The 230,686-nt window shown below is 49.6% G+C and carries 223 protein-coding genes, 1 tRNA gene, 1 pseudogene and 1 riboswitch (2 of these 226 only partly in view); of the genes and pseudogenes, 169 read left to right on the forward strand and 56 right to left on the reverse strand.

Annotated features, from left to right (window positions below):
- A protein-coding gene (locus tag IJ22_RS01120) for a transposase (RefSeq protein WP_062406616.1) crosses the window boundary here: on the reverse strand, positions 1 to 127 show its start. 575 nt of this gene lie to the left of the window's left edge; the window shows 127 of its 702 coding nt (coding positions 1-127); it begins with the start codon at positions 125 to 127; the stop codon falls past the left edge of the window.
- Positions 128 to 452: 325 nt separating this feature from the next.
- Between IJ22_RS01120 and IJ22_RS01125 the strand changes: the two genes are divergently transcribed.
- From IJ22_RS01125 to IJ22_RS26970, 25 genes are all read left to right on the forward strand, one after another.
- Positions 453 to 1,637, forward strand: a complete 1,185-nt coding sequence (locus IJ22_RS01125) for an acyl-CoA dehydrogenase family protein (protein WP_062406619.1) — start codon at positions 453 to 455, stop codon at positions 1,635 to 1,637.
- Positions 1,638 to 1,689: 52 nt separating this feature from the next.
- Positions 1,690 to 3,069: an LLM class flavin-dependent oxidoreductase gene (locus IJ22_RS01130; protein ID WP_062406621.1), complete on the forward strand. Its 1,380-nt coding sequence runs from the start codon at positions 1,690 to 1,692 to the stop codon at positions 3,067 to 3,069.
- 14 nt (positions 3,070 to 3,083) lie between these two features.
- Positions 3,084 to 4,463 carry an LLM class flavin-dependent oxidoreductase gene (locus IJ22_RS01135; RefSeq protein WP_062406623.1) on the forward strand — a complete coding sequence of 460 codons (1,380 nt, stop codon included), beginning with the start codon at positions 3,084 to 3,086 and terminating at the stop codon, positions 4,461 to 4,463.
- Between the two features lie 18 nt (positions 4,464 to 4,481).
- Positions 4,482 to 5,681, forward strand: coding sequence for an acyl-CoA dehydrogenase family protein (locus IJ22_RS01140; RefSeq protein ID WP_054820120.1), 1,200 nt, complete (start codon positions 4,482 to 4,484; stop codon positions 5,679 to 5,681).
- A gap of 59 nt (positions 5,682 to 5,740) precedes the next feature.
- On the forward strand, positions 5,741 to 6,559 hold the full coding sequence (locus tag IJ22_RS01145; RefSeq protein ID WP_062406624.1) for a MetQ/NlpA family ABC transporter substrate-binding protein: 819 nt from the start codon (positions 5,741 to 5,743) through the stop codon (positions 6,557 to 6,559).
- 17 nt (positions 6,560 to 6,576) lie between these two features.
- Positions 6,577 to 7,335: a methionine ABC transporter ATP-binding protein gene (locus tag IJ22_RS01150; RefSeq protein WP_062406626.1), complete on the forward strand. Its 759-nt coding sequence runs from the start codon at positions 6,577 to 6,579 to the stop codon at positions 7,333 to 7,335.
- Positions 7,328 to 7,990, forward strand: coding sequence for a methionine ABC transporter permease (locus IJ22_RS01155; RefSeq protein WP_054820117.1), 663 nt, complete (start codon positions 7,328 to 7,330; stop codon positions 7,988 to 7,990). The genes IJ22_RS01150 and IJ22_RS01155 overlap by 8 nt, the downstream gene beginning before the upstream one ends.
- Before the next feature lie 123 nt (positions 7,991 to 8,113).
- The gene (locus IJ22_RS01160) at positions 8,114 to 9,538 is read left to right on the forward strand and encodes an LLM class flavin-dependent oxidoreductase (RefSeq protein ID WP_062406628.1); all 1,425 of its coding nucleotides are present in this window, start codon (positions 8,114 to 8,116) and stop codon (positions 9,536 to 9,538) included.
- A gap of 78 nt (positions 9,539 to 9,616) precedes the next feature.
- A complete protein-coding gene (locus IJ22_RS01165; protein WP_062406630.1) occupies positions 9,617 to 10,489 on the forward strand; it encodes a MetQ/NlpA family ABC transporter substrate-binding protein in 873 nt (290 codons plus the stop codon).
- A gap of 33 nt (positions 10,490 to 10,522) precedes the next feature.
- On the forward strand, positions 10,523 to 11,290 hold the full coding sequence (locus tag IJ22_RS01170; RefSeq protein ID WP_062406632.1) for a methionine ABC transporter ATP-binding protein: 768 nt from the start codon (positions 10,523 to 10,525) through the stop codon (positions 11,288 to 11,290).
- On the forward strand, positions 11,283 to 11,948 hold the full coding sequence (locus tag IJ22_RS01175; protein WP_054819950.1) for a methionine ABC transporter permease: 666 nt from the start codon (positions 11,283 to 11,285) through the stop codon (positions 11,946 to 11,948). The genes IJ22_RS01170 and IJ22_RS01175 overlap by 8 nt, the downstream gene beginning before the upstream one ends.
- A 14-nt stretch (positions 11,949 to 11,962) precedes the next feature.
- Positions 11,963 to 13,348: an LLM class flavin-dependent oxidoreductase gene (locus IJ22_RS01180; RefSeq protein ID WP_062406634.1), complete on the forward strand. Its 1,386-nt coding sequence runs from the start codon at positions 11,963 to 11,965 to the stop codon at positions 13,346 to 13,348.
- Between the two features lie 16 nt (positions 13,349 to 13,364).
- Positions 13,365 to 15,620, forward strand: coding sequence for an SfnB family sulfur acquisition oxidoreductase (locus tag IJ22_RS26485; RefSeq protein ID WP_201023582.1), 2,256 nt, complete (start codon positions 13,365 to 13,367; stop codon positions 15,618 to 15,620).
- A gap of 45 nt (positions 15,621 to 15,665) precedes the next feature.
- Complete coding sequence (locus tag IJ22_RS01190) at positions 15,666 to 16,958, forward strand: homocysteine synthase (RefSeq protein ID WP_062406636.1); 1,293 nt, start codon at positions 15,666 to 15,668, stop codon at positions 16,956 to 16,958.
- Between the two features lie 21 nt (positions 16,959 to 16,979).
- Entirely contained in the window at positions 16,980 to 17,459 is a 480-nt protein-coding gene (locus tag IJ22_RS01195; protein WP_062406638.1) for a GAF domain-containing protein, read from the forward strand.
- Between the two features lie 22 nt (positions 17,460 to 17,481).
- A complete protein-coding gene (locus tag IJ22_RS01200; protein ID WP_062406641.1) occupies positions 17,482 to 18,927 on the forward strand; it encodes a 4-hydroxyphenylacetate 3-hydroxylase family protein in 1,446 nt (481 codons plus the stop codon).
- A 633-nt stretch (positions 18,928 to 19,560) separates the two neighbouring features.
- The gene (locus tag IJ22_RS01205; protein WP_062406643.1) at positions 19,561 to 20,676 is read left to right on the forward strand and encodes a sulfate ABC transporter substrate-binding protein; all 1,116 of its coding nucleotides are present in this window, start codon (positions 19,561 to 19,563) and stop codon (positions 20,674 to 20,676) included.
- Between the two features lie 77 nt (positions 20,677 to 20,753).
- A complete protein-coding gene (gene cysT / locus IJ22_RS01210; protein ID WP_062406645.1) occupies positions 20,754 to 21,590 on the forward strand; it encodes a sulfate ABC transporter permease subunit CysT in 837 nt (278 codons plus the stop codon).
- Between the two features lie 20 nt (positions 21,591 to 21,610).
- Positions 21,611 to 22,498 (forward strand): sulfate ABC transporter permease subunit CysW, encoded by an 888-nt coding sequence (gene cysW, locus IJ22_RS01215; RefSeq protein ID WP_062406647.1) that lies wholly within the window; start codon positions 21,611 to 21,613, stop codon positions 22,496 to 22,498.
- A gap of 5 nt (positions 22,499 to 22,503) precedes the next feature.
- Positions 22,504 to 23,565 (forward strand): sulfate/molybdate ABC transporter ATP-binding protein, encoded by a 1,062-nt coding sequence (locus IJ22_RS01220; protein ID WP_062406649.1) that lies wholly within the window; start codon positions 22,504 to 22,506, stop codon positions 23,563 to 23,565.
- 95 nt (positions 23,566 to 23,660) lie between these two features.
- Complete coding sequence (locus IJ22_RS01225; RefSeq protein WP_054819946.1) at positions 23,661 to 23,906, forward strand: YezD family protein; 246 nt, start codon at positions 23,661 to 23,663, stop codon at positions 23,904 to 23,906.
- 337 nt (positions 23,907 to 24,243) lie between these two features.
- Positions 24,244 to 24,687, forward strand: coding sequence for a flavodoxin (locus IJ22_RS01230; protein WP_054819945.1), 444 nt, complete (start codon positions 24,244 to 24,246; stop codon positions 24,685 to 24,687).
- A gap of 16 nt (positions 24,688 to 24,703) precedes the next feature.
- Positions 24,704 to 25,450, forward strand: a complete 747-nt coding sequence (locus tag IJ22_RS01235) for a hypothetical protein (protein WP_062406651.1) — start codon at positions 24,704 to 24,706, stop codon at positions 25,448 to 25,450.
- Positions 25,414 to 26,250 (forward strand): hypothetical protein, encoded by an 837-nt coding sequence (locus tag IJ22_RS01240; RefSeq protein ID WP_062406653.1) that lies wholly within the window; start codon positions 25,414 to 25,416, stop codon positions 26,248 to 26,250. Before IJ22_RS01235 ends, IJ22_RS01240 begins: the two co-directional genes overlap by 37 nt.
- A gap of 99 nt (positions 26,251 to 26,349) precedes the next feature.
- A complete protein-coding gene (locus IJ22_RS26970) occupies positions 26,350 to 26,580 on the forward strand; it encodes a VOC family protein (RefSeq protein ID WP_082660614.1) in 231 nt (76 codons plus the stop codon).
- A gap of 47 nt (positions 26,581 to 26,627) precedes the next feature.
- On the opposite strand, the gene msrA is transcribed toward IJ22_RS26970, so the two are convergent.
- Positions 26,628 to 27,596, reverse strand: a complete 969-nt coding sequence (gene msrA / locus IJ22_RS01245) for a peptide-methionine (S)-S-oxide reductase MsrA (RefSeq protein ID WP_062406655.1) — start codon at positions 27,594 to 27,596, stop codon at positions 26,628 to 26,630.
- 22 nt (positions 27,597 to 27,618) lie between these two features.
- Positions 27,619 to 28,245, reverse strand: a complete 627-nt coding sequence (locus IJ22_RS01250) for a TetR/AcrR family transcriptional regulator (RefSeq protein WP_062406657.1) — start codon at positions 28,243 to 28,245, stop codon at positions 27,619 to 27,621.
- Between the two features lie 415 nt (positions 28,246 to 28,660).
- Here IJ22_RS01250 and hxlA (IJ22_RS01255) point away from each other — a divergent pair, with 415 nt between their 5' ends.
- The 3 genes from hxlA (IJ22_RS01255) to gnd all read left to right on the forward strand — a co-directional run bounded on the left by hxlA (IJ22_RS01255) (position 28,661) and on the right by gnd (position 31,908).
- On the forward strand, positions 28,661 to 29,293 hold the full coding sequence (gene hxlA / locus IJ22_RS01255) for a 3-hexulose-6-phosphate synthase (RefSeq protein ID WP_062406658.1): 633 nt from the start codon (positions 28,661 to 28,663) through the stop codon (positions 29,291 to 29,293).
- Positions 29,294 to 29,455: 162 nt separating this feature from the next.
- Positions 29,456 to 30,955 (forward strand): glucose-6-phosphate dehydrogenase, encoded by a 1,500-nt coding sequence (gene zwf / locus IJ22_RS01260; protein WP_062410814.1) that lies wholly within the window; start codon positions 29,456 to 29,458, stop codon positions 30,953 to 30,955.
- Between the two features lie 41 nt (positions 30,956 to 30,996).
- The gene (gnd, locus tag IJ22_RS01265; protein WP_062406660.1) at positions 30,997 to 31,908 is read left to right on the forward strand and encodes a phosphogluconate dehydrogenase (NAD(+)-dependent, decarboxylating); all 912 of its coding nucleotides are present in this window, start codon (positions 30,997 to 30,999) and stop codon (positions 31,906 to 31,908) included.
- 66 nt (positions 31,909 to 31,974) lie between these two features.
- Here gnd and IJ22_RS01270 read toward each other — a convergent pair whose 3' ends face one another.
- A complete protein-coding gene (locus IJ22_RS01270) occupies positions 31,975 to 32,370 on the reverse strand; it encodes a winged helix-turn-helix transcriptional regulator (RefSeq protein ID WP_062406662.1) in 396 nt (131 codons plus the stop codon).
- A gap of 128 nt (positions 32,371 to 32,498) precedes the next feature.
- On the opposite strand from IJ22_RS01270, the gene IJ22_RS01275 reads away from it, so the two are divergent.
- The 3 genes from IJ22_RS01275 to hxlB all read left to right on the forward strand — a co-directional run bounded on the left by IJ22_RS01275 (position 32,499) and on the right by hxlB (position 34,325).
- Positions 32,499 to 33,059 (forward strand): DJ-1/PfpI family protein, encoded by a 561-nt coding sequence (locus IJ22_RS01275; protein ID WP_062406664.1) that lies wholly within the window; start codon positions 32,499 to 32,501, stop codon positions 33,057 to 33,059.
- Positions 33,060 to 33,126: 67 nt separating this feature from the next.
- The gene (gene hxlA, locus IJ22_RS01280; RefSeq protein WP_062406667.1) at positions 33,127 to 33,762 is read left to right on the forward strand and encodes a 3-hexulose-6-phosphate synthase; all 636 of its coding nucleotides are present in this window, start codon (positions 33,127 to 33,129) and stop codon (positions 33,760 to 33,762) included.
- Positions 33,763 to 33,767: 5 nt separating this feature from the next.
- Positions 33,768 to 34,325 (forward strand): 6-phospho-3-hexuloisomerase, encoded by a 558-nt coding sequence (gene hxlB, locus IJ22_RS01285; RefSeq protein WP_062406669.1) that lies wholly within the window; start codon positions 33,768 to 33,770, stop codon positions 34,323 to 34,325.
- 623 nt (positions 34,326 to 34,948) lie between these two features.
- Here the strand turns inward: hxlB and IJ22_RS01290 are convergent.
- The 7 genes from IJ22_RS01290 to urtA all read right to left on the reverse strand — a co-directional run bounded on the left by IJ22_RS01290 (position 34,949) and on the right by urtA (position 41,837).
- Positions 34,949 to 35,572: a hypothetical protein gene (locus IJ22_RS01290; protein ID WP_145862483.1), complete on the reverse strand. Its 624-nt coding sequence runs from the start codon at positions 35,570 to 35,572 to the stop codon at positions 34,949 to 34,951.
- 268 nt (positions 35,573 to 35,840) lie between these two features.
- On the reverse strand, positions 35,841 to 36,353 hold the full coding sequence (gene gerQ, locus IJ22_RS01295) for a spore coat protein GerQ (RefSeq protein WP_054817061.1): 513 nt from the start codon (positions 36,351 to 36,353) through the stop codon (positions 35,841 to 35,843).
- A gap of 450 nt (positions 36,354 to 36,803) precedes the next feature.
- Positions 36,804 to 37,523: an urea ABC transporter ATP-binding subunit UrtE gene (gene urtE / locus IJ22_RS01300; protein WP_062406673.1), complete on the reverse strand. Its 720-nt coding sequence runs from the start codon at positions 37,521 to 37,523 to the stop codon at positions 36,804 to 36,806.
- The gene (urtD, locus tag IJ22_RS01305; protein WP_062406675.1) at positions 37,516 to 38,313 is read right to left on the reverse strand and encodes an urea ABC transporter ATP-binding protein UrtD; all 798 of its coding nucleotides are present in this window, start codon (positions 38,311 to 38,313) and stop codon (positions 37,516 to 37,518) included. Before urtD ends, urtE begins: the two co-directional genes overlap by 8 nt.
- Before the next feature lie 7 nt (positions 38,314 to 38,320).
- Entirely contained in the window at positions 38,321 to 39,439 is a 1,119-nt protein-coding gene (urtC, locus tag IJ22_RS01310) for an urea ABC transporter permease subunit UrtC (protein ID WP_062406677.1), read from the reverse strand.
- Positions 39,440 to 39,493: 54 nt separating this feature from the next.
- The gene (gene urtB, locus IJ22_RS01315; protein WP_062406679.1) at positions 39,494 to 40,399 is read right to left on the reverse strand and encodes an urea ABC transporter permease subunit UrtB; all 906 of its coding nucleotides are present in this window, start codon (positions 40,397 to 40,399) and stop codon (positions 39,494 to 39,496) included.
- A 160-nt stretch (positions 40,400 to 40,559) separates the two neighbouring features.
- A complete protein-coding gene (gene urtA / locus IJ22_RS01320; protein ID WP_062406681.1) occupies positions 40,560 to 41,837 on the reverse strand; it encodes an urea ABC transporter substrate-binding protein in 1,278 nt (425 codons plus the stop codon).
- A gap of 290 nt (positions 41,838 to 42,127) precedes the next feature.
- On the opposite strand from urtA, the gene IJ22_RS01325 reads away from it, so the two are divergent.
- The 9 genes from IJ22_RS01325 (at position 42,128) to IJ22_RS01365 (ending at position 49,760) form a co-directional block, all read left to right on the forward strand.
- Positions 42,128 to 42,433, forward strand: coding sequence for an urease subunit gamma (locus IJ22_RS01325; RefSeq protein WP_062406683.1), 306 nt, complete (start codon positions 42,128 to 42,130; stop codon positions 42,431 to 42,433).
- Positions 42,434 to 42,508: 75 nt separating this feature from the next.
- Positions 42,509 to 42,874, forward strand: coding sequence for an urease subunit beta (locus IJ22_RS01330; RefSeq protein WP_054817063.1), 366 nt, complete (start codon positions 42,509 to 42,511; stop codon positions 42,872 to 42,874).
- A 9-nt stretch (positions 42,875 to 42,883) separates the two neighbouring features.
- Positions 42,884 to 44,605, forward strand: coding sequence for an urease subunit alpha (ureC, locus tag IJ22_RS01335; RefSeq protein ID WP_418007111.1), 1,722 nt, complete (start codon positions 42,884 to 42,886; stop codon positions 44,603 to 44,605).
- Positions 44,606 to 44,640: 35 nt separating this feature from the next.
- A complete protein-coding gene (locus tag IJ22_RS01340) occupies positions 44,641 to 45,342 on the forward strand; it encodes an urease accessory protein UreF (RefSeq protein ID WP_062406686.1) in 702 nt (233 codons plus the stop codon).
- A 52-nt stretch (positions 45,343 to 45,394) separates the two neighbouring features.
- Complete coding sequence (gene ureG, locus IJ22_RS01345) at positions 45,395 to 46,057, forward strand: urease accessory protein UreG (RefSeq protein ID WP_062406687.1); 663 nt, start codon at positions 45,395 to 45,397, stop codon at positions 46,055 to 46,057.
- A complete protein-coding gene (locus tag IJ22_RS01350) occupies positions 46,050 to 46,892 on the forward strand; it encodes an urease accessory protein UreD (protein WP_062406689.1) in 843 nt (280 codons plus the stop codon). Before ureG ends, IJ22_RS01350 begins: the two co-directional genes overlap by 8 nt.
- Before the next feature lie 274 nt (positions 46,893 to 47,166).
- The gene (gene cyoE, locus IJ22_RS01355) at positions 47,167 to 48,102 is read left to right on the forward strand and encodes a heme o synthase (protein ID WP_062406691.1); all 936 of its coding nucleotides are present in this window, start codon (positions 47,167 to 47,169) and stop codon (positions 48,100 to 48,102) included.
- 86 nt (positions 48,103 to 48,188) lie between these two features.
- Positions 48,189 to 48,797: an SCO family protein gene (locus IJ22_RS01360; protein WP_062410815.1), complete on the forward strand. Its 609-nt coding sequence runs from the start codon at positions 48,189 to 48,191 to the stop codon at positions 48,795 to 48,797.
- A gap of 36 nt (positions 48,798 to 48,833) precedes the next feature.
- The gene (locus IJ22_RS01365) at positions 48,834 to 49,760 is read left to right on the forward strand and encodes an AEC family transporter (protein WP_062406693.1); all 927 of its coding nucleotides are present in this window, start codon (positions 48,834 to 48,836) and stop codon (positions 49,758 to 49,760) included.
- Positions 49,761 to 49,778: 18 nt separating this feature from the next.
- Here IJ22_RS01365 and IJ22_RS01370 read toward each other — a convergent pair whose 3' ends face one another.
- The 3 genes from IJ22_RS01370 to IJ22_RS01385 all read right to left on the reverse strand — a co-directional run bounded on the left by IJ22_RS01370 (position 49,779) and on the right by IJ22_RS01385 (position 53,714).
- The gene (locus tag IJ22_RS01370) at positions 49,779 to 50,138 is read right to left on the reverse strand and encodes a toprim domain-containing protein (RefSeq protein WP_054817066.1); all 360 of its coding nucleotides are present in this window, start codon (positions 50,136 to 50,138) and stop codon (positions 49,779 to 49,781) included.
- Between the two features lie 256 nt (positions 50,139 to 50,394).
- Complete coding sequence (locus IJ22_RS01375) at positions 50,395 to 51,999, reverse strand: S-layer homology domain-containing protein (protein WP_062406695.1); 1,605 nt, start codon at positions 51,997 to 51,999, stop codon at positions 50,395 to 50,397.
- Positions 52,000 to 52,550: 551 nt separating this feature from the next.
- Complete coding sequence (locus IJ22_RS01385) at positions 52,551 to 53,714, reverse strand: MFS transporter (protein WP_062406699.1); 1,164 nt, start codon at positions 53,712 to 53,714, stop codon at positions 52,551 to 52,553.
- Between the two features lie 247 nt (positions 53,715 to 53,961).
- On the opposite strand from IJ22_RS01385, the gene IJ22_RS01390 reads away from it, so the two are divergent.
- From IJ22_RS01390 to IJ22_RS01455, 14 genes are all read left to right on the forward strand, one after another.
- Positions 53,962 to 54,396 carry a hypothetical protein gene (locus tag IJ22_RS01390; RefSeq protein WP_054817167.1) on the forward strand — a complete coding sequence of 145 codons (435 nt, stop codon included), beginning with the start codon at positions 53,962 to 53,964 and terminating at the stop codon, positions 54,394 to 54,396.
- Positions 54,397 to 54,436: 40 nt separating this feature from the next.
- Positions 54,437 to 55,594, forward strand: a complete 1,158-nt coding sequence (locus IJ22_RS01395) for a transglutaminase domain-containing protein (RefSeq protein ID WP_062406701.1) — start codon at positions 54,437 to 54,439, stop codon at positions 55,592 to 55,594.
- 115 nt (positions 55,595 to 55,709) lie between these two features.
- Positions 55,710 to 56,423: an HAD-IA family hydrolase gene (locus IJ22_RS01400; RefSeq protein WP_062406710.1), complete on the forward strand. Its 714-nt coding sequence runs from the start codon at positions 55,710 to 55,712 to the stop codon at positions 56,421 to 56,423.
- A 67-nt stretch (positions 56,424 to 56,490) separates the two neighbouring features.
- Positions 56,491 to 58,545 (forward strand): peptidoglycan D,D-transpeptidase FtsI family protein, encoded by a 2,055-nt coding sequence (locus tag IJ22_RS01405; protein ID WP_062406712.1) that lies wholly within the window; start codon positions 56,491 to 56,493, stop codon positions 58,543 to 58,545.
- Positions 58,546 to 58,744: 199 nt separating this feature from the next.
- Positions 58,745 to 59,707, forward strand: a complete 963-nt coding sequence (locus tag IJ22_RS01410; RefSeq protein ID WP_139170774.1) for a metal ABC transporter solute-binding protein, Zn/Mn family — start codon at positions 58,745 to 58,747, stop codon at positions 59,705 to 59,707.
- A gap of 40 nt (positions 59,708 to 59,747) precedes the next feature.
- A complete protein-coding gene (locus IJ22_RS01415; protein ID WP_062406714.1) occupies positions 59,748 to 60,515 on the forward strand; it encodes a metal ABC transporter ATP-binding protein in 768 nt (255 codons plus the stop codon).
- Between the two features lie 5 nt (positions 60,516 to 60,520).
- The gene (locus tag IJ22_RS01420) at positions 60,521 to 61,489 is read left to right on the forward strand and encodes a metal ABC transporter permease (RefSeq protein WP_054817068.1); all 969 of its coding nucleotides are present in this window, start codon (positions 60,521 to 60,523) and stop codon (positions 61,487 to 61,489) included.
- On the forward strand, positions 61,486 to 62,370 hold the full coding sequence (locus IJ22_RS01425) for a metal ABC transporter permease (RefSeq protein ID WP_062406715.1): 885 nt from the start codon (positions 61,486 to 61,488) through the stop codon (positions 62,368 to 62,370). The genes IJ22_RS01420 and IJ22_RS01425 overlap by 4 nt, the downstream gene beginning before the upstream one ends.
- A 321-nt stretch (positions 62,371 to 62,691) precedes the next feature.
- Positions 62,692 to 63,492, forward strand: coding sequence for a flagellar motor stator protein MotA (gene motA / locus IJ22_RS01430; RefSeq protein WP_054817069.1), 801 nt, complete (start codon positions 62,692 to 62,694; stop codon positions 63,490 to 63,492).
- On the forward strand, positions 63,476 to 64,264 hold the full coding sequence (motB, locus tag IJ22_RS01435; RefSeq protein ID WP_062406717.1) for a flagellar motor protein MotB: 789 nt from the start codon (positions 63,476 to 63,478) through the stop codon (positions 64,262 to 64,264). The genes motA and motB overlap by 17 nt, the downstream gene beginning before the upstream one ends.
- A 233-nt stretch (positions 64,265 to 64,497) precedes the next feature.
- Positions 64,498 to 66,378 carry an asparagine synthase (glutamine-hydrolyzing) gene (gene asnB / locus IJ22_RS01440; RefSeq protein WP_054817070.1) on the forward strand — a complete coding sequence of 627 codons (1,881 nt, stop codon included), beginning with the start codon at positions 64,498 to 64,500 and terminating at the stop codon, positions 66,376 to 66,378.
- Positions 66,379 to 66,396: 18 nt separating this feature from the next.
- Positions 66,397 to 67,140 (forward strand): Cof-type HAD-IIB family hydrolase, encoded by a 744-nt coding sequence (locus IJ22_RS01445; protein WP_054817071.1) that lies wholly within the window; start codon positions 66,397 to 66,399, stop codon positions 67,138 to 67,140.
- Positions 67,141 to 67,170: 30 nt separating this feature from the next.
- Entirely contained in the window at positions 67,171 to 67,656 is a 486-nt protein-coding gene (locus tag IJ22_RS01450; protein ID WP_054817072.1) for a DUF456 domain-containing protein, read from the forward strand.
- A 19-nt stretch (positions 67,657 to 67,675) separates the two neighbouring features.
- Entirely contained in the window at positions 67,676 to 69,346 is a 1,671-nt protein-coding gene (locus IJ22_RS01455) for a putative polysaccharide biosynthesis protein (protein WP_062406719.1), read from the forward strand.
- Positions 69,347 to 69,351: 5 nt separating this feature from the next.
- On the opposite strand, the gene IJ22_RS01460 is transcribed toward IJ22_RS01455, so the two are convergent.
- Positions 69,352 to 70,626, reverse strand: a complete 1,275-nt coding sequence (locus IJ22_RS01460) for a DUF2515 domain-containing protein (protein WP_062406721.1) — start codon at positions 70,624 to 70,626, stop codon at positions 69,352 to 69,354.
- A gap of 124 nt (positions 70,627 to 70,750) precedes the next feature.
- Here IJ22_RS01460 and IJ22_RS01465 point away from each other — a divergent pair, with 124 nt between their 5' ends.
- The gene (locus tag IJ22_RS01465; RefSeq protein WP_062406723.1) at positions 70,751 to 72,349 is read left to right on the forward strand and encodes a copper amine oxidase N-terminal domain-containing protein; all 1,599 of its coding nucleotides are present in this window, start codon (positions 70,751 to 70,753) and stop codon (positions 72,347 to 72,349) included.
- A 244-nt stretch (positions 72,350 to 72,593) separates the two neighbouring features.
- On the opposite strand, the gene IJ22_RS01470 is transcribed toward IJ22_RS01465, so the two are convergent.
- Positions 72,594 to 72,800, reverse strand: coding sequence for a type II toxin-antitoxin system antitoxin (locus IJ22_RS01470; protein WP_054817073.1), 207 nt, complete (start codon positions 72,798 to 72,800; stop codon positions 72,594 to 72,596).
- Positions 72,801 to 72,809: 9 nt separating this feature from the next.
- Complete coding sequence (locus IJ22_RS01475) at positions 72,810 to 73,652, reverse strand: SPFH domain-containing protein (RefSeq protein WP_062406725.1); 843 nt, start codon at positions 73,650 to 73,652, stop codon at positions 72,810 to 72,812.
- A gap of 199 nt (positions 73,653 to 73,851) precedes the next feature.
- On the opposite strand from IJ22_RS01475, the gene IJ22_RS01480 reads away from it, so the two are divergent.
- The 5 genes from IJ22_RS01480 (at position 73,852) to IJ22_RS01500 (ending at position 78,799) form a co-directional block, all read left to right on the forward strand.
- Positions 73,852 to 74,199, forward strand: a complete 348-nt coding sequence (locus IJ22_RS01480; protein WP_054817074.1) for a thioredoxin family protein — start codon at positions 73,852 to 73,854, stop codon at positions 74,197 to 74,199.
- Between the two features lie 199 nt (positions 74,200 to 74,398).
- Positions 74,399 to 75,346, forward strand: coding sequence for a COX15/CtaA family protein (locus tag IJ22_RS01485; RefSeq protein ID WP_062406727.1), 948 nt, complete (start codon positions 74,399 to 74,401; stop codon positions 75,344 to 75,346).
- 54 nt (positions 75,347 to 75,400) lie between these two features.
- On the forward strand, positions 75,401 to 77,161 hold the full coding sequence (locus IJ22_RS01490) for a menaquinone biosynthesis decarboxylase (protein ID WP_062406729.1): 1,761 nt from the start codon (positions 75,401 to 75,403) through the stop codon (positions 77,159 to 77,161).
- A 69-nt stretch (positions 77,162 to 77,230) separates the two neighbouring features.
- Positions 77,231 to 77,926 carry a Cthe_2314 family HEPN domain-containing protein gene (locus IJ22_RS01495; protein WP_054817076.1) on the forward strand — a complete coding sequence of 232 codons (696 nt, stop codon included), beginning with the start codon at positions 77,231 to 77,233 and terminating at the stop codon, positions 77,924 to 77,926.
- Positions 77,927 to 78,004: 78 nt separating this feature from the next.
- Positions 78,005 to 78,799 carry an SDR family oxidoreductase gene (locus IJ22_RS01500; protein WP_062406731.1) on the forward strand — a complete coding sequence of 265 codons (795 nt, stop codon included), beginning with the start codon at positions 78,005 to 78,007 and terminating at the stop codon, positions 78,797 to 78,799.
- A gap of 83 nt (positions 78,800 to 78,882) precedes the next feature.
- Here IJ22_RS01500 and IJ22_RS01505 read toward each other — a convergent pair whose 3' ends face one another.
- Positions 78,883 to 79,131 (reverse strand): NifU family protein, encoded by a 249-nt coding sequence (locus tag IJ22_RS01505; protein WP_062406733.1) that lies wholly within the window; start codon positions 79,129 to 79,131, stop codon positions 78,883 to 78,885.
- 79 nt (positions 79,132 to 79,210) lie between these two features.
- On the opposite strand from IJ22_RS01505, the gene IJ22_RS01510 reads away from it, so the two are divergent.
- The gene (locus tag IJ22_RS01510; RefSeq protein WP_062406735.1) at positions 79,211 to 79,465 is read left to right on the forward strand and encodes a YuzB family protein; all 255 of its coding nucleotides are present in this window, start codon (positions 79,211 to 79,213) and stop codon (positions 79,463 to 79,465) included.
- A gap of 5 nt (positions 79,466 to 79,470) precedes the next feature.
- On the opposite strand, the gene IJ22_RS01515 is transcribed toward IJ22_RS01510, so the two are convergent.
- The gene (locus tag IJ22_RS01515) at positions 79,471 to 80,535 is read right to left on the reverse strand and encodes an NAD(P)/FAD-dependent oxidoreductase (protein ID WP_062406737.1); all 1,065 of its coding nucleotides are present in this window, start codon (positions 80,533 to 80,535) and stop codon (positions 79,471 to 79,473) included.
- 24 nt (positions 80,536 to 80,559) lie between these two features.
- A complete protein-coding gene (mqnE, locus tag IJ22_RS01520) occupies positions 80,560 to 81,663 on the reverse strand; it encodes an aminofutalosine synthase MqnE (RefSeq protein WP_062406739.1) in 1,104 nt (367 codons plus the stop codon).
- 371 nt (positions 81,664 to 82,034) lie between these two features.
- Here mqnE and IJ22_RS01525 point away from each other — a divergent pair, with 371 nt between their 5' ends.
- The 5 genes from IJ22_RS01525 to IJ22_RS26975 all read left to right on the forward strand — a co-directional run bounded on the left by IJ22_RS01525 (position 82,035) and on the right by IJ22_RS26975 (position 84,830).
- A complete protein-coding gene (locus tag IJ22_RS01525; protein ID WP_054817077.1) occupies positions 82,035 to 82,235 on the forward strand; it encodes an aspartyl-phosphate phosphatase Spo0E family protein in 201 nt (66 codons plus the stop codon).
- Between the two features lie 93 nt (positions 82,236 to 82,328).
- On the forward strand, positions 82,329 to 82,700 hold the full coding sequence (gene erpA, locus IJ22_RS01530) for an iron-sulfur cluster insertion protein ErpA (RefSeq protein ID WP_062406741.1): 372 nt from the start codon (positions 82,329 to 82,331) through the stop codon (positions 82,698 to 82,700).
- A gap of 474 nt (positions 82,701 to 83,174) precedes the next feature.
- Positions 83,175 to 83,849, forward strand: coding sequence for a hypothetical protein (locus IJ22_RS01535; protein WP_062406743.1), 675 nt, complete (start codon positions 83,175 to 83,177; stop codon positions 83,847 to 83,849).
- Positions 83,850 to 83,972: 123 nt separating this feature from the next.
- Entirely contained in the window at positions 83,973 to 84,644 is a 672-nt protein-coding gene (locus IJ22_RS01540) for a 3D domain-containing protein (RefSeq protein WP_054817080.1), read from the forward strand.
- A 60-nt stretch (positions 84,645 to 84,704) separates the two neighbouring features.
- Complete coding sequence (locus IJ22_RS26975; protein WP_256380582.1) at positions 84,705 to 84,830, forward strand: hypothetical protein; 126 nt, start codon at positions 84,705 to 84,707, stop codon at positions 84,828 to 84,830.
- Between the two features lie 284 nt (positions 84,831 to 85,114).
- Here IJ22_RS26975 and IJ22_RS26205 read toward each other — a convergent pair whose 3' ends face one another.
- Entirely contained in the window at positions 85,115 to 85,543 is a 429-nt protein-coding gene (locus IJ22_RS26205) for a hypothetical protein (protein WP_062406746.1), read from the reverse strand.
- 309 nt (positions 85,544 to 85,852) lie between these two features.
- On the opposite strand from IJ22_RS26205, the gene IJ22_RS01550 reads away from it, so the two are divergent.
- The 8 genes from IJ22_RS01550 to glnA all read left to right on the forward strand — a co-directional run bounded on the left by IJ22_RS01550 (position 85,853) and on the right by glnA (position 95,118).
- On the forward strand, positions 85,853 to 86,278 hold the full coding sequence (locus IJ22_RS01550) for a YugN-like family protein (protein WP_062406748.1): 426 nt from the start codon (positions 85,853 to 85,855) through the stop codon (positions 86,276 to 86,278).
- A gap of 425 nt (positions 86,279 to 86,703) precedes the next feature.
- Positions 86,704 to 88,263, forward strand: coding sequence for a S1C family serine protease (locus IJ22_RS01555; RefSeq protein ID WP_062406750.1), 1,560 nt, complete (start codon positions 86,704 to 86,706; stop codon positions 88,261 to 88,263).
- Between the two features lie 219 nt (positions 88,264 to 88,482).
- Positions 88,483 to 89,175, forward strand: a complete 693-nt coding sequence (locus tag IJ22_RS01560; RefSeq protein WP_062406752.1) for a response regulator transcription factor — start codon at positions 88,483 to 88,485, stop codon at positions 89,173 to 89,175.
- 1 nt (position 89,176) lies between these two features.
- A complete protein-coding gene (locus IJ22_RS01565) occupies positions 89,177 to 90,697 on the forward strand; it encodes an ATP-binding protein (RefSeq protein ID WP_062406754.1) in 1,521 nt (506 codons plus the stop codon).
- 47 nt (positions 90,698 to 90,744) lie between these two features.
- The gene (locus IJ22_RS01570; protein WP_062410817.1) at positions 90,745 to 91,692 is read left to right on the forward strand and encodes a 4-hydroxy-3-methylbut-2-enyl diphosphate reductase; all 948 of its coding nucleotides are present in this window, start codon (positions 90,745 to 90,747) and stop codon (positions 91,690 to 91,692) included.
- A gap of 23 nt (positions 91,693 to 91,715) precedes the next feature.
- Positions 91,716 to 92,246: a DUF2062 domain-containing protein gene (locus IJ22_RS01575; protein ID WP_062406756.1), complete on the forward strand. Its 531-nt coding sequence runs from the start codon at positions 91,716 to 91,718 to the stop codon at positions 92,244 to 92,246.
- A 149-nt stretch (positions 92,247 to 92,395) separates the two neighbouring features.
- Positions 92,396 to 93,442 (forward strand): 3-deoxy-7-phosphoheptulonate synthase, encoded by a 1,047-nt coding sequence (gene aroF, locus IJ22_RS01580; RefSeq protein ID WP_062406757.1) that lies wholly within the window; start codon positions 92,396 to 92,398, stop codon positions 93,440 to 93,442.
- Between the two features lie 251 nt (positions 93,443 to 93,693).
- The gene (gene glnA, locus IJ22_RS01585; protein WP_062406759.1) at positions 93,694 to 95,118 is read left to right on the forward strand and encodes a type I glutamate--ammonia ligase; all 1,425 of its coding nucleotides are present in this window, start codon (positions 93,694 to 93,696) and stop codon (positions 95,116 to 95,118) included.
- Positions 95,119 to 95,285: 167 nt separating this feature from the next.
- On the opposite strand, the gene IJ22_RS01590 is transcribed toward glnA, so the two are convergent.
- Positions 95,286 to 95,660, reverse strand: coding sequence for a helix-turn-helix domain-containing protein (locus IJ22_RS01590; RefSeq protein ID WP_062406761.1), 375 nt, complete (start codon positions 95,658 to 95,660; stop codon positions 95,286 to 95,288).
- 1,171 nt (positions 95,661 to 96,831) lie between these two features.
- On the opposite strand from IJ22_RS01590, the gene IJ22_RS01600 reads away from it, so the two are divergent.
- The 16 genes from IJ22_RS01600 to IJ22_RS01675 all read left to right on the forward strand — a co-directional run bounded on the left by IJ22_RS01600 (position 96,832) and on the right by IJ22_RS01675 (position 114,364).
- Complete coding sequence (locus IJ22_RS01600; RefSeq protein ID WP_054817084.1) at positions 96,832 to 97,590, forward strand: YveK family protein; 759 nt, start codon at positions 96,832 to 96,834, stop codon at positions 97,588 to 97,590.
- Positions 97,574 to 98,269 carry a CpsD/CapB family tyrosine-protein kinase gene (locus tag IJ22_RS01605; protein WP_054817085.1) on the forward strand — a complete coding sequence of 232 codons (696 nt, stop codon included), beginning with the start codon at positions 97,574 to 97,576 and terminating at the stop codon, positions 98,267 to 98,269. Before IJ22_RS01600 ends, IJ22_RS01605 begins: the two co-directional genes overlap by 17 nt.
- A gap of 264 nt (positions 98,270 to 98,533) precedes the next feature.
- Complete coding sequence (gene galU, locus IJ22_RS01610) at positions 98,534 to 99,439, forward strand: UTP--glucose-1-phosphate uridylyltransferase GalU (RefSeq protein WP_062406767.1); 906 nt, start codon at positions 98,534 to 98,536, stop codon at positions 99,437 to 99,439.
- Complete coding sequence (locus tag IJ22_RS01615) at positions 99,436 to 100,125, forward strand: sugar transferase (protein ID WP_062406769.1); 690 nt, start codon at positions 99,436 to 99,438, stop codon at positions 100,123 to 100,125. The genes galU and IJ22_RS01615 overlap by 4 nt, the downstream gene beginning before the upstream one ends.
- Before the next feature lie 26 nt (positions 100,126 to 100,151).
- The gene (locus IJ22_RS01620; protein ID WP_062406771.1) at positions 100,152 to 101,420 is read left to right on the forward strand and encodes a glycosyltransferase; all 1,269 of its coding nucleotides are present in this window, start codon (positions 100,152 to 100,154) and stop codon (positions 101,418 to 101,420) included.
- A gap of 22 nt (positions 101,421 to 101,442) precedes the next feature.
- A complete protein-coding gene (locus tag IJ22_RS01625; protein WP_062406773.1) occupies positions 101,443 to 102,672 on the forward strand; it encodes a hypothetical protein in 1,230 nt (409 codons plus the stop codon).
- Positions 102,673 to 102,687: 15 nt separating this feature from the next.
- Complete coding sequence (locus IJ22_RS01630; protein WP_062406775.1) at positions 102,688 to 105,015, forward strand: glycosyltransferase; 2,328 nt, start codon at positions 102,688 to 102,690, stop codon at positions 105,013 to 105,015.
- 86 nt (positions 105,016 to 105,101) lie between these two features.
- A complete protein-coding gene (locus IJ22_RS01635) occupies positions 105,102 to 106,232 on the forward strand; it encodes a glycosyltransferase family 4 protein (RefSeq protein WP_062406777.1) in 1,131 nt (376 codons plus the stop codon).
- A 60-nt stretch (positions 106,233 to 106,292) separates the two neighbouring features.
- On the forward strand, positions 106,293 to 107,192 hold the full coding sequence (locus IJ22_RS01640) for a glycosyltransferase family 2 protein (protein ID WP_062406779.1): 900 nt from the start codon (positions 106,293 to 106,295) through the stop codon (positions 107,190 to 107,192).
- A gap of 68 nt (positions 107,193 to 107,260) precedes the next feature.
- A complete protein-coding gene (locus IJ22_RS01645) occupies positions 107,261 to 108,598 on the forward strand; it encodes a UDP-glucose dehydrogenase family protein (RefSeq protein ID WP_054817093.1) in 1,338 nt (445 codons plus the stop codon).
- A gap of 73 nt (positions 108,599 to 108,671) precedes the next feature.
- On the forward strand, positions 108,672 to 109,976 hold the full coding sequence (locus IJ22_RS01650) for an oligosaccharide flippase family protein (protein ID WP_160327334.1): 1,305 nt from the start codon (positions 108,672 to 108,674) through the stop codon (positions 109,974 to 109,976).
- Positions 109,973 to 110,947 (forward strand): polysaccharide pyruvyl transferase family protein, encoded by a 975-nt coding sequence (locus IJ22_RS01655; RefSeq protein ID WP_062406783.1) that lies wholly within the window; start codon positions 109,973 to 109,975, stop codon positions 110,945 to 110,947. Before IJ22_RS01650 ends, IJ22_RS01655 begins: the two co-directional genes overlap by 4 nt.
- A gap of 103 nt (positions 110,948 to 111,050) precedes the next feature.
- The gene (locus tag IJ22_RS01660; RefSeq protein ID WP_062406784.1) at positions 111,051 to 112,427 is read left to right on the forward strand and encodes a sugar phosphate nucleotidyltransferase; all 1,377 of its coding nucleotides are present in this window, start codon (positions 111,051 to 111,053) and stop codon (positions 112,425 to 112,427) included.
- Positions 112,428 to 112,491: 64 nt separating this feature from the next.
- Entirely contained in the window at positions 112,492 to 113,010 is a 519-nt protein-coding gene (locus IJ22_RS01665) for a VanZ family protein (protein WP_074727348.1), read from the forward strand.
- A complete protein-coding gene (locus IJ22_RS01670; protein WP_145862485.1) occupies positions 113,007 to 114,002 on the forward strand; it encodes a hypothetical protein in 996 nt (331 codons plus the stop codon). Before IJ22_RS01665 ends, IJ22_RS01670 begins: the two co-directional genes overlap by 4 nt.
- 44 nt (positions 114,003 to 114,046) lie before the next feature.
- A complete protein-coding gene (locus IJ22_RS01675; RefSeq protein ID WP_062406790.1) occupies positions 114,047 to 114,364 on the forward strand; it encodes a helix-turn-helix domain-containing protein in 318 nt (105 codons plus the stop codon).
- Positions 114,365 to 114,388: 24 nt separating this feature from the next.
- On the opposite strand, the gene IJ22_RS01680 is transcribed toward IJ22_RS01675, so the two are convergent.
- Entirely contained in the window at positions 114,389 to 115,153 is a 765-nt protein-coding gene (locus tag IJ22_RS01680) for a metallophosphoesterase (RefSeq protein ID WP_054817099.1), read from the reverse strand.
- Between the two features lie 219 nt (positions 115,154 to 115,372).
- Here IJ22_RS01680 and IJ22_RS01685 point away from each other — a divergent pair, with 219 nt between their 5' ends.
- A complete protein-coding gene (locus tag IJ22_RS01685; RefSeq protein ID WP_054817100.1) occupies positions 115,373 to 115,552 on the forward strand; it encodes a hypothetical protein in 180 nt (59 codons plus the stop codon).
- A 456-nt stretch (positions 115,553 to 116,008) separates the two neighbouring features.
- A riboswitch (cyclic di-GMP riboswitch) is annotated at positions 116,009 to 116,101 on the reverse strand.
- A gap of 562 nt (positions 116,102 to 116,663) precedes the next feature.
- Here the strand turns inward: IJ22_RS01685 and thpR are convergent.
- Positions 116,664 to 117,248: an RNA 2',3'-cyclic phosphodiesterase gene (thpR, locus tag IJ22_RS01700; protein ID WP_054817102.1), complete on the reverse strand. Its 585-nt coding sequence runs from the start codon at positions 117,246 to 117,248 to the stop codon at positions 116,664 to 116,666.
- Positions 117,249 to 117,408: 160 nt separating this feature from the next.
- Between thpR and serC the strand changes: the two genes are divergently transcribed.
- The 3 genes from serC (at position 117,409) to IJ22_RS01715 (ending at position 122,597) form a co-directional block, all read left to right on the forward strand.
- Entirely contained in the window at positions 117,409 to 118,497 is a 1,089-nt protein-coding gene (gene serC, locus IJ22_RS01705) for a 3-phosphoserine/phosphohydroxythreonine transaminase (RefSeq protein WP_062406793.1), read from the forward strand.
- 218 nt (positions 118,498 to 118,715) lie between these two features.
- Positions 118,716 to 120,338, forward strand: a complete 1,623-nt coding sequence (locus IJ22_RS01710) for an S-layer homology domain-containing protein (RefSeq protein WP_062406795.1) — start codon at positions 118,716 to 118,718, stop codon at positions 120,336 to 120,338.
- Positions 120,339 to 120,404: 66 nt separating this feature from the next.
- Complete coding sequence (locus IJ22_RS01715; RefSeq protein ID WP_235594320.1) at positions 120,405 to 122,597, forward strand: S-layer homology domain-containing protein; 2,193 nt, start codon at positions 120,405 to 120,407, stop codon at positions 122,595 to 122,597.
- 62 nt (positions 122,598 to 122,659) lie between these two features.
- On the opposite strand, the gene IJ22_RS01720 is transcribed toward IJ22_RS01715, so the two are convergent.
- Positions 122,660 to 123,376 (reverse strand): response regulator transcription factor, encoded by a 717-nt coding sequence (locus IJ22_RS01720; RefSeq protein WP_054817107.1) that lies wholly within the window; start codon positions 123,374 to 123,376, stop codon positions 122,660 to 122,662.
- A 150-nt stretch (positions 123,377 to 123,526) separates the two neighbouring features.
- On the opposite strand from IJ22_RS01720, the gene trmL reads away from it, so the two are divergent.
- Both trmL and IJ22_RS01730 read left to right on the forward strand, forming a co-directional pair.
- Entirely contained in the window at positions 123,527 to 123,991 is a 465-nt protein-coding gene (gene trmL / locus IJ22_RS01725; RefSeq protein ID WP_062406799.1) for a tRNA (uridine(34)/cytosine(34)/5-carboxymethylaminomethyluridine(34)-2'-O)-methyltransferase TrmL, read from the forward strand.
- Between the two features lie 85 nt (positions 123,992 to 124,076).
- The gene (locus IJ22_RS01730) at positions 124,077 to 124,334 is read left to right on the forward strand and encodes an AbrB/MazE/SpoVT family DNA-binding domain-containing protein (RefSeq protein WP_054817108.1); all 258 of its coding nucleotides are present in this window, start codon (positions 124,077 to 124,079) and stop codon (positions 124,332 to 124,334) included.
- Positions 124,335 to 124,343: 9 nt separating this feature from the next.
- Here the strand turns inward: IJ22_RS01730 and IJ22_RS01735 are convergent, their stop codons facing one another.
- The gene (locus IJ22_RS01735; protein ID WP_062406801.1) at positions 124,344 to 125,903 is read right to left on the reverse strand and encodes an alpha/beta fold hydrolase; all 1,560 of its coding nucleotides are present in this window, start codon (positions 125,901 to 125,903) and stop codon (positions 124,344 to 124,346) included.
- Positions 125,904 to 126,157: 254 nt separating this feature from the next.
- Between IJ22_RS01735 and IJ22_RS01740 the strand changes: the two genes are divergently transcribed.
- Together IJ22_RS01740 and IJ22_RS01745 are read left to right on the forward strand one after the other, a co-directional pair.
- A complete protein-coding gene (locus IJ22_RS01740; RefSeq protein WP_062406803.1) occupies positions 126,158 to 126,361 on the forward strand; it encodes a hypothetical protein in 204 nt (67 codons plus the stop codon).
- 372 nt (positions 126,362 to 126,733) lie between these two features.
- Positions 126,734 to 127,495: a tyrosine-protein phosphatase gene (locus tag IJ22_RS01745; RefSeq protein ID WP_062410818.1), complete on the forward strand. Its 762-nt coding sequence runs from the start codon at positions 126,734 to 126,736 to the stop codon at positions 127,493 to 127,495.
- 4 nt (positions 127,496 to 127,499) lie between these two features.
- Here IJ22_RS01745 and IJ22_RS01750 read toward each other — a convergent pair whose 3' ends face one another.
- The 4 genes from IJ22_RS01750 to IJ22_RS01765 are packed head-to-tail and all read right to left on the reverse strand — an operon-like array spanning position 127,500 to position 132,427.
- Complete coding sequence (locus tag IJ22_RS01750; RefSeq protein ID WP_062410819.1) at positions 127,500 to 128,576, reverse strand: phosphodiester glycosidase family protein; 1,077 nt, start codon at positions 128,574 to 128,576, stop codon at positions 127,500 to 127,502.
- A gap of 21 nt (positions 128,577 to 128,597) precedes the next feature.
- Complete coding sequence (locus IJ22_RS01755) at positions 128,598 to 129,026, reverse strand: hypothetical protein (protein ID WP_054817112.1); 429 nt, start codon at positions 129,024 to 129,026, stop codon at positions 128,598 to 128,600.
- On the reverse strand, positions 129,023 to 130,642 hold the full coding sequence (locus tag IJ22_RS01760; protein WP_062406806.1) for a response regulator: 1,620 nt from the start codon (positions 130,640 to 130,642) through the stop codon (positions 129,023 to 129,025). The genes IJ22_RS01755 and IJ22_RS01760 overlap by 4 nt, the downstream gene beginning before the upstream one ends.
- 3 nt (positions 130,643 to 130,645) lie before the next feature.
- Positions 130,646 to 132,427, reverse strand: a complete 1,782-nt coding sequence (locus IJ22_RS01765) for a cache domain-containing sensor histidine kinase (RefSeq protein ID WP_062406808.1) — start codon at positions 132,425 to 132,427, stop codon at positions 130,646 to 130,648.
- A 189-nt stretch (positions 132,428 to 132,616) separates the two neighbouring features.
- Between IJ22_RS01765 and IJ22_RS01770 the strand changes: the two genes are divergently transcribed.
- The 4 genes from IJ22_RS01770 to IJ22_RS01785 all read left to right on the forward strand — a co-directional run bounded on the left by IJ22_RS01770 (position 132,617) and on the right by IJ22_RS01785 (position 136,849).
- Complete coding sequence (locus tag IJ22_RS01770) at positions 132,617 to 133,501, forward strand: carbohydrate ABC transporter permease (RefSeq protein ID WP_062406810.1); 885 nt, start codon at positions 132,617 to 132,619, stop codon at positions 133,499 to 133,501.
- On the forward strand, positions 133,501 to 134,337 hold the full coding sequence (locus tag IJ22_RS01775; protein ID WP_054817116.1) for a carbohydrate ABC transporter permease: 837 nt from the start codon (positions 133,501 to 133,503) through the stop codon (positions 134,335 to 134,337). Before IJ22_RS01770 ends, IJ22_RS01775 begins: the two co-directional genes overlap by 1 nt.
- A 148-nt stretch (positions 134,338 to 134,485) precedes the next feature.
- Positions 134,486 to 135,784: an ABC transporter substrate-binding protein gene (locus IJ22_RS01780; protein WP_054817117.1), complete on the forward strand. Its 1,299-nt coding sequence runs from the start codon at positions 134,486 to 134,488 to the stop codon at positions 135,782 to 135,784.
- A 126-nt stretch (positions 135,785 to 135,910) separates the two neighbouring features.
- Entirely contained in the window at positions 135,911 to 136,849 is a 939-nt protein-coding gene (locus tag IJ22_RS01785) for an NAD(P)/FAD-dependent oxidoreductase (RefSeq protein ID WP_062406812.1), read from the forward strand.
- A gap of 60 nt (positions 136,850 to 136,909) precedes the next feature.
- On the opposite strand, the gene IJ22_RS01790 is transcribed toward IJ22_RS01785, so the two are convergent.
- Positions 136,910 to 137,665 (reverse strand): DUF2161 domain-containing phosphodiesterase, encoded by a 756-nt coding sequence (locus tag IJ22_RS01790; protein ID WP_062406814.1) that lies wholly within the window; start codon positions 137,663 to 137,665, stop codon positions 136,910 to 136,912.
- A gap of 372 nt (positions 137,666 to 138,037) precedes the next feature.
- Between IJ22_RS01790 and IJ22_RS01795 the strand changes: the two genes are divergently transcribed.
- On the forward strand, positions 138,038 to 139,933 hold the full coding sequence (locus IJ22_RS01795) for a PrkA family serine protein kinase (protein WP_062406816.1): 1,896 nt from the start codon (positions 138,038 to 138,040) through the stop codon (positions 139,931 to 139,933).
- Positions 139,934 to 140,085: 152 nt separating this feature from the next.
- On the opposite strand, the gene IJ22_RS01800 is transcribed toward IJ22_RS01795, so the two are convergent.
- Complete coding sequence (locus tag IJ22_RS01800) at positions 140,086 to 141,636, reverse strand: ATP-binding protein (protein ID WP_062406818.1); 1,551 nt, start codon at positions 141,634 to 141,636, stop codon at positions 140,086 to 140,088.
- A 320-nt stretch (positions 141,637 to 141,956) separates the two neighbouring features.
- Between IJ22_RS01800 and IJ22_RS01805 the strand changes: the two genes are divergently transcribed.
- A complete protein-coding gene (locus IJ22_RS01805) occupies positions 141,957 to 142,754 on the forward strand; it encodes a class I SAM-dependent methyltransferase (protein ID WP_062406820.1) in 798 nt (265 codons plus the stop codon).
- Here IJ22_RS01805 and IJ22_RS01810 read toward each other — a convergent pair.
- The gene (locus IJ22_RS01810) at positions 142,729 to 143,016 is read right to left on the reverse strand and encodes a hypothetical protein (RefSeq protein ID WP_062406822.1); all 288 of its coding nucleotides are present in this window, start codon (positions 143,014 to 143,016) and stop codon (positions 142,729 to 142,731) included. The two genes, IJ22_RS01805 and IJ22_RS01810, sit on opposite strands and share 26 nt — an antisense overlap.
- Positions 143,017 to 143,097: 81 nt before the next feature.
- Between IJ22_RS01810 and IJ22_RS01815 the strand changes: the two genes are divergently transcribed.
- The 13 genes from IJ22_RS01815 (at position 143,098) to IJ22_RS01875 (ending at position 157,345) form a co-directional block, all read left to right on the forward strand.
- Positions 143,098 to 144,447: an MATE family efflux transporter gene (locus IJ22_RS01815; RefSeq protein WP_062406824.1), complete on the forward strand. Its 1,350-nt coding sequence runs from the start codon at positions 143,098 to 143,100 to the stop codon at positions 144,445 to 144,447.
- Positions 144,448 to 144,636: 189 nt separating this feature from the next.
- Complete coding sequence (locus IJ22_RS01820) at positions 144,637 to 146,808, forward strand: ATP-binding protein (RefSeq protein ID WP_235594230.1); 2,172 nt, start codon at positions 144,637 to 144,639, stop codon at positions 146,806 to 146,808.
- Positions 146,809 to 146,869: 61 nt separating this feature from the next.
- Positions 146,870 to 147,631, forward strand: coding sequence for a response regulator transcription factor (locus tag IJ22_RS01825; protein ID WP_062406825.1), 762 nt, complete (start codon positions 146,870 to 146,872; stop codon positions 147,629 to 147,631).
- A 149-nt stretch (positions 147,632 to 147,780) separates the two neighbouring features.
- A complete protein-coding gene (locus tag IJ22_RS01830; protein ID WP_054817123.1) occupies positions 147,781 to 148,056 on the forward strand; it encodes a hypothetical protein in 276 nt (91 codons plus the stop codon).
- A 69-nt stretch (positions 148,057 to 148,125) separates the two neighbouring features.
- On the forward strand, positions 148,126 to 148,530 hold the full coding sequence (locus IJ22_RS01835; RefSeq protein WP_062406827.1) for a P-loop NTPase family protein: 405 nt from the start codon (positions 148,126 to 148,128) through the stop codon (positions 148,528 to 148,530).
- A 174-nt stretch (positions 148,531 to 148,704) separates the two neighbouring features.
- The gene (locus tag IJ22_RS01840) at positions 148,705 to 149,724 is read left to right on the forward strand and encodes a LacI family DNA-binding transcriptional regulator (RefSeq protein ID WP_062406829.1); all 1,020 of its coding nucleotides are present in this window, start codon (positions 148,705 to 148,707) and stop codon (positions 149,722 to 149,724) included.
- 132 nt (positions 149,725 to 149,856) lie between these two features.
- The gene (locus tag IJ22_RS01845; protein ID WP_062406831.1) at positions 149,857 to 150,903 is read left to right on the forward strand and encodes a TRAP transporter substrate-binding protein; all 1,047 of its coding nucleotides are present in this window, start codon (positions 149,857 to 149,859) and stop codon (positions 150,901 to 150,903) included.
- Between the two features lie 95 nt (positions 150,904 to 150,998).
- Positions 150,999 to 151,556 (forward strand): TRAP transporter small permease, encoded by a 558-nt coding sequence (locus IJ22_RS01850; RefSeq protein ID WP_137669980.1) that lies wholly within the window; start codon positions 150,999 to 151,001, stop codon positions 151,554 to 151,556.
- On the forward strand, positions 151,557 to 152,837 hold the full coding sequence (locus IJ22_RS01855) for a TRAP transporter large permease subunit (protein WP_062406835.1): 1,281 nt from the start codon (positions 151,557 to 151,559) through the stop codon (positions 152,835 to 152,837).
- A gap of 25 nt (positions 152,838 to 152,862) precedes the next feature.
- Complete coding sequence (locus IJ22_RS01860; protein WP_062406837.1) at positions 152,863 to 153,927, forward strand: Ldh family oxidoreductase; 1,065 nt, start codon at positions 152,863 to 152,865, stop codon at positions 153,925 to 153,927.
- Between the two features lie 5 nt (positions 153,928 to 153,932).
- Positions 153,933 to 155,096 (forward strand): iron-containing alcohol dehydrogenase, encoded by a 1,164-nt coding sequence (locus IJ22_RS01865; protein ID WP_062406839.1) that lies wholly within the window; start codon positions 153,933 to 153,935, stop codon positions 155,094 to 155,096.
- Positions 155,097 to 155,118: 22 nt separating this feature from the next.
- Positions 155,119 to 156,588 (forward strand): aldehyde dehydrogenase family protein, encoded by a 1,470-nt coding sequence (locus tag IJ22_RS01870; RefSeq protein WP_062406841.1) that lies wholly within the window; start codon positions 155,119 to 155,121, stop codon positions 156,586 to 156,588.
- A 79-nt stretch (positions 156,589 to 156,667) separates the two neighbouring features.
- Entirely contained in the window at positions 156,668 to 157,345 is a 678-nt protein-coding gene (locus IJ22_RS01875; RefSeq protein ID WP_054817131.1) for an RraA family protein, read from the forward strand.
- 50 nt (positions 157,346 to 157,395) lie between these two features.
- On the opposite strand, the gene IJ22_RS01880 is transcribed toward IJ22_RS01875, so the two are convergent.
- Entirely contained in the window at positions 157,396 to 158,823 is a 1,428-nt protein-coding gene (locus tag IJ22_RS01880; RefSeq protein ID WP_054817132.1) for a SpoVR family protein, read from the reverse strand.
- Positions 158,820 to 159,323: pseudogene (locus tag IJ22_RS01885) on the reverse strand (DUF444 family protein); the annotation flags it as partial. The pseudogene IJ22_RS01885 and the gene IJ22_RS01880, both read right to left, overlap by 4 nt.
- A 106-nt stretch (positions 159,324 to 159,429) precedes the next feature.
- Here IJ22_RS01885 and IJ22_RS25530 point away from each other — a divergent pair.
- The 14 genes from IJ22_RS25530 to IJ22_RS01955 all read left to right on the forward strand — a co-directional run bounded on the left by IJ22_RS25530 (position 159,430) and on the right by IJ22_RS01955 (position 173,486).
- Positions 159,430 to 159,717 (forward strand): hypothetical protein, encoded by a 288-nt coding sequence (locus tag IJ22_RS25530; RefSeq protein ID WP_082660620.1) that lies wholly within the window; start codon positions 159,430 to 159,432, stop codon positions 159,715 to 159,717.
- 125 nt (positions 159,718 to 159,842) lie between these two features.
- Positions 159,843 to 160,904: a LacI family DNA-binding transcriptional regulator gene (locus IJ22_RS01895; protein WP_137669872.1), complete on the forward strand. Its 1,062-nt coding sequence runs from the start codon at positions 159,843 to 159,845 to the stop codon at positions 160,902 to 160,904.
- A 163-nt stretch (positions 160,905 to 161,067) separates the two neighbouring features.
- Positions 161,068 to 161,541, forward strand: a complete 474-nt coding sequence (locus IJ22_RS01900; RefSeq protein WP_062406845.1) for an RpiB/LacA/LacB family sugar-phosphate isomerase — start codon at positions 161,068 to 161,070, stop codon at positions 161,539 to 161,541.
- Between the two features lie 29 nt (positions 161,542 to 161,570).
- Entirely contained in the window at positions 161,571 to 162,488 is a 918-nt protein-coding gene (rbsK, locus tag IJ22_RS01905) for a ribokinase (protein WP_062406847.1), read from the forward strand.
- A gap of 25 nt (positions 162,489 to 162,513) precedes the next feature.
- Positions 162,514 to 163,821: an ABC transporter substrate-binding protein gene (locus tag IJ22_RS01910; RefSeq protein ID WP_054817136.1), complete on the forward strand. Its 1,308-nt coding sequence runs from the start codon at positions 162,514 to 162,516 to the stop codon at positions 163,819 to 163,821.
- 69 nt (positions 163,822 to 163,890) lie between these two features.
- Positions 163,891 to 164,787: a carbohydrate ABC transporter permease gene (locus tag IJ22_RS01915; RefSeq protein ID WP_062406849.1), complete on the forward strand. Its 897-nt coding sequence runs from the start codon at positions 163,891 to 163,893 to the stop codon at positions 164,785 to 164,787.
- Positions 164,788 to 164,801: 14 nt separating this feature from the next.
- The gene (locus IJ22_RS01920) at positions 164,802 to 165,641 is read left to right on the forward strand and encodes a carbohydrate ABC transporter permease (protein ID WP_062406851.1); all 840 of its coding nucleotides are present in this window, start codon (positions 164,802 to 164,804) and stop codon (positions 165,639 to 165,641) included.
- A gap of 41 nt (positions 165,642 to 165,682) precedes the next feature.
- A complete protein-coding gene (locus IJ22_RS01925) occupies positions 165,683 to 166,972 on the forward strand; it encodes an MFS transporter (RefSeq protein WP_145862486.1) in 1,290 nt (429 codons plus the stop codon).
- A gap of 147 nt (positions 166,973 to 167,119) precedes the next feature.
- Positions 167,120 to 167,809, forward strand: a complete 690-nt coding sequence (locus IJ22_RS01930; RefSeq protein ID WP_062406855.1) for a GntR family transcriptional regulator — start codon at positions 167,120 to 167,122, stop codon at positions 167,807 to 167,809.
- Between the two features lie 48 nt (positions 167,810 to 167,857).
- Positions 167,858 to 168,868 carry a zinc-dependent alcohol dehydrogenase gene (locus IJ22_RS01935; RefSeq protein WP_062406857.1) on the forward strand — a complete coding sequence of 337 codons (1,011 nt, stop codon included), beginning with the start codon at positions 167,858 to 167,860 and terminating at the stop codon, positions 168,866 to 168,868.
- Between the two features lie 19 nt (positions 168,869 to 168,887).
- The gene (locus IJ22_RS01940; RefSeq protein WP_062406858.1) at positions 168,888 to 169,649 is read left to right on the forward strand and encodes an SDR family oxidoreductase; all 762 of its coding nucleotides are present in this window, start codon (positions 168,888 to 168,890) and stop codon (positions 169,647 to 169,649) included.
- 162 nt (positions 169,650 to 169,811) lie between these two features.
- A complete protein-coding gene (locus IJ22_RS01945) occupies positions 169,812 to 170,018 on the forward strand; it encodes a hypothetical protein (protein ID WP_062406860.1) in 207 nt (68 codons plus the stop codon).
- Positions 170,000 to 171,535: a recombinase family protein gene (locus IJ22_RS01950; protein ID WP_062406862.1), complete on the forward strand. Its 1,536-nt coding sequence runs from the start codon at positions 170,000 to 170,002 to the stop codon at positions 171,533 to 171,535. Before IJ22_RS01945 ends, IJ22_RS01950 begins: the two co-directional genes overlap by 19 nt.
- Before the next feature lie 205 nt (positions 171,536 to 171,740).
- Positions 171,741 to 173,486 (forward strand): sensor histidine kinase, encoded by a 1,746-nt coding sequence (locus tag IJ22_RS01955; protein ID WP_054817142.1) that lies wholly within the window; start codon positions 171,741 to 171,743, stop codon positions 173,484 to 173,486.
- On the opposite strand, the gene IJ22_RS01960 is transcribed toward IJ22_RS01955, so the two are convergent.
- The 3 genes from IJ22_RS01960 to IJ22_RS01970 all read right to left on the reverse strand — a co-directional run bounded on the left by IJ22_RS01960 (position 173,408) and on the right by IJ22_RS01970 (position 176,831).
- Positions 173,408 to 174,214 (reverse strand): DUF444 family protein, encoded by an 807-nt coding sequence (locus IJ22_RS01960; protein WP_256380584.1) that lies wholly within the window; start codon positions 174,212 to 174,214, stop codon positions 173,408 to 173,410. The genes IJ22_RS01955 and IJ22_RS01960 overlap by 79 nt on opposite strands.
- A gap of 255 nt (positions 174,215 to 174,469) precedes the next feature.
- Positions 174,470 to 175,846, reverse strand: coding sequence for an MFS transporter (locus tag IJ22_RS01965; protein ID WP_062406864.1), 1,377 nt, complete (start codon positions 175,844 to 175,846; stop codon positions 174,470 to 174,472).
- A 319-nt stretch (positions 175,847 to 176,165) separates the two neighbouring features.
- Positions 176,166 to 176,831, reverse strand: coding sequence for a 3'-5' exonuclease (locus IJ22_RS01970; protein ID WP_054817143.1), 666 nt, complete (start codon positions 176,829 to 176,831; stop codon positions 176,166 to 176,168).
- Between the two features lie 483 nt (positions 176,832 to 177,314).
- On the opposite strand from IJ22_RS01970, the gene IJ22_RS01975 reads away from it, so the two are divergent.
- From IJ22_RS01975 to IJ22_RS01995, 5 genes are all read left to right on the forward strand, one after another.
- The gene (locus IJ22_RS01975) at positions 177,315 to 178,340 is read left to right on the forward strand and encodes a tripartite tricarboxylate transporter substrate binding protein (protein WP_062406866.1); all 1,026 of its coding nucleotides are present in this window, start codon (positions 177,315 to 177,317) and stop codon (positions 178,338 to 178,340) included.
- A gap of 18 nt (positions 178,341 to 178,358) precedes the next feature.
- On the forward strand, positions 178,359 to 178,823 hold the full coding sequence (locus tag IJ22_RS01980) for a tripartite tricarboxylate transporter TctB family protein (RefSeq protein ID WP_062406868.1): 465 nt from the start codon (positions 178,359 to 178,361) through the stop codon (positions 178,821 to 178,823).
- A gap of 12 nt (positions 178,824 to 178,835) precedes the next feature.
- Positions 178,836 to 180,365 carry a tripartite tricarboxylate transporter permease gene (locus tag IJ22_RS01985; protein ID WP_062406870.1) on the forward strand — a complete coding sequence of 510 codons (1,530 nt, stop codon included), beginning with the start codon at positions 178,836 to 178,838 and terminating at the stop codon, positions 180,363 to 180,365.
- 127 nt (positions 180,366 to 180,492) lie between these two features.
- Positions 180,493 to 181,164 carry a GntR family transcriptional regulator gene (locus tag IJ22_RS01990; protein WP_062406872.1) on the forward strand — a complete coding sequence of 224 codons (672 nt, stop codon included), beginning with the start codon at positions 180,493 to 180,495 and terminating at the stop codon, positions 181,162 to 181,164.
- Positions 181,165 to 181,212: 48 nt separating this feature from the next.
- Positions 181,213 to 182,556 (forward strand): MmgE/PrpD family protein, encoded by a 1,344-nt coding sequence (locus tag IJ22_RS01995; protein ID WP_062406874.1) that lies wholly within the window; start codon positions 181,213 to 181,215, stop codon positions 182,554 to 182,556.
- A 108-nt stretch (positions 182,557 to 182,664) separates the two neighbouring features.
- Here the strand turns inward: IJ22_RS01995 and IJ22_RS02000 are convergent, their stop codons facing one another.
- From IJ22_RS02000 to IJ22_RS02010, 3 genes are all read right to left on the reverse strand, one after another.
- A complete protein-coding gene (locus tag IJ22_RS02000; RefSeq protein ID WP_062406876.1) occupies positions 182,665 to 183,507 on the reverse strand; it encodes a 1,4-dihydroxy-6-naphtoate synthase in 843 nt (280 codons plus the stop codon).
- Positions 183,504 to 184,214, reverse strand: a complete 711-nt coding sequence (locus tag IJ22_RS02005) for a futalosine hydrolase (protein WP_062406878.1) — start codon at positions 184,212 to 184,214, stop codon at positions 183,504 to 183,506. Before IJ22_RS02005 ends, IJ22_RS02000 begins: the two co-directional genes overlap by 4 nt.
- 168 nt (positions 184,215 to 184,382) lie before the next feature.
- Positions 184,383 to 184,598, reverse strand: coding sequence for a hypothetical protein (locus IJ22_RS02010; protein ID WP_054817149.1), 216 nt, complete (start codon positions 184,596 to 184,598; stop codon positions 184,383 to 184,385).
- Positions 184,599 to 184,818: 220 nt separating this feature from the next.
- Here IJ22_RS02010 and IJ22_RS02020 point away from each other — a divergent pair, with 220 nt between their 5' ends.
- Both IJ22_RS02020 and IJ22_RS02025 read left to right on the forward strand, forming a co-directional pair.
- Entirely contained in the window at positions 184,819 to 185,121 is a 303-nt protein-coding gene (locus IJ22_RS02020; protein ID WP_054817150.1) for a hypothetical protein, read from the forward strand.
- Between the two features lie 32 nt (positions 185,122 to 185,153).
- Positions 185,154 to 185,537 (forward strand): DUF423 domain-containing protein, encoded by a 384-nt coding sequence (locus IJ22_RS02025; protein WP_062406882.1) that lies wholly within the window; start codon positions 185,154 to 185,156, stop codon positions 185,535 to 185,537.
- A gap of 285 nt (positions 185,538 to 185,822) precedes the next feature.
- Here IJ22_RS02025 and IJ22_RS02030 read toward each other — a convergent pair whose 3' ends face one another.
- The gene (locus IJ22_RS02030; protein ID WP_062406884.1) at positions 185,823 to 186,323 is read right to left on the reverse strand and encodes a hypothetical protein; all 501 of its coding nucleotides are present in this window, start codon (positions 186,321 to 186,323) and stop codon (positions 185,823 to 185,825) included.
- Between the two features lie 156 nt (positions 186,324 to 186,479).
- Here IJ22_RS02030 and IJ22_RS02035 point away from each other — a divergent pair, with 156 nt between their 5' ends.
- The 8 genes from IJ22_RS02035 to IJ22_RS02070 all read left to right on the forward strand — a co-directional run bounded on the left by IJ22_RS02035 (position 186,480) and on the right by IJ22_RS02070 (position 193,531).
- The gene (locus IJ22_RS02035) at positions 186,480 to 186,782 is read left to right on the forward strand and encodes a YunC family protein (RefSeq protein WP_054817153.1); all 303 of its coding nucleotides are present in this window, start codon (positions 186,480 to 186,482) and stop codon (positions 186,780 to 186,782) included.
- 199 nt (positions 186,783 to 186,981) lie between these two features.
- Complete coding sequence (locus tag IJ22_RS02040) at positions 186,982 to 187,695, forward strand: FadR/GntR family transcriptional regulator (protein ID WP_062410821.1); 714 nt, start codon at positions 186,982 to 186,984, stop codon at positions 187,693 to 187,695.
- Positions 187,696 to 187,818: 123 nt separating this feature from the next.
- On the forward strand, positions 187,819 to 188,568 hold the full coding sequence (locus IJ22_RS02045) for a (Fe-S)-binding protein (protein WP_062406886.1): 750 nt from the start codon (positions 187,819 to 187,821) through the stop codon (positions 188,566 to 188,568).
- Entirely contained in the window at positions 188,546 to 190,051 is a 1,506-nt protein-coding gene (locus IJ22_RS02050) for a LutB/LldF family L-lactate oxidation iron-sulfur protein (protein WP_062406888.1), read from the forward strand. The genes IJ22_RS02045 and IJ22_RS02050 overlap by 23 nt, the downstream gene beginning before the upstream one ends.
- Positions 190,044 to 190,829, forward strand: a complete 786-nt coding sequence (locus IJ22_RS02055) for a LutC/YkgG family protein (RefSeq protein WP_062406890.1) — start codon at positions 190,044 to 190,046, stop codon at positions 190,827 to 190,829. Before IJ22_RS02050 ends, IJ22_RS02055 begins: the two co-directional genes overlap by 8 nt.
- A gap of 199 nt (positions 190,830 to 191,028) precedes the next feature.
- The gene (locus IJ22_RS02060; RefSeq protein WP_062406892.1) at positions 191,029 to 191,784 is read left to right on the forward strand and encodes an IclR family transcriptional regulator; all 756 of its coding nucleotides are present in this window, start codon (positions 191,029 to 191,031) and stop codon (positions 191,782 to 191,784) included.
- 29 nt (positions 191,785 to 191,813) lie between these two features.
- Positions 191,814 to 192,587: an SDR family NAD(P)-dependent oxidoreductase gene (locus IJ22_RS02065; protein WP_062406894.1), complete on the forward strand. Its 774-nt coding sequence runs from the start codon at positions 191,814 to 191,816 to the stop codon at positions 192,585 to 192,587.
- Between the two features lie 32 nt (positions 192,588 to 192,619).
- Positions 192,620 to 193,531 carry a fumarylacetoacetate hydrolase family protein gene (locus IJ22_RS02070; protein WP_054817156.1) on the forward strand — a complete coding sequence of 304 codons (912 nt, stop codon included), beginning with the start codon at positions 192,620 to 192,622 and terminating at the stop codon, positions 193,529 to 193,531.
- A gap of 349 nt (positions 193,532 to 193,880) precedes the next feature.
- Here IJ22_RS02070 and nagA read toward each other — a convergent pair whose 3' ends face one another.
- Positions 193,881 to 195,065 carry an N-acetylglucosamine-6-phosphate deacetylase gene (nagA, locus tag IJ22_RS02075; RefSeq protein ID WP_062406895.1) on the reverse strand — a complete coding sequence of 395 codons (1,185 nt, stop codon included), beginning with the start codon at positions 195,063 to 195,065 and terminating at the stop codon, positions 193,881 to 193,883.
- Positions 195,062 to 195,790 carry a glucosamine-6-phosphate deaminase gene (gene nagB / locus IJ22_RS02080; protein WP_062406897.1) on the reverse strand — a complete coding sequence of 243 codons (729 nt, stop codon included), beginning with the start codon at positions 195,788 to 195,790 and terminating at the stop codon, positions 195,062 to 195,064. The genes nagA and nagB overlap by 4 nt, the downstream gene beginning before the upstream one ends.
- A gap of 235 nt (positions 195,791 to 196,025) precedes the next feature.
- On the opposite strand from nagB, the gene IJ22_RS02085 reads away from it, so the two are divergent.
- Positions 196,026 to 198,881, forward strand: a complete 2,856-nt coding sequence (locus tag IJ22_RS02085; RefSeq protein WP_062406900.1) for a cadherin-like beta sandwich domain-containing protein — start codon at positions 196,026 to 196,028, stop codon at positions 198,879 to 198,881.
- Positions 198,882 to 199,037: 156 nt separating this feature from the next.
- On the opposite strand, the gene mtnA is transcribed toward IJ22_RS02085, so the two are convergent.
- The 3 genes from mtnA to IJ22_RS02100 all read right to left on the reverse strand — a co-directional run bounded on the left by mtnA (position 199,038) and on the right by IJ22_RS02100 (position 201,985).
- Complete coding sequence (gene mtnA, locus IJ22_RS02090; RefSeq protein WP_373864963.1) at positions 199,038 to 200,129, reverse strand: S-methyl-5-thioribose-1-phosphate isomerase; 1,092 nt, start codon at positions 200,127 to 200,129, stop codon at positions 199,038 to 199,040.
- Positions 200,130 to 200,154: 25 nt separating this feature from the next.
- Entirely contained in the window at positions 200,155 to 201,360 is a 1,206-nt protein-coding gene (gene mtnK, locus IJ22_RS02095; RefSeq protein ID WP_062406903.1) for an S-methyl-5-thioribose kinase, read from the reverse strand.
- Positions 201,361 to 201,817: 457 nt separating this feature from the next.
- Positions 201,818 to 201,985, reverse strand: a complete 168-nt coding sequence (locus IJ22_RS02100; protein WP_054817164.1) for a hypothetical protein — start codon at positions 201,983 to 201,985, stop codon at positions 201,818 to 201,820.
- 158 nt (positions 201,986 to 202,143) lie between these two features.
- On the opposite strand from IJ22_RS02100, the gene IJ22_RS02105 reads away from it, so the two are divergent.
- The 6 genes from IJ22_RS02105 (at position 202,144) to sufB (ending at position 208,066) form a co-directional block, all read left to right on the forward strand.
- A complete protein-coding gene (locus tag IJ22_RS02105; RefSeq protein WP_062406905.1) occupies positions 202,144 to 202,728 on the forward strand; it encodes a DUF1802 family protein in 585 nt (194 codons plus the stop codon).
- Positions 202,729 to 202,842: 114 nt separating this feature from the next.
- Entirely contained in the window at positions 202,843 to 203,673 is an 831-nt protein-coding gene (gene sufC / locus IJ22_RS02110; protein ID WP_054817165.1) for a Fe-S cluster assembly ATPase SufC, read from the forward strand.
- Positions 203,674 to 203,705: 32 nt separating this feature from the next.
- Entirely contained in the window at positions 203,706 to 205,019 is a 1,314-nt protein-coding gene (gene sufD / locus IJ22_RS02115; protein ID WP_062406907.1) for a Fe-S cluster assembly protein SufD, read from the forward strand.
- On the forward strand, positions 205,016 to 206,242 hold the full coding sequence (locus IJ22_RS02120) for a cysteine desulfurase (protein ID WP_062406909.1): 1,227 nt from the start codon (positions 205,016 to 205,018) through the stop codon (positions 206,240 to 206,242). The genes sufD and IJ22_RS02120 overlap by 4 nt, the downstream gene beginning before the upstream one ends.
- Positions 206,229 to 206,654, forward strand: coding sequence for a Fe-S cluster assembly sulfur transfer protein SufU (gene sufU / locus IJ22_RS02125; RefSeq protein ID WP_062406911.1), 426 nt, complete (start codon positions 206,229 to 206,231; stop codon positions 206,652 to 206,654). Before IJ22_RS02120 ends, sufU begins: the two co-directional genes overlap by 14 nt.
- A gap of 14 nt (positions 206,655 to 206,668) precedes the next feature.
- On the forward strand, positions 206,669 to 208,066 hold the full coding sequence (gene sufB / locus IJ22_RS02130; protein ID WP_062406913.1) for a Fe-S cluster assembly protein SufB: 1,398 nt from the start codon (positions 206,669 to 206,671) through the stop codon (positions 208,064 to 208,066).
- 137 nt (positions 208,067 to 208,203) lie between these two features.
- Here the strand turns inward: sufB and IJ22_RS02135 are convergent, their stop codons facing one another.
- Positions 208,204 to 208,662 (reverse strand): hypothetical protein, encoded by a 459-nt coding sequence (locus IJ22_RS02135; RefSeq protein WP_062406915.1) that lies wholly within the window; start codon positions 208,660 to 208,662, stop codon positions 208,204 to 208,206.
- Between the two features lie 459 nt (positions 208,663 to 209,121).
- Here IJ22_RS02135 and IJ22_RS02140 point away from each other — a divergent pair.
- Positions 209,122 to 209,193: transfer RNA gene (locus IJ22_RS02140), tRNA-Lys, on the forward strand.
- 145 nt (positions 209,194 to 209,338) lie between these two features.
- Here the strand turns inward: IJ22_RS02140 and IJ22_RS02145 are convergent.
- Positions 209,339 to 210,343 carry a ThiF family adenylyltransferase gene (locus IJ22_RS02145; protein WP_062410822.1) on the reverse strand — a complete coding sequence of 335 codons (1,005 nt, stop codon included), beginning with the start codon at positions 210,341 to 210,343 and terminating at the stop codon, positions 209,339 to 209,341.
- A 74-nt stretch (positions 210,344 to 210,417) separates the two neighbouring features.
- Entirely contained in the window at positions 210,418 to 211,134 is a 717-nt protein-coding gene (locus IJ22_RS27045; protein ID WP_054819308.1) for a molybdenum cofactor biosynthesis protein, read from the reverse strand.
- A 131-nt stretch (positions 211,135 to 211,265) separates the two neighbouring features.
- Between IJ22_RS27045 and IJ22_RS26210 the strand changes: the two genes are divergently transcribed.
- The 14 genes from IJ22_RS26210 (at position 211,266) to IJ22_RS02210 (ending at position 222,490) form a co-directional block, all read left to right on the forward strand.
- Positions 211,266 to 211,415, forward strand: a complete 150-nt coding sequence (locus IJ22_RS26210; RefSeq protein ID WP_160327335.1) for a hypothetical protein — start codon at positions 211,266 to 211,268, stop codon at positions 211,413 to 211,415.
- A 232-nt stretch (positions 211,416 to 211,647) separates the two neighbouring features.
- Positions 211,648 to 213,102: a bifunctional metallophosphatase/5'-nucleotidase gene (locus IJ22_RS02155; RefSeq protein WP_054819322.1), complete on the forward strand. Its 1,455-nt coding sequence runs from the start codon at positions 211,648 to 211,650 to the stop codon at positions 213,100 to 213,102.
- Positions 213,103 to 213,125: 23 nt separating this feature from the next.
- Entirely contained in the window at positions 213,126 to 213,932 is an 807-nt protein-coding gene (locus IJ22_RS02160) for an undecaprenyl-diphosphate phosphatase (protein WP_062406917.1), read from the forward strand.
- A gap of 115 nt (positions 213,933 to 214,047) precedes the next feature.
- Positions 214,048 to 215,172, forward strand: coding sequence for an HD-GYP domain-containing protein (locus IJ22_RS02165; protein WP_062406919.1), 1,125 nt, complete (start codon positions 214,048 to 214,050; stop codon positions 215,170 to 215,172).
- A gap of 131 nt (positions 215,173 to 215,303) precedes the next feature.
- Positions 215,304 to 216,446: a radical SAM/CxCxxxxC motif protein YfkAB gene (yfkAB, locus tag IJ22_RS02170; RefSeq protein ID WP_062406921.1), complete on the forward strand. Its 1,143-nt coding sequence runs from the start codon at positions 215,304 to 215,306 to the stop codon at positions 216,444 to 216,446.
- Positions 216,447 to 216,484: 38 nt separating this feature from the next.
- Complete coding sequence (locus tag IJ22_RS02175; protein WP_054819309.1) at positions 216,485 to 217,855, forward strand: hemolysin family protein; 1,371 nt, start codon at positions 216,485 to 216,487, stop codon at positions 217,853 to 217,855.
- An 88-nt stretch (positions 217,856 to 217,943) separates the two neighbouring features.
- Complete coding sequence (locus tag IJ22_RS02180; RefSeq protein ID WP_235594231.1) at positions 217,944 to 218,441, forward strand: AI-2E family transporter; 498 nt, start codon at positions 217,944 to 217,946, stop codon at positions 218,439 to 218,441.
- Positions 218,402 to 218,542 (forward strand): hypothetical protein, encoded by a 141-nt coding sequence (locus tag IJ22_RS26640; RefSeq protein ID WP_249929493.1) that lies wholly within the window; start codon positions 218,402 to 218,404, stop codon positions 218,540 to 218,542. Before IJ22_RS02180 ends, IJ22_RS26640 begins: the two co-directional genes overlap by 40 nt.
- 42 nt (positions 218,543 to 218,584) lie before the next feature.
- Positions 218,585 to 219,469, forward strand: coding sequence for a YitT family protein (locus tag IJ22_RS02185; protein WP_062406925.1), 885 nt, complete (start codon positions 218,585 to 218,587; stop codon positions 219,467 to 219,469).
- A gap of 154 nt (positions 219,470 to 219,623) precedes the next feature.
- Entirely contained in the window at positions 219,624 to 219,827 is a 204-nt protein-coding gene (locus tag IJ22_RS02190; RefSeq protein ID WP_054819311.1) for a spore coat associated protein CotJA, read from the forward strand.
- Positions 219,828 to 219,850: 23 nt separating this feature from the next.
- Complete coding sequence (locus IJ22_RS02195; RefSeq protein ID WP_062406927.1) at positions 219,851 to 220,114, forward strand: spore coat protein CotJB; 264 nt, start codon at positions 219,851 to 219,853, stop codon at positions 220,112 to 220,114.
- Positions 220,115 to 220,142: 28 nt separating this feature from the next.
- Positions 220,143 to 220,712: a manganese catalase family protein gene (locus IJ22_RS02200; RefSeq protein WP_054819312.1), complete on the forward strand. Its 570-nt coding sequence runs from the start codon at positions 220,143 to 220,145 to the stop codon at positions 220,710 to 220,712.
- 223 nt (positions 220,713 to 220,935) lie between these two features.
- Positions 220,936 to 221,718, forward strand: coding sequence for a class I SAM-dependent methyltransferase (locus IJ22_RS02205; protein ID WP_201023583.1), 783 nt, complete (start codon positions 220,936 to 220,938; stop codon positions 221,716 to 221,718).
- A gap of 118 nt (positions 221,719 to 221,836) precedes the next feature.
- Positions 221,837 to 222,490, forward strand: a complete 654-nt coding sequence (locus tag IJ22_RS02210; RefSeq protein ID WP_062410824.1) for an HAD family hydrolase — start codon at positions 221,837 to 221,839, stop codon at positions 222,488 to 222,490.
- Positions 222,491 to 222,539: 49 nt separating this feature from the next.
- Here the strand turns inward: IJ22_RS02210 and IJ22_RS02215 are convergent, their stop codons facing one another.
- The 5 genes from IJ22_RS02215 to IJ22_RS02235 all read right to left on the reverse strand — a co-directional run bounded on the left by IJ22_RS02215 (position 222,540) and on the right by IJ22_RS02235 (position 229,103).
- Positions 222,540 to 223,643 (reverse strand): YheC/YheD family endospore coat-associated protein, encoded by a 1,104-nt coding sequence (locus tag IJ22_RS02215; RefSeq protein ID WP_137669887.1) that lies wholly within the window; start codon positions 223,641 to 223,643, stop codon positions 222,540 to 222,542.
- Positions 223,644 to 223,650: 7 nt separating this feature from the next.
- Positions 223,651 to 224,838 (reverse strand): YheC/YheD family endospore coat-associated protein, encoded by a 1,188-nt coding sequence (locus IJ22_RS02220; RefSeq protein ID WP_062406931.1) that lies wholly within the window; start codon positions 224,836 to 224,838, stop codon positions 223,651 to 223,653.
- Positions 224,839 to 226,203: a YheC/YheD family endospore coat-associated protein gene (locus IJ22_RS02225; RefSeq protein WP_062406933.1), complete on the reverse strand. Its 1,365-nt coding sequence runs from the start codon at positions 226,201 to 226,203 to the stop codon at positions 224,839 to 224,841.
- 223 nt (positions 226,204 to 226,426) lie between these two features.
- Positions 226,427 to 227,668: a YheC/YheD family endospore coat-associated protein gene (locus IJ22_RS02230; RefSeq protein ID WP_235594232.1), complete on the reverse strand. Its 1,242-nt coding sequence runs from the start codon at positions 227,666 to 227,668 to the stop codon at positions 226,427 to 226,429.
- A gap of 61 nt (positions 227,669 to 227,729) precedes the next feature.
- Positions 227,730 to 229,103, reverse strand: a complete 1,374-nt coding sequence (locus tag IJ22_RS02235) for a YheC/YheD family endospore coat-associated protein (RefSeq protein WP_062406935.1) — start codon at positions 229,101 to 229,103, stop codon at positions 227,730 to 227,732.
- Positions 229,104 to 229,253: 150 nt separating this feature from the next.
- Here IJ22_RS02235 and IJ22_RS02240 point away from each other — a divergent pair, with 150 nt between their 5' ends.
- Positions 229,254 to 230,426 (forward strand): DUF445 domain-containing protein, encoded by a 1,173-nt coding sequence (locus tag IJ22_RS02240; protein ID WP_062406937.1) that lies wholly within the window; start codon positions 229,254 to 229,256, stop codon positions 230,424 to 230,426.
- Here IJ22_RS02240 and IJ22_RS02245 read toward each other — a convergent pair.
- On the reverse strand, positions 230,390 to 230,686 hold the 3' portion of the coding sequence (locus IJ22_RS02245) for a CdaR family transcriptional regulator (RefSeq protein ID WP_062406939.1). It continues 837 nt past the right edge of the window; the window shows 297 of its 1,134 coding nt (coding positions 838-1,134); its start codon lies off the right edge, out of view; it ends in the stop codon at positions 230,390 to 230,392. The two genes, IJ22_RS02240 and IJ22_RS02245, sit on opposite strands and share 37 nt — an antisense overlap.

A 230,686-nucleotide genomic window follows, 5' to 3' on the forward strand; every position in this document is an offset into this window, starting at 1 on the left:
CAATCTGTTCCGGCCGGACGCCGAGCTCTGAAGCCAGCTCCTTTATGGTTTTGTCTTCCTGCCAAGCATTCCAAAGCAAACGAGTTTTTTCTTCCAAAGAAAAACGCTTGTTCAGTTCTTTTTCCACCTGTTTCCCTCCTCGAATCCATTGTCCAAAACTTTGGGCCGGTCGCCAAAAGGTCGGTTTCTGCAAGAAACCGCCCGTTGGCTTGGAACAAATTTTACTAGGAACAGCATCCATTTTCAAGAAGTATTCCTACTTGACACATAGGATTAATTAATTTAGTATAATTTCAAAAATGCCGACTAGACGACTAGAGGATTTCAATTCAAAGCATGGCTTGAATTGAAATCCTCTTTTTTAATGGAGAAATTTTTGCAATGCAGGCCGTTGCGCGATGATCCATTGATGATGTCTATAAAAATAAAATATACGAGAAAGAGGGAGAACCATGAAAACGACTGTAGTCAAAGAACCGGATGTCTTCCTGCAAAAAGCAGCTTTACTTGCCAAAGAGTTTGCAAAAGATGCGCCAGAACGCGATCTAGCCGGTGGTACTGCTAAAGAACAGCGGGATGCGTTGCGAAAAAGCGGACTGCTAACCATTTTAATTCCTGCGGAATACGGCGGCGAAGGGCAGCCCTGGTCCCTGGTGCTCCGCATCGTTCGTGAATTGGCAAAAACCGATGCTTCGCTTGCTCACTTATACGGCTATCATTTTTTGCATTTAGTCACACCGCATTTTGCGGGCACGGAAAAACAAAAGGAGTTTTTTTATACGGAATCGGCGAAAAACAATTGGTTTTGGGGAAATTCGTTTAATCCCATCGAGCCTACTTTAATTGGGAAAAAAGAAGGCGACCGTTTTATTCTGAACGGCTACAACACATTTAGTACCGGCTCCCGGGATTCGGACCGTCTGTTAATTTTGTGGGAAAATCCCGAGGATGGAAAAGCGTATGCAGGGATGATTCCAACTGCCCGAAAAGGTGTAACGGTGAATAACGATTGGGATGGGATTGGTCAAAGGCAAACGGACAGCGGTTCCGTTTCCTTTGATAATGTAGTAGTGGAAAAGGAGGAAGTTTTAGATAAATCCGAATCCGAAGGTACTGCTTTCTTTACTTTGGATGCTATCCTTTCACAAATTATTTTGGCCAATGTTTTTGTAGGAAGTGCGGAAGGGGCATTGGAAGAAGCAAGGAATTATACCCTTTCCAAATCGCGCCCCTGGTACCTGACCGATTATAAACAGGCGATAGATGATCCGTTTATTCAACGTCGTTATGGCGATTTTTGGATTGATGTTCAAGCGGCCGTGCAGCTGGTAGAAAAAGCCGGTGAAAAAGTAGACGAAGCTTGGGCGAAAGATCGGTCGCTGACCGCGGAGGAACGGGGGGAAACGGTTCTGTTTACAGGTGCGGCCAATGCTTTTGGCACAAAGGTGGCGCTAAATGTGACAAGCAATATTTTTGAAGTCATGGGGGCGCGCTCCGCGACAAGAAAAAATAACTTCGATCGGTTCTGGCGAAATGTTCGTCTTCATTCTCTTCATAACCCGATTGAATATAAGCGAAAAAATATCGGGAAATGGCTGTTAACCGGGGAATATCCAATCCCGAGCGCTTATTCCTGATAAATATGAAACTGCAGATCCATAGAATGAAAATAGCCGGGAGGAAATGGACATGACAAAAAAAAGAATATATTTGAACGCTTTTGATATGAATTGCGCAGGACACCAATCTCCGGGTCTATGGTCACATCCGAAGGACAAATCATCAACCTATAAAGATGCGGAATATTGGACCCATTTAGCCAAGGTTTTGGAAAGGGGACGATTTGACGCCATCTTTCTTGCCGATGTGTTAGGCACCTATGATGTTTACCGGGGGTCGCGTGACCCGGCGGTACGCCAGGGCGCACAGGTTCCCGTTAATGATCCGGCCTTTGTCGTGCCTATCATGGCCCAAGTGACAAAACATTTAGGTTTTGGACTTACGGCCTCCACAAGCTATGAGCATCCTTACATTTTTGCAAGGCGTATGTCTACGCTGGATCATCTGACCAAAGGGCGTATCGGCTGGAATATCGTTACTTCTTATTTGAACAGTGCTGCGGTTAATATTGGGCTGGATCAACAAATCAACCATGATGAACGCTATGAAATTGCTGATGAATATATGGAGGTTGTTTATAAACTTTGGGAAGGCAGCTGGGAGGACGATGCTGTCGTATTGGATAAAGAACAAAAGCTTTATACCGATCCCGGGAAAGTACACGATATTCGACATGAAGGAAAATATTATAAGGTGCCCGGAGCACACTTATGCGAACCTTCACCACAAAGGACACCGGTCATTTTTCAAGCGGGTGCTTCCAAAAGAGGCCGCCAATTTGCAGCTAAACATGCCGAACTTGTGTTTATTAGCGTTCCAACCGAACAAATCGGCAAAACATTTGTGCAGGCATTGCGTGAAGAGACCAAAAAGGCCGGCCGCAATCCGGAGGAAATCAAGATTCTTTCCTTATTTACCCCCATTGTTGGACGTACACAAGAAGAAGCGGAAGCGAAGTTCCGTGAGTATCAAAGCTATGTCAGTTATGAAGGCAGCCTGGCATTATTCGGAGGGTGGACCGGTGTAGACTTTGCCGGATACGCCCCGGATGACAAAATTCAATATGTAAAAAACGATGCGATTCATTCTGCGATTGAAACATTTACGAAAATCGACCCAAACAAGCAATGGACCATAGGAGAGGTTGCCGACTTCGTAGGTGTCGGGGGAATGGGCCTGGTAGGCGTAGGCACACCGGAAAGAATTGCTGACATCATGGAACAATGGATAGATGAAACGGGAGTTGACGGCTTTAATATCGCTTATGCGGTAACACCCGGTACATTTGAAGACTTTGTGGATCATGTGATTCCGGTCTTACAATCGCGGGGTCTTGTCCGTAAAGATTATGAGGAAGGTACTTTCCGGAAAAACTTATTCGGCTATGACCAATTGCCGGACCACCACCCGGGACGCCAATATCGAAATCGTTTTTCCTTACAATTCTAGAAGGGAAATAACTCATGAAAAAGAAAATGCACTTGCTCCAGTATATGATGCCGCCTGTCACTCATCACAGCAGCGCAACGTGGAAACATCCGCGGAATATGACGATGACGAATGCTTTTCAATGGAATCGTCCGGAGATTTGGCAGGAGATTGCCCGCATCGCCGAAAGAGGCAAATTCGATGCCGTATTTTTTGCCGATACGGAAGGCATTTATTCCGAGTATGAGAACAGCTACAAAAGTGCCGTGCGCTATGCTTCGCAAGTGCCGTGCTATGAACCGTCGGTCTTGATGTCATTTATGGGTGCAGTCACCCAACATATTGGCCTGACCATGACGTTCTCGGTGGCGGGTTATCCGCCATACATTCTTGCGCGAAAACTGGCCACGCTGGATCACCTGTCACGCGGACGTGTCGGCTGGAATGTCGTCACCGCTTTTCATAAGAATGCATCCGAAAACCTTGGGTTGAATGTCGAACAATACCATTTATCCCACGATCAGCGCTATGATCGGGTGGATGAGTATATGGAGGTATGTTACAAGTTATGGGAAAGCTGGGAGCCGGATGCGATCGTGATGGATGCGGAAAATAACATCTTTGCCGATCCGGAAAAAGTGCATCCGATTCACCACGAAGGGAAATGGTTTAGGTGCAAAGGCCCGCTGAATATTGATCGTTCCCCGCAAGGGCGCCCTGTCATCCTTCAGGCGGGTCAATCGACACGCGGGATCCAATCTGCCGCCAAGCACGCCGAGCTTATTTTTACCCTTCAGCCCGATCGCGAAGCCATGAAGGTTTATTATCATCGTTTAAAAGAAGAGGCAGTGAAAGTTGGGCGCGACCCGGATGATGTCAGGGTTTGTTTTGGATTGCAAGTGTTTGTTGGAGAGACGGAGGACATCGCCCGTGCCAAAGCCGCACTCCACAATGCTCTCGTTCCGGCCGAAGCGGGGGTGACGATCTTGTCCGGACACTTGGGCTACGATTTATCCAAACACGGTCTTGACGAATTCATTGCCGATTTAAAAGTGCCGGGGATTCAGGGAATGATTGACGCTTATAAACACAGCAGCTCTGCAAATGCGACCATTCGTGAGGCAGGGATGTTACACGGCCGAGGCGTCATGACTCCCCAGTTGGTTGGATCGCCGGAGCAAGTAGCCGATTGGATGGAAGAGACAATGAACGAGGTGGGAGGGGACGGCTTTCTCTTAAGCCCGGCCTATATGCCCGGTTCGTTGGAAGAGTTTGTGGAGCTGGTGGTGCCGATTTTACAAAAACGCGGGTTGGCAAGGACGGAATATGTTGAAAACGGAACATTGAGGGACAATCTGAGGACGCTTAACGCCAAAAGTACGGAGCAGGTACGGTTTTCCAGAGAAATTATATAAAAGGAGGCTTGCAGCCTTATGTCGGGAATTATTTCTGAAAATAAAAACAATGCCGCTTTGATACTCGATGAAGTACGTGAAAACATTCGTAAAATTGTGGAACAAGTGATCCGCCCCAATGCAGATCGTATTGATAGAAATAAAGAATTTCCAAGTGAAAATATTGCCGCTCTTGCGAAGGAGGGATTTAACGGCATTTTACTGCCGGAAAAATTAGGGGGATGGGGATTAAACTATTCGGCCTTTGGGATTGCTGTACAGGAAATTGCGAAGGCATGCCCCTCCACCGCATTAATCTACACCATGCATGTTGAGGCAGCCCGTACGATATACGCCCACGGAAATGAGGAGCAGTGGGAACGTTGGTTGAAACCTGTCCGCAGCGGAAAGTTCGGAACGACTTCGACCAGCGAAGGAGCGACCGGAGGCCATTACTGGTACAACCTGAGTGAAGCCGCAAGAAAGGATAACGGTTATATTATTAATTCACAAAAGTCTTTTACTACGAGCAGCGGATTTGCGGATTTTTATGTATTCCAGACGAAAACGCCAAATGCCAAATCGCCGGATGACATCACCTATTTTATCGTGGATGGCCATCAAGAAGGGATAGAACCCGGAGAATGGTCCGCAATGGGAGTGCGTGGAAATCACAGCTCTTCGCTTCGTCTTCGGGATGTTTATGTAGATGAAAAGGATCGTTTAGGCGAAGAAGGCGAGGGAAAGGAAATTGTTCAAAACGGTATTGCTTACTTGATTGGCTTAGGGGCTACATGGACCGGAACCGCTATCGGGATTTTGGACGAAACACTCGCTTACGCCAAGCGGAAAGTCCATCAAGACGTGAATAAGGCATTAAGTGATTATCAAATTATTCGCAGTCAATTGGCAAAAGCGAAAATTTTAACGGCCGGCCTGCAGGCCTGGCAGAAAGATTTGGCTTTACAACTGGATGAATGGCTGGAAAGCGGAGAAAAATACGCTCCGGAAGAACTGAAAAGCAGTTTGCTTGAATTTAAAGTATTGGCTTCCGATGCAGCAAACGAGATTGCCCAAATTGGACTTGATGTAAGCGGAGGATTCGGCTACCGCGAAGGAACGCTGGAGAGGTTATACCGGGATGCCCGCGCAGGTATCGCCATGGGGCCGTCTAATCATATCGCGCGTGAAATGATCGGGAAAAAACTTGTAGGAATTACGGATGATCTATGGAACTAAAAGATGCACCATCCTGAAAAAAGATTTATAAAAAATAACAGAAGTTTTTGGAGGAGAACATGAATAGAATTTCGTTTTTTAGTTTAATCATTAGCTTGATGGTTCTGGTAAGCGGCTGCGGGCAGGCAGCCACTAATGCTGGTGAAGTAAAAGGGAATACATTAGTGATAGCAACGAATCCTTCGTTTAATGGTTTTCCGGAAATACTCGAATATATACAACCCAAGTTGAAAGAGCAAGGTATCGATTTAAAAATCCAATTTGTAAATGACATTATTCAGCCGAATGAACTCGTGAATGATAAAAGTGTGGATGCCAACGCTTTTCAGCATATTCCTTACATGGAATCCTACAACAAACAACACGGGACTCAATTGGTTGCAGCAATTAAAGTGTTGGCTTGGCCTTCCGGACTTTATTCTAACCGTTATAAAAACATAAACGATATTCCCGACGGGGCAACAATCAGTATACCGCAAGACCCTTCCAATAACGGAAGAGCGCTTGATTTCCTGGCACAACATGGATTCATCAAATTAAAAGAAGGGGTAGGATTATCGGCTACCAAAAAAGATATCATTGAAAACAAGAGAAATTTCAAAATTGTGGAACTGGATCAAGGGATGTCGGCCAAATCTCTGGATGATGTAGATTTGGCGTTTATATTAGGCGGTTATCAAACCGCTGTGGGGCTTCATTTAAAAGATGCGCTACTGGCGGAAGACTCGACATCTGAATTTATTGGCGTTATTACTACCAGAGCCGATAACCAAAATGACGAAAAAATTGAAAAATTAAAAACCGTCCTGCATTCACCGGATGTTAAAAAATTTATTGAGACAACATTTGAGGGGGATATTATTCCTGTATTTGAATAAAGGAGGTCGGTCATGAAATGATACAATTAAAAAACATAAAGAAAATATATAAAGTTAAAAAGGGCGTAACCTTTGAAGCGATTAAATCCGTATCGTTGAATGTAGAAAAAGGGGATATCTATGGGATTATCGGTTTCAGCGGGGCGGGAAAGTCGACTCTGCTCCGTACCATTAACCTTCTTGAAAAACCCGATGAAGGAGAAGTTCTTATCGAAGGAAAAAATATCATGACTTTAAAAAAGAAAGAATTACGGCATACAAGGCAATCGATTTCCATGATATTTCAACATTTCAACCTGATTCATAATAAAACCGTTTATGACAACGTATCTTTCCCATTAGAAATTGCCGGAATACCAGGAGTTAAACGTAAAAATATAATCGAAGAATGCCTTTCCATTGTTCAATTGGAGGATAAAGCAGATCAATATCCATCCAGCTTAAGCGGGGGTCAGAAACAAAGAGTTGCCATTGCGAGGGCTTTGGCAACGAATCCCAAAATTTTATTGTGCGATGAGCCTACATCCGCTTTAGATCCCCAGACAACGGAAAGCATTCTGGCTTTTCTGAAGAAAATTAATCAGGAGCTAAATATAACCATGGTGATCGTTACGCATGAGATGGATGTAGTGAGAAAAATTTGCAATAAAGTAGCCGTAATGGAAAAAGGGAGCATTTTGGAGGAATTTACTTTATCCGATCAGCAATATGATCCAAAGTCTGAAATTGCTAAATTAATTTTGAATAAGGGCAAAAGGATGAAATTAAATGCTTGACAACATCATACAACAACTCCCTGATATTATGGAAGCCGCCAAGGAAACGGCAATCATGGTAGGAATTTCGGTAGCGTCCGGTATCATATTTGGAATTCCCTTAGGAACCATTCTGTTTTTAACAAGAAAAGGGCAATTGCTGGAGCAATCCTATCTATTCAATCTTCTCAATTCATTCGTTAATTTAGTTAACGCATTTCCTTTATTAATTTTAATTGTAGCCGTGATTCCGTTTACTCGGCTGTTAGTAGGTACATCCGTCGGGACGGTCCCTGCTGCTGTACCGCTTTCGATCGCTATTATTCCATACTTCGCCAGATTAATAGAACAATCATTGGTGGAAGTAAACAAGGGGGTCATCGAAGCTTCTATTTCAATGGGAGCCAATATATTTCAAATTGTATGGAAAGTGATGTTTGTTGAAGCAAGATCAGGAATCGTGGTTAGCTTATCTAATATTATTATTCTTTTAATATCTTATTCTACCATAGCGGGTGTTGTTGGCGCGGGTGGACTCGGGGATTTTGCCGTTCGCAATGGTTATTACCGTTATCAACCGGATATTATGCTCGCTACCGTTTTTGTAATGATCGTTTTAGTTTGTGTGATTCAGATTAGCGGCAGTCGTTTAGCCAGATATTTGGATAAGCGATAAGAGTAAACGGAGTTATTTGCAAATAAAATTCCTACTTGACACATCGGAAATAAGGTATTAATATAAACCCCATGACAATACAAATATAACATATAATACCAGATTATCGAAGGAGGCGTGAGGATGGGGAAACAAATTTTAATGAATGCATTCGATATGAACTGTGCCATGCACAATTCTCACGGCCTGTGGAAGCATCCCGATAATCAAAGGCATCGTTACAAGGATCTGGAATATTGGGTGGACATCGCCCAACTGCTGGAAAGGGGGAAATTCGACGCTTTATTCCTGGCTGATGTTGCAGGCATCTACGATGTATATCGGCAAAGCGGTGCTCCGGCCATTCGCGACGGGGTGCAGGTTCCTTTGAACGATCCCGCTTTAATTGTGCCGGCAATGGCTTTGGTCACCAAGCACCTTTCCTTTGCGGTCACGGTAACGACCACCTACGAACACCCGTATGCCCATGCCAGAAGGTTCTCGACGCTCGATCATTTGACCCAAGGCCGGTTGGCATGGAATATTGTCACCTCTTATTTGCCTAATGCAGCCAAAAATTACGGCCTGGATGAAATGATTAAACACGATGAACGCTATGAGCTGGCGGACGAATTTCTGCAAGTTGTCTACAAGCTGTGGGAAGGAAGCTGGGACGAGGATGCGGTAGTGCGTGATGTCGACCGCAATATATATACGGACCCGAACAAAGTCCGTAAAATTCATCATGCAGGGACCTATTTTAAAGTACCCGGGCCCCATCTAAGCGAACCGTCGCCGCAGCGCACGCCTGTGATTTACCAGGCCGGCAGCTCGGAGCGGGGAAGAGCTTTTGCGGCAAAGCACGCGGAATGCGTATTTGTCGGCGGACAGACGCCGGAGGCTTTAAGGTTTTATGTGGAGGACATGCGCAATCAGGCCGAGAAGCTGGGCCGGGATCCGCAAAGCATCAAAATGTTCACGGGATTGAATGTCATTGTAGCCGAAACGAAGGAAGAGGCACAACTAAAGTTCGAACAGTATGCATCACTGTGGAGTCGGGAGGCGGCTCTGGCGCAATTCGCCGGATCTAGCGGTTATGATTTGTCTGCGTACGATCCGGACTCGTATCTGGAATACAAAAATACGAATCATGGACAGACAAGAGCGGCCCAATTCACGACTTTTGCTCCCAAAAAGCTGACGGTCAAAGAAGTCATGGACAGGATCGGTACACTGGGCGGTCAAGGCTGGGTGTTCGCCGGAACACCTCAGGAGGTTGCCGACCATATGCAGGAGAAGATGGAGCTAACCGGCATCGACGGATTTAATCTAGCCCATCTCATCACACCGGGAAGCTTGCGTGAATTCATTGATTTGGTCGTACCCGAGCTGCAGAGACGTGGCATTTACAAGCTGGATTACGAAGAAGGGACACTGCGCGAAAAATTGTTCGGACAGGGAAACAAACGGCTCCCTGATCATCATCCTGCTGCGCAATACCGCAATAAAGATGCTTATCCCACCCCCATATTCAATGCCGACCAGTTCACTGGAGACATCCATCCTTAAAGTACATAAGGAACGGGATGTCTTTTCTTTTTCATACGAATGCATACGCAAAAAACAGGATAAGGAGTGTCATATGTCATGAAAAGGGCCATTACATTGATCATGATATCCCTATTGCTTTCCCTGACTGCCGCCTGCGGGAATACGGCCGGGCCTGCATCATCGACAACAGGTTCGCAAACCGAAGCGGGAGCCGGGAAATCCGAGGACAAAGTCATTAAGCATATTATGAGCGATAGCGGGTTTAGCGGGGAAATCGCCGCAATTCTAAAGGAAGAATTGGCCAAAGACGGCTATATCCTTGAGCATGTGGTGGTCAACGATATTATTCAACCGAACAAAATGGTGAATGACGGTCAGGCCGACACAAACTTTTTCCAGCACGAGGCTTACTTTAATCAGTTTGTTGCCGATCATGGATTAAAAAATATTTCACGTGCGTTCTACACCATATTCACTCCTTCAGGGCTGTACTCGAAAAAATACAAGTCGTTTGATGAAGTGCCTGACGGTGCAACCATCGGCATACCGGTCGACCTGGCCAATAACGGACGCGCGTTGTTCATGCTGCGCGACCTGGGTCTGTTGAAGCTGAGGGATGGCGTGGAAGTCATCCATGCAAGCCTGAAGGACATCACCGACAATCCGCATAACTTTAAGTTCAAGGAAGTGGATCAGTTGATGCTGCAGCGTACGCTGGATGATGTGGATGTAGGATTCTTGTTTGCCGGTACGGCGGTTCAGATCGGTCTGAATCCCAAAAAGGATTCCTTGGCGGTCGAAACCGGAGAAGGATTGCCTTACAAATCGATTGTAGCGGTTCGTAACGACCTGATTGGCTCACCGAAGGTCAAGGCATTGCAGAAAGCCTTCCAAAGCAAGGCGGTTAAAGATTACTATACATCGAAATACGGGGACGCGATTCTATTTCTTGACGATTTGAATAAATAAGCTTAACCCGATCACGCGAAAGGAGAGGTAACCATGATCCATTTTCAAAATGTCGGCAAGACGTTCACGACTCCCACAGGTCCGCTTCAAGCGGTTTCCTCCGTATCCTTGAAGGTGGAGGAAAGAGATATTTATGGTCTGATCGGATTCAGCGGGGCAGGAAAATCTACGCTGCTTCGAATGATCAACTTGCTGGAAAGACCCGATGAGGGCTCTGTACTGGTGAATGGGGAAGATTTAACCCAGCTATCTCTCCGGGAACTGCGCAAGAGACGCCTTTCCATCGGCATGATCTTTCAGCATTTCAATTTGCTGAACAATCTGAATGTGTACGACAACGTTTCGTTCCCGCTGGAAATCGCCAAGGTGCCAACGGAGCAGCGCAAACAGCGCATTGAGGAATGCCTGGAGATGGTGGGTTTGTTGGATAAGGCCAAGACCTATCCGGCCAAATTAAGCGGGGGGCAGAAGCAGCGGGTCGCTATTGCCCGGGCGCTGGCCAATAAACCGAAAATTTTGTTGTGTGACGAACCGACCTCTTCCGTCGATCCGCAAACGACGGGAAGTATTCTGGCGTCACTCAAGGAAATTAATGAGAAGCTTGGCATTACCATCGTCATCGTGACTCATGAAATGAACGTGGTCAAAGCCATATGCAACAAAGTAGCCGTCATGGAACATGGACGGGTGGTCGAGAAGTTTAATCTGCGCGAAAGCAACATCGCTCCCAAATCTCCGATCGCCCAGTACTTGTTCAAGAATGAAATTTCCTTGGAAACGAGGGAAGCGGCCTATGCTTGATAACATTATTTATGCTTGGCCGGAGCTTCTGAAGGCGATCGGAGAAACGTTCTATATGCTTGTTTTGACCATTCCGATTGCGGTTGCTATCGGTACGCCGCTTGGCACGGTGCTGTTTCTTACCCGACCGGGATCGTTTTTGAAGGCTCCGCGGTTTTATGTGATCTTAAACGGCATTGTCAATCTAATCCGTTCCTTTCCGTTCCTTATTCTGATGATCGCCATCATCCCGTTTACAAGACTGATCGTCGGCACCGCGCTTGGCACGACGGCGGCTACCGTGCCGATGATCATCAATGCGGTTCCTTATTTTGCGCGGTTTATTGAACAAATCCTGCTTGAAGTCAACCGCGGAGTGGTGGAGGCCGCCGAGTCGATGGGGGCCAATAAGTTCCAGATCGTCTGGAAGGTCCTGTATACGGAGGCCCGTTCGGGCATTGCCAATTCGATTACGATTGTAACGGTCAGCTTTCTGTCCTATTCCACTGTGGCCGGTCTGGTGGGCGGGGGCGGTATCGGCGACTTTGCCATCCGCTACGGATATTATCGTTATCAGACCGACGTCATGTTCGTCACGATCATCATTATGGTGCTGTTTGTGCAAATCTTTCAATTTACGGGTAACCTGATTGTACGCAAATTGGATAAACGGCTGTAAGGAGAGTGTGTACGATGCCCAAAAAAATGCATTTGAACGCCTTCGAAATGAACTGCGTCGGTCATCTGGCACACGGCTTATGGCGTCATCCGGATAACACCCGGCACCGGTACACGGATATAACTTATTGGACGGAGCTGGCTCAGCTGCTTGAACGGGGGAAGTTTGATGCATTGTTTCTTGCGGATGTGGTCGGTGTTTACGACGTATATAAGCAGGGAGACGAAACGGCGCTGCGCGAATCCGTGCAAATTCCTTGCAACGATCCGTTCTTCGTCGTCCCGCCCATGGCGCTCGTGACCAAGCATTTGGGCTTTGCCGTTACTTCCTCTACCACCTATGAGCATCCGTTTGGTCATGCACGGCGAATGTCTACGCTGGATCACTTGACCAAGGGACGAATCGCGTGGAATGTGGTCACCTCGTACTTGCCCAGTGCCGCCAGAAATTTTGTGCTGGAGCATATGGTGCGTCATGACGAGCGGTACGAAATCGCAGAAGAGTATATGGATGTGAGTTATAAGCTGTGGGAAGGCAGTTGGGAGGACGATGCCGTGATCCGGGATGTGCAAAAGCAGATCTACACGGATCCTGATAAAGTTCACTTCATTCATCATGAGGGAAAATATTTCAAGGTTCCGGGCCCCCATTTAAGCCAGCCGTCCCTTCAGCGAACGCCGGTCATCTATCAGGCCGGCACCTCGGCCCGTGGCCGGGCCTTCGCTGCAAAGCATGCGGAAGCGGTGTTCCTGGGAGGAGGGACGGTCGACAGGCTGCGGCAGTATGGCGAGGATATCCGTCGGCAGGCCCGCGCGTTCGGCCGCAATCCTGAACATATCAAGCTGTTTGCCGGGGTTGCGACGATTGTCGGCCGGACGAAGGAAGAAGCGCAGCGGAAATATGAGGAATACGCCCGATTATACAGTGTAGAGGGCGTGCTTGCCCATTACGGAGGGGGAAGCGGCTACGATTTGTCCGCATATGATCCGGAGGACGATCTGGAGTATGTGGAGACCGATCACGGACAGACTTCGGCCGCCCAGTTCACGAAGCACAGTCCGAAGAAATTGAAGGTCCGCGAAGTGGTGAAAACTCTTGGCACGATAGGCGGCCGGGGCTTGTTCGTTGTCGGTACGGCCGAGGAGGTAGCTGATCGTTTGCAGTATTGGGTGGAGGAGGCCGGCATCGACGGCTTCAACGTATCCCAGTTCCTTTCTCCCGGCACGCTGCAGGATTTTGTGGAGTTGGTCGTCCCCGAGCTTCAAAAACGCAAGCTGTTCAGGGAAAACTATGAAGAAACGACTCTTCGTGAGCGGTTGTTTGGAAAAGGGACGGTTCAGCTCCCGGAAGGGCATCCGGGTTCCGTATACCGCCGGACAACAACAACGTCTTTGACTTAAGGGGGCCGTATGCCAAATGTCCATTCAACTTCATACGCAGGCGAAATTGAATGATCCGATACCCGGCGCGCTGGGACTGGCGTGGCAGATCGGGGAGCTCCAGGTCGATTTTAGACGCCGGGGCATCCTGTTAACCTACGCGCCTGAACGCGGTGAGCTCACGGTTGGGGATCATTCGGAGGAAGCATTCTCCATTCGATACGAAAATGCATTCTCGGCGATCGGCTCCATTTTGAAGGAAGACGACCGTACCATCGCGGGTATTTCCATACAAGACCGGCGTGATTATATTCTGGTTCTTCCCGATTCCAAACGGCGCAAGCTTGAAGATCTTCGAGGGGCCGTGATCGGAGTTCCTTATGCGCAGGAAACCTTCGATGAGCTGTGGAGGGCGGCCGCGATGCATGATCTGGAATCCGCCCTGTACGGTGCCGGAATAGCCCGGAACGATGTGTCCTTAAAGGATCTGGGAACGGATACGGGAAAGGCTGCAGACCGGGGTGCCGTCACACGGCGCGTCATGGAGGCGCTGCTCCGCGGGGAGGCGGATGCCGTCCTGGTAAGCGGCATTTCGGGATTCGCGCTTCAGAATTGGCTTGGGGCACGACCTTTAGAAGGGTTTCATCGAGGTGCGGATCAATGGGAAGGATTCCTCTCTGCGGCCAAGGTGCAGGTCTTGACGATACCTGCCGGTTTGTCCGCCGAACAGCAGGCGGCCGCGGACCGGGTATTGGCTCATGCCATTGCGGCTTCTCAGTGGGCTATCGGGCACAGGGCCGAGGCCAACCGGTTGATCGCCAGAGAAATGGGTATACCGGAGACAGCCGTAGAGGTTGCGTATTCCGCGAACCTGCACGCACAGCTCGATTTGGAGCCTACAACCGAGAAGCTGGAAGCGCTGGAGCAGTATAAACAATTTTTGTTTTCGCGCCGGTTTCTCGCCCGGAATGCGGGGGTGAAGGATGCGTTGGACGCGCAGCGGTTTCATGCAGCGCGTTTACTCATCGAGTCGGGACAGATTGAACTGCCCGGTATGGAGCCGGTATCGCCTTATGCGCTGGCCGATGTTCCCCGCAGCTTCTTCACCGACCGGCCACCGGCTCATATTCTCTCCGGTGACAAGGAGGCCCTCGAAGCCGCCAAATCGTATGCGGCATGGATCAAGGACGGCGAATCCGACCGTGACCGCTACCGGCAGCTGCCCTTTGAGCAGTTGAAGCAGCTTGCCGCAAGCGGGCTACTGGGGCTAATGGTGCCTAAAGCGTACGGTGGTCCCGGTATATCCGTCTTCACGCTGACCGAGATATTCAAAATCATTTCCGCAGCGGACGGATCTTTAGGACAAATTCCGCAAAACCATCATTTTTTCGTAAAGACAGTGGAGCTGGTCGGAACCGAGGAGCAGAAGGCGTTTTTCTTCAGCGAAGTGTTAAAGGGGGCGCAGTTTGGAAACGCGCTTGCCGAGCGGGGCTTGAAGAGCTATAACGAAATGTCGACCAGGTTAAAAAGCGATGGAAAAGGAGGATACCGTTTATCCGGAACGAAGTATTATGCCACGGGCGCGCTGTACTCCCACTGGATACCCGTCTCCGCATTGGACGAATCGAATAAACGGATTACGGCCATGGTCCCCCGTCATGCAGAAGGCGTCACCGTAATTGATGACTGGAGCGGAGTCGGCCAGCGCACGACGGCAAGCGGAAGCGTCATTCTTCGCGATGTGGAGGTGCCCCAAGCTCATATTTTGCCGCATTGGAAAATTTTCGAGCCGCCACAAATTTTCGCGGCATTCGGGCAAATCATGCATGCCGCCATCGACGTCGGCATCGCGCAGGCGGCGCTGGCGGACGCCGCCTGGTTCGTCAGGGAAAAGACCCGGCCCCCGCTGAAGAGTGGACTGGAGCGAGCCTCGGATGATCCCGATCAAATCCGCAGGTTCGGAGAGCTTGGCATACGTCTGCATGCGGCGGAGGCTCTCCTGGAGAAAGCCGCCCGATTGATCGATGAGGCGGAGCAGGAGCTGAACGCCGAAAGTGCGGGCCGGGCCACGTTGGCGGTGGACTCCGCCAAATATTTTGCAACGGAAGTTGCCATTGAGGTGACGAACGCCTTGTTTGAAGTTGCCGGATCCGCATCGATGGATCAAAAGTACAATCTGGACCGGCATTGGAGAAATGTACGCATCCACACGCTTCATGATCCGGCCCGCCTCAAGCTTCACCACACGGGCAGCTGGTTTCTGAACGGCATTTATCATGAATATAAAATATGATGACGGAACAGGGATATCCCACACCATTTTGAGGAGGTTATATGTATGTCAGAAGAAAGACAGCTTCAGCCGGAAACGTTAGCCGTTCATGGGGGACAGCAGGTTGACCCTGCTACACTGTCGCGTGCGGTACCCATTTACCAGACCACATCTTACGTTTTTAAAGATACGGATCATGCGGCAAGCCTGTTCGGCTTGCAGGAGACGGGCAATATTTATACGCGCGTGACCAATCCCACCACCGATGTGTTCGAACAGCGGATTGCTCTGCTGGAAGGTGGGTCCGGAGCGTTGGGCGTCGCATCCGGTCAGGCCGCCATCACGTATTCGATTTTGAATATCGCTTCTGCCGGAGATGAGATCGTTTCGGCGTCAAGCCTGTACGGCGGAACGTATAATTTGTTCTCGACGACATTGCCTAAGCTGGGCATTCAGGTGAAATTCGTCGACCCGAGCAATACGGAGAATTTCCGAAGCGCTATTACCGATAAAACAAAGGCTATCTTCGCGGAAACGATCGGCAATCCCAAGGGAGATGTGCTGGATATCGAAGCGGTTGCGGCCATTGCCCATGAGCACGGCATACCGCTGATTGTGGATAATACCTTCCCAAGCCCTTATTTGCTGCGCCCCATCGATTTCGGCGCGGACATTGTTGTGCATTCGGCAACCAAATTTATCGGGGGCCACGGCAACTCCATCGGAGGGGTCATCGTGGATTCCGGCCGATTCGATTGGGCAGCCAGCGGCAAGTTCCCGGGACTGACGGAGCCGGATTCGAGCTACAACGGTCTCGTGTATACGGAAGCGGCCGGTCCGCTAGCTTATATTATTAAAGCGCGCGTCCAATTGCTGCGGGATCTTGGCGCCGCACTGTCTCCGTTCAACTCGTTCCTGCTGCTGCAGGGCACGGAAACGCTGCATCTCCGTCTGGAGCGGCACAGCCAGAACGCCCTTGCCGTCGCCCGATTCCTTGAAAACCACGAATCCGTCGAGTGGGTAAGCTATCCCGGACTCGAGAGCCACGCTTCCTATGCACTGGCGCAAAAATATTTGCCTAAAGGTCAAGGGGCCATCTTGAGCTTTGGCATTAAAGGCGGGGTTGAGGCCGGCAAAAAGCTGATTCATGCGGTGCAGCTGTTCTCCCATTTAGCCAATGTGGGAGATTCCAAGTCGTTAATTATTCATCCGGCCAGCACGACGCATCAGCAGCTTAATGAAGCGGAACAGCTGGCAACCGGGGTTACGCCGGGACTCATCCGGCTGTCCGTGGGGACGGAAGCCATTGACGATATTCTGTATGATCTGGAGCAGGCATTGCGAATTAGCCAATCTTGACCGGGATGACGAGGTGGTTTTATGTTTACGAAAGTGACTTATCCGGATACGCGAGAGGAAAGCTATGCCTTGCTGCTGCGCCAGCTGAAAGAGCTTGTGGAAGGAGAGCTTAACCGTATTACCAATCTGGCTAATGCGGCGGCTCTGCTCCGCCAGTTTCTGGACGATATCAATTGGGTCGGCTTTTATTTGCTGGAAGACGGCGAATTGGTGCTCGGCCCTTTTCAGGGATTGCCCGCATGCGTTCGCATTCCCGTCGGCAAGGGCGTTTGCGGAACCGCAGTAAGCCTTGAGGAGACCGTTGTCGTCGATGACGTTCATCAATTTCCGGGGCACATCGCTTGTGACAGCGCTTCGAATTCGGAAATTGTCGTTCCTTTGCTGAGCGGCGGGCAAATCATTGGGGTACTTGATATTGACAGTCCGCGTTTTGGACGGTTCGATTCCACAGATCGTCACTATTTAACTGCATTTTGCGATGTATTAGGCACTTACTTGTAGAAAAAGAGGAGAACCGTCATCAATGCTTTCACGGGGAAAAAGATTTATAGACAGTTTACAAGACAACCGGAACGTATGGCTGGAAGGAAAAAAGGTTGATAAGCTGCATGAGCATCCGGCCTTTAACGGAACATTAAAGATCATCAGCGGGTTATTCGATTTATTGGATGACCCGCGTACACGCAATGAAATCGGTTTTCCGGTGAATGAGACGGGAAAATATGCGCACAGCTCGTTTCTTGTGCCTTATACGCTGCAGGACTTATCCTCACGCAGCAGGGCCTTCTATTACTGGGCCCGGGAAACGCATGGCGTCATGAGCCGACTTTCCGATTATGCCCGTTCCATGGTCACCGGATGGTACGGGAGCCGGGAGCGATTGTCGCGGCTCGATAACCGGTTTTCGGACAAAATCTCTGCATACTATCAAACGGCGCGGGACCGCGATCTGTTTTTGACCACGTCGCTGCTCGATCCGCAAATCGACCGATCCAAAGGGCTGAATGACAAAAAAATTGCCGAGCGCTACCTGCATGTGGTGAAGGAAACGAGCGAAGGCATCGTCCTGCGCGGCGCAAAAATGATTGCGACCGGAGCGCCCTATACCCATGATTTTCTGATTTTCTCCTTTCACCGGCTGATGAATGATTACGGCAAGCACGCTCATGCTTTGATCGTGCCGGCGGATTCTGCCGGTTTGCATATCGTATGCCGCGAATCGTTCGCGGATCCAAGGGAAAAGGAACATATTCTCAGCTCCAGGTATGACGAAATGGACGCCGTCCTGCTGTTTGACGATGTGCTCGTTCCTTGGGAGAGGGTTCTTCTGTATGGAGATGCCGAGGCGGTCTGGGAGCTTCGTACGAATAAGACGGCCAATGCGCTTGCGTTCCATCAAACGGTCGTCAGGTTTGCGGCCAAACTGGAATTTGTGACGGGCGTCGCCTTCGCGATGGCGGAAACCATTGGCGTGAACGGGTTTCTGCACATTCAGGAGAAACTGGGAGAGCTTTTGACCCAGATCGATACGATCAAGGCGCTGTTAATTGCCTCAGAAATACAGGCCCAGCCCGATGAAGCGGGAATTCTGGTGCCGAAGTCCACGTATCTGGATACGGCAAGAAGTCTTGGCACGAGGTTTTACCCCCGGGTCATCGATATTTTGCAGCAAATCGGCGGCGGGGGATTCGTACAGACACCATCCTCGCTTGCTGAATTTCAAGGGCCTATTGCCCACCTGCTGGATTTGTATTTTGAAGGCGCTACAGTGGGCGCGGAGAAGAAAGTGCAGTTGTTCAAACTGGCGTGGGATTTGATTGGCAGTCCGCTTGGCGCCAGGCACGAGCTGTATGAGCGGTTTTATGCTGGCGACCCGGTTCGCGCGTTTGCCGGGCAGTATTTGAGTGCGGATAAAACTTTACTGACAGATCCGGTTTGGAAGCTGCTGAAGGATGTCCACGATTCTTGATCGGGCGTTTCTGAACGGCAGTTAGAATCAACGCAGTATGGCAATTCAACGAATAAGTCAACACCGACGACCCGTTATCCTTCTTTTGCAGAGGATTGCGTGGTCTTTTTTTGTTTTTACAATTGATTTAAAGTTGCAATAAAGTAAAAAAAAATAAAAGAATCATCATTTTTACCAATAGTTTTTTCCATTGTTGAAAAAAGTTGAATACTAAAGACGAACGTTTTTTCGCCTGATCGATACATCCTGAATTATAAATAGGAAGAAATAATTTGCGAATAGGCTAATGCACAGACGCTTGCAATCACGGGCCTGGAAAATCTGTCATGCAAAAGATCCTTCCGGTTTTGTCCACTTGATATTTTTTTGGAAAAAAGACGGATTTTATCGCGTTTTTTAAATCAAATTCATACGATAGGATTAAAAAATCGGGATCCTTTCGTTGAAAAAAAAAAGGATTGACACCCATTTACACGGGTGCTAATATACTTCCTATAATTGAGTAAGTTTATCGGAATTATAAGCTAAAAACCGGAACGGTAAAGCACTTCTATCCATTTTGGCATAAGCTTCCGGATTTTTCAATGATCATCTCAGTATAAGCAATACTTATAAAACAGGAGGGGTTTCCTTATGAGTAATTCGAGAAAAAATGGCGTGATCCGGTCTTTCGGCAAATTTTCCATGATTAGCGTATTAGCCTTATCCTTAGTAGGACTTACGGCATGCGGAAGCACCGGCTCTACCAATAACGGGGCAAGCGGCGGTACGGCCCCGGCAGGCGGAGAAAACAAACCCGAGGCTTCTGCCAAACCTCCGGTCGAGCTGTTGAACGTATCTTACGATCCTACGCGCGAGCTGTATCAGGAATATAACAAAGCCTTCGCCAAGCATTGGAAGGATACAACCAATCAAACGGTTACCTTTAAACAATCGCATGGTGGCTCCGGCAAGCAAGGCCGGTCGGTCATCGACGGTTTGGAAGCCGATGTCGTAACCTTGGCGCTGGCTTATGATATTGATGCGATTCAACAAAAAGGACTCATCCAAGAAGGCTGGCAGAGCAAGCTGGAAAACAACAGTTCACCCTACACTTCCACCATTGTATTTCTTGTGAAAAAGGGTAACCCTAAAGGAATTAAGGACTGGGACGATCTGATTAAGCCCGGCGTGCAGGTCATCACGCCGAATCCGAAAACGTCAGGAGGCGCGCGCTGGAACCATTTGGCCGCTTATGGATATGCCTACTATAAAAACAATAATGACGAAGCCAAGGCGAAAGAATTCATAGAGAAGCTGTATAAGAACGTTCCGGTGCTGGACTCCGGCGCACGGGATTCCACAACAACCTTTGTTCAGCGCGGAATCGGCGACGTACTGCTTGCCTGGGAGAACGAAGCTTTCCTTTCCATTAACGAGTTCGGTAAGGATAAATTCGAAATTGTAGTTCCATCCATGAGCATTCTGGCTGAACCGCCGGTAGCTGTAGTGGATAAAGTCGTCGATAAGAAAGGCACACGTGAAGTGGCACAAGCTTACTTGGAGTATTTGTATTCGGAAGAAGGGCAAAATATCGCGGCCAAAAACTATTATCGTCCACGTTTGGAGTCCGTAGCCAAACAATATGAAAACCAATTCCCGAAAATCAACCTGATTACGATTGATGACCCGCTCTTCGGGGGCTGGCAAAAAGCTCAAAAAACACATTTTGCCGATGGTGGTTTGTTTGACCAGATTTACAAACCGTAATGAAATAGGTGAATCCTGACGGACAATTTCCACTGGAAGTTGTCCGGTCAAGGTTCGGCATGAGGAGAGAAAGACCCATGGCAAAGAGTTTGAAAAAACGCAGTATTATCCCGGGATTTGGTCTATCCATGGGTTTTACTGTAACGTATCTAAGCTTGATCGTACTTTTTCCATTGTCGGCCATATTTATCAACACATCCGGAATGGGCTGGGAGCAATTTTGGCAGACGGTTACCGATCCGCGAGTAGTCGCCTCTTATAAAATCAGCTTTGGAACAGCGCTTGGGGCCGCATTCATTAACACGGTGTTTGGATTTATTGTGGCATGGGTTCTTGTCCGCTATACGTTTCCAGGCAGGCGATTTTTAGACGCTCTGGTTGATCTGCCGTTTGCTCTGCCAACGGCAGTGGCTGGTATAGCGCTGACGACGATCTATTCACAAAACGGCTGGGTTGGAAGCCTGCTGGAACCGATGGGAATCAAAATTGCATTCACTCCATTAGGTATAATGCTGGCTCTTACCTTTATCGGCATTCCGTTCGTTGTAAGGACGGTTCAACCGGTCATTGAAGAGTTGGAAAAGGAAGTGGAAGAAGCGGCTGTCAGCTTGGGAGCCAAACGATGGCGGACGTTTCGCAAGGTCATTTTTCCCGAATTGCTGCCGCCGTTATTAACCGGATTTACGCTGGCGTTCGCAAGAGCAGTAGGAGAGTATGGTTCGGTAGTGTTCATCTCCGGCAACATGCCGATGAAAACGGAAATTGCCCCTCTTCTTATCATGACGAAGCTGGAGCAGTACGATTACGCAGGTGCGACAGCGATTGCCTTGGTCATGCTGGTCATCTCCTTTTTGATGCTTCTTGTCATCAATTACTTGCAGTGGCGAACGAATCGGCATACGACGACGGCATAAGGGAAGAGGAGGAGTAAGCTATGGCTGGCTATGTAACCACCACCGTAAAGTCAAATCCGACAGCCGGCTCCAGACCCCGGCATATCACGGAATCCCCGCTGGTCAGATGGATACTGATTGCTGTCGCAACGATGTTTCTTGGATTTCTATTAATATTGCCGTTAATCAGCGTATTTGTGGAGGCTTTTCGCAAGGGATGGGAAGTCTACTCTGCGGCTTTGGTTGATCCGGACGCCGCTTCCGCTATCCGCTTGACCCTTACCGTGGCGGCCATTGCAGTGCCGGCTAACCTCGTATTCGGAATTGCGGCCGCCTGGGCCATTACGAAATTTAAATTTAAAGGCAAGAACGTCCTAATCACATTAATTGATCTTCCTTTTGCCGTATCCCCTGTGATTGCGGGCTTGATCTACATCCTGCTGTACGGCTCTAACGGATGGTTCGGCCCTTGGCTTGAAGAGCACGATATCAAAATCGTCTTTGCGCTGCCGGGAATCGTCTTGGCTACCGTATTCGTTACCTTCCCGTTCGTAGCTAGGGAACTTATTCCTCTTATGCAGTCCCAAGGCACACAAGAGGAAGAGGCGGCTGTCACGCTCGGTGCCAAAGGCTGGAGAATCTTCTGGAAAATCACCCTGCCGAATATCAAATGGGGTTTGCTGTACGGAATCATTCTATGTAACGCCAGGGCGATGGGAGAATTTGGCGCGGTATCGGTCGTTTCCGGTCACATCAGGGGATCGACGAATACCATGCCGCTGCATATTCAAATTTTGTATAACGAATACAATTTTGCAGGGGCTTTTGCCATGGCATCGCTGTTAGTACTGCTGGCTCTGGTGACGCTTATTTTGAAAAGTATAATCGAATGGAAATATCAACACCAGCCGGGTATAGAAGGGAAGTAATCCGCATGCATATCGTGGCCAAACACTTGACGAAAAGCTTTGGCAGTTTTGTAGCCACCAAAGATGTCAGCTTCGAGATTGAAAAGGGAAAGCTGATTGGCTTGCTGGGTCCCAGCGGCGGAGGGAAAACAACGATTCTTCGCATGCTGGCCGGACTGGAGGAGCCGGATGAGGGAGACATCCTGTTTCTTGGAAAGAAAGTGAATTCCCTGCCGCCGCAGGAACGGGGGATTGGTTTTGTATTTCAAAACTATGCGCTGTTCCGGCATATGAACGTGTTCGACAATATTGCGTTCGGATTAACCGTACAGAAGCGGACGAAGGCACAGATTAAGGCACGGGTGAATGAGCTGATTGAGCTAACCGGCTTGAAAGGGATGGAAAAAAGGCTTCCCCACCAGTTGTCCGGAGGCCAGCGCCAGAGAGTAGCCTTTGCCAGAGCGATCGCCCCCGAGCCGCAGCTGCTGCTCCTTGATGAACCGTTTGCCGCCATCGACGCTAAAGTGCGCAAAGAACTGCGTACCTGGTTAAAAGAGATGATCAACCGCGTCGGAATTACGACCATCTTCGTAACCCATGACCAGGAAGAAGCGGTCGAGGTAGCCGATCAGATGCTGATCATTAACCAAGGCCGTCTGGAGCAGCAGGGCACTCCGATTGAAATCTATAAGCAGCCTCGCACACCATTCGTCGCCAGCTTCATAGGCGAATCAAACCAGCTGAGCGATATATCGAAATTTAAAGGATTTGAAACTCAAGCGCTGCAGGAAGCGCAAGCGATCATTCGTCCCGAATTTATCGAGATTGGACTGCCGAAAGAAATGGCTTTTCCTTTCGCTGCAGAAGACGGCGTAGTAAGGAATGTATATTTCAGGGGTACGAATTGGCAGGTGGAAGTCGAAGTGTATGGCGAAAAGCTGTTCGGCTATCGTTCCTTGGAGCTGCCGACACTCCATCCTGGAGATCAGGTACAGGTTTTGATTCACCGTATTTATCTGTTTAATGAAGAGAGCAACGTCACGCTGGAGAACGGCCTCAAGATTGATCCTATGCCGGTACACATTTAAACCGCCCATGGAGGAAGAACTGTCACAGAGTCAACAGTTCTTCCCAACTCAAAACACAGGAGCCGGTAATATAAATAAGACGGAGGTTGGTAACCATGGCTAAGCCGCTGGACGTAGATGAGCTTTGGACACATCGTATCATTCAAAGCATTAACGGATTAGAGTATGGGACGGTGCAAATTGTCGTACACGATGGAAGAATCGTTCAGATTGAACGAACGGAACGTAAACGCTTCGAATCGGATCAAGCCGTTTCCGCCAAAGAAACTCCGCGAAAACCGGAGAAATCGAATGATTTCAAGAAAACAAAAGTCTACCGGACCACTGGAGACTTCCTTTAAGTGCCTGCGCGGTGGATAGGCTATTATGGGAAGTCGTTTTTTTATCGACCATGAATGGATGGCGAAGAACACAAGAAACAGCACTAATTTCGGGAAGTCCTTCCGTTGGCTCTCATAAATCGATGATCGATGCGGAGTGGATTATTATCCGCAATCGTTATTCAAAAGACCCGTGGAGGGTCTATTTTTTTTGTTGACAAATGATAACGATAACCATTATCATTTATTCATAGTGATATTGAGAATCATTATCACTATGAGTTCGTTTCATTACATAACAGACCCGCAGCGGTCTGACAGACGCTCACTGCATAATACTGAGGAGGACGATAGCAAAATGGCAAACATTCTTATGGTTTTTGCAAGCATGACGGGGAATACGGAAGATATGGCGGACGCGATTGCTGAAGGGATTCGTGAGGCGGGGGAGGAGCTTGTCGTCAAGTCTGTCCTGGATACCAACACGAACGAGCTGGAAGCGTACGACGGCATTATCTTGGGTGCATATACATGGGGGGACGGCGAGCTGCCGGACGAATTCCTTGATTTTTATGAGGAGATGGATGAGTATTCTCTGAGCGGGAAGAAAGCGGCCGTATTCGGCTCCTGCGACTCAAGCTATGCGCAGGTCGGTGCAGCGGTAGATATTTTAGTTGAGAAGCTGCGTGAACGGGGAGCGGAGGTTGTGCTGGACGGACTGAAGATCGAGCTGTCCCCGTCCGCGGATGAAAAAGAGCAGTGCAAAGAATTTGGCCGGCGGTTTGCTTTGGCTGTGCGATGAAGGGAGGGGAATCGGTATGCTGCAATCCCAAGCGAAACTCCCCGGCGGGGTATTAACCCGGTTGAAAGACTATGAAATCGAGGCCTGGCTGTGCTCCCCGGATGAGTATCGCGATATTTATGTACTGGGTAAGCAGCCGACGTCCCCAAACTGGCGGCAGATGGCCCAATATGCGGTCAACCATATTCTGAACGACTGCCACGCCATCCCGCCGAAACAACGCAGTACGGCTGCGGTCCTGCAGCGCATTTATGAGCGTTGGAAAATCAATCCCGGATTATTCCAATCCAAGGTTCATTATGTGACGGTGCTTGCCGCGGTAACAGACCAGCTGTTGAAATATTTTGCCGCACAGCCAAAAGATACGGAGCCGCTGTTACTGTTTGAAAGCTTCACGGCTGTCATTCAGGAGCTGCAGCTTGAATTGTCGATGATTTTTCAGGTTGCCCAATGGACAAAAGAGGGTCTGCATATCCAAAAAATAGTGGTCAATGAGGACCCTGCTCTGTGGAACGGCTACGTTCAAATGATGACGCTGTTCAGCTGCAACGGGTTCGGGAATCTTCCGGCCAAAATCGAGTGGATCGGATTGCTGTCGGGTAAGCGGAGGGTTTATTATCCTCGCAAAAAGGACGTAGCAAGAGCAGTCGATTACATGGAATGGGTTCGCAGCGGAATGGAGAAGACGCATTTGAACCCGGATTACTCTTCAGAGGAGGGACATCGATGGGATTGTTATATGATGCCGTCCATTATCCAATGAAGGTAGAAGGAGGCAGTAAGATCTCCCTCCCTGCTCTGCGCATTTCTTGCTTGGCCCGCCTGGATGAGAACCGGATTGTGGCCGCTACGTTCGGCCAAGGCACATATGCTCAATCGGCGGACGGAGAATGGGAGGCTATGAATTCGGGCTTGCCGGAACGAACGGTGACCTACCGCCTGCAAGCGCTGAATGGAAAACTCTATGCGGCCACCGATCGGGGGTTGTTTGCCTGGAGCAGCGGGGCATGGCATCCAACCGGGCTGACGATGCCCTGCTATCGGGTGTTGGAGGGAAGCTCCATCCTTGCGGGTACGGCGATCGGATTAACACAGCAGGCCGACGATCATTGGGATTTGTCCGCTTTTCCCAATAGGGCGGTATATGATTTGCTGTCTTCTCCACAATTCTTGTTTGTCGGGTATGCCAAAGGGATGGCCTTTTATGATTATTTGACCGGGCAATGGCACGAGTTTCACTTGGATTCCCCGGTGACGTCTTTGTCGGTTTGCCAGGGCCGATTGCTTGGTGTGACAGCCAAGGGAGAGCTCGTTTTGGGCAACAGGAGGGGCGGATTTTCAACGATTCGCTTTGATGATAAATTTTTTTATCGATGGGTGCAGGTGGGACCGCATATCTTGGCTTGCTCGAGCAGCGGCTTGTATAAGATGGTGCTCCATCAGGAGAATCCGGTGCTGTATTCGATCGGTATTCGCGGCGCCGTTACGGACGCCATAGAGGTAGGGAACCGTTTGGTCGTGTCTACGCTTCATTACGGTCTGGTCAGTCTCCCCTTTTCCTGATGATTGCTGGTAAAATAATAGTAAAACGGGAGGGATGGCGTATGGCTAATCGAATACATCCCGAAACAGTGCTGGGGCCGGTTCATTTAATTCGGGCACATTCATCTCCATGTTGCGGATTTGGAACGGACCCGAAAGTTTTATTGCCAGGTATTAGGCTTTGATCTCACGGCTCATTATGGGAATAGCGCTCTATTTGACGGAGAGATGACAGCGATTCTGGATCGCCTCGGGAATGCCGGATCACTGCCGAAAAACAAGAGGACGGCTGGTTTGTCCGCGACCCCTCAGGGATTCGTATGTTATGGAAGATTCGATCCTAACCGATGAAAATAGGAAGAAGGCTGGTTCACATCCGTGAATCCCAGCCTTCTTCTTTATTTTTTAAACAAATGCTTGAATTGGCCATACCCTTCTTCTTCCAAACGTTCCACCGGTATAAAACGAAGGGCCGCGGAGTTGATACAGTAGCGCAAGCCGGTTGGTTCAGGCCCGTCTTCGAACACATGACCGAGATGAGAATCCGCCTCCTGGCTGCGAATTTCCACACGAATCATGTTGTGGGAGACATCGATATGCTCCGTTACACGGCTTTTTTCTATAGGCTTGGTGAAGGAGGGCCAGCCGCAGGCCGAATCGAATTTGTCCAGCGAGCTGAATAAAGGTTCGCCCGATACGATATCGACGTAAAGTCCCTCTTCTTTATGGTTCCAAAACTCGTTGCGGAACGGGGGTTCCGTACCGTTGTTCTGCGTCACTTCATATTGGAGCGGCGTGAGGCGCTGTTTCAGTTCCTCGTCCTTCTTGCGGTCTTTCCACTGTTCTCTTATAAATTTCTCCCGGCCGGAAGCTGCAAAATAAGCTTTATAGCGAACCGGATTCGTCTTGTAATAGTCCTGATGATAGTCTTCTGCGGGATAGAACGGTTTGGCCGGCAAAATCTGTGTTACGATCGGTTTTTGAAAACGGCCGCTTGCCGCAAGCTGCTGCTTGGATTGCTCGGCCAATTGCTTTTGCTCTTCATTATGATAAAAGATAGCCGTCCGGTAGGAATCGCCGCGGTCGGCGAACTGGCCGCCGTCATCTGTGGGATCGATCTGCTGCCAGAACAGCTCCAGTAACCGTTCGTAGGGAAAGAGCGTTGGATCGAATGTAATTTGGACAGCCTCATAGTGCCCCGTCGTATTCGAACATACTTCCTCATAGGTCGGGTACTCTACATGACCGCCTGTATAGCCCGACACGATCTTGACAATGCCCGGCTGTTCGTCAAACGGCTTGACCATACACCAGAAGCAGCCGCCTGCAAATGTCGCTAACTCCAGTTGGTTGTTTACACCAGTCATATGTTCTCATCTTCTTTCATCGTTATTGTGGTGCGGCTTCATCCAGCAGCTTCTCTACGATGACGGGAAGCATCCGGATGGTGTCGCTGTCGGCCCCGAAGGTTTGGCTGGCCGCGTAAGCACCCTCGATCCAAAGGGCCAGTGAATGGGCTAAAATCTCCGGATCGGTTGCATTCATCGATTTTGTTAACTCCACGAGCTTCTGAATAAGCGCCTTTTTGTGAGCAAAAACCAATTGGCGGGCGGGATGCTCAGGATCGGGAAATTCTATGGCGATATGGCTGAAACAGCACCCGCGATAACCGATAACGGATGATTTATCGGCCAAATCCGTAAACAATTGAATGATTTGACGTCTTGGCTGATGAGGATGCTTCGCAAGGCTTGCTTCCCATTCCTCCCAAAACTGCTTGCTTTGCCTGTCCAAATAGGCCAGAATCAGTTCATTTTTGGAGGAAAATTGACGATACAGGGTCATTTTATTCATGCCTGCCTGTTCCACAACAGAATCCACACTTACCGCACGGATGCCTTCTTTGTAGAACAGCTCACCGGCGGCCTGAAGGATATATTCCTGGGCTTGAGCTCTCGGCACTCGTTTTCTTTTTGAGAAGGCCGGTTTCGGCTTTTTTGCATTGAGGTTTGTCATTCAACATGTCTCCTGCGCCGCTGGGCTTTCCAAATATCCGAAACGGTTCAATGAAGCCACCATTTAGGATGTTACTGATCGGTAACAATGATAGTTGTATCATAAGTATTGAAGACTCATATGTCAAGCGGGTACAAGCCGAAATGACGTGCCAAGGCTCTGCGGTAATAAAGCCCCGCAGATTTTGCCAAGACATGGAGAACTGCTGTTATAGGCCAAAAGTATCCTATTTGTTACTTCACTACTTAAAAGTGCGTACTTCCTTTTTTGAAAAAACGGACCTACAATAAAGCTGTCTTCAATAAAGACAAGGCATTATGGTTCCTGGCCGGGGCTGCAAATGAACAGATTCGCCATCTTATCTTGTTTTGGCTTACAAACCAAAAATTATATAGACATAAGGAGAGAAGCAGAAATGAAGTTACAATTAGCATTGGACCTGGTAGATATTCCTGGAGCAAAGCAGCTGGTAGCCGAAGTGCAGGAGCATATCGATATTGTAGAAATCGGTACGCCGGTTGTGATCAATGAAGGATTAAGAGCGGTAAAAGAAATCAAGGAAGCCTTCCCTTCCTTGACGGTATTGGCCGACCTGAAAATTATGGATGCAGCCGGATATGAAGTGATGAAAGCTTCCGAGGCGGGCGCAGACATCATTACGGTACTTGCGGCAGCTGAAGATATGAGCATCAAAGGCGCTGTAGAAGAGGCGAGAAAACAAAAGAAACAAATCCTGGTCGACATGATCGGCATTAAAGACATCGAAGGACGCGCTAAAGAACTCGATGCTATGGGCGTAGACTACATTTGCGTACACACAGGGTACGATCTTCAGGCCGTCGGACAAAACTCCTTTGAAGACCTGAAGAAAATCAAGCGTGTGGTCAAAAACGCCAAAACGGCGATTGCAGGCGGCATCAAGCTGAGCACATTGCCGGAAGTGATCAAAGCGCAGCCGGATCTGGTTATTGTAGGCGGCGGGATTACCGGACAAGAAGATAAAAAAGCGGCAGCAGCCGAAATGCAAGCATTGATCAAGCAGGCTTAATCGCCGGCTTCTGTTCAAGCGGATGGGTTACAGACTCCATACGCAAGGCTGAAACATGATCTTAGTCCTCGCTTACTATAGTGAGGACTTATTTTTCCGAAACAAGAAATGGCCCGGAAAGCTGTTTTTTACACGAAAATCAGAAAAAAGAAGGTGAAATCCATGGATGCCATGACCTTTGTGTTGTTTGGTTCGACCGGTGATTTGGCCAAAAGAAAATTATTCCCGGCGCTGTACAACCTGTTTCTGGAGCAAAAGCTGCCGCAAGCTTTTTCGGTCATTAACCTGGGACGCAAGCCGTTGTCGGATGAGGAATTTCAGGCCTATGTCGAACAATCGCTGCACACTTTTTCAAGGCGTAAGCCTGAAGACCGCTCCCAGGTAGAGCCATTTCTCCGGAACTTCCGTTATTTGGATATGGATGTGACGAAACCGGAGGGATACCGGGAACTGCTTAAGCGGATTGAAGAAAGAGAAAAGGAGCTCAACATTCCGGAGAACCGGATGTTCTATCTGTCGGTTGCGCCCGAATTTTTTGACGTGATCGCCTTGAATATCAAGGAGAGCGGCTTGGGGAGCGGCAGAGGATGGAAACGTCTTATTATCGAGAAACCGTTCGGACATGATTTGCCGTCGGCCCGGAAGCTGAACGCCAAGCTGAATCAGGCTTTTGAGGAAGACGAAATTTATCGCATCGATCATTACCTCGGCAAGCCAATGGTTCAGAACCTGGAAACCCTAATTCCGGCGAATCCTGTTCTGAAGGCGCTTTGGAGCAATCAATACATTGCCAATATTCAGATTACCGCCAGCGAAACGGTGGGTGTAGAGGAGAGGGCCGGTTACTATGAAGGCGCCGGAGCGATCCGGGATATGTTTCAAAATCACATGCTGCAGCTGCTGATGATGACGGCTATGCATCTGCCGACTCCCGTCACGGAACAAAATGTCCGTAAGCAGAAGAGCAGCCTGTTGAAGTCTCTCCGGCCGATATGCAAAACGGAGGCGGCCCGGCACGTAGTGCGCGGTCAGTATGGAGCGGGGGAAATTCACGGTCAAGCCGTCCCTGCCTATCGGGATGAACCCGGAGTGGATGCCGCCTCGATGACCGATACATTTATCGCCGCCCGGTTATGGATTGACGAATTTTTCTGGAAGGACGTCCCCATTTATATTCGGACGGGAAAACGCATGAAGGAAAAGTCTACACGGATCGTCCTTGAGTTCAAAGACAGATTAAAGGAACAGAACGCGGATGCAGACCGGATGCCTAACCTGTTGACAATTCAAATCAATCCGGATGAAAAAATTACGCTGCAGCTCAACGGCAGGAATCCATTAAAAAACGGACGGATGGAGCCGGTTACCTTGGATTTCTCGGTGCCGTCCGATCAGATGCCGGAAGCGTATGAACTGCTTTTATTCGATGCTTTGAAAGGCGATGCGACGTTTTTCGCCCACTGGGAAGAAGTCGAATTGGCATGGAAATGGGTTCAGCCCCTTGTCGAGGCCTTCGAAGAAAATCTCCTGCCGCTTCATGTTTATCCTGCCGGTTCGTTTGGTCCAGCCATGGCTGATGCTCTATTGGAAGAGCAGGGATTTCACTGGTGGCATGACGAAACACCGGAAGCCCGGGAGTTGTATAAGCTGGCTGCAATATAATTACGCGAATAGGGAAAGCTAAGACAGGAGGTAGGAATCGCATGAAAATCGGATTAGTCGGTTTAGGTAAAATGGGATTCAATTTGGGTCAAAATCTGATCGACCGCAAACATGAAGTCGTGGCGTTCGATTTGAATACAGATGCCGTAAAAAAGCTTCAAGCATATGGTGCTCAAGGTGCGGAAAGCCTGGAGCAGCTCGTTCATTCATTACAGCAGCCAAGGATCATCTGGATCATGGTTCCTCATGCCGTGGTGGACTCCGTACTGGATGAGCTTACGCCGTTTTTGACCAAAGGCGATATTGTCATCGAGGCGGGAAATTCACACTATAAGGAATCCATCCGCCGATACAATCAGCTGAAGCAAGCCGGAATCTATTTTATGGATGCCGGGACTTCTGGAGGAATGGAAGGAGCCCGTCATGGGGCATGCTATATGGTTGGTGGCGACCCTGAAGCATGGCGCGTGGTGGAGCCGGTCTTCCGTGATACTGCGGTGGAAAACGGGTACCTGTATGCTGGCAAAGCCGGCAGCGGCCATTATCTGAAAATGGTCCATAACGGGATTGAATACGGAATGATGGCGGCCATCGGAGAAGGCTTCGAAGTCCTTGAGAAAAGCGGGTTCGACTTTGATTATGAGCAGGTGGCCAGAGTATGGAATCACGGGTCCGTGATCCGGTCATGGCTGATGGAATTGACCGAACGCGCATTTTCGAAGGATGCCAGGCTGGATGAGATTAAGGGTGTGATGCATTCCTCTGGAGAAGGGAAGTGGACGGTGGAGGAAGCCCTGGATCTTCAGACAGCCACGCCGGTCATTGCCATGTCTTTATTGATGCGCTACCGCTCCTTGGATCAAGATACCTTTACAGGCAAAGTGGTGGCTGCTTTAAGAAATGAGTTTGGCGGGCACGCCGTGGAAAAAAGCAAAGTCCCTGTACAGGCATAAATGAATGGATCATGGATGCCAATCTGAGAAAAAGTTGACCGGACCCTTGGGACCGGTCAACTTTTTTCAGTTGGATGAGCCGGAAGGCTTGATGATATGCTCTGAATTTTGGATATCCTTGATTCTCTTTTTGCCCCATTCATACATCATTTCAATAATCGGCATCAGCGTCATCCCAAGCTCGGTCATCGAGTATTCTACTCTTGGAGGCACTTCAGGAAACACCTCGCGATGGACAATTCCGTCATCGATCAATTCCTTCAGCTGGCTCGTCAGCATTTTATGCGTAATTTTTGGGAAAAGTCTTTGAAGCTCGCTGAAGCGGTGAGCGCCCTCTCTTCCCAAATGCCAGAGGATGGTGATTTTCCACTTTCCGCTGATAATCGCCAAAGTTAATTCTTTTTCGCAATTGAAATCGCCGTTATTGATTTTATCTAAAATTTCTTTTCTTAGATCCGACATCGTATTCTCCTAATCTTTTAATAGTAACTTTTTTGTAACCAGCGCACAAAAAAGTGCATTCTTCTTTAATCTCTCCCCGCGATATAAAATGTACATTGTAGTTATTATGATAAAGGAGAGTGAAACAAATGTCCAAAAAAGTATTGATTTTAACTGGAGATGCTGTAGAAGCATTAGAAGTATACTATCCTTATTATCGCTGTTTGGAAGAGGGATACGAGGTGGTCATCGCTTCCCCTACAGATAAAAAAGTACTGGCTACGGTAGTTCACGATTTTGAAGACTGGCAAACCTTTACCGAGAAAAAAGGATACAATATTGAGGCTCACGCTTCATTCGAGAACATTAATCCGGAAGAATTCGATGCCTTGATCATTCCGGGCGGACGAGCTCCCGAGCATATTCGCCTTCATAAAGATTTTGCCCGGATCGCAAGCCACTTCTTCAAACAGGATAAACCGATTATGATTCTGTGCCATGCCAGCCAGGCGTTATCCGTTATCGCCGATGAGATTAAAGGCCGCGAAATGACAGCCTACTTCGCTTGCCGTCCTGAAGTGGAAGCAGCGGGTGCAAAATATATCGAGACGCGTTTCCACGTTGACCGCAATCTGGTTTCCGGTCATGCCTGGAACGATCTTCCGCAGCTGATGAAGGAATTCATTAAGCAGGTTAATGCAGCGAACTAAGGGCAAAATAATGCATTATAGCTGCCATGAAAATTAAAAAACAAAATGGTTAGAGGAGAGAAGAAAAATGAAATTACAATTAGCATTGGACCTGGTAGATATTCCTGGAGCAAAGCAGCTGGTAGCCGAAGTGCAGGAGCATATCGATATTGTAGAAATCGGTACGCCGGTTGTGATCAATGAAGGATTAAGAGCGGTAAAAGAAATCAAGGAAGCCTTCCCTTCCTTGACGGTATTGGCCGACCTGAAAATTATGGATGCAGCCGGATATGAAGTGATGAAAGCTTCCGAGGCGGGCGCAGACATCATTACGGTACTTGCGGCAGCTGAAGATATGAGCATCAAAGGCGCTGTAGAAGAGGCGAGAAAACAAAAGAAACAAATCCTGGTCGACATGATCGGCATTAAAGACATCGAAGGACGCGCTAAAGAACTCGATGCTATGGGCGTAGACTACATTTGCGTACACACAGGGTACGATCTTCAGGCCGTCGGACAAAACTCCTTTGAAGACCTGAAGAAAATCAAGCGTGTGGTCAAAAACGCCAAAACGGCGATTGCAGGCGGCATCAAGCTGAGCACATTGCCGGAAGTGATCAAAGCGCAGCCGGATCTGGTTATTGTAGGCGGCGGGATTACCGGACAAGAAGATAAAAAGGCGGCAGCAGCCGAAATGCAAAAATTGATCAAACAAGGTGCATAAGCATTATGCAAACGACGCAGTATTTTGCCAAGATCATTCAAGAGTTGGAGCGTTCGGTAAACCTTATCGCCGATGAACAAGCGGAAAAGCTGTCGAACGGAATCCTTAAATCCAGGAAAATTTTCGTGGCTGGAGCAGGCCGGTCCGGACTGATGATGAAGTCCTTCGCGATGCGGCTGATGCAAATGGGCTTTGAAGCTTATGTCGTTGGCGAAACCGTAACTCCCAACCTGGAAAAAGGGGACCTGTTCATCATCGGTTCCGGTTCGGGAGAGACGAAAAGCTTGGTGCCTATGGCTCAGAAAGCCAAAAGCCTGGAGGGAACCGTCGCGACGATCACGATTTCCCCGGATTCGACCATCGGGACTTTATCGGATATCATCGTGAAATTGCCGGGTTCGCCCAAAGACCGGTCGGACGGGGGCTACATCACCATCCAGCCGATGGGAGCTTTATTCGAGCAGACGCTGTTATTATTTTGCGATGCCGTCATATTGAAGCTGATGGAGAAGAAGGGATTGGACTCCGGAACCATGTTTGGCCGGCATGCCAATCTGGAGTAGGCATTTTTTTACTGGACTATATCGTAAATCCCATATTGAACTGTACCGGCGGTTTGGGGCCGGTACAGTTTTTTTCATATCCCCGGAAGCATGAAGGGGAAGGATAATGTGTCCGAGCACGGCCAACATGTGGTTATGGATAACGATTTGATGGAGCCGTTAATTATCCGTTAGATCCGTTGTGATTCTGCGAAGATTTTGCTGGATGACAGGGGTATCGATAACATCTTCATCCATCACGGTATTCACATTGTTGTGCATAATATTCATTCCCTTATGCCGTCCGTCCCCCATGTTATTTTTTTCGGTGGCGATCCAGCCGGACTGATGTTCACCCCTGCGAGACGGTAGCATCCCGGTTTAAGGAATTGACGTTAAGCATATGGTCTGAATAACGATATGCCGAACAGGCAGCTCCAGCGGTAACTTCTCCTGTTTATAAGTTATGAAAAAACCTGGCCAATGGCCAGGCTCTTATCCGGATCTGCACTTTCGTGCACAGCTGTACTAGTCGCGCGATCCCCGATTCACGCCTCAACGCCGGCTGCTGTGCTGAAATTCAGCCTAATGGCAGCCTCTGATGAGAAAGCGCCCTCTGCGTCGACTCCACAACCTTATAATGTCTAGCCTTTGTTACGCTGAACGCCTTGAGTGCTTCGGGTACCCCGGGCACCTCGGGTACGGTGGGTGCCTGAAGTGCCTTGGGTACGGCGGGAGTCTTGATAGCCAGGAGTGCCTTGGGTACGGCGGGAGTCTTGGTAGCCAGGAGTGCCTTGATAGCCGTAATAGACGTCCTGAGTGTTCTGCGGACCTTGGGAGCCCGGATTGGCCGGGTAACCGTAATATCCATCCTGATTGTTTCGCGTGCCTTGGTATCCTGGAATGCCCTGATAGCCGTAATAAACGTCCTGGTTGCTTTGCGGACCTTGGGAGCCGTGAAAGTCGCGTGTGCTCCTTCCTCCTTGAACCCCTTGCGTGCCGTGGGCACCCCGGGTACGATTGGAGTCTTGATAGCCTGGAGTACCCTGATAACCGTATTCGACGTCCTGTATACCTTGGGAGCCTTGGGAGTTATGAATGCCATGCGACTTTCGCTTACTTTTTTTGTAATTATGAGCCCCTTTGGTTTTTCGAATTACTCGAGTACCGTGAGCATCGCTTGTATTTCTACGCTTTTTGATTTTCTTTCTCTTGCCGCTTATGGAGCTTAGTTGGATTGCCCCTTTGCCTAATTTTCGATTTTTCATATTTATGCCTCCTTTATTTGATAGTGTAGGATATGAATCGGCTCATTGTTTTGATAGGGATATAGATTTAGTTTTTAAAAAAAAGAAGCTGCCTGAATCATCGGGACAGGAAACGAAGACCCGGGCCAACGCCGGTTAGTACTTGTGTGAAGAAGTCTCCATTGGAGCTATATTATAAGAAGAACGGTTTTTTCTTATGCCCAAACCAAACAGCCAGGGGACCGCCCCGCAGTCATAACGACTTATGGGACAATCCCCTGGCTCCGGTTTATCGGGCCGAAGGTGCAGGTGCCGTGTACGGATAAGTATACTGAAGCTCCTCGTCGAAGGTAACATAATCGAGGTTGACCATCAGAAGCAGATAGCGCGTTCCCGTCTGTGGATCGCTGATAATGATGTGGTCACGGCCGGCCGCTTCAATTCTGCCCTTGAAGATTTTGGCGTTCCATTGAGAGTTGTTCTCGTAAGTCATGTAGAACGTACCGATTTTGCCAAGATTCAGGCGCAATATATTCTCGATGAAAGATTGCTCGAGCGGGAGCTGCCCCATAGACCCCGGTGCTCCTATAGGTGCGGCGGACGGCGCGCCCAACGGAGAAATCAGTCCCCCGGCTTGAACGTTGGGCTGACTCCATTGCTGAACGCCAAGTGTGGCCGCCGGAACGTTCGCCTGCAGCAATGGCTGGACGTTAGGCTGTACCGCCGCAGGAGCGGGACCGTAGTTCGGAATGCCGTAACCGCCATAGGGACTTACACCTGTTTTATAAGGATTGCTGTACATAGTTGAATAAAACCTCCTTCAGATGCTCGCAGCTTTGCTGCTGGATTCATGCTAAATCATAGACAGACACCAGCCCCGAAAGGGGAAGAAGCAATCGTTCCCGAAACAGGCCCGTCAGTGGCGGGCGGACTTCATTACCTGGAACTGGCCTAACGGGAAGGAATAAAGGTAACGGGCGTCCGGCTGATTTTCGTTGCAGAACAGCCATATCGGAGTGGGATTACTTCTTGCTTCGCGGGCTTAGGCTCATGCACAATCCATTGTATGGAGTAGGCTGTAGTTTGGTGACACGTGATAAGGATTGTTTTGATAAATCCAAAAAGCAAGGAGGAGCAGCGGACCATCGTCCGTTACCCCTCCGGCTTGATTGAGACATAAGCCGCCGGCAGATGATGGCGCCAACAATGAGCAAGGGATAAAAAAGACCCGCGGGTCAAATCTTCCCGCGGTTCATACGGCCAGGTGCCTGCGCACCTGCTCCTCACTAAGCGTATCGGAGCTTCCCTCGGCGACGATGGTGCCCTTATCCAGCACATAGCAATAGTCGGCGATGCTTGTTGCGAATGTCAGGCTTTGTTCGACCAGCAGTACAGCCATCTGCTTGTCGTCCTTAATCGATTCGATTACGCGTTCGATATCCAGCACGATGGACGGCTGGATGCCTTCCATCGGTTCGTCAAGCAGGAGAAGCTTCGGCTCGGAAACGAGCGCGCGGGCGATGGACAACTGCTGCTGCTGACCGCCGCTCAGGTCCCCGCCTTTGCGGTACAGCATTTCCTTCAGCACAGGGAATTTCTCATATACCGATTCCGGAATGCCCGCTTTACGTACCTTGGCGCTCGCGGCCTCCAGTCCCAGCAGGAGATTTTGCTCTACGGTGAGCTGCGGGAAGATGTCCCGGCCCTGCGGAACATAACCGATTCCCGCCCGCGCACGGCGATCCGGCGATCGGGACGTATAATCGTGTCCGGCGTAGCGGATCGTTCCCTTCTTCGGCTTGATTAGGCCCATGATCGTTTTCATCAGTGTCGTTTTGCCTACGCCGTTGCGTCCCATAAGACACACGACCTGGCCGGGCTCTACTTTCAGCGATACATCCCGCAGGATCATGCTTTCGCCATACCCGGCTTCAAGGCCTGTCAGCTCCAATTTCCCGTCAGCTTCAATCATGCCGTTCGCCCCGCTTTCCCAGATAAACTTCGGCCACTTTATCGTCTTCCTGAATATCCTGCATCGATCCTTCGCGAAGTACGGTACCTTCATGCATGACGGTCACCGTTTTGGCGAATCGGCGCACGAATTCCATGTCGTGCTCCACCACGACCACGGTTTGACGGCTGTTGATGCGGTGCAGCAGCTCGCCGGTTTTTTCCGTCTCGCTGTCGGTCATGCCGGCCGCCGGCTCGTCGAGAAGCAGCAGCTCCGGCTCCTGAATGAGCAGCATGCCAATCTCGAGCCACTGCTTTTCACCGTGAGAGAGCGAGCCTGCCTTATCTTTAGCCTTGCCCGCCAGACCGATCATCTCCAGATCCTGCTGAAGCCTGGAGCGCTGCTCCTTTGTCGTCTTCGCGAGCAGCGTACTGAGCAGACCGCGCTTCTGGCGCATGGACAACAGCATATTTTCCTCCACTGTCAGCGTCCCGAAGATCGAAGGAGCTTGAAACTTCCTGCCGATGCCCAGTTGAGCGATTTGGTGCTCCTGGTATTTGGACAAATCGGTTTGTCCTTTGAACAGCACCTTGCCTTTGGACGGTTTAACCTTGCCGCAGAGCACGTCGAGAAGCGTCGTTTTGCCGGCGCCATTAGGGCCGATCAAAAACCGGAGCTCACCGGCTTCAAGAGAAAAGTTCAGTCCGCGAATGGCTTTGAATCCGTCAAAGCTGACCTCCAGCTCCTCCACGCGGATAATCGGAGTCCGTGCGTTTATTCTGGGTGAAGTTTCGTTATACGGCATCGCCATTACCTCCTTATTGCGGTTTTTCGAGTTCGGTGTAGCCCAGCGGTCCGGGAGCGGGAACGGCTGCTGTTGGCGCGAGTGCCTGTCTGCTCCGGCCCCATTTTTCAAACAAATCCTTGAGGGTTCCGACAATACCTTTGGGCAGGAAAAGGGTAACGACGATAAACATGGCCCCCATTATAATCGGCCACCATTCCGGATAAGCTTCGCTGAACGTCGTTTTGGCGGCATTGGCGGCAATAGCTCCGATGACGGCTCCGTAGATGGTGGCACGGCCGCCGACCGCTACCCAGAGGACCATTTCGATGGAGGGAACGATGCCCATCTGTGCCGGAGAGATGATGCCTTCCTGCAGGATGAACAGCATCCCTGCCAGCCCGGCCAGCCCTGCGGAGACGCAGTATATGAACACTTTATAGGCTACGGGATTGTAGCCGATGAAGCGGACGCGGTTCTCGGCATCGCGCACGGCAACCAATATTTTGCCGAGGCGGCTCCCGGCGAGCCACAGGCAGAGCAGCAGCGTGAGGCCCAAAACGACTACCGTGACATAGTAGAGCGCAAGCTTCGTGGAAGACTCGCCGAGCTTCAGCCCCAAGAAGGTATCGAAGCCGGTCAACCCGTTCGTTCCGCCGATCCATCCCTGTTGACCGACGAATAGAGTGACGGTGATGATCACAAGCGCTTGGGACAAAATGGAGAAAAAAGCACCGCGGATCCGATTGCGGAACGTGAGGTAACCGAGCACGAAGGCGACCGCCATCGGCACGATCAAAGCCAGCGCTACCGCCGCGCCTGCGGATTGAAACGGCACCCAAAACCACGGAAGTGTTTCAACGCCGCTCCACGACATAAAATCCGGCAGCCCGCCCTGGGAGGCGGCGAGCTTCAGATGCATCGCCATGCCATAGGCGCCGAGTCCGAAATATACGCCGTGTCCCAGGCTGAGAATGCCCGTATAGCCCCAGATCAGGTCAAGCCCCATGGCCAGAATGGCGAAGGCGAGAAATTTACCCAGCAGCCCGAGCCGGAATTCCGATAAAAACATAGGCGAAAGCAGCATGACGGCAAGTAAGACGAGACTGAGGGCTATTTTTATTTTCGTATTGCTGATGGATAACAAAGTCATGGTCCAGCACTCCTTTGCTTGGTTTGTTGCGGGGGCGGCCCATGGGCCGCAGCATTAATCAAGCGCCCGTGATTTCATGGTGGCGAGTCCGGACGGCTTCCACTGCAGGAACGCAATAATCAGCGTGAACACAATGACCTTCCCGAGGGTGGCGCTGGTGGTATACTCGAATGCCGTGCTCAGGACTCCGATGCCGAGCGCTCCTGCCACCGTTCCGATCAGCTTGCCGATGCCCCCGAGAACAACGACCATAAAAGCGTCGACGATGTAATAGGTCCCAATCGAAGGACCGATCGGCCCGAGCAGGGTCAGTGCACAGCCGGCGATACCGGCCATGCCGGAGCCAAGGGCGAATCCGAGTCCGTCGATCCGCTGGGTTGAAATGCCGAGGCAGGAGGCCATGCTTCGGTTCTGCATGACGGCCTGCATGCTGCGGCCGCCCCGGGTATGGTACAAGTAAAGGTATATTGCCGTCATGCAAACGATGACGAGGCCGATAATAAACAATCGTTTATAAGGAAGGGTCAATTCGGCGGTGAGCGCAAGGCCGCCTTCGAGCCACTCCGGGGCTTTCACGGCAACGTTCGGGGCGCCGAAGATAGTCCGGGCCAACTGCTGCAGCACAAGGCTGACGCCCCATGTCGCCAGCAGGCTGTCGAGCGGACGGCCGTACAGGTAGCGGATCAGCGCTTTCTCGAGCAGCCAGCCGATGGCCGCCGCAACGGCAAAAGCCACAAACAGCGAAAGCACGAAATAATAGCCGAAAGCCGAAGGCGGCAGCGCTTTTTGGAACAGCTGCTGAATCATATAGGCCATATAGGCGCCGATCATGATGAATTCGCCGTGAGCCATGTTGATGATGTTCATCAAGCCGAAGGTGATGGCAAGCCCGAGCGCGATCAAAAGCAAAATGGAGCTGAGCGAAATGCCGTTGAACAATTGAAGCAGGAGCAAGCTCATGGAATAACCTCCCTTTCCTCGGCAAGGAGTGTATGTCGGAAAACAGAGGACTGCCTTCAGGCAGTCCCCGATATCGTTAAAACAACAGAAAAGCGGAATTTGGATTCGGAGAAATATGAAATAGGGACGTTCATTTTAGAATGATTACCGTTGGAGGTTTTTATTTCTTTGTCACTTCCGCTCCCCATGGGTAGGTAGTAAGGAACGGATCCGGCTTGATCGGTTGCCCGGAGTTCCACACCTCTTTGAACTGTCCGTCCGCCTGGATTTGACCGATGCGCACCGTTTTGTAGACATGCTGATTGTCGCCGTCGATCTTTACTTTACCGCCCGGAGCGTTGAACTCAAGTCCTTTGGCCGCTTCCCTGACTTTATCCACCTCGAAGGACCCGGCTTTCTTCACGGCTTCGGCCCAAAGATAGACGCCAAAATAGCCTGCCTCGATTGGGTCGCCCGTTACGCGGTCATTGCCGTATTTGGCTTTGTATGCTTCCACGAATTTGGTATTCTCGGGGGTATTCGTGGTTTGGAAATAATTCCACGCCGCGTAATGGCCCTCGAGCACGGAGGCTCCGATGCCGCGGATTTCTTCTTCGGCCACGCTGACAGACAACGTGGTAAGGTCCTGGGCGGTAATGCCCGCGTCTTTCAGCTGTTTGAAGAAGGCCACGTTGCTGTCTCCGTTCAATGTGTTGAACACAACGTCCGGCTTATCCTTCTTGATTTTGCTGATGATCGTATTGTAATCGGTATGTCCGAGTGGCGTGTATTCTTCTGCGATCAGCGTGCCGCCCTCCGCCTTCAGCTGTTCCTTGATGATTTTGTTAGCCGTTCTCGGAAAGACATAGTCGGAGCCGAGCAGGAAGAACTTCTTGCCTTTGTTCTCCAGCAGCCACGTAACCGCCGGTACGATTTGTTGGTTCGTCGTCGCTCCGGTGTAGAAAATATTAGGGGATGCCTCCAGGCCCTCATATTGAACCGGATAGAAGAAAAGTCCTTTATTTTGCTCCACAACGGGAAGAACCGCCTTGCGGCTGGCCGATGTCCAACCGCCGAAGATGACGACGGCTTTATCCTTCTGCAGCAATTTCTTCGTTTTCTCGGCGAATGTCGGCCAGTCGGATGCTCCATCTTCCACGATGGGTTTGAGCTGCTTGCCCAGCACGCCGCCCGCCTGATTAATTTCCTCGATCGCCATGATTGTAGAGTCGCGAACGGATACTTCACTGATGGACATGGTACCTGTCAAGGAGTGAAGCACGCCTACGGGAACGGTGTTGTCGCCGCTATCCTTAGAGGCTTCCGAGCTGGTTCCGGGTGCGGTTCCGGAGTCCGGGGCTGTCGCCGGAGCGGACCCCGAGGCGCAGCCAGCTAACAATACAGCGAGCGAGAGACTGACGGTCATGAGAACAGATAAGCCTTTCTGAATTGGTTTCATTTGATTCACTCCCCCAAATTTTGGATTTTGTGAGCTACATGCCTAATCATATTCAAATGTCATTTGAGTGTCAATATAAATAACATAATTTTGAGGTTATTAAAATTTTTTCTATCAATAAGCCAATAATGTAAGATTTTATATTTCGATTCAAGTAAAAAAAGGTAAAATACATATTTTCATTCTGGATTTGTGTAATAAAAATTAACATAAAATATTTACACTCGCACAAATCGCGAATATAATAAACCTATTGAGACGGTAATATTCGTGTTTTTAGGAGGTGTAACATGTACCTGACGGAAAGGGAGAAGGAAAAGCTGCTCATTACCGTGGCGGCCGACGTGGCCCGCAGGCGGCTTGCCCGCGGCGTCAAGCTGAACTACCCCGAAAGCGTGGCGCTGATTACCTCGGAAATTATGGAGGGCGCCCGGGATGGCATGACGGTGGCCCAACTCATGCAGTTTGGCACCACGATTTTGAAAGCCGGGCAAGTCATGGAAGGCGTTCCGGAGATGATTCATGAAGTGCAGGTGGAGGCGACGTTTCCGGACGGGACGAAGCTGGTCACAGTTCATCAGCCGATCCGGCGCTAACGGGCGCTTGATCCATGACATTCATATTAGCCGTATTTCAATATCATTAATGATCTCGAAGAGAGGGGAATGGTTATGGTACCTGGAGAATATCGGGTAAAAGCCGGATCGATCGAGTTGAACGCGGGGAAAGAAAAATCGGACCTCATCGTCATCAATACCGGAGATCGGCCTGTTCAAGTAGGATCGCATTACCATTTTTTTGAAGTGAATCGCGCACTTCGATTTGATCGGCAGCAAGCGTTCGGCATGCGGTTGGATATCCCCGCGGGCACGGCCGTCCGGTTCGAGCCGGGAGAGGAAAAGCCCGTCAAGCTCGTCGAACTGGGGGGTGAGAAGCTTTCCTACGGTTTGAACGGATTATCCAAAGGGAAGGTGCGGCGGGGTCATCTTCCGGAACCGATTCGCATAAATCTGACCGAGTGGGAGGAGGGCCTCTAGGTGGCTGAGATGGATCGAAAATCGTACGCCCTCATGTTCGGCCCCACCGTCGGGGATGCCGTCAGGCTGGCGGATACGGATCTGTGGGCGGAAATTGAACGCGATTTCACCGTCCATGGCGAGGAATGCAAATTCGGCGGGGGAAAAGTGATCCGCGACGGTATGGGGCAATCGAGCCGTCATACGCGCAATCAAGGGGTGCTCGATACCCTCATTACGAATGCGGTGATTATTGATCACAGCGGGATTGTGAAAGCCGATATCGGGATCAAAGACGGCGTCATTGTCGGCATAGGCAAAGCGGGTAATCCGGATCTGATGGATGGTGTGCATCCGAACATGATTGTCGGGGCTTCGACGGAAGTGATAGCGGGCGAAGGCAAGATTATCACGGCCGGCGGCATCGACACGCATATCCATTATATCTGCCCGCAGCAGATCGAGACGGCGCTGGCGTCAGGAATAACGACCATGATCGGAGGAGGCACCGGGCCTGCGGCGGGGACGAGCGCCACGACGTGCACGCCCGGCGCATGGCACATGCACCGGATGCTTGAGGCGGCGGAGGCGTTCCCGATGAACCTCGGGTTTACCGGCAAAGGCAATGCCTCGTTTCCCGGGCCCTTGATCGAGCAGGTGGAGGCGGGAGCTATCGGACTCAAACTACATGAAGATTGGGGAACGACCCCTGCTGCGATCGACGCCTGCCTGAACGTAGCCGACCGCTACGATATTCAGGTGGCGATTCATACGGATACGCTCAACGAATCCGGATTTGTGGAAGATACGATCAAGGCGATCGGCGGACGTACCATTCATACGTACCATACGGAAGGCGCGGGCGGGGGCCATGCGCCGGATATCATCCGCATCGCTTCCGAATTGAACGTGCTGCCTTCATCCACTAACCCGACACGTCCCTATACGGTGAACACCGTGGAAGAACATCTCGACATGCTGATGGTATGCCACCATCTGGACAGCCGTATTCCCGAGGACGTCGCCTTCGCCGATTCCAGAATCCGGCCGGAAACGATCGCGGCCGAAGACATTCTTCACGATCTTGGCGTGTTCAGCATCATTAGCTCGGATTCTCAAGCTATGGGCAGGGTGGGCGAGGTTATCACCCGGACGTGGCAGACGGCGGACAAAATGAAGAAGCAGCGCGGATATTTGGCCGCGCCGGGCGAGCAGGATGCTTCGCCCAAGGACAACGATAATTTCCGCATCAAGCGTTATGTGGCCAAGTATACGATCAACCCGGCGATTACGCACGGCATCTCGCATTTGGTCGGTTCGGTGGAACCCGGGAAGCTGGCGGACCTGGTGGTGTGGAGCCCGGCATTCTTCGGCGTAAAGCCGGATATGGTGCTGAAAGGCGGGATGATCGCTTACGCGCAAATGGGTGACCCGAACGCTTCGATACCTACGCCGCAGCCCGTTTTCGGAAGGCCGATGTTCGGTGCTTACGGCCGGGCGCTGAATCGCTGCGTGACGTTCGTTTCCCAAGCGGCTTACGATGCGGGAGTGCATCATCAGCTCGGTCTTCAAAAGCGGATTGAGCCGGTGCGCGGCTGCCGCAGCATTACCAAAAGGGATATGATTCACAACGGTGAAACCCCTTTGATCGACGTCAATCCCGAGACTTATGAAGTGAATGTCGACGGGAAAGTCATTAGCTGTGAACCCGTCAGCGAGCTGCCGATGGCACAGCGTTACTTTTTATTTTAATCATGTAGGCTTATGAGCAAGGAGGCAGCCGCGGCATGGAGAACAGCCAGACATTATCATGGCTTGCCTATACGCAGCTATTGGACTCGGCGTTGCCGATCGGGGGGTTCTCCCATTCGTTCGGTTTGGAGACGATGGTGCAGGAGGGCAGAATCGCAGGACTGCACCAGCTGCAGGAGTACATTGAGAGCATGCTGTTTCACAGCTGGGCACCGGTTGATGCGTTAGCCGTCAAGGCCGTCTACACGCTTGCCCCTGAGCAGCGCTGGGAGGAGCTTTGGCTCGTTGACAAGACGCAGCATGTCCAGCGGGCAGCGATGGAGACGAGGGACGGCGCAGCCAAAATGGGGCGCAGGCTGTATCAGCTCGTCCGTGCTATGTATCCGCAGCTTGGGTGGGAGCCGCTGAATGAAGCTGTCACGTCGGGGAAGTGCATCGGTACCCATCCGCTCATTCACGGTTGGATCAGCCTGCGGCTTGGGATTACTCTGACCATGGCGGCTGAAGGGTATTTATACGCTTCCGTGATGACTTGCATCAACAGCGGACTGCGGCTGATGTCCATCGGTCAAACGGACGGTCAGCGGCTGCTCGCAGCGTTGGTTCCGTCCATTCAGGCGGCTTGGCGGCAGTGTGAGACGCTGGACCCGATAGAGGACGGCTTCGGAAGCGTTCCTTATGCGGATATTGCCATGATGCGTCACGAGAGCTTGTATTCGCGGTTGTTCATGTCTTAATGCCATGATATTCGATATATCCATTACTTATTATTTGAAGGAGGGCTTTGCTATGTGTCAGGGAGGAGCGCATCATCACCATCATTGGGAAACGCCGGAGAAAAGGTCCTTGGAGCGTCCGCTGCGGATCGGAATCGGAGGTCCCGTCGGCTCCGGCAAAACGGCGCTTGTAGAGCGTCTTGCCAGAAAGCTGAACGAACGATACAGCATTGCGGTCATCACCAACGATATTTATACGAAGGAAGATGCAGACATCCTGATTCGTTCCGAGGCGCTGCCGCCCGAACGTATTATCGGCGTGGAAACGGGCGGATGCCCGCATACGGCGATTCGCGAAGATGCATCGATGAATTTTGAAGCGATTGAAGAACTGGAACGCCGATTTTCCCGTCTCGATATCATTTTCATCGAAAGCGGAGGGGATAATCTGGCGGCGGCCTTCAGCCCCGAACTGGTAGATCGCTTCATCTATATTATCGACGTGGCGCAGGGAGAGAAAATTCCGCGCAAAGGCGGACCCGGCATCATCCGCTCGGATATGCTGATCATTAACAAGATTGACTTGGCCCCTCACGTAGGCGCCTCATTAAAGGTGATGGAGGAGGATACGATCCGGATGCGCGGCGACAAGCCGTTCGTGTTCTCCAATCTGTTCGACGGCCAAGGGCTGGACGACATCGTCCATTGGGTCGAGCATCAATACAGCCATGCCTGAGGTGACCGGTTCCGTTAATGCCGAATTTACGGCGAAAGGCGGAAGCACGCAGCTTCAATGCCATACCCATGCTTATCCGTTAAAAATTGCCAAAACCTTCCCGTTCGAAGGGCAGCTTGGTGTATACCTCATGGATGCGTCTCCCGGCGTAATGGCGGGGGACCGGTATGAGCTGGTTTGGCGATTCGGCGAGAACACGAATGTTTTCGTGACGAATCAGTCTTATACGAAGGTGCATCCTTCGAAGAAGGACGGCGGCACCCGACTGAACCCGAGTGCACAGAGCCAGAGCCTGTCTCTTCACCGCGGGGCTTACGTGGAGTACATGCCTGAGCCCTTGATGCTGTACAAGGATGCATCGTTTGCGAGCGACATGACGGTTCAGATGGAAGAGGGAGCGTCTTTATTCCTTAGTGATATCGTTTGCCCGGGCCGGACGCATCGCGGAGAGGTGTTTCATTATGAGCGGTATCAGAGCCGATTGACGGTCCGGTATGGAAACGAGTTAATTTTCAGCACGAAGCAGCGTGTGGAGCCTCAGCTGCAAGTACCGCGGCAAATCGCGCGCTGGGATTCTCACACTCATACGGGAACGCTGTATTTATTCTCGGAAAGGGTCAACGCAAACGTGGCAGAAGCATTGCGCGAACGGTTGGCACAGCAAGATTCCTTGCGCCCCGGGCTATACTACGGCATAAGCTTGACCTACAAATTCGGCTTAGCGGTCAGCGTGCTTGGGGTTCGCGTCTACGAAATCGAAGCGCTGCTTAAGGAAGCGTGGACCTTCCTGCGCTCAGAAGTTTTCAACCGAAATCCGCTGTTCGCTCCCAAGTGATAGGGCGTAGCTTGTTTATAGTTCTTTTACTCCTGGAGATGGTGCAAATGCCGTCTCCTTTTCTCCATTTTATTTTCCTTTGTTAGCCATACCCCTTTTTGATTTTTTCCTCCCGGTACTAAAATATTCTACCCTTCGCCGGTTTCGACAATATTTTGAACACCTGGGTCTGTTTGTTGTCAATTGGTCTGCAGGTTGTTATTATTAAGGGGATGTTTATGCGTGAAGAATCAAGGACTCACTAAAGACTCTTCGCACGAGGAGGTTTAATCAAGTGAAGGAACAGGTAACCTTGGAGCTGGCTACGGAGGCGGCTGCTGCGGTTGAATCACCGGCGAGCGAATCTGCAAGCTGGAAGGATTTTGTTCAACTGGCCAAGCCGGGTATATTGTTTTCCAACTCCATTACGGCCTTTGGCGGTTTTTGGGTCGCATCAGGCTGGCATGTCGATTGGATGAAACTGATATTCACACTGCTTGGAACCGCGCTCGTGATGGCTTCCGGTTGTGTGCTCAATAACTATCTGGATCGCGATATGGACACCAAAATGGAACGGACGCAGAAGAGGGCTTTGGCTGCCGGAAGGATTTCTCCTCAAACGGTACTGTGGTACGGCATCACTTTGGGAATCATCGGACTGTCTGTGCTTTGGTTTTTGGCTAATCCGATCGCGGCGCTGCTTGGTCTCATCGGACTGTTCGTCTACGTGTGGATTTATACGGCCTGGTTTAAACGGACCTCGGTATGGAGTACGGTTGTCGGCAGCTTCTCCGGAGCGGTTCCTCCGGTCATCGGCTATTGCGCCGTCAACCCGCAGCTCGATGCCGGAGCTATTGTTTTGTTCGGCATTTTGTTCCTATGGCAGCCGCCGCACTTCTGGGCGCTCGGCATCCGTCGGATGGAAGAGTATCGCGCTGCCGGATTTCCTTTGCTTCCGGTGGTGAAAGGGACGTATATTACCAAGATGGCGATGATTCGCTACATCGTCCTGCTCGTTCCGTTTTCTCTGCTGCTCTATCTTTTCGGTTATGTCGGGTCGCTTTATTTCTACGCTGCAACTGTTTTGGGGCTGTATTGGGCTTTTATAAGCCTGAACGGATTTAAGGCAGAAGACGAAGTGCAGTGGGCGAAAAAAACGTTTATTTTCTCCATTAATTATTTGATCCTGTTGTTTATTGCAATGGTGATCAGCACGACCCCTCTACCGTAATCGTCATATACGTACTGGGTTGAAGTTATAATCCCATGGCACCTGGGGCCTGGGATTTATTTTTTATAGAAGAAAGGGTGGGTATCATGCAAAAAAACGGCTTTAAAATCATCGTTGTGGTATTATTGATCGGCCTGATCGCTACCTTTGCCTATATGCTGCTCAAAGGGCCGGAGCAAGAAATAGGCGTACTCAAAAAAGCGCCGGAATTTACGCTGGAAAATCTGGATGGGAAGCAGGTCTCGCTGGCGGATACGGCTGGAAAAGCGAAGCTCATTTATTTTTATTTCTCCACCTGTCCGGATGTATGTATTCCGACAACTTATACGCTTTCCAAGATTCAGGACGTTCTGATCAAGAAGGGCGCTTTTCCGGACAAAACGGTTCTTATGTCGATTACATTCGATCCGGACAGAGATACGCCTGAGCGCTTAAAAGAATTCTCGCAGCGGTACCACGCAGATTACCGGGGCTGGTATTTTTTGCGCGGCAACCAGGATGAGGTAATCAAGCTGGCCAGCGATTATGGCGTGATGGTCGTTAAGGATCCGGGGGGCGAGACCTATACGCACGGCAACTTATTTTTGCTGGTGGACGGTAAAGGCGACCTCCGTACCTACTACAGCGGTCATGATGAGAATCTGGATATAGAAAAAGTGGCTGACGACCTGATCCAAATCAGTAAAGATAAGTAAGCCATTTATGGAAGGGCACCGGGGGTCAGCGCCTGCATGAGTTATTTTTGGTATATTTTATTGAACAACGTCGTTCCATTAACGGTGATGATCGCGATCGGCGTTGTTTTATACCGCGCATTCAAGCTGGATATCAAGACGCTCTCCAAGCTGAATTTTTATTTGTTTTCACCGGCCATTATTTTTAAAATGCTTTACGAATCATCGATATCTTTAGTCATACTAGGGCAAACGCTGCTCTTTTTCTTTCTGTTTTTTGCATTGATGTTTATCCTGGCCGAGATCGTGATCCGCCTCCGCCGCTACCAAGGGGGCATGATCCCGGCCATGCGCAATACCGTTATTTTCTACAATAGCGCAAACTACGGGGTTCCGCTCAATCAACTTGTGTTTGTAGGGGACCCTTTTACGCTGTCGATTCAAATTATCATCATGATGATGCAAAGCTTGCTGCCGAATACATATGGAATTTACTCCGTTAATGCTTCGAAGCGCAACGATATGAGAAAAACGCTTCGAACGATTATGACGCTTCCGGTCATTTATATCATTCCCTTGGCGTTTTTAATGAAAGGATTGGATATTCCCGTACCGGGACCGATCTATGCACCGATCAATTATATCTCAAATGCTTTTATTGCCACGGCTTTGATAACATTGGGTGTTCAGCTTGGCAGCATGAAGTGGGAGCTTAATTTCTCGGACGTCATGCTGGCCAATGTGCTCCGGCTGCTGATCGGACCCGCCGTAGGCTTTGGAATCGTTATGGCGATGGGGATCGAGGGAGTGATGGCTCAGGCGCTGGTCCTTTCGTGTGCAGTGCCGTCTTCGCTAAGCAGTGTGCTGATCGCCGTTGAATACGACAACGAGCCTGAGTTTACTTCACAAGTGGTCTTTTCATCGACGGTCTTTAGTATTTTCACGGTAACTTCCGTTATTTATTTTATTAGCTTTATGACATAATGAGGCGGAAGATTTGGTTTAAAACTTTTCAGAGCCAGGGATTGTGGGCGGATACACGATATACTCATCGAGCCCGGCCTTTTCCAATTGCTGAATTAAATATTCGTCAGGCGTCCCTTCCACGCCGGCATAGCCGCGTTTTGTGTAAATTTGCTCCGCATCGGGAAACACATCCCTTAGAATGGCTCGAATTTTTTTGCCGGAGGAATCGTTATCGGTGAACAAATAAACGTATCGGTCGCCAATTTTCTTTGTTAGAGATTCCAGCCGCTCTGTGTTGAGCGAACCGAACGTGCAAACAATAAGAATGTCGTCCGTCAACAGACGCTTAAGTCTGTTTTTGTCGTTTTTTCCCTCCACGATAATGGCGATAGACATCGAATCCCTCCGTTTCAAGGTGATGAGGTGCTCTGTAATTGTAGTATATCTGTTTTTGGCTCCCTGTCCAAACCCGTGTCGTTATTTCCCGGGAAAAGTAGAAGGAGACAAGCAACCGTTTTTATAGCGTGCAGAAAAGGCCTGACTTGATGTCAGGTCTTTTGATATCGGAAAAATATTCCAGATTCGGGTTAAGACAAAGACCTGGCCGCCAGCAGCCAGGTCTTTGTTTTTGGAGAGTGGTTATTTGTGTAATTTATTTGTTGATGAAGTTGGCTCTTTCGAGCAAACGTTTCAGCATGGTAGCGGATTGTGCGCGGGTAGCCTGTTCACGGGCGCCCAGCGTATTCTCCGTCATACCGTCGACGATGCCTGCTTCAATGGCTGTCGCCAATTCATTTTTTGCCCATACGATCGTATGGGAGTCGACGAATTTCTCGAGCAGTTGAGCCTGTCTCTGCTCGGAAACGGCCGGCTTCGCGCCAGCATAGGCCAGAGCGCGAACAACCATCGCCGCCAGCTCTTCACGATTGATTGTAGCGTTCGGACGGAACGTGCCGTCTTCATAGCCGTCAATCAGCTTGGCGGCTGCCGCGGCTTTTACGACGCCGGAATACCAAGCGCCGGAAGCCACGTCGCTAAACGGGCTGCTGCCGCTGCCGGTAGCTTCAAGACCCAAGGACCGGACAACGAGCGCCGCGAATTCTGCACGGGTAATGCTGCGCTCCGGTTCAAAGGTCGTATTGGTTACGCCGTCAACCACCAGCTTGTTCGCCAGCAACTGGATGTAGCCTTGCGCCCAGTGACCGGAAATATCGTTAAAGGATTTGTTCATTTCGATGGCCGCGTAAATACTGCTGCCGTTGCGTTTCAGAACAGCTTGATTGCCTGAGAATAGAGCTGGAACGAAGCTCAGCCGGTTCGCCGACGTGTTGAACAGCACACCGGTCGTTTTGGATGGATCAACCGTTTTATTCAATGGAAGAATCCGGCTTAAATAATGGTTGCCCAAGTCAAGCGCCGCCGTTTGGTTGTTGCTGCCCTGACCTACGATGTTGAAGTCCACCACAGGGCTTACCAGTTTGCCGCCAATCGCATTCGCCGCAGAGGCTACGCGGTCGATCAGCGCTTGTTCGGCCCGGGCAATGCTTACCTTGATGTTCAAATCGTTTACGGCAACGGAAACCTTGCCTGCAAGGTCCTCCAGCTTCAGCACATTCAACGGAATGTTGTACGAGCCGTTGTCATTTTTAACGATCAGCAGCTTCTTGGGGTTCGCTGTAAAGCTTGTCAGTGCTTTTGCCGGAACCAGCACAAAGGTCCCGTTCAATGTCAACGTCACCGTGTCATACTTATCGAACGAGTTTTTCAATTGGTCGGCATGAACGGAACCGTCAGCTGGAACGCTGATGTTCCCGGAAGGGCTTGTGCTTTCGCCGCCTCCCCCACCGCCGCCACCGCCAGGGCTTGATCCGGAATCATCGTCGCTCGTATCACGGTAAACGGTTTGATATACGGACTCATTGACCGTAAAGCCTACAGGACCGTAAAGATTAATGTAATTAAAATTACCAAGGTTAGACAGATTGAAGTTGTAGTGATATCTGCCGTACACGTCGTCATATACGCTGTATGTAGCGGTGGTGACACCAATCTGTTTTCCGCTCGGATCATACGCGTATACGGTAGGGGTAACACCCGGTTCATACACGTCGGTATATACCGAACCGGATACCGAACCGTTGCGATACGTACCAACCTGGAATCCTGAAGCCGCAAAAGCAAGCACTGGCATCAGGATAGAGATGATCAGCATCGTCGCGGTTACTTGGGCTGCTTTTTGAAGAACAGCAGGCTTCATGCGGTTATCACTCCCTTACAGATTTTGCAAATAGTGAGAACGGGTATTGCAGTGAGCAGGTTTCATCCCGCGGTGCAATTCACCTCCTTGTTTTCCTAAAATCCCATTACAAAGGGTTCGAAACAGACATCTGAGTTTATGTCCGTTTGGCCAAAACTAGGGGGCGGTCAGGTCCGTCATTCCTATGTTTTTACCCGGATCGGACTGGACCGGTCCCCATGGAACCATTTAGCTCTCCCTTTAACGTTGGAAACGCATACAAAGTTGCGCTGTTTTTTGAAATACGGACTAATGAACCATCAATTCGGGACTGCAGTAGCGAAAAATAGGCGGATGTGATCCGCAGGCCCGATAATGGAATTGCCTTTTGAAACAGGATGCTGCAAAAAACAATGCCTATCGCGGATTTTGCCGAGCGGTGTCAAAGACGGTCGCCCGATTCATTTTACCGTTATGGTAATAAAGACCATCCGCTTGACGGACGGTCCTTTATTGGAATGCACGTATGAATACGGTCTCCTAAGAGGCGGAAATGCAGCAAGCTGCTAGTATTAAACTTTGAGCGGAGAGGCGAACGCACGAAAGGGAAGGACGGAAAGCGCCAGCATCAAACAGAGGAAGGCGATAAAATAAGGCGACATGTATGTGCGAATGTAGCCTGCTGCCAGGGGGCCGATAAAAGCGCCGATGGAATAGGAAATCGACAGCAGCGAAAAGACGCGTCCGTAACGGTTGGAACTGGTGACCGCAGCAAGCACGGAAGCGATCGCAGGGAATATGACGCCTTTTGCCATTCCGATCAGGAACAGCGAGGCATGCATGGGCAGCGGCCAATGGACCGACATGCCGAAAAAAATGAGCGCAAGAGCCAGGCTGCCCAGCGATGTACGCAGTACGGGAGATATCCGGCTCAAAAACAGCATGCTCAGCGTCACCAGCGCGCCCAGACTGACCAGAGAGAAAAATACGCCCGAGGTTAGAATGGACCCTTGCGTCTCTTTCATGAGAGGAAGCTCGAAAAACAGGATTCCCTGGGAGCAGGAAATGGCTAAAGGCACAGCGTAAAACAACCATGGAATCGTGCCGGCTCCTCCCTGGGCCATTTCCGGAAGCGGGCCTTCAAGATGGTCTCTGCCTTGAGGAAACAGCTTGGCTGCCGTTTGTTTGTACTGTTTTTCATTCACGCCGATCCATGCCAAAATTCCGGTGATAATGAGACCCCAACCCAGAAACGTAAAGGACTGGGCAAATCCGAATTTTGCGACAAGATAGGCTCCTGCGGCCGGACTGAGTACGGAAGCAAACGTATGAACCATGCCGTTGCCTGCCATCAGCTTGCCTTGCTGCACCCGGTCCTTGGCGATTTTGGCAAGAAGAGACAAACAGGCAGGGGATAGAAAAGCCAGTACGAAGCCGCTGATGGAACGGATGATCAAGAGCTCCCACGGGTCGGTCACACGCGATTGAATCAACAGCACGATTCCTGCTACAATCAGGCTGAATACAATAAAACCCTTGCTGCCGTAACGATCGACGCCATAACCGGCAATCAAGTTTCCCGGCAAGTGTGTGATGGAGTAGACGCCCAAGATCAAGCCTATGAAGGACGGTGCTGCACCGAGGGAGATGGCGAACGGGGAGAGGATCGGATACTGCGCATGCAGATCGAAAAAAGCAACGAACATGAACAGATAGAGCCATACGGCGGTTTTCATTGAAATCACCTCGCATCGATTAGAAGTGGCTGTCCCTCAGCCTGTCACTCTATACGTTTACGTTCGGGGTAAAACGGATAGTACAAGTATTTTGGAACTCCGGCCGGTTGTGAGACGAGATGGAACGCAAGCTCGCCCAACTGCGTAAAAAAAGAGATGAAGAAAAAGAGACCGTTGGTGTATGATGAGGAAATAGTCCGACATTATGATGGCTAAAAGAGACGCAAGGAATGAAGGGGGCAACGGGATGGATTTTATTTCGACATTTTTGGCGGAGCGCTGGTTTGTCATCTTAGGGGCGCTGATAGTACTTTTTATTGTTGTAGCCGTGGTGAAGACGGTTGTAAAATGGGTTATTGTGCTGGCGCTGCTGGCCGGCTTGTTCTTCTACGGGGCAAGCTATAAAGATCAGCTGCTGGAGCTTGGTTCGACGATGGGCGCCAAGGTCGCGGAGGAAGCCAAGGCCCAGGCGATGAAAGTCATAACGGAGGAAGCCAAGGACGCAAAATACACACAAAACCCGGACGGTTCTTATACGGTCGCAACCAAGAGCGTGAGGCTGGACGGCAAGCTTGGCGAGAATAGCGTCCAAGTGACCTTTATGAACCAGACCTTTACGTTAAAACTGGATGATCTCACCAAGGGGCTCATTGAACAGGCAAAGAAAAACGCAGGACTTTAATACCGGAGTTTAAGCCTCAGGTCGGAAGGAGGGAGTGCGTTTGAACGGTCTGGAACAGCTTACGGCAATTAATCTGATCACAGTACTCATTGCGGCCACTTTTATCGTTTCGGTCATTCAGGGGCTTTACCGCGGCGCTTCCTCGTCCGCCAGACATTTGGCGGTGATGGTTACTGAAGGGGTCGTTATCCTGATAAGCCTGTATGCGGCTTGGCAATTGGCCTCTTGGCTGTCGCCCCGGTTTCAGGCTTGGCTTGTCGGGCTCGGGCTGCAGATTCCTCAACGGGAGCTGGGATTTTGGGAGCAGATTTATTACACCGTGATTACCGGAGTAAGAGACTTTTCCTTGCTCAGGTTTAGCGTGCTGTTCGTATTAGGCTACGGCATCGCCAAACAGCTGGTCTGCCTGATCATCGACCCGCTGGCAAACCTGTGGATGTCGGAGCGGCGGCGGTTGGGCCCCGAAGGAGATGCGCGCACCGCTCCCACGCTGTTCAGCAGTTTGATCGGCAGCATCATCGGAGCAGTAACCGGGTTGGGGCGCAGTCTTCTGATGATTGCCGCATTCTTTATCGTTACGACACTGTTTCCGCAAACTCCGATTTCCGGGTATATTCAAGATTCGTTATTATATCAGAAGGGCGCCAAGGAAGTGATTCAGCCGGTTACAGGCGATTTCTTCTCCAGCCGGCTTCCCGTATTTACACGGGCGGTTGAGGAGGAATTCACCAACATCCTGCAGCGAAAATATGAGTTGGTGGATGCGGCCGTTCCGAATGACATTGCGGAGGCTGCCAGGCATGTAACGGCAAATGCCAAGACGGATGAAGAAAAGGCCAAACTTTTGTACCGTTGGGTAGGAACGCGTATCAAATATGACTGGGATAAGGTACGTTTGTATGAGGAGCGGCGGCTATGGAAGGAGCAGACGCCCGCAGATACGTTTAGCACCAGAAGAGGGGTCTGCATCGATTTCTCCAGACTGTACGCCGTTATGGCCAGGTCCGTGGGGCTCGACGTGAAGGTGGTTACGGGACTCGGCTATGACGGCCGCGGCGGCTATGGGCCGCACGCCTGGAACGAGGTATTCTTGTCGGAGAAGAAGGAATGGGTGCCGCTCGACTCTACGTGGGTGGCCAGCGGAGGAAATTGGTTCAACCCTCCGAATTTTCACGAAACGCATATCAAGGATAGTTAAGTATCCATATCAAGCCGGAGGATCGCCGATCGGACGATTTCTTCGGCTTTTTTCATAAGAGAAGTTTGTGGTACACTTGTAACGGAAGGCTCAAACTAAACAGGAGGGCGTCAAAATGCTGCCGCACAAAACATTGGATCAGTATAAGGCCGTTTTTTTCGATGTGGGCGATACATTATTGACGATCCCGGCTGCCAGAGTGATTATGCAGCAGTTTTTGGCAAGCCGTTCGTTTCATCGCGGGGAAGAACGAATCGGTGAACTTTTTACCGAGGCATTTCGTCTGTTTTATTACGGAAAACAGATAGATCCGTTCGAGGTTTGTACGCCTGAGTCCGATCGTGCTTTCTGGATGAAGCTGTACCGTTACATATTGCAGCATTTGGGCGTAGAAGAAGAGCGCTGGACGGAAGAGCAGATCCATGCTTGCTGCCACGAGCTTTATGACCTGTTCACTTCGCCTGAGCACTACGCGTTGTTCGAAGATGTGAAGGAATGTATGGCGGCTTTGAAGAATCGGGGCCTGCGGCTCGGCATTATATCGAATTTCGCCCCGACACTGCGTTCCATTTTGGAGCATAAAGGCATATTGCACTATTTCGATCCGGTCATCGTGTCTACGGAGGTCGGCCTGGAGAAGCCGGACCCGGCGATATTCCGCCTTTCTCTGGAACGTTCGGGCCTCGCTGCAGAGGACGTTCTTTATGTAGGCGATCACGATTTGAATGATATTTGGGCCCCTGCGCAGGCAGGCATCGATGCCGTCAAAATTAAGCGATACGACTATCATACCGGTGACGGAATATATTCTCTCCGCGAGCTGCTTTAGGTTCGCAAGCTGCAAAGCACTATACAGCAAAGAAGCAATGGAGCAAAGCAAAGGAGCACCAAAGGAAATGAAAAAGCCCATCGGGATGGATGACCCGCAAAAACAGGAAATCAGCAAACGCCGCAATTTTACATTTCGCATCAATCTGTTCTTTTTCTTTACTTTTTTCCTGTTTTCCGTACTGATCGTCAGGCTGGCGATGCTTCAATTCGTTGAAGGCAAGGAGCTGCAGGCGGAAAAAGCGAAGATCAACAAAGCGAATACGCCGATCCCGCCAATCCGCGGCAATATCTATGACCGGATGGGAGCGCCGATCGCTTACACCACTTCTACGCAATCGCTCTATTTTCGCATTGAGCAGGACCAGCCGCAGGACGAAGTCATTGCACTTGCCCATAAGCTGGCCGATATTTTCGCCAAATTCGGGAGCCCCGACGCACCGAAGATGACAGCGGAAAATATCATCATTGAGATGGATGTGGGGTATGACCTGAACAAGAACAAAGTGACGGCTCCAAGCTACTTTTCGGTTCCGCGGCGCATCAAATCCGGACTGACGCCGGACGAAATGGCCTACATTCTCGAGCACCGGGATGAGCTGAAGTGGATCGAAATCATGGAGGAAAGCATCCGGCTTTACGACCAGGAGACCATTGCCGTGCAGCTGGTTGGTTATATGCGTCCCTTCTCCAGAGCAAGGGAAGCGAAATACGGATTAAGCTTCTATAAGGACAAAACGAAGACGGAAGGATACATGGATACGGAATACGTCGGTTATGACGGCATTGAACTCATGTATCAGGAGCAGCTGCGGGGACAGAACGGGATGAAATCTTATCCGGTTAACGCCCAGCACAAAATTATCGGACCCGTAGAGATCACCAAGCCTGTCAAGGGCAACAATCTTTTCCTGTCTATCGACCGCAGCGTTCAGCTGACGACAGAGCAGGCGATTATGGACCATATCAAATATTTGAAGAGTCCGGAAGCCCGCGCTAACCCTTATATCGCCAAAGGGAGAAATGCGGTTGCCGGATATGCCGTCGCCATGGAGGTTGAAACGGGAAAAGTCGTCGCCATGGCCAGCATGCCCGATTATGATCCGAGCGTATGGGCAGGAGGCATTCCGCAAAGCGAGTATGACCGGATACAACCGTACGTGAATAACGGAACGATTACAACGGCCTATCCGGATTATCCGACCAAGGAAGAGCGGGATAAGCATCCGACCTCCATCGTTTATATGGGATCGGTTATTAAACCGCTATCGGTTCTGATCGGGTTAAACGAAGGGCTATTCACGACAAGCACCAAGTACCCCGATACCGGTGTATTCACCTACGGGAGAGACAACAGCGCAAGACTGCGTAACTCCGACGGTAAAGCCTGGGGACTGATCAACGCTACGCAAGCCATTCAATATTCGTCCAACACGTTCATGTCTGCGATGATCGGCAACGCTTTGTATATGAGAAACGGTAACAAAGCGATCGAAATCTGGGACCAATATCTGGCTAAGTTCGGTCTTGGGGTATTGACGGGAAGCGGATTGCCCAAGGAATACGAGGGCTTAAGCGAGTATAAAACAAACACAAGAGAAAGCCCGCAGCAGCGTATGGTTTTTGCCTCCTGGGGCCAAAATGAAAAATACACGACGCTTCAGCTGGCACAGTATGCAACGACGCTGGCTACGCGCGGACAGCGGCTGCAGCCGCTGCTTGTAGACCGGATTGAAACCTACGAAGGGCAGCTGGTAAAAGAATTCAATGAAAAGGTCGTGCTGGATCAAAGCGAATTCCCCAAGGCGTATTGGGATGCGGTAATCAAAGGGATGGAGAACGTCGGCGTACAAGGCTTTTCGGATTTCCCTTACAAGTTTGCAAGAAAAACCGGTACGTCCACACAGGTCGTCGGGGGCAAGGAAGTCGATAACGCCGTATTTATTGCTTTCGCTCCCTTGGATAAACCGAAGCTTGCGGTCGCCGTTGTCGTGCCCGAAGGCGGTTATGGTGCTTACGGCGCCGCACCGATTGCGCGCAAAATATTCGACGCTTACGATCAAAAATATGGTCTTGACGGCGTGCCTAAGGGACCTACAGGGACTGCAAATGCGCAGCAATAAAACCATTTCGGCATCTCCCTTTTATGGGAGATTTCTTTTTTGAGAAAATGTTGCACAAGGAAAACTTATTTGTGTATAATAAAAATATAGTCTGATAGGCAAAAAACATTGTCCCACCCAACATTTAAGAACCAAGGCAACAATTGGGCGCTATAATGGATAAATGCGAAATAGGATAAGAAAGATTGGAGAGAGCATAATGAAAATGAAAATATCGATGTCATCATTCAAAAGATTCATTATGACATTGCTTTTCTTGGGCTTGGCTATAGCCTTGGCCGCTTGCGGAGCCCCGAAGGAAACTGGGGGCAATGCTGCGGAGGGCGGAAAAATTCAGGTGGTCTCTACAACCGGCATGATTCATGATCTGGTGAAGCAGGTAGGCGGAGAGCACGTAGAAGCGCAGGCCCTGATGCAGCCCGGTGTAGACCCGCACTTATACAAAGCTTCCCAAGGCGACCTCCGGAAATTGGAGCAGGCTGAACTTATTTTTTATAACGGATTGCATCTGGAAGGGAAAATGATTGATATTTTTGAACAAATGGCCAAATCCAAGCCGACGGTCCCGGTTACGAAAAACATTGCGGAATCCGAATTGCTTGCTTCCGATGATCAGGGAATGGAGCACGATCCGCATGTATGGTTTAACGTCAGGCATTGGATCAGTGCAACGGAGACGATCCGCGATGAGCTTGTGAAGCTGGATGCCGCGCATGCCGACAGTTACAAGAATAATGCGGAGGCTTACATCAGACAGCTGGAAGAGTTGGATCAATACGTAAAGACGCAGATAGCGACCATTCCCGAGCAGCAGCGTGTGCTGGTGACGGCTCACGACGCCTTCGGATATTTCGGCAAAGCCTATGGCATTCAGGTTAGAGGGCTGCAGGGAATGAATACGGCATCGGAATATGGCTCCAAGGATGTCAGCGAGCTGAGGGATTATCTTGTCGCCAATAAGATCAAAGCCATTTTTGTGGAATCCAGTGTGCCCAAGAAATCGATTGAGGCGGTTATCGAAGGAGCCAAGAGACAGGGACACGACATCCGGATCGGAGGTGAATTGTTCTCTGACGCCATGGGCGAAGAAGGCACCCCGGAAGGAACATACCTCGGGATGGTGCGACATAATGTAGATACGATCGTAAAAGCGTTAAAATAAAACATTTTCGATGGAAGATTTATACAAGGGAGTGAGCGGTATGCAAGAGCAGCATCGGCCTTTATCCATCAAAGGGTTGACGGTCGCCTATCAGAAAAAACCTGTGCTGCAGAACATTACCTTCGACATTCCTGAAGGCAAGCTGATCGGTATTGTCGGACCTAACGGCGCCGGCAAATCGACGCTCATCAAAGCGGCTCTTGGGCTCATCCCCCGTTTGACAGGGGACGTTTCCATATATGGAAAACCGTATCGGGAGCAGAGAAAACTTGTCGGATATGTGCCGCAGAGGGAGTCGGTGGATTGGGACTTTCCGACCAGTGCGCTGGATGTCGTGATGATGGGGCGCTACGGGCACCTGGGCTGGTTTAAACGGCCCGGGTCGAAAGAAAGGCAAATTGCTTTGGAGTGCCTGGAGAAGGTAGGTATGGCCGATTTTGCCGGCCGGCAAATCAGCCAGCTGTCCGGAGGACAGCAGCAGCGCATTTTTCTTGCCAGGGCATTGGCTCAGGACGCACGGCTGTATTTTATGGATGAACCGTTCGTCGGTGTGGATGCAGCGACGGAGAAAGCGATCATTACCCTGCTCAACGAACTGAAGAAGCAGGGGAAAACGGTGCTTGTCGTGCATCATGATTTATCGACGGTCAAAGAATATTTTGACTGGGTCATGCTGTTGAACGTCAAGCTGATGGGAATCGGCCCTGCCGACGAGCTATTTACAAAAGAAAACCTGCAGCGGACGTACGGAGGCAGACTGACCCTGCTGAACCGAAGCGACGATGCCATCTTTGTGAGTGCGAGGTGAACGGAATGTGGACACATGTGCTGGAGCTTTTTCGTGATCCGAATATGCAATGGATATTGCTGGGAAGCATACTGCTTGGCTTGAGCAGCGGCGTCCTGGGAAGCTTTGCCTATCTTCGGAAGCAGAGTCTTATGGGTGACGCTCTCGCGCATGCGGCGCTTCCCGGCGTATGTATCGCCTTTATGCTGACCGGCTCCAAATCGATGTTCTTCTTCCTGATCGGTGCGGTGGCGGCAGGGATTATCGCCACATTCGGCATCGGCTTTGTTACCCGTAATACACGAATCAAGCAGGATTCGGCGCTGGGTATCGTACTTTCCGTGTTTTTCGGTCTCGGCGTCGTGCTGTTGACCAAGATTCAGCAGAGCGGCAACGGCAATCAAAGCGGGCTGGATACTTTTATGTTCGGTAAAGCGGCCTCTATGGTTTTGTCTGATGTCATCACAATGGGGCTTGTGGCGCTGGCGTTGGTTTTCATCTGTATGTTATTGTTCAAAGAATTCAAGCTGCTTAGCTTCGACCAAGGTTTTGCCAAAGGGATCGGATTGCCGGTTGCCTTTCTCGACCAGTTTATGATGTTCCTGATTGTCGTAGCCGTCGTCATTGGCATCCAGGCTGTCGGTGTCGTGCTGATGTCCGCACTGCTGATCACCCCTGCGGTATCCGCGCGGTACTGGACGGATAAGCTCGGCTGGATGGTTGTCCTTTCAGGCGCCTTCGGGGCGGTCAGCGGCTTTGTCGGAACGTTGGTCAGCAGTACGGCTAACAACCTGCCGACCGGCCCGCTCAGCGTGTTGGCGGCGACGCTGCTGTTCGTCGTGTCCGTACTGTTCGCACCGCGGCGGGGAATCCTGTCCAAATTATTGGAGCGGCTGGCGGTGAAGCGGAGCGTGCTCGGCGATTTGAGTCATCAACCGAGGCTGAGCGGATTTCATGGAGCGGAGCAAGCCAAGCATAAGGAGGGGCAGGCATGAATGACTTCTGGATCATTCTCACCGGGGTGCTTGTAGCATGCTCCTGCAGTATTCTCGGCTGCTTTCTGGTTCTGCGCCGAATGGCGATGATCGGAGATGCCATCAGTCACTCTGTACTGCCGGGCATCGTGATTGCCTTCCTTTTTAGCGGAACCAAGGAATCCCTGATCATGATGCTTGGCGCGGCGGTTTTCGGACTTATCACCGTTTATCTCATTCAGTGGTTTCACCAGAGCGGCGTGCAGTCCGATGCCGCCATCGGGGTCGTATTTACCGCATTGTTCGCCGTCGGCGTCGTGCTGGTCAGCATGTACAGCCGGCAGGTTCATCTGGACCTTGATCATGTGCTGTTCGGCGAGATCATGTTCGTACCTTGGGAACGTCTTACGGTGGGTGGCGTAGATATCGGTCCGAGGGCCGTGTGGGTGCTGGGTGGCGTATTGACGCTTAGCTGCGTGCTGATCAGTCTTTTTTATAAGCAGTTCAAAATCTGTGCTTTCGATCCGGCCATGGCGGCTGCGGCGGGGATTCCGGTCGCACTCTTTCATTATCTGCTCATGGGGCTGGTATCGGTGACGACCGTGGCTTCCTTCGAGAGCGTAGGCGCCATTCTGGTGGTGGGGCTCCTGGTGGTTCCGGCGGCAACGGCTTATCTGCTGACGGAACGGCTCAGCCGGATGATCTTTTACAGTATGGGGCTGGGGTCGCTCAGTGCGGTCATCGGGTACTATGGCTCTGTACTGCTGGATGCGTCGATTGCCGGCTGCATGATTACGGTAGCGGGCATCCTGTTTGTGATCGTTCTGCTCCTTTCTCCAACGCATGGCGTCGTGTGGCCGAAGCTGAAACAAAAGCGGATTTCGTCGGAGGAAGCCTTATAATTCGATACTGCATGCAGAAAAGCCGTCCGGCGGCATACCGCCGGGCGGCTTTTTGTGTACGCCGCCCTTCCGACTTCCTATTGGGAAGCGAAAGGGCGTTTGCCACAAAACAACGCTTGTTTTATAAAATCATTACAACAACGTTACAAATGTTATTGATTAATAAATATAGTTAATTTATACTAGAAAAAGATGAAAATGCTAGATTGTAAGGCACGGTGCGCAATAAAAATGTCGAAAAATAGCGAGATATGAGATGGCCCGTCCTTTCCTCTTAGTGAGCATCATAAGCGGTATTTCAATATTGTAAGGAGTGGGCAAATGGAAAAGTCAACGATAATCGGAATCGTTCTTGGTCTGGTAGCTGTTATCGGAGGTATGGCGCTGAAGCATGCACCGGTTGGGGCATTGATTAATCCTGCCGCTTTCGTGATCATTATTATCGGGACGGCCGCGTCGTTATTCATAGCCTTTCCGATGTCTGAGCTTAAGAAATTCCCGAAATTAATCAAGCTTGTATTCACTAAACCGCAGCTGACATCCCGTGAAGAATTGCTGCTGTTGTTTCAAGAGCTGGCTTCGATCACACGCCGTGAAGGGTTGCTGGCTTTAGAGTCTAAAGTGGACGAAATGCAGGATCCCTTCTTACGAAACGGGATGAGGATGATCATTGACGGTAACGACCAGGAATTTGTGCATGATGTGCTCATGGAAGATATCTCGGCCATGGAAGAGCGGCACCGTGTAGGTGCAATGATATTTACTCAAGCAGGTACATATGCTCCGACACTAGGCGTATTGGGTGCGGTTATCGGTTTGATCGCCGCATTGGCGGATATGAGCGATATTACCAAATTGTCGGCCGCTATTGCCGCTGCATTCGTCGCTACGCTGCTAGGTATTTTTACGGGTTATGTGTTATGGCATCCTATAGCCAACAAGCTCAAAAGATTATCCCGACGCGAAGTGGAGATCCGGCTGATGATGGTGGAAGGTCTTTTATCGATCCAGTCGGGTGTATCTACGATCGCCATCGGCCAGAAGCTGTCCGTATTTATGACGCCTGAAGAACGTGCGAAGTTGTCGGAGAAAGGGGCGGACGGCGGTGAAGAAAAAGCATAAGAACCATCAGCACGAGGAACATATCGACGAATCCTGGCTCATCCCTTATGCCGACCTTTTAACCTTGCTGCTCGCGCTTTTTATCGTGCTGTTCTCTATGAGCAGCGTGGATGCCAAGAAATATGAACAAATGAGCCAGGCTTTTCAAATCGCTTTGAGCGGCGGTATGGGAATGTTTGAGAATAGCGGTATAACTCCCATCCCGATGCCCAGTTCTCCGAGCCAGAGCCCAACATCCGGCAGCCAGACCGAACACCAAGAGCAGATAAGACAAGAGCAAGAAGATATGGAGAAGCTGAAACGGCAGCTCGACCAGTATATTAAAGAAAACAACCTTTCTACCCAATTGGATACGAAGCTGAATCACTCGCAGCTTTTGATTACCATCAGCGATAATGCGCTGTTCGATTCAGGCAGCGCTGAAGTGAAGACAACTGCACGTGACTTGGGAATCAACATCTCCAAGATGCTGCAGCAGTATCCGGGGTATGAGATTGTGGTTTCCGGGCATACGGATAATCTGCCTATCAATAACTGGAAGTATCGGTCCAACTGGGATCTGAGCTCCGATCGGGCGATTAATTTCATGAAGGTTATGCTTGAGAATCCCGGCCTTGATCCGGGGCGCTTCAGTGCCGTAGGGCATGGCGAATACCGGCCTGTGGATACGAACGATACGGTAGAAGGACGCGCCAAAAACCGCCGGGTCGAGGTATCCATCCTTCGCAAATATACGGACCCGGCTCCGACCGGAGCTCCTTCCGCCCGGTAAATAAACAAAGCATCTGCATCGCTCCGACGCCGGAGGACGCGGATGCTTTTTTCATAGGCCATAGACTGTATGGTTCCATGTGCGGGGAGGAATATGCTTTTTGCCGCCAAACCATCTCATTTCCTGCGGACACCACGAATATGGTATACTGTTGTATCGGATGATGAAAAGCGCCTTTCTGCATGATCATTTATAGCCAAAAGGGCGAGCTTTTGAGGAGGATTTGGAATCATATGTGCGGAATTACCGGCGTTTTATACTTTGAAGACCGAGAACCGGCCCCTTCCATGCTGAAAAGCATGACCGATATTATCGTTCACAGGGGACCGGACGATGTTGGATTTTGGACCGAGAACCGGATCGGATTGGGCTTTCGCCGCTTGTCGATCATTGATTTGAGTGAAGGACACCAGCCGCTGGCCAATGAGGACGAGACGGTATGGATCGTATTTAACGGCGAGATCTATAACTATAAATATTTGCGCAATACGCTGCAATCCAGGGGGCACCGGTTCAAAACCCACAGCGATACGGAGGTTATTGTCCACCTGTATGAAGAGTACGGGGAAGATTGCGTGAAGCATTTGCGCGGGATGTTCGGCTTTGTCATTTGGGACCGCCGGAAAAAGAGGCTGTTTGGTGCGCGGGACCATTTTGGGATCAAGCCCTTTTACTACTATAACGACGGCAAGAGATTTCTGTTCGGTTCGGAAATCAAAAGCATTCTGGCGGCCGACGGGGTGGAACGGGCCATTCATACGGAGAGTTTGCTGAACTATTTGACGTTCCAATACGTTCCGGAGCCGACCACGATGTTTCAGGGGATCTATAAGCTTCCCCCTGGCCATACCGTGTCCGTGACCTTTGATGGCGAGATGAAGATTAGCCCCTATTGGGATCCGATGCTGGAACCGAATGAGGAGCTTACGCTCGCCGATGGCGTTGAGCAGATTCGGGAGGCTTTGAAGGATTCGGTTATTCATCATATGCAAAGCGATGTGGAGCGCGGCTGCTTCCTCTCCAGCGGTATCGATTCGACGGCGATTGCGGCGCATATGCGCAGGATCGAACCGATCCGTACCTTCTCCGTTGGCTTTGAGGGGGCGAACAACGAGACGGTGATCGCCAGACAAACCGCACAGGCGCTCGACACGGAGCATTACGCTAAAATCATTACGGCACAGGACTATTTCGCCACCCTGCCGAAGGCGGTTTGGCATCAGGATGAGCCTGTCGCCGATCCGTCGGCGATCGCCCTCTATCATGTCGCGCAGCTTGCAAGGGAGCACGTCACCGTCGTGCTGTCCGGGGAAGGAGCGGACGAGCTGTTCGGCGGCTACCGGATTTATCGCGAGCCGCAGTCGCTGGCCCCGGTCGAACGGTTGCCGGCAGGGATTAAACGGCTGCTGCATGCATTGGCCAGACTGCTGCCGGAGGGCCTTTACGGACGGAACTACCTGCTTCGCGGTACGACCCCGCTGGAGGAGCGGTTCCTGGGCAACGCCAAAATTTTCAGCGAGGACATGAAAGCGGAAGTGGTGCGGGCGGACCGTGAAATGCTTAGGAGCTACCGGAATCCTTTGGAGATTGCCAAAGTATTTTACGATAAAAGCAAGCATTTGGACCCGGTTTCCCGGATGCAGTATATCGATATGAATCTGTGGATGCCCGGGGATATCCTGATGAAGGCGGACAAAATGACCATGGCTCATTCATTGGAGCTTCGCGTGCCGTTTCTCGATGTGGAGCTTTATGAAGTATCCCGCCGTATTCCGGCCAAATACCGTATAGCGGAAGGGACGACGAAGTACATATTCCGCAAAGCGATGGAAGGGATCATTCCGGACTTCATCCTAAACCGGCCGAAGCTCGGGTTCCCGGTTCCGATGCGGGATTGGATGAAAGGTCCTCAAGGTCATGTCATTATGGAGCAGATCGCCGGCAGCGGCATTGAAGATTACATCCGCATCGATACGGTACGGGCGATGCTGAAAAACCATCAAAACGGTCAAGGGGACTATGCGCGCCGGATCTGGACCATTTATATGTTCGCGCTTTGGCATACAACGTATGTGGAAGAGCTGACGGGCCCGGCATTGGCACATGCGTTGTAAAGGGGGAGATGGAGCCAAATGAGTCGTTACAAACTGATTGCGCTCGATTTGGATGGAACGCTGTTAACGGATGATAAACGTATATCGGAGGAAAACAAGGCAGCCATCCGGTTGGCGGAGGACGCCGGAATTACCGTGATGTTTGCTACGGGACGGGGCGTGCAGAATGTGGAAGAGTACGTGCGGGAGCTCGCACTCGGATCGCCGCAGGTGACCGTAAACGGGAGCGAGGTGTGGAAGGCGCCGGGGAAGCTATTGGAGCGTCACGTTGTCGACCCCGGCCTTATTCGGCGTATGTATAAGCTGGCGGCCTACTACGATACGTGGTTTTGGGCGTACTGTGTCGGCGACATCTATAATAAAGAGCGTTGGCTGCCCGAATCAGAGATCGATGCGAAGCAGTGGCTGAAATTCGGTTTTTATACGGAAAATGAGGATAGTCTTGCGGTTATCCGTCAAGAGCTTGCTTCGTGGAACCAGTTGGAGATTACGAATTCGCACCCATGGAATCTGGAGCTTAATCCGAAGGGCATCAGCAAAGCCAGCGGATTAAAGCGGGTGTGTGAGCTGCTTGGAATCCATATGTCTCAAGTGATGGCGATGGGCGACAGCTTGAACGACGCGGTGATGCTTCAAGAGGTCGGACTTGGCGTCGCGATGGGCAACGCGCAAGATGAGGTCAAAGCTTTGGCCGACACCGTGACGTTAACGAATGAAGAGAATGGCGTCGCCCAAGCGATTAGGCAGTACGCTCTAACATAGGCTAAAGTCCGGAAGGAAGGAGATCGCGCGATGACGGTTGCAGCATGGATCATCATCATTATCTTATTTGCAGTCGGGATGGCCGGAGCGGTATATCCGGTGCTGCCGGGCGCACTGGCCATCTACGCGGCTTTCTTCGTATATGGCTGGATGATTGGATTTGAGCCGTTCGGACTATGGTTTTGGCTCATACAGACCACGATCGTGGCTGTTCTGATGGTGGCCGACTATGCGGTTAGCGCACTGGGAGTCAAGAAGTTCGGGGGCTCCCGTGCGTCCGTTGTCGGCAGTACGATCGGACTTTTGATCGGTCCGTTCGTCATTCCTGTAGCAGGCCTCTTAATCGGCCCATTCCTTGGGGCGCTGATCGGCGAGCTGGTTGCAGGCACCCAACTGCGGCAGGCTTTCCGTGCGGGTATCGGGGCTGTGGTAGGCTTTTTCTCAGGCCTGGTGGTCAAGGTAGCGTTTCAGCTGCTGATGATCATTCTGTTTATCGTATGGGTACTAAGGTATTAACGGGGAAGAAGGGAACGTCTTGTCTAAAGATTCGTTAGTCAAAGGAACGCTGATCCTGACCCTGGCTGCATTGGTGGCCAGGGCTCTTGGCGTGGTGCAGCGCATCCCGCTGGTCTACCTGCTCGGGGACATCGGGATGGCGGCATACGGGATCGCCTTCAATCTGTATTCGGTCCTCTTGGTCGTGGCTACGGCAGGGATTCCGAGTGCGCTGAGCAAAATGATATCCGAGCGTACGGCACTCGGTCAGCACGCGGAGGCCGACCGGATCTATAAGGCTGCGCTGGTGTTCGCAGCCGCCGCAGGCATCGTGATGACGGTACTGCTGTATGCAGGGGCGCCTTATTATGCTAAAAGCATCGCCAACCCGGAAGCGGCTCTGCCGATTCAGGCGATCGCGCCGGCTCTGCTGCTGTTTCCGCTCATCGCCATTATGCGCGGTTATTTCCAGGGCCGGCGGATGATGATGCCTAACGGGATGTCGCAAATTATCGAGCAGATCTTTCGCGTAGCCACGTCGGTGCTGTTGGCGTATTTGCTTCTCAGCCACAGCTTGGAGTATGCCGTCGCCGGCGCTTCGTTCGGCGGCGTGATGGGAAGCATCGCAGCTGCCGCCGTGATGCTGTACTACGCCATTCGTCTTAAGCGGAGCGACCGCAAAGAGCGGCTGGAGGAGAGGGCCGAAGCGCCCGGTCCAGACCGGGGCGAACCGTTGACGTTCAAAAAAATCTATGCGCAGCTGTTTAGATTATCCGTACCGATTGTCATTTTCTCCATGACGGTCACGCTGATTTACACGATTGACGCTTCGATCGTGACGCTGCTTTTGAGGGATCAAATCGGAGAATTGCCCGCGAAGGAAATTTTAGGAATACTCGTAGGGCGGGCGCAGTCGTTGGCCGGTATTCCGATCATTCTCGCCATTGCGCTCAGTCAATCCATTGTGCCGATTATCTCTTCGGCTTACTCGCAAAACGATATGAAGCAGGTGGAGGGACAGACGGCAAAGGTGCTTCAGCTTTCGATCCTGTCGGGTCTGCCGATGGTGCTGGTGATCTGTGCCGCAGCAGGCCCGCTTAACGATTTTATTTTCGGCAATCCAACCGGATCGCCTGTCGTTGAAGAATATGCGGCACCAATCATCATTGCACTGACGGTAAGCGCGATGTTCCAAATCCTTATGCAAACCTCCGGCGCCGTGCTGATGGGTATGGGCCGAATGAAGGTGCTGGTGTTCAGTGTCGTCGCAGGTATTGCCGTGAAGCTGATCGCAAGCTTCACGCTGGCTCCGTTGTTCGGCATATACGGAATTATTGCCGCTACGGCGCTTTGCTTCATCGTCATGACGTTCATCAGCCTGCAGATGCTGCGCAGAACGGTTCGTTTCCGTGTCTTCAGCTTACGCCGCTGGGCGGGTCTGGCTGTAGTTGCTGTGGTGATTGTGCTGTTGGGTATCGGACTGGATGCGGTGAGCCGCAGCTACATTCACCCGTTCGGCAGCGAACGTTGGGACGCTATGGTGCAGTCGATACTGATCGTTGGAGTAACCGGCGCCGCATATCCCGTTCTGTTGTTCCTGACCCGGGTGATGACCGTTCAAGACCTGCAGCATTTGCCGGGTCCGCTGCGTAAGCTGGCCGGGCCGATTCTTGGGCACTCGGGCCGGGACCGTCAGAGTGATCGCGGATAAAGGAATCATTCGGAGGAGGATACAAGCAGACCGCCGGCCAGAACAGCCAGCTCAATCTTGTTCAGTCCCGAGCAGTATTCCTGCGTCATCTCAAAGGAGATCGGCGCTTCAATTGATGTGAAGTGCCACATGGCCTCCATGTTTTGGAACCAGTCGCCAGGCTCCGGCGGAGATAAAGGACAATCCTTCCAACTGTCGGCGAGCTTCGGACTATACAGCTGAACGGCTCCAGGCCGAAGCTTGCAGCCGTTCAGCCGCTCCTTCAGCTGGCCGCGAGGCACAGGCGGCTGCTTGCGGGTCCAGGTAAACAGATGAGGCCAATAATCCGCTCTGGATCCGGAATGACTCGTGGAGAAGGCGAATTCCCTGGCCCCCTTAGAAACGACAGGTATGCCGAACAAAATGGCATACAGCTTTTTTCCAACTTCAATTCGTTCCTGCAGGCTGCTGTAATTCTCCAGTATTAATCCGGCCATACGAATCCGGCCGTTATGGAGATAAGGGAAAACGATCTGATTGAGCTGCAGCAGCGACTGGGCCTGGAAAAACAGCGTTTCGATGACCGAATGGCGGAATACGGGATTTTGGACAACTCGTTGTTCAATGTGATTCTGTTCGTTAACGATTAAACCAATGGTTAACGCAACGGAATCTTTGCGTTCCCAAAAGAGCTCCCAGACCGGACGCATGAAGGAAGAGACCCCTAAAAGAGGGAGCAGATAGAAGAGGGGCGATTGGCACTGCAAGCTTGCCCGGTAGAGAAGCAGCTGGGCGTAAGCATCTCTAAAAATGAGCGCATTGGCCCGCTCGAGAAAGGCGAATACCGCCTGCCGCTGGTTCCCGTCGAGCAGCAGCGGCATGAGCTCGCCCTGCAGATCGGTCATGTACCAGCCGCCGTTTCGCGAAACCATATGAGCGAGCAAAGCCCAATGAAGCTCAGGGTGCTCCCGGTACATATTCAAATAAGCGGCGGTGCGGGTCACATTGTTCCGGTTGTGTACGTCGCGCTCCCGTTCAATTCGCTCTAGAAGCTCCCTGTCCTGCGGAGCAAGAGTGATGGCGCCCCCAGCCGGGCCCACGTCCAGCCTCCGGTGCAGACGTTTACTCAACGCTTCGACGGAGGCGGTTTCGACTTCCATCCGGTGAGCTGCGATGAGCAGCTTTTTTTCATGCGCGGGCAGGCGGGCTTTGGCTTTTAGCCATTGCCAGGCCTCCTGGGGGACATCGGCGATTTTATGAAGCAGGTCCAAACCGCTCCAGCGATAGGGTCCTCCGTTCATTCCGTTTTTCCTCCCGTTATTAGAATGACTAACCTTTTTTTGAAAAAAAGTGCAACATTCATCCCCTATTTTCGTATAACTCTGTAGGCTGTAATATAAATCATCCTTAATTCAGGAGGCACAAATGAAAAAGAAACGCTGGAATTCCGCACTCATTCTCATGATGATCGGTGTGCTTGCTATCCTCGCAGGCTGTCAACCGGTGGCGAACGTCGATATCAGCAAGGCGCTCGCGAACACCTTTGCCGTCAAATCGGCAGAGGGCAAACAATCCCTGACCGTTGAGCTGACGGCTGATCCATCGGCCGTGCTGTCCCCTGAGGACAAGCGAATATTTGACTTGTTCAGCAAAATTACACTGGATATCACCGAATATAAGGCGAAGGATCCTCTCAATGCATCCATGAAAGGAACGTTTGGTTATTCCGGCGGGAGCATTCCTTTCGAAATGGTGATGACTAACACGTATTACATCATTCAAATCGAAGGCGCCAAGAAGCCGCTGCTGATCCGTAATGATGCTTCAACCTGGAACCCGGCGGGCGATCCGATCCCTCTTTCCGACGAGCTGCAAAAACAGCTTCAGCAGCTGACGGAGAAGGCTGTCGATGCGATGCCTTCATTCGGAACGTTCTTCTCCCGCAACCTTCCGAATCCGAACACGATTACCGTTGAGGAAGTCAATGAAACCGTGAACGGTGAAAGCCTGAACCTGCAAAAGGTGCATGCCGAGATTTACGGCAAAGAGCTGGTCGGACTGGTCAAAGGATTTTTGACGAACGTACTGGCGGATGAGCAGGGTTTAAAAGAATTCATCGGTACGCTGTATGATCTGTATGTCCCTTTTGTGAAACAAATGATGCAGGAAATCGGCACGGAACCAAATGATCCGACGGCCGCTGCGATCACACCTTATTTAAATAACAAAACGCTTGCTGTCGAATTCATTCATACCTTCATCAAAACGAATCTGGAGCAGCTGCTGGCAGATTACGATCAATCCGTTGAAGCGCTGTTTGCCTCCGAGGCGGGAGCCAAGGCCAAGGAGTGGCTGAACGGAAATCAAGTGTTCAAAATGGATATGTATGTCGATGAAGATCTGATGACCCGCAAATCGGCTTCCGAATTGCTGCTGACGCTGCCGCAAGGATTGGAAGGCGGACTGAAGAGCATTAAAGTCACTTCAACGGCTGAAACGTGGAACATCAACCAACCGGTGGCCATCAATCAAATCCATACGACCGGCGGTGTGATTGAATTGAACGGCAACGAAACACGGGTCACACCGAGCAAAATCGTTGCCTCTCTGGATCCGAATTCTCAGCTGTATAAGCTCTTGAAGAACGATTTGCAGGTAACGAAAAAAGACATCCAATTGTTCATCAATGAAGAAGTCGACCCGTTCCTCAGCATCAAGCCTTTTAACGATCAAGGAACGGTTATGGTGCCGGCGCGTTTCGTTGCGGAAAGACTGGATGCCGACGTGGAATGGGACGCCGCGGCCCGTCAAGTGAAGGTGACGGATCATCTCAACGGAACAGTAATCCTGCTTACCATCGATAGCAAGGAAGCAACGGTAAACGGGCAAGCCAAACAGTTGGAGAAAGCGGCCGTGCTGGTCGACAATGTCACCTATATTCCTGTACGCTTTGTCTCTGAAAGTATGGGAGCTGAAGTCAACTGGGATCAAGACAGCCAGATGGTCTCGATTACCCGTGACTAAACACGAATGGATTAAGCCGTGTCGATGCGCCTTACAGGCGCATTGATGCGGTTTTTTTTGCCGGAGCAAGCGTATTGCCGCAGTAGATGCAAGATTTGGCAGCCCTTGTTGTTACTATGCGCATGATTCAAATTACTATTCGCCAAGTCCGCTAATTTTGAACTGTAAAAACAGAGCCCCTATCTGACTCCGCCTGGGACAGATAGGGGCTTTCTTGGGCATGAATTCTTTTTCTTTTATCGTACTAGTTCTCCTCCGTCATGCGATCGGGTTCCTGCGGCTTGCGAACGGCAGAACGGGAAGAGGGCAGCCGCCCTGCGCGGACAGCCGCTTCACGCAGCAAATACTCGATATGGCTGTTCACGCTGCGGAAATCATCGGCAGCCCATCGTTCCAGCACTTCATACAGCTTGGGATCGAGCCGCAGGGGAAAGTTTTTTTTCGCGGCCATGGCGATCCCTTAGTACAAGCTCCCCGTATTAATGACCGGATTGGCGGAACGGTCGGATACAATGGCGACGAGAAGATTGTTGATCATGGCCGCTTTGCGTTCTTCGTCAAGCTCGATAACGCCTTCCTGCTGCAGCTGGGCGATGGCCAACTGTACCATGCCTACGGCGCCTTCCACGATCTTGCTGCGGGCGGCAATGATAGCGGTGGCCTGCTGCCGCTGGAGCATAGCGCTTGCGATCTCCGTTGAGTAAGCCAGGTGAGTCAAGCGGGCTTCCATGACTTCCACTCCGGCGACGGACAGCCGTTCCTGCAGCTCGCGGCTGAGCTCTGCGGCCACTTCTTCAGAGTTGCCGCGCAGTGAATAGCCGTTTGAATCGAAGGTATCATAAGGATATTTATTGGCTACATGGCGCAGGGCCGTTTCACTTTGAATTTCCACGAATTGCTCGTAGTTGTCTACATCGAACGTAGCTTTGGCTGAGTCGATCACACGAAATACGACTACGGCCGCGATTTCGATCGGATTTCCTTCAATATCGTTGACTTTCAGCTTGGCGCTGTTGAAGTTGCGAACTCGCAGAGATACCTTTTTGCGGACCGAGAAGGGAACGGTCATCCACAATCCGCTTTTACGAATGGTTCCGGCATAGCTTCCGAAGAAGGTGACCACCATGGCCTGATTGGGCTGCACGACAGTAATCGCAGAAAGCAGCGGTGCGGATGCAACGAGCAGTACAATACCCAGCAGAATGTACTCATTCATCAAGAGTACCAGACCGAGCGCATCGACAGCCAGCATCAGCAGCAGTCCCAGGAATCCATTAATCACCCATGCATTTTTTTCTTTCATAAGACAGCTCTCCTTAGATGAAATTCATTTAATACTTATTTGATATTTTTATGATATCACATTTAGGAATAAATGTAAAATACATTTTTATGGAAAATGACGAGTCTTGTTGAAAGTTGACAGAAGCCGCTTCGAGTGCTATAAGTGATATAATGTTAACAAACAGATTCATCACTTCCATTCAAAGGCGGTGTTTTCCATGGAACACGTTACAACTGAACAAAGATTCAATGAGATTATCGGCGGCTCTAAGCCAACGATTGCCGTATTTAAAGCGACGTGGTGCAAGGACTGCCATTTTATCGAACCTTTTATGCCTGAAGTGGAGGCGGCTTATCAAGACCGGCTGACTTTTATTCATATTGACCGCGATGAGATGCCGGAACTCTGCTCCGAGCTGAATATTTTAGGTATCCCCAGCTTCATCGCATTCCGGGACGGCAAAGAGCTTATCCGTTTTGTCAGCAAGCTTCGCAAGACCCGGGAAGAAATTGAGCAGTTTCTGGATCGCGCCGTTGACGTTGCGAACGAACTGCAGAAATCATAAGTTTCATCCTTCCGGAGAATTCATCTCCGGAAGTTTTTTTATTCTCCGGTTCATTTCATCAGACGTTGGCTTGCTTCTTTCATTGCTTTGTAACATTTCCACATGGATTTGATCCCCATTTATCGCTATAATGTAATTTGGAACATTAGGGCTTGTCTATTATTGTCGGATTTTACGAAGAAGCGGGTGTGAAGAGCGAATGAATATACAACGATGGCTTAAGCGGCTTTCCCTTGCAAGCATGCTCGGCATGTTTCTGATTCTGTTGATGGGGGCGCTTGTGACCAAGACAGAATCCGGACGGGGCTGCGGGGACGATTGGCCGCTTTGTAACGGACGCTTCGTACCGGCTTATACGATCGAGTCGCTTATTGAATACAGCCATCGCTTCGTTGTAGGTGTGGTTGGAATCATTCTGCTTGCAACGACGATTCTGGTGTTTTTATACAGCCAGCGCAAAGATGCAAAATGGTTTGTTGGCGGAGCGATGTTTTTTACGGTGCTTCAGGCGATTCTGGGCGCGTTTGCGGTCTTATGGCCACAATCCGCTCTGGTCATGGCTCTGCACTTCGGATTTTCGCTTTTGTCCTTTGCCTTCACTTTACTGCTGTATTTGGTATTTACGAAGTTCGGCGAAGCGTTGATCCGCGGGGACGGAACGCGGTTGTCGCGTGGAGCGAGGCTTTCGATATGGGGAGTCCTGCTGTATAGTTATGTCGTCGTTTATCTGGGCGCTTTCGTGCGCCATACCGAATCGATCGGCGGCTGTATCGGTTGGCCGCTGTGTAACGGCCAGGTGATCCCCGAGATGACAGGGGGAACCGGAGTTGTATTTACTCACAGGTTGGCTGCTGCGCTCCTGGGTCTGGCCATTCTCGCCGTGTTCCTGATGATCCGGAATCAGGCAAAACCGGGAAGCAGTGTTTATCAAGCGGCACTATGGTCTCTTGTTCTGGTATTTTTCCAAATTTTAAGCGGCGGCTTCGTCACGCTTACCATTGGGTACGACATGTTTTTGGTGGCCAGCTTGCTGCATGCGCTTTTGATCTCATGTTTATTCGGTATCCTGTGTTATTTGGCCATCATCTCTATGCAGACGGCCGATCACAGGGAAGTGCAGGCTTACGCGGCTCCAAGGCTGCCGTAAGCCTTCTGTTCATTTTGAGCTGTTACCGCTATATAGAAGGGAGAAATACTGAATATGAGGTTTGATAATTTGCGTTCCTTTCTGGAAGCGCTTCGTAAGGAAAATGAGCTGCAAGTGATTTCTGCACCCGTGGATCCCTATTTGGAGCTGGCTGAAATACACAGAAGGGTCATCGACGAGGGTGGCCCTGCCCTGCTCTTTACGAATGTGAAGGGAGCGTCTTTTCCTGTCGTAACGAATTTATTCGGTACGAGCCGGCGTGTCGATCTGGCTTTCGGCCCGCGGCCGGAGCAGCTGATGAAGCAGATTGTCGGCGCGGTGGACACGCTTGTACCGCCTACACCGAAGGCGCTGTGGCAGCAGCGCCAGTTGATTGTGGATCTGCTCAAAATCGGAATCAAAAATGTATCTCCGGATTCGGCGCCGATCCTGCAGCAATGCAAAACCGATTCGCCTTTGGACGGCCTGCCCGTTCTGACCAGCTGGCAGGAGGATGGCGGCCCGTTCGTGACGCTGCCGCTCGTTTACACGGAGCATCCGGAAAATGGGCATCATAATCTGGGGATGTACCGTATGCAGGTGTATGACGCCAAGACGACGGGGATGCACTGGCAAATTCATAAAGGCGGAGGCTTTCACTACCATGAGGCGGAAAAGCGCGGCGAGGCGCTTCCGGTCACCGTATTTTTGGGGGGGCCGCCGGCCTTGATAGCATCGGCCATTGCTCCGGTGCCCGAGCATCTTCCGGAGCTTCTGCTGACATCACTCATCGTAGGACAAAAGCTTCCGATGGTGCAAAATCCGCATGGCGGCCATCGATTGGTCGCGGAAGCCGAATTCGCCATCAGCGGTTCCGTGGCGCCGTATCTGCGTCGTCCCGAGGGACCGTTCGGCGATCATTACGGGTACTACTCGCTCACGCATGATTTTCCGGTTTTTGAGGTCAGTCATATGTGGCACCGTAAAGATGCCATCTACCCCGCTACGATTGTCGGAAAGCCGCGTCAGGAGGATTACTATCTCGGTGAATTTTTACAGCGTTTGCTGTCGCCGGCCTTTCCAATGGCCATGCCGGGAGTCAAGGATTTGTGGACTTATGCCGAAACCGGGTTTCATCCGCTCGCTGCGGCCATCGTCCGCGACAGCTACAGCCGCGAGGCGCTGGGCACCGCGTTTCGTATCCTGGGCGAAGGCCAGCTGACGCTGACGAAGTTTTTGATCGTTACGGATCAACATGTAGAGCTGGAGCGCTTTCCCAAGCTGCTGGAGACGGTACTGGAGAGGTTTGATCCGCTTCGCGATCTGTTCATCTTCGACCATACGTCGCATGATACGCTGGACTATACGGGTGACCGCTTAAATCATGGGAGCAAAGCCGTGCTGCTTGGCGTTGGCGAGCCTCAGCGTCAGCTGCCGGCCGTATACGATGGCGGAGAGCTGCCGGGGATCCGTTCCCTGGCCGTCTACTGCCGGGGATGTCTGGTGGTTTCGGGAGCGGCTTATGAGGAGGATCCGCTTCTGCCTCAGCACCTTGTGGAACAAGCGGGAGACCGTCTTGGCGATTGGCCGCTTGTCATCCTCGCGGACGACACCTCCTTCGTTAAAGATCAAACCGCATTCCTTTGGACCGTATTTACGCGCTTTAACCCGGCGGGAGATATTTATGCTCATACGCAGGTTAACCGCCATCACATCGGCTATCGACTGCCGCTTGTCATCGACGCCCGCATGAAGCCCGGGTATCCTGATGAGTTGTTCCCGCGCGAAGATATCGTGGAACTGGTGGACCGGCGGTGGAAAGAATATTTTTCCTGAAAATCATAGATCGGCACGTACCCGGTAATACTTGACCAGACCAAATTCACATATATACGGAGATTTGTTATGCTAAGAGCGATGTTCGGCGAGCCGCCGCGCAAAGACGCAGGCCTGCTGCTGGAAGCCATTCAAGCGATTCGTAAATACATGTACACATTGACATCTGCCTCCCGGCAGTCGTCACAGGAGCGGCGGTACATCATCTGGTGCCAAAGCTTCCTGCGTACGTTGGACGATTTGGAGCAAAGTCAATTCGCTGCCGTTCGGTTTGGCCGCAAGGTAAGCAAAAAATACACCGATCAGATGTCCGCCGAGGAGCTTGATGATTACCATCGGCACTTATATTATTATAACAATGCTTTGATCCGTGTATTTGCGGTTTTGGACAAGTTGGGGCATTTCATGAACGAAAGGTTCTCTTTGCACACGGAAAGGGTCAAATCACGCTTTTCTTACTTTACCGTGCTTCGCCATATGCACAAGGACAAGCGGTTTTCAGATTTGGAACAGCAGCTTTATGAGCTCAAAATCAAATATAATGAACCGCTTAACCGGTTGCGCAACCAGCGGAACATGGAAATACACACCATAAATGCGGATTTGCTGGATGACCTGATGAAAGCGGCCGAAGCGAAATATGGCGAACAGATAAGGATAGGGACCGAAGACATACAGCAAAATCTTCAAGATTTGGAGCAAGGGTGCCAAATGACGTTTCGTGCGGCAGCGGAGGTATTTCGTTATCTGCACCGCCGTTCTTAAGAGTTGAATCGAATTCCGGCATCCACTATACTTTGATATAGCAAGGTAAGTTAGATGAAGCCGGGAGGAACCGAGAGCATGGAGCAGCAGCGGAAAACCGCACTCATCACCGGAAGCGCCAAAGGGCTCGGCAAAATGACCGCACTCCTGCTGGCCGATCAAGGGTTGGATATCATTGTCAATTATGTGAACAGTAAGCAAGAGGCCGAAGAACTCTGTGGGCGAATCCGCCAAAAGGGCGTAAAATGCGAAGCTATTCAAGCCAACGTAGCCCGGGGGGAGGATCGGGAGCGCCTCGTGGACGAGGCCGTACGCCGCTTTGGGTCGATTGACATTCTCATTAATAATGCGGGGCCGTTCATTCGCGAACGAAGGCTGTTTCGCGATTACAAGACTCAGGAAATACTCGATTTGATGCAGGGCAACTTGCTTGGAGTCATGCATCTGGACCATTTGGTCATCCCTATGATGCGAAACAAACAGTGGGGCCGCATTATCCATTTTGGTTTCGGTCATGCGGCGGAAGCACGCGGTTGGCCCCATCGGGCCGTATACGCCGCGGCGAAGGTAGGTCTGGTCTCATTTACCAAGACATTGGCTGTCGAAGAGGCGGCAAGCGGCATTACGGTTAATATGATTTGTCCCGGCGATATCGTTGGAGACAACAAGGAACGTACGATCCGCGAGGTTGAGCACATCCATGATGACGAATCTCCGCGCGGCAGGCCGGGAACCGGAGAAGATATCGCCCGCGTGATCCGTTTTTTGTGCGAGGAGCGTTCTGATTTCATTACGGGCAACATCATGGACATTTCCGGAGGCTTGGATCCGATTCGCGCGATTACCGGCAACGGCACGGCAAAAAAGCCCTGAAACCCGCATACTGCGGGATTCAGGGCTTTATGCTTGCATTATCTTTATGCTTGCATTATTGTGCCTGAATGGGAATCAAGCCGTTAGAATACTTGTACGACTTCCTCTATGCCTTCCACTTCCTCCAGGAGGGCGCGTTCGATACCGGCCTTCAGAGTAATGGTCGAGCTTGGGCAGCTGCCGCAAGCACCCATGAGCTTCAGTTTAACGACGCCGTCCTCCACATCAACAAGTTCCACGTCGCCTCCGTCGCGCTGAAGAAACGGACGCAGTTTATCTAGAACCTCAAGCACTTCATCGTACACCGTACTTTGTTGAGTACTTTCGCTCATTTGCATCATCTCCCTTCTTACCTTATTATATTACAATCAACGAAAAATGAAAATGGCTGCAAGGCGGTGTTACCTTCCTATGAGACCTATTATTGAATTTTGTACAAATAATATGCATCACGGCACAGACAAGCTGTTCAAAAAACTGGAACAGAACGCCGATTACGATGTGATTGAATATGGCTGCCTGGGCAATTGCGGGGAATGCTACGTTTTGCCGTTTGCGTTGGTTAACGGCGAGATTGTCGCCGCTTCAACGGCCGATGAACTGGAGGCGGCTATCAAGGATAAAATAAAAGAGATCGAAGCCATGTTCGATCTCCTGGGTGAGTAATCCGGTTATCCGAAATGTCTCTTGGACATCCAAAGCACCCCGGACTTTATAGCGCGGGGCACCTTTCCAAGCATGACGGTCCGCTTGCCCATCAGGCCAAACCCCGCTTTTTTTCCCAGCGATCCGAGAACTCCTTTGAGCTTGATTTTGCCGAGCCGGGGAGTTTCGTTTTTCCATATCGCTTGAAGGACATGAGCCACTTGCTCTCCTTGGGCCTCCGCAGCCTGACCGCTGGGGGAGAACGGAAGGGCGGCGCAGTCGCCAACGACGAAGATATCGTTATAATCCGGAAGCTGGTGGTATTCGTTGATGATGAGACGACCTTGTGCATCTTTGGGCAGATTCAAGTTCTGCACGATCGGGCTCGGTTGAATGCCGGCAGTCCATATTGTCATGTCGGTGTAAATGATTTCCTGCTGGTTGTACAGCATGCCGCCTTCCAAACGGGCGAGAGAGATGTGCGAACGCAGCTCAATGTCATGCTCGAGCATCCAGTCGCGGACATACCTCTGCAGCTTGCCCGGAAACGGAGACAGAATGCTGGCACCTCGATCCAGAATTCGGATGTTCATATCGGGCCGGCTTTCACGAAGCTCCGCAGCGACTTCAACACCGCTGAGGCCGCCGCCGACGATGGTCACCTGGCCATAAGGCGCTATGTCGTTAACGTTCTGATACGTTTTCCGGGTGGAGGACAGCGTCTGGATACTATGTGAGAATTCTTCGGCACCCGGAATGCCATGATAACGATCAACACAGCCGAGGGCTATGACCAGCCAATCGTAGGACAACGTCTCATCGTTTGCAAAACGGACTTCCTTTTGCTCCGGCAGGACAGAGACCACTTCTCCGTATTTTAAAATAAGCCGGGGGTCGACCGGGAACTGCACCCGAATGTCCCAATCCGATACCGTCCCTGCTGCCAGTGCGTAATACTCCGTTTTGAGCCCTTGATAAGGCATCCGGTCCACCAGAATCATGACGGTGTCCGACGGCAATTCCTTACTGAGCAGTTCTTTGGCTACGGTTAATCCACCATAGCCTCCGCCCAAAATCACAAGTTTTTTCATACAATGGCAAACCCTTTCTATGACCTAGTTATAAACCTTGATCTCATTATAAAAAGTATCCCGCTCTACAGGAATGCGTCCCGCGCCTTTAATCAGCCATACCAGCTCATCGCGGGTCATGCCTTCAGGCGAAAGCGCACCGGCCGAATGGCTGATCCGCTCCTGGATAATCGTTCCGTGAGCGTCGGATGCCCCGAAAGTGAAGGCGAGTTGAGTAAGCTGTGTACCGAGATTGATAAAGTAGGCTTTGACATGCTGGATATTATCCAGCATCAAACGGCTGATCGCAATCGTCTTCAGATTGTCGTATGCGGACACCCGTTTTTTCAAACCTGCACTGACACTGGCCGGCTGCACAGCATTCGGAATGAATACCATAAAACCTCCGGTTTCATCCTGCAGCTCACGCAGGTATATCAAGTGACGGATACGCTCCTCGTACGTCTCAATCGATCCGAACAGCATCGTGGCATGCGTCTTCATTCCGAGCTGATGCGCCGTACGGTGAACTTCGAGCCACTGTTCCGTCGAGGCTTTGTCGACCAGGTGCATTTTTTTGCGGTACCGCTCGGATAAAATTTCCGCGCCTCCTCCGGGCATTGTATCTAATCCCGCATCGATGAGCGTCTGCAGCACTTCTTTATAGCTTAACCCGCTAAGCCGTGAAAAAAACTCGATTTCTGCAGCGGTATGAGCTTTAATGGTTACATTCGGATAACGCTCTTTCAACGCGCGGATGCTGTCCACATAGTATTGGAACGGCACGTTCGGGTTATGCCCTCCGGTGATGTGAAACTCGCGGAGACCCGGATGAATGTGCTGATCGATATATTCAAACATCTGCTCCGGCGTTAACGTATAGGCTCCTTCCTGTCCTTCATCGCGGCGGAAATGACAGAAAGCGCAATGCTCTTCGCATACGTTAGTAAAGTAAAGACTCATATTATCGACGAAATAAACCTTTTTCCCGTTCTTGCGCAGGTTGACCTTATTGGCCATTTGACCTATGGCGAGCAAATCATCGGATTCGTATAAGTATACGCCTTCCTCCAAGGATAGACGCTCTCCGTGTTCCACTTTTTCGGCGATTTCAGCCATACGCTGCCCGTAATTTGTCGTGATGCTCATTGTTGCACCTCCGTAAACTGTTTAGGCGCCCCCGGCCGGAGAGCCTGGGACGCGATTTTTTAACGTCCGTGAGTCCGTGAATATTGTCACAAGTGAAGAAGACTGTACGGCAAAACCTTATATTATGAAGTCTTCTTGATGACTGGAATCAACCATCAATCCTTCTCATTATAAACCTACTGAACAAGCTGGGCAATATATGATTCGGTGAAAAACGCATTCGGTGGATGTTTATCAAAATCGATTATGAAAGATCGTTAATAAAAATAATTAATATAATTATGCATAATGTATACATTGCCTATTTTCTTTTCTTTCCAAATATAATATACTTTTTCATTGTAGAACTAGTTTAGGGCGGTGTAACGATCGTGTTAGTTTCGAGTTGTCCCGATAAACAATCAGCTATCACCAGTGAAATAGAAGAGGTTCGCGGGCGAATGGTCAGCTTAGGCGTTCAATTCGGTTTGCTGCATCCGGAAGTGCAGAGGTGCAGTCAGCAGTTGGATGAATTATTGCTGCGTTATCATCATATAAAACTCGGCCCCGCGGCTAAAGCTCCATCTTTGTAGATAAAACGCAAATCACGCGCCCTTGAGGTAAGAGCCCGGAAGGAGTATACTTTAAGCAGGACCACATTTTAAATGTAAGGGAGGCAACGGATTATGATTACCATTAGCGAAAGTGCTTGCGATAAAATTAAGGAAATGCTGGCGGCGGAGGAAACTGCGAATTTGTTCCTTCGTATCGGCGTAAAGTCTGGCGGCTGCAGCGGCTTCTCCTATGGCATGGGATTTGACGATACCCAGCAGCAGGACGATAAGGTTTTGGATATTAACGGTCTCAAGGTAGTCGTAGACCCGGACAGCGCCAAATACCTCTACGGCGTCGAGATTGATTACCAGGACGCAGGCATGGGCGGCGGTTTCACTATTCACAACCCGAATGCTGTTGCTACCTGCGGGTGCGGTTCTTCCTTCAAAATGAAGGATGAAGAGGGGACTCCCGAGAAATGCGACGATAAAGTCGAGGTTTAATATAGATACTTAATTGATTAACAACCCCGGATAGCGAACGTTAACGACCCCAAAGTCGGCGTTTCAGGGTTGAAGATAGCGTCCTCCTGACAGATGTTCATACGTGAGCATCGGTCAGGAGGTTTTTTATTATGACGCTAAAGAAATGTGAGAGGCGAGTTCCTAACAGGACTTTGGTTCCGTAATTCCGGAGAGTGGCGTATTTCAAAGGCTATGTTAATGTTCTTGAATGATTGCATGAGGACAACGTTTTTTTAGTTCAGATAAAAATAGTTCATTGAATTCATTTTAAATGAAAACCACCGAAATCAAAACGGTCCCGCTCGTCTGCATCCGCCCGACCGTATCCAATCCGGCGCATAAGTGCGGGCTTGTATAAGAACTAGCGAATCTAAAATGCAACTTTCGGATGGTTTCCGCGTTAATAATTGTGAAGAGTACATCATGTTTTGCAGAAATACGAGGAGGAAATGAATGAAAAAATCGATGGTTCTATTGATGATCGCGGTTGCTATTGTACTCGCAAGCGGCTGCGGGGAGAAAAGCTCCAGGGAAGGCGAGTCCGCTGTCCCCTCTAGTACGCAGCCTTCTGCCGGCACTGACCAAAAAAACGCTGACGCTGGCACGGTGGCTCCTCCGGTGAGTCAACAGCCTGAAGCGGGTACCGAGCACAAAAACGCCGATACCGGTAAAGCAAGCCCATCTGTGGGCACGCCGCCGGCTAAGGGTACAGAAACCAAACCGTCTGGCGCGGGTGCAGCTTCCCAACCGAGCCCGAAGAAAGCTGCCAGCACGGACCGCAAGATCGATGTGGATTACATTAAGCAGAATCTGAAAATGAACATGTCCCAAGATGAAGTGAAAAAGCTGCTGGGCTCAACCTACACCGAAGTAACCAATGCTATGGAAGGCAATAAGATGTGGCGTTATGATATAGGAACAAAGCAGGGGTACAATTATCAGGGGGAAATGGATTCCATCGATATGGATGGTTTGATAAACGGGTCGGTTACCATTCAGTTGTTTGTGGACTGGTCTGAAGAAAAAACCGTGAATCATTATTCTTTCCTTTACCTGAAGGACGGCAAAATCTATGAGTACCGGGTTTTCGAGGATGGTCAGGTAAAAGAAAGTATTGTTCAGGAATAATACATAGATCCGGCGTATGGAGGGCCTTTCGGGTTTTTTTTGTATAGCGATCTATTTGTCCTATGTATAGATTGGTTCAGATATGGATAGCCTCCTATATTAAGGGGAGGTTTAACAACACATATGTTAACGAAAACCGCAAGCCATGCCAAATGGATTTGTTTCATCACGCTGATGCTGTCCGTATTGGTATGGTTTGGACAAGAACAAAGGCAAGCTGCAGCATTACGCAGCACAAGCTTTACACCCGTTCAGGCCAGTAACATTCCGATTCCGGTTTCCGGTTTTAGCCAAACGGCTGTAACCTTGGAAAGCCCTAAAGGAGAAACCAAGCCCGTTTCAACCCAATCGGGACAGGGTAAGCAAGCTCGTAATTACAAGTTTTTCCCGCATCCGGGGCAGGATTTATCGAAATATACGGCTGTGGAAGTGACCGCAACAGGTTACTTCGCGGGTAAGGAATCCACCGGAAAGAGTCCGGGACATCCGGAGTATGGCGTTACGTATTCAGGTATGATGGTTGCCCGCGACGTACAATCTTTTTCGACCATTGCCGCAGACCCGAAAGTATTCCCCATCGGTACGGTTCTCTACATTCCCGGCTATGGCTACGGAATTGTAGCGGATACGGGCAGCGCGATTAAAGGTAACCGGATCGATTTGTACTTTGAAACCAAAGATCAGGTCTATCAGGAGTGGGGCAAAAAGAAGCTGAATGTGTTTGTGGTCAAAAAGGGCAGCGGGAAAATAAATCAGTCCCTTTGGAACCAATTAAAAAATGAGCTGCTGTATTAAGTTTCCATCATAAAACCCTTCCGGTGCATCCACAATATCGGATGTAGGGGAGGTGAGACCATGGCTAAAAACAAAAACAGAAAGAAAAACGACTCGGAATTTTCCGAAGAAGTCGTTGAAAATAATGTAAAGCGGCCGGCCCAGAATAATCCGAGCGAGGGTGCGGCTCAAAGCGCCAAAAGATAATGCTCTATAAAATGGAGTGCAACGGGCAACCGGTTTGACACTCCATTTTTGTTGGCAGGTCTGCCCACCCAAATTGAATGTGAGGTGAACGGAAGCGTAATTTACGGATTTTATGCGACGCCGGACCGTTTTATGAAGGCCATCTGAGAACATCGATCGAACGGGTCGGGTATGATTCGGAAAAGGTCATTAAGCTTTATAAAGAAGCCGATTATCCCAATGCGGAAATGAGGATACAGATCAAAGTGTAGGGAACGCTTCTGGAAAAAACAACGGTTGGCATTTTACCGGTGAAATTTAAAATTTCCATAATCAATCACAACAATTTTTCCATTTCTGTTTACACGCAAGTTTTCATAATTGGGTTTGCCCCGGCGGGTGAGAACCTCATAAGCTCTGATACCATTGGACTTAAACATGATTCTTAGTTTGTAAAGATTCCGTTTATGTTTTGAAGAATTCGGGAATTTCCTGGTATGCTTTTTCATGATCAACCAACGGTAATGATTCCCATAATCGATAATTTCGGCAAGGCGTTTTCTTAATGGAGAAGGAGATGAACGATAAGTATTTACTTCTCTTTTGTTGCTTTTGATCCCATATTTGGATTTAGCAACTTTTAAAACGTAACCGTTACCCAGATCATATACAATTCGTCTTGCACCCGAGCCAAGCAAACTGATATTATTCATTTTGCTTTTATCACTATTCACGGTTAATTACCCCCGTCTTTAAAAAAATGTAAAGCAGCTTAATTTATTGTATTGAAAAAAAATAAAATGGTTTATACAATTGGTCTTGTTTGAGAAAAAAATGATGTATACATCGGCAGGCAGACCGTATCAATAAGGACAATGGTCCAATGAGGTTTCATTCGTACGGTAAATGCGGAGTTCATCGTGATCCCCAATCAAACATGTGCATGGTATTTTGAGTAGAAAATACATATGGGCATAATTTTCCCATATGTAGTCCATTCTATGAATAGACCATAACACTGCTAACGGTTGGAGGAGATACGGATGATTCCCCTGGATTCGTCATTGTTGAACCGCGAAGAAAATTTTGATCAGGTACGGCAATATTTGCATGAGCATGAGTTTGTTTTGGGCGGAAATTGGGATTATGAGCACGGCAGCTTTGACCGTTATTTGGATGAAGGCCGCAAGGTCTGGCTTCGGATTCCTTTTCAAGTCACTCACGGTGTTCTGGACGGGGATGCGGACTCCACGGATGCGGTCGTTCAAATCGGTACTCCGTTTGTGTTGAAGCATGTGTATAATGAAGGGCTGGACGAAGAAGCCCAGGTGCGAGTATCCGGCGCTTTGATCGATCAGTTTCAGGAACCGCTCGATAAGGATGCCCCGGTGGAGGACAAGTGGGTTGCGCAGGCGAAGTCGCTGCTGAAGGAAGTGGAGCAGGGGTGGAGTGGTGACACATCCCCCTAAATCCCCCTTACCTAAGGGGGACCCCAGGGGTTTCGTCCCCTGGACGACGAAAGCTGTCGGGGGAGCGGTTGCGGCGAGTATACCGGGAAGGCTGAGCGTGTGCTCGCGATTTGTCCTTCCCTGCCTGGCTTTCAGCAGCCTGGGGACGGATACGCTTTCAGTTGGAGCGGTGCGTGCTTGGGAGCAACTGAGGAGGAATTCCCCGCGTCTGTCCGAGCGTGTTCACCTGATGGCGAACTAGTGACGGACCCGCTTAATTGCGCGGATATAAGCCCCTTATTTTGGAGGATTTGCGACAATATTCGATTTTAACTCCATTTTATTTTTTATTAAGGTTTCTTTAATGTCGCGGGTGCAATATGGAATACAAGAACAGAGAGCTAAACAATCCTATTGAAACCTGAATAAGATGGAGGTTTGGTCTTATGGATAACAACAATAAAAATGGCAATCCGTTATATGACTTCTTTGGTCGTGCGAATGACGGTTCCTCTCATCATAAGGAGCAAGAGATTGACGATAAGCAGGAGATGAAAGAGGAAAAAGCTGCAGATATTGAGCGCCATTCATCTCATTACTTTTCTTACGGACCGTTTAAGCCCGGCGAGAGTGCGGCGGCAAGAGAGAATGCCGGTTCTCCTCCGGTGGAGGTCACCCCGCCGAAGCCCTTGCGGACTTACAGCTTTCATTCACCTGAGGAGCCGAATATAACGAACGGCGGCATGGGAAACTGGCAGGTCGGAAAGCCGAAACGCTCCGGCAGCTTCCGCACTATTTTTGCCTCGTTCATGGCGGGGGTCGTTGTGGTCGGTTCGCTGATGTTCGCCTCCGACAAAATGAACCTGTTTACGGGTGCTGAAGGGGTGATGAACAGTGGAGGATCGAACGGTTCGATTCCGGCAGCATCCTCCAATAACGGTGGCGTACAGCCTTCCGCTCTGGATATCAGCCGCCCGAACAGTGTGTCGAGCATCGTTCAACAAGCCAGTCCGGCGGTGGTAAAGATCGAAACCAAGGTGAAACCTAAAGCCTCGAGCCGCACCGGCAATCCGTTTTTCGACGATCCGTTCTTCCGTCAATTTTTTGGTGATAACGGCGGCCAGCAGCCGGACAGCGATCAGCTGCAGCCCGGAGGCATGGGGACCGGTTTCATTTTTGAAAAGTCCGGATATATTCTGACCAATGAGCATGTCATTGACGGCGCGGATGAAATTTGGGTTTACGTGCAAGGCTATGAAAAGCCGTTCAAAGCCGAGCTTCTCGGCAACAGCTACGATCTTGACCTGGCCGCTCTGAAAATTAAAGGCGATAAAGACTTCCCGACGCTGCCGCTGGGCAATGCGGATAACCTGAACGTCGGCGACTGGGTAGTGGCGATCGGCAACCCGTACGGCTTTGACCATACGGTAACGGTGGGCGTGCTCAGTGCGAAGGAACGTCCGATCAGCATTCCGGACACTAACGGAACACGCGAATACAAGCATTTGCTTCAAACCGACGCATCGATCAACCCCGGCAACTCCGGCGGCCCGCTGCTGAATCTGAACGGTGAAGTCGTCGGCATCAATACGGCGGTCAGCTCCCAGGCGCAGGGTATCGGCTTCGCCATCCCGACGAGCACGATTAATGCGGTACTGGATAACCTGAAGAATAACGTGGAAATTCCCAAAGAACCGGCTCCTTATATCGGGGTAAGGCTGGGTGACGTACAGAAGGACTGGGTTGCCGATCTCAAGCTTCCGAATACCGATGGTGCGATCGTTTCCGATGTTGAGCGGAGAAGCCCCGCTTTTACAGCAGGCATTCGTCCTTATGACGTCATTGTGGAAGTGAACGGAGCCAAAGTGAAAACATCGGCGGAGGCGGTCAGCGCTATTCAAAAATTAAAGGTTGGCGACAAAGCTACCATCGGCGTGATGCGTGACGGACAGAAAATAAACATTGAAGTCACCATCGGCGACCGGAACGCACAGAAGCAGCAATAATGGGATTACAAGCAGAGCGGACCATTTCGGATGCTCTGCTTTTTTTTGCCCCGGTGGAGTTTCTCGAGATCCGTCAATTTGTTAAGATGTAAGAAAGCGACCGATGAAGAACTTTCCTACCTTCGAGGGCGAGTTCTGCTGCGCACACGTGAAGGTTGGACATCTTGAAGCGACGAGTCATTGTTTTGCAATAAATGTTGAGGATGGTGCGAAGGGGATATGAGAGAGAAAATATTAGTCATTGACGACGATGAAAAAATCACATCGATGCTGCGCAGAAGCCTTGCGTTTGAGGGGTACACGGTGCTGACGGCGAATCATGGCATGGACGGTCTGAAGCAAATATTGGAGAACGATCCGGACACGGTCATTCTGGACGTCATGATGCCGCAATTGGACGGCTGGGAGGTTGTGCGCCGCATACGGGAGGGCGGCTCGGATGTGCCGGTGCTGATGCTCACCGCAAAGGACGAGGTTGCAGACCGGGTTAAAGGGCTTGATCTGGGGGCGGACGATTATCTGGTCAAACCGTTTGCGCTGGAAGAGCTGCTGGCAAGGGTACGTGTGCTGCTGCGGCGTAAAGCGGCGGCCAAAACCGAGCCGGAAACCAACAAAATTCATTATCAGGACGTGTTTATGGATTTGGATACCCGTGAAGTATTCCGGGGAGGGCAGAGGATTGAGCTGACGACCAAAGAGTTTGAACTGCTGCATTTGTTTTTGCAAAATCCGAGAAGAGTGCTTTCACGCGACGTGATCATGGAAAAAATCTGGGGATACGATTACAGCGGGGAATCGAATGTGCTTGAGGTGTATATCGCCCTTCTGCGGCAAAAAACGGAGGAGCATGGGCACAAGCGGATCATCCAGACCGTTCGCGGCGCGGGTTACGTGCTGAGAGGAGAGGACTGACATGTCCGTTCGTATGCGCCTGACGCTGTGGTATACGGGCATATTATCCGCAACGCTGCTGCTGCTCGGGATGGGGTTGTATTTATTTTTGCATTATATCTATTACGACAGCCTTCAATCCCAGCTGCAGCAGCAGGCCGAAAGCGTCAGAACGCGGATTGTACCGCAGTTTTCCTTGTCGGAAAAGGGATTGACTTTGGAATTCCGCTACTCCGGGTCAGGACGCGATTTGCTCCGCTACAATAACATGTATTTTCAGGTTGTTAACCTGCAGAACGGAAGCAAATATTATTCTCCGAATGTAGAGGAGGCCGGTCTTCATTTTCCAGATATACCGGCAAAGCAAATTTCCTGTGTTCTGGATGGAGACTGCCGGTTCGAGAAAATAAAAATTGACGGATTGGACTTTCTGGTCTACTACACGCCGATCATATCCCAGCGGGGAGAGGCCATCGGGATGATGCAGGCAGGGACCTACATTGAGCCTTATGAACAGCTGCTGGCCACGCTTCGTCTGATTCTTACGGTTACGGCTTTGCTCAGTATAGTGCTTGCCTCTTCGGTCGGCTGGTTCCTTGCGCGCAAAGCGCTGCGGCCGATCGAGCGGGTTATTGAAGCCACCAATCAGATCCAAAAAGGAGCCGACCTCCAGAAAAGGATTGAGTATCACGGACCCAACGATGAGATCGGCGTGCTCACCCAAACGATCAACGGCATGCTCTCCAGACTGCAAAGCGCATATGAAGAGCTGGAGGAGGCTTACAGAGCGCAGCGGCGGTTCGTATCGGACGCTTCCCATGAGCTGCGGACACCGCTGACGACGATCCGCGGCAATGTAGAGCTGCTGGAGAAAATGTGGAAGCAAACGGCTCTGCAAATAGGGGAGCAGGATGGTCAGCGGCTGGAGCTTTCCATCGAAGCCATGAAGGATATATCGGGTGAGGCGGAGCGGATGTCGCGGCTCGTAGGTGACCTGTTGTCGCTTGCCCGTGCGGACGCCGGGTTTCAAATAAGCAAAACGCATGTCGAGATGAAGACGCTGTTGGATGAGGTTGCACGTAAAGCGCAAATGCTGCCGCGTACCGCTGATTTTATCGTCGGGGATCTGTCTGCCGGGGAAGGCGTATACGTTTACGGCAGTCCGGATTATTTGCAGCAGTTGATGTTTATTTTTGTGGAAAATGCTTTCAAATATACGGAGCAAGGCAGTGTCAGGTTGGATGCGCAGCGTCATAAAGACCAGATTGGAATCCGCATAGCAGATACGGGAATCGGGATGGACAAGGAAGAAGTACCGCATATTTTCGAGCGGTTTTACCGGGCTGACCCGTCGCGCGGCAAAAAATCGGGGACGGGCCTGGGGCTGTCTATCGCCAAATGGATTATCGACGAGCACGGCGGTTCGGTGGAAGTGAAGACCCGTAAGGACGAAGGAACGACCTTTGTCATTTGGCTCCCGATCGTCGCCGAGGGAACGTCTCCATCATCGGATCATTCCCTCCCGTCCGGGAATGAAGTATAATGGACATAAGCAAGTATCGAAAATTCGACAAACAGGCAGGTGCTATGATGGACGTTATCAAAATTTCCCCCCGAGGCTATTGCTACGGAGTCGTCGATGCCATGGCGCTCGCCATGCAGACGGCTAAAAATTTGGATTTGCCGCGGCCTGTATATATATTAGGCATGATTGTACACAATGCGCACGTAACGGAATTTTTCGAAAAAGAAGGGGTCATCACGCTCGACGGGCCGAACCGTCTTGAGATTCTTGAAACAATAGACAAGGGGACGGTCATTTTTACCGCCCACGGAGTTTCTCCGGAGGTTCGCCGCAGGGCGAGAGAGAAAGGCCTGACGGTGGTGGATGCCTCTTGTCCTGATGTGACGAAGACGCATAATCTCATTCGGGAAAAGAGCGCTGAAGGCTATCAGATCATCTATATCGGCAAAAAAGGCCATCCCGAGCCGGAAGGCGCCATCGGTGTAGCGCCGGACCGTGTGCATTTGATCGAAAAGCCTGAAGAAATTGAAAAGCTTCAGATCCATTCGGACAAAATCATCATCACCAACCAAACGACGATGAGTCAATGGGATATCAGGCATATTATGAACCGGCTGCTGGAGAAGTTTCCTCATGCCGAGATTCATAACGAAATTTGCCTGGCGACCCAGGTACGGCAGGAGGCCGTAGCTGAGCAGGCCAAGGATGCCGATCTGGTTATTGTGGTCGGCGACCCGCGCAGCAATAACTCGAACAGGCTGGCTCAGGTATCGGAGGAGATCGCCGGAGTCAAAGCATACCGCATCGCCGATGTGAGCGAATTGAAGCGCGAATGGCTTGAGCCGGTCCGCCGTGTGGCTGTGACTTCCGGTGCTTCCACTCCGACGCCGATTACCAAAGAGGTCATTACTTATCTCGAGCAGTATAATCCAAAAGATCCGCAGACATGGGAAATTCGGCGGACGGTCAATATGGCCAGATTGATTCCGGCGCCCAAGCAAAAGACGGTCTAAGTCATGGTAAAGGACGGCGGCAGATGAATAAAACGGCGAGAAAGAAAAAAACATTCAATGTCTACGGCATCGGTCGCTGGTTTAAATATCAATATTTGCTGCTGACAAGGGCCAAAGGGGGTCCTGTCATGGTGGCACTCGGCTTTTCCATCGGCTTGGCGGTTGAGATGTTCACGCTCCCGACGGCAGGGCTTGCCTTTTTCCTGATCTTCCCTTTGGTGTATTCACTGCGGGCGAGCATGGGGGCAGCTTTGATCGGCTTTGTGTTCGGCAAGGTTATCTATCTCCCCATGTCTTTTATTAACAAACAGGTTGGAGCATTAGTGCTGCCTCACGGCGTCACGATGCATTTGCAGTCGATCCTGCCGGAATGGCTCAATACGTTTCTCCGATTAAATATGAAGCTGTTGGTCGGGGGAATCATTAACGGCGCCGTGCTGGGGCTGCTTGTTTTCTATCCGGTCAAATGGATGCTCGAATGGGTTGACGGAAAACGGAAGGAAAAGCGCAGAAGGCGCAAAGAGCAGCTGTTGTCTTCCGAAGCCGAAGGATAAATTCGAATGGGTTCCGGCATGATAAGAAAAGTATTGACGGAGTGCCGCTCTCCGTTGTATATTTACTTTAACAGTTAAAAGCTTAAAAGCGTATAAGCGTCGAAGCGTTTAAGTATAAAATACATATTTATGGGGAGCGTGCATTGGTCATGATCGTGATTATTTCAAATAAAACGCCGGAAGAACGTATTCACGAAATTGTTCGGCATATTGAGAAGCATGATGTGAAGACGCATGTGTCCAAAGGGGTCGACCGCACGGTCATCGGGATCATCGGTAAAGCCAGTCCTGTACTGGCTGAGCAGCTGCGCCAGCTTTCGGGAGTCGAACAGGTTGTAAAAATATCAAAGTCATACAAGCTGGCAAGCCGTGATTTTCACCCGGACAACACCGTGATTAAAATCAAGGATGTTGAGATCGGAGGAGATCAGCTGGTTGTCATGGGCGGTCCATGCGCCGTGGAATCTCCGGAGCAGATCGATGAGATTGCACGCTTGGTGAAGGCGTCCGGAGCGCAGGTGCTGCGCGGCGGAGCGTTCAAACCGAGAACCGGGCCGTACAGCTTCCAGGGCATAGGCGTCGAAGGGTTGGTTATGATGGCAGAAGCGGGGAAAAAGCACGGCCTGCTGACGATCACCGAAGTGATGACGCCGGAGTATGTGGACGTATGTGCGGAATACGCCGATATCCTGCAGGTTGGCACGCGAAATATGCAAAATTTCGATTTGCTGCGCAAGCTGGGCACGATTCAAACGCCGGTTCTGCTCAAACGGGGTTTCAGCGCCACCTATGACGAATTTTTAAACGCGGCGGAGTATATCCTGGCAGGAGGAAACCCGAACGTTATGCTGTGCGAACGGGGAATCCGGACGTTCGAGCCCTACACGCGCAATACACTGGATTTAGCGGCGATTCCTGCCCTTCAGTCGCTTAGTCATCTGCCGGTGATATCGGACCCGAGTCATGGAACCGGACGCCGCGAGCTGGTAGAGCCGATGAGCAAGGCTTCTGTGGCGGCCGGTGCCGACGGCTTGATCGTAGAAATGCATACGGATCCGGATAACTCCATGACGGGAGACGGGGTTCAATCGTTGTTCCCGGATCAATTCGCAAGGCTGATGCTCGATTTGGAGAAGCTGGCCCCACTGTGCGGCAAACGTTTCGATACGAAAAAAGAGCTTGTTCCGCTCTCTTGAATATACGGCTTTAGAATGCAGAAAAGGCTTGGCTTTCCTGGAGCTCAGGAAAGTCAAGCCATTTTTATGGCCGAAATGTGAAAAAAATGTGTTGTGTGTAAGCATACCTAACACTTCCGCAAAAAATACCTGACATAAGTATTGACGATTCTTGTAGAATGGTTTTATAATTAGCACATGATCATCAAAAACTTGAACAATGCACGAACAAACGGCCAATAATGTTCGGAATTTAGGAGGTAAGCGAGACTATGTCAGTTCAAAACGTATTAAACACGATTAAAGAAAAAGGTATTGAGTGGGTCGATTTCCGTTTTGTCGATTTGAGCGGCAGAGCGCACCATATTTCTTTGCCGGCTACCGAGGTGGATGAAGCGACTTTTGAGAACGGCGTTGCTTTTGACGGTTCCTCCATCCCTGGCTTCAGAGGAATTGAAGAGTCCGACATGGTCATGATGCCGGATTCGGAATCTTCGTTCGTTGATCCTTTCACAGCTCACCCGACGCTGGTGATTATGTGTAATATCTTTACACCGGACGGCGAACGTTATGAGCGCGACCCTCGCAGCATCGCTCAAAAAGCGGAAGAGTATCTGCAAAAAGTCGGCGTAGGCACTGCAGCATACTTTGCGCCTGAGTCCGAGTTTTTCATTTTTGACGAAGTTCGTTACGAGAGCGGCCAAAATTCCTCTTCTTATTTTGTAGATTCCGAAGAAGCGCATTGGAACTCCAACCGTAAAGATGAAGGCGGCAACCTGGGCTTTAAAGTGAAGCACAAAGGCGGTTATGTTCCAGTAGCACCAACGGACACCCAGCAGGATCTCCGCAGCGAAATGTGCCGTTTGCTTCAAGAAGCAGGCCTGCGCATCGAGCGCCATCACCACGAAGTGGCTACGGCGGGCCAAGGCGAGATCAACTTCCGTTTTGACACATTGACCAAAACAGCTGACAACCTTTTGAAATATAAATACATCGTTCAAAATACAGCAAGACAATACGGCAAAGTGGCAACCTTCATGCCGAAGCCTCTGTTTGGCGATAACGGCAGCGGCATGCACGTTCACCAATCGATCTTTAACGGCGATACTCCTTTGTTCTATGAAAAAGGCGGCTACGCCAACCTGAGCGAAACGGCTCTTCATTACATCGGCGGTATCCTGTATCATGCTCCGGCTCTGATCGCTATAACGAACCCGAGCACGAACTCCTTCAAGCGTCTGGTTCCCGGCTATGAAGCGCCTGTAAACCTGGTATTTTCCAAAGGCAACCGTTCTGCGGCTATTCGTATTCCTGTAGCTGCCGTAACACCAAAAGGCTGCCGTATCGAATTCCGTACTCCGGATTCCACAGCTAACCCGTACTTGGCGTTCGCTGCTATGCTGCTTGCCGGTCTTGACGGTATCGCTAAGAAAATCGACCCTCGTGCACTTGGCTACGGTCCGCTCGACAAGAACATCTACGATCTGTCCGCTGAAGAAAAAGCGGAAATCCGCAGCGTTCCGGGTACGCTTGACGAAGCGCTCAATGCATTGGAAGCAGATTACGAGTTTCTGACTGAAGGCGGCGTATTCACGAAAGAATTTATCGACAACTACATTGCTCTGAAGCGCGAAGAAGCGAAAGCCGTATCCATTCGCATTCATCCGCACGAGTACTCCCTGTATTTCGATCTGTAAGATCCGGTCTTATTCCTTCATATCAGGACTACCCTTAAGCCATTTTGACTTAGGGGCAGTCCTTTTTATTTTTTCAGCGGATAAAATAAAAGCTCTTGTACAGAAGAAATCATTTTTTCTGTACAAGAGCATATTTTGACGTAATGTATCGTATGGATTGATGTCGATTAGTTATTATTGATGGAACGTTCAGCACGGACAAAAGCGATAAATCTTTTGGCCTCTTCCGGGGTGAGTTTTTTACCGTCAATGGTCAGTGAGAATTTTTCTAAAATGTTGTCGTCGGATAATTCCAGGCTGTCCACGAATTTTCTGACTTCATCGTCAAGCACTATATGAGGATCATCGGTTCTTCCAAGCAAATAATCAATAGATACGTTGAAGAAGCCGGCAATTTTCGTGATCGTGTCATAGTCCGGCGCTCTTCTGTTGTTTTCATAGTGGGATAGAGAAGCGCGAGTGATACCAAGTTTTGCAGATAATTCCTCTTGCGTCATTGCGTGTTTTTCTCTGAGTGAAGCAATGCGCTCCCCATACTTCATGTAACCTAACCCCCGTTTAAAACTGTATTGATCTATCAATAATAAAAAAACGCTACATTATATTATACCACGAATTCACAAGAAAAAATGATGAAAATCACTTGACAATAATAAAGATATGGAATTTAGTTCTGAACACATTATTATTACATTATGTGTCAAAAGTAATTATCTTAATCCATTCTACCTAAAATCATTTGCTAAGGGAAGATGTCTGATAAATTAATCTGTTGATGTCATGTTTCAGCCGTATAAGCAGAGTCCGGGACTTCCTTGGCCGGCCTAACAAGCAATTTTAATGAGCAGTCCGAAATATGAATGGAATATACATTAGATAACGGATCCGGCTGCCGGAGTTTAGCATACAAAACCGAAAGCATTCGTCGTCCAAAGCCGCATTTTAACTGGGCCGGAGAACATTTCCATCTGGATCGGACTGAAGCGATAAATCCAATGGACAATTCGATGGCCGTCTCATTTTTCATGTCACCGGTATTTTATCCTGATATCGGGAGGATCCATGAGAGACGGCAGGATGAAGTATGATCTTCTCTCAAGTATAGTTCCTTCTTTTTTAATAATCTATGTGACCACTTTCTCATATAAACGAATCTTTAGGAAAATCCTCCTGTTTTTGTGTGTATTGAGTTTCATTTCGACATGAATCGGCATTATAATCGTTTGACAAGATACATAATGTATCATAAAGTGATAATATACAAATTCAAGAAATACTAGAGAATTCCAGTTGAGAATTCCAAAAATCGGATGATCAAAGGGAGAGTTCAATGTGAGAAATCAAGAATCCAGCCACACCAAAATTCAATTGGATGTCAATAAAGTCTTGTCACAGCTTCATTTGGGCAACGGCAAGTATTCCCATGCTCTCTTCAATGTTCAGAATGCATCACGATCCTCATCTAACATGATGGCTCTCCGGAATTCAGGGTACCAGAAAAATGAAAATATGAATTGACATGATACATAAAGTATCGTAAATTTGATGTGTGCTGTACGTTATAAGATACGTTTAGTATCGTGTTGATGGTAATGTATGTTCTTATGTAAGAACAGTTTCAAAGAGGAGGGAAATAATGACGTAAACATTTAGATACAAAATGTAACATTACACACAGGTTAGTCAAAAATCTAATGGATGCGGAGAGTATACATGGAATTAGAACTCAAGGAATATTTTAATATCATCAAAAAACGGATCTGGATGTTAGTCGTTATTGTGCTTGTATCCTGCATTACAACCGGCATTGTCAGTTACTATTATTTGAAGCCCGTATATTCGGCCAGCACCAAGCTGATCGTCAATAAATCGAATGAAATCAGCGGGCTTGACACGTTAACGACCGATCTTGTCCGATCCAATATCATGCTTGTGAACACTTACAAGGAAATCATGAAGACACCGGCTATTTTGGATTATGTAGCAGCCGATTATCCGGAACTGGAAATGACCACGGAGCAGCTGATCAATAAGATCAAGGTAAGCTCCGTCAATGATACGCAGGTGATCACAGTCAGTGCAGAGGATTATTCGCATGCGAAAGCGGTGATGATCGTCAATGCGGTCTCGGAGGTGTTCAAGAGCCAAATCCCGCAAATCATGAAAGTCGATAATGTCATGATACTGAATGCGGCAAAGCAGGTTGAACATCCGGTGCCGGTAAAGCCTCAACCGGAACTTAACTTGGTCATCGCTTTCGTGGTTTCGTTAATGGCGGCTATTGGTCTCATCTTTTTGTTGGAATATCTGGACGATACGATCAAGACAGAAGCGGATGTTCAGAATTACTTGCAGCTGCCTGTACTGGTCACGATTAACAAATTTCATAAGGATGAATTCAAAAACAACAAGATAGATGAATCATTAAACCAGCAGCAAGTAGGTGAAAAATCATATGCCAACCTCAACTAGGAACTACAACATTATTACCGATGTGAATCCGAAATCGTATATTTCAGAAGCGTATCGGACACTCCGAACGAATATCCAGTTCTCAACGATCGATAACCATATTAGAAGTATTATCGTTACATCGCCGGAACCGTCCGAAGGCAAGTCAACCACCATTACGAATCTGGCTGTTGCATTCGCCCAGGAAGGCAAGAAAGTGGTCCTTGTTGATGCGGATCTCCGCAAACCGACACTGCATCACTTCTTTATGAAGTCAAATCGCATCGGGTTGTCAAATCTATTGGCAGGACAGTTCACGTTACAGCAAGCGATCTCTGACACCCATATCGATAATCTGTCGTTGATCTGCTCCGGGCCTGTCCCCCCCAATCCGGCGGAAATGTTAAATTCCAAACGGTTGGAGCAGCAGCTTGAAGAACTTAAAAAGATGTTCGATATCATTCTGTTCGATGCGCCGCCTACGCTTGCGGTAACGGATGCTCAGGTGCTGTCTACCAAATGCGATGGGGTGGTGTTCGTACTCAATAGCGGAAAAGTCAAGCGGGATACGGCACGTAAAGCAATAGACCGGTTAAACCATGTGAATGCGAAGATATTAGGCGTTGTTCTGAACAACAAGGATCGTAACAAGAACGAAAGTCCTTACTATTACTACTATGGTCCGAACGATAAAAAGTAACTAGGCTTAGAAGAATCTATAGGTAATGTCTACTGCACCTATATCACTGTAGGCACTCGGTCATGCTGTGGGCGGTGCGCCGCCTTAGACGTATATCGTCGAGGGTGTGATGTGAGGAGGGGTTAGATGCCCTGTATACATAAAACTGCAAGCTATGTTGTTTTCTTAATGTAAAACGACATAGCTTGCAATTTTATATTGGCAGCATGGGTTGTATTCTTAATTACTAGATAAAAATAGATTATTATTCGGGAGGTAAAAGAGATGAAAAAAGTAAGAAAAGCTATCATTCCTGCTGCCGGATTGGGTACCCGTTTCTTGCCGGCCACCAAGGCGATGCCAAAGGAAATGCTCCCCATCGTGGATAAGCCTACGATCCAGTACATTGTTGAAGAAGCAGTTCAATCAGGCATTGAAGATATTATCATTGTAACCGGCAAGGGAAAACGAGCGATTGAGGATCATTTTGATAACGCCTTTGAATTGGAACAAAATCTTTTGGAGAAGGGAAAGCTGGAGCTGCTGAAAGAAGTGCAGCATTCTTCGAAGATTGTAGACATTCATTATATTCGTCAAAAAGAGGCCAAGGGTTTAGGACATGCGGTATGGTGCGCAAGGAAATTTATCGGCGACGAACCGTTTGCTGTACTGCTGGGCGATGATATTGTCCATTCGGCCCCTCCTTGCCTGGAGCAGTTGATTGATCAATATAACCAAACCGGTAGCTCTGTGATTGGAGTACAGCCGGTATCCCAAGAGGAAACCAGCCGTTATGGCATTATTGATCCGTTGGAACGCGAAGGGCGATTGTATCAAGTGAAAAATTTTGTAGAGAAGCCGGCGAAGGGGAAGGCTCCATCGAACCTTGCGATCATGGGGAGATACATATTGACTCCGGAAATCTTTAATATTTTGGCGGAACAAAAGATTGGCGCAGGCGGAGAAATCCAGCTGACGGATGCGATTCAGAAGCTGAATACGATGCAGAAGGTATATGCCTATCATTTTGAAGGCATTCGCTACGATGTTGGCGAGAAATTGGGTTTTATTTTGACCACTTTAGATTTTGCATTAATGAATAAGGAATTAAGAATGCCATTGCTAAATGCCCTCGAGGAGATTCTAAATCGAAAAATACTTTTGTTGGGTAAAAAGGAGTCGGTTTTATGAGTTCTTCTGATTTAGAAGTGGCTGTAGAAAGAAGTCAACATAAGACGGCACAACTAAGTGATGCTATTACCAGGGATCTGGCATTATATCTTTTTGTCAAAAGAGTAATGGATGTCGTCTTATCATCGATTGGACTCATACTTCTTCTACCTCTTTTTATTCTGATAAGCATATGGATCAAATTGGATGATTGGAAAGGGCCTGTGTTTTTTAAGCAGGTTCGAATCGGCAAAAACGGCAAAAAATTTGTTATGTATAAATTTCGTTCTATGGTAAATAACGCGGAAGAGATGTTATCTGACCTATTAAGTCAAAACGAAGTTAGCGGTGCCATGTTTAAGATGAAGGATGATCCCAGAGTCACATGGGTTGGAAAATTCATAAGAAAGACAAGTATCGATGAACTGCCTCAATTATGGAATGTATTGAAAGGTGAAATGAGTCTTGTCGGACCCAGACCTCCCCTTCCGAGAGAAGTGGAGGAATATACGACCTATGATAAACAAAGATTGCTTGTTACACCTGGTTGTACCGGGTTATGGCAAGTGAGCGGAAGGAGCAATATCGGGTTTAAGGAAATGGTGGAGCTTGATTTGAAATACATTCGGGAGCGTTCGATTTTATTTGATATCAAGATCATTCTTAAAACGATTTTTGTTTTGTTTGGTTCAAAACATGCATTTTAGTGCATTAGCAGAAGGATGAAAATGATATGAATAAAATATTATTTATCACGAATAGACTCCCGTTTCCTAAAACAGACGGGAGGAAAAATATACTCTCTCAATATTGTGAGCAAATTAAGGAAATATACCCGGATTGCTCCATTGTCAACTTATCTTTTGTAGATGAAAAAAAACATCTAAATGAGAAGCCCGATTTTATTTCCAAGGTTATTGAATTAGATCCACCCCATTTCTTTGAGAAAATATACAATGTCGTGATTCATTCCTTTATAAGAAGGAAATGGCCTATTCAAGTAGCTGTTTATTACAGCAGATCTACACATCATAGAATCAAAAAGATTATTGAACATGAAAAGCCGGATTTTATATTTTACGATATGGTACGGCTTGCGGAGTATATTGTTCAATGTGAATCACAGACAATTATGAGCTACGATGATCTCTTATCACTTCGCTACAAAAGACAGCTGCAATGGATCAAGTATACGCCCTCGCTATTGGGTAGTTTTGCCTATAAACTGCCTAAGGTCATTAGGCCGCTGTTCAACATGAAATATTTTCAATCACTCCTGCTAAAATTTGAATCTTATTTGTTAGTTAAGTATGAAGTTGAAGTTGCCAAAGTATTTGATAAGCTCATTTTTACTTCTCCAAAAGAGGCAAGGGAGTTCCAGCTTCTAACCACACACCCCGTTTGTATGGGGATACCGATGGTGTTTGAAACGAAGAACAGAATGGATAAGCGAAGCATTGACAAGAATAAAATTGTCTTTGTCGGAAAAATGGATATTCCTCATAACATTTCCGCTGTTCTTTATTTTTACAACAAGATCTGGCCTAAAGTAAAAATGCATAGTCCCAATGCAAAATTTTATATCATAGGAAAATCTCCTGCTCCCGAAATTTCTGAATTGGCACGACAGAAAGACATTATTGTAACCGGAGAAATGGAAAACATCTTTGAAGCCATTCAAGATGCGGCTGTGTTTGTTGCTCCGTTATTATTTGGGACAGGAATTAAAACCAAGGTCATTGAAGCCATGTCGATAGGGATTCCGGTTGTAGCCACTACCATCGGAGCTGAAGGAATATTTTATGGAGAGAATAAGGGCTTATTTGTAACGGATGATAGTGAAGAGTTTGTTGAGTATATATTAAAACTGATGAATAATGTCGAATTGAATTATGAGGTTACAAACAATGGTTACAAGTTAATCGATGAATATTACTCAAAAACAAGAAGCATATCGAGATGGGATGAACTGTTGAATAATCAATGCATAACCCACAGTTAGGTTCAAGGAAAGGAAATGTACAATGTTACCGGAAGATCCGAAAAGATTAAGAAAAACTTATTTTCTTTACGGTTTCCTGCTGTTTTTTATTGTGTTTGGCCAGAGATTCGCTCTTCCGTTAGGAGACAAGCAATTACCAATGATTATTCCGGTCATTTATGGAGTAATAATCATACTTATCATTCAAAAGACACTTGTTTTAGATAAAGTAAAATTCATACTTTTTTATTTGTTTACCGTATTGATGTTATCCCTGTTGTTATTTCAAAATGAATATTCCCATTTTTCAGTTATTTACATTCTTATCTGCTACGCGCCTTTTGTACTGATCCAAAAAGAAATAACCGAAAAGCTCCACAGAGACCTATTAATCTTATTTCAAAAATTAATGTTTGCTGCCGCAATGATCGGGATCATCCAATTCGTACTGCAGGCAGTTCATATTTGGAAATTCCAAGATTATTTTAATTTGCTGCCGGCCCAGTTCGTTCAACAGCATTATCAAAACCCTTATCCAATTCAATGGGGCTCAAGTATTTACAAATCCAATGGTATCTTTTTTTTGGAACCATCATTTTATTCGCAATTTTTAGCAGTGGCTATCATCATCGAGCTGATCTATTTCAAACGAATCAAATCCATATTCATCTATTTGTTGGGATTACTCTCCTCATTTTCGGGGACAGGAATTCTGCTTTTATGCGTGAGTGTTCCTTTTATTATTTATCGCATGAAATTATGGAAATTATTTGTAATGGCTGGGGTTTTATTTATTTTTTCTTTCCTGTATATCAATAGTGAATACTCCTCGGCACTCATTAGTAGATACGGTGAATTTAATTCTTCGCAATCCAGTGCCTTTCAACGATTTATCGGGCCTTACAAAGCATTCGATGAAATTAAACGATCAGATGCTACGTTATTAATCAAGGGAATAGGTATAGGCAAAGTGGATGAGTATGACTTGGCATTTAAAGCCAATTTCTCCACCATTGCAAAGTTGCTTTATGAATATGGTTTAATTGTCGGCATCGTATTTTTGATATTTATTATCTATTCGATGACACGTGTAGAATCTAAGGCACTTTCTTTTTCATTCCTTTTTATGTATTTGATTCTTTCGGGCAGCTTGCTCCAGCCTCAAACCATATATTTAATTTATACCTTAACATTAGTTTGCAGCAGCCTGAAAATAGAGAAAGAATCTCCTGTATTCGTTTCGGATAAGTTATTACGACCAGATCCTTCTTAATGAGGTTAAAATTAAATGAAAAACATTTTATTTTTAACACATCTTTATCCGTATCCCCCCAATGACGGCGGGAAGATTGTCAGCTTTAATACACTAAAGCATTTGGCGGAATATGGTCATCATATCACGGTGTGCACCTTTTACTCAAAAGAAAAAGATGACTTAAGCACTTTCCCGCTGGAAATGCAAGTGTATGGAGTGCCGGTTGACTATGCCAATACATTAGGAGGTGGAATGAAAAACCTGATCTCGCCTTTGTCCTACAACATGGAGAAGTACGTGAATCGGCAGATGAGAGAATTGGTTTTTTCATTATTATCTGCGCTGAATATCGACATTGTTTACGTGGATCATCTGCATATGGCTTATTACGGGAGGCTTATTAAACAAACCTATCCCCATTTGATAGTGGTGTTGAGACAGCATAATGTGGAAAGCCTGATCATGAAAAGAGTGGCAGAGGAAGAACGAAACCCGATTAAGAAACTGTATTTTCAGATGCAGTATGCAAAGCTTAACGCTTACGAAAGCAGTATTTGTGCTGATTTTGACGAGTGCATTATGATTACGCAGGAAGATTTGAATTTAATGGAAAAAATGAATCATCGTGTTAGATTAAGTTTACTGCCTGCAGGGGTTGATATGAATAAATATGTTCCTCTGGATTACCGGCAAAATGAATGGCCGACGATAACCTTTCTAGGTTCATTGGCTTGGATGCCTAATATTCAAGGGGTTACGTGGTTTATGGAAAACGTGTTTCCATCATTGCTGCGTCAAGTACCCAATATCCAATTTTATATTGTCGGTAAGAATCCTCCGGAAAGCATCGTGAAATATGAATCGCAATATCCAAAGAATGTTCATGTTACCGGTTTTGTCGAAGATGAAAGACCCTACATTGCCGCTTCAGACGTTTTCGTCGTTCCATTAAAAATTGGCGGCGGGATGAGAATTAAAATATTAAATGCGTTGGCGATGAAAAAACCGGTCGTAACTACAAGTATCGGTGCAGAGGGGATACATTTAAAGGAAGGCAGCTTCGAAGTAGCAGACAGCTCTGCAGATATGGAGAAAACAATATTGAAGTTGTTGAACAATAAAGATCTGGCCGGGCAAATGGGGGAATTAGGATATCAGGAAGTGCAAGCCCATTATTCAAATCAGCTCATATTGGAAAAGCATGCCGCTAACCTGGATCATTTCGATTCTCCCGTTCATGATCATAAGATGAATGTGATGTATGTGACTCATTCCAAGAAGAAGGGTGGAGCCGAGCAAAGTCTGATTCATCTTATCAATCATATGGACACAAGCCTGTATAACATTTATTTGCTTTGTCCGCAGGATACCGAATATGTAGATGAAATTAAAACTCCTCATAAACGGCTGCATATGGAATTGGGGAGCATCAAAAAAAACATTGCAGCTTATATTCAACGAAATATGGCAATCATTCATTTGGTCAGGAAGCACAACATTCATATTGTCCATGCCAATGGTTGGAGAGCTCCATGGTATGTACTATTTGCCAAATACTTCACAAAAGCGAAAACCATTTGGCATCATAGAGATGCAATGGAATCCAAATTTTATACATGGCTGCTCCCCCATTTTTTCGATCAAGTCATTTGTATATCGGATTTCGTAAAAAGCACGATAAAAGTAAAGAGAAAGTGTGCTGTTGTATATAACGGAATTGAGCAAAAAAATGATGCAAGCTTAGAGAAGCAAAGAAAATTTAAAGAAGATGGTATATTAGTCATTGGAGTAATTGGGAGAATCGTTGAGTGGAAAAGATATGACTATATCATCAAGGCGCTCTCCATATTTACCCGAAAATTCAACATCACCAATTGGAAGCTTAACATTTATGGCGATACGGCCGTAGATGGGTCCGATGCTTATTTACAGCAGCTGAAAGATCTGGTAGCAGAATTAGGGCTTGAATACAACATTAATTTTAAAGGTCATACCCGTACACCGATTAAAGCTATGGGTGAATGTGATGTGACGATTAATTTCTCGGATAAAGAGCCATTCGGTCGAGTCATCATAGAGTCATTGCTTGCAAAAACCCCGGTAATCGTTGCGAATTCCGGAGGAGCACACGAAATTATTGCAAGGACTGAAGGAGGTTTTATTTGTCAGGACGGAGATATTGATCATTTGGCACATCAAATTAAAGAAATCTATGATTTAAGCGAGCATCAGTACGAAAGCCTATCTTCAACAGGATATGAAAATGTCAAAAAATTTTTTGATGCAAAAAATAAATCCAGAGATGTTTCACAAATCTATAATCGACTGACCAAGAAAGCTTTCCTGTCGCAGCATATGTAATAGGATATTCAAATCGATGACCAAATGATGATTGCAGACATGAGGTAACCGTCTTAACCATCATTCGTCAGTAAAAAGGAGGTATTATGAAAAAGCGGCTGTTTGTCAGTATTGATTTCCCGCCGGAAGCCGGCGGTATACAAAATTACGTTCATGGCATCATTTCGAATTTAAATCCTGCCGATTCGTTTGTACTGACACACACACACGAAAAGGCAAAAGAATTTGATCATGAACAAACATATAAAATATTTCGTACTTCAATGAAGGGCAATAAGTTTAAAAATGTCCTCGTACTGTTCAAATTAATCATATACTTGATTTATTTAAAGTACAAAATCAAATATGATGAAATCCACTTTGGGAATGTCTATCCCATTGGCCTTGTCGGGCCTATAGCCAAATGGGTATTGCATGTTGATTATTACTGCTATACTCACGGGTTGGACATTTTAAGTTTGAAAAACACCAAAAGAACATATCAATCCTTATTATTTATATTAAGACACTCGAAAAAAATCATTTGCAACAGCAAGTATACGAGTGAAAAAGTGAAGGAGATGGGTTTTTCTAATGAAAATATCGTCATCGTTCAACCAGGAATCCATGAAAAACCAGATGTAAAGCATAATTTAACAGAGATTAAAGACCGCTATGATTTGCATAACAAAAAAGTCATATTAACGGTTTCCAGGTTGGTTGAACGTAAAGGCCATGACGTTGTTCTAAAAGCTCTAAAGACGATATGCAGAGATAATCCTGATATTCGGTATGTCATATGCGGTGACGGCCCTTATAGGAAAACATTGGAAAAAATAGTGCATGACTATGGGTTGAACCAAAGCGTGATATTTACAGGAACCTTGGATAATGATGAGCTTGAAGGCTTATATTTATGCTCGAATATCTTTATCATGCCAAGCAGAGAAATTAAAGAAAATGGCGATGTAGAAGGATTCGGAATCGTATTCCTGGAAGCCAATTATTATGGCCTGCCGGTCATTGGAGGAAACAGCGGCGGAATTCCTGAAGCGGTATTGGATCAAACCACGGGTTTTCTTGTAGATCCGTTGAATGCGGAAGAGATCCGTGTGAAGTTAAAAGAACTGCTGACAAATGAAGCATTGGCAAAACAAATGGGAGAAAACGGAAAAAAATGGGTTGTTGAGAAATGTTTTTGGAAGCACAGAGTGAAAATCATCGAACAGTTAAACTAATGAAATGAATCCAACGGAATAAAGTTGGATTTAATCTAAATAAGATAAGAGGCTGTTAAAATGAAAGTAACTGTGGCCATATGTACCTTTAACCGGGCGGAATATTTGGAAAAAACAATAAACAGTGTGCTGGTACAGTCCTATCCTGATACAGAATACGAAATTCTCATTATCGATAATAATTCCACGGATCATACAGCCCAATTAGTGATGCCCATTGTAGAAAAAGAGCATCATGTCAGGTATGTCCTGGAAGTCAATAAAGGCTTGTCTTATGCCAGAAATCGAGCTATTGCAGAGGCAAAGGGCGAGTTTATTTTATTTTTGGATGATGATGCGACTGCATGTCAGGATTGGATACGACACATCTTGGATTGTTTTCAAGATGAGAAGGTTGCCTGCGTAGGTGGGAAAATCAATCCGGTTTGGGAAAAGTCCGTTCCAACCTGGCTGCCTGAAAGGTATTACTCTTTGTATACCATACTGGACTACTCGGATAAAGTCACTGAAATGGATCACAATTCCATACCTTTCGGAGCGAATGTTGCGTTTAGAAAAGACGTCCTCAAGAAATATGGCTGCTTTCGAACGGATTTGGGGCGAGTAGGGAATAATTTGCTTTCGGGAGAAGAATCGGAACTGATCCGTAAAATACGGAAGGATTACATCATTATGTATACTCCGTATGCTTTTGTCAATCATACGATCGCTTCTAATCGAATCAATAAAAAGTGGTTTCTCAGAAGATTATACTGGCAGGGCGTAAGCGATGTAATCAGGGTGGAAAAAAAGTTAAAAAGACTCAAGTTTTTCATTGGTTCCAACATTAGAATCGTTTTTTACCTTGTTTACATCCTTTTCAACTTATCAGAGAAGAAGAAAACAATCCATATTTTGGCAAAACTAATGTATAGATTAGGGGTTGTACGTTATACCCTGACTTCGGTAATGAAAAGATGAGATCAACCGGAGATAAATAGAAAATGATCAGTTCGGGAGAGTAACAAAAACGGATAGAGGGTGTTTATATGAATATAAGTGTGATAGGTGTAGGTTACGTTGGCCTTGTTTCCGGCGTTTGTTTTTCTGAACTTGGAAACAAGGTGATTTGTGTTGATAAAGACATAACGAAAATAGAGATGCTGAAGCGCGGCGAGGTACCCATTTATGAACCGGGTTTGAAAGAACTTATAGACAAAAACGTAAAAGCCGGACGTCTGTCTTTTACTAATGAATTGTCTGAATCGGTGCAAGCATCGGAGATTATTATCATTGCAGTCGGTACTCCATCATTGCCAAACGGTGAGGCGAATTTACAGTATATAGAGCAGGCAGCAAGAGAAATTGCGCTGGCGATCAACGAATATAAAGTCATCATGACCAAAAGTACGGTTCCTGTAGGAACCAATGAAAAGATCGCACAAATGATATATGAATTGACAGAACATCCGTTTGACGTCGTTTCTGTACCCGAATTCCTCAGAGAAGGATCCGCCATTAAGGACACCTTGTATCCGGATCGCATTATCATTGGAACGGATAGCAAGCCGGCGGAACAAAAAGCGGTGGAACTGCATTCAACTCTCACGGACCAGATTATCGTTACAGATATTCGAAGCGCGGAAATGATCAAATATGCCTCCAACGCCTTCCTCGCAACTAAAATTTCATTTATCAATGAGATAGCAAATATTTGCGAAAAAGTGAACGCCGATGTCACACTTGTTGCCAAAGGAATGGGGCTGGATAAACGTATAGGTCCATCCTTCTTAAATGCCGGGATCGGCTACGGCGGATCATGCTTTCCTAAAGATACGGAAGCATTAATTCAGATTGCCGGAAATGCCAATTATGAATTTAAGTTGTTGAAGTCCGTTGTCGAAGTAAACAAACATCAAAGATTCAATGTCATTAATAAACTTGAAGATCTATTGGGGAACCTTTCTTCCAAAACCATTGGGATTTGGGGATTAGCATTCAAACCCAATACCGATGATGTAAGAGATGCTCCGTCTATTGAAATTGTTGAAACACTAATCAAGAAAGGTTGTATAATCAAAGTTTATGACCCGATCGCAATAAATAACTTTAGAAAAGTTGTCAACCATGAGAACATTGTTTGGTGTGACAGTATAACAGATGCAGCCATCGATTGCCATGGCGTCTGCTTGTTGACCGAATGGAACGAGTTCAAAGAAGTTGACTTGAAAAACATAGAAAAATTGATGAAGCTGCCGGTATTTATTGACGGCAGAAACGTGTATGCCAAGGAACGCATCGAAGAGACCGGATTGAATTATTACTCGATCGGCAGACCTGACGTGAATCAGAGTCATATTGCAGATTTCATCGAAAGAGTAAAATGACGGATTATATTAAGTTCTTGTGGAGTGTGTGATGAGCTTACTATCAAGAAGAACCAAATTTTTTGGGAACGGCATGTTCGGCACCATCGTTCAAACGATGTTTTTCAATGTATTTATTTTGGCGGTTACAGTATTAACTACTGTAATCACAGCAAGAATGCTGGGGGTTGAAGGAAGAGGAGTGTTAGCGGCGGCGTTATTTTGGCCGGGTTTCTTATCCAGTTTAATTAATCTCGGACTGCCCAATTCACTAATCTACCATATGAAAAAGGGCGGCAAAGATAATATACAAACTTATCTGTTATACTCCGTATTTATTCAATTCCCGGCAAGTGTTGTTGTAGGCGGGATCGCCTGGTGGCAGATGCCGGCTTGGATGGCGAAATATCCGCCTGTCATTATTGAATTATCACAATCTTTAATTGTATTTCATATTTTTTTACTGTTGGTAACCAATCTTTTATTGGCGGTTTTTCAGAGTCTCGACAAGTTCAAAATATACAATCTGATTCGGTTTTCCGTTCCTACGTTTAATATTATAGGACTTGTTTTGTTGTGGCAGTTAGGTAAACTTACGGTTTACTCTGCGATTCTCAATAACTTCCTGGTTAGTTTCCTAGTGACTGTATGGGCGATCTACCTAATGATTCGCGAGATCAAAGATAAATGGAAATGGGAATGGAACAACTCGCTGCTTGTTCCTTTTACACGTTATGGTCTTAGGGTCTTTATCCTGGAACTGTTGGGAGTACTCTCAGGGCAGCTGGACAAAATCATTATTATTACTCTGCTTACCCCCCGCGAATTCGGCCTGTATTCTGTTGCTTTTACGTTATCCCGAGTATTTAACGTATTGCAAACCGCGGTCAGCAATGTCATATTTCCGAAAGTGACAGGACTGGATCAATCCGATATTGTTACCAAAGTGAGCAGGGGCTTCCGGATCTCAATGATCATCATGGGCATGATTATCATTCCTTTTATTTTATTGGGGCCCTTTCTGATTCAGCTGTTTCTCGGAAAAGATTTTATCAGTTCCAGCTTCATATTTTATCTATTATCCTGGGAGTGTGTGATCGGAGGAGGATCATGGATATTGGCACAGGCTTTTAATGCACTTGGCAGACCAGGATTAATTGTTGTAAGACAAGCCATTGCTTTAATCGTAACGGTAGGCTTGTTTTTTATTCTGGCTCCGATCTGGGGCTTGATTGGAATAAGTATCGCTTTGTTAACCGGAGCGATGATTCGGCTGGCCATAACGTTGGTTTCGTTCCCCATCGTTTTGAAAATTCCCCTTAAACAAGTAATATACAACAAAGATGATTATCAATACTTGAAAAGTGTACTTAATTTAAAGAGGAGGGGACTTGTATGAATGCCATACACCCTATGCAGGAGATCAAGGAAAAACTCAAACAAATTTTAAAGGTAGTCCCTCCAAAAACAGAAATTTGTTATATTGATTACCCCGTTTATAATAACGTTGGCGATCTGCTGATCATGAAAGGAACAGAGGCGTTTTTTAGGGATAACCAATATAAGGTGAAAGCAAGGTTCAGTTGTATTAATTTTAAAAAAGGGATGTATATTCCCAAGGAGTGGACAATCGTACTTCAAGGCGGAGGCAATCTTGGAGACATGTATTTACAGCATCAGTCATTAAGGGAATATATTATCGACAATTATCCGGAGCACCGTATTGTCATCCTGCCCCAAACGATTTATTTCAAAAGCGAAAATGAATTCAATAAAACAGCAGTCATATTCAATAGGCATAAGGATTTGCATGTTTTTGTAAGAGACGCAAACAACTATGAAATGGCAAAGAAAAAGTTTCATAAGTGTTTCGTGTATTTATGTCCTGATATGGCCCATCACTTGTGGCCAATGAAACCAACCGGCAAGGCGGAAAAGGAAGAGCTTCATTTTCTGAGAACCGATATTGAAATCAATCATTCGTATCAAAAGGATGTAAGTTCTACACATGACCAAAAGGATTGGTCAACATTATTGACGCCACTCGATAGAAAAATAACAAGAATGTTTATGAAGTTGCATAAAATGGATCGTGCTGTTGGCAATATACTTCCCGTACAACCGTTTTGGTATAAATACGCTGATTATCTGGTGAGTAAATCGGTCAAGTTTTTTAGTACGTACCATAAAGTGAGAACTTCCAGGCTTCATGGACATATATTAGCATGTCTTTTGGATAAGGAAAATATATTGTTAGATAATTCTTATGGTAAGAATTCGAACTATTATCTAACCTGGACCTATAAATATCCATCGGCGAAATTGGATGGAGAAATAAATATGCAGCAGCAGGAGTCCGTTGCTCCATGACTCATGACATAACGAAGACATTGTTCGACATAGAAAAGGAAGCAGCTTTTTTGTGCAAGCCCAGTTTTTATTTATATTGTTTAAAATCAGAGGAGTGGATTCTATGAAACTTGTATTATTATCCGGAGGTTCAGGCAAACGCCTTTGGCCATTATCCAACGATTCCAGATCGAAGCAATTCCTTAAAGTGCTGAAAAATTCAAACCAGGAATTGGAATCCATGGTGCAAAGGGTTTGGGGGCAGATATCCGCCGCCGGACTTTCGAACCAGTCGTACATCATAACCGGTCTGGGACAAGTAGAAATGATTTACAGCCAACTGGGCCACGAGGTGAATGTCGTATGTGAACCGAACCGCCGCGATACTTTTCCCGCAATCGCCTTAATGTCCACCTATCTTTATTCTATTGTTGGTGTAAGTTTGCAGGAGGTCATTACGGTTTTGCCTGTCGATCCTTACGTAGAAGATCACTTTTTCCACAAAGTAAAGGAGTTGGAATCGATCGTCCATGATTCAGGCGCGGATATAGCACTTATGGGCGTAAAGCCTACGTATCCTTCCGAAAAGTATGGGTATATCGTTCCGGATAAATCGCAAAATGAAGTCTTGACACCATACAGGACTGTTGATCATTTTAGAGAAAAACCTCACGAAGACCAAGCCAAACTTTTGATTGAACAAGGTGCGCTTTGGAATTGTGGGGTTTTTGCATTTAGATTAGATTATGTGATCAACATGCTGATACAGAGAGGGCTGCCGATTCAATATGAAGAGCTGGTGAAGCATTATGATGCTCTTCCGAAACTAAGCTTTGATTATGAAGTAGTGGAGAAGGCTAAACACATTGTTGTGGCGCCGTATGACGGTTTCTGGAAGGATCTTGGAACCTGGAATACATTAACGGAAGAGATTGAAACACAGCAAATAGGAAGCGGGATAATCAGTGCGGATTCAAAGAACACACATCTGATTAATGAGTTGGAAATACCGGTAACGATCATAGGTTGTTCCAATTTGGTTGTCGCTGTTAGTCCGGACGGCATATTGGTTTCAGATAAATCGGCTAGCGCCAAAATAAAAGAAATTATGAAGGATATTGAGCAAAGACCTATGTTCGAAGAAAGGCGTTGGGGTTGGTATAGAGTATTAGATTACACGAAAAAAGACGGTAAAGAAGTGTTAACCAAACGGATCGGAGTACATGCGGGGAAAAACTTGAGCTACCAGCTCCATCTGAAGCGAAGTGAAGCATGGACGATCATATCGGGTGAAGGCGAACTTGTGCTTAATGATAAATTGATTCATGTAGCCGCGGGAGATGTAATTCAAATCCCGGTACGGGCAAGACACAGTATAAGGGCCATTACGGATCTGGAAATCATTGAAGTACAGAGCGGCAACGAGCTGGTAGAAGAGGACATCGTCCGGTTATATATGAATTGGGCAGATATTGAAAGACAGTGTGTGAAAATGAGCTAATTTCCGCAGCTTATGAAGCCGTTCAGTCAGTGAATTCAATGAAAAGGATGCGTAACGTTTGAGAATGAAAAGACGCAGAAGGAGCGTGTCCTTCTGGAACCATTGGATTCCGCTCCTCTGTTGGATGACGGTAATTTTCCTGATGTCGGCCCAGCCCCATGAAAAGCAGGATCTGAAACCATGGCTTCAAAATAGTAAGGCAGAACAAGTCGTGAAAGAGCGTTTTTCAGGAGTACAGCTGAACTATGGCGGGAAAGAGATCAGTGTGCATAAGAATGGGGCTGCCGCGTTTATGGAGTTTTTCATTCGAAAGCTGGCTCATATCATGGAATATATGGTCTTAGGTTTTCTTGTATTCCGATTGTCGGCAAGAATAATACACAGGAAGGCGAAAGTACACATGGTTCTTTCCCTTCTTTTTTGCGGGATATACGCGGGTTTGGATGAGATGCATCAGATCTATACGGCCGGCAGGACGCCGATGATATCGGATGTTATCCTGGATACTTGCGGGGCTGCCTTTGGAATCATGACTTATTATTTATGCAAACAAATGATAGAAAGAAGTGGTGATACGGTTTGAGTGGAATTCTAAAACGACCGTCGCGTTGGTTTAAATGGAGTTTGCTGATCTTATTGGCAATCGCCCTTGGTTTCATGATTTACATTAGCTACATGTACTGGATGATTCGTTCAACAACGATTGAAGATATAGTGCAGCGTCAGCATGTGCAAGAGGACAACGGTAAATTGAAGGAACCGGAAAGCACATCTCCTATATTGGGGAATACGCTGGAAAAAGCCAATGAATTCGCCAATAAACCGATCAGCAAGCAGGATGCGATGGATGCAGCGGCGATTCTGTTAAATTCGGGCTTGTCCATGCGGGATATTTATTTCTTGCTTGGCCAGGCTACCGATAAGCTGAACAATGAGGAAAAACAACATATACGGGATTTACTGCTTCAAAAACTCAGTCAACAGGAAATAGATGCCTTGAAAGCTATCACCGGCAAATATGGTAAAAACCTCATTATTTTGGACCCCAACTATCCTATTGAATTAGTGGGCGTTTATGATGAGGAAGAGCGCAAGAAGATTAAAAAGGAGCTTGAAGCACGTAAGAAACAGCAGAGCAGTACGGAAGAGCCGCCGACCCAATCCACCTCTGCTCCCCCTGAGGCTGCTCCTTCCGCTCCTTCTGCAAACCAGCGGGATCCTAAATCAGGAATTACGGCAGAAATCGAGAACAAATATAGAGCAGAGCTGGAGAAGCTCAAGAATACATGCCAGGCTGAAGCTAACGGGATCGTAAATGAAATTTCGGCAGCTATGGATGATCAGGAGCAATTGGATAATGATGCACTTCAAACAATCAAGGACAAATATTTCAAAAAAATAGCTGATGCGGAGAAACGGTGCAGCGGGCAAGTCGATCGTATTATTCAGAACGCAAAACAAGAACTGCGCGATGCCGGTTTAAACGATACCGGACCGAACGCGTGGAAGCAGGAGTATGAATCGCTCAAAAGCCAAGCACAATCCAAGGCGCTAAGTCGATTGCAAAACAGTTGACTAAAATCAATGGATACTAATTTATCTAATTTAAAGGTGATATTATGATTGGAAAGCGTATACAAAAACTGAGGCAGAAAAAGCGTTTGTCACTCTCGGAACTTGCGAGCCGGGCTGGAGTGGCCAAATCGTATTTGAGCTCCATCGAAAGAAATATTCAACATAATCCTTCCATCGAGTTTTTACACAAAATTGCTGTAGTTCTTAGTGTAGATATTCATAACCTTATTAGAGAAGAAGGACAGTGTGAGGTCGAATATCTGGAGAAGGAATGGGTTCAATTGGTAAGGGAGGTACGGGCCTCCGGCTTAAGTATTGACGAGGTCAGGAGCTGTTTGAGCCAATATAACAGTCATGCTTAGGCGGTCTAGTTGGTATAAGGGGCTTTATAAAAAGTGCAAAGTAACTTCGCTTCGGACAAGAAAACGAGCATTGACTCCAGTCTGCCCCATCCCCTTGGAGATATAATAGGTTCCGTATGGCCCTCGATGCAGCCCCTTATAAATTCCCATAGCAGGCAGCTTTCCCATTGGTCGAAGCCGATAAAAGAAAGGGATATTCAATTGCTTGCCGTGGAGATGCCCCGCCATAAGATAATCAAACCGCTCCCTCATCTCGAGTACAATATTAGGGTCATGGGTAATCACAATGCGCGGGCGGCCGGTGTTTGTTCCATGAAAGGATTCGCCGATACGACTTTTGCCGCTGTCGTAGTCGTCGATCCCGATGAGTTCAAACCCGGGGAGCCGAACCGATTCATTACGCAGAAGATGGATTCCGCTTTGCTGAAGCAGCTTGATGAGTTTGCTCACTTTCCGCTGTTGATAATCGTGATTTCCGAGCACGCCAAAGGCAGGGATGCCGCTTGCTTGGAACACGTTCAGATAACGCTTCAATAAAGGAAGGTACGCTTCCAGCTTTGTATAATCTCCCGTAAGGAACAGATAGTCCGGCCGCTCCTGTTGTATGACCCTTCTTAATTGCTCGGGACGAATCCGAAGCCGTTCTATATGCATATCGCTGATTTGTAATATTTTTATGTTTAATCCCAGCGAGTGTCTGACTTTCTCCACCTTCAACCATTGAGTCGGAAAAATAAACAGCAGATAACAAGCGGCAATGGCAAGGATGATCCCCCATAAAATCGACAAACGTCTCGTTTCTCCCTTCATGCACCATTTAGTATCATATTACTATAATTCCAACGGATTAGATACATAATGTTTCGGCTTTATGAAGAAATGCCAGCCTATGATAGTCAAAATGGTTTAATTTATAAATCTTTTTTTTCTACCGACATCCTTCGAGTTACTTTTTAGTATAAAGCTGGTAAGGTTACCTCTGTAAACCTATATCGGAGGTATGCGGAATTGAACTTTTTCAAATGGTCCATCGTAGTGCTGTTGTTCGTGGCAAATATCGCGGTTATCGTGTTTGGGAAAAAGCATTTTGAGAATCAAGCTTCTGCGGCTGGCGGCTACGTGCAGACCGACACAGCCAGTGTTCAACAGACGGTTTATGAAGATTCTATTAATCGGGTGGTCAAATAATGAATAATAAAATTGAAATTGACGTTCAGAAAATACTGGTATCCTTAAATTTGGGTACAAGGTTGCCTTATCTGGTAAGTGGAGATTATATAAATCATCTGATAGAATCCGATCTGAAAACCCAGCCGTCGCAGACTCTTAGTAAATCTCGCCGCTTTATAGATGAAATACAGACTTGACGGTTGTGAACAAAAACAAAAGTGCACTCATCCGGTGCACTCTTTTAACAATTCGGATTTTAGAAAAAGGATAAACCTCATTGCATTTTCATTGGACAAGATCTCCCCTTCATGGGTGAAAGAAAATCGTTCCAATATTTCATTTTCCGGGAGATGCAAGCAATTCACTAATTCCTGTACATCCTGATCAATTAGGTCCTTTACATCATGTTTCATTAGGTTCTTCATGTTCCAACCCCTTCCCATTAGTCCCACATCATTCCAACGGAAGCCGGTTTTCGGCAACTGGCTGGCATGTTGAAGCGAATAGCTCAAGGTAGCCCCTATAGCTTTGCGTCACCATTTTTCAATGGTTTTGCCAATTATCTCGTTTTATGGTGGTTGTGAACCTATCATATACGAATTTACATTTTGGGACAATATGAATTTGTTATATCTTGGTTAAATTTGAATAAAAATTTAAGTCTTTTGTACCCATTATATGATCTCCAAAGCGTACGGTCTGCGATGAAATCCTATGATTCGTTATAGATTAAGATAAGAGCCCCCCTTCTTTGATACTAAATGTTTCTTTTTATATGCTATTTTAGTGAAAATCTACCATTAAACTATTGATAAAATCGACTAAATTGGCTAAAATTATGTTACAAATTGTATCTAAACCGGGAAGGTAGATGTATCATGCCGCCAAGAATTGTGAAAAAAGTACCAAGGGAAAGAAAGATGACGATAGTCGAGTACCCAGAGAAGATTACTTTTCCGGTCTTACAGAAACCTGACAAAGACCTCAGCCCTTTCTTTGAAGGAACGGAGAATGGAATGGACTTTGTATGCGGTTCATGTAATCATGTATTGATTAAGAATGTTAGAATTGTATCTCTTCCTATTTTAGCCGTATACCTGTGCCCCCAATGTGAACAATTAAATACCCTTTAGCCCTTATTGCCATAAACCAGCGGAAAATACTCTATTTCTTCGTACATCGGATTCTGGTGCAAATGGCTCCGGTACAAGACCACTTTTTGTACCTGCCATGCATGCAGGGAGGCATCGGGATTTGCGGACTCGGCTGTCCATGGATCCGACGGGAATTTAGTTTTTCCATTATATCTTCGTGCCAGAGTGATATGAGGGCTGTAAGGGCGCTTTTCACGCTCAAATTCCGCCTGGAGCGCTGCGTGCTCGACTCCGGCCTGCAGAGCAAACAGACGCTGCAGATCGCCTCCAACTCCTGCCCAGAGGATGCCGGGGGAAGCGGGACGGCCGAAAGTCCCCCATCCTTTTAGACGCAGGTCAAAAGCAGGGAAAGACGAGGTAAGTGCGGTTAAGCTTTGCACGATTTGACGGCGGGCTGTCGCTGAGGCCGCTCCCAAAAATTTCAATGTGATATGCAGATCTTGGGGATGGACCCACTTTTGAAAAGCATACGGTTTCTTCATGACGTCCATGTTCTCTTTCAGGACGGTTCGTATTTCGTCAGGAATAGGGATGGCGACAAACCAACGCGGTTCGATCATAGGGGATACACCTCTTTTTTTGTCGTTTGTTACTATTTTATAACCTTATGCTTTGCAAAGTAGGGCAATCTGATGAATCCTGTAAACAAATACTTGATGAAGCGTGACGAACTTTGCTATCATAGCGTATATCCTATGAAAAAGCGAAGGTGTGAAATCAGTGACTAAGCGCGCATACAATTTCAATGCGGGACCCGCGGCGCTGCCTTTGGAAGTGCTTCAGAAGGCGCAGGAAGAACTAGTGGAATACCAGGGAATCGGTATGTCCATTATGGAAATTTCCCACCGCAGCTCTCAGTACGAACAGTTAAATGCGGAAACACAAAGCCTGCTTAAGGAATTGTTTGCGATCCCGGACGGCTACAAGGTTTTGTTTATGCAGGGCGGGGCAAGCACGCAGTTTGCTGCGATTCCGATGAATTTCTTGAAAGCCGGCCAAGTGGGCGGCTATGTTCATACCGGGTCTTGGGCGGATAAAGCGCTCAAGGAAGCGAAGCTGTTCGGTGAAACGAAGATCGTGGCCAGCTCGGAAGCCGACAAGTTTACCCGTATTCCGGATGTAAGTCAATTGGCACTGGATCCCGGCACGGCTTACCTGCACATTACTTCGAATGAAACGATCGAAGGCGCCCAGTATCAGCAGTATCCGGATACCGGCAGCGTTCCGCTCATCGGCGATATGTCGAGCGACATTCTTTGCCGTCCTGTCGATGTTTCCAAATTCGCCATGATTTATGCAGGTGCGCAAAAAAATCTGGGGCCATCGGGCGTGACGGTCGTCATTTTGCGGGAAGACATGCTTCAGGATACGCCTAAAAATATCCCGACGATGCTGCGGTATGAAACACATGTGAAGAATAATTCCTTATACAATACTCCGCCGGTATACTCGGTATACATGGTGAATCTGGTGCTGAAGTGGATCAGGGACAACGGCGGATTGACCGCGATGGAAAAGCGCAATCGTGAGAAGACGAGCCTCATCTACAAAGCGATTGACCAAAGCGGCGGTTTCTACCGCGGCGTAGTAGATCCTGGCAGCCGCTCTATCATGAACATCACCTTCCGTCTGAAAGACGATGAGCTGGAGAAGCAGTTTATTAAAGAGTCGGAGCAGCACGGCTTCGTTGGACTCAAGGGACACCGCAGCGTTGGCGGACTGCGTGCATCGACATACAATGCCGTTCCTTATGAGGCCTGCAAGGCGCTGGCAGAATTTATGGTTGATTTTCAAAAACGCAACGGATAAGAACATTCGCTTAAAAATGCCGGAGAAAGAGCTTCCCGGCATTTTTTATCATCACTTCCGATACTAATTGTATCGATAATCTTAAAGGCAATAAGCTGCCTCAAAATAAATATTTATTAAAAATTCACAATAAATGGTGGAAAAAAAAGCGAGAATATGATACATTTTGTATCATATAGATACATAGATAAGCTTTGGATGGAGGAGGATTTGATATTTTGGGGTATAAAAGCCGCTTATGGAAACGTACTTTTTTGATGTCTGCCCTAGTGAGTATGGTTGCAACTGCCGAGGTTAGTGCCAATGTAGCTTTTAGTGATTTGAATGAATCCTATGCAGCAGCAGAAATTTCGCGTTTGGCAGAGGCGGGATTCCTCAACGGTTATGAAGACGGAACATTCCGGCCAGCCCAAGCTGTAACCCGCGCCGATCTCGCCAAAATTCTCGTTCTATCCTTAAAGCTTGCCGAAGATCCGGAGGCGGCGTCAGAGTTTGAAGATGTTCCGGAGGATGCCTGGTATAGAGGTTACGTAGGAGCATTGGCGAAATCAGGAATTACGAGAGGGACCTCACAAGCAGCGTTCTCTCCGAATGAACCCGTGACCAGAGAACAAATAGCCGGTTTTTTTATACGTGCGTTTGGTCTGGAAGACAAAGCCGGCAAGCTGGCTCTTGAGGTGCCCTTTACGGATATAGATCAGGTGTCGGATTGGGCAAAACCTTATGTTGCTTTGGCTTATCATATAGGCTTCATTCAGGGGATCGCTAATGCGGACGGGACTCTGAGATTTGCTCCGGGCGAACATACGCAAAGACAAGCGCTGGCCCGATTGGCTTTCGAGTTTAATTTTAACCGCGATTCCTTCATAGAGGCTGCCAACCGCATCGCGAAGGAGCCTTCCGGTCCTGCCGGATCGGGTACGGGAGCGCCGAAGACACCACCTGGTTCAAGTGCAGGCGGAGGTACAGGCTCAACCACCGCGCCTGGAAGCATTGCTGTTCAACAATTGACCGCAATCGATCAAACCACGGTGGAAGTTACATTCAACCTTGCCGTCAGTACAGTAAGCAGCAGCGATTTTGCCTTTGATAACGGGCTGACTGTACAGAACGCTTCGCTGAAAGAGGGAAGCGGGGGCAAGGTCATCGTACTCACGACGTCCACCCAGACGCGAGGGACTGTTTATACATTAAGTTATAAGGGTCGGGATTCCGGTGTAACCGTAACCGGAGCGCTGCCGGTCCGGGAGATTCAAGCGGCGGTAGATGCCATTGAGGCTCTGCCTTCCGTGGATCAGCTCACCTTGAGTCATAAACAGGCGGTAACAGAGGCTCGGGAAAAAGTAGAAGCGGCCAAATCCAAAGGCGCTGTCGATACGGATTTCGCTAATTTGAACCTTTTGCAAGAGGCCGAAGCCAAAATAACTGATCTGGAGTCGTCGGGTTCCCAGCCTGAAAGCGGGCAGTGGATTCAGTCCGCATTTGCAAATATCGGCGGACAGCGTATTGCTGCCGAGATTGGAGAAGACAACGTGATTTCGTTTACGTTACCAGGCTCGATTGCAGATTCGGATCGTTTTACCGGTTTTTCCATTCAGGCTTCCCCTGATGTCCAGTCGATCTCCGTTACCGCCATGGGAATGACGAAGAGCATTGCATTTGATCAAGGTACCGTCCATATTGATGTAAGCCAAATATTGGGAGGTGCCGATCCGCAGGGCGACGGCGTATCGGTCAGCACGCTAAGGTCGCTGGCGGGAGGAACGGCGTTGAGTATTCCGGCCACCGTCACCCTTCAATCCGGCGGGACAAAACAACTGACACTTGTATTTAACCCATAGTGTTTTGTATTGAAAGCTTTTATAAAAATCTAAATCAAGAAAATGGAGGAATGCCGCTTGTATTCCATGAATATCAAAACGGTTCGTTATCATCTGTCCGTCCTCTTAATCGTTGCTTTGTTAATTTCGCTGTTCAGTGTAAGCACCGCAAATTCCGCAGAGACGGAAGCTCCCGACTCGGCAGCCGGAACGGCCGCGGAGAATTCGTATCCTTTCTCCGATATTGCCGATTCCTATGCCGCACAAGAAATCCGGTCCTTAGTGCAGGACGGGATCCTCTCGGGCTACGAAGACGGCACCTTCAAACCCCGTGAAACGATGACACGGGCACATCTTGCCAAAGTCCTGGTGCTTGCTTTGGGACTGGAAGAAGACGGGGCGTCCGCCGATGTGTTTGCCGATGTTCCCGCAAATTCATGGTTCAAAGGATATGTAGGAGCACTTCTCAATACAAACATTACGAACGGTACATCCCAGACTACGTTTTCACCAGATAGCCCTGTGACCAGAGAGCAATTGGCCGTATTTTTTATCCGCGCATTCAATCTGGAAGCACTGGCGGTGAAGCTGCCTTTTGATGCTTCTCTTTCCGATGTCGGTCAGATTTCGGATTGGGCGAGGCCGCATGTTTCTTTGGCATTCAAAATCGGCTTCCTGAAGGGGATCGATAACGGGGATGGAACACTGCGGTTTAGCCCGCTGGATGCCGCCGACAGGCAAGCTCTGGCGAGATTGGCTTATGAATTTAAATTAAATCAGGCGTTGTATAAGAGCAAAGTCCAGCAGCTGGAAGCGGCGATAGCATTGGCAGCGGCAGTGAAAGCGGCCAATGAGGCCATCGCGGCATTACCCGATGCTTCAGAATTAACGATCGATGATAAAGCGGCCGTGGAAGAGGCCAGGGCTAAAGTTGAGGCGGCGCGGAAGTTGGGGGCAACGGACAAGGACTTTCCAAATCTGAGTAAGCTGGCGGATGCCGAGCAAAAAATTGAAGAACTGGGCAGGCCAAGAGGAGGAGGCATCATTGGCGGCGGTGGCGGCGGCGGTGGTGGCGGTGGAATTATTAGAGATACCGAACCGCCGGTCATTATTTCGGGATCTGTCAAGATCGGTGAAGCGTCCGTCCCTCTCGTCATCGGAACGAATAATGAGGTCACATTCAATGTGGATCACGCTTTGAACAATGCGGATATGATAACCGATTTTACGATTGTTGCTTCATCGGACACAGACAAATTAATCGTTACGTCATCCGGTGTGAGCAGAACGGTAACGTTCCAGAACGGGACTGCTCATGTGAGCGTAGCCGATCTGCTTGGCCCTGATTTTGACCGGCAGGGTGACGGTGTTTCCGTCGGCACATTGAGAAGGCATCTTTTCGAAGGAAACCTCGAATTGACAGGAGAGTTGACCGATAAGACAGGCAATAAATCCACAGTCAAGTTGAAAATCGTCAAACCTGCGAGTGCACCGGTTCCGGAAATCACCTCTGCATCCGCCGTTATTGGGGGCAAAGCGTTTTCGATTCACACGAATGTGCCCAATTACATTGCCTTCATTATAGACGATGCTTTGCAGGATACAGACATGTTCACCAGCCTGACGGTCGCAGCTTCCAGTGGCGCCGAAGCTCTAACGTTTTCCGAAAGCGGGCAATCCAGAACAATATCCTTTGCCAGCGGTACCCAACAAACGGTGAAGGTCGCAACATTGCTCGGCCCCGCATTGGATCCGCAGGGCGATGGCGTATCTGTCAAAAAGCTAAGAGAGCTGCTTCAAAATGGAAACATTACGGTGCGCGGGGTATTGAGCGATACGAATGGAAAACAATCTCCCGTCATTTTAACCATCATCAAGGGGAATAATGACTCGGTGCCTACGTTAATAGGCGCTGCCGCTGTCATCGATGGGAATGCCGAACCGGCAGTCATCACATCCGGGAATACCATTACATTCACATTGAGCAAATCCCTGGATGATTCCCAGATGCTGGAGAGTCTGCTGATCCATGCTTCAAGCAATGCCGACACGCTTGCGATAACGGAAGCCGGAATTACCAAAAGGATTCACTTTTCAAACGGTACAGCTCAGGCGACAATAAAAGAGCTGCTCGGCACCGCCTTTGATCCTCAAGGCGATGGTGTTTCCGTCGGGAAATTAAGAAGTGCGCTGGAGAGCGGAAACATCACCGTTTCGGGAACCCTGACGAATTACACGGGGGTTGCCAATAATGTGACGATCAATGTCATTGTGGAATAGGTGACCCGGATCAGAATAAAGAAAAGAGCACCGGCCGATAAGGGCGGTGCTCTTTTTTGCTTTTAGGCCAAAGATTCTTTGGCAGCAGGCTCTATCAATTTGTATCCGACGTTGCGAATGGTTACAATATATTCGGGGTTGCGCGCTTGATTTTCGATTTTGTCGCGCAGATGGCTGATGTGGACATCGACGATGCGCGTATCCCCCAGGAAATGATAATCCCAAACGCCGTGAAGCAGCTGCTGCCGGCTGAGTACTTTGCCGCGGTGCTTGCAAAGGAACAGGAGCAGGTCGAATTCTTTGGGCGTGAGTTCAATGAATTCGTCTCTTACTTTCACCTCACGCTGCTCCGGAAGGATCTCGATTTCTCCGATGGTGACCGGGGTATCTTCCCCTGCGGACGGGAGCAATTGGGAGCGGCGCAATATGGCCTGGATACGCGAGATCAGCTCCTGCGGGCTGAAGGGCTTGGTCATGTAGTCATCCGCACCGTTGTCGAGTCCTGCAATTTTGTCGGAAAGATCATGCATGGCGGTGAGCATAATAATAGGAACCAGGTTATTTTGGGAGCGAAGCCGGCGGCAGACCTGGAAACCGTCCACCTTGGGCAGCATCAGATCAAGAACAATAAGGTCCGGTCGATATTCCTTGATTGCACTGAATACGGATTCTCCATCATAGACACAGTGAACATCATAGCCAACCAATTTAAGGTTGAATTCAATGAGCATCGAAATCGAAGGTTCGTCGTCAACGACAAGAATTTTTTTCTTCAACATTCGAGAGTCTCCTTTTTATGTGCACTTGATATTTGTATTATGGCATCACTGGATCATCCTTGTATTAAGAAAGCGTAAAATGTATGTTAAAATTGACAAAGATCTAGTAGTCTAGTGGTTGACGTTGAAAGAGGAGTGGACTCAAGACAAATGGCATTTCATATCGTATTGGTTGAACCCGAAATACCCGCAAACACCGGCAATATCGCCAGAACCTGCGCTGCTACGGGAACCTGGCTTCATCTGGTCAGGCCGCTGGGATTTAATACGGATGACAGAACGTTAAAACGTGCGGGTCTGGATTACTGGCACGCGGTGAATATCGAATATCATGATTCATTCCAGGAAGTGAAGGATAAGTACAAAGATTCACGCTTTTTCTTTGCAACGACCAAAGCGGACAAGCTGTATACGGAGTTTTCATTTCAGGATGGAGACTTTTTGGTATTCGGCAAAGAGACGAAGGGGCTGCCCGCCGAGATTTTGGAGCAGCATCCAACGGCACTGATGAGGATGCCTATGACAGAAGCGGTTCGTTCGCTGAATTTATCCAATTCTGCGGCCATCATATTATATGAGGGACTGAGGCAAACCGGCTTTCAAGGGTTGAAATGAACAAGACGGAAGGAATTCCCTCATAGGCGTCGAACTGTATAAAGTAAAATAGCAGACAGTTATCGATAAGCGAGGTGACTAGATCATGAAACCGGCAGGTGTTGTTAGAAAAGTCGACCAATTGGGGAGGATCGTGCTGCCGAAGTCTTTGCGTAAACGGTATCAAATGAATGAGGGAGATCCTGTAGAGATTTTGGTTAGCGGAGATCATATCATTCTGGAGAGATACCGTCCGCGCTGCGTCTTTTGCGGATCAATGGAACTGGTGAGCGAATTCAGAGAACGGCATATTTGTGCGGAGTGTCTTGGTGAAATGCAATTATTGAAACAAAATAAAGAATAGAAGAGAGCATCACGTCTCCCGAGAATGATCGGGGCGCGATGCTTTTTTCTTTCGGGTCCATTTACGCAGTTCTTTTTTATTATTGGTTAATTTTTGAATCGCTACCATGCGTTCGATTAAGCCTTCATCATTGGGATAGGAATGCAGACAGCTGCGGATAAACTGGGCGGCCTCCTCAAATTGCTCCAGCTTACAGCAGTAATCCGCGGCCCATATGGCCAGTTTTTCCCAGTCCTGTGCAAACTTCTCCTTTAAGGAGAGAGAAAAAGCGTCAAAGCAGCCCGGCAGAATATGCTGGGTGGCGCGCGGCAGAATCAGCTTGCACATGGCATATTTCAGCATGGAATCCTTCTCCTCCAGGCTCCGGTTCATTTCCTCCATGACATCCGCCAAATCGCATTCAACGGCGCATTTGAAATAAATCGAATCCCGGTCAATGGCCAGACATGGCGGCTCTTCAGGGCGGGCTTCAAACAGCTTCGCAAAATGATTCAGATACACCCTGAGATTGCCAAGCGCTTTTTTGGCGGTCATCTCCGGAAAAAGCATATCGCACAGCTCTTCCCTTGTTGCGGTTTTGCGAAATGCCAGGTAGATCAGGATATTTTTGGCATATCGGGTGTTCCAGCCTTCCCGGATCACCCGGCCGTTCATTTGGACTTCAAAGCCGCCCATGCATTGAATGGATACCTTATTCCGGGCGACAAGCCGGTTATATCCCTCCAGCATAAGCAGCTGCAGGAACCTGTCAGTAAAAACATAAGTATCCGTTCTAATGCTTTTCGGCCTCTGAATAAACTTCATGATCCACTCCACGGTAACCGCCGGCTGATCGAAAAAAACCATATTCGATGAGTCCGGTACAATGAGGAACTTGGAATGATGAAGAAATGAATTATAAAGGCTGGTGAAAGAAGGCGGGAACAGAGGATCCGATTCGCCGGATAATACTAATGCAGGCTTATGAATCCGGCGCAAATGCTCGAGCTTGAATTGACAGGCGATTTCTATATGATTCATATACATTTTAACGGGCAGCCGGGCATAGGATTGAATGATCCGTTTTGCTATCGAGTGGTCTTTATGCTTTACGGTTAAACGCTGAACCATGAATTCTCCCAACTTATCCAATGTTCGAGCTTTTGCCAGCTCTTCCCGCAATTCCTTTTCACTGGCCAACGGAGGCAGCGGCAAAAAAGCCTGAGGCGAAATCAATATCAGACTTTCGATAAGCGTTTCATACCTATCGGCAAAATGAACAGCGATGTTTGCCCCGAATGTGTGACCGACGATCACAAGGTTGTGAAGACCTAAGGCTTGAACCAACGATAATAAATCATCGCAGAGCAATTCTATAGTTGCGGCCTTGCCGCCGTCTTCACTTTGTCCATGGCCTCTCAAATCATAAAGCAGTATGGAGTACTGCTGCCTTAAGATCGGTATAAGATAGTGAAAATAGCTGCTGTCGAGCCCCGTCCCATGAATAAATACAATGGTTGTTGAAGACGTAGATGCAGATTCATAATATTCATAATAAGATTGAATATCGCCGGTTTGTATATAATTCATGCGATGAAAGTCCTCCGACATTCCAAGAAGCAGACTTTAAGAACTGGGACCCGTAATATGATTATAGTAAACTTTCATGTAAAAATAAAAGAATAGTTAATAATCGATAACGAATAACTGGATTTTGTAACTATTTTGTAACGCTAGATTTGGTAAGCTAAACAAGAGGAGGAAATATATCCTATATTTCTTCCAATTTATGAAGAGAGGTCATCATTCGGGATAATTGTTAATAGAAACGGAGTGTTGAAAAGGTGTCGGAATCCAAAAAAATCATCAACATCGATGTTGCTAAAATATTAGATCAATTGGGGATCAGCTCCCAATTTATGCTGAACAATCAATCGAAGCAGCCGGAATGGGCTTGGACTCAGGCACAAACTTTAAAAAAAGTTGAATTTACCAAAGTGCTAAAGTCTGTCAATCATGATCAAACCGGTAATATGAATCCATTGTAGTTTTGACCGCATGAGGGATGTAGTTTAGTAACTAATAGTATGATACAATATGTATCTACAGTCAACTGAAAAAGCGATGGGCATCTGCATCCCGTAAAAAGGATTAAAAAGTAAAAAAATAGCACCAACCCGTGTGGCAACAGGCCGATACTACTTTTTCGATCATAGTCCTTTGGTTTTATCATCATTATAGGCTGCTGTAAGTATTGCGGTGATGAACATCAATAAGATTAGAATCATAATCCAGAACGTGGCTGACATCGCTATTGCACCTCCCATTGCATATTATACCCAACGGTACAAGAAAAGAAAACTTATAAATATGTGAACATCTTTCCTGAAAATCATTTGTATGGAGAAGGAATGGAGATCATGATCGATATACATACGCATATTCTGCCAGGAATCGACGATGGCGCGCAGGATGAGCAGGAAGCCATCCTGATGGCGCGTGCTGCTGTCCAAGAAGGAATCAAGGCCGTCATAGCGACTCCTCACCATGCCAACGGAAGATATGATAATCCCGGGCATGAGATCCAAAAACGCACTCAGGCCCTCAACCTGGCGCTTAGCGAGCACCGGATCGCTTTGGAGGTGCTGCCCGGGCAAGAAGTTCGGATTCACCAAGGCTTACTAGAAGATCTTGAACAAGGAAAAATCATCACATTATCCGGGTCAAAATATCTTTTGTTAGAGCTTCCATCAGGCATGGTCCCCTCCTACACGGAGGAGATGATTCATGAATTGATAGTCCTGGGCATTACCCCCATTATCGCTCATCCGGAGCGGAATGCGGAATTGGCGTCGTCTCCGTCCGTACTGATGCGGTTATTGGAACGGGGAGCTTTGACCCAGCTGACCTCACATGCCGTCGATGGACGATTCGGGCGCAAGCTGCAAAAGCTGTGCCTGGAATGGTGCAGGCAGGGGATGGTCCATATGATTTCATCCGATGCACATAATATAAACGACAGGCCCTTCGGACTCAAAAACGCCTACGCCGCGATATCTGCTCACTTGAACGATACTTTGGCGGAGGAGCTCAAAGACAACACTGAACGTTTGATCAGCCGGTTGGAGATCCGTACTTTACAGCCGGTATTGCTGAACAGGAAATGGTGGAAGCTATGGTAAAAGGTCATTTGAAAAATAAAAAGTGGGTGGGCAGCTTTCTGAGCCGTCCATTGTCCGAAGGCCTGTTAATGACCTGACCTTCATAAATCAGGCTGGAAGAACCTCCGCCGTCCAGATTGTAAGCATCCTTCACTCCCAAAGAAAGTAGCTTGTCCTGCAGCTCGGGCAGCGTAGCCCCCGAATTCCCTTTCTCATCGTAGCCGTCGGTAACCAGGAACAGCAATTGATCATTCTTAAAATTGCCGACAACCGTCCGCGGCGCACGGGCGGGAGAAGTGAGCCATTGCTGCGGAATGGCCTGTTTATTCCCGTTTTGAAGAAGGATTGGGACAAAGGTCGCCCCGAAGTTTGGATTGAGCTTGTCCAAATCCGCCTGTCTCGTGAATTTGCCCCCGATCAGCTTGCGGTCCTTGCTTAGCCCGATAAATGCCAGGTCTGCAAAGGTTGGCTCGAACCCGTAGACATATTTGCCGTTGTACATCGTCGTGCTGAGCGGATAGCGCCTGCCGCTGCGGCTGTCGTCGGCAAACCCGCCGGCATTGACCCCGGCTGTAGCTCCATAGCGGCTTGCGGCCTCAAGCGTTGTCTCGCTGCCGCCGACCTTATCCTGCCCCAGCACCATTTGCATCGCTTTATCCGATTTTAAATCCACTTTAAGCGCATACGCTTTATAGTTCCGTTCGTTAAAGGAGTACAGCTTTATATCCGCATTGGGGCCTGATGTGGATCGAATCGCATGGCCTCCCAGCTTGAGCCCGATCCTGGCGTCAAAAATGATCCTGGGTCGCTGGGCAGCGAGCTCGGCCGTGCGGGACATACCGGCTGCTTCGGCCGCGCTCTTGGAATAGAGCTCGTAATGCTTCTCGATCGTCGACCGGGTCAAAGCGGCGGCCTCGATCGCTTGGTCCAGTTGGCTTACGGCCGTCTGCACGCTATCCGGCATCGTCCATCCGTTGGCGGCAATGTGTTCCTGCTCAGGAAGTGCAACGGACATGGGGGCGAACAGCAGGAATATCATGATTCCGGTAAAAGGCGCGCAAACCAGCAGCATCAACCGGTTTATTTGCCGTATCGTGTCCATCATGGCGAATCACCTTCCTTGCTACTTCAACGCGTCAAGCTGTTTCTTCAGCTCATCGAGTTTCTGCCGTACATCGGCTAATTGGGTGTAGAGCTGATTGCTGTTGTCGGTCCTGCTGCTTGCACTGTCCTTGGTAAAAGCGAGCAGTTCGTTTACGGAATCGATTTTCGACTGGAGCTTGGCCATATCCGCGGCCAGGCTTTCCTTCAATCCGGCGATTTCCTGCTGGTATTGGCTTTGGATGGCTGCAAGCTGATCACGGGTCTGCTTGGCAATCTCATCTGTCATTTGCACCTTCAGATGGTCGGTATACAGCTTGGCGCCCCAAGCGCCCAAGCCCACCAGTAACGCCCAGGTCAGAAACAGTACGGCATAGGCTTTCTTCTTCGTGTTTACTCTGCCGGAGCGTTCAACCTTTTGAGACGGCTGCGGTTCGAGGGGTGTATTCATGGTTGGTTCACCTTCCTATATTCATTCGGGGACATGCCAACCGCTTTCTTGAATACTTTGCTGAAATATTTCTCGTCGTCGTACCCGACCATCGCGGCTACCTGAGCAATGCGCAGGTTGGGATTCAACAACAGCATCTTGGCTTTGTCGATGCGGATGCCGCTTATATAATCGGAAATGTTGACGTGAAATTCCTGCTTAAACTTGCGGGAGATATATTCCCGGCTCAAGTAAAAATGGTTGGCGATTTCCTGAAGCGTAATATCCTGATGATAATGATGCTGAATATACCTGGCAATGTCAAAAATAACGTTGCTATCCTGCTGCTGCTGGGTGAGCAGCAGGCGGGACATCTCCGTCAGGCTGCGGATAAGCTGCTGCTCCCACAAATCGATGGAGAAGGCCCCCTGTTCGTCCAGCGGGAGAATGAAAGCATAGCCTTCACTCTGGCCGAAGGAAGGAAGACCCTTCCCGAACATCTCGGTAAGCCAACGGTTCCGGGATACATTGTACTCATGCCACCACAGCTCCAACTGCCCGATCGTAATGGAAGACTGTCCGCGAACCGCAGAAGTCCATTCCAGAACCGCTTTGCGGATCTGCTTTTCGCTGCCGCTTTGTACAGCCAGCTTGAAGGCTTCCGCATAGTCCGTAAAGGAAAGCGGCTTGGGCGGCGCCGGCGGGTTCGGGTCAAACGTATATATGGCTTTGGTCTTGGTCAGCAGGTTCCGGTTTCTCAGCGCAAGACGCGCTTGCGTGTATGCCGCGGATAAACCGGCCGGGAACGGCCTGCGCAAGCTGATGCCGATATCAAGGGTGCTCCCCAAAACGGACCGGATCCCCTGCTGCAATCGTGCAAGCAGCTGCTCCGCGGTGTCCAGCTCCTCATAAAACAAGATCAGAACCTCATTGTCGCTGTTCCAATAGCGGTATGCCACTCCTAGGCGTTTGGAGCCTTCAGCGAGCATTTCATTGCTGATGTTCGTTAAAGAGAAGAAGAGCAATTCCGTATGTTTGCCGAATTTATTTTTCAAAGCGGCGCTGAGCGTATCCACGCTCAAAATCGCCACTTTGCATTCGCGAACGTCCCGGCTTAACCCAAACTCCTCCTGCAGGGCATCCGCCATGCTCTCATACCCCGACGGTTCCGTTATCAGCCCCGACAAGCTTTTCTCCCAGTATACCGGCCGGAGCTGATTCCTTTCGATGTTTCGTTCGGTTTGCCTGGACCGCTCCGCTTCCTCCTCACGGATGCGCGTTACGGCTTTGGCGAGCGCGCCATGAAGCTGCTCGGCATCGATCGGCTTAAGAATGTAGTCGATGCCGCCGTATTTGATGACATGCCGGAGCAGCTCGAAATCGTCATGACCGCTCACGACGATCGTTTTCCCCGCAGGATAGTTCGTTTGAAGCCATTCCATCAGCTCCATGCCGTTTTTGAGCGGCATCATCATATCCGTAAATATAATTTCGGGTTTATGCTCTTCAATTTGTTGGATAGCCTCCACGCCGTCCTGAGCCTCCAGCACGGCGGTAATACCGAAGTTATTCCAGGGCACGAGAAGCTTTATGGCATCGCGCACGTGCTTCTCATCATCTACAATGATGGCTTTCATCCCTTAAGAAGCCTCCTTTGGCAGCGTCGGTATGCGAAGGGTTACCGTAACCCCTGAAGGCTTGTTATGATCGATGATCATTTCCGCTTCATCCTCGTAATAGAGCCTCAAACGGGACATGACATTGATAAGGCCAATGCTTTCTTCTTCCTGCTGATGCCGCGGCCGGGCTTCCAGTCTGCGCCGCAGCTTCTGAAGCGTATCTTCGGTCATGCCTGTTCCTTCATCCTGTACCCGGATTTCCATCCGCCCGTCATCCCCAAGTCGGGCGGCTATCGTCAAGGTTTCCGAAACCGACCGCTGATCGAAGCCGTGTTTAAAGTAATTTTCCACAAGCGGCTGCAAAATCATTTTGGGCACCGGAATATGCATGATGCTTTCATCCGCCTCATAGTTTACCGTCAGTTTGTGTTCAAAACGCTGCATTTGCAGCTCCAGATAAGCTTTCACATGAGAGAGCTCGCTTGCAAACGGGACCACCGTATCGCTGTTCATGCTGTAGCGCATCAGCTTGGCCAGCGAGGAGATCAGCGAATACACCTGAGGAGCGTTGTGCTGCAAAGCCAGCGTTCCGATCGATTGCAGTGAATTATACAAAAAGTGCGGATTGATTTGCGCCTGCAGCGCTTTGAGCTGATTCGTTTTGTTGGCGATTTCGAGCTGATATTCCCGCATAATCAAATTGTTGATTCTTTCCATCATGCTGCGGAAGCGGCCGGCCAGAATAGCAAATTCGTCATTACCTTTGACGTCGATATCGGCGTGCATGTTGCCGGTTTGAATTTTTCCGATCGTTCCGATCAGCCGCTTGATAGGGGTAGTGAACCGGATCGAAATCACCAAGGTGGCGCCAATGACGACGATCATGAATGCAATCAGAATCATCATATTGATTTCCGTTATTTGTCTGGCATTGCTGTTCAGCAGCTCGTTTGGAATCCGTTTGACAAGAATCCAATCATGATAAGGCGAATCCATGCGTTCATAAATGTGAATGCCTTTAAACTCGTCGCTGTTCCACTCGAAGTTTCCGCTCGGCTGATCCAGCTGCTGCAGATGCTTCACCCAGCCGTCCTCAAGCGTTTGGCCCAGCAGCATGGGATCAGGGCCGTAAATGACCGTACCCCCGGAATCGAGAATGAACAACTGCTCTTTTCCTTGTTCGTACAGCTGTTCAGCAATCGACCGGATCATATTCAGATTCACATCGATCGACAGCGTTCCGAATTCCTTCATTGTAACGGCGTTCGTAATAGAGCGGTGCAGGGTAAACACGGGAACGGAGGGCAGCGGATTGAACCCGCTGGATTTGTACGTATGGCTCAGATGCGTCGGCTCCAGGACGGTGTCGGATTTGCCGACTTGAGGCACATATTTCGGCCCGGTCCCTTCGTTGCGGAATATGTTCCCTTGTGAGAACAAAAAAGATTTATTGGAATTGGACAAATATAAATAGGCTTGCTGGATTTCCTTTACCGACATGACGATGGCCTGCATCCCGCGGAAGATTTCCCCCCGGTCCAGGTAATCGACTGCGCCGTTCTCCACCGCACCGTAAAGAGACGTGTCGTTATAAATGGACAAAGAAGCTTGCTGAATGACGTTCAAGTGATTCGTAATATTGGTTTTTCCCTGATAGATTAAGTTGGAATTGGTCTTTATCGTCTCTTCGATCACATTGTGCTTCGTTATAAAATAAGTCATCGCTATTGAGGTGGAGAACGGGATGATGGTCGCGGCAAGCAAGAATACGATCAGCTTGTTCCGGATGCTGTTGCGTATCAAGGCACAGGCTCCTCCCCCAAAGTGTTTGAGCCCTTATTGTAACAGGAGAGATCAATAAATTCCACCTGTTACGTCACCATAATCCATGTTGTTCCCAAGCGGCAGCTTCTATACTAAGGGTATACTTTACCGGCCATCTGCAAATTTTAATTAAAAACTTCTAAATGAGGAAAAAGGGGGCGTTAAGCCATGAAAAAGAATCAGCGCAGGGCTGATCTGCTTCAGCAGCTCGTGTTTGTAGGACCGGCATTATTGTTCTTTTCGGTCATCATCATCATTCCGTTTCTCATGAGCATCTATTACTCATTTACGGAGTGGAACGGCGTCACTTCGGATGTGAAGTGGGCCGGATTTGATAACTTTACTCATATTTTGTTGACGGATAAGGACTTTCACCGGTCATTCTGGTTTACAACCCGGTTTACGATAACGAACGTCATCCTGGCCAACGTTCTCGGTTTCCTGCTGGCTCTTCTGCTGTCACAGGCATTAAAGACCAGAAATGTGCTTCGCACCATCTTTTTTATGCCTAACGTCATCGGGGGCCTGCTGCTTGGCTTTATTTGGCAGTTTATTTTCGTTAAAGGCTTTGCCACGATCGGAGAGCTGACCCAGCTTGCCTTCTTCCAGCTGCCTTGGCTTGGCGATGCGCCTACGGCGTTCTGGGGCTTGATCATCGTCAGCGTTTGGCAAACGGCCGGGTATCTGATGGTTATCTATATCGCGGGCCTGTCCAACGTGCCTAGAGAGCTGACGGAAGCGGCTTACATTGACGGGGCCACCCGCTTTCAAACCCTGCGTCACATTACGCTGCCCATGATTATGCCGGCAGTCACGGTATGTTTGTTCCTGACGATTTCCTGGGCATTCAAAATGTATGACTTGAACGTCTCCTTGACGCAAGGAGGACCATTCAACTCGACCCAATCCGTCGCGCTCAACATCTATGAAGAAGCGTTCCGCAATAACCGTTACGGCCTCGGGACGGCCAAAGCCTTAATTTTCTTTGTTGTCGTGGCGCTGATTACGCTGGTTCAAGTGAGCATCACAAAGAAAAGGGAGGTTGAGGTGTAATGCCATCGGTTAAAAATTACAACAGCCGCACATTTCTGCTGGAAGTGCTCGCCATCTTGTTGGGACTGCTGTTTCTGGCGCCGTTCTACTTCGTTATCGTCAATTCCATGAAGACGTTTGGAGATCTGCTGGTCAACTCGGCCAACCTGCCCAAGTCGATCAACTTTGACAACTATATCAGAGCCTGGGAAATCATGAAATTTCCGAAGGTGTTCATGAACTCCTTGTGGATTACGGTCATCAGCAATGTGGGGCTTGTCATCATCAGCTCCATGGCTGCCTACCGGCTCGTCCGCCGACCGTCCAGGTTCAACAATCTGGTTTTCCTTGCGTTCGTCGCCGCGATGGTCATTCCATTCCAGTCGATCATGATTCCGCTGGTAAGAGTGGCAAGCGAACTTAATCTGATGGACAGCCGGACCGGACTCATTATCTGCTATTTCGGATTCGGCGTATCGCTGAATGTGTTTTTGTATCACGGATTTATTAAATCGATTCCTAAGGAAATCGAGGAATCGGCTACCGTGGACGGATGTACTCCTTACGGTGTATTTTGGAAAATTATTTTTCCGCTGCTGAAGCCGATGAGCGTAACAGTTATTCTATTGAACAGTTTGTGGATTTGGAACGATTTCCTGCTTCCGCTGCTGGTGCTGAACAGCCCTGATCTGCGGACGATCCCTCTGGCCACCTTTGCCTTCTTCGGCCAGTATACGAAGCAGTGGGATCTCGCTTTGGCGGCTTTGGTGCTGGGTGTCATTCCTATCATCCTTTTCTTCTTATCCATGCAAAAATACATTATTGAAGGTATTACGGCAGGCTCGGTAAAAGGCTGATCCACGCGCATCGGGCGCATAATGAAAGCGGTTGTTCAAAATGTTCCACCTTTTCGGTCAATATTCTCAGTGGTCGACGCCTGGGGCATTTTATACAATAAATTTGCAACTTGGATAAAAAGCAGTAAAAAAGAGGGAGGTTCCCACCATGAAACTTAAAAAGTTTGCCGGCATAAGCCTGGCAGCCGTTATGCTGATGTCGACCGCCGTAGGCTGCGCGAAGCAAGAAGAAGCGCCAAGCCCGGGTACGGACGGAGCTGCGGGAGGCAAGAACGTAACGCTTAAGGTGTTCCAGTTTAAAGTGGAAATCGCAGAGCCGCTCGCCAAGCTGGCCGCAGAATATGAGAAAGAAAATCCGGGCGTAAAAATTCAAATCGACACCGTCGGCGGCGGCGCGGATTACGGCGCAGCGCTGATGGCTAAATTTAACTCCGGCGATAAGCCCGATTTGTTCAACAATGGCGGTTTCTCCGACCTTGACAAGTGGATCGAGCATTTGGAGGATTTGTCCGACCAGCCTTGGGTGAAGGATCTGGTACCGGTGGCCAAGGAGCCTATGACCAAGGACGGCAAGCTGTACGGCCAGCCGCTGAACCTCGAAGGCTACGGCTTCCTGTACAACAAAGACTTGTTCGAGCAAGCGGGTATCACGGAGCTGCCTAAAACGCTGTCCCAGCTCGAAGATGCGGCGAAAAAGCTTCAAGCCAAAGGGATCACTCCTTTTGTGAACGGCTACGGGGAATGGTGGGTGCTCGGCAACCACTTTGTGAACCTGCCTTTCGCGCATCAGCCTGACGTGAACGCCTTTGTGAAAGGTCTTAACGACGGCACAGCGAAAATTCCGGGTAATCCCCAGTTCGAGAATTGGGTGAAGCTGTTTGATCTGCAGCTGCAGTACGGCAACAAAAACCCGCTGCAAACCGACTACAAAACACAAGTGACCGATTTTGCTACAGGCAAGGCGGCAATGACGCAGCAAGGGAACTGGACACAATTGCAGCTGACCCAAACGAACCCGAATCTGAATGTTGGCTTCCTCCCGATGCCGATCAGCGATGATGCGGCTGCAAACGATAAGCTGCCGGTAGGCGTTCCGAACAACTGGGTGATCAACAAAAACTCCCCTAATAAAGAAGAAGCCAAGAAGTTCCTGAACTGGCTGGTGACTTCCGAGATAGGCAAGAAATATATGGTTGAAGAGTTCAAGTTCATCCCGGCCTTTACGAATATTCAAGGCGACGAGAAGATTCTCGGACCTTTGGCGGCCGACATTATAAAATACAGCAAAGAGAACAAAACGCTCAGCTGGAACTGGTTTAAATTCCCTGGAGGCGAAGCTTCCAGCAAGAAATTCGCAGCGACCATGCAAGCTTACGTTGCGAAGCAGAAGACGAAAGACCAAATGCTGACCGAGTTCCAGCAAACCTGGGACAGCTTGAAGAAGTAAAGCATACGGCCTGGCCGCAAGAAGATTGCGCGCCGGGCTTTTTTTTTGCGCGGAAAAGGATATCGGCGCGTATGTAAAAAAAAGGAGGAGGGAAGCTATAGAAAACGGTGAGAAAGGACGAAGACCATGTACGATTGCATCATCGTTGGCGGTGGGATTGCCGGACTGCAGGCCGCCATTCAGCTGGGAAGGTACCGCCATCAGGTGCTTGTCGTCGATAAGGGCCAGGGGAGATCCACGCTTTGCCGCCGCTACCATAACGTGCTCGGATGGCCCGGCGGCGTAGCAGGCACTGAACTAAGGCGTCTGGGGAGAGAGCAGGCGCAGAGACTGGGCGTCAGCTTTCAGCAGGGCGAGGCGGTGGCTGCCGTAAAATCCGGCGATGATATTGAAGTCAGCTTGGCGGACGGCAGAGAATCGGTCAAAGGACGGACACTGCTCATTGCAACGGGGATAACGGACCGCTATCCGCCGCTGCCCGGGCTGGAAGAGATGATGGGGATCAGCGTGTATGTCTGCCCCGATTGCGACGGGTATGAAGTCAGCGGCAAACGGACGATCGTGATGGGAGCGGGGGACCCCGGGGCGGGAATGGCTTTGACGCTTCGCTACTGGACAGACCAGATTATTTTTGTAAATCATGAGAAGACGGCGATCCGACCCGATAAGCTCGACAAGCTGCATGAAGCCAGGATCGATGTGGAGGAAGCGGAGATCGAACAAGTGCTGAGCGGATCCGATGGGGCGGAGGGGTCATTCGGCGGCGTCCGGCTAACGGATGGACGGATTCTGGAAGGGGAGAGGGGGTTTATCGCCTTCGGCGGCAACAAGGTTCATACGGATTGGGCGGTATCGCTGGGGGTGGAACGGCTGGAGAACAAGCATATCGTAACCAATCCCCGCACCAAAATGACGTCCGTGCCCGGCGTATGGGCGGCGGGAGACGTCGGTATTCATTCGGAACAGCTGACGATTGCGATGGGCGAAGGGGCGCAAGCCGCTATCTGGATCCACAAGGAACTGATGAAGCGTGCAGCCGACAAGGCGGCCCGGATACGTGATTAGAGGAAACGGACCTGCATCTTTACGTTCCCTCTGGCTGTGACGCTTCCCTGAACGGCCTTTTTACTTTGCGGAATCGATAGGAACGGGAACCGGAAGGGTCTCCGCAACATGAGCGTAGGTCGTCAAAGCCTCCAGACCAAGCGGTGAAAGGGTGTAGATTCCCCGGTCGACGCGCTGGAACCAACGATAAACATTTTTTTGCAGCATGCCCGCAGCTTGAGGATTGCCTGTCAGGTCGCGAAGCTGCCGCGGACTCAACGGTCCGAATTGCCGGAGCAGGGAGGCCAAATGAATCGATTTTTCGCGATACGCGGTGATGAGTTTGCGCTTTGAGCTCCCGCCGACATTGTAATCGGCTCCGCGCTCACGAAACTCCCGCATCAGCTTGCCCGCGGCGTATTTGTTGTGGCGCGGTCCTTTGGGCTGATCGGCTGCAGCAGCCGTAAGTGCTGCCGGCGGATGGCATTCCACTTCGACTCGGGGCTTGCGGGTTTTGTAGAACTGCACAGTGATCATCCCCACCCCCAGCATGCCGCAAAGCTTGCGCAGCTCGGGCCAGCTGGCGCCATGGGGGGCGCGGCCTTTATTCGGGCGCTCGAATGCAACGTAGACCGAACGGCTGATCCGCAACCGATCAATGGCCTGCAGAAGGAGCGGGATGGAGAAGCTTTTTTTGAGCTCGACGATAAGAGGGGGTTCTTCTTCGCGAACCGCCACCAAATCGCAGTGGCGCACTTCCCCGCGCACCTCGTAGCCAAGCTGCTCCAAATAAGCCTTGACCGGGGCGTACAGTTCGGTTTCGCTTTTAATCGCCATGGTGTTGTTCTCCTTTAAGCTTTCATCGTACGATTATTATACCACAGCCGTACTTTCCGCTCCTTTCCATTCTTATCGTTCCCCTTTGGATAAGCCTTTCGCCTCATTTAAGGTTTTGGCCAATTTTGTCTAAAATTTCGGTCAACTTACTCCCGTTCACTGCATAGTTATTTAATACACTTCAAAATTTTAAAGAAGATGTAAGGAAAGATATCTTAGGTTGCACTGAGCATGTATGGACGTCACCCTGAAGAAGCTTTTCGAAGCGTTTAGTGCCATGCAGCGGAAGAAGTTGAAATCGGTTTTGCACTGCAAAACTCAACCTGTGCTTTTGAAAAAGGTTGCCGCGCAAAACCCGGAGGAGGTTGAATCATGGACTTATTCAAAAAAATCGCCGATTATCGCACGGAAACGGAAAGGCTTGCTTGGGCAGGAACGTTCGCCGAGTATATAGAAAAACTGCGGGAAAATCCGCGGTTGGCAATGACGGCTCATGCGCGAGTGTATGAGATGATTGCCTCCCAAGGCATAGTAGAGGAGAATGGGCGTCGAAAGTATAACTTCTTTGAAAAAGAGATTTTCGGGCTGGACCTGGCGATTGAAAAGCTCGTAGAGGAGTATTTTCATTCTGCCGCCAGACGGCTGGATGTCCGCAAACGGATACTGCTGCTGATGGGTCCGGTGAGCGGCGGAAAGTCCACCATCGTGACCTTGCTCAAAAAAGGTTTGGAACAGTTTTCACGAACCGATGAAGGGGCCGTTTACGCGATCCAGGGCTGCCCGATGCATGAAGAACCGCTTCACTTGATTCCTCATGAGCTGCGGCCTGAGGTGGAAGCGGAGCTTGGGGTCAAAATCGAAGGCAATCTGTGTCCGTCCTGCCAGATCCGTCTTCGCGAAGAGTACGGCGGCCGTATTGAAGATGTGCTGGTTGAACGCGTGCTGATTTCTGAGGAAAACCGGATCGGGATCGGGACATTCAGCCCCTCGGATCCCAAATCCCAGGACATAGCGGATCTGACGGGCAGCATCGACTTTTCGACGATCACCCAATACGGATCGGAATCGGACCCGCGGGCATACCGGTTTGACGGCGAGCTAAACAAGGCAAATCGCGGTCTGATGGAGTTTCAGGAAATGCTCAAGTGCGACGAGAAGTTCCTCTGGAACTTGCTCTCGCTCACCCAGGAGGGCAATTTCAAGGCGGGCCGTTTTGCCCTCATTTCGGCCGACGAGCTCATCATTGCGCATACGAATGAATCCGAGTACAAGGCGTTCATCTCCAATAAAAAGAACGAAGCGCTGCAGTCGCGGATGATCGTGATGCCGATTCCTTACAATCTGAAGGTGTCGGAGGAAGAAAAAATTTATGCCAAGCTGATCAAGCAAAGCGACATGAAGCACGTGCATATCGCGCCTCATTCCTTTCGCGCGGCGGCGATTTTCTCCATACTTACCCGTCTCAAGGAATCCAAAAAGCAGGGTATGGATCTCGTGAAAAAGATGCGCATGTACGATGGCGAGGAGGTCGAGGGCTACAAGGAAGCGGACTTGAAGGAGATGCAAAACGAATATTTGGAAGAAGGCATGACCGGCATTGATCCGCGCTACGTCATCAACCGGATTTCCAGTGCGCTCATCCGTCATGACTTGGAGTTTATCAATGCGCTGGATGTGCTTCGTGCGCTGAAGGACGGACTTGACCAGCATCCTTCCATCACGAAGGAGGAGCGGGAGAGGTACCTCAATTTTATCTCCATCGCGCGCAAGGAATACGACGAGCTGGCGAAAAAAGAGGTACAGAAGGCGTTCGTCTACTCCTTCGACGAGTCGGCCAAAACGCTCTTCAACAACTATCTGGACAATATAGAAGCTTATTGCAATTGGGCGAAAATCAAGGATCCGCTCACCGGAGAAGAGATGGATCCGGACGAAAGACTGATGCGCTCCATTGAAGAGCAGATCGGGATTTCGGAGAATGCGAAAAAAGCGTTCCGGGAGGAAATTTTGATCCGTATGTCCTCCTACTCGCGCAAAGGAAAACGTTTTGATTACAGTAGCCACGAGCGTCTGCGCGAGGCGATTGAAAAGAAGCTGTTCACCGATCTGAAGGATATCGTCAAAATTACGACGTCTACGAAAACGCCGGACGAAAACCAGCTGAAGCGCATCAATGAAGTGATTAAGCGGCTGGTCGAAGAGCACGGCTATACCACAGCATCGGCCAACGAGCTGCTGCGCTATGTCGGCAGCCTGCTGAACCGGTAAACAAGAGGCGCAGTGAAGGCTCGCAACACGCCGGTACGCCGGAACTCATCATAATGGAACAGCCTCCCGGGGCGATCGGACCCGGGAGGCTGTTTTGGCGTCAGGATTCATGAAAGATCAGCGTTGGAGCCCGTTTTCGGCTCGCTCTGGCTCTATGGGAGAGGATCTGTTTGGAGAGCAGGCATGAAAATTTCCACGGTTGTTCCTTTGCCGAGCTCGCTGTAAATTTTCATTTTTCCCGCATGATTTTCGATAATCTTGTAGGTTACCATGAGGCCGAGCCCCGTCCCTTTTTCCTTGGTGGTGTAGAAGGGCTCACCCAAACGGGTGATCCGGTCCTGCGGGATGCCGCAGCCTTCGTCCGTAAACCGCATGAGAAGATTTCCGTCATCCGTCACTCTCAACTCGACGTGGATGGTTCCGCCTTCTGACATCGAATCGATGGAGTTATTCAATATATTGATAAACACTTGTTTGATCTGATTTTCATCGCAGTTGATTTTTGGCAGGTTCGGATCCGCATGAACGATAATCTCCACGTTATGAATGATGGCTTGGGAGTTGAGCAGCAGGATGGTGCTGTGGAGGATCGTTTCCGGATCTTTCGGTTGAAACTGAACCGATTGAGGCTTGGCTATGACCAAAAACTCGCTGACGATAAAATTGATCCGTTCCAGTTCATCAAGCATAATGCTGAAGTAATGATCGTATCCGCTTACTTTGTTTTGCATCAGCTGTACGAATCCTTTGAGTGAAGTAAGAGGGTTGCGAATCTCATGAGCCACGCCGGCGGCCAATTGACCGACAATGGAAAGCTTCTCGGAGCGGATAATCATCTCTTCCGCGCGCTTGCGCTCGCTGATGTCCTGGCCGATCATGTAGACGCCTGCAATTTGCTTGCCGACGATGATAGGGAAATTCAAGACGCTGAGTTCAATCCGTTTCCCGTCCTTACCGAGGAACGAAATCTCATAATGCGCAGTGGAACCGTTAAGCGTTTCCTTGAAATATTGCTCCCACCGGGGAAAATGGTCCTTCGGAAGATACGGATGGATCGACTTATGAAGCAGCTCTTTCTCCGTATAGCCTGACACATTGTGCATGGCGGGATTGACGCTGGTGATCAAGCCGTTCAGATTGAAGGAAATGATGGGATCGGGATTATGCTCGAATAACGATTTATACCGCAATTCGCTTTCCTCTAGAGAAATCTCCGCCTTCTTCTTATCATAAAGCGCCTTGATCATGGCATACGAACGGGCAAACCGGTGATCTTCTTCCTGAGCGAGAATCGTTTCAAAGATATCGGCGCCTTCGTCATCCTGAGGAATACCGCGGTCGAGCTCTTTCATCTTGCGAAGCAGGCTTATGATGTTGGTGATGTGCTCGCCGTGGATCCATGCAGCGGAAGCGGTCTTGTAACGATTCGAATTATCGGAGCGCAGGGTGACGATTCCCTTGCGGGGCGCATATTCGGTCACATGGTTCATGTTCACCACGTTCATTTGATCGATCAGCCGAAACCCTTCCTCATACAGCATTTCTTCAAAGGCTTCCAGTGAAGAAGCCCAGTAATATGTATCGGATACCGTATGAATGATAAACTCATTATTCCGTATGCATTCTATCTTTACAATTTCATCGGAAGGGATGAGCATAATGTCGGAGCTCTTTTTATTGCGTATGACTGGAATTTTTTGCATAGATTGAAATCACCTACCTGTCGCATTCGATACATTATATCATGGATGCTTGGATAGAAACAAAGTAAGAAACAGGGGATCTAAAAAATTTTATAGGCTTACCGTATCCCTTTAATAGATAATTAATTATATCGTTTACAAATATCATTAGTAAATAAGTAGTAGAAAAATGGCGATATTTGTCGTTTTTATTATCCTAATTGGATACGAAGAACTATGTTTTTGATTTTTTATAGATACAGGCTATAAATTTAATTGCTCCTATATATTGGATTAATAAAGAGCGATCCCGGATAATGGAAATAAAAGGAGAGATGCACATGAAGGAGAATCGAATGGAACAACGATGGGACGCTGAGCATTACGATGAACGGATCGGATTTGTCTCCCGATTGGGTCAGAGCCTGATCGGCCTGCTCCAGCCGAAGCCGGCAGAACGCATACTGGATTTGGGCTGCGGAACGGGTGACCTGACGCATCAGATCAGCCTGAGCGGAGCAGTCGTTACCGGTTTGGACTGCTCGGAGACGATGATAGCTAAAGCGAAGGAAAAATATCCTGAGCTGCGTTTTGTAGAAGCTGACGGGGAAACGTTCCGGTTGGAGGAAGGAGAGGCTCCATATGATGCTGTGTTCTCCAATGCGGCGCTGCACTGGATGCAAAAACCGGACAAAGCCATAGAATCGGTGTGGCTGTCGCTGCGGCCGGGCGGACGTTTTGTCGCCGAGTTCGGCGGATTCGGAAACGTAGGCGCCATTATTCAAGCATTGACCTCGGCGGTAGAGAGCTATGGAGTGCCGGTGGAAAAACGGTATCCTTGGTATTTTCCAAGCATCGGGGAGTATGCTTCTCTTTTGGAGAAGCAGGGCTTTGCCGTTGGTTATGCGGAGCTGTACGACCGGCCCACGCCGCTGGATGGCGGAGAACGGGGTCTGCGCCATTGGCTGGCTGCTTTTGCGGGTACGTTTTTTGCCGGATTGTCCGAAGCCGAGAAGGAAGAAGTGTGCCTCCGGTGTGAAGCCGGCTTGAGGCCAAAGCTGTACGACGGCAAGCAATGGATAGCCGATTACCGCCGGATTCGAATCAAGGCCGTTAAACCTGTCGAACAGGCTGGTTGAGATGGGCCGGCAGTGCAAGTGAGGAAGTACGATGTTCTAACAGCCACACCTTTTTCTCGATATGGGATATTTTTTGCTCAAGGCGATCAAAGTTTGTATGAATATGGGAATAACGTCTTTGGATGGACGCCAGCTCTTCGATAATCGATTGCAATTCGTTATCCATGGGAGGAAGCCCCTTTCCATTCGTAATCTGCTCATAGGGTTCGGGTCTGTTCCTTTTTTTGGGTCCGTTGCGCGGATTCGCGGGATTCTGTGGCATGCTGCCTCTTGTTGGCAGACTTACATTCAGTCAAAATGATATTATGTCTTCATACTATGAAAGGATTCAGGACCTGCATACATGAACAAAGGGCTAGCGGAATTTACAAAACATTGGAAGCTGATTCTCGGCCTGGCGATTCCTTCCATCGTCTCTTTTGCCGCCGGTACGGTTACGGGAACCATCAATCTAATCATGGTGGGGCCGATGGGGGCGCTGGTCATTGCGATTGTCGGTGTTTCGAATATCATTGTGTACAATGCCTGGGCGCTTTGCTCCGGTTTTGGCTTTTCGGTCAATTATTTAGTGGCGCAGAACTACGGGGCCGGGCAGATGGAGCAAGCGGTCAGGCGGACGTATATAGCGCTTTACGTCAGTGCGGGAGCAGCCCTGCTGGTCGTGTTGACGGGCTGGCTGCTGTCGGCGTTTATCCTGAAGCTGATGGGCGGCTCTGCGGAGCTTGTCGCCAACGGTGCCGACTATTTGAAATACCGGTTGTTTGCTATCGCCTGCTTTATAGTCAGCTTTGTGTTCCAAGGCTTTTTCCGCGGCATCGGGGATGCACGGACACCGATGCAGATGTCGCTTCTGGCCAACGGGACCATGATCTTTTTGACCTGCACATTGACTTACGGCAATCTGGGTTTTCCCGAGCTTGGCCTGCGGGGAGCGGGGCTAGCGGTGTTGATCGGGGAAGCGCTTGGCCTCGTCGGCAGCGCGTATGTGTATTTCTTTCGTCTTCATCGCCGCTATGGCACACGCCGCCGGATCGCCGCGGACCGATCGGACATTCGCCTGATCGCAGGCGAAAGCGGGAAGCTTGGCGTGCAGGAGCTCGCCATGAGCGGTGCCATGTTTATATTTACGATGTTTGTCACACGACTGGGAACGGAGGCCTTAGCCGCCAATGAGATCGCCCTGAACGTGATGGCGCTGGGCTATATGCCGGCTTTCGCTTTCGGGGCGACGGCGACGATTCTTGTCGGACAGGAAATCGGCCGCGGCGAGCCTTACCTCGCCAGAAGGCTCGGCACGGATGTGGCCGTGCTCGGCAGCCTGTTTTTGCTCTTGATGGGAATGGCGGAATTTGTCTTCTCCGAAACGGTGGCACGTCTGTATTCGAGCGATCCGGCCGTTTATACGCTTGCCGGCAAGCTGATTATGATTTCAGCCTTCCTGCAGCTATTTGACGGTCTGCTTAACTATTATTCCGGCGCCCTGCGAGGGCTGGGCGACACTTCTTTTCTCGTCCGCGTATCGCTGGTGCTGAACTGGCTGGTGTTCATCCCTTTAGCGTATGGGTTAACGTTTATGGCAGGGCTCGGAAGCGCGGGGGCGTGGTTGTCCCTCTACCTGTTTCTCGGCTTGTTTGCTCTTGTGGTCTGCATACGATTTTATCGAACGGACTGGGATGCGGCACGCCTAAAGTAAATCTTCTGTTCGCAAAATCCCGCGCAGGCGTTGGCTTAACACGGCCTCGCTGCGGGGGGTGGTTTCAACGGACAGGCAGGATTTTTGGCCGATTGGAGCGAATTAACATTTAACCCCAATTGTTAGTTATTAAGAACGAGACGGAGCGCGTTAAGGCAAGAAGGGTGCTGCGAACAAGGCGGGCTTGGATTGGCTCAGAATCGCACCAAATCCGTAATCGAAGCCCGGGAGAGTGAATGGAACAGCATGCCCAGCGAAAGAATGTTTCCCGTATTGACCGCGTTTTTCTTGCTGCTGCTAATTCTGGCCATGGCTCTCTTTTCGGAGGGGAGCCGGTTTTTCTCGTCTTTATCTCATGCGGCTGCTGCGGAAAAAGGCGTCCTGGATTTGCGAACCCGGGACTGGAAGCCGAATGAAACCGTGTCCCTGAACGGCGAGTGGGAATTTTATTGGAACCGGCTTGTCCCCCCTGATGAATTTGCAGAAAATGCAAACCCGCTGCCGATGCAGTATTTTTCGATTCCAGGCGCTTGGAATAAAACGGTGACGGGAGGCCAATCCCGCCCGGGTGACGGCTTTGCCACTTACAGGCTTAAGGTTCTTTTGCCGGAGCAGGCCGATGAAATGCTTATGCTCTGGATTCCGGCGATGAATACGTCTTACAGGCTTTGGGTGAACGGACAAGAGGTTGCAGAGGCGGGTCATGTCGGGACGTCGAAGTGGAGTTCCGTGCCCCAGTATATTACGCAAACCGCGGCAGCGCACACGCAGGATTCCCAATTGGATTTGGTGCTCCAGGTATCAAACTTTGACCATCAAAAAGGCGGCGTCCTTAAACCCATCAAACTGGGGTCAATCGATATGATCATGCGCTCCAAAGAGCTGTGCACCGGATTCGACACGCTGCTGATCGGCAGCCTGCTGATCATGGGGTTGTACCATTTGGGGGTGTTCGCCGCTAGAACGAAGGAACAGTCCGTACTGTACTTCGGCCTGTTCTGCCTGTTATTCAGCTTACGGGTGACACTGCTTGGCGAAAGTGTCCTGACCAGAATGTTCCCCGATTTTAATTGGACGCTTTTGCTGAAAATGGAGTATTTGACGGCTGCCTTGGGCATCCCCTTGTTCGCGCTGTTTTTCTCGAAGCTGTATCCGTGCGAAAGCTCCCGGAAGATCGATTTCGCTTTATGCGCACCGATGCTGGCCTACTCTTTATTTGTCGTTATTTCTCCTACAACGGTGTTCACCCCGACACTGATCGTTCTGCAGTTGTTTGTCGCCGCAAGCATTGTTTACTTCATGAGCATCATCACGCTCGCTTTGCTGCATAAACGGGAAGGCAGCGGCATTGTTCTTGTGGCCTGCTCTATTTTTGCCTTGACGATTGTGAATGACATGCTGTACGCGCACGAGCTTGTGCATACGACTGATCAAATGTCGGGGTATGGCCTGCTTATCTTTGTTTTTTCCCAATCCATACTGTTATCGACCAAGCTGTCCCGGGCTTACATCAACGAGGAAAGGCTCTCGGCTGCTCTGACCGAGCTGAACACCGGACTTCACGATAAAATCAAATCGCACACCCTGGCTCTTGAACAGGCGAACGAAGCGTTAAAACGGAAAAATGACGAGCTCTCCCGTTTGGAGAATTCCCGCAGTCATCTGCTCAGCAATATCTCACACGATCTTGGAACGCCGCTTACTACGATTCAATGCTATCTGGAAGCGATTATGGACGGCATGGTGGATACGGAAGATCAGAAAACCCGTTATCTTCAAATCATCCACAGCAAGGTAGTCGGGATGGACCGGCTGATTGAAGACTTGTTTCACCTTTCCCAATTGGAGGCAAGGCAGGTCGCCTTTAAAATGCAGCCGATGCAGACCCGGCGTCTGATAGAACTGCTTTATACAAGATATGAGTTGGATGTACGAAACGCGGGACTTCGTTATACATTGAATATGAAGGGAACGGCTGCCGAACGCGGGATGTTCTCCACGGTTGAGGTCGATTTGGAGCGGCTGCATCAGGTGTTCGGCAATTTGATTCATAATTCCGTCAAGTTTACGCCTGAAGGCGGCTCGATCGATGTGGAGCTGGTCGATGACGGTCAAGGCATGCTGTGCCGAATCAGCGATAGCGGTATCGGAATCCATCCGGAAGACTTGCCCTATATATTCGACCGGTTCTACACGAACAATAAATCGCGCAACGCCAAGACAAGCGGTAAAGGGCTCGGATTATCGATTGCCAAAGAAATCGTTGAGTATCACGGCGGACGTATATGGGTGGAGGGATCGGATCATCAGAAGGGTACCGTCATCTGCTTTTCCATCCCATTGGCGCAAGTGAAAGAGTAACTTGCCGGTTCATCGGCATGCGCCAACCGCGATTTAAATATAGAATGAAGGTGAATAAGGAATGACAGGCCAAACCATAATGGTTGTTGAAGACGACTACGAGATACGCGACGTCATCCGGCTGTATTTGGAGAAAAACAACTATCGAGTGGTGTGCGCGGAGGATGGAGAGAACGCACTCTCCTTGGCTGTGGCAGAGCAGCCGGATCTCATCATTCTCGATGTGCTGCTTCCCGGCCGAAGCGGGTTTGAGGTTTGCAGTGAAATGCGGAATATCTCCGGCGCGCCGATCTTGTTTCTGAGCTGCAAGAAGGACGAAGCGGATAAAATCAAGGGGCTGGACGCAGGGGGAGACGATTACATTACGAAGCCCTTCAGCCCCAATGAGCTGGTCGCCCGGGTACGGGCCAACCTGCGCAGATCGCATTTGGCGGGCAATGGGGCGGCCGAGAGCCCGGAGCAGAGCAAGCCCTCTCAGCTTCATATCGGCTCACTCCACATCGACAGCCTCAGTCGTGTCGTAAAGGTGAACGGGCAGGAAGTGACGCTGTCGCGCAAGGAATTCGATCTGCTGAGCTTTCTCGCCTACCGCCCGGAGCAGACGATAAGTCACGAATATTTGTTTCGGAAAATATGGGAACAGGAATGCTTTAACGATACGCGGACGATCATTGTACATGTGAGCAATCTCCGCAAAAAGATCGAGCCCGATCCTTCCGCCCCCCAGTACATTATTAATGTACATGGTGTAGGCTATAAGTTTGCCAAGGTGGCCCGCGAGCTCCAGCCCGGGCATGATGCCAGGCACGGTTCCGCGCTGTAAAGCCGCGCGTCTCCGCGGATCTTCCGCGCTTCGCCGGCAAGCGCGATCCTGCAGGGCAGCACGGACGCCGGCCGGTTGTGCTATACTGTGGGAACAGGACAGTACAGTATCAAGAGCTTCTGCTCAAAAGATGAAAGGGGATCAGGCGGATGGATATCCAAATCGTCAAATCCGGCATGACGTACAGTAAAGAGGACGGATATGTCGGGCATGTGCAATTTACGTGCGAAGGGCATCAGGCGCCATATGAAATCACGTTTCACAGCAAGAATGCCAAAGAATGGATGTACAGCTTGAACTTTGCGAAGGAATCGGGGCCTGAACAGGAAATCCTGTCGCTGGAGGAAATTCTTGAGGAAGACGACGAGCTGTTCGATCGGCTGGTGAATGAAGCGCAAAGCAAGCTGGAATCCGGACAAAGCTGACAGAAAATCCTCTGTTCGGAAAATAAACGCCGGTCTGCGATGTACAACAGGTTGAAGGAGGCTTTCAGGATGAACGAGCTGCTGAAGAAGATGAACTACAAAAATCAACAACGTTTGCTGGTTTTGAATGCCCCTGAAGAATTTCATCCTCACCTGCAGGCTTTTCGTGAAGCGGCTGAGGTGGACGAAACCATCGGACAATCAGAGAGGAAGCTCTACGGCTTCGTGCTTGTCTTTGCCAAAAACAGCCGGGACGTTATGGCCATGGCGCCGGAGGCGGTGAAACGCTGCGAGCCGGGAGGGCTGCTGTGGTTCGCATACCCCAAGAAGACATCGAAAAAATATAAAGCGGATATTTCGCGGGATGAAGGCTGGCAGCCGCTCAAGGAGTTAGGCTTCGAGGGTGTGCGCCTGATTGCCATTGACGACGATTGGTCGGCCATGCGTTTTCGCAGCGCCAGGCAAGACCTTTGAATGGAATACGTGTTGGAATCATGGAAGTGACCATTTCCCCATGGAAATGGTCACTTTTCTATAAAAGCCGGGAAATATTTTTTGGAAAAAGTATTGAACATTTTTAGGAATATGTTATTATAGTCCTATAAAACCGGTTTCAGAAACCGGTTTTAGAAAAGTGAGGAGGTTTTTATGGCGACCATTGATGATGTTGCACAACGGGCGGGAGTTTCCAAAAGCTCGGTATCCAGGGTGCTCAACGGTAATTTTGAATATATGTCCGAAGAAATGAAAAATAAAATTTTAGCTGCCATAGCGGAGATGAACTACAGTCCTAATTCGTTAGCGCAGAGCTTGAAAAAGAAAAAAACGAAGGTCATCGGCATCATTTTATCCGATATTTCGAATCCTTTCTGGGCCGAGATTTTAAAGGGTGCGCAGGAGGAAGCGAACCGATGCGGATACGGGATCATGGTCAGCAGCTCCAATGAGGATCCCGAGTTGGAAAGAGACAATATTCTCATGCTCAAGAGCCGGCAGGTAGACGGCGTCATTATAAATACCATCGGGAATACGAACGAATTATTCGAGGAGTTCATTGCAAAAAAATATCCTTTTGTGCTGTTGGACCGTTTGGCCGGGGACATGAAAGCGGATACGGTTGTGGTTAACAATGTAAACGGGGCCAAGCAGGCGATTCAATATTTAATTGATCAGGGTCATCGGCGAATCGGCATTCTGCTCTATCCGACGAATAACAAGAGTCCCCGTATCGAAAGGCTGGAAGGATATAAACAGGCCCTCAGCATGAACGGCTTGCCGATCGACGAGTCGTTGATTAAGATTTGTGATCAAAATAACGGCAGCGGAATTCAGGCGACTCAAGAATTGCTATCGATGTCTGATCGGCCGACAGCCATATTCACAACCAATGCAAGACTTAATTTGGAGGTGCTGAGCGGAGCAAAAAAAGCAGGATTGAGAGTTCCGACGGATGTATCCATCTTCGGCTATGATGACTTTCCGTGGATACCGCTTTTGGATCCACCTTTAAGTACTGTAGCGCAGCCGGCTTACGAGATGGGGGTCAAAGCAGTAGCTTTGTTGATTCATAGATTGGAATCCAAAAAGAAAATGAAGCCGCAGATTATTCAATTGGAACCCAAAATCATTATCCGCGCTTCATGTTCTTCCCCTGTAAAAATCGAGTAAGGAGTTGATGCCCATGGAAAAAAATGGCCTTCAAAGAGAGGTATTGGGAGTACGCTCTTTGAAGGCGGATCAAAGAAAGAAAAAATTTTAAACGCAATGCTATTATAGCAAAAAACAAGCAGGAGGGTTACTATGAAAAACAAAAAATGGGGAGCGATTATCCTGGCCTTGTCTTTTATGCTGACGGCAGCGGGCTGCGGTTCCGGTCAAGGAACGCAAGGCAATAGTGCCAACGCCCCGCAAGGATCGAAATCGGACAATAAAGCCGCTTTCGTATTTAAACTTGGCCATGGAACCTCGAGCACGTCTTTATATCATACGGGAGCCGTAAAGTTCAAAGAATTGGTGGAAGCCAAAACCAACGGTCAAATTAAAGTGGATATATATACCGACGGTACGATCGGCCAGGATAACGACTTGATCAACTTTATGAAAACGGGCAACGTTCAAATGGGCATGATTGGAGTCGAACCGGTCGCCGTCATCGCTCCCAAATTAAAGGTCATTGGTCTGCCGTATATTTTTCCGAACAGAGAAAGCGCATACAAGGTGCTTGACGGCCCCTTGGGGGCAGAGATGGTAAGCGAGCTTCCCCAACAACAGCACCTTCGCGTTTTAGGCTATTTTGAAAACGGTTTTAGGAATGTCTCCAATTCCAAGAGGGAAGTGCTGACCCCTGCCGATTTACAGGGTCTTAAGCTGAGAACGCCTCAGAGTCCGGTCTCTCTTTCTATCTTTAAAGCGCTTGGCGCCAATCCGACTCCGATGTCGTTTGGAGAGCTGTATACGGCGCTGGAGCAAAAAACGGTGGACGGACAAGAAAACCCGCTTTCCCTGATTTACACGAATAATTTCCACGAAGTGCAAAAGTATATTTCCATTACCAATCATATGTATTCGCCGATGCTGCTGATGATCAGTGAAAAAACATGGTCGGAGCTGTCGCCGGAATTGCAGAAGGCGGTCCAGGAAGCGGCGAATGAAGCAAGGGACTATGAAAGAAAAGTAAGCGCGGAGCAGGAAGCCGATTTGATGAAGAAGCTGGAAGAAGCCGGCGTGAAGCTCAGCAAGCCCGATCTGGCTCCATTTGTTGAAGCGACCAAAGACGTTCACAACGAATTCGATGCAGAGTACGGCGCGGATTTGTACAAAAAAATAACGGAAGCAACAAAGCAATAAGATTGCCGGGTGCGGAGGCACTGTCTCCGCATCCTACCTCCGTCCGGCATGCATAATCCTCATTCAACCGTAGGAGATGGTATCTCTTGAAAAAGATGTCCAGGACGTTTACACGCATCGTTAACGTTTCAATGGCAGGGGCTCTTTTGTTAATGGCCATTCTGGTGTTTGGCAATGTCGTGCTTCGGTATTTGTTTAACACAGGAATTACCTGGTCCGAAGAAGCGGCAAGGTTTCTGTTCGTTTGGCTTACCTTTTTGGGGGCCGTCGGCGCTTTAAACGAGAATCAGCATTTGGGCGTCGATCTCGTGCTAAAAAAGCTTTCTCCAGCCCTTCGAAAGCTCGTCTTTTTGATCAGCAATGTCATTATGCTGTGTATTTTGGGATTAGTGCTTGATGGAAGCTGGACGATGGTTCTTCTGAATTGGAATACTAAATCTCCGGCTATCGGAATTTCGATGTCCGTTGTTTTCGGAGCCGGAATGGTGATGGCCATCGGTATGGCAGCGATTATTGGCATCAAGCTTTTTAAAGCCTTTTTTCAACATATCCCGGTTTCTGAGCTGGATCAAACCCGTGAATCTGAAGAAGAAATCATGTCGGTGCCAAATTCATCCTCAAGTGCCGCGTTCTTGGAAAAGGGGGTGAGATAAATGGCCCTAGGCATTTTTGTCACTTCATTGCTCGGCGCCATGGCGCTTGGAATGCCGATCGCTTTTGCCCTGCTGGCCAGCGGCGTGGCTTTAATGTTCTTTTTGGACATGTTCGATACCCAGATCGTTGCGCAAAATCTGATCAACGGGGCGGATAACTTCCCGTTAATGGCCATCCCCTTCTTCATTCTTGCGGGGGAACTGATGAATCAAGGCGGCATTTCCAAACGGATCATTACTTTTGCCCTAGCGTTTGTAGGACATATTCGGGGGGGACTTGGTTATGTGGCGATTATCGCCAGTCTGATCTTTGCGGGGTTGTCGGGATCCGCTGTTGCGGACACCGCAGCGCTTGGGGCTATTTTGATCCCCATGATGGTGAAAGCCGGATATGACCGCAATCGGTCAACGGGGTTGATTGCAGCCGGCGGCATCATCGCGCCTGTCCTGCCTCCCAGCATTCCGATGATTATGTTTGGCGTGACGGGCGGGGTATCCATTACACAGCTTTTTATGGCTGGCATTGTGCCGGGGATTCTCATGGGCGTAGGTTTAACCATAGCGTGGGCGATCATTTCCCGTAAAAGCGAAGTAGAGGTTTTTCCGCGCAACTCGGCAAGGGAAATGTGGAATGCGACCAAACAAGCTTTCTGGGCGCTGCTGCTGCCGCTTATTATTATCGGCGGGCTGCGCGGCGGCATATTTACTCCGACGGAAGCGGCGGTGGTTGCGGCATTTTACGCGTTATTCGTCGGTGTAGTCATCTATCGGGAGCTGAAAATCAGCCAATTTTTCAGTGTACTGGTGGCCGCCTCCAAAACGACAAGCGTAGTGATGTTCCTGGCGGCTGCGGCTATGGTGTCCGCCTGGCTAATCGCTTTTGCGAATATTCCGGCCCAATTATCCGATTTGCTGGGGCCATTTGTTGAACATCCGCTAATGCTGATGATCGTTATCACCGTTCTGGTCATGATCATTGGTACGGCGATGGATTTAACGCCTACGATCCTGATCTTAACGCCTGTCCTGATGCCGATCGTGAAAGAAGCAGGCATTGACCCGGTTTACTTTGGCGTTTTGTTTGTTTTGAACAATTGTATCGGATTGCTTACTCCTCCGGTGGGCACCGTGCTGAATGTGGCCTGCGGGGTTGGGAAAATCAGTATGGAAGAAATCATGAAGGGCATATGGCCTTTCTTGCTGGTCCATACTCTGGTTCTGCTGCTGCTGTTGTTCTTCCCTGCCATCGTAACGGTTCCGCTGCAATGGTTAATCAAATAATAAATAGGCTATAGGGGTGGAGAAAATGATCTTTAAAGCAGAGCATTTGAAGGAATACCTCCGGCGCATTTTGCAAAATGCGGGGCTGTCGGAGACCGATGGCGGCACAGTGGCCGACAGCCTGGTAGGAGCCAACCTGCGCGGCGTGGATTCCCATGGGGTTACCCGATTGTCCATTTACGTCAAGCGCTTGAAACTGGGTGTCGTCAATCCGAAACCGAATATTCGCGTAGTCGCGGAAAGCGACGCCACGTTATTGATCGACGGCGATGACGGCATGGGGCAAGTCGTCGGGAAGAGAGCGATGGAATTAGGCATGGAGAAAGCCCGCCGGAACGGTGCCGTCTATATTGGAGTAAAAAAATCCACCCATTTTGGCACGGGGGCCTATTTCGTTCAGCAGGGTGTGAAGGAAAACCTGATTACGTATGCGATGTCCAACGCTCCCTCGACGATGGCGCCCTGGGGCGGGATTCAGCCTTATATCGGCACGAATCCTTATGCGTTCGGCATTCCCGCCCGCAAATACAACCCGATTATTCTGGACATGGCCACCAGCGTAGTCGCCAGAGGAAAAATCATTACGGCGGCTCAAGAGGGCAAGCCGATTCCCGAAGGGTGGGCCATCGACAAGGAGGGAAGACCCACCACGGACGCACAGTCTGCCCTGGAGGGTTCCGTACTTCCTTTTGGAGGACCCAAAGGATATGCCATATCATTGATGATCGATATCATGAGCGGTGTGTTGACCGGAGCGGGATTCGGACCGCACATCAACAACATCTACGGCGATTACGACAAGCCGCAAAATGTAGGCCACTTCTTCCAATTGATCGATATTTCGCGTTTTATGCCGGTAGACCTATTTAAGCAGCGGGTTGACCAGATGATCGAAGAAATCAAATCTTCTCCGAAAGCCGCAGGCGTGAACGAAATCTTCGTGCCTGGAGAAATCGAATATAACATCGAGCGCAAAAGGCTGGCCGAAGGCATTCCCCTGACCAGGGAAGTGTACGAGGATATTAAACAAGTAGGGGAAGCCTGCGGCGTCCATATAGAAGATTTTCAAGATAAATCGATAGGAGCGTAGTAGACATGAACTTATTAAGCCGGGTTTTTACGTACGAACTGCCGACGGAGATCGCCTTTGGCGTCCATGCCGTAAATGAGCTTCCCAAGTGGATCGACAGCTTGAAAGGATCAAAGGTTTTCATCGTTTCCGATCCCGGGGTTGCGCAAGCAGGGATTCTGGACAAAGTGACTTCGCCGCTTGCAGAGGCTCATATCACATTTCATACCTTCACCGAAGTGGAACGGGAGCCTGATGTCAAAACGATTGAAATCGCGACGGCGGAGGCGAAAGCTTTCGGTGCCGATCTTGTGATCGGAGTTGGAGGCGGCAGTGCGCAGGACGCTGCCAAAGCCGTGGCGGTGATGGTGAATAACGAAGGGAAAATCACACAATATGCCGGTTTGAATCATATTCCCAATCCTGGCTTGCCGATCATTTGTATCCCGACGACGGCGGGAACGGGCAGCGAGGTGACGATTTGGACGGTCATTTCGGAGAAAGATTACCATCGCAAATTCGGCATAGGCGGTAAATATCTGGCACCAACGCTGGCGCTCTGCGATCCGGCTCTCACCTTATCGCTCCCGGGCCCGATGACGGCAGCAACCGGAATGGACGCCTTGACGCACGCTCTTGAATCGTTCGTGAACAAGGCGACGCAGCCGATTTCTGAAGCCTTATCCCGCGAAAGCATGCGCTTGATTGCAAAAAGCTTGCGCAAAGCCGTCGTGCAGGGAGATAACCTGGAAGCGCGTTATGATATGCTGCTGGCGAGCACGATTGCGGCGATGGCTTTTAACCCTACGCGGTTAGGCCTGGCGCATGCTTTATGTATGCCGTTAGGCGGGAAGTTTAAAGTTCCGCATGGTACTGCCAATGCCATTCTTCTTCCGCAGGTGATGCAATTTAATTTTGTCGGCAATTTGGAAAAATTCAAGGAAATCGCCGAGATTTTCGGGGAAAACACGGCAGGACTGCCGTTAAGGGAAGCGGCCGAGCTGTCCGTCAAAGCCATTAAAAAATTAAATCAGGACATCGGGATTCCTGCGGGTCTCAGAGAATACGGCGTAACGGAGGAGGATCTGGATTATATTGCCAAGGAAGGCATGGAAAGCGGCAATGTATGGGTCAACCCCCGCAAACCGACGTTGGAAGATTTGAAAGAAATCGTCAGACAATCCATTTAACCATGTACAGGAGGATGCAATCATGAGCGCGAGGCAAACCGAAACGAAAGTGTACCAAAATTATATTAATGGAGCATGGGTAAACGGCAGCACCGGAGAGTTTTATCAAATCGTCAATCCGGGCAATACAGATGATGTGGTGGGAAGCTTCCCGCTGTCTACGGCAGAAGATATGGATCGGGCGGTCGTCTCTGCGCATCAAGCGTTCCAAAGCTGGAGAAAGGTGCCCGCATCCGTACGGGCTGAATATATTTACCGTTTCATCGCCTTATTGGATGAGAACAAAGAACGGTTGGCTGAAGCGCTGTGCCGGGAGCAGGGAAAGCCTTACAAAGAGGCATTTACCGAAGCGGCCCGGGGCGTGAAGGAAATGCGGTATGTGGCCGGGGAAGCCGCCCGTCTGGAGGGAATCACTCTGCCTAGCGACCGTACAGGTGTAACAAACACTGTCGTGCGCGTTCCGATTGGCGTGGTAGCTGCCATTACACCATGGAATTTTCCTATTCTCACCCCATTGCGAAAAATCGTTCCCGCTCTCATCGCCGGCTGCACGGTTGTGTTGAAACCGGCGAGCCAGACGCCTCTCACAGCGGTCATTTTAACGGAACTGTTCGAACAAGCGGGACTTCCGGCCGGTACGGTCAATCTGGTTACGGGAAGCGGGCGCAAAGTGGGTGACGCATTGGTAAGCCATCCGCTGGTAAGAGGGGTCTCTTTTACAGGGTCTACCCATGTCGGCAGAAACATCAATAAACTGGCTGCTGAAAACTTTACCAAGGTCCAATTGGAGTTGGGCGGTAAAAATCCGGCTGTCGTTGCCGATTATGCGAATTTGGAAAGAGCCGCCACTGAAATTGTGAATTCCGCTTACACGAATGCCGGCCAAAGATGCACCGCCATCAGCCGGGTCATCGTTCTGGAACGGCATGCAGAATCGCTTGAAAAGCTGATCGTTGAAAAAGTGAAGCAGTATCGGGTCGGCAACGGAATGGACCCGGGGACCCAAATCGGTCCGGTTGTGAGCGAAGACGCAGTAAATACGATTCAGGAATATATGAAATCCGCGCAAGAGCAAGGGGCGTCCATTGTTCTCGGAGGCAGCAGATTGACGGGCGGCATCTATGATAAGGGGTTTTATTTCGAGCCCACCGTGATTACTCGGGTCACGCCTGATATGAAGGTGGCGAAAGAAGAAATTTTTGGGCCGGTTCTTGTGATCATCCGCGTGGCATCGTTTGAAGAAGCGGTTCGCGTAGCCAACGATACGGAATATGGGTTGACCGCCTCCATCTTTACGGATCAATTGGAGTGGGCCTATGATTTTACGGAAGACGTCGAATCCGGAATGATCCACATCAATAACGGTACGATCAGCGAAGGCCATATGCCGTTCGGGGGCGTGAAGCATTCGGGTCATGGCGCATATTCCATCGGTCAGACGAATAAAGATTTTTATACGGAATTAAAAGTGGTTTATACGCAATACAAGTAAGTCCCGATTTTATTTCGGCATTTCTAAAACCGGTTTTAGAAATCGGTTTTAGAAATGCCCGTCTGGAGGTAGCTTTCTAATGACCAATATCGGTTTTCGCATACTGCCGAAAGTAAGGAACGTATCGGATGAGGTACTGGACACATACCGCGGGTTCGTCACTCCTCATCTGTCGGATAACATGAACCGTCTGAACGCGGTTGATGCGTCGATCCGTCCGATTCACACCCGTGGAACCCTGGTCGGTTCCGCCTTTACCGTAAAGACCAGGCCGGGCGATAATTTGATGGTTCATAAAGCCATCGATATGGCAGGTCCGGGGGATGTCATTGTGGTCGATGCAGGCGGCGACCTGACCAACGCCATCATGGGCGAGATCATGGTTAACATAGCAAAGAAAAACGGAATTGAAGGCTTTATCATTGACGGAGCAATCCGCGATATGGAACCGATTCGCGATATGAATTACCCTTTGTATGCCAAGGGTGTAACGCATCGCGGTCCATATAAGGACGGCCCCGGCGAAATTAATGTTCCGATCCAGTTGGGAGGAGTCATTGTCCGTCCCGGCGATGTGATTCTGGCCGACATGGATGGTGTTGTGGTTGTACCGTATGAACATGCGGAAGCGCTCATCGGGAAGGTCCGCCAAACGATGGCTGCCGAACGCAAGATCATGGCTGATATTGAGCAAGGGACGATTGACCGAAGCTGGGTGGATGAGGTCCTGCGGAAGAAAGGCTGCGAAGGCGTATAAGTATAAAGTCGATCAAGCCGCGGCACAGTGAGCTGCCGCGGCTTGAGCATTTAAAGAAACTTCCGGTTATGCTTCCTGCCGTCATAGGTGAAAAGCACCGGCTTCGATTCGATCACGCTTTCCAGATGGACGGTTTTGCCCCAGAGACGATAAATGTAAGGCATGGTGCGCTCTACATACTTCAAGTCCAGCTCCATCCCTTCATACATGTGCATCAGATAGAGTTCTCCCTTCCGTTCGTAATCGCCGTTCTCCACGGCAATGTAAGGGAAGCCCCCGTTGACGCGGGAATAGACCAGCTGATCGCGAACGTTCTCCCATGACTTGTCGGTGATTTTCCACTCCGGCCCTTTTTTCTCAAACACATAGAGGTCCAGCTCGTCGCACAGCTTCCTCGTCATATAATTGCGGATGAACGAGATGTCGGAATCGCACTCCCGTACCTCGAATATTTTTTGCCTTCCTTCGCCGCCCTTCCGGCCAAAGCGCTTTCGCTCTTCTTCGGAAGGGTTATCCCATCGCTTCTCGATGTCTTCATAAATTTTCAGCCCGAGATAATAAGGATTCAGGCTGTGCCGCGAAGGGATCACGACCGAGGAATTGAGCTTGGCGTACTCGATCGTCTCGTCATCCGTCAGGTCCAGCTCGCGCAGGATGCGTTGATGCCAGTAAGAGGCCCAGCCTTCGTTCATGATTTTCGTTTCGAGCTGCGGCCAGAAATAGAGCATTTCGTCGCGCAGCATCGTCATAATGTCGCGCTGCCAATCCTTCATATACGGCGCGTGTTCTTCGATGAACAGCATGACGTCCTTTTGCCGGACCGGAGGAAATTTCGTTTTGGCTTCAGGCTTTTTATCCTCAGTTTGGCCGCGATCATCCAAATCCCACAGATCTTCATAACCAAACGTGCGTTCTTTGGGTTCTTTCATGGTGATAAGATTGGCGTCACGTTCCTCGCGCTGCCGGTGATACGGCTTGATAAGAAGCGGATCGACGTGCTCCTGAATGGCCAATACGGCATCAATGAACTTCTCGACCTCATCTATACCATACTCGATCTCGTATTGACGGATACGCTCCGCCGTTGCGGACATACTCTCGACCATGTTGCGGTTGGTTTTGGAGAAGCGAACGTTGTTCTTGAAAAAGTCGCAGTGCGCCAGCACGTGCGCCACAATCAGCTTGTTTTGAATCAACGAGTTGCCGTCAAGCAGAAACGCGTAACATGGATCGGAATTGATGACGAGCTCATAGATTTTGCTGAGCCCGAAATCGTACTGCATCTTCATTTTGTGGAAGGTTTTACCAAAGCTCCAGTGGCTAAAGCGGGTAGGCATCCCGTAAGCCCCAAAGGTATAAATAATATCCGCCGGGCAGATCTCGTAACGCATCGGATAAAAATCCAGGCCAAAGCCTTCGGCGATCTCCGTAATTTCCGCTATGGCGTATTCAAGCTGCTTCATATCGTCGGCGTTCATCTTGCCACCTTCCCTTCGATTCCCTTGGGGAAAAAGGTCTTGAGCGCTTTATATACTTCTCCCTTCTCGCGAATCACATAATGAACAAATTTCGGATCGTGCAGGTTGCGGTAAGCCGACATCAGGGTGCTGCTGCGGTTGTATTGGTTCACTTCGCCGTAGCCGAACAGGTTGCAGCGTTGAATCAGTTCGTTGATCAGCCTTACGCACCGCTCATTGTCTGAGGTCAGGTTGTCGCCGTCGGAGAAATGGAACGGATAAATGTTGAAGCGCGATGACGGGTATGAACGGTCGATCAAATCCACCGCGAGCTGGTAGGCCGAGGAACATATGGTTCCGCCGCTCTCGCCCTTGGTGAAGAACTCTTCCTCCGTAACTACCTTCGCTTCCGTATGGTGAGCAATAAATATGATTTCCACATGTTCGTATTTTGTGCGCAGAAAGCGTGTCATCCAGAAAAAGAAGCTGCGGGCGATATATTTTTCAAAGGAGCCCATGGATTTGGGGATGGCATAAGTAGACTGGTTCATTGCGAGTATTCCGCAAGGCTGAGTAATCTGTAAGTATCCGATGGAGAAGCCAAAAAGGGGCGCTGTGCGGGAGGTAATGAAAGATAGCCCGACTGCTGCTGAAGCCGGGCCAGGTTTTGGGCTTTTATTTATATTCAAACGGGTGATAAATAAATTCAGCTTCATTTCCAAGCATAAGTTGAATCAGGAAATAAAGAAACGGAGAACAAATGACCACAGTCAAGATAAGGATAACTGGAATAAGGCCGTTAAAACGATGGTTGTTTTTATTGATTTTTACGATTTTCATAAGCTTCAGCTCCCATTTGAGATTGTATGGCATGCCGCTGTTGGTTTCTTTACGTCTGCATTATATGTGATTTGAATGGCTTTATCTGTGATCAAAGTCACATGGAAATGATGAAGAGAGCGATTACATTTGTATTGACAAGTAGGATCGTTCAGGTTTATACTCTGGTTAAACGATTAAAAAGGAGGTGAAACCGCTAATTGAAGAGGGCGACTCTCAAAGAGGTAGCCAAAATGGCTGGAGTTTCCACGGCTACGGTATCCAATGCTTTAAACGAAACGAAATATGTCAGCGAAGAAGTGAAGAACAAAATTTTTTCTGCGATCAGAGCGCTTAATTATCAGCCCAACAGCGTAGCCAAGAGCTTGCGTGTACAGGAATCCCGAATTATAGGGCTGCTGATCTCCGATATCGCCAACCCGTTCTTCTCCATTGTAGTCCGAGGAATAGAAGAAGAGCTTGCCAAAAGCAACTACAGCATTCTGCTGTGCAATACGGATTCTTCACTGGAGAAAGAACGAAAGTACCTCGACGTGTTAATAGGTCAAAGGGTAGACGGTCTAATCGTCTCATCCGCCGGGAATACGGGCGATTATTTTCGTTCACTGGAGAAAACGGGGGTACCGATCGTATTCCTGAACCGGTGCCCGGAATTCATGAATTCCGATGTGATTATGACGAATAATATACAAGGGGCATATATCGCTACTGAACATCTGATCCGGCATGGATACGGTAAAATTGCAATTATTGCCGGGCCTTCTTCCGTTAGTACGGGTAAAGATCGATTGACCGGATATAGGAGAGCGCTTGAGGATTACGGCATAACGGAATCGGATCAACTGGTAAAGGAAGGGCTTTTCGACATCCAGAGCGGCTACGACAAAATGAAAGAACTGATGGAACAGGACACAAAACCGGACGCCGTCTTTATTTCCAACAACTCCATGACACTCGGGGCATACAAATATTTGAAGGAATCGGGACTCCGCATTCCCGATCAGATTGCAGTTTTGGGTTACGATGACTCCGACTGGGCGGAGATCGTAGATCCGCCGATTACTACGGTAAGGCAACCCGCTTACCATCAAGGTGTGCATGCGGCAAACTTAATACTGGCGAGAATTAAAGACAAGCAAGTGAAGAGAGAAATTATGTACATGGATCCGGCGTTGATCATCCGGCATTCCTGCGGCTGCTCGGGCGGGAATTCGTTCAACGGCGTTTTCGATCGACCGAGAGACGTCCTATCGGGCTTATGATATCAGCGGACAGTCAGGTACGAACGATTCTCTCGTTTTTTATGCAGCTTAATTTAATCGATTAACCAAAAAATAATCCGAATTTAGGCGGATAAGTAAAATTTTTAACCAGCAGTGAAAGGCAAATAGAATATACGTAAACATCATTTGGAGGAAAAAGAAAATGAGAATAGCAGTCGGAGGAGATCATGCGGGTTTTCCGTTAAAAGGAACAGTAATATCCGCCTTGCAAGAAATGGGACACGAGGTGAAGGATTTCGGATCGTACGATAGTAATCCTGTTGATTTTCCGGATATCACGCGAACGGTATGTGAGGCAGTCCTGTCGGGCGAAGTGGAGCGGGCCGTTATGGTATGCGGAACAGGTGTCGGGGCGTGTATCGCGGCTAATAAAATTCCGGGCATTCGGGCATCCGTCTGCCACGACATTTACTCCGCGCATCAGTGTGTTGAGCACGATGATGTTAATGTGATGTGCGTAGGCGCCCAAATTATCGGCCCTGTGATTGTGGTCGAGCTGCTCGAAAGTTTTTTGAAAGCGGAATTCAGCACGGAAGAAGAATTCCGGCGTAGAGTGGAGAAACTGTACGAGATGGAACGGCATTACGCTGCGCAGGATATGAAGATAAACGAGTAAGAAATCAGATTTCATGTGGGAGGGTTAATGTGACACAACCGGCGCGAATTGTAGTTGTCGGAAGTTTAAATATGGATCTTGTCGTCAAGGCGCCGAGAATTGCTTTAGAAGGAGAGACGATTAAAGGCGGCACATTCTCTACCATGCCTGGCGGTAAAGGCGCCAATCAAGCGGTGGCTGCAAGCCGGCTGGGGGCGCATGTACATATGGTAGGCTGTGTCGGCGATGACGGGTTTGGGCGAGAGCTGCTTGATAACTTACATAAAGCAAATGTGAATACGGATTATGTGACGACGGTTTCCGGCAGTTCCAGCGGAGTGGCCATGATTGCGGTAAGTGAATCCGGCGAGAACAGCATCGTCATTGCACCCGGAGCCAACGACCGAATGGCACCCGAATATGTTCGTCAAGCGGAGTCGATCATTCGTGAAGCGGATGTGGTGTTGATCCAATTGGAAATTCCGATGGAGACGGTGGAAGAAGCCGTCGTCATCGCCAACCGCCATCAGGTTCCGGTGATCTTAAATCCCGCCCCGGCCAGATCTTTGCCGGAGGCTCTTCTGAAGCAAATCGATATCCTTACACCCAATGAAACGGAAGGCAAGCTCATTGTGACCGGGCGGGCCGAAGGCGATATCGATGTAGAAGAAATCATACATGATCTCAAAAGCAAGGGTGTCCGGCAAGTGGTCATGACACTTGGCGGTGAAGGAGTCGCTTATTCTGCGGGAGAGGCTGTACAACGTTTGAAAGCGTATACAGTCGATGTTATGGACACGACAGGGGCCGGCGATTCCTTTAATGCGGGACTGGGCGTTTATTTAGCCGAAGGCGGTTCGTTAGAGGAGGCCGTTCGATTTGCTCAAAAAGTGGCTGCGCTGTCGGTAACCGGCTTTGGCGCACAAGCATCGTTTCCAAGCAGAACGGAAGTAGAGGGGTTTCAATAACATCAATTCTACGGAGGGGAAATCCATGAATCCTAAAAAAGTGTTATTTCCGATAATGACTGCCGCGTTGGTTGCAGGGTTAGCCGGTTGCGGAGGCGAAGAGACTACTGGCGCGAACGCTAATGCGGACAAGTCCGACGGCGGGGAGAAAGTGGAACTGCGTGTGGCCTGGTGGGGCGGACAAGCACGCCATGATAAAATGAATCAGCTTTTCGATTTGTTTGAGCAGAAGCATCCAAACATTAAAGTTTCGCGTGAATTCACGACCGAGAACCAATATGCGGAAAAATTCACGACGCAAGCAGCCGGAGGCAACGCGCCGGATGTGATGCAAACGAGCAGCTTCTTTCAATTTGACTTTGTAAAGCGAAATATGATGCTTGACCTGGATCCGTTAGTCGCATCGGGCGATTTGAATGTGAAGGATTTCGATCCGGTTGACGTTGGCGGAGGCAAAGTGAATGACAAGCTGTATGCGATCAGCCTTGGACACAATATTACAGGGGTTATTTACAATACGGTTATGTTTAAAAATGCAGGTTTGGACATGCCTAAAAACAACTGGACCTGGGATGACTATGTTGCGACGGCGAGGGCTCTTCAAAAATCGTTGGGTAATGATGCTTGGGCAACGGAGGATGAAGGCGGCGTGTACAGGGTGCTGGAGCTGTACGCCCAGCAAAGGGGCAAGTCGGTGTTTACAGAGAACGGGCTAGGCATCGATAAGAAGGATCTAACCGACTGGTTTACGTTCTGGGATCAAATGCGAAAAGAAGGCCTGACCCCGCCTGCGGCCATTCAATCCGAGCAAGGGGATAAAACACAGGAACAGTCGATGCTGGCAAGAGGCAAGGTGGCGATGATCAGCAAAAGCTCCAACCAGTTAAAAATCTATCAAGGCAGCACGAAAGATGAACTCGGTATCGTCAGCTATCCTATGGACCCGAACGGCGAAAAGAAGGTTCCTCTGATCGTGGCTTCGCTGGGAATTTCCGCAAAAACGAAGTATCCTAAGGAAGCGGCCATGCTGATTGACTTCGTCGTGAACGATCCGGATGCGGCTAAAATCTTTAAAGGTGAGCATGGTCCGCAGGCTTCCAAAGCCATGCAGGAAGTGATCAAGCCGCTGCTTGGCAAGCCGGAGGAGAAGGAGTACGCTTTCGTTAATGAAATGATGCCGTCTACGAAGCCTTATCCAACGATGCCGGGCGGCAGCACATCGGTTCAAAAACTGCTGCTTTCCAATAACGAAGCTATCGCTTTCGGCAAGAAAACCATTCCACAAGCGGTAGACGATTTCTTTGCCCAGGCGAATCAGATTTTGAACCGATAAGTCAAATCATAGGGCAGGAGCTCAAAGGCTAACGCTTGAGCTCCTGTTATACAGAGGAGATCTCATGCTATGTCGATATTATTTAACCGCAAGCGATGGTTATGGATCATTCCATATCTCTTTCTCGGACCTTGGTTGATCGGAATTCTGGTGTTCAGCGCCATCCCGATCCTCAGCTCGTTGTATCTTTCGTTTACGAACTATAATTTCGTATCCTCTCCTGATTGGATCGGACTAAAAAACTATATAACGATGTTCACCTCGGATCCGCAGTACTGGCAAGCGCTAAAGGTCACGTTGATTTATGTGCTGGTTGCGGTGCCGTTAGAATTAGCCTTTGCTCTTTTTTTGGCGCTGCTCTTAAACAGGGGCATACGGGGGCTTGGTTTTTATCGTGCAGTCTATTACATCCCTTCTCTCATCGGAGGAAGTGTGGCGATTGCCATTCTTTGGCAGCAGGTGTTCGGTGATCACGGAATGGTCAATCAAGTGTTGGGCTTGATCGGGATCGATATGCCAAGCTGGGTGGGGACGCCCGATTATGCCATCTGGTCCATTATATTTCTGAAGGTGTGGCAGTTTGGCTCTCCGATGGTGATCTTTCTGGCTGGACTTAAACAAATTCCCCCGGATTATTATGAAGCGTCATCCCTGGACGGTGCGGGCAAGTGGAGTCAATTTTTCCATATTACTCTGCCCATTCTGTCCCCTATTGTATTGTTTAATGCGATCATGCAGATTATCAGTTCGTTTCAAGCCTTTACGCCGGCCTACATTATCAGTAACGGAACGGGCGGACCCGTCAATTCGACGTTATTCTATACGCTTTATTTGTATCAGAACGGTTTCGGCAACTTCCAGATGGGTTACGCTTCCGCCATGGCATGGGCACTGCTTATCATCATCGCATGCTTCACCGGGCTGATCTTTTTGACGACGAAAAAGTGGGTTCATTACGCGGATTAGGGGTGGCGGATCAAATGGCAAACAATGTTCGAATACAAAAGGTGCTGCTTCACACACTTATCATCGCAGGGTTCATCATTATGCTGTACCCGGTACTATGGATGCTCATCAGTTCATTTAAACCTACGGAAACCATCCTGACAGACAACAGTCTTTGGCCGAGAAACCTTACGCTTTCAAACTACATCAAAGGCTGGAAGGGGACATCGGGGACGACATTTACGACCTTTTACCTTAATTCGCTGCTTATGGCCGGACTAGCCGTGATCGGGAATATCATATCGTGCTCGCTTGCGGCGTATGCTTTTGCGCGCCTGGAATTCAAGGGGAAAAAAGTGATGTTTGCTCTGATGCTGATGACCATGATGATTCCTTTGCATGTTCTGATTGTTCCGCAATATATTATTTTCAATAAATTGGAGTGGGTCAATACCATACTTCCCATTGTCGTACCGAAGTTTTTTGCCGTTGAAGGATTTTTTGTTTTTCTCACCGTGCAATTTATTCGTTCCCTGCCGCGGGAGCTGGATAAAGCAGCAACCGTAGACGGATGCGGTCCCATCGGCATTTATACACGGATCATTCTGCCGCTGACGACTCCGGCCATCGTGACGACAACGATTTTTACATTCATTTGGACATGGAACGACTTCTTTAGCCAGCTTTTGTATCTCAGCAGCGTGAAGAAATATACGGTTACGCTGGCACTTCGAATGTTTACCGATGCGGGCGGGGAGGCAGCGCTCGGTTCACTGTTTGCCATGTCGGTGCTATCCATCGTACCGGTATTCTTAATGTTTTTATTTTTCCAACGGTATATCGTAGAGGGCATTGCAACCTCCGGCATTAAATAAAACATTTTAAAAACAGATACTCCACAGGTAGGAGGAATTTCGTGTCATATTCAAACGACGACATGGCTTCAAATCGTTCCTACACGCAATCTGTTCCCATTCAAACCTCATTTTATTACGGTTGGTGTATCGTTTTTATAAGCGGTCTGGGCATCTTTTTTTCCGGGCCGGGCCAAGCTTATTCGAACTCGGTCTTTATTGAATTCTATATGAGAGACTTTCATATGGATCGAACAACGGTTTCAAGCCTGTATTCATTGGCTACTTTGACTGCCGGATTCTTATTGTTTGCCGTGGGGAAATTGACTGGCCGTTTCGGGCATCGGGTCATGATGACGTGGACCGCTGTGTTATTGGGATTGGCATGCTGGTGGAACAGCTTTGTGGCGGGGACCTTGACTCTGTTTATCGGTTTTTTTATGATCCGTTTGTTAGGACAGGGCTCGATGTTTCTTATTCCGAACACCCTGGTTTCCCAGTGGTTTGTCAAACAGAGAGGCCGGGCATTAAGTTATGCCGGCCTGGGAGGATTGCTCGGAGCGGCGATCTTTCCCCCATTGAATAACTGGTTGATTCAAACCTTTAGCTGGCCTGCGGCATGGAGGGTGTTAGGTGCAGCGATCTTATGCTGCTTCGCTCCTGCAGCTTTTTTTCTTGTGCGAAATAAACCGGAAGATGTCGGGTTGTTACCGGATCATATGCTGCCGGGCTCGGATCAGGCATCTTCGCAAGCTCCGGCTGCCGAAGATGCCTGGACGCTTCGCGAGGCCATGAGAACCAAATCCTTCTGGTTGATTATGGGCTGCACGGCTGTGCCGCCAATGATATATGGCGGAATCACGATTCATATCTTCTCGATCTTGAACGAGCATGGGATCGATCGAACGACGATCGCCTGGATCTTGAGTTTTATTCCTTTGATCAGCTTCGCATGTTCGTTGATCGCCGGATTCATTGTCGAGCGGGTCAAGGTCCACGCGATGCTTGGTTTAACCTTTGTCATCAACCTGTTGGCCCCGATACTTCTCATTGCAGCACAATCGGAGATGATGATCTTCCTGTTTGCTGTCGCATGGGGAGTAGGACAAGGGCTGATCAATGTGCCTCTGGGGGTCATATGGGCCAATTATTATGGCCGCCGACACCTGGCTCAAATCAGCGGCATGACGACGTTCGCCATGGTGTTCGGTTCGGCTGTAGGTCCGATGCAGCTGGGATTCGCATACGATCGCCTCGGAAATTACAATCCTGTTTTATGGCTGATGATTTTTTTCTGGGCGGCAGGGGCCGTATTTGCCTTTGCTGCAACGCCGCCTCAAAGAAGTCCATAAAAAGTAAATTCGAGGCGAATTTCATTTAAGATAAAATCCTATGTTTTTTTCCTGAACGTATTGATTGATGTTCAATTTCTTTGTAAAATTATAACTGTAAACTTGTTAACAAGTTTACCGAAATCATCCAATCATGAAGGGACACCGATGAATACTGAATTTCCGGCCTCCTTAATGGAAGGGCTGCCTTTAGGCGAGAAAATAGCCAATGAACTAAGAATTCAAATCATTGGCGGAAAACTGGAGAAAGGCTCCGTATTGTCCGAGAATCAGATTGCCGCGGACTTTGGCACAAGCAGAGGCCCCGTTCGGGACGCGTTGAAAACCCTTTCAAATGAAGGGCTGATCCGCCTGGAACGCATGGGGGTTGTGATTCTTGGCCTAACCCCGGAAGATATGCAGGAAATTTATGATGTTCGCATTCTGATCGAAGGCTTCATAATGGAGCGCCTCTCACATGATTTCAATGAAAGCAGAAGAAATACGCTGCTGCATATCATAGACAAGATGGAATTGGCTGCAAAGCATAACGACGATGTCGATTTCTCTCGATATGATATGGAATTTCATGAAACGATGATACGCTACTGCAACCATCAAAGGATTTTCCGCTTATGGAACGGCATTCGGCCTATCATATTTGCCGCCCTGCTGGTAGCCACTAAAAACCGGTTTGCCCGGGCTGTGGAAGGGGTGCCGCAGCTGATCCATCAGCATCGTTCCATCGTGGACGCGATTTCTGAAGGGGATCAGGAGCATATCCGGCAAGCGGCCAAAGATCATTATACGGAAGCCTTTAAAACCGTCTCACAAAGCTTGTTCTTTTTTGAACGATAACGACGGCCATCATAAGCATGGTAAATCAAAGACGGAAGGATGAACGGGATGAGAGCCGGTATTTATCTGGGAGAAAAAAAGGTGGTGCCAGGACAGCTGCCGATACCTGAACCCACCCATGGAGAAGCGTTGATCCGCGTCCTGGCGGGAGGCATTTGCGGTACGGATATGATGATTTATGCCGGAAAGCATCCCCGGGCCAAAGCGCCCCTTGCCTTGGGGCATGAATTTTGCGGCGTGATCGAAAAGGTGGCCGGAGACAGCTCCTTTCAACCCGGGGAACGCGTTGTTATAGAGCCTACCCTGAGCTGCGGGGAATGTGAAGCTTGCCTTGCCGGACAGACCCATGTATGCAAAACGCTTCGTCTTATCGGAATCGATATGGACGGCGGATTTGCCGAGTATGCCAAGGTGCCTGTGCACCGTCTGCACCGGTATCCCGGGCATTTATCCGACAGCTTGGCGGCTCTCACGGAACCGTTAGCCGTAGCCGTCCATACGGTTCGCCGATCCCATGTTAAAATCGGCGACGACGTCGTCATTATCGGCTGCGGTCCGATCGGCTTGCTTGTCGGCATGGTCGCCAGGCGCAGCGGAGCGGGACGGATTATTGCCGTCGATGTAAGCCCTTACCGGATTGCGAAAGCTCAGGAACTCGGGTGGACGGTCCTTGATGCCAGGCAGACGGATATCACTCAAGAAATCAAAAGCTTAACCGGCGGCAAAGGTGCCGATGTCGTGTTTGAAGCAGCCGGAACTTCCGTCACTGCCAAACAAATGACGGAGGTGGCCAAAATTCAGGGGCAAATCGTCGTAGTCAGCTTATTTAAACAGCCGCCGACGGTCGATTTGGCCGCCATGCATTTTAAGGAGCTTTGCTTGACCACGACACGCTGCTACAGCAGAACCGATTTTCAAACGGCCATTGCCCTCATGGCTGGAGATCAAGTGAATCTTTCCGGTCTGATCTCGCATGAACTGCCTCTCGAACGGATTGCGGAAGGATTTGCGCTGATGGAAAATCCTGAAGAGGCCTTAAAAATTATTATTCGACCTTAATCCCGTTGGAGGACTAATCATGATTCTTGATGTATTTCGGTTGGATGGCCAAGTGGCGGCGGTTACCGGTGCGACCAGAGGAATCGGCTATGCCATGGCTTTAGCTTTGGCGGAGGCGGGGGCGGATATTGCTCTCCTGCAGCGTTCTGCGGAACAAAAGCAATTAAAAGAAGAAATCGAACGGCTCGGCAGAAAATGCACGATCATTCCTTGCGACATGAATCGGCCGGACGATGTGAAGAATGCGGTCCCTTCGGTTGTATCCGCTTTCGGGAAGATGGATATTCTGGTGAACAACGCCGGAATCCAGCGCAGATCGCCGGCTGTGGATTTTCCCGAATCCGATTGGGACGATGTCATCAACGTCAATCTCAAGGCGGTTTGGATGTTGTGCCAGCAGGCCGGGCGCCATATGGTTCCGCGGCAGAAAGGGAAAATCATCAATATTGCCTCTCTGCTGTCCTTTCAGGGCGGGCTTACCGTACCTGCCTACGCTGCGGCCAAAGGCGGCGTAGCCCAATTAACGAAGGCTTTGTCCAATGAATGGGCACGGCACCATGTCAATGTGAACGCGATTGCCCCCGGATATGTTGCCACGGATATGAATACGGCATTAATGCAGGACGAAACCAGAAGCCGTCAAATTATGGAACGCATTCCGGCCGGACGATGGGGCTTGCCGGACGATTTCAAGGGCAGTATTGTTTTCCTGGCCTCGGGCGCTTCCGATTATATTCACGGACAACTTTTAACGGTTGACGGCGGATGGATGGGAAGATAACCGGTCATCAACAGTCTGCAACGAACCTTTCACAGAGCGAGGCTCTGCGAAAGGTTTTCTTTTTGCTGCCGGATCTTTTGTCCACAGGAAAGAGCGGCACATAAGACAAGCTTTCTTCAACATACATTGAGGTAAGGGATGACATGGATGGAGGGCGGTCAGATGAACTTTACCTTCAATGAGGTGGACGGAGATAAGCCTGTATCCAATTGGATGGCAGTCAGGGTGGCGGAATTCGCCAGAACCAAGTACGGGGTGGACGTCCAAGTATCCGTGAACGATCCGATTCATGCGGCGCTTGAACCTTCTGATGATCCCTTTACAATGAACTCAAGCCAGGGGGAACACTCATGCAGCAGGAAAAAATAAAATGTGCGATTTATGCGAGGGTCAGTACGGATCAGCAAGGGGATTCGATTGAGAATCAAATCAGCCAATGCCAGGAATATATCAGCCGATTGGGCCGGCAGTACGATGATACGGATATTATCCTTTACCGGGATGAGGCGGTTTCGGGTTACTACACCAGTGTGTTTGACCGCGCCGAAATGAAACGGGCCATACAGGATGCCAAAAATCATCGGTTTCAGCTGCTGGTTTTCAAGGAAGTCAGCCGGGTGGGCCGTGACAAGCAGGAGAATCCGGCGATCATCGGGATGTTCGAACAATACGGCGTACGGGTCGTAGCCATTAATGATAATTATGACTCGCTCAATAAAGATAACATCACGTTTGATATTTTGTCCGTCCTCTCCGAACAAGAGAGCAAAAAAATATCAGCGCGCGTCAGCAGCGCCAGAAAGCAGAAGGCGCGCAGGGGACAGTGGGGAGGAGAGCCCCCCATTGGATATCAAGTCAACAGGGAAACGAAGAAGCTTGAGATCGATCCCGAACGGAAGGATATTCCCGTCCTCGTGTTTGATCTCTATGTGCACAAGGGCATGGGCACCTTTAAAGTAGCCGAATATTTGAATCAAAAGGGCATCCGGACCAAAAACGGCAATCTGTGGAGCCGTGAAAGTGTGAACAAGCTGCTTCGCAATCAAGCCTACATCGGCCATGTGGTTTACGGCACCAGGCGCAATCAGCTGCAGCGGGAATATGACGACAGCGGGAAAATGACGAAGAAGAAGGTACAGCTGCGGATGGATAGGACCGAATGGCAAATCGTTGAGAACGCGCATGAGGCGTTAATCGATAAGGAAACGTTTTATGAGGCGCAGCGGATTCTTTCATCCAAAAGTCATAACCGTGCACCGAGGCGGGCCTACCATCCGCTTACCGGTATCTTGATCTGCGGCAAGTGCAATCAGGGGATGATTTGCCAAAAACGATCCTACAACGGCAAGGAGTACCGGTACTACATCTGCAAAACGTATCACAAGTTCGGCCGCGAGGTTTGCCCGCAAGCGAATGTAAACGCCGACGAGCTGGAGGGGGCCGTCGTTAGACTTATACGCACCCGGCTGGACAAGCTGCCTAACGACTGGTTCAGGATTACCGTAAATAAAGAGAAAGAAATGGAGCGGCTGCGGCAGGAGATGAAGGTAAAGCGGCAAACGCGGGAAAAGTGGAGGAAAAATCAGGTCGATCTTTTTCAGCAAAGGGAACTTTTCGATGCAAAAACCTATCAACGGCAGATGCTTGAGATGAAGAATCAGATCCAGCGGCTTGACGAAGAAACCGCCCTTTTGGAGAAACAACTCGGGGAGCTGGCCGAACAAATAACGGAAGCATCATCGCTTGACCGTTACCTGGATGAATTTAAAAAGCTGGAGCTTCAGGATTTGGAGCGGACACGGGTTTTGTTGCAGGAGGTGATCAAAAATATAATATTGACCGACAGGCACCTGGATATTAAATATCACTTTGATTTTGGACGTTAAGCGCAAGGCTTCGGAGCCCTCCCGTAAACAGATCATACTGCTGTTGGGAGAGCTCCTTTTTCATGGCTTGTCTTAAACAGTCCCTGAGGAATCGAAGCGGCAGGCCGCAACCATCCGCTTGATCGTCCGGCTTCGACAAATTCATACAACATCGGCTATAATTATATTTAGAACATGGTTTATCATATCGAACAGAGGTGGCCGCATGGTATTATTAAAGAAAATACCTCTCAAAACGTCCCTTGTTTTTATCCTTGTGTTGATGACATTGAGTTTCATATATTACCAGCACATGAAAGACATCATCATCCAAAATCAAATGGATCGAATGCTGCTGCTTTACAACAGCGTTCGGATGAGCCTCGAACAATCGGCGACCGGTGAGAAGTTTGTAGAGGATCTCATCGGGCAAAACCTCCGTACTGCAGCGATAGCCGCCAAATTCAAGCTTGATCCCGACATTGGCAACATAGATAATCAAGAGCTTGTTGAGCTGAGCCGGCAGCTTGGCGTTAATCATATTACCTTATTCCAACGGACAGCGGACGATATCGTAGGTGTGAGGTCTTCAGACCCTAAAGATTTGAATGTAAGCTCCAAGGGCTGGGATACGATCTACAAAGTATTCCATCAATTGTTCGATCTTCAGGATGTGGATGTCGGCATGGGACAGGCATTGCCTCATTACTGGAGCTCTCCCTTCGACACGGCGACCTCCAACCCGGAGAGCGTGAACAAATGGGGCTATTACTATGATGGAACGACGAATTATATCATTAATCCTTTTGTACATAATACCGACTTCCGCACATATCAAAGCTTAACCGGCATTGAAGATGCCATTCGCAGGCTGACGAAAGAAAATGAACATATCGGACTGGACATATCGGTACTGAATTCGGATAAATTGATGAACCGCCAGCATCTCGGTCTGAACCCTACTCCAAGCAATTGGTATTCAGAACGGCTTGTTTTGTTTGGAAAATACCGGTACAAGTCACCCGATGACAAGGAGTTTGGCCAAAAGGCGCTTGAGACCAAGAATACCGTGTTTTATACCACGATATCCGAAGGGAAGCAGGTGTTCAAAAGCTTAACTCCGATCCATGGGGATTATATAAAATACAATGCTGCCGGGACGCCCCCTTTAATTGAAATCTCGTATGACTATACGGAGATTCAGCAGCTGTTGCAGAAACAATTCAGCAATACTTTGTTATTTATGTTGATCTGCATCGGCATTTCTCTGGCTATTATTGCTTCCATTTTTATATTGTACAACCGCAATAAAGAACTTGCCGTACAGGATGTACAGGACGCCTATGCCGGCGATATCGAAACTTTGTTTCAATCGATCAGGGAACAGCGGCACGATTTTATCAATCATATTCAAACGATCAATGCTTTTCTGACATTAAAGCAGTACGAGGAATTACATTCCTATACGAAGACGCTGGTAGACGAAATACGGGTAGTCAATGATCTGGTGAATATCAACAACCCGCCGCTCATCGCCTTGTTTCAGGCCAAACTCACGCAAGCCGAGAGCAAGCAAATTCGTTTTGAGTATGCCTTTAGCCAGATGGAAAAAGTAAAGCTGAGCCCGGTGAAGGCGACGGATATTGTCAGGCTGTTAAGCAATTTAATCGATAATGCGTTCGACGCGTCCATGGAGCTGAATCCGGAAAACAGGTTTATCCGGGTGGAAGGCGAGGTCGTCCACCATCAGCTGCAGCTCAAGGTGATGAATAGGGGGAATCCGATCGCCCCGGATATTCAGGGAAAGATATTTCAGCCGGGCTTTACGTCAAAACAGAATGGGAAAAACTCCGGCCTGGGGCTTCATATCGTGCGGCAGCTGGTGGAACGCTATCATGGGTCCATACAACTGAAAAGCGAGAATGGCATAACGGAATTTTCCATTTCCATTCCGTTAAAGGGAGTATTATAATTTCGATGAAAAAAAGTCTGCCTTGGGCCTTGGCCTAAGCAGACTTTGGTTCGTTTTGCCACTCCCATGGATCCGGATGTATCCATCATAGCCAGGATAAGCGCATTGGAGTGCGGCGTAACGATTTCCTCCCACGTTTTGAACCGAAGATCGTCAGGACTGATATGGTGAATCCCCGGGTCGCCCCCGCGTGCGTTTCGGCGCAGATTTTCCAGAATCGTCCGCTTCTTATCGATGTTGGACATAATTCCCTTCTTGCGGATGTCGTTAAATATAATCTCTTTCGTCGTCACATTATGTTTTTCTTTCTGCTGCAGGTTAGGAAGCTCCAGCTCTTCAAACAGCATGGACTGCAGCTCTTCCATTTGAACCTCCGCATCGTAATAATCTTCTCCGGGTTGATCACCGGCGCCCTCGCCTTTGCCCGAGCCTGAAGCAGGCTGGGGATCAACCCCCAGCACGTCGCCAACCTGACTGTCACCGTCCCCTTGACCGACATGCTTGCTCTTGTTGTAGTTATAGCGAAAACGGTATTCATCCAGACTTCGTATAGGCACCTTCACAATCTGCTTGCCGTCCGACATCACAATACTTTCGTCCGTCACCAGGTCAGGCAGGTTTTGCTTGATCGCTTCACGTACTTTTTCTTGATGTCGGGTCTGGTCTTGATACCCTTTGCGGTGCAGCGACCAGTCTTCACGGGATACGGTAAATAAAGGTTTAGTCATACGGAACACCTCCTGAAGGCTTTTTATAATGGAAATCCGTATTCAAAAGCACGAACGGTACCAGACGATAGTGAATCAAGACTTTAAAATAAGTGCTTGTTACTAAATATATTCAAGTGACCGGGGGATATGTGAGACGGACAGATGCGTATTTTTTTATTCCATCCGGGCCAATGCGTTATCTTTGTATGAAAAACGGTACAATGATGCAGCCCTTTTTTGTATGATGGTTTGAAAAATGGAACGAAAAAGCCTTCAGACCGTTCTTTTGACACCACGGCCCAGTCGGAAATAAAAGATGGTACACACGACGATCACCATGAATGCCAAAACGGCAAATATGTTGCTGTAGATCAATGCCGGTCTATACAGAAGAAACGGATTGAATTGCAGTGAAGAAGTGCCGAAGTCCAGCATTTTACTGATGATTGTCGTCGCTGTGGCTCCGGAAATGAAATTCATCATCATAAGCAGGCCCATGCCTACTCCGGCCTGTTCTTTCGGCAGGGTCCGGGAAACCAGGTTGGACATGGCGATCTGCATGAACGTTTGTCCCACATTGCCGAATACAAGGAAGATCATGACAATCAACGGAGATAGTCCGGCGACAAGAGACAACGAGCTGAAAGAAATAAACAGCAGGATGACCGCAGTATAGATTAGTTGGGCATTGCCTTTTCCGTCTGCGATTTTTCCGCCCGTTTTACCGAGCAGCGATGCCGTCAGAGCTCCGGGAAACATGATGAATCCGATGACTGCCGGCGCCAAATGATTCAGGTTTGACAGCATAAGAGGAGTGATAAACGGAATTCCGAAGCTGAGTCCGGTGGAGAGAAAAGCAATAAGAATGCCGTAGGTGTACTGTTTGTTACGAAACAAAGCGGGCTGGATGAACGGATGATCGACGCTTCGGATTCGCCAAATAAACAGAACCAGCAGGATCGCTCCAATGAACATCGGCGTCCACGTTCCGTTGGTCACAGCCAGGAGCAAGAAGGCAATCGTCCCGGCCATCAATCCTCCCCCGAGGAGATCGGTTTTCTTAGCGTGCCCTTTGGCGTCGTCCAAATATTTGCGGAAAAACGGCAGTGTCAGCAAAACGAGCAGGGAAAGGCAAAAGAGAAAGCGCCAGCTGGCCAAGCTGGTCACGAAGCCGGCGACAATCGGACCGATAGCCGTACCCAGCGCGAGACCTGCCGTGGTGGTTCCAAGCGCTCTCCCCCGCTTTTCGGGAGAGAAATAACGTACGGGAATCAGCATTCCGGTTGCCGGAATAACGGAAGCCCCCATCGATTGCAGAATTCGCCCGGTGATGACCATCCAGAACTCCGTTGCCATCAGACCAACGATCGATCCCAGAGCGAAAAAGAACAGTCCGAACGTGAGCAGATCCTTCAGCCGGTACGTATCGGCCAGTTTGCCGTAGGTGACCGAACCGATGGCATAGACGATGATATATCCCGTTACGATCCAGCTGACCTGGGATGGCGAGAGATGAAATTCTTCGCTGATTGAAGGCAGTGCGACGTTGAACATCGTTGCGTTCATAACGGATAGAATCAGCGTGAAAAACATAACGCGAAGCAGTTTTTCTCCGGCCTGCGTTTGATTGGCGGGTGAAGCGGTGCTCATGAAATATCCTTCTTTCTACAAATAGATCAGATTTGTACGCCTGTCCGTACCATGGGGCAGCCGTTTCCCAGGTTTCTCTTGATCATGTTATCGATTAACCGGGAGATGCTGGGCTCATCTTTTTGCGTAGAACAGGCTAACCGGTTCTGTGTCTGGCCATCCTCCTTTTCCCGTTGGCTTAAGACAGATACAAAAAATACTATAGAATAAAAAGGTTGTTTGAACAAGTTTTTTTCGGCTGATCGGCCGGCGAAGGAAAGGGACCTTCTTCATGAAGGTCCCGGATGAGCTGCAGGCTGTCATCATTGAATCTGCACCGTCAGGAAGCGTCCGGCCGCAGCAGCTTGGCAAGCGCTTGAAAAGGAGAACTGGCCTCTTCTTCGCCTGAAGAATAAACCACCTCGCTGGAGTATGTATAATCATCCTCAGGCGCGTTGGTCTGCAGCTCGAAATCTTCAAAACGTTTGACGAATACCAAGGCGGTGTTGTACGCATCGTCCAGGGCCCGATGATGACTGCCCTCGAAAGCGATCCCCTCCATTTCCAAGGCCCGCTTCAGGCCGATCTGCTGATACACCTCGCCGCCGGCTTTTTTGGAGTACTGTCGCTGCAGATTGTTGTGGTTTTTGATCCAGTCCGGATCCAGCTTCACTTCGCGGCAGTGGCGGATCAATTGATACTTATCATCGGACCCCCACGCACACAAATAGTAGTCTTCATTCCCGATCCATTGGGTCCACAGCTCGACAGCTTCGCGAAAGTCGGGCGCCCCCGCCATATCTTCCTGCCGGATGCCGGTAAACTCCGTCGTATGCCTGGTTAGCACCGGATTCCCGGACGGCCTGACGAACGTTTGAAATTTGTCTGCAATCTGCAAGCTTCCGTTTACCTCGGCCACTTTCACGGCGCCGATCTCGATAATCTCCGCCAAATGCTGCTGCTTCCGCACGACTGTAAATTCCAAATCGTAAATGATATATATCATCGTGATAAACGCTCCTTCGAATAGATGATACATTCATTGTAACAGATTTTCGGAGCGGGCGGAGAATTTTAAAAGGCGGACGGCAAAACGGGAACAGGATCGGACTATTTTGGCCGGGCATAAAAGTACAAAAACCATATCGCGTGATACTGTTCGTCTGCAGCCGCGCGGTGAAATGGTTCATAGATGCACAGGGATCTTGTATTTTGTTTGGCTTCAGTTCAATTAAACCACAACTAAACGGTATACCATTAATTTAAAATGTAAGCGTTTTAAGAATATATATTAAATAGTGAAAATGAAAGATAATAGGAGATAAATAAGTATTTTATTTAAAAAATAAGGATATTTTGATTTTGACTAAAAACGAGCTTTTGCGCAATAATTAGCATCAATTGGTATACCATTTAACTAAAGTGGTATACCGGTAAGAGGGGTTCGACGGTTTGTGCGATTTTTTTAAAAAAAGGGAGGATTTTAAAAATGATGAACAAAACATCGGCATCACTGCTTTTGGCTTCCGTGCTCGGGCTGCAGCTGCTCACAGGTTGCGGAACAATGGCCACAGAAGGGCAGGGTCAGGGGGCAAGTCCTGCGGCGGGAGAGAAAAAAACATTAGACTTCCCGACGAAATCCGTTACGATTGTGGTTCATACGAAGGCGGGAGGTCCCACAGATACGATGGCTCGCGAATTAGCCAAAGCAGCGGAGCCGTTTTTGGGCAAACCCATACTCATTGAAAATCAACCCGGTGGAAGCGGAGCTTCCCAGATGGCGGAATTAGCTAAAGCCAAACCGGACGGGTATACGCTTGGAACATTGACCCCTTCTCAAATCGGAATGTGGAACAGCAATTTGAAAGACCAGTTTAACGTAGACAGCTATACTTACGTATCCGGGGTGCAAATCGACCCGTATGTGATTGCTGTTCGCGCGGACAGCCCTTACAAAACGCTGCAGGATCTGGTAAAAGCCATGAAGGAAAAGCCCAAAACCCTTAATGTCGGCGGGTATGGCGCAATCGGCTCGGGCCACAATGTAGCATGGAACATTTTTGCCGAAAAAGCGGGTGTGGAAGCCAACTGGGTGCCTTATGAAAGCACCGGTGAAGCGGTTACAGTTCTGTTGGGCAATAATATTGATGTAGCCAATTCCAATCCCGCTCAAGTTTCCCAATATGTCAAGAGCGGTCATTTAAGAGTGCTGGGCGTCATGTCGGATAAGCGTTTGGAAGAATGGCCCGATGTTCCGACCTATAAAGAAGCCGGATATGAAGTAGATACCTCTTGGGCACAATTCAGAGGAATTTATGCGGCTGCCGGGATTCCGGAGGAAGTCCTGGCAAAACTGAACGATGCTTTCGGGAAAGCGATGCAAACGGAAGGATTTAAGAACTATATGAAAAACTCGCAAATGGTGGACGGAACAATGGATCACAAGCAATTTACCGAGTATGTGAAAAAGCAAGACGCCTTGACGAAAGAATGGCTCGGAAAATTGAGCAAGTGATTAAAAGGGAGAGCGAACATGAATAAAACAGTGGATCGATATGCAAGTCTGGTTTTTCTGGCCATCGGAGCTGTTTTCATGTACAAAAGCAGTCAATTGGCGGCCCAAAGCTCGATTGACACAAGCGTAGGGCCCAACGTTTTCCCCTTCGGGCTTGGATTTGTTCTCGTACTGTTAAGTTTCCGGCTGCTATATGAGACCTTTCAATATAAGGGCGAGAGCAAGAAAAAGACCGCCGCATTGGATTATAAACGATTCGGCATCATCCTGGCCGCCACCATCTTATACGTGCTGCTTCTTGAAGTTCTCGGCTATGTGATTTGTACATTTATTTTTCTTCTGATCGGTTTCCAGACGATGGAAAGAGGAAAGTGGTTCCGGTCCGTTCTGATTTCATTCTTCTTTTCCTTCGGATTGTATTATCTGTATGTCGAAGTTCTTGAAGGTACCTTACCTGGATTACCATCATGGATGGGAATTTAAAGGGGATAAAATATGGACACATTACAATTTTTATTTACAGGCTTCGGCATCGCCTTTCAATGGCATAACTTGCTCTTCGCCTTTTTCGGGGTGCTGATCGGCACAGCGGTAGGCGTACTGCCGGGAATCGGTCCGATGAGCGGGATCGCCCTGTTAATTCCGGTGACGGCTTCGGTTACAGGCGGACTGGGTCCGGACGAGGCCGCCGCCAGCTCCATTATTTTGCTTGCAGGGGTTTATTACGGAGCGATGTACGGCGGGTCTACCACTTCCATTCTGCTTAATACACCGGGTGAATCCTCTTCTGTCGTTACGACGTTAGACGGGCACCAAATGGCCAAGCAGGGGAGGGCAGGAGCGGCCTTGGCGATTTCGGCCATCGGATCCTTCGTGGCCGGGATCGTCGCCCTGGTGGCGTTGATCTTTCTGGCGGCTCCTTTATCCAAACTGGCGATTCGTTTCGGTCCGGCAGAATATGTCGCCTTGATGATCCTCGGTTTATGCGCGGTGAGCGGGCTGGCCGGAAAATCGATGACCAAAGCGTTGATGATGACGGTTTTCGGGCTGCTGCTGAGCACGATTGGATTAGATACCGTTTCAGGCGTTGCCCGTTTTACCTTTAATAACCCCGCATTATTTCAAGGGCTTGAATTTTTAACGGTCGCTGTCGGTTTATTCGCGCTCGGTGAAGTGTTTAAAACCATTCTCGAAGGTGATTTCAATACGGGGACCGTCGCCAAAATCCAAAAAGTGATGCCAACGAAGCAGGACATTAAAGTCAGCACCATGCCCATTATCCGCGGATCGTTATTGGGGTTTATTATTGGGGTGCTGCCCGGAGCCGGTGCAACGTTAGCTTCCTTTTTCGCCTATTCCGTAGAGAAGAAGGTGAGTAAAACGCCGGGCAAGTTCGGGCAGGGGGCCATTGAAGGGGTTGCCGCACCTGAATCCGCCAACAACGCAGCGTCGGGGGGAGCGATGATCCCGCTCCTTACCCTTGGCATTCCCGGCTCGGGAACGACGGCTATTCTCATGGGCGCCTTGATTATGTACAACGTGCAGCCGGGTCCTTTGTTGTTTGAGGAGCATCCGACCATCGCCTGGGGACTCATCGCCAGTATGTTTATCGGGAATGTCATGCTGCTGATCCTGAATATGCCGCTTGTGAAGATATTTGCCAAAATTATCGAAACGCCGCCCAAATATTTGATACCCATGATTATAGCCATCTCGATTTTCGGCGTGTACGCCGTGCAGGTATCTGTTTTTGATCTTATGCTGTTGATCGTCTGCGGCCTTGTCGGTTATTTCTTCACTCAGCACGATTTTCCGTTGGCACCCATTGTGCTGGGCCTGGTGTTAGGGCCCATGATTGAAAATAATTTGCGCCGGGCACTGATTACGACCAATGGAAATTATATGATTTTTGTAGAAAGACCGGGCTCCCTGATTTTATTATCCATCGCCGCATTGTGGATCCTGATTCCCATCGTGCTGAAAATGAAAGGGAAAAAAGTGATTGTGAATGACGAGGCGGCTTAAGCGTTGCAAAAATCGACAATTTAACCCGATCCGGGCTTCCCTCTCTCATGAGAACGTCAAGCAGGTTGAAAAATGGAAAAAACATGAGAAAATAATGAAACAACACATTTGAGTGGGGGATGTACAATTGGCGGAGGAATTCAACACCAAAGTAGACGGAGTATATGAGTATATTTTTGATGCGATCAAAAGGGGGGATTTTCATTCGGATAAGATTCTTTCGGAGCGTGAATTAGGCAATTTGCTCGGCGTTAGCCGAACGCCCATTCGCGAAGCTTTTCGTAAACTGGAAAAAGAGGGACTGGTACAGTACGAGCCTCATAAAGGCGTCAGGGTCATCTCTTTCTCTCATGAAAAAATACGCCACCTGTATGAAGTCAGGGAAATGCTAGAAGGCTTGGGAGCCCGGTTGTTATCCCAGCACCCCAACCAATCCGCTATTCAAAGGCTTCACAAGCTGTTGGAGCAGGCCGAGCAGGCGGCGGAACAAGGCAATATCGCCCTGTTATCCAAAATTAACGCCCAATTTCATATGGGTATTGCATCAGGCTCCGAAAATGTGTATTTAATCCATGCCTTGCAAACGCTGCAGTCCCATATCACCATTATTATGGCCAAGTCTCTTTCGCAAAGCGGCAGACCCGTGGAAAACCTGAAGGAGCATTGGCTGATACTCAATGCCATTGAGAGCAGAGACCCGGAATTGGCAGAGGTGACGGCCAAATTCCATATTCGGAATGCATATTCCAATGCCATAAAACAACTCGATCGCCGCAATGAAGATAACGATGCCCCCTAACTGGCAGGGGGAATTCATAAAAAATAGGATGAATAGGGAGAGAACAAGATGATTACACAAACGCTGGTACACAATTGCCTAAATACAAAGTGGGAAGATATTCCGCAGGAAGTCATTCAGCATGCAAAGAAAAGTATTTTAAATTGGATGGGCGTTGCCGTCGGTGCGGCTTATCATCCTTCGGTAGACATGCTGTTGAGCTTGAAGGAAGACCTACAGTCTACCGAACAGGTGTCTATTTTTGGGAGAAAAGAGAAGGCCGATATATTGTTCTCCAGCTTGATTAACGGCATGAGCTCTCACATTTTCGATTATGATGACACCCATCTGGATACGATCCATCATCCCAGCGGACCCGTGGCCCCTGTTTGCTTTGCGCTTGCTGAAAAATACGGCCTGAGCGGCAAACAAGTACTGCGTGCTTTTATTCTTGGAGTAGAAGCGGAGCTGCGGATCAGCAATGCCGTTTATCCAAGTCATTATCATCTGGGATGGCATATTACGAGTACGGCCGGTGTATTCGGCTCCGCCATTGCCGCAGGAATATTGCTGGAATTGAATGAAGAGCAAATGCTGTATGCTTTAGGTATAGCCGGAACCCAAGCATTTGGGCTGCGTGAAATGTTCGGCACGATGACCAAGCCTTTCCACCCCGGAAAAGCGGCCGAGAACGGATTGCTTGCCGCATTGCTGGCACAAAAAGGATTTACCAGCTCCAAGCAAGTTCTTGAAGCCAAAAGGGGCTTCGCCAATGTATTGGCGCCGGAACATGATCTCGACAAGGTCAACGTGAATTGGGGAACCCAGTGGGAAACGCTTAAAAATGCATTTAAACCTTATGCCTGCGGTATCGTTCTTCATCCGGCCATTGATGCGTGCATTGCCTTGGGGAAAAAAGTTGCCGATCCCGCTCTTGTAAAAGAAATCGAAATTACTGTCAATCCATACGTGCTTGAGTTGACGGGAAAACCTGAGCCGCAAACCGGATTGGAAGGGAAATTCAGTATCTACCATACAGGAGCTATTGCTTTTCTCGATGGCGATGCCAGTGAAGAACAGTATCAGGATGCCAAAGTGCTGGATCCGCGGACGATCGAATTCAGAAATAAAATCAAACCCGTGGTCAATGAAGCATTCGAAGAGGACGAATGTGCAGCGAAGCTCACCACAGTAGACGGGAATGTGATTGAATACCGGGTGAAGCATGCTACAGGCAGCATTGAAAATCCGATGACAGACGAGATGCTCTGCAGCAAATTCAGAAATTTGGTGAAAGGAATCCTGGACAGCGAGAATACAGAGACTATCATTCAGAAGCTCTATGAGCTGGACTCGGTAGAAGATATCAATGAGATTATTCCATACTGCACCCAATCCAAAGTATCTGCGTAAATACTTGATCTTTTAAATCCCCTTCTTCAAGGGGACAGAACCCTTATAACCCAACCAAAAGAAACCCTCTGTACCATAGATCGCATGGTTCCGGAGGGTTTTTACGTTTCAATGATTTTTGTTTCTTAAAGCGGCAAAATCAACCGCCGGTATCAGTCCTTCTTCAGACGCCCTGCGGAGCAAAGTCGTAACCGCGGCGTATCCGTCTTCGCCTAAGTCCGCGGTGAATTCGTTAACGTATAAATCGATGTGAGCTTGCGCGACTTTGGGATCCATTTCCTGAGCGTGACTCAGGATGTAATCCCGTGACGCTTCCGGATGAGCCCAGGCATATTCGACAGAAGCACGGGTCCACCGGGCAATGGCATCAAGGTCCAGAGAACGATGGGCTATGATCGCACCCAGCGGAATGGGAAAGCCGGTATCACCCTCCCACCAGTTTCCCAGGTCGACCAGAAGAGAAAGCCCGTACGACGGGTAGGTGAAGCGCGCTTCGTGGATAACCAATCCGGCGTCGATCGAGCCGTCTCGTACCGCCGGCATGATTTCGTGAAATGGCATCACCACAATCTCGCCCACGCCTCCCGGTACTTGCTGGGCCGCCCACAGCCGAAACAGCAGATAGGCGGTCGAGCGTTCGCTTGGCACCGCAATCCGCCGGCCGGACAATATCGAAGGGTCATTCGTGCCGTCCTTCGTCAGCACCAGCGGCCCGCAGCCTCTGCCGAGCGCGCCGCCGCACGGTAAGAGGGCATATTCTGACATCGCCCAAGGTAGAGCCGCATAGGAGATTTTAAGCACTTCCGGCCCGCTGCCATTGGCCGCCAGGTTATTGGTGATATCGATGTCTGCATACTGCACGTCCAGCTTCGGCGCACCGGGCAGCAGCCCATGCACCCAGGCATGAAAAACAAAAGTATCGTTGGGACAAGGTGAAAAGGCGATTTTCATAGTTGAACCTCCCTCAGGATTGTACTTGCTGCTTCTAACGCATTCAGGGCGTCCCCGATTCGCCACGCGTCACGGTCCCTTGGGCCAACCGGGTTGGAAATCGCGCGGATTTCCAAAACGGGTATGCCAAATTTGACGGCGGCCGCAGCCACGCCATAACCTTCCATTCCTTCTGCAGCGGCACCCGGGATCCGGGCGGACAGTGCTGCAGCGGTAGCGGCCGTACCCGTTACCGTCGACACCGTCAGGACCGGACCCGTATGTACCGGCAGCCCGGCATTCCGGAGTGCCTCCGTCACTCGTTCAACCAGACTGCCGTGGGCGTGTACGCGGGCTGTACCGAACCCCAGCTTGTCCAGACTGACGAAGCCCTCGGGGGTCTCGGCCCCCAGATCGGCGGCGACCATCTCCTCGGCGACAACCAAAGAGCCGATGGGAGCCCGTCCCGGGAACCCGCCGCCGATTCCGGCGCTAATCACCAGGTCATAATCGGACTTGGCCGACGCCAGGACCGCCGCAGTGCCGACTGCGGCGGCTATCGGACCAACGCCTGCTGCCAGGACGTCAAATCGGCCGTCCCCCTTCAGCCCCCGGCATATTGCATCCTTCTCGGCTTCGACGGCCGTTATCACAAGAATCCGTTTTCTCCGTTCTTCCGGCCCGGAGTTAGGGAAAAGCGACGCATCCTCGATGTGATAGATTTCCATTGGTATAATCCCCTTTTTCGTCTTTCAAAAAAGCGTAATGCGTAAAGGAGTTTACTCCCGGTCGCGTATCAGACATTATTATTATAGTACTTCAGCCGGACTTGAACAAATGCTGCCAAGCCATGACCTTCTGAAATGCCGGATACTTGCCCACCGGTTAACGGAGAGTCAGCCGTAAGCTTTGCCTTTGGTCAGTATACAGGGTACGCCTTTACCCACAGCACCGGGCAGCGACATTTTTTGCAGGTAGCGCCGTCCTCTTTCGCATTTGAGACAGCGTGCGCAGACATCTGAGGTGACAACCTTCATATTGAACCGGTTTTTATCAATGGAGGATGGGGGGGTTTTCTTTTTGAAATTTTTGTTTTTGCTCACCGTTTTCATCTCCTAAGGCTTGGATGTTGCATATTATGACGGAATGCTTCGTTTTGCCACCCGAGCGGAAAGCCGGAGACCGTTTTTTTGCTGAGCTCGAAATGATGATGTCAAATCCTGTTGAAAAAAGAGGAATGCAGGGATGCCGTGTTGAATCACTAAACGTATTCGGGGTACGGATTCATAAGCCGGCCGTACGGCGGTACCCTTTAACCGAAGGAGGAAGGCAATGAAGTATATGATCTGCCAAATGGTCAAAATTGTAGATATGAATGACGAGATCATGTCTGAGGTCTTGTTCAACCATGGAGAATATGAAGCGGCGATGCTGTCCGTAGGGTCTACCGTGGTTTCATATCCGTTGGGACTTAAAGAATTTGAAGTGGTGCATGATAAAAGAGAAGGCAGACGGGAGCGCTTCAGGGTGATTGATGTCGAATTCGATTTGATCGCTCAACCGACGTCTACCCGTGTCTTTCTTGAACCGGTCACTTTGATCATCGGTCAGCATGATGTCGGACAGATGGTTTAAGCGGGTCCGAAGAGATGGGGGGTGAGCAGAGAATGAACAGAACGTTTGTCGCCATCGGCAGCATCTGCGCGCTTTTGTCCGTCGCGCTCGGCGCGTTCGGTGCGCATGGATTGAAAGAGGTGTTGACGCCGAACATGCTGGCAAACTACCAGACCGGCGTGCAGTACCAAATGATGCATTCGCTGGGGCTGATCGCCATAGGACTGTGCGCATCGATTCTTCCGGCCGGCGGACATCTGCGCCGTGCAGGGTGGTTTATGCTGATCGGCATCATCTTGTTCTCGGGAAGTCTTTATGTTTTGAGTATAACGGGCATTACGGCACTCGGAGCGATTACGCCGATCGGGGGCATTGCCTTTTTGTTGGGGTGGCTGTTTCTGGCGCTTGCAGCTTGGAAAAGCCCGTCCGAATCATAATTCAACACAGAGATCGTCCGGTGGTGCACCGGGCGTTTTTTTATGCTTTCGGAGCAGCCGTAATGGCTGCCGACCGAATAAGTTGAGGATCGGCATCTCCTTCATCGGGGAAGGGCGTCACCCATGGCGGCGATGCGAACATTGCAGCCGTCCATGATGCCGATGACAGCACATCGGAGTCTGCGTGTGAGCGCCGAAAGGGGTGAAACGGAAGAAGAGCTTGAATTCCTGCGGAGTCATCTGTGCAATGAAGTTCAAGGCTATTCTTCTCCTCGTACTTACCCATTAGTGAATTTCATAATCGTCGATTTCGTTGATTTTAAACAGATAGACTTTTTTCTCGTCTACATGATAGACCGTCACGTTCCCGCTTGCCGAGTCTACGCTGATGATCCGACAGGGCATGCTGAGCTTGATGCCCTTGCCCTTGACGACGGACAGCCGGAGCAGGGTATTGTTCTGCTGGAACGTCATCATTTTTTCCCAGATCAGCTTGTGAGGATCGTTCTCCTGAAGGGAAGGCTCATTGGCCTTGCCGTCTCTCTTGTCTTCGGGCGAAAATGTCGTCGACTCTGCCCGCACAGTACTTTTTTTGATCACCGTTTCATTCAGAGCCTTTTTGATTTTTTTACCTAATTCCACCCCTTGCTTGATTTGATAATCCTCGACATCGTTGGTATTCAACAAGTGCAGCAGTGTTTCCAAGGCACGCCCGTTGGTTTCATCCTCTATCATGATGTCTACGTTGAACAAAAATTTGCGCTTGCGCGGATTGGCTTTCTCCATAGGCGTCTCCTCTTAATTGAATTAGGTATATTATACTATACCACTATTTTATCATGAAAAGCAGCAGGGACCTTATAGATGCATAACGTCAATGGCACGCATGGGGCAGAGCATACATATACTGACAGCACAAGGTCATTAAGAGGAGTGCTTATCATGATGCGATTGGAACCGATTGATATGGGAGGACGCATCGCTCTCGCGGTCGAAGTGAAGCTGCCCAAAACAACGCTGCTCGCCGTGACTACGGATAGAGGCTATATCATGTGCGGGGCCTTAGACGTCGGACTATTGAACGAGCGGCTGAAAGAAAGAGGGATTATCGCCGGTCGGGCAACGGGGGTCAGGACGATTGAGGAGCTGCTGGAAGCCCCCTTGGAATCTGTAACCTATGGTGCGGTGGAGCTCGGCATCGTGCCGGGGATGATCGGAAAAGATGCGGTTGCACGGATGTTTTAACCAAAGGAAAGCCGCCGGGCGTTGTTCGGCGGTTTATTTTTAGCACATAGATAATCCGGGGGCTTGGAAGGTGCCGGGCGGCGTTGAATGGACGGTTTGGGTATGGGAAGGCCCGGGGACGCGATCCCGTCTGGTTGTGCTCCTTGAGAATCCGGGTATAATGAATATCGGAGGCAACGACAGACAGGGGGAGTCATGGTTGGAAATCCAAAAGATCAGAACGCACAAAATCTATGAAGCCATAGCGGAGCAAATCAAGGAGCAGATTGTGTCTGGCGGATTGAAGCCCGGAGAGAAGCTCCCTTCAACGAAAGAGCTGTCCGAACGCTTTCAGGTAGGCCGCTCAACTGTCAGGGAAGCGCTCAGCGCCCTGAAGGCCATGGGGCTGGTAGAGATTCATCAGGGCGAGGGCAGCTATGTGCGAAGTATCGAATCGCGGGATGTGGGGCTGCCGGAGTTCGATTCGCTGCTGATGAGCAAGGAGACGGTGCTGGAGCTGATCGAGGCGCGGAAGGCGCTGGAGATTGCCGGGGCAGGTATGGCGGCCGAGAAGCGGACGGACGAGGATCTTCGTAAATTTGAGGCGGTGCTGAAGCGGATGGAGGCATACCTCGGCGATGAGGAAGAAGGAGAACGGTCGGACATCGAATTTCACTTGATCTTGTCCGAGGCCACACATAATTCAATCATGGTCCGGCTGATCGATTCGATCTCGTCCCAGATGCAGACGGCGATCCGTGAGACCCGCAGGCTGGAGATGTACGCCAACCGCCAGGTATCCATACGGCTTTGGCAGGAGCATCAAGCGGTATATGAAGCCATTCGCGGCCAAAATGCGGCGGCGGCACAAGAACAAATGGGGCGCCATCTGGCCCACGTCGAGCAGATCCTGCTGAAATTTCTGAAAAAGTAGTGCCGTCGGCATGGAAGCGAGATTGGAGGAACGCCCCGAAATGGACCCGACCCCCTTTTCAAAACGTAACTTATCTGATAACCTGATAAGTGAGTGAACTCATAATGAAAAGGATGGATTCCCATGAGAGTTTCCTTATTTATTACCTGCCTGGCCGATCAGTTGTACCCGGAGGTCGGCGAGAGCGTCGTCCGGCTTTTGCACCGGTACGGCTGCGAGGTGGATTTCCCGGAGCTGCAAACCTGCTGCGGTCAGCCTGCATACAACAGCGGCTATCAAGATGAAGCCCGTGAAGTGGCGCGCAATTGGATTCGCGCATTCGAGCACAGCGATTATGTGGTATCGCCGTCGGGCTCCTGTACGGGAATGGTGCATCATTACTATCCGTCATTGTTTGAGAACGAACCGGAATGGAAGGCAAAAGCGGAACGGCTGATTGAAAAAACGTACGAGTTTTCCCAATTTATGGTCAATGTGCTGGGGATAAAGGATTTGGCTGCGGAGTTTCCGGAAAAAGTCACTTATCATCCGTCCTGTCATGCCATGCGTCTTCTTGGCGTCAGGGAGGAGCCCGGCACGCTGCTGGCCCATGTGAAAGGGCTGGAGCTGATCGATCTACCGTATAAAGAGGACTGCTGCGGCTTCGGCGGCACGTTCGCGGTTAAAATGGCGGACATGTCGGAGGCCATGGTGTGCGAGAAAGCGGCCAACGTCTGCTCGACCAACGCCAGCGTGCTTGTCGGTACGGATATGGGCTGTCTGATGAATATCGGCGGCCGTTTAAATAAAGAAAATAAGCCGGTACGCGTCATGCATTTGGCGCAGCTGCTGGAGGAAGGGGTGAAGCGGGGTGAGTCGGCAGGTCGCAAATGAAAAGGAACTGATCGGGACAGGGCTGAAGCAGCGGACGGAGGAAGCGCTGGCGGATGATTTTCTTCGCAAAGCGGTAGCGTTTACAACCGATAAGCTGAAGACCGGCAAGAAAATGGCGACGGATGATTTTGGCCAGTGGGAGGAATGGCGGGAACGCGGACGGCTGATCCGAAAGCACGTTGTGGACAACCTGGATTACTACCTGACGCAATTCTCGGACAATGTTGCCAAGGCCGGCGGACATGTGTACTTCTGCCGCACCGGGGATGAGGCGGTCCAAACGTTCATGGGCATTGCCGAAAAGCGCTGCGCCAAGCTGGTCGCCAAGGGCAAATCCATGGTGTCGGAGGAAATTCATCTGAATCGTCACCTCGAAGAACGGGGCATAGAAGCCATTGAGACGGACCTGGGTGAATATATTTTGCAGCTGGCCAAAGAAACGCCTTCCCATCTGATCATCCCGGCCATTCACAAAAACAAGCAGCAAATCGCCGACCTGTTCTCGGCAGAGGCGGGGGAATCGTTCCTGCCGGAAACCAAGGTGCTCGCCCGGTATGCCAAACAGCGGCTTCGCGACTATTTCCTCCAAGCGGATATCGGAATGACCGGCTGCAATTTCGGCGTAGCCGAATCGGGTGCGATCACGCTGGTGTCTAATGAAGGCAACGGGCGGATGGTGAGCACAATCCCCAAATGCCATGTCGTAATCATGGGAATGGAGCGGCTGGTGCCCACCTACGATGACCTTGAGGTCGTGCTGAACCTGCTTGCCAGGAGTGCGACGGGGCAGAAGCTGACCACGTATACCTCCATGATTACGGGACCGCGCCGCGAAGGGGAGCTCGACGGACCGGAGGAGCTTCATGTGATCATATTGGATAACGGGCGGTCGGCACAGCTCGGAGACCCGGTATTTCAAGAGGTGCTGCACTGCATCCGCTGCGCGGCATGTCTGAATGTTTGTCCTGTGTACCGTCACGTGGGCGGACACACTTACGGAAGTGTATACAGCGGCCCGATCGGAGCCGTACTGACACCGCTGCTGCAGCAGGACATGAAGGAAGCGGGGCAGCTGGCCTACGCCTCCAGCTTATGCGGGGCATGCTATGAAGCGTGTCCGGTAAAGATACCGCTGCATGACATGCTTGTGCAGCTTCGGGCGCGTAAGGTGCGGCTTGGGTTGACGCCGCTGGCCGAACGCGTGGCTTTCAAGACGTTCCAGACAACGTTTGGCAGCGTCAAGCTGTATCGGATGGCGACGAAGTCCGCCTATTATCTGATGAAGCCGTTTGTGAGCAAAGGCGTGATCAAAAAAGCGCCCGGACCGGCAGCGGGCTGGACGCAGTCACGCCATTTGCCGATGAAGCCGAAGCAGTCGTTCCGCGAGCGGTGGCGGGAGCTGCAGCAGGAGCTAAAGCGGGAAAGTGCCGGACGTGCAGGCGCTTTGACAAATCGAAATGGGGAGGAGCAGCGCTATGACTAAGGGTACAATCCAAGGCAGAGATGCATTTATCGGCAGCTTGTCTTCGCGGCTTGGACGCAGCTCTGTACCTCGTACAGCTCCGGCTCATCCTTTTCGGGGCGCGCCGCAATGGTATAAAGACTTGGATCGCACAGTGGAAGAGAAAATCTCGCTGTTTACCGAGAATTGGACGGCTTTGACAGGCAAGGTGCTCATTGTGGAAGCTTCTGAGGCCAAGCAGCGGATCGGCGCATGGCTGAAGGAGATCGCTGCCGAGCTCGGTGTAACGCACGTCTCCCGTTGGGAACACGAGGAGCTGAAGGCGCTCGGATTGGATGAGGCGCTCAAGGAAGCAGGCATCGAGGTTATACCGTGGGTGGAGCCCGTCAATCCGGGCGAGCTGGAATTTCAGCCTGAGGCGGGCGTGGAGGAGCTGCCTGAATCTAACTGGGCCAAGCGCAGCGAGCTGCTGAAGCGTACGGAGCGGTGCCAGCTCGGGATCGTATGGCCGGATTTTGCCGTAGCGAATACAAGCACCTTAGTGCTTCAGTGCTCTCCGCAGAGAGGCCGGTCGGTCAGCCTGTTGACGGACATTTTGTTTGCCGTGTTCCGCGCCGGCCAGCTGGTGAACCGGATGGGGGAAGCGTTTGAGCGGATTACCCGGGATAAATCGTCGCCAGAGCAGTACGCTTCATCTCTCAATCTGATCACCGGCCCGAGCCGAAGCGCGGATATCGAGAACGACCTGACGATCGGAATTCACGGCCCCGGCAAAGTATATGCCGTTATTATTAAATAAGCCTTTCACTTTCCCCGCTGATCGCACAAGAAGGCTGCGCATGCGGGGTTTTGTCATTTCACGGGAAAGGGGGCAGTCTGCCGTGATTCGGCATAATTTCCGATTGACATATCAAGAAGCCGGGTGCTACTATGAAGATGTAATATACAAAACCTTGGTTTATTATAGTAAACCTATGGTGTAACAGCATGGAGGTTGCATGGAAAAGAAGTATTGGGTACCGGCACTCGAAAAAGCGAACGATGTGCTGCAGGCGATCGCCCAGCAGCCGTCCGGGCTGAAGCTGATCGATCTGTCCAAGCGGTTGGCCATCCATAAAAGCTCCATGTTTTCCTTGTTGAATACGATGGAAGCGCTTGAATGGGTTGTGCGCGAGAACGACGGCACCTATTCGCTGGGCTCCAGACTAGGCTATATTGGAAACGCTTTTTTCAAACAGTTCAGCTTGATCGACCGTTTCCGCAAGGAGGCTTCCATCACGAAGCATATAATTAAGGAGACGATCCAGCTGGCGAAGCTGGAGGGGCGCGAGGTGCTGTATTTAGCCAAGGAAGAGATGCCCTCTCCCGTACGCCTTGCTTCGGAACCCGGGATCAAGTTTCCCGCCCATGCCACGGCGCTGGGGAAAGTGATGCTGGCTTTTCAAGACCGGGCCGAGCTGGATGCTCTGTACACTTCAGGGGAGCTGGAACCGAGGCTTACGCCTCATACGCTTCAATCGCGCGAGGAGCTGTACCGTCAGTTGGCCGAGGTCAGAGCAAACGGGTGTGCATATGATTTGCAGGAGGCGGTGATGGGCTTTAGCTGTGTGGCGGCACCGGTGCGAGACGCGGACGGCAAGGTCATAGCGGCAATCAGCTGCTCCATGTTCCAGCACGAATGGGAGGAGAAGCGGGAACTCGCCAAAGAGGAGATCTGCGCCTTGGCCAAACGATTGTCACAAAACCCGCAATAACGGAGTAAAAAGCAAAGGATGTGATTCCCGTGAGATTGCAGAACAAAATTACGCTGATCACCGGTTCCGGATCGGGCATAGGCAGAAGCTCGGCGCTGTTGTTTGCAAGAGAAGGCGCGACCGTAATCGTCAACGACCTGCATGAGGACAAAGGGCAGGAAACGGTGGAGGACATTCAAGCCGCCGGAGGCCAGGCCATATTCGTGCAGGCGAATGTGACGAGCCCGGAATCGGTGCAAGCGATGGTAGACACCGTGATTGGCCGGTACGGACGTATCGACGTTCTGTTCAACAATGCCGGCGTCAGCGGTGTCGGCGCCATACACGAAGTGGAGCCGGAGGCTTGGGACCGTGTTATCAGCGTCAATATCCGGGGCGTTTATTTGCCCTGCAAATTCGTGCTGCCCTATATGATGGAGCGCAGGGAAGGCTCGATCATCAACATGTCCTCGTGCATTGCCGAAATCGGACTCGCCCGGCGAGCTTCCTATTCCGCCAGCAAGGGAGCGGTGCTGGCCTTGACCAAATCAATGCAGGTCGATTATGCGTCTTACAATATTCGCGTCAATGCATTGCTGCCGGGGACCATTTTTACGCCGTTTGTCGAAGATTACCTCAAAAAGTCTTACGACAATCCGGAGGAAGCGATCGAGTCGATCAAAAAGCGTCAGCTGAGCGGCGAGCTAGGCCGTCCGGAGGATGTGGCGAATGCGGCATTGTTCCTCGCATCGGACGAATCCCGGTTCATGATGGGCTCCCCGCTGTACATTGATGGCGGAGCCACGTTCGGGAAGAATGCCTGATAAAACAAAACTGTTGGGGAGGATATGCAATTATGAAACTGCTTACATTTTTGGAGAATGGAAACGCTCAGCTTGGCGTGAAAACAGACCGGGGCGTCATACATATTGGAAAAGCGATTCAAACGCTGCAAAATGCGGGACAGACGGTTCCGCAAACCGTACATGAAGTGATCGAAGGCGGCCCGGCGGCGGTCAGCGCGCTGCAGAATTTCGTTGATCAGGCTTTGGCGGCGGGCGGCAGCGAAGCGTATGTGCTGGATGAATCCAAGCTGACCTTTGGACCTTGCGTAACCCATCCGAACAAAATCATTTGTGTCGGACTGAATTACCGGAAGCATGCAGAGGAGACGAATTCGCCGATTCCGAAATATCCGATATTGTTTAACAAGTTCAACAATACGTTAACCGGCCACGGACATGATGTGCCGCTGCCCGTGAGCGTCAGCAGCAAAGTGGACTATGAGGCCGAGCTCTGCATTGTGATCGGCAAGCAGGCGAAATATGTGGCGAAAGAAAACGCGCTGGATTATGTGTTTGGCTACTGCAACGTGAACGATCTGTCCGCCCGCGATCTGCAAATGCGTACGCAGCAGTGGCTGCTCGGTAAGTCCTGCGATGGCTTCAGTCCGCTTGGACCGTACTTGGTGACGGCCGATGAAGTCGGAAACCCGAACAACCTCGGCATTCGCAGCATCGTAAACGGTGAAGTGCGGCAAAATTCCAATACGTCGGATATGATATTCCATTGCGACGAAATCGTTAGCTACATTTCTCAACATATGACGCTGGTACCGGGGGACATCATTCTAACGGGAACACCGGAGGGTGTGGTTATGGGATATCCGGAGGATAAGCAGGTCTACCTTAAAGACGGCGATGTCGTGACGATCGAGATCGAGAAGCTCGGTTCGTTGACGAACCGTATGGTGAATGAACGGGTTTAATGCCATCATAAGAGGACGGCCGTCACCCGAATAATGGAGGCAGGACATATTGCAGCGGAAGCTGATGCGCCTGTGACGGATGCTTGCGATCTTGCAGCGGCAGCGCATTATCGCTTACCCATGAAGTGTTGGAATGACTCTGCTGGACGAGGCTTCTCCGTTCATGCGGCTCAGCCGGACGTTCATATGGAACATCAATTCAACCAAGCCTGTTTGGAAAGTAACGGACCTGAGTCCGTTCATCTAAACAGGCTTTTATTCGCTATGCCGCGGCTAAGACTTTATCAAGCTTCAAGGTTCCCCGCTGATTTCGTTATAACGAACATCGGCGGGATTTTATTTTTCCATTTTAGAACAAAACAAGGCTGCCCTTCACCCATACTTTGTCGATCGACAGCTCCGGAGACACCAGCAGCAGATCGGCCTGTTTACCGGGCGCAATGCTTCCGGTCCTGTCCGCAATGCCGAGAGCCTTGGCAGGGTTATGGCTGGCCATCCTGCTGACTTCGGGCACTGACGCGCCGATGGTGTTGACCATGAACCGAAACGCATCGATCATCGTCAGGGTACTGCCGGCCAAGGTGCGGCCGTCCTTTAATGTGGCGGCTCCGTTTCGTACTGTCACCTCGAGCCCGCCGAACCGGTAATCCCCGTCGCCAAGCCCGGCGGCGGATATGGCGTCCGTAACCAGCATCAGGTTATCGTTGCGTTTCACCTGCATAAGAAGACGGATGCATGCCGGGTGGATATGGCGGCCGTCTGCAATCATTTCCGCACCGATGGCATCCTCGGTCAAGACGGCGCCGACGACGCCCGGCTCTCTGTGATGCAGCCCTTTCATCGCATTAAACGTATGAACCGCATGCCGCAGGCCGTGCCGGACGGCTTCTCTGATTTGTGCGTAAGTAGCGTCGGTATGACCGCAAGCGACAACGATCCCTTGACCGGACAGCTTCTCGATAAGAGGCAACGCGCCCTCCCTTTCGGGAGCCAGTGTCAACAACCGGATCAGCCCCGGGTATTGCCTTGTCCAATCGTCTATCCATTGCTGCCGGGGTGCAACGATGTAGGCGGGGTTCTGGGCGCCGGGATATGCCGGACTGATGAACGGTCCTTCCAAATGTACTCCTTCCAGCTGTGCATAGGGCATTTGTTTATTCCGGAACGAATGAACCGATTGCAGTACCTTTGCTAGCTCCTCTTGCGGAGCAGTCGTCGTCGTCGCCAGCATCGTCGTTGTCCCGTGGCTCCCATGGAAGCGTGTAATTCCTTCCAGCGCTTCGGCAGACGCGTCCATGAAGTCATGTCCGTCCCCTCCGTGCACATGCACATCGATAAAACCGGGCAGCAGCCAGAAGCCGCCGGCATCGATGATTTCTTCTGCAAGCTGCAGGAGCTGCGGGTCCAGCTCCTGCATAGGCCCCGTCTCTTGAATGATGTCCCCCTGCAGAAAAGCATAGCCTTGTGCAAGGACCCTGTCTAAAGTGACGATGTTCGCATGATGGATAAGCGTTGTTTTTATTCTTGAGTTCATCCTAGCCCACTCCCCGCATCCGTATCCAAAAGCACCGTTACATCTGGATGGGTCTGCAGAAAAGACGCCGGACATTTCGTCGTGACCGGCCCTTGCAGCGCCCTTTTTACAATATCGGCTTTGTCCGGTCCGCGGACGACAAGAAGAATCCTTTTGGCCTTGAGTATCGTTCCGACTCCCATCGTGATCGCCTGTGCAGGCACTTTCTCGGGCATGCCGAAGAAACGGGCATTCGCCTCGCGCGTTTGCTCTTGGAGTTCGACTATGTGCGTTACGTGCTCCAGTTCCTCATCCGGCTCGTTAAAGCCGATATGTCCGTTGTGACCGATGCCAAGCATTTGCAGATCGATTGGCCCGGCTTCCTCCAGCACGCGGTCATAGCGCCTGCACTCCGATTCCAAATCGGCCGCCATGCCGTCGGGAATGTGGCACTGCTTCGGAGGAATGTCTATTTTGCCCAGTAAATGCCGCTGCATATAGCTGTAATAGCTTTCAGGATGGCCGCGCTCAAGCCCCACATATTCATCGAGATTAAATACGGCGGCCTTCGCATAGCTGACCAGCCCTTGACGATGCGCTGCCGCCAGTTCCTGATAGATGCCGACCGGCGTACCTCCGGTGGCAAGCCCGAGGACGGCTCCCGGATTCGTTTGCAGTATTTCGATGATCATGCCGGCTCCGGCCTGGTTCAATTCCTTTTGCGAGCGGAATTTAAGGATATTCATTGCGTTATCTCCCTTTTTCTTGCCGTGAAATCGTCCTTTGATTCAAGAGTATGTCAGTTATTTTCTTATTATTTATTATATTATCATAATGATTGGCATGAAAAAGAAATAGCTTTGGCTTCCATCTGTCTTCGGATGATCTCTTTCTTTCTAAAAAACTATCAAAAATCCGGTTTCCTGCCGAAAATAAGATATGATAGGGATGGTAGATCTATACAGAGAGGAAGTTAAATTTATGATTCACAAGCCGGAGGCGGACTGCGGCCTCCACCTGCTTGGGCTGCGGAAGAGGGTTCGGTTTGCAGCCGCCATATGTCTGCTATTCTTCTTGTTCTTGCAAATGGATGCCAACCGTACACAGGCCCATCCGATCGAATATGAATTACATACCCTAACGCTCGCAGATCAAAACGGCAACGCAATTCCGGATTTTCAATTCTCCCCAAATACCAGGACATATGATATCGATGTTTCCGGCAGCGTCACTCGTCTGACCATTGCTGCCGAAGCGGAGAATGAGCATTCGGTGTCTATCTATCCCTCGAACCCTGTCCCGCTGCTGTGGGGCTCGAACCGGATTACGATTGGGGTGGGAGAAGGGGATACTCCTTACACTTTAACCGTGCACAGGGGCGCCAAATCTCCGGATCTTCACTTGGAGGAGCATTTTGCCGAGTTCGAAATGTCACAGAACATATCCACCGTGAAACCGACGGAGGACGGGGGACTGATCGCTCTGGGTACCCGTTATGGGACAAGCCAGTTATACAAGATGAACGGGCAGGGTGAAGTCACGGCGAAAAGCACGCTGTTGAATATCAAGCTGAATGACGTGCTGGAGATCAAAAAGAACCGGTATCTGGTCGTTGGAACGCGTGCGGATACGCCGGGTGGGACGCATCGTCCCTTTGTGGCTGTTTATGAGGCCATACCCGGAGCAGGGCCGGCAGGTTTCTTTCAACCTTTGACCGCTCTTTCCCCGGGATTAGGCGATGAAAAATCAGATCCCGTCTCCATCGTACGTATGGAGACCGCAGATGAGTATATCATTGCGGTCAACCGGAATATCAATTCCGCTTGGGCCATACAACTGTTCCGTTTAAAAATAAATGCGGATCCGGTCTTGCAGATCCTGTCTCAGACTACGATTTCAGGAGCGGATTCTTATTTTGTAAACAAAATCGTCAAAGTCGGCGGTTCGGATCATTATTTGGTCGTAGGTTATGCCCGGGATCGGGTAACGCAAGCGAATCACGGTCTTCTGGCTAAAGTTCATTATAACGCCGACGCGGACACGCTTTCTCCGGTTAACGATTTCGGAACGGACGGATTGGTGAAATCCGGTTTGGCTCCGATGGCCTATGTGTCGGCTGCACAAGCAGGTGAAGACCGGTATGTCATTCTGGGGACGCGGGAGTCATTTCCCCCCCATGCCGGTAACGCCGAGTTACATGTCGTCAAAGAAGACGGTTCTTATGCGGATGAAGCCCGGCTGCTGCCGGATTTATGGGTTCCAAACGGTAATGGAGCTTTGGCGGCCGCGCCGGACGGCGGATTTGTCGTAGGGGGAATAGCGATATCGTCAGGCAATCCTGACGTGCACAAGGGATACGTATACAAGTTTGGAGCGTCGCTTGAAGAGCATTGGAAACAAACGATGGGAGGCCCCGGGCACATCATCGGCGTATCGGCTCTTCTGCCGCTTGTCAACGGGGATATTTGGGTTTCCGGAGGTTTTTTTAAGAACTGGGGAGATTTGCACCGAAAAGGTTATATAGCCAAAGTGCTCGGTCCGGCTGCGCTAAACCGTATTGAACCCGCGGATCTGACTTATGTGGCAGTTAACGAAAGCGGCGCCAGCCAAGGATATCTGGACGATACTCATCTTACCTGGAACGTACCGGGGAACGTAAATCGTATACAAGGGACGGTAGATCGGAAACCCGGCCAAACGGTTCGAGTAAACGGGAAACTGCTTCCGGAAAATGAGCCGTTTCACATTTTTCTTCCCGAAGTGAACAATACGGCGAAGATTGAAGTGACTGCGGCGGACCAGCTTACGAAGAAGCTGTATACGCTGGATATCATCAAAACTCTTCCATATCAGGCAACGGTTACCGGAGTGACATATAACGGGACTCCGCTCATTCCTTACGAGCATCTGCAAACATTCTATATGCCTGTTACCTCAAGCGTATACCAGGCCAATCTGGACGTGGTTTTAAGCGATCCGTCAGCGACGTTTGACTTGTTCCCGTCTGAAGGCGTAACGCGTGACATGAATCGTATCCATATCGATTCCTTGCCTTACGGACAACAGTACTCACTCGCGTTAACCGTTCATTCTGTCGAACACATTCCAAGCCGATGGACCATTAGGATAGGTCTGCCGTCGAACGATGTGGAGCTTAAACATCTTTACGCCCAATCGCCATCGGCTGTAGTAGAGCGGGCCCCGGATCGCTTTATCGTGACGGTACCCAACGAGATGTCCCATGTGACGCTTGATCCGATCATTTCCGATTACGCGTCTATTGTTCAGGTAACCGGGGCCCGTTTCGATCCGACGACTCAGTCCATTGAGGTTTCCTTTTTGCAAGAAGGATCGAATCACGTCACCGTCGTTGTACAAGCGCAAAGCGGGATGACACAGACCTTTGGGATTGATGTGATCCGAGACCAAAGACGGGAGGTCGGCGCCATTGTGCCTTCTCTTCAACCCGCCGGCAATATGTGGTTTGAAGTCACATTGTCGACCTTGCCGGCTGACGCAGCCATTTATTATACCGTAGACGGCACCGATCCCACGTTGTCAAGCGCTTTATATGATCCGGAGAATAAGCCGCGATTGTTTCCAGGCCAAACCTTAAAAGCGATCGGGGTCAAATGGGGGCTGAGGAATAGTCCTGTGCTGGTCCTCACCGGACCCGATCTTGAATATCCCGGTTTGCGGGATATCAGCGATATACTAAGTAAAATCAATGATCGTGCCGATGTCTATGGCGGGGGCTTCGGCACAAGGGACGTCGAATATTGGCTCAGTAAGATTAAGCCCGTAAAGGTTGTACCTGTTCCTCCTCCAGCCGGATAAATCAAATGGACCCTGCTACAGAAGCAGGGTCCATTTGGTTAAGTAAGCCGCTTGTGCATTCGGAGCCCAATAAGTCCAGTGTCTGGAATATCGGCTGCAGTACAGGCCGCTGATTTCCGTTACGCTGAAGCGGGGATATCCCCGAAGCATCGGCTTCTACGCAAACAGTTTTTTCAAATTTTCCGCGTAGGGTGCGCGGATAATGCCTTTTTCCGTGATAATCGCTGTGACATATTCGTTCGGCGTGACGTCAAAGGCAGGATTATACACCTTTACGCCTTGCGGCGCCGTACGCTTTCCGAAGCCCTGTGTAATTTCGTCTTCGTGCCGTTCTTCAATCGGGATGTCGGCGCCGGTCGGCGTATTCAGATCGATGGTTGACATCGGACATGCCACATAGAACGGGATGCCGTGGGCCTTGGCCAGGACAGCCACGCTGTATGTGCCGATTTTGTTGGCTACGTCTCCGTTGGCGGCTACGCGGTCCGTACCGACGATTACGGCTTGGATCCAGCCTTTGGACATGACGGCCCCTGCCATATTGTCGCAAATCAAAGTGACGTCGATCCCGGCCTGCTGAAGCTCGAATGCGGTCAGCCGCGCTCCCTGCAGAACAGGACGGGTCTCGTCGGCAAACACCTTGAGCGACATGCCTTTTTCCTTGGCCAGATACATCGGCGCCGTCGCCGTGCCGTACCGGGCCGTGGCGAGACCGCCCGCATTGCAGTGCGTAAGGACGCCCATGCCATCCTCAAACAAAGACAAGGCGTGCTCGCCGATCAGGCGGCAAGTTTCCTCGTCTTCCGCCTGAATGGCGCGGGCTTCGTCCAGAAGCGCCTGCTTCACTGCATCCACGCCGACAGGCTCGGCAGTTCCACCAAGCAGCGCCTGCGCCCGTGCTTTCATCCGGTCGAGCGCCCAGAACAAATTCACCGCCGTCGGACGCGACGTCGCCAGGTAATCGCATTGGCGGATTATTTCCGCCAGCAGCGCTTCACGGCTGCCGGAGAACTTCCGTACGCCAAGATATACCCCGAACGCCGCCGCGATGCCGATGGCCGGCGCGCCGCGGACCGCAAGCTGCTTGATGGCGTCCCATACCTGCTCCGAGGTGGTCAGCTGAAGGTAAACGATGTCTTCCGGCAGCCGCCGCTGATCGAGCAGGTCCAGATGATCCTCCAGCGAGTTCCACCGGACGGATTGCAGCCAACCTTGCGTATGTTGTTGTTCTATCGTCATGACGGCCATTGCTCCTTTTGTCTAATTCCAACCCTTAGCTGACGTTTTTCTCCGCAATCTCAATCATTTGTTCAATCGACTCCGCTTTGCGGTGAGACTTGATCAGCGTTGTGCCGATCGCCAAAGCAATCCGTTGGGCGCGTTCTTTGGCCGCTTCGTCCTCCAGCTTATTGATATCGGCTACCTGCGCGAGACCATGGACGCGGCGGACGATTTTGCAGCCCGCATATCCGAACGTATCCTGCAGCAGCCGTTTCATGTACAAATCCTGGTATCCGGGGGTCTTGGACATCCGGTCCACACCGTGTTCGTCCCAGAGCGCCCTGAACTCGGAGTCAAACTTCTTCCAAATATCCCGGATCGTTTGGGTAAGATAATTCCGGTAATCCTGACGGGATGCGGCGTCCGGGCTCCAGCCTTCCTGAGCTGCATAATTCAGCAGCAGGTTAGCAAGTACAGCTCCGATGTCAAAGCCCATAGGGCCGTAATAAGCAAACTCAGGATCGATGACCTTGGTCGAATCCGGCTTGATAAAAATACTTCCGGTATGCAGGTCTCCGTGAATCAGCGCCTGCGCCTGCGTCAGAAATTTTTCGCGGAGGATGGCGACCTCCAGATGCAGCTCCGTGTCCTTCCACACCGCTTCCACCGCATCGCGGATGGCGGGCGGGACGTTATTGTTCGGCGAATCCGTATACGGGTCGTCAAAAATGAGATCCTCCGTGATTTTGCACAACTCCGGATTGATGAAGCGCTTCACCTGTTCTTTTTTATCCTGCTGGTTCATGCCCAGGTCGGAAGTGTAAAATAGGGTCCGGGCCAGAAACGTTCCGATATGACTTGCAAACAGCGGGTATTTATTCCGTTCCATCAAGCCGCGCCGCATGATGACATGGTCGCTGAGATCCTGCATGACGGTCAGCGCAAGCTCCGGTTCATAGGCATGGACATGCGGCACCAGGTCAGGACACAGCGATTCCTGAATCATCAGGGCCTCGCTCTCGATGCGGGCGCGATCCAACGTCAAAGGCCAGGATTCCCCGACGACTTTCGCATAGGGGAGCGCCTGTTTGAGAATAATGCTTTTGCCGGTTGAAGGTTCTGAAATGTGAAACACCAGATTCAAGTTGCCGTCTCCGATTTCCCTGCTGGTCAGCTCGCTGTCCTTCTGAAACAGGTCGGGTATTTGTCTTGCGTAATCAATCGCTTCGGCTTCCGTAAGCGCGCGATATGCGGACATGGAACATCCTCCTTCTACATGACATAACTTGTAACCTCTAGTATAAATCAAATACCGCCGCGTTGGGAATAGAAGTTGAAAGTTTTTGGCTTTTCAAGCTTGCAGGGACGGGGGGTTTTTACAAAAAGTTCACATCCCGATTATATTTGCATCATATATGACTTATACAATGATGGCTGAGGTCATAAAAATGAAGGGGATTGACTCATGAAGAAAGGTTTCGAGCGCATCGTTTTTACCGCTGTCGCTGTCGCAGTGCTGCTTATCCTGGGATAGGTTTCGGCGGTAAATCCGGACGGTGCCATGCAGGCCAATCCTATGAAAGTTAACCGGGAGCAGTTCGAACGGATCCGTGAAGCGGCTGTGTATGTATACGACGGCAAATAAAATCTTATAATATGAAAAAAGGGAGGCTATGATGCCTTCCCTTTTTCGTTCACCCAGTAAAATAAGATGATTAAAACATTTTGTTGCGGTGCTCCACCAAATCGATAGCTCCCAAAACGACGTGTGCCAGTCCAAACCCCACGACCGCCGCGGCGGCCATCGGATATTTGTTGCGCAGAGCGGCACCGGACGCAGTGACAGCTGTCCCCAAAACTGTTGGAATCAGTCCTTCGCGCATAGCTCTTCATCCTCCTCGTTTTTGGTTCGATGCAGCATTTTTATTATCGATATAAGCGATTGTTTTTATGCCGCATCGGAATTGCATTGTTTTGGATGAAGAACTATAATATCGTAAATGGAAAAGGTTAGCGCAGTATAGGACAAGGGGGGTACAGCATGCGCGGACTGGAGCAAGAACAAGCTGTCGGCTTGAAGGAGTGGGCGGTGGCGGTTGAGGCGCTGCGGACAGGCCGTCAGCTTCTGATTATGCGAAAGGGCGGGATCCGGGAGGAAACGAAGGACTTTCAAGTGGAAAGCGAGAGCTTTTATTTATATCCGACCTACGAGCATCAAAAAAAAGAATTGATCAAGCCCGAATACCGAAGCGAAGTGAAAGAAGTAGAGGCCGGGTGGAGCGGCAGGCAGACGGAGGCGGTCATCAACTGCTGCGCAGAGCTTGCGGAGGACATCCTCATCTCGTCTCAAGAGGAACTGGACCGTATCGCGCGATTTCACATTTGGACCGATTCTTTTGCCGAGGAGCGGCTCAAATGGAAACGGACCAAGCCCTTGCATCTCATGCTGCTCAGAGTATATGAACTGGACCAGGCGGTGCGTATACCGGTGCTTTCCGAATATAACGGGTGCAAGTCGTGGATAAGTCTGCCCCCGGCTCTTTTGAATAAAGTTCCGCGCCGGCCGGTTCTGGCGGATAAGGAATGGATCGCTCAAATTTCCGAAATAAAGGCCGCGTTGGGTTGAAAACGGGTCTTTATTGATTTTTACATGTAAGGTATAATATAATTGAGAATCAGTGAGAATCACTTTAAAATAATTATTAATAAAGAATAACTCAAAGTTGGAGGCTCAATGGTTATGACGAAAAGACCACAATTGATTATAGACGGTTTGAAGGCAACTGTCGAAGGAAAAGAGATTTTGAAAGGACTCAGTTTGTCCATCAATGGCGGCGAAGTGCATGCCATTATGGGACCGAACGGAACGGGCAAAAGTACGTTGGCTTCCACGTTGATGGGACATCCCAAGTATGAAGTCACAGGCGGTTCCGTGTCGCTTAACGACGAGGATGTACTGGAAATGGCGACAGACGAAAGAGCGCGTGCTGGCCTGTTCCTGGCCATGCAGTATCCAAGTGAAATTACAGGCGTCACCAACGCAGACTTCCTGCGCAGCGCCATCAATGCCCGCCGCGGCGAAGGCAACGAATTATCGCTGATCAAGTTCATTCGTCAAATGGAAGCCAAAATGAAAGATCTGGAGATGAACCCTGAGTTCATGCACCGTTATTTGAACGAAGGCTTCTCCGGCGGTGAAAAGAAGCGCAACGAAATATTGCAAATGATGATGCTGGAACCGAAAATCGTCATCCTCGACGAAATCGATTCGGGTCTGGATATCGACGCGCTGCGCATTGTGGCGGAAGGCGTCAATGCGATGCGCTCTGAAGATCGCGGCTTCCTGATCATCACGCACTACCAACGCCTTTTGAATTACATCAAACCGGACTTTGTTCACGTGATGATGCAGGGCCGCATCGTGAAGTCGGGCGGACCGGAGCTGGCCGAGCGTCTGGAAAACGAAGGGTATGACTGGATCAAGGAAGAGCTCGGCATCGTTGACGAAAGAGTAGGGCAAGATGAAGAAGAATTCAAGATGCCCATGAATACTACGGCTCCTAAATTTTAAGCGACCGATCAGGAAAACAGGAGGAATTATCAATGAGTACACAAACCGTTCTTCCCATCGATCGTGCGAGCTTGGTGGAGCAGTCCAAAGCAAGACGGGAGCCGGAATGGATGACCGCGTTGCGCGAAGAGGCGCTGGAGCTGGCAGGATCGCTGGAATTGCCCAAATTGGAAAAAACAAGAATCGACCGTTGGAATCTTCAATCCTTCGGAAACTATAAACCGGTAAAGGCCGCCCGTTCTCTCGACGAGCTGCCGGCCGAAGCCAAGAGCTTGCTTCAAAACGAAGGTCAGGGACAGCCGGATAATTTGCTGGTGCAGCATAATTCAGGCGTAATCTACAGCAGCATATCCGAATCGCTGAAGCGACAAGGCGTGATTTTTACCAGTCTGGAAGAAGCATTGAACCTTCACGGAGATCTGGTGAAGCCGTATTTCATGAGCGTCGTGGACAAAAGCGAGAACCGCTTGACCGCGCTGCACACGGCATTATGGAGCGGCGGCGTATTCTTGTACGTGCCCAAGAACGTTCAGGTGGAAGTGCCTGTCCAAGCGTTGTTCATAACCGATGACGGAGAAGCCGTCTTCTCCCCGCATGTTCTGATCGTAGCCGAACAGCATGCCTCGGTCACTTACGTTGAGAATTTCATCTCTCAAGGCAAGCTCAACGGTTTGGTCTATAACGGCGTGGCAGAGGTCGTTGTTAAACCCGAAGCCAAGGTTACTTTCGCTTCCGTTCACAACCTGGACGAGAGCGTAACAAATTTGACTTACCGCCGCGCCGTGGTAGAAAACGACGCCAGCGTGGAATGGATTATCGGAGAGATGCATTACGGTAACGCGATGTCCGATACGACGACCCTCCTGAAGGGCAAAGGATCGAATTCGGATGCCAAAGTCATTTGCGTTGGTACCGAGGATCAAAAACTGAACGTAACGACCCGTGCGGTACACTTTGGCAAGCATTCCGAGAGCAATATGATTACCCGTGCGGTCATGCGCGATACGGCGACAGCGATTTTTAACGGTGTGACAAAAATTGAAAAAGGCGCGACCAAAGCCAATGGTGAGCAAACCGAAAAGGTACTGATGCTGAGCCCGAAAGCGCGAGGCGATGCAAACCCGATTCTGCTTATCGACGAAGACGATGTGAAAGCGGGCCATGCCGCATCTGTAGGCCAGGTTAATCCGGAACAAGTTTATTATCTCATGTCCAGGGGTATTTCAAAACAAGAGGCTGAGCGCTTGATCATCTACGGGTTTTTGGATCCGGTGGTATCCAAGATTCCATTAGAGCAAATCGGATCGCAGCTGCGTCAGCTGGTCGAAAGGAAGCTGGGACAATGAATACGGCAGAACTCCGGGAGCTGTTTCCCATTCTTCATCAGGAAGTGAATGGTCATCCTCTGGTATATCTGGACTCGGCGGCTACATCCCAGAAACCGGTGTCCGTCATCGAGGCGGTTAAACATTATTATGAGTGGGATAATTCTAATGTGCACCGCGGTGTGCATACTCTTGGTTCAAGGGCAACGGATGCTTATGAAGGGGCGCGCGAAAAGCTGCGCCGCTTCATTAATGCAAAATTCACGGAAGAAGTTATTTTTACCCGCGGTACGACGACAGCCCTCAATCTGGTAGCTTCCAGCTATGCGAGAGCCGTATGCCAAAAGGGAGACGAGATCGTGATTACTCCGATGGAGCATCACAGCAATCTCATACCATGGCAGCAGGTGGCCAAGGCGACCGGAGCTGTCTTAAAATATATTCCGCTCCAAAAAGACGGGACCATTAGCTTGGCGGATGTAGAAAAAACGATTACCGGCAATACCAAGATCGTATCCGTGACTTATGTTTCTAACGTGCTTGGAGTAGTGAATCCGGTAAAGGAAATTGCCGAGATTGCCCATCGGAACGGAGCCAAAATCGTCGTAGACGGCGCGCAAAGCACACCCCATTTGAAGGTTGACGTTCAGGCGCTGGATTGCGATTTCTACGCTTTGTCCGGTCACAAAATGTGCGGCCCCACTGGAATTGGCGCGCTGTACGGCAAGAAGGAACTTCTTCAGGAAATGGAACCGATCGAGTTCGGCGGCGAAATGATTGATCATGTCGGACTGTTCGAATCTACATGGAAGGACCTGCCGTGGAAGTTCGAAGGGGGAACGCCGATTATTGCAGGGGCTGTCGGCCTCGGCGCAGCCATCGATTTTCTCGAGAGCATTGGAATGGATGTTATCGACAAGCATGAGAAGGAGCTTACGGCATACGCTCTGGAGCGGATGCTTGAAATTGAAGGGCTGACCGTCTACGGTCCGCAGAAAGACCGGGCGGGGCTGATCACCTTTAACTTGGATGATGTGCATCCTCACGATGTCGCAACCGTTCTTGACGCTAACGGTGTCGCTGTCCGTGCGGGACACCATTGCTGCCAGCCGCTGATGCGTTGGCTTAATGTAACGGCTACCGCGCGCGCAAGCTTTTATCTTTATAATAACGAAACCGATGTAGACCGTTTGATCGCTTCTCTAATCAAAGCAAAGGAGTATTTCGGTCATGCAATTGGATGATTTGTACCGCAGAGTCATTATGGATCATTATAAAAATCCGCGTAACCGCGGCACCTTTGAAGGCGAAGCGGTCAGCATCAATCTCAACAATCCAACCTGCGGAGATAAAATCCAGCTCCAAATGCAGGTGGAAGACGGTAAGGTCAAAGCGGCCAGGTTTTTGGGCGAAGGATGCTCGATCAGTCTCTCTTCCGCATCCATGATGACAGATGCCGTTAAGGGCAAAACGCTGGAAGAAGCGCTTGAGATGGCTGAGAAATTTTCCGGGCTGATGAAGGGCGAAAACGTTGAATTCGAATATGAGGATTTGGAAGCATTGTCCGGCGTGAATAAATTTCCGGCCCGGATCAAATGCGCCACACTTGCTTGGAATGCCTTGCGAAAAGGTATTGAACAATCCAATGCGAAATAAGGAGGCTGAGAACGATGGCAAAAAAAATGCCGGAACTCGGAGAGTATAAATATGGTTTTCGTGACGAGCACAAAGCCGTATTTCAAAGCGGTAAAGGGCTGACCCCGGAAATCGTAACGGAAATTTCCAGAATGAAGGGCGAACCGGAATGGATGCTGGAATTCCGTTTGAAATCCCTGGAGCAGTTTATGAAGATGCCATTGCCGCGTTGGGGCGGAAATATGGATGATCTCGATTTTAACGATATCCAATATTATGTAAAACCTTCCGAAAAACAAGGTAAAACTTGGGAGGAAGTTCCTACCGAAATTAAAGAAACGTTCGACAAGCTGGGAATTCCGGAAGCGGAACAGAAGTTTTTGGCCGGCGTCTCTGCCCAATATGAATCGGAAGTTGTTTATCACAGCATGCAGAAGGACCTGGAAGATCAGGGCGTTCTGTTTATGGATACGGACACGGCTCTTAAAGAGCATCCGGAAATTTTCAAAAAATATTTCGGAACGATTGTTCCTCCCAGCGATAACAAGTTCGCTGCACTGAACAGCGCCGTATGGTCCGGCGGCAGCTTCATCTATGTACCGAAGGGCGTAAAGGTGGAAATACCGCTGCAGGCTTACTTCCGGATCAACTCCGAGAACATGGGGCAGTTCGAGCGGACGCTGATCATCGCCGATGAAGGCAGCTTCGTGCACTATGTCGAAGGCTGTACGGCGCCGGTTTACAGCACCAACTCGCTGCACAGCGCCGTCGTTGAAATTATTTGCTTGAAGGACTCCCGCGTACGTTATACGACGATCCAGAACTGGGCTCCAAATATCTACAACCTCGTTACCAAACGGGCCGTAGCTGAAGAGAATGCTACAATGGAATGGGTCGACGGCAACATTGGTTCGAAATTGACCATGAAGTATCCTGCCGTTGTTCTTAAAGGCCGCGGCGCTAAAGGCATGGTATTGTCTATCGCTGTTGCCGGCAAAGGACAGCATCAGGATGCAGGCGCCAAAATGATACATCTGGCTCCGGATACGACTTCGACGATTGTCTCGAAATCGATCAGCAAGCACGGCGGTAAGGTCACTTATCGCGGTCTGGCCTCCTTTGGGCGCAACTCCCAGGGCTCGAAAGCCAACATCAAATGCGATACGCTGATTATGGATAATCAGTCGACGTCCGATACGATCCCGTATAACGAGATCATGAATGATAACATCACGCTGGAGCATGAAGCGACGGTCTCCAAAGTATCCGAGGATCAGCTCTTCTATCTGATGAGCCGCGGATTGACGGAAGCGGAAGCGACCCAGATGATCGTTATGGGCTTCATTGAGCCGTTCACCAAAGAGCTGCCGATGGAATATGCGGTCGAAATGAACCGTTTGATCAAGTTTGAAATGGAAGGAAGCATTGGATAATTCCTTTTCGAAGCAAATACGTGTCCGCTGTGACTTTCACGCTTGCGTGCCAGTCGCTCGGACACGTATTTTATTTTATGCCGGTTCAAGGAAGCGGAGATCCGGGAGGGTTCTTCCTCTTTTTGTGGTTTCATGCTTCAGCTTGATAAACGGTTATTACGGATAAATTTAAAATTTCCATAATCAATAACGATGATTTTTCCTTTTTTGTTCAGCCGTAAGTTTTGAAAATTGGGTTTACCGGTACGGCGTCTCATAATTTCATATGGAATGACCCCATTTTTCTTGAATAATTTTTTTAGTTTGTACAATTTTCGTTTATATTTTTTTGATTTTGGGAACTTCTTGGAATACTTTTTCATGATTAACCAGTCATATCTGCGCCCATGCTTTTTTATTTTGCCAAGATGCTTTTTTATCTTATAAGTAGAGGATTTATAGACAACAAACTCTTTTTTATTGCTTCTGATCCCGCCCTTTGGTTTAGCAATCTTTATCACCGTGCCATTACCCAAATCATATACTAGTCGCCGTGCGCCTGATCCAATCTTTTTTTTTCCTTTAATTTTCTTCCTGATTTTATACCTAATTATCACGGCTGAATGACCTCCGTTTGTTAAAAAATTGTAAATATCACCATTATTATAATGCGAAAAAATGGAATGGCTTGGACGAAATCTCCCCATTTTTAGCAAGGGTTCAATTACCGCTTGGTATGATGGATACGAATAGAAATTTACCAATGGGCATAATAGGCTCAGAGGTGAGTCGATATGAAATGTGTCTATTGTGACAACGTGAGGAAATTCAAAAGCAAAAATCGATTGTGTTACATTTGCTCTATCATCAAACCCAGGTAAATTTTGTCTTTTATTGTGAAAGACTTGATGAGAAATACGGGCTAAAACAGCGACACGTAGGACAACTTACGAAAGTTCGAATGTTGAATATGAGCAGACTTGGCCCCGAGCCCATCGGGGTTATTTTTTTGAGGTGGGAGGTTCCGAGAGGGACTTTATTTTTTTATCGTAAAGTGCTATAATAAAAAACAGTTCAGGTCCGTAGCTCAATGGCAGAGCAACCGGCTCTTAACCGGTAGGTTGTGGGTTCGACCCCCACCGGGCCTATATCTGAATTTCCTCTTGCCGACCTCTCGTTAGGTCGGTTTTTATTTGTACAGAACAAATCGATATACCGGGGAACTTGCTGATCGTTATGATAAAAAAGGCAGCCTCGCTCTTCCTGGAATCGCAGGAGAAGCGAGGCTGATAATTACATACCGATATAACGGCTGTATAAGCTTTTGGCGGCTACAGGATCGTCTGTTCCTTGAACGATCATTCGGCCGTCCGGAAATAAAACAAGCGTGATGTCATTTTCCAAGTGAAGCTTGAGCAAAAACGGATTCAACTCCAGACGGCCGAGTGGACGGAGCTTGTCGGCCCATTCGCCCAGAGAAAGCGCGGATGGCCGTACAGGTTGAATTTGTACGGAATTTCGCCCGCATAACGTTTGAATGGTTTCTTCCTGAACGCTGGCGTTTAAATAATCAAACCGGCGTTCTCCACAGCAAGGGCAATCGGCCTTCCTCGCCTTGGAAACATCGACGGCGGCGTATTGATTATACCATAAGTCCCAATGAATCATCTTGCGGTTTCTCTGACTATCGGCGCCGATCAGCACTTTAAGCGCTTCTGCTCCCTGATGTGAAGCGACCGTATGAATGATCGGTCCGATGACGCCCGCCGTATCGCAGGTCTCCGTCGTTCCTTGTTCCGGAGGTTGTCCGAACAGGCAGCGCAGACAGGGGGTTTCTCCCGGTACGATGGTTAGACTGACGCCCCGTGAACTGACCGCCCCCCCGTATATCCACGGAATACCGTGCTTGACGCTTACGTCATTGATCAGGAAGCGAACGGCAAAATTGTCTGTTCCGTCAAGAATGAGGTCGACGTCCTTCAGCAGGTCTTCTGCATTCGACCAGTTGAGATCGGTCACTACGGGTTCGATCGTCACGGAGGAGTTGGCGGCGCGCAGCCGCGCAGCTCCGGCCTCGGCTTTAGGAGCCGAACCGGCGGCATCGGCCTCATCATAAAGCATCTGTCTCTGCAGGTTGCTTCTCTCAACGAAGTCCCGGTCGATCAACCGTACAAAGCCGACCCCGGCTCGTACCATATGGTTCGACAGCACGGTACCCAGCGCACCCATGCCGACAATGGCCACGCGGGCTTTTTGAAGCTTGGCTTGGCCTTCCTTGCCGATCGGTGCGAACAGGATCTGCCGGGAATAGCGTTCCGGGTCGGGAGCTGAAGCTTGTGCAGCAGCAGCCGAGGATTGTACGTCCTGTACGGTCACTTTGAGACACCTCCTTGACCCGGTATCTCTGCCGTAGGGTTCCAAGGCCCAAGCTGATGCCCTTTCCATTCGGAGCCGTCTTCCCATATTTCCTTTTTCCAGATCGGGACAATCTGCTTCAGCCGCTCAATGGCATAGCGGCTTGATTCATATGCGGCATCCCGGTGCGGAGAGGAGACGGCGATGACAACGCTGATTTCTCCAACCGGAACAGAGCCCAGACGATGAGTAATGGCGATAAGTGTTCCCGGGTATCTGGCGGCGATTTCGTCCCCGATCTGATGCATTGTGCGAAGCGCCATAGGCTCGTAGGCTTCGTATTCCAGCAGGGTCGTCCTTTTGCCGTGTGTAAACTCTCTGGTGGTTCCAATGAACGTCAGTGCAGCGCCGTGATGAGGATGCAGTACTTTAGCCGTTACTTGATCAATGGAAATGGGGGCCCGTGTAAGCTCCATGTTTTCCGGTTCGCCTCCGGATACGGGAGGAATAACCGCTACCTCGTCCTGTTCGCTTATGAATACGTTCTCATCTGCGTAGGCTTGATTCACGGCGATGAAGGAACCGGCGAGCGGTGCGGCGATTTCGGGATATAATTCAGCCAGCTTCGTTTTGAGCTGAGACGGGGTCAGCTTATCTTCTTCAACATCCAGCTCCAGCACGGGGGAGCCTATGCTTTCGGCCAAGCCGGCAAAAAGCAGAAGTTTGAGCTTCATGGTTGTCACTCCATTCTGGCAGCGCCGCCTATCGGCAGACTCTGTTTTTACTATTCAGCATACCATATTTTTAGGAATAAATGATATAATAGATAAGAAGTTCCGAGAAAGAAATCGGAGGTATATTGAGGGTGCTCCAAGTATATGATGATGTAAGGGGTGACGTCCGCTATTTGGCTGGCGAGCTTGCGGCCCTTTGTCCCGAATCGTTTTTGGCCCGCAACCGTGTGAAGGGCGTAAACGGCAAAACGATCGATTGGAGCACCCGATATACGGCATGAATCTCTCGGCCGTGCGGCCGATCCGGCCGCACGCCGATCCGTTTGCAGGCCGCGGCAGGTGTCTTCACGTGAAAAGTGTTGTGAAATTTTGTGTCTTATTACGATGAAAAGTTGGGGATGGAGGCAACCAGCGGTTTCAATAACACAATCACGCCTGGGCAGCTGCGAAACCCGCATCCGGAACATGGAATTCATATTCTAATTATCGCACTCGAAGGAAGGTGGCCTTGTGATTCCGGAGCGGATTAGGCTTCGTATCCTTCATACGAACGATATTCACAGCCATTTTGAACAATTGCCCCGCATCGCTTCGATCATCGCAAGCCTTCGGCAGGAAGCAGGGGCGGAACATACGCTTTCGCTTGATATTGGAGACCATATCGACCGGATGCGCCCCGAAACGGAGGGAACCGGAGGGCTTGCCAATATTGCGCTGCTGAATGCGATTGGCTACGATGCCGTTACATTGGGGAACAACGAGGGGTTAACTTGCACGCCTGAAGTGCTGAACGAATTGTATGGAAAGCATGCACGGAGCAAAGTAGTGATTGCCAACCTGCGGGACGCTGAAACAGGAAGCCTGCCTTTGTGGGCGAGTCCTTATGCAATTTTTAATAAATCGGGTATTCAAATCGGAGTTATCGGCGTTACAGCCCGCTTTACTGATTTTTACCGATTGTTGGGGTGGAATGTATCTGATCCGTTCGAGGCTGTCGCATCGCTGGCGGCAGAGCTTCGTCCGAAGGTGGACGTCCTTATCGTGATGTCCCATTTGGGGCTGAGCAACGATGAGAGAATGGCGGCCGAGATTCCGGGCATCGACCTCATTCTGGGCGGACATACCCATCATTTGCTGGAGGAACCGATTCGTTCAGGCCGTACGCTGATATGCGCCGCAGGTAAATTCGGCCAGTACGTCGGGGTAGTCGATTTGGAGCTGGATGCCGTCTCCAAGCGCTTACTTCACGCCGAAGGCGGTGTGAAGGCGGCTGCCGAATCCGAAGAGGAAGAAAGCATTCGATTACAGATTCAGCAATACGCTGTAAAGGCTAAAGCTTCTCTTGACCGGGAGGTTGCTCGGATCGATTGTGATTTGGACGTGGATTGGTACGGCGAGTCCAGATTAGGGAATCTGCTTGCTGCCGGCTTGCGCGATTGGGTTGGAGCCGAGATCGGGCTGGTGAACGCCGGTCAGCTGCTCGGAGGGCTGCCCCAAGGCCCGGTGTCGGCAGGCATGCTGCTCGAATTGTGCCCATCGCCGATCAATCCTTGCCGAATGAAGCTGAGCGGGGCACAACTGCTCACAGCGTTGGAGGAATCGCTGCTTCCCGAATTTATGAACAAGCCGCTCTATGGCTTCGGCTTCCGGGGCAAAGTGCTCGGTACACTCTGTGTGGACGGGATAACCATCGAGTATGATCCCGAGGCGGCTCCCTACTCGCGCATACTTTCCGTTCGTGTAGGGACGGAAGCTCTAGAACTGGAGCGTCTGTATACCGTAGGAACCATCGACATGTTTACATTTCGGATCGGTTACCTTTCGATCGCAGAAGGCTTGGAACCCGAATTTTTTATGCCTGAATTTTTGCGGGATGTACTCCTTAAGGAGCTGCATAACGCCAGAGCCATGAAGGACAGCAGCCGCAAGCGCTGGGTTCGCATGAATGGACAAGCGGCACCCCATTAATCCGTTTCAGAGGTGGGAAGCCTGTGTACGATTGGTGGGTAGCGGTAGTAATAGGTATTGTGGAAGGGGTAACGGAATTTTTGCCTGTCTCCTCTACAGGCCATATGATATTGGCGGGTACTCTGCTTGGGGTATCTGAAGCCGACGAGCGGATGAAATCTTTTGAAATCGTCATTCAGCTCGGCGCCATATTGGCAGTGGCTATCGTGTATTGGAAACGGATTGCAGGACTATTCAGATTCGGAAATAAGAAACAAGCAGCACGTAAAGGCTTGAATTTGCTGCATATTCTGCTTGCGATCCTCCCGGCAATGACGGTCGCATATCTGCTGAGTGATTGGATCAAAGAGCGTCTGTTCTCGCCGGAAACGGTGCTGATTGGTCTTGTGCTTGGAGGCATACTGCTGATTATCGGAGAAAAACAGCAGTCCGCTGTCACGGCCGATGATGTGGATAAGCTGAGTTACTATCAGGCCTTTATGATCGGATTATGGCAGATTGTCGCGCTCTGGCCCGGCTTTTCCCGTTCGGGATCGACGATTGCAGGCGGTATGCTGGCCGGAGCAAGCCGGAGCGCCGCTGCCGATTTTTCGTTCATTATTGCCATTCCCGTGATGGTCGCGGCTACCGGGTATGAGATGTTAAAGAGCGCCGGAAGCTTTTCTTCCGCCGATTTCGGTTTTTTCGCCATCGGCTTTGCCGTTTCATTTGTCGTGGCACTGCTGGCGGTGGTGACGTTTATCAAGTTCGTGCAGAGGTTTAGCTTGACCTTTTTCGCTTATTACCGGTTTGTCCTTGCCGCACTGTTCTGGTTTTTTCTTCTATTGTAACTTTTTTGTCGATTTATGAAAAAAAATATTGCTCTTTTTCATTGAATCCGATACGCTAGGGGTATAGGGTATCAGATTTTTTGAATTATTTTAGAAAGAAGATGTGGTTAGTCCTATGCGCTTGCTCCCGATCGGCAAAGTAGAGTCCGGTATGAGGCTCGCAAAAAGAATTTATAATTCGGAAGGACTCCCGCTGCTGATGGAACAAGTCGAATTGACCCAAACCATGATTCGACGACTTATGGATCTCGGAGTCGATTTCGTCTACATCGATGACCCGAGAACCCGAGACATCACGGTTGAGGATACGATTTCCGAAGAGACACGGATTCGGGCCATCTCGCAAATACGCCGTTCCTTCCGACAGCTGATGGGGGATCAGATGAAGCGTACATCCATTACCGGACTCCAGCTTGGCAAGGAATTTCGCAGTGTCATGGACATGATCCTTAACGATTTGAGCAATCATAAAGAATCGATGATTATGCTGACCCATATCAGCGCAATGGATGACTATTTATACCATCATTCGATGAATGTTTGCGTCTATTCGACGATGCTCGGCATGGCTCATGGCTATTCCCGGGACGAATTGATGACACTTGGCATAGGGGCGCTGCTGCACGATATCGGCAAGACCCAAATTCCGTTAGAGCTGCTGCGCAAAAAGGAACCTTTATCGGAAAAAGAATACGATTTAATCAAGCAGCATGCCGTGTACGGTTTTCAATTTCTAAAGGACGAGCCCAACATCCCGCTGATTGCGGCGCACTGCGCTCTCCAGCATCATGAACGGATGGACGGCAGCGGATATCCCCGGGGGTTGAAGGGAGACGAAATTCACGAATATGCGCGTCTCATCGGCCTGGTTGATTCTTATGATGCCATGACGACACACCGCGTGTACCGGAATGCGCTGCTGCCTCATCAGGCGCTGGAAATCCTTTTTACAGGCTCCGGAACCTTATATGAGACGGAAAAAATTGAATTGTTCCGCGATAAAATCGCCATCTATCCGATCGGCATTACCGTTACTCTGAGTACGGGTGAAAAAGGGGTTGTCGTTGATTTGAATTCGAAGGTGCCGCATCGTCCGGTCATTCGGCTTCTGCAGGATGCCGAGGGTCAGGAACTGAAGGACACGCCGGAAATCGACTTGTCCAAAGCCTTGTCGGTAACGATCACCGGCGTGAATGATATGGATGTGCCTCCTCCTCGCGGCACTCAAGTCCGTGCATAAGAATAAAGCCCGAAACCCGGTAAAAGGTTCTCGGGCTTTGGTTTTCTTTTTAAACTTATTAAGATACAATAAAGAATAGATATTTTATCAAGAGGTTTATACTATTTTATATAGAATCAGGTGTAGAAATAATGTCCGAACGTTTCAACGTAATTTCAATGCCGAAGGCGGAACTGACGCCGCTTTCTCCTGAATACGACCCCTGGGATCCGCTTCGTTCGATCCAATTGTACGGAGAACACCGTCTTACGAGCATCGAGCTTACCGTAACCAATTTATGCAATATGCGCTGCGAGCACTGCGCGGTGGGCGAGACGCTGACGATGACCGAAGGACCGCGCATTCCGCTGAGCACGATTTTGAACCGGCTCGATGAGGTGGAGGATCTGCAGACGATCAGCATTACCGGCGGCGAGCCAAGCTATCATGAAAAGACCGTCAAGGAATACATTGTGCCGATTCTCCGTTATGCCCGCGAGCGCGGAGTCCGCTCACAGATCAATTCCAACATAACTTTGGAACTTTCGAGGTATGAGCTTCTTGCTCCTTATCTTGACGTGATGCATATCTCATTTAATTATTTAAGTGCGGACGACTTCTACGAAGTCGGTTTTGCGCGGACGGATCGCCGCGTATCCAAAGAAATGGCCGTCAAAATGTATGACCGTATGATGAACAATGCGGCCGAGCTTTCCAAAGGCGGCATGTTCGTATCCGCCGAGTCGATGATTAATTACCGCACACATGAGAAGCTGCCTGAAATTCACCAATTGATACGGCAAATGGGCTGCAAGCGCCACGAGGTGCACCCTATGTATCCGAGTGCGTTCGCTTCCGGACTGCCGGTCCTTCAATTGGATCAGACCCGCGAAGCGATCCACCGGCTTCTCGATCATAGGGACAAAGAGCTGTGGATGCTGTTCGGTACGCTTCCGTTTTACGCCTGCAGCAGCAATGAAGAGGATTGGAAGATCGTAAGCCGGCTTCGTTCCGAGCCGAATGTGACCGTGCGCAATGATCCTGACGGACGAAATCGGCTGAATGTGAATTTGTTCACGGGCGATGTGTTCGTCACGGACTTTTCCGATGTTCCTGCACTGGGCAATATTCACAAGGATAAGTTGAATCAAGTGTACGAAAGATGGAAACGGCACCCTTTGCGCGAATCCGTGAACTGTTATTGTGAAGCGGCAGCATGCTGCGGACCGAATCTTCTTGTCGCCGACACCTATTACAAAGACGTGGATTTTAAGGCGCGCCGTGCGGTAATGTAAGGGACTGCAATTTATAAAGCGGAGGAGTTTGAAGATTCTTGGAAATTCAAAGTTCAGGATTCGATTTCGGACGGATTGCTCTGAATCTTCTATTGGTCGCGTTTCTGGTATTCCTCAACGGTTTTTTCGTAGCCGCGGAGTTTGCCCTGGTCAAGGTCAGGCAATCTCGCCTCCAGCAGCTTGAGAGTGAGGGCAACAGCAGGGCGGCCTCCGCGCTGGCCGTAACCGGGAAGCTGGATGCTTACCTCTCCTCCACACAGCTTGGCATCACGCTGGCATCTCTTGGTTTGGGTTGGGTCGGAGAGCCCGCGATCGCTCATCTGATCGTAGAGCCTGCGTTCCAATGGCTTGGCCTGGGAAATGCGTGGTATAAAGATGCCCTTTCCTTCGGGATTGCCTTTGCTATCATTACCTTCCTGCATATCGTGCTGGGTGAATTGGCCCCCAAATCCATTGCCATTCAGAAATCGGAAGCGGCATCTCTTTGGCTGTCGGGTCCTTTGATGATATTTTATAAATTGTTTTATCCTGCCATCTGGCTTCTGAACGGTGCCGCGAACCGGCTGCTCAGGTTGATTGGGGTACAGCCTGCCGTGGAGCAGGAGGCCCATACGGAAGAAGAAATCCGTATTTTGATGGATCAAAGCGCCAAAAGCGGTCACATCGACAAAGACGAGATGGCTTTGTTCGATAACATCTTTGAATTCTCGGAGCGGGTTGCAAGGGAAGTCATGGTACCCCGGACGGATATGGAATGTTTGTTTACGGTACTGACGTTCGGGGAAAATCTGAACATCGTTTACGAAACCAAGCATACCCGCTATCCGGTGGCGACCGATGACAAGGATGACATCATCGGGTTCGTGCATATGTCGGATCTGCTTACGGCCGATCCCGATCAAACGCATGATCTGAAAGATTTTTTGCGGCCTGTTCTGATGGTTCCCGAAGCCATGGAAATCAGTCATGTGCTCAAGCTCATGCAAATGAAACGTTCGCAGATTGCCGTGGTGGTCGATGAGTACGGCGGAACAGCGGGACTGCTTACAGTTGAAGATATTCTGGAGGAAATCGTAGGGGAAATTCACGATGAATTTGATATCCGTGAACGTTCTGAAATCGAAAAGCAGGGAGACATCTATTCGGTTGACGGACGCGTTCTGATCGAGGAGCTTAACGATTTGCTGGCTCTCGGGATTGAGGACGATGAAGTGGATTCCATCGGCGGCTGGATGTTTAAACAGCTGGAGGGTTCAATCCATGTAGGCAAAAAGCTGGAGTACGGCTCATTCTTGTTCGAAATCACGGAAGCCGAGCGGCTTAGAATATTACGCGTATCCATTCAGCAGATAGCCAAACCAATGACCGAGGAAAGCCCGGGCGTTCAATCAAACCAGCATAACGTGTGAGGGAGGAAGGCCGATCCATGTCACTAAGAACGGCAGTATTTTGCACCTTGGGCGCTATCCTTTTGTACGGTTAGAGCGTCCCGTTCAGATGATGATGAAATATTTTCGAATCGGACGCATGACGGCCTCGGCAGCCGCCTGTACATTATTAACAGCGGTCATACTCGGTTTTTTTTATATGGTTGGCATCAAAATCATTTCAGAGCTTATACAATTGTTGAAAATAGCCCCGGGTTATTTGAATGATGCGATCCTGTTCTTTGAGAATACGACCTCAAGCTCCGGGCTGTTGTATCAAACGCTGCTGTCCGGGGTGGCTGAGCAAGTGGTGAAATGGATGGAATCCAACGTAGGCTCGATTGCGGAAGAACGGCATTTTGCTGGCGATTTACGGTTATTCGCTCGGGGTGGCGAAAGTGATTCCAAGCTTGTTTATTTTTTTGTTGTGTTCATCATCGGACTTTATCTGATTTCATTTCATCTTCTGAAGCTGTATGAATCTTTATCGAGCCGAAAATCATTGGCGATGCCATCGGAATCAACGCATTGGCCGCGCTCGTCAGTATGTATGCAGGGTTTCAACTGATCGGCGTCGTCGGACTCGTTCTGGGCCCGGTCATGGTCATTGTATATCAAGCGATGCGCCGCGTCGGATTGCTTAAAATAAACATCAAGCTGGAGGGTTAACTTACAGCATGATCATTCAATCATAGTAAAGGTGGGAATTGTATGCAAGCGGACTTACAGCAAATCAAACAGCATTCAAAGCTGTCCGCAGCGAAGATTGTGCACCGCGCATTTTTTATCTTCCTGGGGGCAGCGCTCGTATCCGTCGGACTCGAAATTTTTCTCGTACCCAACAGGATCATCGACGGAGGCATTGTAGGCATTTCGATCATTTCATCTCATTTGACTGCCCTTCCAGTCGGTATATTCCTGTTGTTACTCAATTTGCCTTTTTTGCTTATCGGCTATAAACAAATCGGCAAAACCTTTGCCCTATCCACATTGTATGCGGTCATCCTGATGTCCCTCGGAACCTGGCTGCTTCATCCGGTAGCTCCGCTTACGATTGATCCTCTGCTCGCATCGGTGTTCGGCGGGGTTATTCTCGGAATCGGGGTCGGGATCGTAATCCGTTTTGGCGGTTCGCTGGACGGTACGGAAATTTTAGCGATTCTGTTCAGCAAAAAAACGCCATTCTCCGTAGGAGAAGTAGTCATGTTTTTTAACCTCTTCATTCTCAGCAGCGCAGGATTTGTCTTCGGTTGGGACCGGGCGATGTACTCGCTTATTGCCTATTTCATTGCTTACAAAATGATTGATATTACCATCGAAGGGTTTGACGAATCCAAATCGGTCTGGGTTATCAGCGACAACAGCCGTGAAATTGGCGATGCCATCATCAGCCGTTTGGGCCGCAGCGTCACTTATTTGCAAGGTGAAGGAGGCTACATGGGCGGCGACAAACTCGTGATTTTCTGTGTAATCAACCGTCTGGAGGAAGCAAAGCTGAAATCGATCGTCGAGGAACTGGATCAGGGCGCATTTCTTGCGATCGGCAACATTCACGACGTGAAGGGCGGACGCTTCAAGAAGAAGGACATTCATTAGTAAGACAAGCTGTCAACAGGGCCTTTTTAATCTCAGGTTACCCAGTATGTGCCGGGTAGCCTTTTTTTTTTTCGTTATAGAATCGGAAATAAACATAATGGACAAACAGGAGCTGTATATATAGAGGTAGTATGAACAAGGAGGCACATCCGTTATGGAACAGGAGAAAGTATGGTATCCGTATCATAGTCCGTTCGACCCGTGTCCGCCGATTACAGTGAAGACTTACAGTACCCCGCCAAATCTTTATATTCACTATCAACCGATGCATCTTCCCCAATACCCGCCGATGGAAGCGCTGATGCGCGGCACGCTCTGGCCGGCGCTCTTTAGTCCGTACATTTCGAAAAATTGCTGAAGCGTGAAGGAAGGAGAATAGGTATGCAACAACCGCTTCCGGAACATTTTTACACCATGCTGCAGGAACTGCAGGCGATTGACTTCGTGCTGGTGGAACTCACGCTCTATCTGGATACGCATCCTTTAGACGTTCAAGCCATTCAGCAGTACAATCAGCACGCGCAGCAACGAATGCATCTGGCCAGGCGTTTTGAGACGGAATTTGGTCCGCTTATGGCCTATGGCCACAGCTATTCCAGGCATCCCTGGCAATGGATCGAGACGCCCTGGCCATGGCAGGTTTAACCAATGAACGCTGGAGGGGAGCAGTGGCATGTGGATCTATGAAAAGAAGCTGCAATATCCGGTAAAGGTAAGTAAATGCGATCCCAGAATGGCAAAGCTTTTACTGGAGCAATATGGCGGTGCGGACGGCGAGTTGGCCGCGGCGCTGCGGTATTTGAATCAACGCTATACGATTCCGGATAAAGTTATCGGTTTGCTGACGGATATCGGGACAGAGGAATTCGCTCATCTTGAGATGATTGCTACGATGGTATACAAACTGACAAAAGATGCTACGGTGGAGCAGCTGAAGGAGGCCGGATTGGACGCTTATTATGCCAGTCATGACCGAGCGCTGTTTTACAGCAATGCGGAGGGCGTTCCTTGGACTGCCGCTTATATTCAAGCCAAAGGAGATCCGATCGCCGATTTGTATGAAGATATAGCGGCGGAAGAGAAGGCCAGAGCTACATATCAATGGTTGATTGATTTGACGGACGATGTGGATTTGCAGGACGGGCTCAAATTTTTGCGGGAGCGGGAGATTGTCCACTCGCTGCGGTTTCGTGAAGCTGTAGAAATATTGAAAGCGGATCAGAGCGAGAAGAAGGTTTTCTGAACGAAAAAGCATTGGTAAGATAAGCGAATTTACTTGTCCAGGCGAAGTCAACGGATTTCGCCTGTTTTGTCGTTTCAGCAAGCCTTCGGGCAAAAAGTAAAAAAAATGCGCGTTAACTGGGAGGGCCGACCGAATTGTGATAAATTGGTAATGTTGCTTGAAAGAGATTTTGAAAATTACGGTCCGCCTTATAATCAAATTATGCGGGAGGGAACAAAAAGCCATGATGGACCCAAAACAGGCAAAAGAAACCGTTCGGGATCAGTTTTCCAGAAATGCGGAAAAATATGTGACTAGCAGCATCCATGCCAAAGGAGATGATCTTCCGCTTTTGGTGGAGTGGCTGGAGCCTGGAGCGGACTGGCAAGTGCTTGACGCAGCTACCGGAGGAGGACATGTTTCCAAAGCGCTCTCCCCATTTGTAGCGCAAATAGTTGCAACGGATTTGACAAAGGAGATGCTGGCTGCAGCTCGCAAGCATCTGATAGAGGAAGGCTGCGACAACGTTGGATTTGTGGTGGCTGATGCCGAGGATTTGCCGTTTCTGGACGACTCCTTCGATGCGGTCACCTGCCGGATTGCCGCGCATCATTTTCCTGACCCGGGGCGGTTTATTACGGAAGCGGCACGCGTCTTGAAGCCTGGAGGCAAGCTTCTGCTTATTGATAATGTGGTTCCGGAGGAAGCTCGTCTGGATTTGTTCATCAATACATTGGAAAAGTTAAGGGATGAGAGCCACGTGCGATGCTGCAGCCTGTCTCAGTGGACCGGATGGATGAAGGATGCAGGTCTGGAAGTACGGAAACAGAGGGTCCGCAAGAAGACATTCGAGTTTCCGACCTGGGTCCGGCGAACGGCCAGAACGGAGGAACAGGTAAAGCAGGTCGAATCCCATATCCTGAAGGCGGATAAGGATTTGCAGGAGTACTGCGGATTGGTGCTGAAAGATGGGGCCATTCGCTCCATTACAATTGACGAGTGGATGGTTGTTGCAGGAAAGGAATAAAAGCAGTGGACAATGCCTAATTGACATTCTTTGCAAATCATGGTTGTATAGAACTTGACGTTTTTGAAGGACAGGGGAGGAAAACGAATTGGCGATTGCAATCACAAAGCCGGAGGCTATGATCTTCGACCTGGACGGGACCTTGTTTCAAACGGAGACGTTGCTGTTGCCGGCTTATCGGGCGACGTTCGACAGACTGCGCGAGGAGGGACTGTATGAAGGCGAAACGCCGCCGGAAAAGTACGTTCTCAGCGGTCTGGGCATGTTGCTCGAGCATATTTGGCAGATGGTGATGCCCGAGGTGGACCAAGCAGTTCACCGCAGAGCGGACGAGCTCCTGTTAAAGCTGCAGATTGAAGGGATGGAGCGGGGCGACGGGAAGCTGTATGACGGTGTAGCCCATACTCTTCAAGGGCTCCGCAGCAGGGGAATACGGCTGTTTATCGCAAGCAACGGACTGGAGGATTATGTGAAGGGGGTCATCCGATACCAAGGTCTGGAGACGCTGTTTGAGCCTGGCGGACTTTACAGCGCAGGGGAGTACCGAACCCGGTCAAAGGCGGATCTGGTACGGATGCTCTTGGATCGGCACGGGGTAAGCTCCGCTTGGATGGTAGGTGACCGCTCCTCCGACGTGGAGGCGGGACATGCCAACGGATTGTTTGTCGTCGGCTGCGATTATGCCGGCTTCCGCAAGGAAGGAGAGCTGGATCAGGCAGACGTGAGGATTGCGGATTTCAGCGAACTGCTGAAGCTAGTAGACGAAACGTGAAGGAAGCGACTTGCATTATAACGGAAATCCCATTAGAAAATGGAAAAAATCAGCGGGTTACGCCGCTGATTTTTTGTTTGTTCAGCCAAAGTGCGAATTCGAGAGGACGTCTGACGGCTATCCGGTACGTTTCTAATTCTCCGATCCGGTAAAAGACTTCCCGCGAAGGCTTCGGATTGACTTCAAGCAGCCAGACATGTCCTTTGGGATCAACAGCCAGGTCAATCCCCGCCTCGCAAAGTCTGCCGAATTTATCCTCAAGGTGCTTCATTACGTTTAGACCGAGTTCGTATGCGCTCTTTTTAATGTTCTTCACGACGTCATCCGAATTGAAACGCTTCTTCAGCAAGGCATCCATCGAAATGGCGGTGCCTCCGCCGTGCAGATTGGAAGTAACGGACTGTGCGGGCCCGATCCGGCCGGCGCAGCCGGTGATCTGCCATTCTCCGTTGCCGTCTTTTTGCACCAGCATGCGAAAGTCGTGAACCCGGCCGTCTTTTAAGCGAAGTGGAATTCCTTGCTGAAGGATGTATTTCTCTTCCAGTTTCCAATCACGAAGCTTCACAGGTATTTGCGCTAAGGTCACTTTATGCATGGGAAGTATTCGCCGGTTCGGGTCGCGCCCCTGCATCAGATAGACTCCGCCTCGAAGCCGCTGCAGTCGGATGATGCCGCGGCCTCCAGTTCCGCTTTTTGGCTTCATGAAGATGACCGGATGCTTTTTGAGAAATTGGCCCAGTTCTTTTGCATCTTTATACTTGACGGTTGCCGGCAGGTGAGGTTTGATACTTGAATTCTCGGATAGAAGCTGATGCATGGACCACTTGTTGGTGAGGGGGCGGCTTAAATAGCGTAAGGAACTGTACTGCTTGCGGAATCTTGTCAGCTTGCGAAAATTTTCAAGTCCATGGTAACGGCAGCGGTCATAGATGATGGGCGGAAATCTGGTCCACTTTCGGACCCACTTCCCCATTGCAGGATTATATTTCAAAGCGTGAATCCGGGACCTGGTTTTATCTACATCATCTGGTGTGAAGACCAAAATTTCCAGTCCAAGCTTTCGTCCGCTAATGCTCAGCTTACGGAAAAAGGAAATTTCTTCTAGCCTTTGTCCCGCCAAATACATAGCCAATACCCCCACTGGATACCTCACGCGTTTTTCACCTGCTTTCATCGGCAATGCTCTTTATAGCGGACATGGTTGAATTTTTTTTGAAGAACCGTTTGGGCTTTCTTTTGCACAGGTAAATGGAATAGTCGATTAAATTTTCAAGCGATTTTTTTCGGATGGGGGGTTCGTCAAACTTCATCGGCTTGGAGTTGGCTTCGAAAAACCAAATATGTCCAATTTGGTCCACTCCGAGATCCATAGACATTTCGCCGAGGGAATATCCGTACGATTTCTCAATTTGTTTGGCTATGATCAAGGCTGTCTTCCGCGCCTCTCTAATGATGCGTTTGCTGCCAGCTGTTCCGAACGAGGAGTTAAGCAGCTTGACAGGATTGTCAATCGAACCGCCCCGCGGGACGTGGGTCGTAATACTGGACTTTCCCGCAAGCCGCGCGCCAATGCCCGTTATGGTCCACCGGCCTTTGCCGTTCTTCTGCACAAGAACCCGCAGATCGAAAGGTCTTTGCTTGTAGCTTGAAAGGACGATTCCTTGTTGCATGATATATTCTTTGGAGTTAATTTGGCGTTGGATCTCCGTCCACAGTTCCGAAACGGTCGAATACCGGGAGATATGGCTTTTGGTTTTGTTCTGGATACTGAGCTCGTATGAGTTGCCTTTTGAACGTCCGCCACTAATGCGGCTGACCCTCATGATGCCTTTGCCCGCTTTTCCGCGAATCGGTTTAAGGTAAAGGAACGGATAAGCCAGAAGCATCTTATGAAGTTCTGTGCTTGAAGACAAACGCTCCGTGACGGGAATAAAGGGCCTTGTTTTCTGCGATTTGTTAATCCATTCGAAGAGGTTCCATTTGTTAAAAAAGGCCGGATTAAAAAAATGGATCTGTCCGTGGCGCAGACAGGTCTGAATGACCTGCTGCACCTCGGGATAAAGCTCGAATTTTCGGTAAGGAATCCGGTTATAGACAACATGGGGAAGAGGCATCCGCTGTTTGGTCCACGATTTGGTTGAAGGGTGATATGAATAACCGGGGACATGCTTGCCGGACAGCTTGAAATCAGATGTGGTCATGACGTATACCTGCACTCCGCGTTCCTTACCGATTCGGATCAGATCTACAAAGTTATCCTGGTTCCCGCGGAATACTCTTTTTTTGTCGGCATAAGTGAGAATGGCCAGGGTGGGCCGCTTCTGTTTCCTTTGTATGATGGCACCCACTTAAGAATCCCTCCTTGACCGGAATCGGCTCAGGAAGAGACAATAGTCGAAAACATACTGAAGTGAACGTCTTCCCTGCTCCTTGAGGGCAGGGTGTTTAAATATGGACCGCCCTGGTTTGGAGTTGGCTTCGAACATCCAGATGTGTTCGTTTTGATCGATCCCGATATCAAAACCGAGCTCGCCAAGGGTGTGGCGGTCATTGCGTTCGATCGCCTCCGCCAGCTTGATGGCCGTCTCTTTGGCGTTGGCGAGAACAGCCTCCGCCCGCGTTCCTAATACTTCCTTCAACACCTGCTCCGGCGTCATCAATTGGCCGCCGGTACGCACGTGTGTCGTGACGCTGCCTCTGCCGGCCTTCTTGGCTCCGATCGCGGCAACGACCCATTGGTTATTGATGTTCTTGGTCATATGGAAGCGGAAATCGATCGGACAGCTGTCGATTTCAATCAGCCTAATGCCCTGTTGGGCGACATAACCGTTTAAGCCGCTGCTCTGGCGGTTTAACAGGGACATCAGCGATTCAAATTTTTTGAAACGCAGCAGCACATTGCGTTCTCCCCTGCGGAAACGTGCGTAATACCCCTGCCTCGGATTATACGTCAACCGGTAAATTCCGATGCCGAGGCTGCCGGCGGTCGGTTTGAGATAAATAAACCGGTGCTTCTCCAGCATTTCCTTCATCTGTGCCGGCGTAGGATTGATACGGGACTCCGGTACGTTTTTGAAGACATCGGTGTCTTCGAGCAGATTGTACACGTCCCATTTGTCAAAGAAGCTCCAGTTGAACAACGGAATGCCCTGCCGCACGAAGCGGTTCTTGAAGGCATTCATGGAAGCGAGCTTCTCCGCTTTGCGGCTTGGCAATCGGTTATAGACCACGTCCGGCAGCGGCAGCACTTTGCGGACCCATCCGCCGCCGCCGCTCGGAACGACTGCGTTTACCGTCTGTTGCGACCAGTTCACGTCACGGGGCGAGAAGCCGAAATAGAACGCTTTGTCTTTCCCGGCCTGCATGAATTGACGGATGAATTCCGTCCGCGAGCCGAAGGGAGCGGAGTTGCCTGGAGAAACGCTGGTCAAGATGCCGATCAGCGGGCCCAGGCGAAGTTCGGTATTGTCGCTAACAATCAGAGTGGTGCCGCTTCTGGGAATGCGTAACTGGGTGTACACATATGACGGTAAATAGACTTGGTTTCCGCTCTTCTTCAGCAGCTTGAGTTGCAAATAGAGGCTTTTGCTGCCGAGCTTTAAGGTCACATTTCTTGCTTTGGCCACCTTCAGGGTTTTGGCCAATTCACTTGTCAAGTAAACGACCCGTTCTTGCCGCTTAATGACATGAATCGTGCAAGTTGTCAAGCTCATGTTGAACCTCCTAAGAGTTTTGCCGGAGGCAAAACTGGCTTCGTATAGATGTGCTTTGCGTTTTGCCGGAGGCAAAACTGGCTTCGTAAGGAATGAGGCAAGAGGATATGAAAACTTTGCGACTGGCAAAGCAGTTCTGATTCGTAGGTACTGTTGGCTTCAGGAGAAGGAACGAGCCTGAGCGCCGATGCGTTCTTTTTTGACGGATGACGTGATTTCCGGCCTAATGGTTTTTTGGCATCCTTGCTCCTTCAACGACTTTCCCGGAGAGTCTTCTTCCCGTGCCTCCGAAATTTTTTCCACGCTTCCTTTCGTCCTGCTGCCGCAAGATATACCATGCATAATGAAGGGGATTGGCCAAAGCTGCACACTTTGCCTGATCGTCTTGCAAATAAGTAAAGATGGAACGGCCGGGCTTGGAATTCACTTCAAGAATCCATAAATTACCGTCCCGGTCGACGCCGTAATCTATCCCGAGCTCGACGAGCCGTCCGTGATATGATTCCAGAGCGATCGGCAGCTCCTCCGAGAGGCGAGTCAGCTTGCGAAGAAGCTCCTCGGCGGCTTCCCGCCCGAATTCCCGGGCGAGGAAGGGAGCGGCGGGCTCTGCCGTGCCTCCTCCATGCAGGTTTGAAGTCAGGCTGCCGTCCCGACCCCGGCGAACAGCCATGCCGGTTAACTGCCAGCGGCCGGTGTCGTTTTTTTGCGCCAGCACGCGCACGTCGTACGCTTCGCCATCTTGGGTCTGCAGCGGCAGATACTGCTGCAGCAGGTAGCTGCGCCGCGCGACAAAACGGCGCAGCCATTCCAGCAGCGCGGCCTTGTCCGCGAAATCCCGCTCAAAAGCGCGGTTTCGCTTATCGCGTCCGCGCACGGTAAATGCCGGTTCAGCGGTGTTTACCGTTCCGGCCGCGGGGAGCGGCCTGCTCCGCACGAGCAGCACGCCGCGGCCTTGCGAGCCGCTTTGCGGCTTCAGGATGACTTCCCGGCATTCCCGGAGCCAGTCTGCCACCGTCCGCATGCCGCGCAGTCGTTCGGTCCGGGGAAGATAAATGCCAAACCGTTCATCCTGCTCCAACAGCTGCTGAACGGTCCATTTGTCTTTAAGGCCGCACCCTAAAAGGCGGACGGACGGGTGTTCGTCCAGACGGCGCATTACCGCCCGATATGCTGCGTACTGATGCCGTTCGGTGAAAAAACACCGGTCATACACGACGGACGGCAGCGGGAATGTCCGGCACATCCATTGCTTATGATCAGGATCATAGGCATAACCTGTCACTTGCTTTCTGCTCCAATCGATGCCAGGCGGAGTAAACACGAATACCATCAAACCGCTTCGTCTACCGGCTATACACAAGCTGCGGTAGAAGCGGCGGTTTCGAAAAGGCGGATCCTCATCGGTATGCGTCGTCATGATGCCTACCGAACGATCAGCGATCCTCATGAAGCTGGAGATCATCATGCGCGTCACCCCATAAGTGCAGGGAGCTTCCCGAACGGGAAGCCGCCCGAAATGGTAAAACTTAAAAGCTTGCGGAATGTCTGGCGTATTGTACAAGCTTTTTCACCGAAGGCCGGATTTTATTGTCCGCTGCAAGCGGCGTGTTGTCTTCTTTCGACGGCTTCGAATTGACTTCGATCAGCCAAACGCGTCCATGGATATCGATAGCCAGATCGATGCCGAGCTCTGCAAAATGGCCAGGCACTTGTGCTTCGATTCCTTTGGCGATCTGCACCGCCGCCCGGCGCAGCTTCGGAAGTCCGCCGGATGCGGCGGCAGAGCCTGAGCGGGCCAGCGCTTCTTTTACGGTGCTCAAGCTTCCGCCCCGGGCGAGGTTGGAAACAAAATGATGATTTCCCGCAATCCGGGCTACGATGGAGGTAATGGCCCACTGCCCGGTTTCGCCGCGCTGCACTAAAGCGCGGAAATCGATCGGCCTTCCGCCCGCCGTCAGCAGATCCAGTCCCTGCTGGATTTGATAGCGATGTTTTTTCACTTTTCCGGATACGGCGGCAAACACGCCGGTTAACGAGGAAAACGATTGTTTACGTGCGCCGCTCAGATTGGTAAAATGACAAATGTACGATCCGTCCGGCTGTTTGCGTATCCGAATGATTCCTTTGCCCAGACTTCCCGTAACGGGCTTGAGAAATACGGTTTTATGCTTTGCGCACATGGACTTCAGCATTTGAAAATTCCGCAGCAGGTATGATTCCGGTAAATAAAGATGCAGACCGCTCTCCTTGCGGAGCGCGTCAAAGACTTCCGTTTTGTCCAGATATTTCTCGTTAAACATGATGGTGTTATGACGGGTTTTGACTTGGTTTATAAAATGCTGAACATTCGGCCGTTTTTCCAGCTTGCGCGAGGTGAGCCGATTGTAGAGGACATTCGGGATCGGGAGGTTGAGCTTTTCCCATTTCTCACCTCCGGCATAGCGCCACCCCTGAACCGTATCGCTCTGCCCGTGGAGGTCGTCCGGGGTGCAAAAGAACACCACGGCGCCATACAGCTTGCATGCATCGGATAACTCCCTGCAGAATGCCGTGTTCGCGCCAAACAATTTGTCGGGCGACGAAGGATGGACGCGACTGACCATCACGCCGATCAGCGGTCCGATTTGAATCGTACGTGTTCCGGATTTGTACTGCAAACACAACTGGTCACCCTGCGACAGCCCCCATGCGGCAGCAAGCGTTCTGCTTATGCGAAGCGTGCCGGTTTGCGAAACAGGCATGATCTTTACTTCCTGCTTGCTTGCTCCGAAGCGCAAATGCAGAGTAGTGTGAAGCGGGATTTTCCATTTCTTTGCGATCGCATCGCTGAGCATCAGAACGGAGCCGTCCGAGGAAATGTCGGGGTTTTGTATTTGAATCCTGACCTTTGTTCTTTTCATGCGGAACTCCTTCCCAGCAAGGGCTTGCCGTACGGCATGCCTCAGCATGCTTGGAACATTACCAAACGAACTACTTCATCATATGAGGGCGTTTTCCCCTTGGTGAATGGGAAAGAGCCTCTACTTGCAAAAGGATGTGAACTTCGCAGCATGCTGAATGTCTGGTTTATTTTAATGAATATAGCTGTGGCCGGTTTTGTGGGCGGGGTAACCAACCACCTGGCGATCAAAATGCTGTTTCATCCCCGCCGGGAATGGCGCCTCTTCGGAATAAGGGTACCTTTTACGCCGGGTCTTATCCCTAAACGCAAGGACGAAATCGGCCGCTCGCTTGGCAAAGTGGTAGGAGAATATCTGGTTACCGCTCACGGGCTCTCGCAAATGCTGCAAAAGCCTGAAACGAAAGCCCGCCTGGAACAGGCGCTTGGCCGGATTGTAACGGATTGGACGGGACGGGAGATCACGGTACGCGAACTGCTCGCCAAGTGGCTGGCTCCCGAAAAGGCGGATGAATGGATTTCGCGGCTAGCCGGATGGCTGCGGGAGCGTATGGGGCGGGGAATCGAATGGCTTTGGCTGGAAAAGGGCTTGGGAGATATGAAGCTGTCGGAACTGCTTCCGGATTGGTCGGAAGAGAAGCGGGAGCGCTTCGTAGAATGGGGAGTCGACTTGTTGATTGAAGAGATCAGGAAGGAACTGATGTCACCGAACGGGGAACATATGCTGCGTCAAATGACGAACCAGTTCATGGGGCAGACAGGCGGTTTTCTGGGCGCGCTGGCCGGCATGTTTATGGATGAATCGAAGACGGTTGAAAAAATCCGGGCGGCTCTTCTTCAACAGCTGGAATCCGCAAATGTGCGGATTACCCTCGGTCATTTTATCCGCAAAAAAGTAGAGCAATTTGAAGACATGAGTTTGTCTGTTGTGCTTGAAGCGGCGGCCAAAGAGGAGAGTCTGCCTTTTCTTAAAGAAAAAGCGCAGTCGCTGCTCCGTTTTGAGGATTGGCTGCATAAGCTGGGAGAAGCCCGCCTGGATGAGGCACTCGGCCGTTACAGGGAGACGCTGCTGGAGTATACTCCCGAAGTGGCAGAGCGCCTGCTTGCTCTTCTTGCGAATCATATGGAACGGATCATAGAAGCGATCGAGCTGCCTAAAATCGTCGAAGGGCAGATTGCCCGCTTTCCGATTGAGCGCGTGGAGGAAATCATACTTGGCGTGTCGGGCAAAGAATTCCGGGCCATTACCTGGCTGGGAGTTTTGCTCGGCGGAATCATCGGGTTGATTCAGTCGCTGCTGCTGCCCTTGTTTAATTCCATGTGAAAGCTTTCCGGTCTGAACCACAGCACAAACTGAAGCAGAACGGCATCTTGAAATTGTTGGGGATCGTAGCCCGTTAACGCCTTGATTTGCTCCAAACGGTAAATCATCGTGTTCCGGTGAATATTCAGCATTTTTGCAGAGCTTGCAATACTCAGGCTGCAGTCGAAAAACGCCTGCAGCGTCTCGCGCATTTTGTCGTTCCAGTAAGGCTGAATTTTAGTCAGCAGCCGGTTGCGGTGCTCTGATGGAATTTCATGAAC

Origin of the sequence: Paenibacillus naphthalenovorans, from assembly GCF_001465255.1 — a bacterium.
GTDB lineage: Bacteria > Bacillota > Bacilli > Paenibacillales > NBRC-103111 > Paenibacillus_G > Paenibacillus_G naphthalenovorans.

What these genes read in the sequence shown, in the direction of transcription:
- IJ22_RS01125 (WP_062406619.1), top strand. Translation starts at nt 453, where the DNA reads ATGAAAACGACTGTAGTCAAAGAACCGGATGTCTTCCTGCAAAAAGCA.
- IJ22_RS01130 (WP_062406621.1), top strand. Translation starts at nt 1,690, where the DNA reads ATGACAAAAAAAAGAATATATTTGAACGCTTTTGATATGAATTGCGCA.
- IJ22_RS01135 (WP_062406623.1), top strand. Translation starts at nt 3,084, where the DNA reads ATGAAAAAGAAAATGCACTTGCTCCAGTATATGATGCCGCCTGTCACT.
- IJ22_RS01140 (WP_054820120.1), top strand. Translation starts at nt 4,482, where the DNA reads ATGTCGGGAATTATTTCTGAAAATAAAAACAATGCCGCTTTGATACTC.
- IJ22_RS01145 (WP_062406624.1), top strand. Translation starts at nt 5,741, where the DNA reads ATGAATAGAATTTCGTTTTTTAGTTTAATCATTAGCTTGATGGTTCTG.
- IJ22_RS01150 (WP_062406626.1), top strand. Translation starts at nt 6,577, where the DNA reads ATGATACAATTAAAAAACATAAAGAAAATATATAAAGTTAAAAAGGGC.
- IJ22_RS01155 (WP_054820117.1), top strand. Translation starts at nt 7,328, where the DNA reads ATGCTTGACAACATCATACAACAACTCCCTGATATTATGGAAGCCGCC.
- IJ22_RS01160 (WP_062406628.1), top strand. Translation starts at nt 8,114, where the DNA reads ATGGGGAAACAAATTTTAATGAATGCATTCGATATGAACTGTGCCATG.
- IJ22_RS01165 (WP_062406630.1), top strand. Translation starts at nt 9,617, where the DNA reads ATGAAAAGGGCCATTACATTGATCATGATATCCCTATTGCTTTCCCTG.
- IJ22_RS01170 (WP_062406632.1), top strand. Translation starts at nt 10,523, where the DNA reads ATGATCCATTTTCAAAATGTCGGCAAGACGTTCACGACTCCCACAGGT.
- IJ22_RS01175 (WP_054819950.1), top strand. Translation starts at nt 11,283, where the DNA reads ATGCTTGATAACATTATTTATGCTTGGCCGGAGCTTCTGAAGGCGATC.
- IJ22_RS01180 (WP_062406634.1), top strand. Translation starts at nt 11,963, where the DNA reads ATGCCCAAAAAAATGCATTTGAACGCCTTCGAAATGAACTGCGTCGGT.
- IJ22_RS26485 (WP_201023582.1), top strand. Translation starts at nt 13,365, where the DNA reads ATGTCCATTCAACTTCATACGCAGGCGAAATTGAATGATCCGATACCC.
- IJ22_RS01190 (WP_062406636.1), top strand. Translation starts at nt 15,666, where the DNA reads ATGTCAGAAGAAAGACAGCTTCAGCCGGAAACGTTAGCCGTTCATGGG.
- IJ22_RS01195 (WP_062406638.1), top strand. Translation starts at nt 16,980, where the DNA reads ATGTTTACGAAAGTGACTTATCCGGATACGCGAGAGGAAAGCTATGCC.
- IJ22_RS01200 (WP_062406641.1), top strand. Translation starts at nt 17,482, where the DNA reads ATGCTTTCACGGGGAAAAAGATTTATAGACAGTTTACAAGACAACCGG.
- IJ22_RS01205 (WP_062406643.1), top strand. Translation starts at nt 19,561, where the DNA reads ATGAGTAATTCGAGAAAAAATGGCGTGATCCGGTCTTTCGGCAAATTT.
- cysT (WP_062406645.1), top strand. Translation starts at nt 20,754, where the DNA reads ATGGCAAAGAGTTTGAAAAAACGCAGTATTATCCCGGGATTTGGTCTA.
- cysW (WP_062406647.1), top strand. Translation starts at nt 21,611, where the DNA reads ATGGCTGGCTATGTAACCACCACCGTAAAGTCAAATCCGACAGCCGGC.
- IJ22_RS01220 (WP_062406649.1), top strand. Translation starts at nt 22,504, where the DNA reads ATGCATATCGTGGCCAAACACTTGACGAAAAGCTTTGGCAGTTTTGTA.
- IJ22_RS01225 (WP_054819946.1), top strand. Translation starts at nt 23,661, where the DNA reads ATGGCTAAGCCGCTGGACGTAGATGAGCTTTGGACACATCGTATCATT.
- IJ22_RS01230 (WP_054819945.1), top strand. Translation starts at nt 24,244, where the DNA reads ATGGCAAACATTCTTATGGTTTTTGCAAGCATGACGGGGAATACGGAA.
- IJ22_RS01235 (WP_062406651.1), top strand. Translation starts at nt 24,704, where the DNA reads ATGCTGCAATCCCAAGCGAAACTCCCCGGCGGGGTATTAACCCGGTTG.
- IJ22_RS01240 (WP_062406653.1), top strand. Translation starts at nt 25,414, where the DNA reads ATGGGATTGTTATATGATGCCGTCCATTATCCAATGAAGGTAGAAGGA.
- msrA (WP_062406655.1), bottom strand. Translation starts at nt 27,596, where the DNA reads ATGACTGGTGTAAACAACCAACTGGAGTTAGCGACATTTGCAGGCGGC.
- IJ22_RS01250 (WP_062406657.1), bottom strand. Translation starts at nt 28,245, where the DNA reads ATGACAAACCTCAATGCAAAAAAGCCGAAACCGGCCTTCTCAAAAAGA.
- hxlA (WP_062406658.1), top strand. Translation starts at nt 28,661, where the DNA reads ATGAAGTTACAATTAGCATTGGACCTGGTAGATATTCCTGGAGCAAAG.
- zwf (WP_062410814.1), top strand. Translation starts at nt 29,456, where the DNA reads ATGGATGCCATGACCTTTGTGTTGTTTGGTTCGACCGGTGATTTGGCC.
- gnd (WP_062406660.1), top strand. Translation starts at nt 30,997, where the DNA reads ATGAAAATCGGATTAGTCGGTTTAGGTAAAATGGGATTCAATTTGGGT.
- IJ22_RS01270 (WP_062406662.1), bottom strand. Translation starts at nt 32,370, where the DNA reads ATGTCGGATCTAAGAAAAGAAATTTTAGATAAAATCAATAACGGCGAT.
- IJ22_RS01275 (WP_062406664.1), top strand. Translation starts at nt 32,499, where the DNA reads ATGTCCAAAAAAGTATTGATTTTAACTGGAGATGCTGTAGAAGCATTA.
- hxlA (WP_062406667.1), top strand. Translation starts at nt 33,127, where the DNA reads ATGAAATTACAATTAGCATTGGACCTGGTAGATATTCCTGGAGCAAAG.
- hxlB (WP_062406669.1), top strand. Translation starts at nt 33,768, where the DNA reads ATGCAAACGACGCAGTATTTTGCCAAGATCATTCAAGAGTTGGAGCGT.
- IJ22_RS01290 (WP_145862483.1), bottom strand. Translation starts at nt 35,572, where the DNA reads ATGAAAAATCGAAAATTAGGCAAAGGGGCAATCCAACTAAGCTCCATA.
- gerQ (WP_054817061.1), bottom strand. Translation starts at nt 36,353, where the DNA reads ATGTACAGCAATCCTTATAAAACAGGTGTAAGTCCCTATGGCGGTTAC.
- urtE (WP_062406673.1), bottom strand. Translation starts at nt 37,523, where the DNA reads ATGATTGAAGCTGACGGGAAATTGGAGCTGACAGGCCTTGAAGCCGGG.
- urtD (WP_062406675.1), bottom strand. Translation starts at nt 38,313, where the DNA reads ATGGCGATGCCGTATAACGAAACTTCACCCAGAATAAACGCACGGACT.
- urtC (WP_062406677.1), bottom strand. Translation starts at nt 39,439, where the DNA reads ATGACTTTGTTATCCATCAGCAATACGAAAATAAAAATAGCCCTCAGT.
- urtB (WP_062406679.1), bottom strand. Translation starts at nt 40,399, where the DNA reads ATGAGCTTGCTCCTGCTTCAATTGTTCAACGGCATTTCGCTCAGCTCC.
- urtA (WP_062406681.1), bottom strand. Translation starts at nt 41,837, where the DNA reads ATGAAACCAATTCAGAAAGGCTTATCTGTTCTCATGACCGTCAGTCTC.
- IJ22_RS01325 (WP_062406683.1), top strand. Translation starts at nt 42,128, where the DNA reads ATGTACCTGACGGAAAGGGAGAAGGAAAAGCTGCTCATTACCGTGGCG.
- IJ22_RS01330 (WP_054817063.1), top strand. Translation starts at nt 42,509, where the DNA reads ATGGTACCTGGAGAATATCGGGTAAAAGCCGGATCGATCGAGTTGAAC.
- ureC (WP_418007111.1), top strand. Translation starts at nt 42,884, where the DNA reads ATGGATCGAAAATCGTACGCCCTCATGTTCGGCCCCACCGTCGGGGAT.
- IJ22_RS01340 (WP_062406686.1), top strand. Translation starts at nt 44,641, where the DNA reads ATGGAGAACAGCCAGACATTATCATGGCTTGCCTATACGCAGCTATTG.
- ureG (WP_062406687.1), top strand. Translation starts at nt 45,395, where the DNA reads ATGTGTCAGGGAGGAGCGCATCATCACCATCATTGGGAAACGCCGGAG.
- IJ22_RS01350 (WP_062406689.1), top strand. Translation starts at nt 46,050, where the DNA reads ATGCCTGAGGTGACCGGTTCCGTTAATGCCGAATTTACGGCGAAAGGC.
- IJ22_RS01360 (WP_062410815.1), top strand. Translation starts at nt 48,189, where the DNA reads ATGCAAAAAAACGGCTTTAAAATCATCGTTGTGGTATTATTGATCGGC.
- IJ22_RS01365 (WP_062406693.1), top strand. Translation starts at nt 48,834, where the DNA reads ATGAGTTATTTTTGGTATATTTTATTGAACAACGTCGTTCCATTAACG.
- IJ22_RS01370 (WP_054817066.1), bottom strand. Translation starts at nt 50,138, where the DNA reads ATGTCTATCGCCATTATCGTGGAGGGAAAAAACGACAAAAACAGACTT.
- IJ22_RS01375 (WP_062406695.1), bottom strand. Translation starts at nt 51,999, where the DNA reads ATGAAGCCTGCTGTTCTTCAAAAAGCAGCCCAAGTAACCGCGACGATG.
- IJ22_RS01385 (WP_062406699.1), bottom strand. Translation starts at nt 53,714, where the DNA reads ATGAAAACCGCCGTATGGCTCTATCTGTTCATGTTCGTTGCTTTTTTC.
- IJ22_RS01390 (WP_054817167.1), top strand. Translation starts at nt 53,962, where the DNA reads ATGGATTTTATTTCGACATTTTTGGCGGAGCGCTGGTTTGTCATCTTA.
- IJ22_RS01400 (WP_062406710.1), top strand. Translation starts at nt 55,710, where the DNA reads ATGCTGCCGCACAAAACATTGGATCAGTATAAGGCCGTTTTTTTCGAT.
- IJ22_RS01405 (WP_062406712.1), top strand. Translation starts at nt 56,491, where the DNA reads ATGAAAAAGCCCATCGGGATGGATGACCCGCAAAAACAGGAAATCAGC.
- IJ22_RS01410 (WP_139170774.1), top strand. Translation starts at nt 58,745, where the DNA reads ATGAAAATGAAAATATCGATGTCATCATTCAAAAGATTCATTATGACA.
- IJ22_RS01415 (WP_062406714.1), top strand. Translation starts at nt 59,748, where the DNA reads ATGCAAGAGCAGCATCGGCCTTTATCCATCAAAGGGTTGACGGTCGCC.
- IJ22_RS01420 (WP_054817068.1), top strand. Translation starts at nt 60,521, where the DNA reads ATGTGGACACATGTGCTGGAGCTTTTTCGTGATCCGAATATGCAATGG.
- IJ22_RS01425 (WP_062406715.1), top strand. Translation starts at nt 61,486, where the DNA reads ATGAATGACTTCTGGATCATTCTCACCGGGGTGCTTGTAGCATGCTCC.
- motA (WP_054817069.1), top strand. Translation starts at nt 62,692, where the DNA reads ATGGAAAAGTCAACGATAATCGGAATCGTTCTTGGTCTGGTAGCTGTT.
- asnB (WP_054817070.1), top strand. Translation starts at nt 64,498, where the DNA reads ATGTGCGGAATTACCGGCGTTTTATACTTTGAAGACCGAGAACCGGCC.
- IJ22_RS01445 (WP_054817071.1), top strand. Translation starts at nt 66,397, where the DNA reads ATGAGTCGTTACAAACTGATTGCGCTCGATTTGGATGGAACGCTGTTA.
- IJ22_RS01450 (WP_054817072.1), top strand. Translation starts at nt 67,171, where the DNA reads ATGACGGTTGCAGCATGGATCATCATCATTATCTTATTTGCAGTCGGG.
- IJ22_RS01460 (WP_062406721.1), bottom strand. Translation starts at nt 70,626, where the DNA reads ATGAACGGAGGACCCTATCGCTGGAGCGGTTTGGACCTGCTTCATAAA.
- IJ22_RS01465 (WP_062406723.1), top strand. Translation starts at nt 70,751, where the DNA reads ATGAAAAAGAAACGCTGGAATTCCGCACTCATTCTCATGATGATCGGT.
- IJ22_RS01470 (WP_054817073.1), bottom strand. Translation starts at nt 72,800, where the DNA reads ATGGCCGCGAAAAAAAACTTTCCCCTGCGGCTCGATCCCAAGCTGTAT.
- IJ22_RS01475 (WP_062406725.1), bottom strand. Translation starts at nt 73,652, where the DNA reads ATGAAAGAAAAAAATGCATGGGTGATTAATGGATTCCTGGGACTGCTG.
- IJ22_RS01480 (WP_054817074.1), top strand. Translation starts at nt 73,852, where the DNA reads ATGGAACACGTTACAACTGAACAAAGATTCAATGAGATTATCGGCGGC.
- IJ22_RS01485 (WP_062406727.1), top strand. Translation starts at nt 74,399, where the DNA reads ATGAATATACAACGATGGCTTAAGCGGCTTTCCCTTGCAAGCATGCTC.
- IJ22_RS01490 (WP_062406729.1), top strand. Translation starts at nt 75,401, where the DNA reads ATGAGGTTTGATAATTTGCGTTCCTTTCTGGAAGCGCTTCGTAAGGAA.
- IJ22_RS01495 (WP_054817076.1), top strand. Translation starts at nt 77,231, where the DNA reads ATGCTAAGAGCGATGTTCGGCGAGCCGCCGCGCAAAGACGCAGGCCTG.
- IJ22_RS01500 (WP_062406731.1), top strand. Translation starts at nt 78,005, where the DNA reads ATGGAGCAGCAGCGGAAAACCGCACTCATCACCGGAAGCGCCAAAGGG.
- IJ22_RS01505 (WP_062406733.1), bottom strand. Translation starts at nt 79,131, where the DNA reads ATGAGCGAAAGTACTCAACAAAGTACGGTGTACGATGAAGTGCTTGAG.
- IJ22_RS01510 (WP_062406735.1), top strand. Translation starts at nt 79,211, where the DNA reads ATGAGACCTATTATTGAATTTTGTACAAATAATATGCATCACGGCACA.
- IJ22_RS01515 (WP_062406737.1), bottom strand. Translation starts at nt 80,535, where the DNA reads ATGAAAAAACTTGTGATTTTGGGCGGAGGCTATGGTGGATTAACCGTA.
- mqnE (WP_062406739.1), bottom strand. Translation starts at nt 81,663, where the DNA reads ATGAGCATCACGACAAATTACGGGCAGCGTATGGCTGAAATCGCCGAA.
- erpA (WP_062406741.1), top strand. Translation starts at nt 82,329, where the DNA reads ATGATTACCATTAGCGAAAGTGCTTGCGATAAAATTAAGGAAATGCTG.
- IJ22_RS01535 (WP_062406743.1), top strand. Translation starts at nt 83,175, where the DNA reads ATGAAAAAATCGATGGTTCTATTGATGATCGCGGTTGCTATTGTACTC.
- IJ22_RS01540 (WP_054817080.1), top strand. Translation starts at nt 83,973, where the DNA reads ATGTTAACGAAAACCGCAAGCCATGCCAAATGGATTTGTTTCATCACG.
- IJ22_RS26975 (WP_256380582.1), top strand. Translation starts at nt 84,705, where the DNA reads ATGGCTAAAAACAAAAACAGAAAGAAAAACGACTCGGAATTTTCCGAA.
- IJ22_RS01550 (WP_062406748.1), top strand. Translation starts at nt 85,853, where the DNA reads ATGATTCCCCTGGATTCGTCATTGTTGAACCGCGAAGAAAATTTTGAT.
- IJ22_RS01555 (WP_062406750.1), top strand. Translation starts at nt 86,704, where the DNA reads ATGGATAACAACAATAAAAATGGCAATCCGTTATATGACTTCTTTGGT.
- IJ22_RS01560 (WP_062406752.1), top strand. Translation starts at nt 88,483, where the DNA reads ATGAGAGAGAAAATATTAGTCATTGACGACGATGAAAAAATCACATCG.
- IJ22_RS01565 (WP_062406754.1), top strand. Translation starts at nt 89,177, where the DNA reads ATGTCCGTTCGTATGCGCCTGACGCTGTGGTATACGGGCATATTATCC.
- IJ22_RS01570 (WP_062410817.1), top strand. Translation starts at nt 90,745, where the DNA reads ATGGACGTTATCAAAATTTCCCCCCGAGGCTATTGCTACGGAGTCGTC.
- IJ22_RS01575 (WP_062406756.1), top strand. Translation starts at nt 91,716, where the DNA reads ATGAATAAAACGGCGAGAAAGAAAAAAACATTCAATGTCTACGGCATC.
- aroF (WP_062406757.1), top strand. Translation starts at nt 92,396, where the DNA reads ATGATCGTGATTATTTCAAATAAAACGCCGGAAGAACGTATTCACGAA.
- glnA (WP_062406759.1), top strand. Translation starts at nt 93,694, where the DNA reads ATGTCAGTTCAAAACGTATTAAACACGATTAAAGAAAAAGGTATTGAG.
- IJ22_RS01590 (WP_062406761.1), bottom strand. Translation starts at nt 95,660, where the DNA reads ATGAAGTATGGGGAGCGCATTGCTTCACTCAGAGAAAAACACGCAATG.
- IJ22_RS01600 (WP_054817084.1), top strand. Translation starts at nt 96,832, where the DNA reads ATGGAATTAGAACTCAAGGAATATTTTAATATCATCAAAAAACGGATC.
- IJ22_RS01605 (WP_054817085.1), top strand. Translation starts at nt 97,574, where the DNA reads ATGCCAACCTCAACTAGGAACTACAACATTATTACCGATGTGAATCCG.
- galU (WP_062406767.1), top strand. Translation starts at nt 98,534, where the DNA reads ATGAAAAAAGTAAGAAAAGCTATCATTCCTGCTGCCGGATTGGGTACC.
- IJ22_RS01615 (WP_062406769.1), top strand. Translation starts at nt 99,436, where the DNA reads ATGAGTTCTTCTGATTTAGAAGTGGCTGTAGAAAGAAGTCAACATAAG.
- IJ22_RS01620 (WP_062406771.1), top strand. Translation starts at nt 100,152, where the DNA reads ATGAATAAAATATTATTTATCACGAATAGACTCCCGTTTCCTAAAACA.
- IJ22_RS01625 (WP_062406773.1), top strand. Translation starts at nt 101,443, where the DNA reads ATGTTACCGGAAGATCCGAAAAGATTAAGAAAAACTTATTTTCTTTAC.
- IJ22_RS01630 (WP_062406775.1), top strand. Translation starts at nt 102,688, where the DNA reads ATGAAAAACATTTTATTTTTAACACATCTTTATCCGTATCCCCCCAAT.
- IJ22_RS01635 (WP_062406777.1), top strand. Translation starts at nt 105,102, where the DNA reads ATGAAAAAGCGGCTGTTTGTCAGTATTGATTTCCCGCCGGAAGCCGGC.
- IJ22_RS01640 (WP_062406779.1), top strand. Translation starts at nt 106,293, where the DNA reads ATGAAAGTAACTGTGGCCATATGTACCTTTAACCGGGCGGAATATTTG.
- IJ22_RS01645 (WP_054817093.1), top strand. Translation starts at nt 107,261, where the DNA reads ATGAATATAAGTGTGATAGGTGTAGGTTACGTTGGCCTTGTTTCCGGC.
- IJ22_RS01650 (WP_160327334.1), top strand. Translation starts at nt 108,672, where the DNA reads ATGTTCGGCACCATCGTTCAAACGATGTTTTTCAATGTATTTATTTTG.
- IJ22_RS01655 (WP_062406783.1), top strand. Translation starts at nt 109,973, where the DNA reads ATGAATGCCATACACCCTATGCAGGAGATCAAGGAAAAACTCAAACAA.
- IJ22_RS01660 (WP_062406784.1), top strand. Translation starts at nt 111,051, where the DNA reads ATGAAACTTGTATTATTATCCGGAGGTTCAGGCAAACGCCTTTGGCCA.
- IJ22_RS01665 (WP_074727348.1), top strand. Translation starts at nt 112,492, where the DNA reads ATGAAAAGACGCAGAAGGAGCGTGTCCTTCTGGAACCATTGGATTCCG.
- IJ22_RS01675 (WP_062406790.1), top strand. Translation starts at nt 114,047, where the DNA reads ATGATTGGAAAGCGTATACAAAAACTGAGGCAGAAAAAGCGTTTGTCA.
- thpR (WP_054817102.1), bottom strand. Translation starts at nt 117,248, where the DNA reads ATGATCGAACCGCGTTGGTTTGTCGCCATCCCTATTCCTGACGAAATA.
- IJ22_RS01715 (WP_235594320.1), top strand. Translation starts at nt 120,405, where the DNA reads ATGAATATCAAAACGGTTCGTTATCATCTGTCCGTCCTCTTAATCGTT.
- IJ22_RS01720 (WP_054817107.1), bottom strand. Translation starts at nt 123,376, where the DNA reads ATGTTGAAGAAAAAAATTCTTGTCGTTGACGACGAACCTTCGATTTCG.
- trmL (WP_062406799.1), top strand. Translation starts at nt 123,527, where the DNA reads ATGGCATTTCATATCGTATTGGTTGAACCCGAAATACCCGCAAACACC.
- IJ22_RS01730 (WP_054817108.1), top strand. Translation starts at nt 124,077, where the DNA reads ATGAAACCGGCAGGTGTTGTTAGAAAAGTCGACCAATTGGGGAGGATC.
- IJ22_RS01735 (WP_062406801.1), bottom strand. Translation starts at nt 125,903, where the DNA reads ATGAATTATATACAAACCGGCGATATTCAATCTTATTATGAATATTAT.
- IJ22_RS01745 (WP_062410818.1), top strand. Translation starts at nt 126,734, where the DNA reads ATGATCGATATACATACGCATATTCTGCCAGGAATCGACGATGGCGCG.
- IJ22_RS01750 (WP_062410819.1), bottom strand. Translation starts at nt 128,576, where the DNA reads ATGGACACGATACGGCAAATAAACCGGTTGATGCTGCTGGTTTGCGCG.
- IJ22_RS01755 (WP_054817112.1), bottom strand. Translation starts at nt 129,026, where the DNA reads ATGAATACACCCCTCGAACCGCAGCCGTCTCAAAAGGTTGAACGCTCC.
- IJ22_RS01760 (WP_062406806.1), bottom strand. Translation starts at nt 130,642, where the DNA reads ATGAAAGCCATCATTGTAGATGATGAGAAGCACGTGCGCGATGCCATA.
- IJ22_RS01770 (WP_062406810.1), top strand. Translation starts at nt 132,617, where the DNA reads ATGAAAAAGAATCAGCGCAGGGCTGATCTGCTTCAGCAGCTCGTGTTT.
- IJ22_RS01775 (WP_054817116.1), top strand. Translation starts at nt 133,501, where the DNA reads ATGCCATCGGTTAAAAATTACAACAGCCGCACATTTCTGCTGGAAGTG.
- IJ22_RS01780 (WP_054817117.1), top strand. Translation starts at nt 134,486, where the DNA reads ATGAAACTTAAAAAGTTTGCCGGCATAAGCCTGGCAGCCGTTATGCTG.
- IJ22_RS01785 (WP_062406812.1), top strand. Translation starts at nt 135,911, where the DNA reads ATGTACGATTGCATCATCGTTGGCGGTGGGATTGCCGGACTGCAGGCC.
- IJ22_RS01790 (WP_062406814.1), bottom strand. Translation starts at nt 137,665, where the DNA reads ATGGCGATTAAAAGCGAAACCGAACTGTACGCCCCGGTCAAGGCTTAT.
- IJ22_RS01795 (WP_062406816.1), top strand. Translation starts at nt 138,038, where the DNA reads ATGGACTTATTCAAAAAAATCGCCGATTATCGCACGGAAACGGAAAGG.
- IJ22_RS01800 (WP_062406818.1), bottom strand. Translation starts at nt 141,636, where the DNA reads ATGCAAAAAATTCCAGTCATACGCAATAAAAAGAGCTCCGACATTATG.
- IJ22_RS01805 (WP_062406820.1), top strand. Translation starts at nt 141,957, where the DNA reads ATGAAGGAGAATCGAATGGAACAACGATGGGACGCTGAGCATTACGAT.
- IJ22_RS01810 (WP_062406822.1), bottom strand. Translation starts at nt 143,016, where the DNA reads ATGCCACAGAATCCCGCGAATCCGCGCAACGGACCCAAAAAAAGGAAC.
- IJ22_RS01815 (WP_062406824.1), top strand. Translation starts at nt 143,098, where the DNA reads ATGAACAAAGGGCTAGCGGAATTTACAAAACATTGGAAGCTGATTCTC.
- IJ22_RS01825 (WP_062406825.1), top strand. Translation starts at nt 146,870, where the DNA reads ATGACAGGCCAAACCATAATGGTTGTTGAAGACGACTACGAGATACGC.
- IJ22_RS01830 (WP_054817123.1), top strand. Translation starts at nt 147,781, where the DNA reads ATGGATATCCAAATCGTCAAATCCGGCATGACGTACAGTAAAGAGGAC.
- IJ22_RS01835 (WP_062406827.1), top strand. Translation starts at nt 148,126, where the DNA reads ATGAACGAGCTGCTGAAGAAGATGAACTACAAAAATCAACAACGTTTG.
- IJ22_RS01840 (WP_062406829.1), top strand. Translation starts at nt 148,705, where the DNA reads ATGGCGACCATTGATGATGTTGCACAACGGGCGGGAGTTTCCAAAAGC.
- IJ22_RS01845 (WP_062406831.1), top strand. Translation starts at nt 149,857, where the DNA reads ATGAAAAACAAAAAATGGGGAGCGATTATCCTGGCCTTGTCTTTTATG.
- IJ22_RS01850 (WP_137669980.1), top strand. Translation starts at nt 150,999, where the DNA reads ATGTCCAGGACGTTTACACGCATCGTTAACGTTTCAATGGCAGGGGCT.
- IJ22_RS01855 (WP_062406835.1), top strand. Translation starts at nt 151,557, where the DNA reads ATGGCCCTAGGCATTTTTGTCACTTCATTGCTCGGCGCCATGGCGCTT.
- IJ22_RS01860 (WP_062406837.1), top strand. Translation starts at nt 152,863, where the DNA reads ATGATCTTTAAAGCAGAGCATTTGAAGGAATACCTCCGGCGCATTTTG.
- IJ22_RS01865 (WP_062406839.1), top strand. Translation starts at nt 153,933, where the DNA reads ATGAACTTATTAAGCCGGGTTTTTACGTACGAACTGCCGACGGAGATC.
- IJ22_RS01870 (WP_062406841.1), top strand. Translation starts at nt 155,119, where the DNA reads ATGAGCGCGAGGCAAACCGAAACGAAAGTGTACCAAAATTATATTAAT.
- IJ22_RS01875 (WP_054817131.1), top strand. Translation starts at nt 156,668, where the DNA reads ATGACCAATATCGGTTTTCGCATACTGCCGAAAGTAAGGAACGTATCG.
- IJ22_RS01880 (WP_054817132.1), bottom strand. Translation starts at nt 158,823, where the DNA reads ATGAACGCCGACGATATGAAGCAGCTTGAATACGCCATAGCGGAAATT.
- IJ22_RS25530 (WP_082660620.1), top strand. Translation starts at nt 159,430, where the DNA reads ATGAAAGATAGCCCGACTGCTGCTGAAGCCGGGCCAGGTTTTGGGCTT.
- IJ22_RS01900 (WP_062406845.1), top strand. Translation starts at nt 161,068, where the DNA reads ATGAGAATAGCAGTCGGAGGAGATCATGCGGGTTTTCCGTTAAAAGGA.
- IJ22_RS01910 (WP_054817136.1), top strand. Translation starts at nt 162,514, where the DNA reads ATGAATCCTAAAAAAGTGTTATTTCCGATAATGACTGCCGCGTTGGTT.
- IJ22_RS01915 (WP_062406849.1), top strand. Translation starts at nt 163,891, where the DNA reads ATGTCGATATTATTTAACCGCAAGCGATGGTTATGGATCATTCCATAT.
- IJ22_RS01920 (WP_062406851.1), top strand. Translation starts at nt 164,802, where the DNA reads ATGGCAAACAATGTTCGAATACAAAAGGTGCTGCTTCACACACTTATC.
- IJ22_RS01930 (WP_062406855.1), top strand. Translation starts at nt 167,120, where the DNA reads ATGAATACTGAATTTCCGGCCTCCTTAATGGAAGGGCTGCCTTTAGGC.
- IJ22_RS01935 (WP_062406857.1), top strand. Translation starts at nt 167,858, where the DNA reads ATGAGAGCCGGTATTTATCTGGGAGAAAAAAAGGTGGTGCCAGGACAG.
- IJ22_RS01940 (WP_062406858.1), top strand. Translation starts at nt 168,888, where the DNA reads ATGATTCTTGATGTATTTCGGTTGGATGGCCAAGTGGCGGCGGTTACC.
- IJ22_RS01945 (WP_062406860.1), top strand. Translation starts at nt 169,812, where the DNA reads ATGAACTTTACCTTCAATGAGGTGGACGGAGATAAGCCTGTATCCAAT.
- IJ22_RS01950 (WP_062406862.1), top strand. Translation starts at nt 170,000, where the DNA reads ATGCAGCAGGAAAAAATAAAATGTGCGATTTATGCGAGGGTCAGTACG.
- IJ22_RS01955 (WP_054817142.1), top strand. Translation starts at nt 171,741, where the DNA reads ATGGTATTATTAAAGAAAATACCTCTCAAAACGTCCCTTGTTTTTATC.
- IJ22_RS01960 (WP_256380584.1), bottom strand. Translation starts at nt 174,214, where the DNA reads ATGACTAAACCTTTATTTACCGTATCCCGTGAAGACTGGTCGCTGCAC.
- IJ22_RS01965 (WP_062406864.1), bottom strand. Translation starts at nt 175,846, where the DNA reads ATGAGCACCGCTTCACCCGCCAATCAAACGCAGGCCGGAGAAAAACTG.
- IJ22_RS01970 (WP_054817143.1), bottom strand. Translation starts at nt 176,831, where the DNA reads ATGATATATATCATTTACGATTTGGAATTTACAGTCGTGCGGAAGCAG.
- IJ22_RS01975 (WP_062406866.1), top strand. Translation starts at nt 177,315, where the DNA reads ATGATGAACAAAACATCGGCATCACTGCTTTTGGCTTCCGTGCTCGGG.
- IJ22_RS01980 (WP_062406868.1), top strand. Translation starts at nt 178,359, where the DNA reads ATGAATAAAACAGTGGATCGATATGCAAGTCTGGTTTTTCTGGCCATC.
- IJ22_RS01985 (WP_062406870.1), top strand. Translation starts at nt 178,836, where the DNA reads ATGGACACATTACAATTTTTATTTACAGGCTTCGGCATCGCCTTTCAA.
- IJ22_RS01995 (WP_062406874.1), top strand. Translation starts at nt 181,213, where the DNA reads ATGATTACACAAACGCTGGTACACAATTGCCTAAATACAAAGTGGGAA.
- IJ22_RS02000 (WP_062406876.1), bottom strand. Translation starts at nt 183,507, where the DNA reads ATGAAAATCGCCTTTTCACCTTGTCCCAACGATACTTTTGTTTTTCAT.
- IJ22_RS02005 (WP_062406878.1), bottom strand. Translation starts at nt 184,214, where the DNA reads ATGGAAATCTATCACATCGAGGATGCGTCGCTTTTCCCTAACTCCGGG.
- IJ22_RS02010 (WP_054817149.1), bottom strand. Translation starts at nt 184,598, where the DNA reads ATGAAAACGGTGAGCAAAAACAAAAATTTCAAAAAGAAAACCCCCCCA.
- IJ22_RS02020 (WP_054817150.1), top strand. Translation starts at nt 184,819, where the DNA reads ATGAAGTATATGATCTGCCAAATGGTCAAAATTGTAGATATGAATGAC.
- IJ22_RS02025 (WP_062406882.1), top strand. Translation starts at nt 185,154, where the DNA reads ATGAACAGAACGTTTGTCGCCATCGGCAGCATCTGCGCGCTTTTGTCC.
- IJ22_RS02030 (WP_062406884.1), bottom strand. Translation starts at nt 186,323, where the DNA reads ATGGAGAAAGCCAATCCGCGCAAGCGCAAATTTTTGTTCAACGTAGAC.
- IJ22_RS02035 (WP_054817153.1), top strand. Translation starts at nt 186,480, where the DNA reads ATGATGCGATTGGAACCGATTGATATGGGAGGACGCATCGCTCTCGCG.
- IJ22_RS02045 (WP_062406886.1), top strand. Translation starts at nt 187,819, where the DNA reads ATGAGAGTTTCCTTATTTATTACCTGCCTGGCCGATCAGTTGTACCCG.
- IJ22_RS02055 (WP_062406890.1), top strand. Translation starts at nt 190,044, where the DNA reads ATGACTAAGGGTACAATCCAAGGCAGAGATGCATTTATCGGCAGCTTG.
- IJ22_RS02060 (WP_062406892.1), top strand. Translation starts at nt 191,029, where the DNA reads ATGGAAAAGAAGTATTGGGTACCGGCACTCGAAAAAGCGAACGATGTG.
- IJ22_RS02070 (WP_054817156.1), top strand. Translation starts at nt 192,620, where the DNA reads ATGAAACTGCTTACATTTTTGGAGAATGGAAACGCTCAGCTTGGCGTG.
- nagA (WP_062406895.1), bottom strand. Translation starts at nt 195,065, where the DNA reads ATGAACTCAAGAATAAAAACAACGCTTATCCATCATGCGAACATCGTC.
- nagB (WP_062406897.1), bottom strand. Translation starts at nt 195,790, where the DNA reads ATGAATATCCTTAAATTCCGCTCGCAAAAGGAATTGAACCAGGCCGGA.
- IJ22_RS02085 (WP_062406900.1), top strand. Translation starts at nt 196,026, where the DNA reads ATGATTCACAAGCCGGAGGCGGACTGCGGCCTCCACCTGCTTGGGCTG.
- mtnA (WP_373864963.1), bottom strand. Translation starts at nt 200,129, where the DNA reads ATGGCCGTCATGACGATAGAACAACAACATACGCAAGGTTGGCTGCAA.
- mtnK (WP_062406903.1), bottom strand. Translation starts at nt 201,360, where the DNA reads ATGTCCGCATATCGCGCGCTTACGGAAGCCGAAGCGATTGATTACGCA.
- IJ22_RS02100 (WP_054817164.1), bottom strand. Translation starts at nt 201,985, where the DNA reads ATGCGCGAAGGACTGATTCCAACAGTTTTGGGGACAGCTGTCACTGCG.
- IJ22_RS02105 (WP_062406905.1), top strand. Translation starts at nt 202,144, where the DNA reads ATGCGCGGACTGGAGCAAGAACAAGCTGTCGGCTTGAAGGAGTGGGCG.
- sufC (WP_054817165.1), top strand. Translation starts at nt 202,843, where the DNA reads ATGACGAAAAGACCACAATTGATTATAGACGGTTTGAAGGCAACTGTC.
- sufD (WP_062406907.1), top strand. Translation starts at nt 203,706, where the DNA reads ATGAGTACACAAACCGTTCTTCCCATCGATCGTGCGAGCTTGGTGGAG.
- IJ22_RS02120 (WP_062406909.1), top strand. Translation starts at nt 205,016, where the DNA reads ATGAATACGGCAGAACTCCGGGAGCTGTTTCCCATTCTTCATCAGGAA.
- sufU (WP_062406911.1), top strand. Translation starts at nt 206,229, where the DNA reads ATGCAATTGGATGATTTGTACCGCAGAGTCATTATGGATCATTATAAA.
- sufB (WP_062406913.1), top strand. Translation starts at nt 206,669, where the DNA reads ATGGCAAAAAAAATGCCGGAACTCGGAGAGTATAAATATGGTTTTCGT.
- IJ22_RS27045 (WP_054819308.1), bottom strand. Translation starts at nt 211,134, where the DNA reads ATGAAGCTCAAACTTCTGCTTTTTGCCGGCTTGGCCGAAAGCATAGGC.
- IJ22_RS02165 (WP_062406919.1), top strand. Translation starts at nt 214,048, where the DNA reads ATGCGCTTGCTCCCGATCGGCAAAGTAGAGTCCGGTATGAGGCTCGCA.
- yfkAB (WP_062406921.1), top strand. Translation starts at nt 215,304, where the DNA reads ATGTCCGAACGTTTCAACGTAATTTCAATGCCGAAGGCGGAACTGACG.
- IJ22_RS02180 (WP_235594231.1), top strand. Translation starts at nt 217,944, where the DNA reads ATGATGATGAAATATTTTCGAATCGGACGCATGACGGCCTCGGCAGCC.
- IJ22_RS02185 (WP_062406925.1), top strand. Translation starts at nt 218,585, where the DNA reads ATGCAAGCGGACTTACAGCAAATCAAACAGCATTCAAAGCTGTCCGCA.
- IJ22_RS02190 (WP_054819311.1), top strand. Translation starts at nt 219,624, where the DNA reads ATGGAACAGGAGAAAGTATGGTATCCGTATCATAGTCCGTTCGACCCG.
- IJ22_RS02195 (WP_062406927.1), top strand. Translation starts at nt 219,851, where the DNA reads ATGCAACAACCGCTTCCGGAACATTTTTACACCATGCTGCAGGAACTG.
- IJ22_RS02200 (WP_054819312.1), top strand. Translation starts at nt 220,143, where the DNA reads ATGTGGATCTATGAAAAGAAGCTGCAATATCCGGTAAAGGTAAGTAAA.
- IJ22_RS02205 (WP_201023583.1), top strand. Translation starts at nt 220,936, where the DNA reads ATGATGGACCCAAAACAGGCAAAAGAAACCGTTCGGGATCAGTTTTCC.
- IJ22_RS02210 (WP_062410824.1), top strand. Translation starts at nt 221,837, where the DNA reads ATGATCTTCGACCTGGACGGGACCTTGTTTCAAACGGAGACGTTGCTG.
- IJ22_RS02225 (WP_062406933.1), bottom strand. Translation starts at nt 226,203, where the DNA reads ATGAGCTTGACAACTTGCACGATTCATGTCATTAAGCGGCAAGAACGG.
- IJ22_RS02230 (WP_235594232.1), bottom strand. Translation starts at nt 227,668, where the DNA reads ATGATGATCTCCAGCTTCATGAGGATCGCTGATCGTTCGGTAGGCATC.
- IJ22_RS02235 (WP_062406935.1), bottom strand. Translation starts at nt 229,103, where the DNA reads ATGAAAAGAACAAAGGTCAGGATTCAAATACAAAACCCCGACATTTCC.
- IJ22_RS02240 (WP_062406937.1), top strand. Translation starts at nt 229,254, where the DNA reads ATGCTGAATGTCTGGTTTATTTTAATGAATATAGCTGTGGCCGGTTTT.